The 230,686-nt window shown below is 70.7% G+C and carries 202 protein-coding genes and 3 tRNA genes (2 of these 205 cut by a window edge); 76 read left to right on the forward strand and 129 right to left on the reverse strand.

Annotation, left to right across the window (positions count from 1 at the left end; translation table 11 throughout):
* A protein-coding gene (gabT, locus tag BUR99_RS15320; protein ID WP_074261244.1) for a 4-aminobutyrate--2-oxoglutarate transaminase crosses the window boundary here: on the forward strand, positions 1-1,122 show its 3' portion. The gene continues 255 nt to the left of window position 1, outside the view; only the last 1,122 of its 1,377 coding nucleotides appear in the window; its start codon lies beyond the left edge, outside the window; it ends in the stop codon at positions 1,120-1,122.
* 5 nt (positions 1,123-1,127) lie between these two features.
* Positions 1,128-2,117, forward strand: a complete 990-nt coding sequence (locus tag BUR99_RS15325; protein ID WP_143231673.1) for an asparaginase — start codon at positions 1,128-1,130, stop codon at positions 2,115-2,117.
* 122 nt (positions 2,118-2,239) lie between these two features.
* Here BUR99_RS15325 and BUR99_RS15330 read toward each other — a convergent pair whose 3' ends face one another.
* The 13 genes from BUR99_RS15330 to BUR99_RS15390 form a co-directional block, all read right to left on the reverse strand.
* Positions 2,240-3,055: an ABC transporter permease gene (locus BUR99_RS15330; RefSeq protein WP_074261616.1), complete on the reverse strand. Its 816-nt coding sequence runs from the start codon at positions 3,053-3,055 to the stop codon at positions 2,240-2,242.
* 80 nt (positions 3,056-3,135) lie between these two features.
* Positions 3,136-4,047, reverse strand: coding sequence for an ABC transporter permease (locus BUR99_RS15335; RefSeq protein WP_074261245.1), 912 nt, complete (start codon positions 4,045-4,047; stop codon positions 3,136-3,138).
* Between the two features lie 2 nt (positions 4,048-4,049).
* Positions 4,050-5,249 (reverse strand): ABC transporter ATP-binding protein, encoded by a 1,200-nt coding sequence (locus BUR99_RS15340; protein ID WP_074261246.1) that lies wholly within the window; start codon positions 5,247-5,249, stop codon positions 4,050-4,052.
* Positions 5,250-5,251: 2 nt separating this feature from the next.
* Positions 5,252-6,466, reverse strand: a complete 1,215-nt coding sequence (locus BUR99_RS15345; protein ID WP_234980879.1) for an ABC transporter substrate-binding protein — start codon at positions 6,464-6,466, stop codon at positions 5,252-5,254.
* A gap of 148 nt (positions 6,467-6,614) precedes the next feature.
* Positions 6,615-9,629: an FtsK/SpoIIIE domain-containing protein gene (locus tag BUR99_RS15350; RefSeq protein WP_074261248.1), complete on the reverse strand. Its 3,015-nt coding sequence runs from the start codon at positions 9,627-9,629 to the stop codon at positions 6,615-6,617.
* A 122-nt stretch (positions 9,630-9,751) separates the two neighbouring features.
* Entirely contained in the window at positions 9,752-10,363 is a 612-nt protein-coding gene (locus tag BUR99_RS15355; RefSeq protein WP_234980880.1) for a zinc-ribbon domain-containing protein, read from the reverse strand.
* Complete coding sequence (locus tag BUR99_RS15360; RefSeq protein WP_074261249.1) at positions 10,360-12,711, reverse strand: transglutaminase-like domain-containing protein; 2,352 nt, start codon at positions 12,709-12,711, stop codon at positions 10,360-10,362. Before BUR99_RS15360 ends, BUR99_RS15355 begins: the two co-directional genes overlap by 4 nt.
* Entirely contained in the window at positions 12,708-14,030 is a 1,323-nt protein-coding gene (locus BUR99_RS15365) for a DUF58 domain-containing protein (RefSeq protein WP_234980881.1), read from the reverse strand. The genes BUR99_RS15360 and BUR99_RS15365 overlap by 4 nt, the downstream gene beginning before the upstream one ends.
* Positions 14,027-14,998 carry an AAA family ATPase gene (locus BUR99_RS15370; RefSeq protein WP_074261250.1) on the reverse strand — a complete coding sequence of 324 codons (972 nt, stop codon included), beginning with the start codon at positions 14,996-14,998 and terminating at the stop codon, positions 14,027-14,029. The genes BUR99_RS15365 and BUR99_RS15370 overlap by 4 nt, the downstream gene beginning before the upstream one ends.
* Before the next feature lie 12 nt (positions 14,999-15,010).
* Entirely contained in the window at positions 15,011-20,902 is a 5,892-nt protein-coding gene (locus tag BUR99_RS15375; protein WP_143231674.1) for an Ig-like domain-containing protein, read from the reverse strand.
* A complete protein-coding gene (locus tag BUR99_RS15380) occupies positions 20,902-22,320 on the reverse strand; it encodes a serine/threonine-protein kinase (protein WP_074261252.1) in 1,419 nt (472 codons plus the stop codon). Before BUR99_RS15380 ends, BUR99_RS15375 begins: the two co-directional genes overlap by 1 nt.
* 136 nt (positions 22,321-22,456) lie before the next feature.
* Entirely contained in the window at positions 22,457-23,284 is an 828-nt protein-coding gene (locus BUR99_RS15385) for a PP2C family protein-serine/threonine phosphatase (protein ID WP_074261253.1), read from the reverse strand.
* A gap of 25 nt (positions 23,285-23,309) precedes the next feature.
* Positions 23,310-24,383, reverse strand: coding sequence for an FHA domain-containing protein (locus BUR99_RS15390; RefSeq protein WP_074261254.1), 1,074 nt, complete (start codon positions 24,381-24,383; stop codon positions 23,310-23,312).
* Between the two features lie 223 nt (positions 24,384-24,606).
* Between BUR99_RS15390 and BUR99_RS15395 the strand changes: the two genes are divergently transcribed.
* From BUR99_RS15395 to BUR99_RS15405, 3 genes are read left to right on the forward strand one after another with little or no spacing between them, the layout of a single operon-like run.
* Positions 24,607-25,089 (forward strand): Lrp/AsnC family transcriptional regulator, encoded by a 483-nt coding sequence (locus tag BUR99_RS15395; protein WP_074261255.1) that lies wholly within the window; start codon positions 24,607-24,609, stop codon positions 25,087-25,089.
* Positions 25,090-25,121: 32 nt separating this feature from the next.
* Positions 25,122-26,510, forward strand: a complete 1,389-nt coding sequence (locus BUR99_RS15400; protein ID WP_394327845.1) for an aspartate aminotransferase family protein — start codon at positions 25,122-25,124, stop codon at positions 26,508-26,510.
* Positions 26,510-27,961, forward strand: a complete 1,452-nt coding sequence (locus BUR99_RS15405) for an NAD(P)/FAD-dependent oxidoreductase (protein ID WP_074261257.1) — start codon at positions 26,510-26,512, stop codon at positions 27,959-27,961. Before BUR99_RS15400 ends, BUR99_RS15405 begins: the two co-directional genes overlap by 1 nt.
* On the opposite strand, the gene BUR99_RS15410 is transcribed toward BUR99_RS15405, so the two are convergent.
* Positions 27,948-29,204 carry a DUF4192 domain-containing protein gene (locus tag BUR99_RS15410; protein WP_074261258.1) on the reverse strand — a complete coding sequence of 419 codons (1,257 nt, stop codon included), beginning with the start codon at positions 29,202-29,204 and terminating at the stop codon, positions 27,948-27,950. The two genes, BUR99_RS15405 and BUR99_RS15410, sit on opposite strands and share 14 nt — an antisense overlap.
* 78 nt (positions 29,205-29,282) lie before the next feature.
* Here BUR99_RS15410 and BUR99_RS15415 point away from each other — a divergent pair, with 78 nt between their 5' ends.
* A complete protein-coding gene (locus BUR99_RS15415; protein ID WP_074261259.1) occupies positions 29,283-29,774 on the forward strand; it encodes a methylated-DNA--[protein]-cysteine S-methyltransferase in 492 nt (163 codons plus the stop codon).
* The gene (locus BUR99_RS15420; RefSeq protein ID WP_394327846.1) at positions 29,771-30,370 is read left to right on the forward strand and encodes a DNA-3-methyladenine glycosylase I; all 600 of its coding nucleotides are present in this window, start codon (positions 29,771-29,773) and stop codon (positions 30,368-30,370) included. Before BUR99_RS15415 ends, BUR99_RS15420 begins: the two co-directional genes overlap by 4 nt.
* Positions 30,371-30,400: 30 nt before the next feature.
* Here the strand turns inward: BUR99_RS15420 and BUR99_RS15425 are convergent, their stop codons facing one another.
* The 15 genes from BUR99_RS15425 to BUR99_RS15495 all read right to left on the reverse strand — a co-directional run bounded on the left by BUR99_RS15425 (position 30,401) and on the right by BUR99_RS15495 (position 43,335).
* A complete protein-coding gene (locus BUR99_RS15425; RefSeq protein WP_074261260.1) occupies positions 30,401-31,162 on the reverse strand; it encodes a YaaA family protein in 762 nt (253 codons plus the stop codon).
* Positions 31,162-31,734, reverse strand: a complete 573-nt coding sequence (locus tag BUR99_RS15430; protein WP_074261261.1) for a P-loop nucleotide/nucleoside kinase family protein — start codon at positions 31,732-31,734, stop codon at positions 31,162-31,164. Before BUR99_RS15430 ends, BUR99_RS15425 begins: the two co-directional genes overlap by 1 nt.
* Positions 31,735-31,744: 10 nt before the next feature.
* Positions 31,745-32,005 (reverse strand): F0F1 ATP synthase subunit epsilon, encoded by a 261-nt coding sequence (locus BUR99_RS15435; protein WP_074261262.1) that lies wholly within the window; start codon positions 32,003-32,005, stop codon positions 31,745-31,747.
* Between the two features lie 2 nt (positions 32,006-32,007).
* Positions 32,008-33,471 (reverse strand): F0F1 ATP synthase subunit beta, encoded by a 1,464-nt coding sequence (gene atpD / locus BUR99_RS15440; RefSeq protein WP_074261263.1) that lies wholly within the window; start codon positions 33,469-33,471, stop codon positions 32,008-32,010.
* 23 nt (positions 33,472-33,494) lie between these two features.
* A complete protein-coding gene (locus BUR99_RS15445; protein WP_074261264.1) occupies positions 33,495-34,406 on the reverse strand; it encodes a F0F1 ATP synthase subunit gamma in 912 nt (303 codons plus the stop codon).
* A 94-nt stretch (positions 34,407-34,500) separates the two neighbouring features.
* Positions 34,501-36,141, reverse strand: coding sequence for a F0F1 ATP synthase subunit alpha (gene atpA / locus BUR99_RS15450; protein WP_074261265.1), 1,641 nt, complete (start codon positions 36,139-36,141; stop codon positions 34,501-34,503).
* A gap of 77 nt (positions 36,142-36,218) precedes the next feature.
* Positions 36,219-37,013: a F0F1 ATP synthase subunit delta gene (locus BUR99_RS15455; RefSeq protein WP_074261266.1), complete on the reverse strand. Its 795-nt coding sequence runs from the start codon at positions 37,011-37,013 to the stop codon at positions 36,219-36,221.
* A gap of 3 nt (positions 37,014-37,016) precedes the next feature.
* Positions 37,017-37,580, reverse strand: coding sequence for a F0F1 ATP synthase subunit B (locus tag BUR99_RS15460; protein ID WP_074261267.1), 564 nt, complete (start codon positions 37,578-37,580; stop codon positions 37,017-37,019).
* Between the two features lie 28 nt (positions 37,581-37,608).
* A complete protein-coding gene (gene atpE, locus BUR99_RS15465) occupies positions 37,609-37,842 on the reverse strand; it encodes an ATP synthase F0 subunit C (RefSeq protein ID WP_022888426.1) in 234 nt (77 codons plus the stop codon).
* A 45-nt stretch (positions 37,843-37,887) separates the two neighbouring features.
* Positions 37,888-38,667 (reverse strand): F0F1 ATP synthase subunit A, encoded by a 780-nt coding sequence (gene atpB, locus BUR99_RS15470; protein ID WP_234980882.1) that lies wholly within the window; start codon positions 38,665-38,667, stop codon positions 37,888-37,890.
* Positions 38,668-38,848: 181 nt separating this feature from the next.
* The gene (locus BUR99_RS15475; RefSeq protein ID WP_074261268.1) at positions 38,849-39,325 is read right to left on the reverse strand and encodes a Cg1360 family ATP-synthase-associated protein; all 477 of its coding nucleotides are present in this window, start codon (positions 39,323-39,325) and stop codon (positions 38,849-38,851) included.
* Complete coding sequence (locus BUR99_RS15480; protein WP_074261269.1) at positions 39,322-40,626, reverse strand: MraY family glycosyltransferase; 1,305 nt, start codon at positions 40,624-40,626, stop codon at positions 39,322-39,324. Before BUR99_RS15480 ends, BUR99_RS15475 begins: the two co-directional genes overlap by 4 nt.
* Positions 40,623-41,486, reverse strand: coding sequence for an L-threonylcarbamoyladenylate synthase (locus BUR99_RS15485; RefSeq protein ID WP_084184056.1), 864 nt, complete (start codon positions 41,484-41,486; stop codon positions 40,623-40,625). The genes BUR99_RS15480 and BUR99_RS15485 overlap by 4 nt, the downstream gene beginning before the upstream one ends.
* Positions 41,487-41,611: 125 nt before the next feature.
* A complete protein-coding gene (locus BUR99_RS15490) occupies positions 41,612-42,421 on the reverse strand; it encodes an ABC transporter permease (protein ID WP_074261621.1) in 810 nt (269 codons plus the stop codon).
* A 5-nt stretch (positions 42,422-42,426) separates the two neighbouring features.
* Positions 42,427-43,335 (reverse strand): ATP-binding cassette domain-containing protein, encoded by a 909-nt coding sequence (locus BUR99_RS15495; RefSeq protein ID WP_074261270.1) that lies wholly within the window; start codon positions 43,333-43,335, stop codon positions 42,427-42,429.
* A 117-nt stretch (positions 43,336-43,452) separates the two neighbouring features.
* Here BUR99_RS15495 and BUR99_RS15500 point away from each other — a divergent pair, with 117 nt between their 5' ends.
* Positions 43,453-44,439, forward strand: coding sequence for a TetR/AcrR family transcriptional regulator (locus tag BUR99_RS15500; protein WP_084184057.1), 987 nt, complete (start codon positions 43,453-43,455; stop codon positions 44,437-44,439).
* A gap of 25 nt (positions 44,440-44,464) precedes the next feature.
* On the opposite strand, the gene prmC is transcribed toward BUR99_RS15500, so the two are convergent.
* Complete coding sequence (gene prmC / locus BUR99_RS15505) at positions 44,465-45,313, reverse strand: peptide chain release factor N(5)-glutamine methyltransferase (RefSeq protein WP_074261622.1); 849 nt, start codon at positions 45,311-45,313, stop codon at positions 44,465-44,467.
* A 121-nt stretch (positions 45,314-45,434) separates the two neighbouring features.
* Here prmC and cysK point away from each other — a divergent pair, with 121 nt between their 5' ends.
* Together cysK and epsC are read left to right on the forward strand one after the other, a co-directional pair.
* On the forward strand, positions 45,435-46,370 hold the full coding sequence (gene cysK, locus BUR99_RS15510) for a cysteine synthase A (protein ID WP_074261272.1): 936 nt from the start codon (positions 45,435-45,437) through the stop codon (positions 46,368-46,370).
* Between the two features lie 85 nt (positions 46,371-46,455).
* Complete coding sequence (gene epsC / locus BUR99_RS15515) at positions 46,456-47,034, forward strand: serine O-acetyltransferase EpsC (RefSeq protein ID WP_074261273.1); 579 nt, start codon at positions 46,456-46,458, stop codon at positions 47,032-47,034.
* Between the two features lie 86 nt (positions 47,035-47,120).
* Here epsC and prfA read toward each other — a convergent pair whose 3' ends face one another.
* The 8 genes from prfA to argS all read right to left on the reverse strand — a co-directional run bounded on the left by prfA (position 47,121) and on the right by argS (position 58,653).
* Complete coding sequence (gene prfA / locus BUR99_RS15520; protein WP_074261274.1) at positions 47,121-48,197, reverse strand: peptide chain release factor 1; 1,077 nt, start codon at positions 48,195-48,197, stop codon at positions 47,121-47,123.
* Between the two features lie 7 nt (positions 48,198-48,204).
* Complete coding sequence (gene rho, locus BUR99_RS15525) at positions 48,205-50,415, reverse strand: transcription termination factor Rho (protein ID WP_074261275.1); 2,211 nt, start codon at positions 50,413-50,415, stop codon at positions 48,205-48,207.
* 488 nt (positions 50,416-50,903) lie between these two features.
* Positions 50,904-51,875, reverse strand: coding sequence for a homoserine kinase (thrB, locus tag BUR99_RS15530; RefSeq protein WP_074261276.1), 972 nt, complete (start codon positions 51,873-51,875; stop codon positions 50,904-50,906).
* Positions 51,872-52,972, reverse strand: coding sequence for a threonine synthase (gene thrC, locus BUR99_RS15535; RefSeq protein ID WP_234980883.1), 1,101 nt, complete (start codon positions 52,970-52,972; stop codon positions 51,872-51,874). Before thrC ends, thrB begins: the two co-directional genes overlap by 4 nt.
* Positions 52,969-54,279 carry a homoserine dehydrogenase gene (locus BUR99_RS15540; protein ID WP_074261277.1) on the reverse strand — a complete coding sequence of 437 codons (1,311 nt, stop codon included), beginning with the start codon at positions 54,277-54,279 and terminating at the stop codon, positions 52,969-52,971. Before BUR99_RS15540 ends, thrC begins: the two co-directional genes overlap by 4 nt.
* Positions 54,276-55,700, reverse strand: a complete 1,425-nt coding sequence (gene lysA, locus BUR99_RS15545) for a diaminopimelate decarboxylase (protein WP_074261278.1) — start codon at positions 55,698-55,700, stop codon at positions 54,276-54,278. The genes BUR99_RS15540 and lysA overlap by 4 nt, the downstream gene beginning before the upstream one ends.
* Positions 55,701-55,909: 209 nt before the next feature.
* Positions 55,910-56,953 (reverse strand): LmeA family phospholipid-binding protein, encoded by a 1,044-nt coding sequence (locus tag BUR99_RS15550; RefSeq protein ID WP_143231675.1) that lies wholly within the window; start codon positions 56,951-56,953, stop codon positions 55,910-55,912.
* Between the two features lie 26 nt (positions 56,954-56,979).
* Complete coding sequence (gene argS / locus BUR99_RS15555) at positions 56,980-58,653, reverse strand: arginine--tRNA ligase (RefSeq protein WP_074261279.1); 1,674 nt, start codon at positions 58,651-58,653, stop codon at positions 56,980-56,982.
* 39 nt (positions 58,654-58,692) lie between these two features.
* Here argS and BUR99_RS15560 point away from each other — a divergent pair, with 39 nt between their 5' ends.
* From BUR99_RS15560 to BUR99_RS15600, 9 genes are all read left to right on the forward strand, one after another.
* Positions 58,693-59,307, forward strand: coding sequence for a hypothetical protein (locus BUR99_RS15560; RefSeq protein WP_074261280.1), 615 nt, complete (start codon positions 58,693-58,695; stop codon positions 59,305-59,307).
* A 14-nt stretch (positions 59,308-59,321) separates the two neighbouring features.
* Positions 59,322-60,503, forward strand: coding sequence for an ROK family transcriptional regulator (locus BUR99_RS15565; RefSeq protein ID WP_074261281.1), 1,182 nt, complete (start codon positions 59,322-59,324; stop codon positions 60,501-60,503).
* Between the two features lie 65 nt (positions 60,504-60,568).
* Positions 60,569-60,641 (forward strand) — tRNA-Arg (locus tag BUR99_RS15570).
* 161 nt (positions 60,642-60,802) lie between these two features.
* On the forward strand, positions 60,803-62,260 hold the full coding sequence (locus BUR99_RS15575) for a coiled-coil domain-containing protein (RefSeq protein ID WP_074261282.1): 1,458 nt from the start codon (positions 60,803-60,805) through the stop codon (positions 62,258-62,260).
* Positions 62,261-62,396: 136 nt separating this feature from the next.
* Positions 62,397-64,349, forward strand: a complete 1,953-nt coding sequence (locus BUR99_RS15580; protein WP_234980884.1) for a TPM domain-containing protein — start codon at positions 62,397-62,399, stop codon at positions 64,347-64,349.
* Positions 64,350-64,439: 90 nt separating this feature from the next.
* Entirely contained in the window at positions 64,440-65,177 is a 738-nt protein-coding gene (locus BUR99_RS15585; protein WP_074261284.1) for a PspA/IM30 family protein, read from the forward strand.
* A gap of 90 nt (positions 65,178-65,267) precedes the next feature.
* Positions 65,268-66,119, forward strand: coding sequence for an arginase family protein (locus BUR99_RS15590; protein WP_074261285.1), 852 nt, complete (start codon positions 65,268-65,270; stop codon positions 66,117-66,119).
* A 77-nt stretch (positions 66,120-66,196) separates the two neighbouring features.
* Positions 66,197-67,723: a dihydrolipoyl dehydrogenase family protein gene (locus tag BUR99_RS15595; RefSeq protein WP_074261286.1), complete on the forward strand. Its 1,527-nt coding sequence runs from the start codon at positions 66,197-66,199 to the stop codon at positions 67,721-67,723.
* Between the two features lie 20 nt (positions 67,724-67,743).
* The gene (locus tag BUR99_RS15600) at positions 67,744-68,175 is read left to right on the forward strand and encodes a Fe-S oxidoreductase (protein WP_074261624.1); all 432 of its coding nucleotides are present in this window, start codon (positions 67,744-67,746) and stop codon (positions 68,173-68,175) included.
* On the opposite strand, the gene BUR99_RS15605 is transcribed toward BUR99_RS15600, so the two are convergent.
* The 11 genes from BUR99_RS15605 to BUR99_RS15655 all read right to left on the reverse strand — a co-directional run bounded on the left by BUR99_RS15605 (position 68,138) and on the right by BUR99_RS15655 (position 78,954).
* A complete protein-coding gene (locus BUR99_RS15605) occupies positions 68,138-69,094 on the reverse strand; it encodes a siderophore-interacting protein (RefSeq protein WP_074261287.1) in 957 nt (318 codons plus the stop codon). The two genes, BUR99_RS15600 and BUR99_RS15605, sit on opposite strands and share 38 nt — an antisense overlap.
* A gap of 37 nt (positions 69,095-69,131) precedes the next feature.
* Positions 69,132-71,240, reverse strand: coding sequence for an iron ABC transporter permease (locus BUR99_RS15610; protein WP_084184060.1), 2,109 nt, complete (start codon positions 71,238-71,240; stop codon positions 69,132-69,134).
* Positions 71,212-72,192, reverse strand: a complete 981-nt coding sequence (locus BUR99_RS15615; RefSeq protein ID WP_074261288.1) for an iron-siderophore ABC transporter substrate-binding protein — start codon at positions 72,190-72,192, stop codon at positions 71,212-71,214. The genes BUR99_RS15610 and BUR99_RS15615 overlap by 29 nt, the downstream gene beginning before the upstream one ends.
* A 66-nt stretch (positions 72,193-72,258) precedes the next feature.
* The gene (locus BUR99_RS15620) at positions 72,259-73,131 is read right to left on the reverse strand and encodes an ABC transporter ATP-binding protein (protein WP_074261289.1); all 873 of its coding nucleotides are present in this window, start codon (positions 73,129-73,131) and stop codon (positions 72,259-72,261) included.
* A 117-nt stretch (positions 73,132-73,248) separates the two neighbouring features.
* Positions 73,249-74,673: an amidase gene (locus tag BUR99_RS15625; RefSeq protein WP_074261290.1), complete on the reverse strand. Its 1,425-nt coding sequence runs from the start codon at positions 74,671-74,673 to the stop codon at positions 73,249-73,251.
* 118 nt (positions 74,674-74,791) lie between these two features.
* Positions 74,792-75,370 carry a GNAT family N-acetyltransferase gene (locus BUR99_RS15630; RefSeq protein WP_074261291.1) on the reverse strand — a complete coding sequence of 193 codons (579 nt, stop codon included), beginning with the start codon at positions 75,368-75,370 and terminating at the stop codon, positions 74,792-74,794.
* Between the two features lie 34 nt (positions 75,371-75,404).
* The gene (locus tag BUR99_RS15635; RefSeq protein ID WP_143231676.1) at positions 75,405-76,106 is read right to left on the reverse strand and encodes a uracil-DNA glycosylase; all 702 of its coding nucleotides are present in this window, start codon (positions 76,104-76,106) and stop codon (positions 75,405-75,407) included.
* 15 nt (positions 76,107-76,121) lie between these two features.
* Positions 76,122-76,841 (reverse strand): Type 1 glutamine amidotransferase-like domain-containing protein, encoded by a 720-nt coding sequence (locus tag BUR99_RS15640; protein ID WP_074261293.1) that lies wholly within the window; start codon positions 76,839-76,841, stop codon positions 76,122-76,124.
* Positions 76,838-77,362 (reverse strand): phosphoribosyltransferase, encoded by a 525-nt coding sequence (locus BUR99_RS15645; RefSeq protein ID WP_074261294.1) that lies wholly within the window; start codon positions 77,360-77,362, stop codon positions 76,838-76,840. The genes BUR99_RS15640 and BUR99_RS15645 overlap by 4 nt, the downstream gene beginning before the upstream one ends.
* 9 nt (positions 77,363-77,371) lie before the next feature.
* The gene (locus BUR99_RS15650; protein ID WP_074261295.1) at positions 77,372-78,169 is read right to left on the reverse strand and encodes a potassium channel family protein; all 798 of its coding nucleotides are present in this window, start codon (positions 78,167-78,169) and stop codon (positions 77,372-77,374) included.
* A complete protein-coding gene (locus BUR99_RS15655; RefSeq protein ID WP_200802756.1) occupies positions 78,166-78,954 on the reverse strand; it encodes an SDR family NAD(P)-dependent oxidoreductase in 789 nt (262 codons plus the stop codon). The genes BUR99_RS15650 and BUR99_RS15655 overlap by 4 nt, the downstream gene beginning before the upstream one ends.
* A 96-nt stretch (positions 78,955-79,050) precedes the next feature.
* On the opposite strand from BUR99_RS15655, the gene BUR99_RS15660 reads away from it, so the two are divergent.
* The 6 genes from BUR99_RS15660 (at position 79,051) to BUR99_RS15685 (ending at position 86,152) form a co-directional block, all read left to right on the forward strand.
* Positions 79,051-80,103 (forward strand): acyltransferase family protein, encoded by a 1,053-nt coding sequence (locus BUR99_RS15660; protein ID WP_234980886.1) that lies wholly within the window; start codon positions 79,051-79,053, stop codon positions 80,101-80,103.
* A gap of 168 nt (positions 80,104-80,271) precedes the next feature.
* Positions 80,272-81,594, forward strand: a complete 1,323-nt coding sequence (locus BUR99_RS15665; protein ID WP_074261297.1) for a bifunctional o-acetylhomoserine/o-acetylserine sulfhydrylase — start codon at positions 80,272-80,274, stop codon at positions 81,592-81,594.
* A 144-nt stretch (positions 81,595-81,738) separates the two neighbouring features.
* Positions 81,739-82,944 (forward strand): homoserine O-acetyltransferase MetX, encoded by a 1,206-nt coding sequence (metX, locus tag BUR99_RS15670; RefSeq protein WP_074261298.1) that lies wholly within the window; start codon positions 81,739-81,741, stop codon positions 82,942-82,944.
* Positions 82,945-83,085: 141 nt separating this feature from the next.
* Positions 83,086-84,243: a sensor histidine kinase gene (locus BUR99_RS15675; protein ID WP_074261299.1), complete on the forward strand. Its 1,158-nt coding sequence runs from the start codon at positions 83,086-83,088 to the stop codon at positions 84,241-84,243.
* Positions 84,240-85,502, forward strand: coding sequence for a hypothetical protein (locus tag BUR99_RS15680; RefSeq protein WP_074261300.1), 1,263 nt, complete (start codon positions 84,240-84,242; stop codon positions 85,500-85,502). The genes BUR99_RS15675 and BUR99_RS15680 overlap by 4 nt, the downstream gene beginning before the upstream one ends.
* Positions 85,502-86,152 (forward strand): response regulator transcription factor, encoded by a 651-nt coding sequence (locus BUR99_RS15685; protein WP_074261301.1) that lies wholly within the window; start codon positions 85,502-85,504, stop codon positions 86,150-86,152. The genes BUR99_RS15680 and BUR99_RS15685 overlap by 1 nt, the downstream gene beginning before the upstream one ends.
* 76 nt (positions 86,153-86,228) lie before the next feature.
* Here the strand turns inward: BUR99_RS15685 and BUR99_RS15690 are convergent, their stop codons facing one another.
* The 3 genes from BUR99_RS15690 to BUR99_RS15700 form a co-directional block, all read right to left on the reverse strand.
* Positions 86,229-87,503: an MFS transporter gene (locus BUR99_RS15690; protein ID WP_074261302.1), complete on the reverse strand. Its 1,275-nt coding sequence runs from the start codon at positions 87,501-87,503 to the stop codon at positions 86,229-86,231.
* A gap of 76 nt (positions 87,504-87,579) precedes the next feature.
* Positions 87,580-87,888 carry a thiamine-binding protein gene (locus tag BUR99_RS15695; RefSeq protein WP_074261303.1) on the reverse strand — a complete coding sequence of 103 codons (309 nt, stop codon included), beginning with the start codon at positions 87,886-87,888 and terminating at the stop codon, positions 87,580-87,582.
* A gap of 11 nt (positions 87,889-87,899) precedes the next feature.
* A complete protein-coding gene (locus tag BUR99_RS15700) occupies positions 87,900-89,195 on the reverse strand; it encodes a glycosyltransferase 87 family protein (protein ID WP_074261304.1) in 1,296 nt (431 codons plus the stop codon).
* A 96-nt stretch (positions 89,196-89,291) separates the two neighbouring features.
* Between BUR99_RS15700 and BUR99_RS15705 the strand changes: the two genes are divergently transcribed.
* The 3 genes from BUR99_RS15705 (at position 89,292) to BUR99_RS15715 (ending at position 91,835) form a co-directional block, all read left to right on the forward strand.
* Complete coding sequence (locus BUR99_RS15705) at positions 89,292-90,122, forward strand: ABC transporter substrate-binding protein (protein ID WP_074261627.1); 831 nt, start codon at positions 89,292-89,294, stop codon at positions 90,120-90,122.
* A 76-nt stretch (positions 90,123-90,198) separates the two neighbouring features.
* Entirely contained in the window at positions 90,199-91,077 is an 879-nt protein-coding gene (locus BUR99_RS15710; RefSeq protein ID WP_074261305.1) for an amino acid ABC transporter permease, read from the forward strand.
* Positions 91,074-91,835 (forward strand): amino acid ABC transporter ATP-binding protein, encoded by a 762-nt coding sequence (locus tag BUR99_RS15715; protein ID WP_074261306.1) that lies wholly within the window; start codon positions 91,074-91,076, stop codon positions 91,833-91,835. Before BUR99_RS15710 ends, BUR99_RS15715 begins: the two co-directional genes overlap by 4 nt.
* A gap of 24 nt (positions 91,836-91,859) precedes the next feature.
* Here the strand turns inward: BUR99_RS15715 and BUR99_RS15720 are convergent, their stop codons facing one another.
* Complete coding sequence (locus tag BUR99_RS15720; protein ID WP_074261307.1) at positions 91,860-92,708, reverse strand: ADP-dependent NAD(P)H-hydrate dehydratase; 849 nt, start codon at positions 92,706-92,708, stop codon at positions 91,860-91,862.
* A 23-nt stretch (positions 92,709-92,731) separates the two neighbouring features.
* Here BUR99_RS15720 and BUR99_RS15725 point away from each other — a divergent pair, with 23 nt between their 5' ends.
* On the forward strand, positions 92,732-93,370 hold the full coding sequence (locus BUR99_RS15725; RefSeq protein WP_074261308.1) for an HAD family hydrolase: 639 nt from the start codon (positions 92,732-92,734) through the stop codon (positions 93,368-93,370).
* Positions 93,371-93,406: 36 nt separating this feature from the next.
* Here BUR99_RS15725 and BUR99_RS15730 read toward each other — a convergent pair whose 3' ends face one another.
* The 5 genes from BUR99_RS15730 to guaB1 form a co-directional block, all read right to left on the reverse strand.
* A complete protein-coding gene (locus BUR99_RS15730; RefSeq protein ID WP_074261309.1) occupies positions 93,407-93,781 on the reverse strand; it encodes a VOC family protein in 375 nt (124 codons plus the stop codon).
* Positions 93,782-93,905: 124 nt separating this feature from the next.
* Positions 93,906-94,943, reverse strand: coding sequence for a hemolysin family protein (locus BUR99_RS15735; RefSeq protein WP_074261310.1), 1,038 nt, complete (start codon positions 94,941-94,943; stop codon positions 93,906-93,908).
* A complete protein-coding gene (locus BUR99_RS15740) occupies positions 94,940-96,268 on the reverse strand; it encodes a hemolysin family protein (RefSeq protein WP_074261311.1) in 1,329 nt (442 codons plus the stop codon). The genes BUR99_RS15735 and BUR99_RS15740 overlap by 4 nt, the downstream gene beginning before the upstream one ends.
* Before the next feature lie 542 nt (positions 96,269-96,810).
* Positions 96,811-97,245, reverse strand: coding sequence for an ArsR/SmtB family transcription factor (locus BUR99_RS15745; protein ID WP_074261312.1), 435 nt, complete (start codon positions 97,243-97,245; stop codon positions 96,811-96,813).
* 69 nt (positions 97,246-97,314) lie between these two features.
* Entirely contained in the window at positions 97,315-98,754 is a 1,440-nt protein-coding gene (gene guaB1, locus BUR99_RS15750; RefSeq protein ID WP_074261313.1) for a GMP reductase, read from the reverse strand.
* Between the two features lie 141 nt (positions 98,755-98,895).
* Between guaB1 and BUR99_RS15755 the strand changes: the two genes are divergently transcribed.
* Complete coding sequence (locus BUR99_RS15755) at positions 98,896-102,672, forward strand: multifunctional oxoglutarate decarboxylase/oxoglutarate dehydrogenase thiamine pyrophosphate-binding subunit/dihydrolipoyllysine-residue succinyltransferase subunit (protein WP_084184063.1); 3,777 nt, start codon at positions 98,896-98,898, stop codon at positions 102,670-102,672.
* Between the two features lie 78 nt (positions 102,673-102,750).
* On the opposite strand, the gene BUR99_RS15760 is transcribed toward BUR99_RS15755, so the two are convergent.
* From BUR99_RS15760 to BUR99_RS15770, 3 genes are all read right to left on the reverse strand, one after another.
* Positions 102,751-104,961 carry an MMPL family transporter gene (locus BUR99_RS15760; protein WP_074261628.1) on the reverse strand — a complete coding sequence of 737 codons (2,211 nt, stop codon included), beginning with the start codon at positions 104,959-104,961 and terminating at the stop codon, positions 102,751-102,753.
* Between the two features lie 96 nt (positions 104,962-105,057).
* Positions 105,058-105,309, reverse strand: coding sequence for a zf-HC2 domain-containing protein (locus BUR99_RS15765; protein WP_074261315.1), 252 nt, complete (start codon positions 105,307-105,309; stop codon positions 105,058-105,060).
* A complete protein-coding gene (locus tag BUR99_RS15770) occupies positions 105,306-105,983 on the reverse strand; it encodes a sigma-70 family RNA polymerase sigma factor (protein WP_074261316.1) in 678 nt (225 codons plus the stop codon). The genes BUR99_RS15765 and BUR99_RS15770 overlap by 4 nt, the downstream gene beginning before the upstream one ends.
* 112 nt (positions 105,984-106,095) lie before the next feature.
* Here BUR99_RS15770 and aroA point away from each other — a divergent pair, with 112 nt between their 5' ends.
* From aroA to bcp, 3 genes are all read left to right on the forward strand, one after another.
* On the forward strand, positions 106,096-107,466 hold the full coding sequence (gene aroA / locus BUR99_RS15775; protein ID WP_074261317.1) for a 3-phosphoshikimate 1-carboxyvinyltransferase: 1,371 nt from the start codon (positions 106,096-106,098) through the stop codon (positions 107,464-107,466).
* A gap of 16 nt (positions 107,467-107,482) precedes the next feature.
* Positions 107,483-108,568, forward strand: coding sequence for a ribosome small subunit-dependent GTPase A (gene rsgA / locus BUR99_RS15780; protein ID WP_074261318.1), 1,086 nt, complete (start codon positions 107,483-107,485; stop codon positions 108,566-108,568).
* A gap of 79 nt (positions 108,569-108,647) precedes the next feature.
* On the forward strand, positions 108,648-109,124 hold the full coding sequence (bcp, locus tag BUR99_RS15785; RefSeq protein ID WP_074261319.1) for a thioredoxin-dependent thiol peroxidase: 477 nt from the start codon (positions 108,648-108,650) through the stop codon (positions 109,122-109,124).
* 52 nt (positions 109,125-109,176) lie between these two features.
* Here the strand turns inward: bcp and BUR99_RS15790 are convergent, their stop codons facing one another.
* Complete coding sequence (locus BUR99_RS15790) at positions 109,177-109,644, reverse strand: hypothetical protein (RefSeq protein ID WP_074261320.1); 468 nt, start codon at positions 109,642-109,644, stop codon at positions 109,177-109,179.
* A 204-nt stretch (positions 109,645-109,848) separates the two neighbouring features.
* Here BUR99_RS15790 and BUR99_RS15795 point away from each other — a divergent pair, with 204 nt between their 5' ends.
* Positions 109,849-110,097, forward strand: coding sequence for a WhiB family transcriptional regulator (locus BUR99_RS15795; RefSeq protein ID WP_022893204.1), 249 nt, complete (start codon positions 109,849-109,851; stop codon positions 110,095-110,097).
* 201 nt (positions 110,098-110,298) lie between these two features.
* Here BUR99_RS15795 and BUR99_RS15800 read toward each other — a convergent pair whose 3' ends face one another.
* Genes BUR99_RS15800 through murI form a run of 3 tightly spaced genes read right to left on the reverse strand, consistent with a single transcriptional unit; the run spans position 110,299 to position 112,531 of the window.
* On the reverse strand, positions 110,299-110,910 hold the full coding sequence (locus BUR99_RS15800) for a non-canonical purine NTP pyrophosphatase (RefSeq protein ID WP_074261629.1): 612 nt from the start codon (positions 110,908-110,910) through the stop codon (positions 110,299-110,301).
* A 5-nt stretch (positions 110,911-110,915) separates the two neighbouring features.
* Positions 110,916-111,689 carry a ribonuclease PH gene (gene rph, locus BUR99_RS15805; RefSeq protein WP_074261321.1) on the reverse strand — a complete coding sequence of 258 codons (774 nt, stop codon included), beginning with the start codon at positions 111,687-111,689 and terminating at the stop codon, positions 110,916-110,918.
* Positions 111,686-112,531, reverse strand: coding sequence for a glutamate racemase (gene murI / locus BUR99_RS15810; protein ID WP_074261630.1), 846 nt, complete (start codon positions 112,529-112,531; stop codon positions 111,686-111,688). Before murI ends, rph begins: the two co-directional genes overlap by 4 nt.
* Positions 112,532-112,586: 55 nt before the next feature.
* On the opposite strand from murI, the gene BUR99_RS15815 reads away from it, so the two are divergent.
* Entirely contained in the window at positions 112,587-113,906 is a 1,320-nt protein-coding gene (locus tag BUR99_RS15815) for a nicotinate phosphoribosyltransferase (RefSeq protein ID WP_074261322.1), read from the forward strand.
* 6 nt (positions 113,907-113,912) lie between these two features.
* On the opposite strand, the gene BUR99_RS15820 is transcribed toward BUR99_RS15815, so the two are convergent.
* Genes BUR99_RS15820 through BUR99_RS20700 form a run of 3 tightly spaced genes read right to left on the reverse strand, consistent with a single transcriptional unit; the run spans position 113,913 to position 117,620 of the window.
* Positions 113,913-114,200 carry a DUF3039 domain-containing protein gene (locus BUR99_RS15820; RefSeq protein WP_074261323.1) on the reverse strand — a complete coding sequence of 96 codons (288 nt, stop codon included), beginning with the start codon at positions 114,198-114,200 and terminating at the stop codon, positions 113,913-113,915.
* A gap of 10 nt (positions 114,201-114,210) precedes the next feature.
* Positions 114,211-115,785, reverse strand: a complete 1,575-nt coding sequence (locus BUR99_RS15825) for a hypothetical protein (protein ID WP_074261324.1) — start codon at positions 115,783-115,785, stop codon at positions 114,211-114,213.
* Positions 115,761-117,620, reverse strand: a complete 1,860-nt coding sequence (locus BUR99_RS20700) for an ATP-binding cassette domain-containing protein (RefSeq protein WP_394327847.1) — start codon at positions 117,618-117,620, stop codon at positions 115,761-115,763. Before BUR99_RS20700 ends, BUR99_RS15825 begins: the two co-directional genes overlap by 25 nt.
* A 288-nt stretch (positions 117,621-117,908) precedes the next feature.
* Here BUR99_RS20700 and BUR99_RS15840 point away from each other — a divergent pair, with 288 nt between their 5' ends.
* Positions 117,909-118,568: a phosphocholine cytidylyltransferase family protein gene (locus BUR99_RS15840; RefSeq protein WP_074261632.1), complete on the forward strand. Its 660-nt coding sequence runs from the start codon at positions 117,909-117,911 to the stop codon at positions 118,566-118,568.
* Between the two features lie 109 nt (positions 118,569-118,677).
* Here the strand turns inward: BUR99_RS15840 and BUR99_RS15845 are convergent, their stop codons facing one another.
* Positions 118,678-119,226 carry an ECF transporter S component gene (locus BUR99_RS15845; protein ID WP_074261326.1) on the reverse strand — a complete coding sequence of 183 codons (549 nt, stop codon included), beginning with the start codon at positions 119,224-119,226 and terminating at the stop codon, positions 118,678-118,680.
* Between the two features lie 82 nt (positions 119,227-119,308).
* Here BUR99_RS15845 and BUR99_RS15850 point away from each other — a divergent pair, with 82 nt between their 5' ends.
* The 5 genes from BUR99_RS15850 to BUR99_RS15870 are packed head-to-tail and all read left to right on the forward strand — an operon-like array spanning position 119,309 to position 123,206.
* A complete protein-coding gene (locus tag BUR99_RS15850) occupies positions 119,309-120,121 on the forward strand; it encodes an ABC transporter permease (RefSeq protein ID WP_074261327.1) in 813 nt (270 codons plus the stop codon).
* On the forward strand, positions 120,121-120,885 hold the full coding sequence (locus tag BUR99_RS15855) for an ABC transporter ATP-binding protein (RefSeq protein ID WP_074261328.1): 765 nt from the start codon (positions 120,121-120,123) through the stop codon (positions 120,883-120,885). The genes BUR99_RS15850 and BUR99_RS15855 overlap by 1 nt, the downstream gene beginning before the upstream one ends.
* 38 nt (positions 120,886-120,923) lie before the next feature.
* Positions 120,924-121,928, forward strand: a complete 1,005-nt coding sequence (locus tag BUR99_RS15860; protein ID WP_074261329.1) for a hypothetical protein — start codon at positions 120,924-120,926, stop codon at positions 121,926-121,928.
* Positions 121,929-121,945: 17 nt separating this feature from the next.
* Positions 121,946-122,752 (forward strand): alpha/beta fold hydrolase, encoded by an 807-nt coding sequence (locus BUR99_RS15865; protein WP_074261330.1) that lies wholly within the window; start codon positions 121,946-121,948, stop codon positions 122,750-122,752.
* Positions 122,745-123,206, forward strand: coding sequence for a GbsR/MarR family transcriptional regulator (locus BUR99_RS15870; protein WP_074261331.1), 462 nt, complete (start codon positions 122,745-122,747; stop codon positions 123,204-123,206). The genes BUR99_RS15865 and BUR99_RS15870 overlap by 8 nt, the downstream gene beginning before the upstream one ends.
* Positions 123,207-123,253: 47 nt before the next feature.
* On the opposite strand, the gene BUR99_RS15875 is transcribed toward BUR99_RS15870, so the two are convergent.
* The 5 genes from BUR99_RS15875 to BUR99_RS15895 all read right to left on the reverse strand — a co-directional run bounded on the left by BUR99_RS15875 (position 123,254) and on the right by BUR99_RS15895 (position 129,402).
* On the reverse strand, positions 123,254-124,552 hold the full coding sequence (locus BUR99_RS15875) for a hypothetical protein (RefSeq protein ID WP_074261332.1): 1,299 nt from the start codon (positions 124,550-124,552) through the stop codon (positions 123,254-123,256).
* A gap of 81 nt (positions 124,553-124,633) precedes the next feature.
* Positions 124,634-125,479 (reverse strand): glycosyltransferase family 2 protein, encoded by an 846-nt coding sequence (locus tag BUR99_RS15880; protein WP_074261633.1) that lies wholly within the window; start codon positions 125,477-125,479, stop codon positions 124,634-124,636.
* 109 nt (positions 125,480-125,588) lie between these two features.
* On the reverse strand, positions 125,589-126,401 hold the full coding sequence (locus tag BUR99_RS15885; RefSeq protein WP_074261333.1) for a CDP-alcohol phosphatidyltransferase family protein: 813 nt from the start codon (positions 126,399-126,401) through the stop codon (positions 125,589-125,591).
* 5 nt (positions 126,402-126,406) lie between these two features.
* The gene (locus BUR99_RS15890) at positions 126,407-127,438 is read right to left on the reverse strand and encodes a glycosyltransferase family 2 protein (RefSeq protein ID WP_234980887.1); all 1,032 of its coding nucleotides are present in this window, start codon (positions 127,436-127,438) and stop codon (positions 126,407-126,409) included.
* A 143-nt stretch (positions 127,439-127,581) separates the two neighbouring features.
* On the reverse strand, positions 127,582-129,402 hold the full coding sequence (locus BUR99_RS15895) for a S1C family serine protease (RefSeq protein WP_074261335.1): 1,821 nt from the start codon (positions 129,400-129,402) through the stop codon (positions 127,582-127,584).
* A 165-nt stretch (positions 129,403-129,567) separates the two neighbouring features.
* Here BUR99_RS15895 and BUR99_RS15900 point away from each other — a divergent pair, with 165 nt between their 5' ends.
* A complete protein-coding gene (locus BUR99_RS15900) occupies positions 129,568-130,827 on the forward strand; it encodes an aminotransferase class I/II-fold pyridoxal phosphate-dependent enzyme (RefSeq protein ID WP_074261634.1) in 1,260 nt (419 codons plus the stop codon).
* Here BUR99_RS15900 and BUR99_RS15905 read toward each other — a convergent pair.
* On the reverse strand, positions 130,814-131,647 hold the full coding sequence (locus BUR99_RS15905) for a carbon-nitrogen hydrolase family protein (RefSeq protein WP_074261635.1): 834 nt from the start codon (positions 131,645-131,647) through the stop codon (positions 130,814-130,816). The two genes, BUR99_RS15900 and BUR99_RS15905, sit on opposite strands and share 14 nt — an antisense overlap.
* Before the next feature lie 178 nt (positions 131,648-131,825).
* Between BUR99_RS15905 and BUR99_RS15910 the strand changes: the two genes are divergently transcribed.
* Positions 131,826-133,286, forward strand: a complete 1,461-nt coding sequence (locus tag BUR99_RS15910) for an MFS transporter (protein WP_074261336.1) — start codon at positions 131,826-131,828, stop codon at positions 133,284-133,286.
* Between the two features lie 74 nt (positions 133,287-133,360).
* Here the strand turns inward: BUR99_RS15910 and BUR99_RS15915 are convergent, their stop codons facing one another.
* Positions 133,361-133,768 (reverse strand): DUF7144 family membrane protein, encoded by a 408-nt coding sequence (locus tag BUR99_RS15915; protein ID WP_074261337.1) that lies wholly within the window; start codon positions 133,766-133,768, stop codon positions 133,361-133,363.
* 226 nt (positions 133,769-133,994) lie between these two features.
* Here BUR99_RS15915 and BUR99_RS15920 point away from each other — a divergent pair, with 226 nt between their 5' ends.
* Positions 133,995-136,253: a LuxR family transcriptional regulator gene (locus BUR99_RS15920; RefSeq protein WP_074261338.1), complete on the forward strand. Its 2,259-nt coding sequence runs from the start codon at positions 133,995-133,997 to the stop codon at positions 136,251-136,253.
* A gap of 9 nt (positions 136,254-136,262) precedes the next feature.
* On the opposite strand, the gene BUR99_RS15925 is transcribed toward BUR99_RS15920, so the two are convergent.
* Complete coding sequence (locus BUR99_RS15925; protein WP_074261339.1) at positions 136,263-136,604, reverse strand: carboxymuconolactone decarboxylase family protein; 342 nt, start codon at positions 136,602-136,604, stop codon at positions 136,263-136,265.
* Positions 136,605-136,873: 269 nt separating this feature from the next.
* On the opposite strand from BUR99_RS15925, the gene helR reads away from it, so the two are divergent.
* Positions 136,874-139,051, forward strand: coding sequence for an RNA polymerase recycling motor ATPase HelR (helR, locus tag BUR99_RS15930; RefSeq protein ID WP_074261636.1), 2,178 nt, complete (start codon positions 136,874-136,876; stop codon positions 139,049-139,051).
* A 12-nt stretch (positions 139,052-139,063) separates the two neighbouring features.
* Here the strand turns inward: helR and BUR99_RS15935 are convergent, their stop codons facing one another.
* The 9 genes from BUR99_RS15935 to BUR99_RS15975 all read right to left on the reverse strand — a co-directional run bounded on the left by BUR99_RS15935 (position 139,064) and on the right by BUR99_RS15975 (position 147,614).
* Entirely contained in the window at positions 139,064-140,278 is a 1,215-nt protein-coding gene (locus tag BUR99_RS15935; protein WP_200802757.1) for an acetyl-CoA C-acetyltransferase, read from the reverse strand.
* Positions 140,278-140,931: a CoA transferase subunit B gene (locus tag BUR99_RS15940; protein ID WP_074261340.1), complete on the reverse strand. Its 654-nt coding sequence runs from the start codon at positions 140,929-140,931 to the stop codon at positions 140,278-140,280. The genes BUR99_RS15935 and BUR99_RS15940 overlap by 1 nt, the downstream gene beginning before the upstream one ends.
* A complete protein-coding gene (locus BUR99_RS15945) occupies positions 140,931-141,719 on the reverse strand; it encodes a CoA transferase subunit A (RefSeq protein ID WP_074261341.1) in 789 nt (262 codons plus the stop codon). The genes BUR99_RS15940 and BUR99_RS15945 overlap by 1 nt, the downstream gene beginning before the upstream one ends.
* A 17-nt stretch (positions 141,720-141,736) precedes the next feature.
* Positions 141,737-142,996: a bifunctional 3-oxoadipate enol-lactonase/4-carboxymuconolactone decarboxylase PcaDC gene (gene pcaDC / locus BUR99_RS15950; RefSeq protein ID WP_074261342.1), complete on the reverse strand. Its 1,260-nt coding sequence runs from the start codon at positions 142,994-142,996 to the stop codon at positions 141,737-141,739.
* Positions 142,993-144,174 (reverse strand): lyase family protein, encoded by a 1,182-nt coding sequence (locus BUR99_RS15955; RefSeq protein WP_074261343.1) that lies wholly within the window; start codon positions 144,172-144,174, stop codon positions 142,993-142,995. The genes pcaDC and BUR99_RS15955 overlap by 4 nt, the downstream gene beginning before the upstream one ends.
* Positions 144,171-144,779, reverse strand: coding sequence for a protocatechuate 3,4-dioxygenase subunit alpha (pcaG, locus tag BUR99_RS15960; protein ID WP_074261344.1), 609 nt, complete (start codon positions 144,777-144,779; stop codon positions 144,171-144,173). The genes BUR99_RS15955 and pcaG overlap by 4 nt, the downstream gene beginning before the upstream one ends.
* Positions 144,772-145,566 carry a protocatechuate 3,4-dioxygenase subunit beta gene (gene pcaH, locus BUR99_RS15965; RefSeq protein ID WP_084184067.1) on the reverse strand — a complete coding sequence of 265 codons (795 nt, stop codon included), beginning with the start codon at positions 145,564-145,566 and terminating at the stop codon, positions 144,772-144,774. Before pcaH ends, pcaG begins: the two co-directional genes overlap by 8 nt.
* 2 nt (positions 145,567-145,568) lie before the next feature.
* On the reverse strand, positions 145,569-146,759 hold the full coding sequence (locus tag BUR99_RS15970; RefSeq protein ID WP_234980888.1) for a 4-hydroxybenzoate 3-monooxygenase: 1,191 nt from the start codon (positions 146,757-146,759) through the stop codon (positions 145,569-145,571).
* Positions 146,760-146,849: 90 nt separating this feature from the next.
* On the reverse strand, positions 146,850-147,614 hold the full coding sequence (locus BUR99_RS15975; RefSeq protein ID WP_074261347.1) for an IclR family transcriptional regulator: 765 nt from the start codon (positions 147,612-147,614) through the stop codon (positions 146,850-146,852).
* Between the two features lie 179 nt (positions 147,615-147,793).
* On the opposite strand from BUR99_RS15975, the gene BUR99_RS15980 reads away from it, so the two are divergent.
* Positions 147,794-148,153, forward strand: a complete 360-nt coding sequence (locus BUR99_RS15980) for a carboxymuconolactone decarboxylase (protein WP_200802758.1) — start codon at positions 147,794-147,796, stop codon at positions 148,151-148,153.
* A gap of 16 nt (positions 148,154-148,169) precedes the next feature.
* Here the strand turns inward: BUR99_RS15980 and BUR99_RS15985 are convergent, their stop codons facing one another.
* Positions 148,170-149,330 carry an AI-2E family transporter gene (locus BUR99_RS15985; protein WP_074261639.1) on the reverse strand — a complete coding sequence of 387 codons (1,161 nt, stop codon included), beginning with the start codon at positions 149,328-149,330 and terminating at the stop codon, positions 148,170-148,172.
* A gap of 293 nt (positions 149,331-149,623) precedes the next feature.
* On the opposite strand from BUR99_RS15985, the gene BUR99_RS20300 reads away from it, so the two are divergent.
* The 5 genes from BUR99_RS20300 to BUR99_RS16010 all read left to right on the forward strand — a co-directional run bounded on the left by BUR99_RS20300 (position 149,624) and on the right by BUR99_RS16010 (position 154,131).
* Positions 149,624-149,791: a hypothetical protein gene (locus BUR99_RS20300; RefSeq protein WP_159441000.1), complete on the forward strand. Its 168-nt coding sequence runs from the start codon at positions 149,624-149,626 to the stop codon at positions 149,789-149,791.
* A 6-nt stretch (positions 149,792-149,797) separates the two neighbouring features.
* The gene (locus BUR99_RS15995; protein ID WP_074261349.1) at positions 149,798-150,367 is read left to right on the forward strand and encodes a potassium channel family protein; all 570 of its coding nucleotides are present in this window, start codon (positions 149,798-149,800) and stop codon (positions 150,365-150,367) included.
* Positions 150,368-150,464: 97 nt separating this feature from the next.
* Positions 150,465-151,499 (forward strand): iron ABC transporter substrate-binding protein, encoded by a 1,035-nt coding sequence (locus tag BUR99_RS16000; protein WP_074261350.1) that lies wholly within the window; start codon positions 150,465-150,467, stop codon positions 151,497-151,499.
* A gap of 17 nt (positions 151,500-151,516) precedes the next feature.
* Positions 151,517-153,052 carry an ABC transporter permease gene (locus BUR99_RS16005; protein WP_074261351.1) on the forward strand — a complete coding sequence of 512 codons (1,536 nt, stop codon included), beginning with the start codon at positions 151,517-151,519 and terminating at the stop codon, positions 153,050-153,052.
* Positions 153,049-154,131 carry an ABC transporter ATP-binding protein gene (locus BUR99_RS16010; RefSeq protein ID WP_074261352.1) on the forward strand — a complete coding sequence of 361 codons (1,083 nt, stop codon included), beginning with the start codon at positions 153,049-153,051 and terminating at the stop codon, positions 154,129-154,131. Before BUR99_RS16005 ends, BUR99_RS16010 begins: the two co-directional genes overlap by 4 nt.
* On the opposite strand, the gene BUR99_RS16015 is transcribed toward BUR99_RS16010, so the two are convergent.
* Positions 154,080-156,803, reverse strand: coding sequence for an AMP-binding protein (locus BUR99_RS16015; protein WP_143231678.1), 2,724 nt, complete (start codon positions 156,801-156,803; stop codon positions 154,080-154,082). The two genes, BUR99_RS16010 and BUR99_RS16015, sit on opposite strands and share 52 nt — an antisense overlap.
* A 187-nt stretch (positions 156,804-156,990) precedes the next feature.
* Between BUR99_RS16015 and BUR99_RS16020 the strand changes: the two genes are divergently transcribed.
* The 3 genes from BUR99_RS16020 (at position 156,991) to BUR99_RS16030 (ending at position 160,708) form a co-directional block, all read left to right on the forward strand.
* A complete protein-coding gene (locus BUR99_RS16020) occupies positions 156,991-157,383 on the forward strand; it encodes an SHOCT domain-containing protein (protein WP_074261354.1) in 393 nt (130 codons plus the stop codon).
* A gap of 153 nt (positions 157,384-157,536) precedes the next feature.
* Positions 157,537-159,117, forward strand: coding sequence for a LuxR C-terminal-related transcriptional regulator (locus BUR99_RS16025; protein WP_074261355.1), 1,581 nt, complete (start codon positions 157,537-157,539; stop codon positions 159,115-159,117).
* A 139-nt stretch (positions 159,118-159,256) separates the two neighbouring features.
* On the forward strand, positions 159,257-160,708 hold the full coding sequence (locus tag BUR99_RS16030) for an aldehyde dehydrogenase family protein (protein ID WP_074261356.1): 1,452 nt from the start codon (positions 159,257-159,259) through the stop codon (positions 160,706-160,708).
* A 40-nt stretch (positions 160,709-160,748) separates the two neighbouring features.
* Here BUR99_RS16030 and BUR99_RS16035 read toward each other — a convergent pair whose 3' ends face one another.
* The 9 genes from BUR99_RS16035 to BUR99_RS16075 form a co-directional block, all read right to left on the reverse strand.
* Positions 160,749-161,249 carry a universal stress protein gene (locus BUR99_RS16035; protein WP_074261357.1) on the reverse strand — a complete coding sequence of 167 codons (501 nt, stop codon included), beginning with the start codon at positions 161,247-161,249 and terminating at the stop codon, positions 160,749-160,751.
* Between the two features lie 98 nt (positions 161,250-161,347).
* A complete protein-coding gene (locus tag BUR99_RS16040) occupies positions 161,348-162,826 on the reverse strand; it encodes a rhamnulokinase (RefSeq protein WP_074261358.1) in 1,479 nt (492 codons plus the stop codon).
* The gene (locus BUR99_RS16045; RefSeq protein WP_074261359.1) at positions 162,823-164,859 is read right to left on the reverse strand and encodes a bifunctional rhamnulose-1-phosphate aldolase/short-chain dehydrogenase; all 2,037 of its coding nucleotides are present in this window, start codon (positions 164,857-164,859) and stop codon (positions 162,823-162,825) included. Before BUR99_RS16045 ends, BUR99_RS16040 begins: the two co-directional genes overlap by 4 nt.
* Positions 164,860-164,907: 48 nt before the next feature.
* Positions 164,908-166,074 carry an L-rhamnose isomerase gene (rhaI, locus tag BUR99_RS16050; protein WP_074261360.1) on the reverse strand — a complete coding sequence of 389 codons (1,167 nt, stop codon included), beginning with the start codon at positions 166,072-166,074 and terminating at the stop codon, positions 164,908-164,910.
* 29 nt (positions 166,075-166,103) lie between these two features.
* The gene (locus BUR99_RS16055; RefSeq protein WP_074261361.1) at positions 166,104-166,484 is read right to left on the reverse strand and encodes an L-rhamnose mutarotase; all 381 of its coding nucleotides are present in this window, start codon (positions 166,482-166,484) and stop codon (positions 166,104-166,106) included.
* A gap of 86 nt (positions 166,485-166,570) precedes the next feature.
* Positions 166,571-167,605, reverse strand: coding sequence for a rhamnose ABC transporter substrate-binding protein (gene rhaS, locus BUR99_RS16060; RefSeq protein ID WP_074261362.1), 1,035 nt, complete (start codon positions 167,603-167,605; stop codon positions 166,571-166,573).
* A gap of 64 nt (positions 167,606-167,669) precedes the next feature.
* On the reverse strand, positions 167,670-168,734 hold the full coding sequence (locus BUR99_RS16065; RefSeq protein WP_074261363.1) for an ABC transporter permease: 1,065 nt from the start codon (positions 168,732-168,734) through the stop codon (positions 167,670-167,672).
* Positions 168,734-169,759 carry an ABC transporter permease gene (locus BUR99_RS16070; protein ID WP_084184068.1) on the reverse strand — a complete coding sequence of 342 codons (1,026 nt, stop codon included), beginning with the start codon at positions 169,757-169,759 and terminating at the stop codon, positions 168,734-168,736. The genes BUR99_RS16065 and BUR99_RS16070 overlap by 1 nt, the downstream gene beginning before the upstream one ends.
* Entirely contained in the window at positions 169,756-171,282 is a 1,527-nt protein-coding gene (locus BUR99_RS16075; protein WP_074261364.1) for a sugar ABC transporter ATP-binding protein, read from the reverse strand. The genes BUR99_RS16070 and BUR99_RS16075 overlap by 4 nt, the downstream gene beginning before the upstream one ends.
* 164 nt (positions 171,283-171,446) lie before the next feature.
* On the opposite strand from BUR99_RS16075, the gene BUR99_RS16080 reads away from it, so the two are divergent.
* Complete coding sequence (locus BUR99_RS16080) at positions 171,447-172,454, forward strand: LacI family DNA-binding transcriptional regulator (protein ID WP_074261365.1); 1,008 nt, start codon at positions 171,447-171,449, stop codon at positions 172,452-172,454.
* 18 nt (positions 172,455-172,472) lie between these two features.
* Here the strand turns inward: BUR99_RS16080 and BUR99_RS16085 are convergent, their stop codons facing one another.
* From BUR99_RS16085 to BUR99_RS16100, 4 genes are all read right to left on the reverse strand, one after another.
* Positions 172,473-173,954 (reverse strand): arylsulfatase, encoded by a 1,482-nt coding sequence (locus BUR99_RS16085; RefSeq protein WP_074261366.1) that lies wholly within the window; start codon positions 173,952-173,954, stop codon positions 172,473-172,475.
* A 132-nt stretch (positions 173,955-174,086) separates the two neighbouring features.
* Positions 174,087-175,001, reverse strand: a complete 915-nt coding sequence (locus BUR99_RS16090; protein WP_074261367.1) for a formylglycine-generating enzyme family protein — start codon at positions 174,999-175,001, stop codon at positions 174,087-174,089.
* Positions 175,002-175,079: 78 nt separating this feature from the next.
* Entirely contained in the window at positions 175,080-175,943 is an 864-nt protein-coding gene (locus BUR99_RS16095; RefSeq protein WP_074261368.1) for an alpha/beta hydrolase, read from the reverse strand.
* Between the two features lie 117 nt (positions 175,944-176,060).
* Complete coding sequence (locus BUR99_RS16100) at positions 176,061-176,408, reverse strand: hypothetical protein (protein ID WP_074261369.1); 348 nt, start codon at positions 176,406-176,408, stop codon at positions 176,061-176,063.
* 169 nt (positions 176,409-176,577) lie between these two features.
* Between BUR99_RS16100 and BUR99_RS16105 the strand changes: the two genes are divergently transcribed.
* From BUR99_RS16105 to BUR99_RS16115, 3 genes are all read left to right on the forward strand, one after another.
* Positions 176,578-177,144, forward strand: coding sequence for a TetR/AcrR family transcriptional regulator (locus tag BUR99_RS16105; protein ID WP_074261370.1), 567 nt, complete (start codon positions 176,578-176,580; stop codon positions 177,142-177,144).
* A gap of 4 nt (positions 177,145-177,148) precedes the next feature.
* Positions 177,149-177,880 carry an ABC transporter ATP-binding protein gene (locus BUR99_RS16110; protein ID WP_234980889.1) on the forward strand — a complete coding sequence of 244 codons (732 nt, stop codon included), beginning with the start codon at positions 177,149-177,151 and terminating at the stop codon, positions 177,878-177,880.
* A 62-nt stretch (positions 177,881-177,942) separates the two neighbouring features.
* Positions 177,943-178,650 carry an ABC transporter permease gene (locus BUR99_RS16115; RefSeq protein ID WP_159441001.1) on the forward strand — a complete coding sequence of 236 codons (708 nt, stop codon included), beginning with the start codon at positions 177,943-177,945 and terminating at the stop codon, positions 178,648-178,650.
* A 190-nt stretch (positions 178,651-178,840) separates the two neighbouring features.
* On the opposite strand, the gene BUR99_RS16120 is transcribed toward BUR99_RS16115, so the two are convergent.
* The 3 genes from BUR99_RS16120 to BUR99_RS16130 form a co-directional block, all read right to left on the reverse strand.
* Positions 178,841-178,917 (reverse strand) — tRNA-Met (locus tag BUR99_RS16120).
* Between the two features lie 179 nt (positions 178,918-179,096).
* Positions 179,097-179,690, reverse strand: a complete 594-nt coding sequence (gene msuE, locus BUR99_RS16125; protein ID WP_074261373.1) for an FMN reductase — start codon at positions 179,688-179,690, stop codon at positions 179,097-179,099.
* Positions 179,691-179,852: 162 nt separating this feature from the next.
* Positions 179,853-181,187: a M20/M25/M40 family metallo-hydrolase gene (locus BUR99_RS16130; protein ID WP_074261374.1), complete on the reverse strand. Its 1,335-nt coding sequence runs from the start codon at positions 181,185-181,187 to the stop codon at positions 179,853-179,855.
* A gap of 230 nt (positions 181,188-181,417) precedes the next feature.
* Here BUR99_RS16130 and BUR99_RS16135 point away from each other — a divergent pair, with 230 nt between their 5' ends.
* From BUR99_RS16135 to BUR99_RS16145, 3 genes are read left to right on the forward strand one after another with little or no spacing between them, the layout of a single operon-like run.
* On the forward strand, positions 181,418-182,608 hold the full coding sequence (locus BUR99_RS16135; protein WP_074261375.1) for an LLM class flavin-dependent oxidoreductase: 1,191 nt from the start codon (positions 181,418-181,420) through the stop codon (positions 182,606-182,608).
* On the forward strand, positions 182,605-183,975 hold the full coding sequence (locus tag BUR99_RS16140; RefSeq protein WP_074261376.1) for an NtaA/DmoA family FMN-dependent monooxygenase: 1,371 nt from the start codon (positions 182,605-182,607) through the stop codon (positions 183,973-183,975). The genes BUR99_RS16135 and BUR99_RS16140 overlap by 4 nt, the downstream gene beginning before the upstream one ends.
* A complete protein-coding gene (locus BUR99_RS16145; RefSeq protein WP_074261377.1) occupies positions 183,965-185,257 on the forward strand; it encodes an LLM class flavin-dependent oxidoreductase in 1,293 nt (430 codons plus the stop codon). The genes BUR99_RS16140 and BUR99_RS16145 overlap by 11 nt, the downstream gene beginning before the upstream one ends.
* A 57-nt stretch (positions 185,258-185,314) precedes the next feature.
* On the opposite strand, the gene BUR99_RS16150 is transcribed toward BUR99_RS16145, so the two are convergent.
* The 10 genes from BUR99_RS16150 to BUR99_RS16195 all read right to left on the reverse strand — a co-directional run bounded on the left by BUR99_RS16150 (position 185,315) and on the right by BUR99_RS16195 (position 193,793).
* Positions 185,315-185,836, reverse strand: coding sequence for a GNAT family N-acetyltransferase (locus BUR99_RS16150; RefSeq protein ID WP_074261378.1), 522 nt, complete (start codon positions 185,834-185,836; stop codon positions 185,315-185,317).
* 109 nt (positions 185,837-185,945) lie between these two features.
* Entirely contained in the window at positions 185,946-186,968 is a 1,023-nt protein-coding gene (locus BUR99_RS16155) for an ABC transporter substrate-binding protein (RefSeq protein ID WP_074261379.1), read from the reverse strand.
* Positions 186,969-187,078: 110 nt separating this feature from the next.
* Positions 187,079-187,903, reverse strand: coding sequence for an amino acid ABC transporter ATP-binding protein (locus BUR99_RS16160; RefSeq protein WP_084184069.1), 825 nt, complete (start codon positions 187,901-187,903; stop codon positions 187,079-187,081).
* Complete coding sequence (locus BUR99_RS16165; RefSeq protein ID WP_084184070.1) at positions 187,900-189,060, reverse strand: amino acid ABC transporter permease; 1,161 nt, start codon at positions 189,058-189,060, stop codon at positions 187,900-187,902. Before BUR99_RS16165 ends, BUR99_RS16160 begins: the two co-directional genes overlap by 4 nt.
* Positions 189,057-189,560, reverse strand: a complete 504-nt coding sequence (locus tag BUR99_RS16170) for a GNAT family N-acetyltransferase (RefSeq protein WP_074261380.1) — start codon at positions 189,558-189,560, stop codon at positions 189,057-189,059. Before BUR99_RS16170 ends, BUR99_RS16165 begins: the two co-directional genes overlap by 4 nt.
* 226 nt (positions 189,561-189,786) lie before the next feature.
* On the reverse strand, positions 189,787-190,902 hold the full coding sequence (locus tag BUR99_RS16175) for an FAD-dependent oxidoreductase (protein WP_268756215.1): 1,116 nt from the start codon (positions 190,900-190,902) through the stop codon (positions 189,787-189,789).
* Complete coding sequence (locus BUR99_RS16180) at positions 190,899-191,453, reverse strand: GNAT family N-acetyltransferase (RefSeq protein ID WP_074261381.1); 555 nt, start codon at positions 191,451-191,453, stop codon at positions 190,899-190,901. The genes BUR99_RS16175 and BUR99_RS16180 overlap by 4 nt, the downstream gene beginning before the upstream one ends.
* A 37-nt stretch (positions 191,454-191,490) precedes the next feature.
* A complete protein-coding gene (locus BUR99_RS16185) occupies positions 191,491-192,654 on the reverse strand; it encodes an LLM class flavin-dependent oxidoreductase (protein ID WP_074261382.1) in 1,164 nt (387 codons plus the stop codon).
* A 22-nt stretch (positions 192,655-192,676) separates the two neighbouring features.
* Positions 192,677-193,519: a DUF1684 domain-containing protein gene (locus BUR99_RS16190; RefSeq protein ID WP_074261383.1), complete on the reverse strand. Its 843-nt coding sequence runs from the start codon at positions 193,517-193,519 to the stop codon at positions 192,677-192,679.
* A 197-nt stretch (positions 193,520-193,716) separates the two neighbouring features.
* A tRNA-Met gene (locus BUR99_RS16195) sits at positions 193,717-193,793 on the reverse strand.
* Between the two features lie 276 nt (positions 193,794-194,069).
* On the opposite strand from BUR99_RS16195, the gene BUR99_RS16200 reads away from it, so the two are divergent.
* The gene (locus BUR99_RS16200; RefSeq protein WP_074261384.1) at positions 194,070-195,449 is read left to right on the forward strand and encodes a glycoside hydrolase family 18 protein; all 1,380 of its coding nucleotides are present in this window, start codon (positions 194,070-194,072) and stop codon (positions 195,447-195,449) included.
* An 87-nt stretch (positions 195,450-195,536) separates the two neighbouring features.
* On the opposite strand, the gene BUR99_RS16205 is transcribed toward BUR99_RS16200, so the two are convergent.
* The 3 genes from BUR99_RS16205 to BUR99_RS16215 all read right to left on the reverse strand — a co-directional run bounded on the left by BUR99_RS16205 (position 195,537) and on the right by BUR99_RS16215 (position 200,504).
* On the reverse strand, positions 195,537-196,403 hold the full coding sequence (locus BUR99_RS16205) for a class I SAM-dependent methyltransferase (RefSeq protein ID WP_074261385.1): 867 nt from the start codon (positions 196,401-196,403) through the stop codon (positions 195,537-195,539).
* Between the two features lies 1 nt (position 196,404).
* On the reverse strand, positions 196,405-199,299 hold the full coding sequence (locus tag BUR99_RS16210; protein ID WP_084184071.1) for a UPF0182 family membrane protein: 2,895 nt from the start codon (positions 199,297-199,299) through the stop codon (positions 196,405-196,407).
* 71 nt (positions 199,300-199,370) lie between these two features.
* Positions 199,371-200,504 carry a YlbL family protein gene (locus BUR99_RS16215; RefSeq protein WP_074261386.1) on the reverse strand — a complete coding sequence of 378 codons (1,134 nt, stop codon included), beginning with the start codon at positions 200,502-200,504 and terminating at the stop codon, positions 199,371-199,373.
* Positions 200,505-200,655: 151 nt separating this feature from the next.
* Between BUR99_RS16215 and BUR99_RS16220 the strand changes: the two genes are divergently transcribed.
* Positions 200,656-202,026, forward strand: a complete 1,371-nt coding sequence (locus tag BUR99_RS16220) for a zinc-dependent metalloprotease (RefSeq protein WP_074261387.1) — start codon at positions 200,656-200,658, stop codon at positions 202,024-202,026.
* Positions 202,027-202,859: 833 nt separating this feature from the next.
* Here BUR99_RS16220 and BUR99_RS16225 read toward each other — a convergent pair.
* Both BUR99_RS16225 and nudC read right to left on the reverse strand, forming a co-directional pair.
* Positions 202,860-204,695, reverse strand: a complete 1,836-nt coding sequence (locus BUR99_RS16225) for an ATP-dependent helicase (protein ID WP_074261388.1) — start codon at positions 204,693-204,695, stop codon at positions 202,860-202,862.
* Complete coding sequence (nudC, locus tag BUR99_RS16230; protein ID WP_074261389.1) at positions 204,680-205,630, reverse strand: NAD(+) diphosphatase; 951 nt, start codon at positions 205,628-205,630, stop codon at positions 204,680-204,682. The genes BUR99_RS16225 and nudC overlap by 16 nt, the downstream gene beginning before the upstream one ends.
* A 93-nt stretch (positions 205,631-205,723) precedes the next feature.
* On the opposite strand from nudC, the gene BUR99_RS16235 reads away from it, so the two are divergent.
* A complete protein-coding gene (locus BUR99_RS16235) occupies positions 205,724-206,941 on the forward strand; it encodes a phosphotransferase (RefSeq protein WP_143231680.1) in 1,218 nt (405 codons plus the stop codon).
* Here the strand turns inward: BUR99_RS16235 and BUR99_RS16240 are convergent.
* Entirely contained in the window at positions 206,866-210,171 is a 3,306-nt protein-coding gene (locus BUR99_RS16240) for an ATP-dependent DNA helicase (protein WP_074261391.1), read from the reverse strand. The genes BUR99_RS16235 and BUR99_RS16240 overlap by 76 nt on opposite strands.
* Complete coding sequence (locus tag BUR99_RS16245; RefSeq protein WP_084184072.1) at positions 210,168-213,275, reverse strand: UrvD/REP family ATP-dependent DNA helicase; 3,108 nt, start codon at positions 213,273-213,275, stop codon at positions 210,168-210,170. Before BUR99_RS16245 ends, BUR99_RS16240 begins: the two co-directional genes overlap by 4 nt.
* A gap of 93 nt (positions 213,276-213,368) precedes the next feature.
* Between BUR99_RS16245 and BUR99_RS16250 the strand changes: the two genes are divergently transcribed.
* Both BUR99_RS16250 and BUR99_RS16255 read left to right on the forward strand, forming a co-directional pair.
* Positions 213,369-213,593, forward strand: a complete 225-nt coding sequence (locus tag BUR99_RS16250) for a DUF3107 domain-containing protein (protein WP_056014418.1) — start codon at positions 213,369-213,371, stop codon at positions 213,591-213,593.
* A 1-nt stretch (position 213,594) separates the two neighbouring features.
* Complete coding sequence (locus tag BUR99_RS16255; RefSeq protein ID WP_074261393.1) at positions 213,595-213,906, forward strand: hypothetical protein; 312 nt, start codon at positions 213,595-213,597, stop codon at positions 213,904-213,906.
* Positions 213,907-214,018: 112 nt separating this feature from the next.
* On the opposite strand, the gene BUR99_RS16260 is transcribed toward BUR99_RS16255, so the two are convergent.
* Positions 214,019-214,735: a ferritin-like fold-containing protein gene (locus tag BUR99_RS16260; RefSeq protein ID WP_074261394.1), complete on the reverse strand. Its 717-nt coding sequence runs from the start codon at positions 214,733-214,735 to the stop codon at positions 214,019-214,021.
* A 143-nt stretch (positions 214,736-214,878) separates the two neighbouring features.
* On the opposite strand from BUR99_RS16260, the gene BUR99_RS16265 reads away from it, so the two are divergent.
* On the forward strand, positions 214,879-216,462 hold the full coding sequence (locus BUR99_RS16265) for a DEAD/DEAH box helicase (RefSeq protein ID WP_074261395.1): 1,584 nt from the start codon (positions 214,879-214,881) through the stop codon (positions 216,460-216,462).
* Between the two features lie 70 nt (positions 216,463-216,532).
* Here the strand turns inward: BUR99_RS16265 and BUR99_RS16270 are convergent, their stop codons facing one another.
* Positions 216,533-217,006, reverse strand: coding sequence for a hypothetical protein (locus BUR99_RS16270; RefSeq protein ID WP_074261396.1), 474 nt, complete (start codon positions 217,004-217,006; stop codon positions 216,533-216,535).
* Positions 217,007-217,074: 68 nt separating this feature from the next.
* On the opposite strand from BUR99_RS16270, the gene BUR99_RS16275 reads away from it, so the two are divergent.
* The gene (locus BUR99_RS16275) at positions 217,075-217,539 is read left to right on the forward strand and encodes a MarR family winged helix-turn-helix transcriptional regulator (RefSeq protein ID WP_074261397.1); all 465 of its coding nucleotides are present in this window, start codon (positions 217,075-217,077) and stop codon (positions 217,537-217,539) included.
* Positions 217,540-217,551: 12 nt separating this feature from the next.
* On the opposite strand, the gene BUR99_RS16280 is transcribed toward BUR99_RS16275, so the two are convergent.
* The 3 genes from BUR99_RS16280 to rhuM form a co-directional block, all read right to left on the reverse strand.
* Positions 217,552-218,217: a hypothetical protein gene (locus tag BUR99_RS16280; RefSeq protein WP_074261398.1), complete on the reverse strand. Its 666-nt coding sequence runs from the start codon at positions 218,215-218,217 to the stop codon at positions 217,552-217,554.
* A gap of 176 nt (positions 218,218-218,393) precedes the next feature.
* Positions 218,394-219,269, reverse strand: a complete 876-nt coding sequence (locus BUR99_RS16285; protein WP_074261399.1) for a PHP domain-containing protein — start codon at positions 219,267-219,269, stop codon at positions 218,394-218,396.
* Positions 219,266-220,219, reverse strand: a complete 954-nt coding sequence (gene rhuM / locus BUR99_RS16290; protein ID WP_074261400.1) for a virulence RhuM family protein/type II toxin-antitoxin system death-on-curing family toxin — start codon at positions 220,217-220,219, stop codon at positions 219,266-219,268. The genes BUR99_RS16285 and rhuM overlap by 4 nt, the downstream gene beginning before the upstream one ends.
* A gap of 212 nt (positions 220,220-220,431) precedes the next feature.
* On the opposite strand from rhuM, the gene BUR99_RS16295 reads away from it, so the two are divergent.
* Positions 220,432-221,448, forward strand: coding sequence for an endonuclease/exonuclease/phosphatase family protein (locus BUR99_RS16295; protein WP_074261401.1), 1,017 nt, complete (start codon positions 220,432-220,434; stop codon positions 221,446-221,448).
* Positions 221,449-221,534: 86 nt separating this feature from the next.
* On the forward strand, positions 221,535-223,106 hold the full coding sequence (locus tag BUR99_RS16300; RefSeq protein WP_074261644.1) for an aminopeptidase P family protein: 1,572 nt from the start codon (positions 221,535-221,537) through the stop codon (positions 223,104-223,106).
* A gap of 165 nt (positions 223,107-223,271) precedes the next feature.
* On the opposite strand, the gene BUR99_RS16305 is transcribed toward BUR99_RS16300, so the two are convergent.
* Positions 223,272-223,619 carry a TIGR02611 family protein gene (locus BUR99_RS16305; RefSeq protein ID WP_084184074.1) on the reverse strand — a complete coding sequence of 116 codons (348 nt, stop codon included), beginning with the start codon at positions 223,617-223,619 and terminating at the stop codon, positions 223,272-223,274.
* A 64-nt stretch (positions 223,620-223,683) separates the two neighbouring features.
* Positions 223,684-224,427, reverse strand: a complete 744-nt coding sequence (locus BUR99_RS20475; RefSeq protein WP_074261402.1) for a YflT domain-containing protein — start codon at positions 224,425-224,427, stop codon at positions 223,684-223,686.
* A 79-nt stretch (positions 224,428-224,506) separates the two neighbouring features.
* Here BUR99_RS20475 and BUR99_RS16315 point away from each other — a divergent pair, with 79 nt between their 5' ends.
* From BUR99_RS16315 to BUR99_RS16340, 6 genes are all read left to right on the forward strand, one after another.
* Positions 224,507-225,835: a magnesium transporter MgtE N-terminal domain-containing protein gene (locus BUR99_RS16315; protein ID WP_074261403.1), complete on the forward strand. Its 1,329-nt coding sequence runs from the start codon at positions 224,507-224,509 to the stop codon at positions 225,833-225,835.
* Positions 225,822-226,343, forward strand: a complete 522-nt coding sequence (locus tag BUR99_RS16320; RefSeq protein ID WP_074261404.1) for a DUF1003 domain-containing protein — start codon at positions 225,822-225,824, stop codon at positions 226,341-226,343. Before BUR99_RS16315 ends, BUR99_RS16320 begins: the two co-directional genes overlap by 14 nt.
* Positions 226,330-227,508 carry an Mrp/NBP35 family ATP-binding protein gene (locus tag BUR99_RS16325; RefSeq protein ID WP_074261405.1) on the forward strand — a complete coding sequence of 393 codons (1,179 nt, stop codon included), beginning with the start codon at positions 226,330-226,332 and terminating at the stop codon, positions 227,506-227,508. The genes BUR99_RS16320 and BUR99_RS16325 overlap by 14 nt, the downstream gene beginning before the upstream one ends.
* Before the next feature lie 4 nt (positions 227,509-227,512).
* Positions 227,513-228,418 carry a hypothetical protein gene (locus BUR99_RS16330; protein ID WP_074261406.1) on the forward strand — a complete coding sequence of 302 codons (906 nt, stop codon included), beginning with the start codon at positions 227,513-227,515 and terminating at the stop codon, positions 228,416-228,418.
* Between the two features lie 35 nt (positions 228,419-228,453).
* Positions 228,454-228,741 (forward strand): hypothetical protein, encoded by a 288-nt coding sequence (locus BUR99_RS16335; RefSeq protein WP_074261407.1) that lies wholly within the window; start codon positions 228,454-228,456, stop codon positions 228,739-228,741.
* Between the two features lie 69 nt (positions 228,742-228,810).
* A complete protein-coding gene (locus tag BUR99_RS16340; protein ID WP_074261408.1) occupies positions 228,811-229,188 on the forward strand; it encodes a hypothetical protein in 378 nt (125 codons plus the stop codon).
* A 2-nt stretch (positions 229,189-229,190) separates the two neighbouring features.
* Here BUR99_RS16340 and BUR99_RS16345 read toward each other — a convergent pair whose 3' ends face one another.
* Positions 229,191-230,686, reverse strand: partial view of a pyridoxal phosphate-dependent decarboxylase family protein gene (locus BUR99_RS16345; RefSeq protein ID WP_074261646.1) — the 3' portion only. Its footprint extends 58 nt past the window's final position; only the last 1,496 of its 1,554 coding nucleotides appear in the window; the start codon falls outside the window, past its right edge; it ends in the stop codon at positions 229,191-229,193.

Below are 230,686 nucleotides of genomic sequence, written 5' to 3' on the forward strand. Positions count from 1 at the left end.
CACACCGAGCAGCGCGTCGTCGCCGCCGCGGCCGACCAGCTGCAAGACGTCATCCACACGCTCTTCACGATCACCCCCTACGAGGAGTACGTGCGCGTCGCCGAGCTCCTCGCCGAGCACACCCCCGGCAACTGGGAGAAGAAGAGCGTGCTCGTCAACTCCGGCGCCGAGGCCGTCGAGAACGGCGTCAAGATCGCGCGCAAGCACACGGGCCGTCGTGCCGTCGCCGTGCTCGACCACGCCTACCACGGCCGCACCAACCTCACGATGGCCATGAACTACAAGGCGCTGCCATATGCCACGGGCTTCGGCCCGCTCGCCGGCGACGTGTACCACGCGCCGAGCTCCTACCCCTACCGCGACGGCCTCTCTGGTGCCGACGCCGCGGCCCGCACCATCGCCTACCTCGAGAAGGTCGTCGGGGCGAGCGACCTCGCCTGCCTCGTCGTCGAGCCGATCCAGGGCGAGGGCGGCTTCATGGTGCCGGCTGACGGCTACCTCCCCATCCTGCAGGCGTGGTGCACCGAGAACGGCGTCGTCATGATCGCCGACGAGATCCAGTCGGGCATGGCCCGCACCGGCCGCTACTACGCGAGCGAGCACTTCGGCTGGGAGCCCGACCTCGTGCTCTCGGCGAAGGGCATCGCGGGCGGCCTCCCCCTCGCCGCGGTCACCGGCCGCGCCGAGATCATGGACGCCTCGCAGCCCGGCGGGCTCGGCGGCACCTTCGGCGGCAACCCCGTCGCGTGCGCCGCGGCGATCGCCGTGTTCGAGTCGATCGAGGAGCACGACCTCCTCGCCGAGGGCCGGCGCATCGAGGCGACGTTCCGCGCCGGGCTCGAGCAGCTCGCCGCGCGCTACGACGTCATCGGCGAGATCCGCGGCAAGGGCGCGATGATCGCCATCGAGCTCGTGCAGCCGGGCACCGGCCAGACCACGAAGGCCCCGAACGCCGAAGCCGTCACCGCGATCGTCGCGTTCGCCGCGCAGCAGGGGGTGCTCTTCCTGAGCGCCGGCACCTCCGGCAACGTGTTGCGCTTCCTGCCCAGCCTCGCGGTGAGCGACGCGCTCATCGAAGACGGGCTCCGCGTGCTCGACGACGCCCTCGCCTCGCTCGGATAGTGCAGGTGGCCGGCACATTCTCAGTCACTGACGCCGTCGAACTCGCCGTGGTCGAGCGTAATGGTTTCATCGAGTCCCGGCACGCGGGTTCCGCCGTCGTGCTCTCCCCCGAAGGCGAGGTGCTGCGCGCCCTCGGCGACGTGGTCACCCCGATCTTCCCCCGGTCCTGCCTGAAGCCGTTTCAGGCCGTCGCCGTCATGACCTCGGGCGTCACGCTCCGAGGCGAAGACGCGGCCATCGCCACGGCGAGCCATTCGGGCACCGCCGCGCACGTCGCCCTCGTGCGCCGGTTGCTCGAGCGGGAATCGCTTCCCGAGTCGGCCCTCGGCTGCCCGCCGGCGGCTCCGTCAGACCAGACGGCGCGCGAACAGCTCATCCGCACGGGTGGGTCGCGCGAGCGCGTGTACATGAACTGCTCGGGCAAGCACTCGGCGATGCTCCTCGCGTGCGTCGCCAACGAGTGGCCGCTCGAGGGCTACCTCGAGGTCGACCACCCGCTGCAGAAGCGCGTACTCGACGTCATCGAGCGGTTCACCGGTGAACGGCCGGCGGCGACCGCGGTCGACGGTTGCGGCGCTCCCGTGCACGCGATCAGCCTGAGCGGCCTCGGTCGCGGCATCCAGAAGATCACCACCGCCGCCGCGGGCTCGCCGTTCGCGCTGTACCGCGAGGCCGCCGCGCTCACCGAGGCGGTCCGCGAGCACGCCTGGGCGGTCGGCGGCCCCGGCCAGCCCGACACGGTCGCGATCGAACGACTCGGCGTCTTCGCGAAGATCGGCGCCGAAGGCGTCATGGTCATGACGGCGCCCGACGGCACGACGGTGGCGCTCAAGGTGCTCGACGGCTCCGCACGCGCGTCGACGATCATCGCGCTGCGGCTGCTCGCGCAGTCGCGCGCGATCGAACACGAGGCGATCGACGCCGTGCAGACCGAGCTCGACCTCTGGGTCATGGGCGGCGAACAGCGCGTCGGCACCATCCGCGCCACCGTCTGAGTCGACCGGCGACCGGCGACCGCGCCGGCGTTCGCGTCCGCCGAGAGCTCCACGACGACGGATGCCGCGGCGGGATCACTCCCGCCGCGGCATCCGATGCTCGCGCCCTCGATCTGTTCGGGTCAGCCGAGGTTCGCGAGCCGTTTCGCACGGGCCGCTCGCGAGACCTGCGCGACGATCACGAGCACCAGGGCGAAGATGAACACCGCCGAGGCGATGACGTTCGCCTCGGCCGGGATGCCGCGCGACGCCGAGATGTAGATGTACTTCGGGAACGTCGAGACGGCGCCCGAGTTGAAGTTCGTGATGATGAAGTCGTCGAAGCTGAGTGCGAACGACAGCAGCGCGGCCGCGACGATGCCCGGGAGCAGCAACGGGAACGTCACCCTCCAGAACACCTGCGACGGCGAGCCGTACAGGTCGCGGCCCGCCTCTTCGAGCGCCGGGTCGAGACTCGCGACACGTGCCTTGACCGTCACCACGACGAAGCTGATGCAGAACATCGTGTGCGCCAGGATGATCGTCGTCATGTCCTTCGCGACGCCGACCGCCAGGAACTGCGCCGCGAGCCCGGCGCCGAGCACGACCTCGGGGGTCGCCATGGGCAGGAACAGCAGCAGGCTGATCGCGCCGCGGGCTCGGAACCGGTAGCGCACGAGCGCGATCGCGATCATCGTGCCGAGCGTCGTCGCGATGACCGTGGCGGCGATGCCGATGATGATGCTGTTGCCGAACGCCTCGCACACGGCACCGCCCTCGACCGTGCACACGTTCAGCCACTTGTCGAAGGTGAACCCCCGCCAGGCGATGTTCGACTTGATCGAATCGTTGAACGAGAACACGAAGGTGTAGACGATCGGGATCAGCAGGAACACGAACGCGATGATCGTGTAGGCCGGCAGCAGCCAGTCGCCGAGCCCGAGTCGACGCCCGCGCACCCGCCCGCCGGGGCGGCGCGAGTCGAGCTCCTGACTCTCGCCGAGGCCGCCGAGCACGGCGGCCGCTTGGACTTCTCCGCTCACAGCAGGTCCTCCGTTCCGGATCGCTTCACGTAGACGCCGACGAGCACGAGGATCGCGGCCATGAGGATGATCGAGAGCGCCGCGGCCGCCGGATAGTTCAGCAGCACGAGGAAGTTCGCCTCGATCACGTTGCCCATCATCTGCGTGTCGGGCCCGCCGAGGAAGTCGCGGCTCGCGTTCACGTAGTCCCCCGCAGCGGGAATGAAGGTGAGCAGCGTTCCCGCGACGATGCCCGGCATCGACAGCGGGATCGTGACCTTGCGGAAGACCGTGAACGGATTCGCGTACAGGTCGCTGCCCGCCTCGAGGTAGCGCAGGTCGAGCCGCTCGAGCGTCGTGTACAGCGGGAGGGTCATGAACGGGATGAAGTTGTACGTGAGACCGAAGATCACCGCGAACGGGGTGCCCGTGAAGTGCGCATCGGGCGCCATGAGCGAGAGCGCCTTCAACGACGTGATGATGAACGACTCGTCGGAGAGCAGCTGCTTCCACGCGAGCGTGCGGAGCAGGAAGCTGATGAAGAACGGTGCGATCACGAGCACGAGCATGAGCCCCTGCAGCATCGGCCACCGCCGCGCCTTCACGCCGATGAAGTACGCGAGCGGGTAGCTGAAGAGGAGCGCGAACACCGTGGCAGCGAGGGCGTACCCGAAGGAGCGCACGATGTGCGGCCAGTAGTCGCTCATCACCGTGACGTAGTTCTGCCAGTTGAACGCGTACTCGTACTGGCCGATATCTCCGAACTCCGCCGGCTGCTGCAACGAGGTGAGCAGGAGCGAGATGAGCGGTGTGACGAAGAACAGCACGAGGTAGAGCAGGCCGGGCAGCAGCAGGAACAGGGCGATCCTGCTGCGCTTCCGCGGCGCCTGCGGCACGACCTCTGCGGTCTGGAAGGCGGCGAAGGCCACGGTCAGTCCTCCTCGAGCTCCGCGACGAGCTCCTCACGGCGCTGCGCTGCGATCGACGTCGTGTCGGCGTCGGCGGCGAATCGCGCCGCCGGCTCGGCCACATCGTCGAGGCCGAACCCGTGTTCGACCGGCCACGACACCCACACCTCGACTCCTTCGCCGACGACGGGACCCGAACCGGTGTTCTGCGCGAACACGGTGACGGTGCCGACCCCGGGGATCGCGACGATGTACTGCGTGCTCACGCCCGAGAACGACACGTCGATGACCCGTCCGGGGCCGAGGACGTTGTGATCGGAAGACGCGGCCGGCGCCTCGCGGAGCAGCGTGACCTTCTCGGGTCTCACACCCACGGTGACGCGGCCCGTGTGCCGCTGGGCCCGTGCAGCAGGCACGGTCACCCGTGCCCCTGCGATGTCGACCGAGATCGCGGCATCCGTCGAACCGGCGACGTCGCCCGTGAACAGGTTCGACTGACCCAGGAAGTTCGCGACGAACGAGGTTCGCGGCAACTCGTAGAGTTCGGCCGGGGCGCCCATCTGCTCGATCGCGCCCTTGTTCATGACCGCGACGGTGTCGGCCATGGTCATGGCCTCCTCCTGGTCGTGCGTGACGTGCAGGAAGGTGAGGCCGACCTCCTCTTGGATCGTCTTCAGTTCGAGCTGCATCTGGCGGCGGAGCTTCAGGTCGAGCGCACCGAGCGGCTCGTCGAGGAGGAGCAGCGCCGGGCGGTTGACGATCGCCCGGGCCAGCGCGACGCGCTGCTGCTGGCCACCGGAGAGCTGTGCCGGACGGCGCTGGGCGAGGTGATCGAGCTCGACGAGCCGGAGCGCTTCGTGCGCCCGGCCGAGCGCGTCGCCGATGCGACGGCGCTTGAGCCCGAACGCGACGTTCTCGAGCACCGACATGTGCGGGAAGAGCGCGTAGCTCTGGAACACCGTGTTGACCGGGCGCTCGTGCGCCTTGGTTCCCGTGACGTCGCGGCCCCCGATGAGGATGCGTCCGCTCGTCGGCTCCTCGAGGCCGGCGACGAGCCGCAGCGTCGTCGTCTTGCCGCAGCCGGAGGGGCCGAGCAGGGCGAAGAACGATCCGGCAGGGATCGTGAGATCGAGCTCTTCGATCGCGGTGAAGCCGGGGAATCGCTTCTGGATGCCGACGAGCTCGAGATCTGCGCCGCGTTCGGCGAACTCGCGTACCGACACGCTCACGCTCCCAGGAGGATGCTCTGGAACTGCGCCTGGTACTTCTGCTCCTCGGCACCGCTGAGCGATCGGAAGATGTGCGCGTTCGACAGCGTCTCTTCGTTCGGGAAGATGAGCTGGTTCTCGGCGAGCTCGGGGTCGATCGCGATCGCCGCCTCCTTCGCGCCGGCGACCGGAGTGATGAAGTTCACCCAGGCGGCGACCTCTGCAGCGACCTCTGGGTCGTAGTAGAAGTTCATGAGCGCCTCGGCGTTCGCCTTGCGCGGCGAGCCGATCGGTACGAGGAAGTTGTCGTTCCACAGTGTGCCGCCCGCGGTCGGGATCGCGAACTCCCACTTGTCGCCGGCCTCGGCGTTGATGACGGTGATGTCGCCCGACCAGCAGATCGCGGCGAGCGTGTCCTCGCTCTTGAGGTCTTCGAGGTAGGAGTTGCCCTTGATGTTGCGCACCTGGCCGGATTCGACCTGCTCGCGGAGCACCTCGATGGCTGCGTCGAACTCGGGGTCGCCCCAGTCGCCGGCGATGTCGACGCCGTTCTGCTGCAGGATGAGCCCCATCGTGTCGCGCATCTCGGAGAGCACGCCGACGCGGCCCTTGAGGTCGGAGTTCCAGAGGTCTTCGACCGATTCGATGCCGCCGGGGATCGCCTCCTTGTTCCAGCAGATGCCGGCGAAGCCGCCCTGCCAGGGCAGCGTGTGCAACCGGCCCTTGTCGAAGTCGGGGTCGCGCAGCGCGGGGTTGAGGTTCACGATGTTCGGGATGTTGTCGTGGTTCAGCTCCTGCGTGTAGCCGAAGCGGATCCAGCGGGCGGCCATCCAGTCGGTGAGCACGGCCGTGTCGGCGCCGATGTCCTTGCCGAGGGCGAGCTGGTCCTTGACCTTGCCGTAGTACGTGTTGTTGTCGTCGACGGCGACCTCGTAGTTGACGGCGATGCCGGTCTCCTCGGTGAATCGCTCGAGCGTGGGGTAGCCGCCGCTTTCGTCCTCGTCGATGTATGCGGCCCAGTTCGCCCAGTTGACGGTCTTGTCGGTCGCCGAGGTGTCGGCCGCGGCCGTGGGCTTGGCCTGGCCTCCACCCGTCGAGCACGCGGCGAGCGCCAACGCGGTCGCACCGGCACCGGCTCCCGCGAGCAGTGTGCGCCGATTCAACTGCATCTGGCGGGCCTGGGCGATCAGGGATCGCATCATCGGGTCCTGGGGCAGGGGGCGTCGGTTCACGGGGGACTCCGTTTCGGTTTGCAGCAGTGCAAGGGTGGGAAGATACTGCCACACTGCTGGGCGGAAATCACTCGATGATGTCCGAATCGTTAATTTCTGCGAACATCTGGTGCGGAATCAGCGCTTCTCGCCCGATCACGCGACCGATTCAGTGGTTACGAGGTATCGGCCAGATGGCGCGGCCGACACCCTGGCCCGGTTCGAGGATCCAGCACTGCCCCGCCCCGGCGTCGAGCAGCGGAGGCAGCTCCCGGGAGCGCACGAGTGCCCGGTACTCCGCCGCGCCACCGTGCACGACGAGCGCGGCCTCCTCGCGAAGTGCGGCTGCCAGCGACCAGCTCGCCGCCCACGCCTCCGCGTCCCCCACGATCACCGGCGGTGCCTCGAGTGGGTGCGCGGCGACGGCAGCCCTGACCGCCGGTTCCCCGCCTGGGACGAGGAGGATCGCGGTGCGCCCGGCCTCCGTGATCACCGCCGCGGCCGCGCGGGGCGTCGCAGCGGCCACGGCATATGGGAGATCCTGCCGCAGCCGAAGCGTCGGAACTGCGGGAGAGGCCGGTGTCGCGACGGGCGTCGCCTCGATCACCTGCACTCGCCGCCCGCGCCACTGGCCCGCGCCGGCGCCATCGCCCGCACGCCAGAGCTCACCGCGGCCACCGGATTGCACGAGGTCGGAGCGGCTCGCGTGGCGGAGGAGGAGCCGCTCGCCGAAGGCCTCGCGCAGTCCGCTGCCGAGGACCTGCAGGCTGGCTGCCGACGCCGCGACCGCGACGCCCCGGCCACGGCCCTCCCTGACCAGGGATTCCACCATCGCGAACGCCGCGTGCCGGTACTCCTCCGGCCAGGCGCGGAAGCGGGTGTCGAGGTCGTCGAGCACGACGAGCGAAGGGGGTGCTGCTCCCCCGCGAACCGACGACTGCGCCGCAACGAGCCCGTCCCAGACCGCGCTCGACGGCCCCGTGAGCCGCAGCACGCTCGATGCACCGCCGCCTGCGGACGCCGAGTCGGCCGCCACTCGTCCTGGCGCGGCCGAGTCGATCGCGGCCAGCTCGATCGCGGCCAGCGCCGTGGTGCGCCCGCTGCCGGGCATCCCGAGCACGAGGAGGCCGCCGTCGCGTCGCGGCGCCCACCGAGCGAGGCTGCGACGTTGCCGTTCGGGTTCGTCGACGACACCGAAGCCCGGGCCGGAGCCGTCGCCTGCCGGCTCGCCGTCGCCTGCCGGCTCGACCGGGGATCGGTTCACGGAGCCCGCGGCCGGGCGCGGTGCACCGAGGACCCGGTGCACGGCATCGGGCGCGATGCGGCTCGGCAGCGGATCGAGCCAGGTGCGGCGGGCGCGCGGAAACCCGGCCGCACGCTCGCCGGCCTCGGTGATCACGGCAGGCGTCGCGACGGCCGAATGGAAGAGCACGGGGCATCCGTCGCCCGGATCGACGATCCCACGGCCGGGCAGATCCGGCGGGATCTCCGCCGCCGAGGGCGTTCCGACCACCGCCTCGCTGTCGGATCGCTGCAGCACGCGCAACGACACTCGGATCGGACAGTTGGCGGTGACCTGCTCCCGCACGACCCCGTTCGGCCGCTGCGAAGCGAGCACGAGGTGCACCCCGAGCGAACGACCGCGTGCGGCGATGTCGCCGATGACCGCCCCGAGCTCGGGGAAGCGCTCGATCATCGCCTGGAACTCGTCGACGACGATCACGAGTCGCGCCAGGTCGACCCCGTCATCGAGCTCGGCGATGTCGCGTGCGCCCGCCCGAGCGAGCACCGTCTCGCGATGCGTGAGTTCGGCGCGCAGGCTGAGCACGGCCCGCTCCGCCTCGGACTCGTCGAGGTCGGTCACGATGCCGGTGACATGCGGAAGTCCCCGTACCGGCTCGAACGCCGCCCCACCCTTGAAGTCGACGAGGAGGAAGGAGACGCGAGCGGGAGGGTGGGCGACGGCGAGGGCGACGATCCATGCGAGCAGGAACTCGCTCTTGCCGCTGCCGGTCGTTCCGGCGACGAGCGCATGCGGACCGCACCGTGCGAGGTCGAGTCGGAGGGCACCGCCCGCCGCTCGTCCGACGGTCGCGGCGAGGCTCGATCGGTCGCGGCCCGCGTCTGGCGGACGCTGCAGTCCGTCGAGCTCCAACCGTCGCGGAAGGTCGTTCGAACCGGCTCCGATCCCGGCTCGCTCAGCGACGGCGGCGAGCGAGTTCGCCCAACCGGCGGCCTCCGCGATGCCGACGAGCGCGGGTGCGAGCTCCATCTCGGCGACGCCGTGCGGGCGCCGCACGATCGCCGCATCGGGCGTCTGCATCGTCACGATCGTGCCGAGACCGGGCGGCAGCTCGGACGCGGTGCGCGCGACTGCGACGACCACGGCGGGCGGACGCTCGCCTTGCGGAGCGAGCTTCGAGGGCCGGAGCGGCCGCTGCTTGCCGTCGGCAGGTTCGACGACGACCAGACCGGCACGTGCGTGGCCTCCGCGATGCGGCAGTGCGCGCAGCCACTCCCAGTGAGTCCCTCGGGTGCCCTCCGCGACCTCGATCGCGAACTGCTGCGGATGCGCGTGATGTGCGAACTGCACGACGCTCGCGCGGGCGGCGGCCCGTGCCAGGTGGAGTTCGCCCACGAAACCGACCCCGGCTCGGGCGTCGACGCACATCGGCGCATCGTCGAGTCGCGCCGCCGCGAGCAGCACCTCCCGATCTCCGGCGTCCACCGGCGAACCGTCGATCCGCAACGCGCTCGCGGCGGCGCCACGCCCGAGCACGATCGGCGGCGGGGCCGACTCGCGCCACGCCGGATGCTCCGACTGCTCGAGCAGTCGGCGCGACGACGGCGAGCGATGCCATGCCGCAGCCCGCTCGAGGTCGTGTCGCTGCCCGATCTCGGCCACGAGCTCGTCGAGCCGTCGCCGCCGCTCGGCGGACGCCCGTCGTCGCAGACGTCGTGCCGAACGACGTGCATCGAGCATCGAGCCGATCGCCACGATCGGCCCGAGCACCGCGAAGACGAGCGAGAACGGCGAACCCGTGATCGCCCACAGTGCGAGCGCGCCGACGACGGGCGCGAGCGACGCGATGAGGGGGAACCCGGCTGCGGCGGGATCGGCCGGCGCCGGCGGCAGCGCGAGCGGGGTGTCCAGCGAGACGGGTGCGATGTCGAATCGGTCCACCGTGCGATCCGATCACGCGAATCGCCGCGTCATCGATCACGACCGCCGCCGCGTCGTGGCACCGTCGACGGCGCCCCTGTGGAGGACGAGTCGGCGGGCGGGCGGGCGCCGGTGGAAACGGCTCAGGACACGATGAAGAACTGCTCGGCGAGCTCGACCCGGCTCCCCCGCGGCACGAGGTAGCGCCGTCCGGGCTCGCAGCGCATCGCCCCGTCGTCGGGTCGCCGCACGATCGTGCCGTTGCCCGAGAACCGATCGGCGACCCAGAGCGTGCCGTCGTGCTCTCCGAACTCGACGTGCGTCTTCGACACCGACAGGGAGCGGTCGGCGATCTGCACGAGATGGTCGAACACTTCACCGGGCTGCGGCAGGGGCCGACGACCGATCAGTCCCGAACCGAAGACGGTGCGGGTCTCACCGGTGCTGAAGGTCAACACGAAGCGCGTCACGACGGGAGTCGTCGCCAGCGGTTCGTGCAGCTCGGGCGCCGGGGGTGCGAGGAGCTCGCCGCCCGAGTCTTCGGTCGATCCGATCGCGACCGCCGCACGGAAGCCGTCGACCGGGATCGAGATCACGCCGCTGTTGCGCCGGGCGGGCCGTTCGATCACCGTCGTGTCGCCGGGCCGCGGGTCGGGCCGGCGGCGGGATTCGGGGGTCGCGCTCGTCGAACTGCCGCATTCGCCGCAGAACATGGCCCCTTCGGGCAGCTCTGCACCGCAGATCCGACACGTCACGAACGCCCTCCTCTCCGCGTCACAGCGTACCCGCCGAGCGAAGTGAGCGAGACCGCCGCCCGCAGCCGCTCACGAAGCGACCGCGGCGCACCGAGGCGCTCCTGCAGTTCATCGACCGAATCCCAGACCAGGCGGTCATCGCCCTCCGCCGGTCCGTCGGGAGCGAACACGGCGCGATCGACGACCGACGCGAGCACGAGCGGCGCGAGGCCGCCGACCGTCGCCGCCTGCTCGGCACGCGTGGACATCGGCCTGATCGGATACCCGTAGTCTGCCGCCGAGTCCGCGAACTCCTGCCATCCGCCCTCGATACGCTCGACCGCGCTCGGCGCCTTCCGCCGAAGCCGCCGCCGCCGCATCTTCGCGACGATGATCGCGAGGAACGGGCTCGCGATGACCGCGAGCACGCCCAGCACGATGCCCGCGACCCCCAGCACCGCCAGCAGCGTCTGCACCCAGGCGTCCGCACGGTCGTCGGGCTCGTCGGGAGGCGTCTCGGGGTCGTTCGCCAGGTCGTCGACCGGCGTGCGCTCAGCCGGCGGAGGCAGCGCCGACTGCGGCCTCGACACGATGGTCGGCTGATCGGGCTCGCGCTCGGGGATCGGGCTCGGCATCGGGTTCGGGTCGACCGCGATCCAGGCGCCGTCGGCGCGCTGCACCTCGATCCATGCCTGCTTGTCGCCGCTCACGAATCGGGTGACGCCGTCGGGTGCGGGGTCGCTCTCGGCATCCGGTTCATCGGATTCCTGCGTGCCGTCCGCGACCGCGGCGGCCGCTTCGGCTCCGCCGGGAAGATAGCCGACCACGACTCGCGCCGGGAAGCCGATGTGACGCGCCATGAGCGCTGCGGCGACCGCGTACTGCTCGCCGTCCCCGACCATCGGCCGTTCGACCGCGAGATCGGCGAGTCGATCGAGCGAGTGCCCCGACCTGCTCGGCACCTCGCCGTAGCCGTGACTCACGTACCCGTTCGCGTGGAATCCCTCGATGACGGCCTGCAGCCGCACTCCGGGTTCGTCGGACGACGAAGCCCACTCGTCGAGCAGCTGCGCGAGCTCCTCGGGCATCTCGGGAGCCGCCGGGAGCACACTGGTGCCGGGGCTCAGCTCGGCGAGCGCTTCGGGGGCGACGGGCACCACCGAGATCGCGGCAAACCGATCGCCGGACTGCAGCGGGCGCTGCACCGCACCCGTGCTCGTCACCTCGTTGTAGAAGAACGACTCGGTGAGCAGCTCCGCGCGCGGCCCGCCGAACGTCATGCGTTCGAGGCGACCCACTCCAGGCACCCACACCTCGGCGTAGCCCTCGACCTCCACCTCGATCGCGGCCGGCTCGTTGTCTCCGCTCACACCCGACTGGTCGAGCCGGTAGGGCACCCGCGTGAAGCGTCCAGATGCCGCAGCGGCGTCGGCGCCGCCGACCGTGTACACGATGCCGTCGTACGAATCGAGGGCTGCCATGCGCAGGCCCGCGCCCTCTGGGAGCCCTCGCACGTCGAGCATCACATCGTCCGCGACATCCTCGCCGAATGCGGCGCGGAAGCCGGCGAGCGGGCTGTCGTGCTGCCTCGGCTCGAACGGCGGCTGCAACTCGGCGCGAACGACATTGCGGGGCGGCACGGGCAGGGCCACGGATGCCGCGGTCGCACCGACGACCGCGATGGCCACGAGTGCGGAAGCACCCAGCACGCGACGTGCGTCGGTGAGCGCCGCCTCGACCCGCCGCCCGCTCGTGATGGCACGCCGGTCGGCGATGGCGACCCGGACGAGCCAGGCGATGGCGGTGATCAGGTACGCGATTCCGGCCTCCACGGCGAGCGCCGAGTGCACGACGCCGAGTGCGATGCCCGCGACGAGGAGCACGGCGGGCGGCAGCGCGGCGGCCGCCGGTCGCCGGCTGCGCAGCGCGATCGAGATCGCGGCGGTGGCGGCGACGAGCCCGAGCAGGAACGGCGGCACGAGCAGCGCCTGGTAGGACCCGACGGGGACCGAGATCGTGACGAGCTGCTTCCACGAGAGCGCCGCTCCCGCGAGGAGCTCCACGATGCCGGACGGAGTCGGCAGGATGCCGCCGATCGCGGCGCCGGGCACCGCGGCCGGCACGCCGAGCACGAGGTACGCCGCGAACACGGAGAGCACGATGATCCACGACGGCAGTCGGAACCGCGCCCCGATGACGCCGATCGCGACTCCGGCCACGATCGCGACCGCCGCGGCGACGAGGAAGGCGGGACTCTCGTAGACGGGCCACCACGGCAGCATCGCCGCGGCGAGCATGGCGACGACGAGCACCACCGTGACGAGAGTGGGCCCGAACCTGCGGGCGCCGGCGGGGACGCGGGCGGTCATGAGATCGAGGCCGATCTCGCGAGCATCGCGCGCAGGTCTTCGAGATAGCCGACGCCGAAGACGGTCAGGCCCGCGATCGTGCGAGCGTTCGCCTCGCCCTCGGGCGCGCACTGCACCGCGATCGTCTCGACCCCCGGTGGCAGCCGGGTCGCGGCGGCGCGCAACGGCGAGACACCGCGCGCGGTTCCGGTGACGATGAACGCGAGGGAGACACCGGCGAGCGTCTCGCTCGCGGCACGGGCCACATCGGGGAGCATCACCGCATCGGTCGTCGTCTCGACGAGGCACAGCGCGTCGAGGAGCCGATCGCGGGAGACGGTCGGCAGTTCGCGCATGGCGCTGCGACGGACACCGGCGGCCGACTGCCGCCCGGAGACCACGAACGACACCGTGCGGGCGTCGCGGATCGCGCGTGCGCCAACGGATGCCGCGGCGCTGACGGCGAGTTCGAACTCGGCCGAATCGACGTAGGCCCCCGGGTCGAGATCGAGCAGCACCATGAGGCGACTGCGCCGCGTCTCCTCGAACTGCCGCACCATGAAGGTGCCGGTCTTGGCGGAGCTGCGCCAGTGGATGAATCGGCGATCATCGCCGGGCACGTACTCGCGCAGCGCGTGGAAGGCGATGTCGCTCGCCGTCAGGTCGCGCGTCGGCGTGCCCTCGAGATCTCGGATGAATCCGGTGCTGAGCGCGTTGATCGGCACCGTGCGCGGATGCACGTGCAGTTCGGCCGTCTCCGACCACAGGAACTCCCGACGCATGAGGCCGATCGGGTCGGCACGCACGGTGCGCGCCGGGCCGACCGGCACGACCCCACGCCGCTCCGTGGGGATCGTGAACTGCTCATCGAAGACGCCGCCTCGCGGAAGTCCCGGAAGGACGCGTTCGACGATGCGGCGACCGACCGGAAGCTCGAGCTGCACGCCGCCGAACCGCCGGCGACCGGGATTGGCAGCGATCAGCCGCGCCTCGGCGGGCTCGCCGACCACCACACGCGGCGATGGCAGCACGAGCTGGATGGTGCCGGCTCCACGACCGATGAGCCAGACGGATGCCGCGGCCACGAGCACGACGAGGCCCCATCCGAGTGCGATGAGTTCGAGCCATCCCCAGGTGTAGCCGCCGGCGAGCGAGATCACCGCGACGACGATGACCGACCAGCCGAGCGGGGTCACGACGCCCTGCACCATTCGGCCGGCGCGCGCGATGGCCGCACCGGCACGGCGCCCGGCCACGACGGCGCGCCCGATCACGACCGCGAGCAGGCCCTCTCGTCTGGCGTCCTCGGGGATCGTCGTTCGCGTCTGGGTGAGTGTCACACGGCTTGCCTGGTCGAGGGGGGCGGTGTCTCGATCAACACCTGGGCGATCATGTTCGAAGCGGTGACGCCGTCGAACTCCGCCTCGGGGTCGAGGATCAACCGGTGCGCGAGCACGGGCTCGGCGAGCGCCTTGACGTCGTCGGGCACGACGTAGTGGCGTCCCCGACCCGCTGCATGGGTCTTCGCCCCGCGGATCAGCGCGAGCGCGCCGCGAACGCTGACGCCGAGGCGCACCTCGCGAGCGGTGCGCGTGGCGTCGACGATGCGCGAGACGTAGTCGTGGATCGTGGGATCGACGTACACCGTGCGTGCAACCGCCGCCATCTCGACGACCTCCGCCGCAGCGAGCTGCGAGGAGACGCGTTGCTCGTGGGCGCGCTGGTCGGCGCCTTCGAGGATGCGGATGGTCGAGGCGTGGTCGGGGTAGCCGATGGAGGTGCGCATCAGGAATCGGTCGAGCTGCGCCTCGGGAAGTCGATAGGTTCCGGCCTGCTCGACGGGATTCTGCGTCGCGATCACCATGAACGGATGGCCCACGGGGTGGGTCTGCCCGTCGACGGTGACCTGGCCCTCCTCCATGACCTCGAGGAGCGCCGACTGCGTCTTCGGGCTCGCCCGGTTGATCTCGTCGGCGAGCACGATGTTCGCGAACACCGGGCCGGGGTGGAACTCGAACACGCCTGAACGCTGGTCGTACACGGTGACGCCCGTGATGTCACCGGGCAGCAGGTCGGGGGTGAACTGCACGCGATTGCTCGACCCGTCGATCGACTGGGCCATCGCGCGGGCGAGCGACGTCTTGCCCGTGCCCGGCACGTCATCGAGCAGCAGGTGACCCTCGCTGAGGAGCGCCGTGAAGGCGAGCCTGATGACCCGGTTCTTGCCGAGCAGCACTTCCTCGACCGCGCCGACGAGTCGATCGAGCGTCGCGGCGAACCGCGCCGCCTCCTCGGGGGTCATGGTCATCTCGGCTCCTTCTCAGCGGTTCTGGTAGCGGACGACGACGCCCGCGATCTCAACATCCAACCAGACGCGGTCGCCCGGCTTGGCTTCGGGGATCTGGCAGCTCGTCGGGGTCTGGGCGGTCCTGCCGTTGCGGTCGCCGTCGACGCCGCAGGTGAACGTCACCGGAAGCCCGGAGTTCTCGGGCGCCGACGTCCACGACCAGGTCCTCGTGCCTTCGTCCCATGCCCGGCTCGGCAGTGCGAACGTCAGCGACGGGCGGGCATCGGAGGGGAGCACGTCCGACCACGGACCGCAACTGCCCCAGATCGAGCAGCTCCGCACCTGGAACCGCACCGTTTCACCGAACGGCCTCGCGAAGAGGTCCTGTGCCCATCCCGACCCGTCGAAGCTCTGCTGCGTGCCCGGGATCTGGGCGCCGTTCCCGTCGACGGCGACGATGTCGTATCGCCAGGCGCTGGGCGCGACGCCCGAGATGTAGCGGTCGTAGGTGTCGGCGGTACGGAACTCCATGTGACTGTCGACCCTCCGGATGGCGTCGGGCGCGGGCCGCACCACGGTGCCGGCCACCTCCGTGTTCGTGCACGCGGCCCGGTTGTAGCCCCAGACGAGGAACGAGTATTTCGTGGACTCCGCCGACGTGCCCGAGAACTGCACGCTGGTCGTGCCGGGGCCGACGTGCACCACCTCGGCGACGGTGCCGCCGCCCGACGGCGCGACGACGTTTCCGGGGGCGGGGCTGGTCACCGAGCACGCCTGCGCCCCGGCGGGCACCCCGGAGGCCCCGTCGACGAGGCGTTGCACGAAGTATCCGCCGATCGCATCTCCGTTGCCGGCGAACGGGTCCCAGGCGACCGTGACGGTGCCGGCCGCTGCGTCGCCGCTGACGGAGATCCCGCCGGCGATGGGCGGCCCGAACGGCGTGCCGCTGGCCCCGGCCTGGGTCCAGACCGCGAGCGCCGGGAAGGCCTGGTTCCTGGCACTGATCGTGATCGGCACCTGGCTTCCGTTCTCGAGCCGCTGCGAGTCCGTGGAACAGACCGTCGCCGTGCACACCGCCGCCGCGGAGACCTCGGTCGAGACTCCGGCGACCGTGACCACGTACGTTCCGATGGCGCTTCCGGATCCCTCGGGCACCCGGTCCCACTCGAGGCGGAGGTACCCGTCGCGCGGGAGCGCGCGCACCCCGGTGGGCGGCGGGGGGACGACGTCCGACCAGATCGGGCCCGGCGCGTCGACCGGGTCGGACAGGCCGATCCCGTTCCTCGCCCGGATCCGCACGTGCACGGCCTCGGCCTGCCCGTTGCCGGGCGTCGTGACCGTGCAGGTCGTCGCGGCGCACCCCGACGAGCTCGTCACCTCGCCCGTGCCCGCGTCGACCAACTGGATCTCGTAGCCGGTGATCGGCGAGTTGTTGAAGGCGCCCGCCCCGAACACGACGTCGAGGCTGCGATCTCCGAAGCCCGTGACCCGAGCGCCCGTGACGGGGTCGGGTCGGTCCTGCACCGAGATCGTGACGAGGCCCCAGGCGTTGCGCGCCGCGTCGCCGGTCGCATCGGCCACCTCGTACTGCACCGTCGAGTTCACCGGCGCCGCTCCCGGCGCGACCGTCACCTCGAGCCGCGACCGGTCTTCGCTCGGCTCGATCGACACGCCGCTCGGGAGGCTGTCCGCGTCGAGGCCGCGAACATCGACGACCCGGAGCGGCACGTCGGGGAACGGGTTGGTCGGCCCGTCGTTGGCGAGCACGTCGATCGTCGTCGTCCGTCCGCGTTGCGCGATCACGGTGTCGGGAGCGGGCCTCGCGATCGGTTTCGTCGACGGCACCACGCGCAGCTCGATGCGCCCGGGCTTGCCGTCGCCCGAGTCGTCCGCGACGCCGATCGCGACCGTCCGCGGCGCCTTGGACGTCGATGCCTCCGCCTCGATCGTGAGGTCGGAACCGTCGAGGGAGAAGCGGAACCCCTCCGTCGGCGGCGGCAGCAGTCGGTAGACGAGTTCGCCTTGAGCGGCCGGATACGATTTCGTGAGCTTCAGGAGGTCGATCTCCTTCGACTCCCCGGGCTCGAAGTCGATGACTCCGCCCGTGAACACCGGGGGCTGGTTCTCGGTCGGCAGCACGTCGATCGGAATCACGATGGTGCCGGTCCGCGCCGACGGGTCGGCGGCCGACTCCCCGTCGGTGACGGTGAACGAGAGCGACGCCGGACCGAAGTAGCCCTCTTCGCTGCGATATCGCAGGGTGTCCTGATCGACCACGAGGTCGGCGCCGTCGCTGTGCGAGGCGCGCACCGTCGCGGCATCCGTGATCTTCACCGGGCGGCCGGATGCGGCGATGACGAAGTCGTCGAGATCGAGCGTCACCTCGTCGCCGCTCACGACGTCGACCTCGGGTGCGTCGGCTCGAAGCTGCGGCAGCGCATCGTCTCGGCCGGGCACCCAGATGAACGCGTACGAGACGATCGAGGGGTCTTCGGGGTGGGTCACCGAGAACGGGATGACGCGCCGCCGGTCTTCGACCTGCACCCGGATGCTCCCGTCGCGGCGCACTTCGGCCCCTCGGCCGTAGCCGTCGACGAGTCCGACGACGAGATCGTCGACATCGGCGTCGGCGAGGAAGACGTTGCGCAGCACCGGGACGTCCACGACGTCCTCATCGAGGATGTCGCTCAAGGTCAGGACGGTGTCGGATGCCTCGGGGCGTGCCAGCGGGGCATCCTCGCGCGCCATGATCTTGAGGAAGGTCGACGCGGTGCCGAGCTGCTCGTTCTCGATCTCGTAGGAGAACCCGTAGTCGTCTTCGCCCGGAGGGAGCTCGACCTCGATCCGATCGTCGACGATCTCGGCGACAGCATCGCCCTCGATCACGGTCACGTCCTTCAGGGTCAGCGCACCGCCGTCGGGGTCGGAGTCGTTCTCGAGGACGCGAACGGCGACGGTGCGACCCGGCCGCACCTCCACGATGTCGTTGACGGCGGTCGGCAGGCGGGCTCCGTCGAGGCGCGGTGCGATGCCGACCCTGACGGTGCCCACGGCGCGTTCGCCGAGCGCGTCGACGACCTCGTACTCGAACGTGTCGGTGCCGGCGGAGTACTCCCCCGCCTCGTACTCGAGCCAGTCCGCCCCGTGGGCGGTGACGTTGCCGAGCTCGGGGGTGCCGCCCTGGCCGAGCAGTTGCACGCTGTCGCCCTCGGGGTCGGATCCGCCGAGCGGCACGGGGATCCGTACCGTCTCTCCCGAGAGCACTCTGGCGGTGACGGTCGCCGGGACGGGCGGGGTGTTGGTATCGGGGTCGGCCTCGCGCACCGACATCTGCACGGTCGCCGTGGCCCATTGACCGTCGGGTCCGGCTACCCGGTAGACGGCCTCGTACTCCCCCGGCTCCTCGGGAGCGAAGTAGCGGAGCCGGTCTCCGGCGGCGAAGAGCAGTCCCGCCTTCGGTGCACGCTCGAGCGTCGGCTCGAGCGTGATCGGCAACGCGTCGGGGTGCTCGTCGTTGGCGAGCACCGCGATGTCGACCACGTCGCCGGTGCGCGCCGAGATCTTGTCGGGCACGGCGACGGGCGATTGCGGGGACTCCAGTTGCGGCACCTCGACGACGGTCACCTCGCCGACGGCCTCGGCGAGGCCGTTGCTGACCCGGTAGCCGAAGACGCTCGATCCGGTCGCCAGCGGGCCGGTGAGGGTGACACGAAGGATGCGGTGGTCGACGACCTCGACCTGCACGCCCTCGCCCGCCTCCGCCGTCGGCTCGCCGAGCCCGGTCAGGATCAGCACGCCGCCGGTCGGGTCGATGTCCGTGGCGAGCACGTCGACGTCGACGGGCTGTCCTCCCCTGATGAACACCGTGTGCGGAACCGTGATGGGCGTGGTGTCGCGCTCGGGCGGAGCGGAGACGTCGACCCGGACACGACCCGTCGTCGTCCAGATGCCGTCGGTCACGGTGTACTCGAGCGAGTGCGTCCGCACATCGGAACTCGAGAATCGGAAGGTCCCGCCGTCGAAGTCGGGTGTCAGCTGCGCGTCGGGCTTGGCGGGGACGGCGGTCAACTGCACCTGGCCCGAGCCGCCGCGCACATGCCGCAGCGGGTCGATGCGCACCTCCTGCCCCGCCGTCGCGAGCACCACGAACGGGTCGGCGACGAGCTGCACGCTGCCGGGTGCGCGAACGCCGATGCCGAGCGCGCCGACGGCGGTGTCACGCCCGTCGGACACCTCGAGCGTGACGATCCGGTCCGCTCCGGCACCGCCCTTCTCGTCGAACACGACGACACCGTCGGCCGTCGACGACAGCGCGTCCGGTGCGGCGGCCGTGGCTCGCCTGAGGAAGAACGGGTCGCCGTCGGGGTCGACCCAGTCGCCGAGCACTGCCGTGTTGACGCGGCCCCCCGCCTGCACGAGGGTCTTGGACGGCCGTCGCTGTTCGGGCGGCGAGTTCTCGTCGGCGTCGCGCACGGTCACGCTCACCGCGGCATGCGCGGTGCCGCCGAAGCCGTCGTCGACCGTGTAGCCGAAGGTGATGACACCGGATGCCTCGTCGTCGAGCACGAGCTGCAACTGCTGGTTGTCGGCGATCCGGTCGACAGTGACTCCTGCCGGCAATTCGCCGTCGACGGCATCGACGACCATGGCGTCGCCGTTGGCGTCGTAGTCGTTCAGCAGCACCGGCAGTTGGGTCGTACGCCCCGGGCGCGCACCGAACTCGTCGGCGGCCGCGACGGGGGGCACCTGGCTCTTCTCGATCGTCGGCGGCGTCTCGGGGTCGTTCTGCTCGATCGTCTCCTCGTCGTGCTCGATGTCGAGGAGGTCTTTCCAGTTGTCGATGAGGCCGAACCCGACGCCGGCGGCCCAGGTCTTGCCGCTGCGCCGTTCATTGAGCACGAGCGTGGCGCCGTTGGCGAGGTAGGTGTAGTCGCCGATGGCGGTCGCCGAGGGCAGTTCGACGGGGTCCGGGTCGCCACCAGCCGCGCAGGACCGCCACGCGGTTCCCTCGGCCCACGCCGCGTAGAGGCATCCGTCGTGCAGGAACGGCGCGGCCGGCAGCCCGGAGCGATCGTCGACCCGGGTGCGCGGCTCGTCGCCGTCGAACCCGACGGTGACGAGACCTCGGCGCGTGGCGATCGCGACGTCGTCGCCGTCGCTCGACGGACGCTGGAGCACCGGGGCGTCGTTGGCTGCGATGAACGAGGAGAGATCGACCGGACCCCGCTCGAGGTGGAGCGTCAGGGTGCTCGCGTCGAACACCGCCCAGCGGTCGGCGACCGAGGTGATCTGCACCTCGGCGTCCTTGCCGGCCGGCTTCGCCTGCCAGCGGGTGCGCACGGTCTCGGCATCCGCCACATCGACCCGCGCGACGTCGCCGGTCGACGGCGTGTAGGCGAAGAGCGTTCCATCGGGATCGACCGACGTCACCGTTCCCTTGCCGAGTGCGAGCATCGGCTCGGAATCGGCGTCGAACTGCGCGAACCGGTCGACGGGCGTCGTCCAGATGTCACCGTCCGAGGTCACGACGACCCGCGGACCGGCGAGGTCGAGCGTCGCATCGTCGGGAGGGACCGCGACGGTCTCGGTGAGGCTCGAGGTCGTCGCGTCGATGACCCGCACGGTCGCCCGCGCGCGATCGAGCGCCAGCACGGTGGCCCCCTGCTGCACGATCTCCGTGCCGGTCGAACCCGTCTCGACGACCGAGTTCAGTTCGAGCAGCGCGGTGTTCGCACGGCCGATCGCCTGGTGCTCGTTGCTGCTGACCCATACGGCGGCGTCGCCGAGGTCGACTCGTTGGGCGGCGTACCCGCCGGATGCGATCGCGACGCCTGCGACGAGCGCCACCACGGCGGTGGTCGCCGCGGCGGTGATGGCCGCGGATCGCGGCTTGGGCAGACGGGTCAGGTCGGGAAGTCGCGGCATCATGCACCCTCGAGATCGACCGACACCTCGACGCAGCGCTCAGCGCTCGAGGCACCCGACTTCCCATCGCGCACGACCTTGACGCTCGCGCACACGCGGTCGCCGTCTTCGGCCGGCACCGTCACCCGTGCCTCTCGCTGCAGCGGCAGGGCCTCGCCGTCGACGGTCACGACGTACGCATCGGAGCTCTGGAGCCCCGGGTCGTTCCAGGAGAAGGTCACGGTCGCATCCGCGTCCACGCCCTGCACGTCGGTCACGACGGGAATCGACCTGGTGCCCTGGATCACGAAGTACGCACCGGCGCCCACCAGGGCGATCAGGAGCACCGAGACGAGGGAGATGCCCCAGGCGAGTCGGGCAGAGGTCGGCGCGGTCGTTCGGATGCGGCTCGTGCCGGGGTCGTGAGGGCGGGAGTCGGCCTGCGACCGGGTGGAGCCGAATGCACCGCTGCGCGCGCGCCGCCGACGTGGTGCGCCGTCGCCGATGCCGTGGGCGCCGCTGATGCGGGTCTGCTCGTCGACGTCGACGGCGGTCGCGAGCGCCCAGTCGTCCATCGCGACCTCGAGCGGCGTCTGGAAGAGCCCGAGCTCCTCCTCGACCGACTGCAGGTCGCGGATGAACTCGAGTGCACTCGACTGCCGGCTCGACGGCCTGCGCGACATCGAACGCGCGAGCACCTGTTCGAGGCTCTTCGGCACGTCGAGGCGCCCCGTCGGGGTGTACTTCGCCTTGTCGATCCTGCCCATGAGCGCGCCGGATCCGTTGTCGCCGCCCGGCGTCTCGAACGGACTGCGACCGGCGAGCAGCGAGTACACGGTGGCGCCGAGCGACCAGACCTCGCTCGCGACGCTGCCCGAGACCTCGTCGTGCAGCACCTCGGGCGCCGACCACGGGATCGACAGGCCGACCGCGTCGGAGGACTCGGCCTCGCCGAGCGTCGCCGCGATGCCGAAGTCGGAGAGCACGGGGTGGCCGTACGCGGTGGTGAGGATGTTCGAGGGCTTGATGTCCCGGTGCAGCACGCCCTGCCGGTGCGCGGTCTCGACCGCGCTCGCGATGCGCACGCCGACGGCGAGCACCTCGGCCAGCGGCAGCTGCACGGCGCGGTAGCGCTGGCCGAGCGAGGCCGAGCAGTACTCCATCACCAGGTACGGCCGGCCGTCGGCCGCGACGCTGGCCTGGTAGACCGTGAGGATCGACGGGTGCGAGGAGAGCTGGGCCATGAGGTTCGCCTCGGCCTGGAACATCTGCCGCAGGTCGTCGTTGACGACCTCGGCGAGCAGCACCTTCACCGCGACGAGGCGGCGCGGCATGTTCTGCTCGTAGAGGAAGACATCGGCGAATCCACCCGATCCGAGTACGCGGATGAACGCGAAACCCGGCAGGTTCGGAGGCGTGGACGGCAGTCGTCGGGACACGATCCTCCTGCCTGCTCTGGGCCGGTGCCGCGATGCCCGGTGGCCGGCGGCGCCCGGTGCCCATCATTGTATCCGCGGGCGACGGATGCCTCGTGGTGCTCTGCACACAGCGAGAGGAGCCGACCTCGGACCCGCGTCAGCCGTGCGCCGGCTCGACCTCGCCGGACGACCGCGCGCCTTCGGGACGCACGACCTTCAGGACGTCGACCACGATCGCCGTGACGTTGTCGCGTCCTCCGTTGCCGAGCGCCGCCTCGAGCAGTTGGTGCGCGGCCTTCTCGGCCTTCGCATTGGCGACGAGGAAGTGACGGATTCCATACGTCGTGAGCTCCTTCGTGAGCCCGTCGGAGCAGATGAGCAGCCGCATGCCGGGCTCGACGGCGATCGCACGATAGTCGGGGATCGGCGCCTCGTGGAAGCCGACGGCACGCGTGATCACGTTCGAGTGCGGGTGGGTGTCGGCCTCTTCGCGAGTGATCTGCCCGGCGTCGACGAGCTCCTGCACGATCGAGTGATCGACCGTCAGCTGCTCGAGCACGCCGCCCACCAGCCGGTAGACGCGCGAGTCGCCGATGTTGAACACGATCCAGGCCGGCTCGTCGGCGATCGCCCCGATCGCGGCACCCGTGACCGTCGTGCCGCTGCCCTCGTCGGTCACGCCGGCGCCGCGGCCCATGTCCTGCACCGCGAGGCGGAGCGCATGGTCGATCTCGGGAGTGCCGACGAGCGTCTTGCCGCCGTGCTCGGCGAGCCGGGTGACGACCGCGGCGCTCGCGAAATCGCCCGCGGCGTGGCCGCCCATGCCGTCTGCCACGGCGAAGATCGGCGCCTGTGCGACGAAGCTGTCTTCGTTGACCTCGCGGCGCAGGCCGGTGTCGGTGACCGCCGCCCAGGCGAGGGTGACCTCGGTGCCGTCGGGCAGCGTGATCCGATGGCGGGCGTTGCCATTGCCGATCTGGGTCACCTGTGAAGCCTGCTGTCTGTTCGGGTCATGCGCCGGGGGAACCCTGGGCGAGGAGGATCTCGATGATCGTATCGTCTCCGAGATCGAGGCGGGTGCCGGGCAGCACCACGACCGACTCCCCGGCACGGAGCCGGCGGGTGCCGGACATCGTGCGGAGCACGGTGCCGTTCGTCGAGTGCAGGTCGGTCGCGACGAGTCGTGTGCCGATGAGCCGCAGCTCGAGGTGGGTGCCCGAGACGATCGCCGCCGGCGATTCGACCGTGAGGAGTTCGGGCTGCATGTCGCTGCCCGCGATGCGCGGAGGCAACGGCTTCCGACCGATGAGCACGGGCGCGGTGATCGTCACGGGCTGCCCTGCTCCGATGCGGAAGCGCGGGCCGTTCTGTGCCGGTTCTCCGGCGACGTCCGCTGGAGTCGCCGGCGAGCCGCTCGGAGACTCCTCGGTCGCCGCTCCCGGCCCCGTCGGCGAGGAGGCGGTGGCCCCCGAGACCCGCGCCGCCTGGCGCGGGGTGATGACCGTGTCGGCGACGGGCGCCCCGAGACCCGCCTCGTGCTGGCGCGGCGCGAGCAACGTGTCGGCATCGAGCCAGGGCGTGGGAACAGGGACATCCGCCGGTCTTCCGGCCGCCGTCCACTCGACCGAGGAGGCGCGCAGGCTCGCTCGCCGAGGCACCACGGGCTCACCCGCGGTCGGCTCGCGGCCGAGCGGCGTCGCGGCGTCGGTGATGCGCAGCGCCACCACGTCGTCGAAGTCGGCGAGGTGCCACGGACGGATGCCGCGTGCGTCGAACCTGCGGCTGCCGCCCGGTGAGGCGAGGTCCACGACCGCGTCGCCGCGCACGACGGCGGTCACGCTCGTCGTCGCGCCCTCCGCCCACCAGACGAGGCCGAACGACGCCACGGGGTCGACACGGCCCGACGGCAGGAGCCCCACGAGCGCTTCGAGCGCGAGCCGGTCGTCGCTCGCCGCGTCGGAGAGCGCGTCCAGCACCCCCTGGGGAGCGGGGGCCGCGACCGCGGCGATGAACCGATCGCCCACGATGACATCCCACGCGGGCGCACCGGCCGACGCCGAACTCGAGACAGCGCCTGAGACCATGCGGACATTCTTTCACCGTGCGAGCCAGCGCACGAGGGGTGCCACGTGGTCTCGTCTCATGGTCCGAGGGCGCCGGAATCCGGCCGGCGATGGGACCGGGCCGCATCGAGGCCCGCCGCGATCCGCAGCCGAAACCGGCGGATTGCTGTGGATTCAGTCGAATTCGCGCCGAAATTCAACGGAATCGCTTGCACGGACCATCCGTCACTGTCACAATCGTGGCATGACGAACAACGGGCGTTCTTCGCCGTCCCGACCCGTGCAGCTTGACGAGGTCTCGAAGGCGATCATCGAGCAGCTGCAGGCCGATGGGCGACGTTCGTACGCCGATGTCGGCAAGGCCGTCGGCCTGTCGGAGGCGGCCGTGCGCCAGCGCGTGCAGCGGCTCACCGAGTCGGGCGTGATGCAGATCGTGGCCGTGACCGACCCGATGCAGCTCGGCTTCACCACGCAGGCGATGATCGGCATCCGCACGGCGGGCGACACCCGCGTGCTCGCCACTCGACTCGCCGAGATCCCCGAGATCGACTACGTCGTGCTCACGGCCGGCAGCTTCGATGTGATGGCCGAGGTCGTCTGCGAGAACGACGACGAGCTGCTCGAACTCCTGAACACGCGCATCCGCGTGATCGAGGGCGTGCAGTCGACCGAGACGTTCGTCTACCTGAAGCTCCAGAAGCAGTTCTACAACTGGGGCACCCGCTGAGTCGGCGGGTGCTCATCGAGAAAGGGATGGCAATGACCGACACGGTCTACGACAACGACGTGCTGCAGCAGAAGGCGAAGGACCATCTCTGGATGCACTTCTCCCGGCAGTCCACCATGGAGACGTCGGGGGTGCCGATCATCACCCGCGGTCAGGGCCACCACATCTACGACGTCCAGGGCCGCGAGTACTTCGACGGCCTGGCCGGCCTCTTCGTCGTGAACGCGGGCCACGGGCGAGCGCGCCTCGCCGAGGTCGCCGCCAAGCAGGCCGAGCAGCTCGCCTTCTTCCCGATCTGGTCGTACGCCCACCCGTCGGCGATCGAGCTCGCCGACCGCCTGGCGGGCTACGCGCCCGCCGACCTGAACCGGGTCTTCTTCTCGACGGGCGGCGGTGAAGCCGTCGAGACGGCCTTCAAGCTCGCCAAGTACTACTGGAAGCTTCAGGGCCGTCCGACGAAGCACAAGGTGATCTCCCGCTCGGTCGCCTACCACGGCACCCCTCAGGGCGCCCTCGCGATCACCGGCATCCCCGGCATGAAGGAGATGTTCGAGCCGGTGACCCCCGGCGGGTTCCGCGTGCCGAACACGAACTTCTACCGCGCCGCCGAGATGGGCGCGCCCGCCGACGACCTCGAGGCCTTCGGCACCTGGGCTGCGAACCGCATCGAGGAGATGATCCTCTTCGAGGGCCCCGAGACGGTCGCCGCCGTCTTCCTCGAACCGGTGCAGAACTCGGGCGGATGCTTCCCGCCGCCCCCCGGCTACTTCAAGCGGGTGCGCGAGATCTGCGACCAGTACGACGTGCTCCTGGTCTCCGACGAGGTCATCTGCGCCTTCGGCCGCCTCGGCCACATGTTCGCGTGCGACGCCTACGGCTACGTGCCCGACATGATCACCTGCGCGAAGGCCATGACCTCGGGCTACTCCCCCATCGGCGCGACGATCGTCTCCGAGAAGATCTACGCCCCGTTCGCCGAGGGCAACACGTCGTTCTACCACGGCTACACGTTCGGCGGACACCCGGTGTCGGCCGCGGTGGCACTCGAGAACCTCGACATCTTCGAGGAGGAGAAGCTGAACGAACGCGTTCTGGAGAACTCGCCGCTGTTCCGCGCCGAGCTCGAGAAGCTGCTCGACCTGCCGATCGTCGGCGACGTGCGCGGCGACGGCTACTTCTTCGGCATCGAGCTCGTGAAGGACAAGGAGACGCGCGAGACCTTCGACGACGACGAGTCCGAGCGCCTGCTCCGCGGCTTCCTCTCGAAGGCGCTCTTCGACGCGGGCCTCTACTGCCGCGCCGACGACCGCGGCGACCCCGTGATCCAGCTGGCGCCGCCGCTCACGATCGGCCCGGCCGAGTTCGCCGAGATCGAGCAGAAGCTGCGCGGAGTGCTGACCGAAGCCTCCAACCGGCTCTGATGGCGGGGGCTCGCCCGACGGTGACGGATGCCTCACCGGATTCCTCCCATCGGGCGGGCTACTGGCTCGACGACCTGGTCGTGCGCGGGCTCGACGACCTCCGCCCGCGCGCGGCCCTCACCTCGAGCGCCCGGTTCGACGTCTGCCTGATCGGCGGCGGACTCACGGCGCTCTGGACCGCCTACGCCCTGATGCGGGCGGATCCGACCCTGCGCATCGCCGTACTCGAGCGCGAATTCTCGGGGTTCGGGGCCTCCGGCAGGAACGGCGGCTGGTGCTCGGCGCTGTTCCCCCAGTCGGCCGCGTCGATCGAACGCGAGCACGGCTACGAGCAGGCGGTCGCGATGCGCCGTGCGATGCTCGACACGGTCGACGAGGTCGGCCGAGTCACCGCACGCGAGGGCATCGACTGCGACTTCGTGAAGGGCGGCTCCGTCACCTTCGCGCGGAGCGATTCGCAGCGCGAACTCGCCGTCGCCGAGGTCGACGACGCACGCCGGTTCGGAGTCGACGCGCTCGAGTACTGGGACGAGAGCACCGTCGGGGCAAGGTTCGCTGCGACCGGTCTCGACGGCCGCGCGCCCGACGCGGTCTTCGATCCGTCGTGCGCACGGGTGCACCCGGCCAAGCTCGTGCGCGGCCTCGCTCGTGTCGTCGAGGAGCTCGGCGTCTCGGTGTTCGAGCAGACCGAGGTCGTCGACTGGTCGGCTGGTCGGGTGCGGTTCCGCTCGCTCGACGGCAGCGATTCGGAGGGCATGGTCTCGGCACGACACGTGATCGTCGCGACCGAGGGCTATGGCGCGAGCCTTCCGCGCGTGCGCCGTCGCATCCTGCCCCTCTACTCGCTCATGATCGCCACCGAACCACTGCCCGACGATGTCTGGGACGAGATCGGCCTCGCGCACGGCACGACGTTCAGCGACTTCCGCCATCTGCTCGTCTACGGACAGCGCACCGCCGACAACCGGTTCGCCTTCGGCGGTCGAGGCGCGAGCTATCACTGGGGCAGCGCCCTGGATCCCGCGTTCGAACAGGTGGAGGCCGTCTTCGGACGGCTGCGCGCCGCCCTCTCCGAACTCTTCCCCGCGATCAGCGGCGCCCGCATCACCCATCGATGGGGCGGCCCGCTCGGCGTCGCTCGCGACTGGAACGCGACCGCGAGCTACAACCCCAAGACCGGCGTGGGCTTCGCGGGCGCCTACGTCGGCGACGGCCTCTCGACCACGAATCTCGCCGGCCGGACCATGGCCGACCTCGTGCGCGGCGTGCAGAGCAGCCTGACCGACCTCCCCTGGGTGAATCACCGATCACCGCTGTGGGAGCCGGAGCCACTGCGGTACCTCGGTGCGAACCTCGGCGTGCTCGGCATGCGATTCTCCGACGCAGAGGAGCGGCTCACCGGCCGGACGTCGTTGCTCGCCCGCGCCGTCGGCGGGCTCACCGGCCATTGAACGCCCACTCGGGCAGCGTGCCGCTGCCGACGAGTGCGTTGAGCAGACCCGCCATCGAATGATCGGGATCGATCTCCAGGGCGCGATCGAGGTACGCCCCGGCCGCCGAGCCCCGACCGAGCGACCACGCGAGCCACGCGGCGATGCAGAGCGGGCCGACGCGATGCGCTGACGGCGCGTTCGCGATCAGCCGACGCAGCAGTGCGAGCGCCCGCTCGACCCGACACGCGTCGGGGCGCAGTTGCGACTGACCGACCATGAGCCGCGCGAGCATCTCGCTCACCTCGCCGATCGTTCCGGTCGCGGACTCCCGCACGACGAGGGTCTCGATCGTCTCGTCGAGGTCGGCCGCGCGCTCGGCCGTGGCGACCGCGTCATCGTGCGCCGCCTCGCCGATGAGCGCGCCGAACCCGATCTGCAGCATCATGGCGTCGCGCATGGCGGGAACGGACGCGAGATGCAGGAACCAGGCGAGGCGGAGCGGCGGATGCGCGGCGTCGCGCACGAGCAGCGTCTCGACGAGCGCGACCGGGTCGGCGTTCTCGGCCAGCCGCCGCAGCGCGTCGTCACGCCCGACGCCGGTGAGCCGGGCGAGCGATTCGGCGAGTCGAGCGGCGACCTCGGGCTCGGGCTCCGGCAGGTCCGCGCTCGCGGCCGGCGACGAGGCCACCACCTCCCCCGCGTCGGCGGCGAGACGCAGCACCGGGCTCTCGTCGACGAGGGCGAGCGGATGCCCCGTGGCCGGCGTCGCCGGATCGCGCAGCGACCCCCATCCGTCGGACGCCCGGCACAGCGCATCGCGCACGAGGAATCCGGCCTCCTCGGCACGTGCGGTGAGCATTCCGAGCAGCGGGCGCTCCGGCATCCCCCGGCCCGCACCGAAGCCGGCGTCGGTGTACACGATCGGCACGACCGCGTCGACGCCGTGCATCCGGCACAGCGTGCCGACGATCATGGCCACGAGCGGTGCACGATCGCGCGCCCGTCGTGGGAGGTCGTGCCGCAGCACGCCGGCCGTGCGGTTGCCGCTGAACGCCACGCACACGAGCGAGCGCTGCGGCTGGAATCCGGCCAGCGACGGAACGAGGGCGAGGAAGTCGTGCGCCGCTTCGGCGCGGATGATGGTCGTCATGCGCCGAGCATCGACCGCTGCTGCAGCTCCGTCGGCGCCCGCCTCGGGTCCGTACCCGATCGAGACGAGATCGCCGATGTGGAGGAGGAGTCGCGACGACTCCTCCTCCACAGCGCGACGATCGGGCTCGTGCTGCGCGATGTCCGATTCCCGCGAGCCGGTGTCGGACGCCGCGGTTACGCTCGAATCATGACGAACGTGTACCTCATCCGCCTCGACAGCCCGATCGGACGACTCGAACTCGTCGCCGACGACGATGCCGTCACGAGCCTCTCCATCGAGAGCGGCGGCGTGCTCCCCCACGACGACGCTCCCGAACATCCCAACGATGTGCTCCGCGCGGCTCGCGAACAGCTCGACGAGTACTTCGCGGGGCAGCGCCTCGACTTCGACGTTCCGGTGCGACTGACCGGCACCGCCTTCCAGCAGGCCGTCTGGGCCGAGCTCGAGCGCCTGCATTGGGGCGAGGCCACCTCCTACGGCGCCCTCGCCGCTGCGGTCGGCAAGCCGGGTTCCGCCCGGGCCATCGGCGGCGCGGTCGGCGCGAACCCCGTGCCGATCATCGTGGGCTGCCACCGCGTGCTCGCGAGCGACGGCCGCATCACCGGGTACTCCGGCGGCGAAGGCGTTCCCACGAAGCTCTGGCTGCTCGGCCACGAGCAGATCGGCTTCGCCGCGTGAGCGTCATTCCCCGGCCCGAGATCATCGTCGGCGACGACGGACTCGCCCGATGCGGGTGGGGCGCCACCGACCCCGAGTACCGCCGATACCACGACGAGGAGTGGGGCACGCCCCAGCACGATCCGATCCGGCTCTTCGAGAAGGTCTGCCTCGAGGGGTTCCAGGCGGGTCTGTCGTGGATCACGATCCTTCGGCGTCGTCCGGCGTTCCGCGAGGTCTTCCACGGATTCGACGCCGAGCGTGTCGCCGCGATGACCGACGCCGATGTCTCACGCCTGCTCGGCGACGAGCGCATCATCCGTCACCGCGGCAAGATCGAGGCGACGATCCAGAACGCCCGTGCCACGCTCGCGCTCGATGTGCCCATCGACGAGCTGCTCTGGAGCTTCGCGCCGCCACCCCGTGCCACGGCACCGGCCACATTCGCCGACGTGCCGGCGACCACGCCCGAGTCCGTGGCCATGAGCAAGGAGCTGCGCCGTCGCGGATTCCGCTTCGTCGGGCCGACCACGATGTACGCGCTCATGCAGGCGGCGGGCATGGTCGACGATCACCTCGCAGGGTGCCACCGATCGGCGCGTGCCGCCGCGGCATGATCGCCTCGCCGACCGCGGCCGCAGCCTCGGTCAGGCGACGAGTTCGAGTTCGCGAACTCCCGCACCGATCGGCTCAGGGCTGAGCGAGAGAGAGAAACCGGCCTCGTGCGCCCAGTCGATGAGCTCCTCGATCGACTCGACCTGCGGCTGCGCAGTCAGCACGGCGCGGGTGAAGAGCCCCTTCGCACGCTTGTTGAAGTGGTTCAGCGCGCGCTTCCGACCGGAACCGTCGACGGAGACGACGCGCACGAACGCCGCGTCGGCGTGCACAGGAACCGGGCCGAGTTCGACGTACGCCTCGGAACGGAGGTCGAGCAGCAGACCGCCGGCCGCCTCGAGGGCCGCCGTGTTCGGTGCTCGCCACAGCGCCTTCATCCGCACGCCCGGCAGGCGCGAATCGTGCGAGAGCCGGTAGGCCGGAATCGCGTCCATCGCCCCGAGCAGGCCGAACAGCGCGGAGTGCACGACCACGTGGTCGGCGGCATAGGCGCGAGCACCGGCATCGAGCGTCGGGGCATCGAGGGCATCGAAGAGCACACCCGTGTACCGGTCGAGCGCGGGCATGGTGGGTGAATCGAGCAGGTGCCGATTCCGCTCGACCTCGTGCGCCTGCCGAGGTCCGAGCTTCAGCGCCCGCATCATGTCGGCGGGGTCGTGCGCGAGCGCGACCACGGCCGCGGTCGTCTCAGCCCGAACCGGGGTGAGGGAACCGAACGAGAGTGCGCGGAGGTCGAGCGCGACATCGACGCCGCCGTCGCGCTTGGTCTCGGACGGCGGAAGCAGCAGCCGCACTACGAACCGATGAAGGCGAGCGCCGCGTCGACGTTCGATCCGAGCGACCCGACGCTGTCGATCGTCACCCGTGGCAGCGCCGAAGACGGGCCGGTCCAGGCTGCGTAGCCCTCGAGGCTCTGCTCGACCGCGCGCCAGGTGGTCTCCTCGAGGTGCGGGAGGCCTCGCTCGCGCTTCTCGAGCCGGGATCGGTGCAACTCCTCATCGGAGCACACGACCTCGATCACCCGGAGCCGCACGTCGGCTCGCTCCGCGAGGTCGCGCCACTGCAGGCGAGCCGCCTCGCCGGCGTTGACCGCGTCGACGATCACCGTACGGCCCGAGTCGAGCTCCTTCTCGGCGATCTCCTCGGCCACGAGGTATGCCGCGAGGCCCGTCGGCTGGTCGGCGTCGATGCCGGCCCGCAGGATGGCGGACTCGATCGGATCGACCGACACGACCGTGGCGCCGAGGCGGGCGCCGACGATCTCTCCGATCGTCGACTTACCCGCACCCGGCAACCCGGCCATGACGATGAGCTGGGTGACACTCAGGTCACCGAACTGGCGTTCGATCGGCTGCTCCCCCTGCATCCGTTACTCCTCAGACGAGTTCGGCGCGGGACGCGACGACCTGCACCGCGTTCGCCTGCACCGACAGGAATCCATCTTCGGCGTTGGCGGTGATCTTCTCACCGCCGGGCAGGGTGACCCGCACCTCGCCGCCGGCGAGGATCGCGAGCATCGGCTCGTGACCCGGCAGAATGCCGATCTCGCCTTCGACGGTGCGTGCCACCACCATGGTCGCCTCGCCCGACCAAACCTGCTGGTCGGCCGAGACGACACTCACGTTGAGGCTGGCCATGCTCAGCCGTTCTCCTTCTGGATCTGCGCCCACTTCTCTTCGACGTCGGAGATGCCACCGACGTTGAAGAAGGCCTGCTCGGCCACGTGGTCGAACTCGCCCTTGGCGATCGCGTCGAACGACTCGATCGTGTCCTTGAGCGGAACCGTCGAACCCTCGACACCGGTGAACTTCTTCGCCATGTAGGTGTTCTGCGAGAGGAACTGCTCGATACGGCGCGCACGCGACACCGTGATCTTGTCTTCCTCGGAGAGCTCGTCGACACCGAGGATCGCGATGATCTCCTGCAGTTCCTTGTTCTTCTGGAGGATCTGCTTGACCGTCGTGGCAACGCGGTAGTGGTCCTCGCCCAGGTAACGGGGGTCGAGGATGCGCGAGGTCGAGGTCAGCGGGTCGACGGCCGGGTAGAGACCCTTCGACGCGATGGCGCGGGAGAGCTCGGTCGTCGCGTCGAGGTGCGCGAACGTCGTGGCCGGGGCCGGGTCGGTGTAGTCGTCGGCGGGGACGTAGATCGCCTGCAGCGAGGTGATCGAGTGTCCACGCGTCGAGGTGATGCGCTCCTGCAGAACGCCCATCTCGTCGGCGAGGTTCGGCTGGTAGCCCACGGCCGACGGCATGCGGCCGAGCAGCGTCGAGACCTCGGAGCCGGCCTGCGTGAAGCGGAAGATGTTGTCGATGAAGAGCAGCACGTCCTGCTTCTGCACATCGCGGAAGTACTCCGCCATGGTCAGGGCCGACAGGGCCACGCGAAGACGCGTTCCCGGCGGCTCGTCCATCTGGCCGAAGACGAGCGCGGTCTTGTCGAAGACGCCCGCCTCCTCCATCTCGTGGATGAGGTCGTTGCCCTCACGGGTGCGCTCGCCGACACCGGCGAACACCGACACACCACCGTGGTCCTGCGCAACGCGCTGGATCATCTCCTGGATGAGGACGGTCTTGCCGACACCGGCACCACCGAAGAGGCCGATCTTTCCACCCTGCACGTACGGCGTGAGGAGGTCGATGACCTTGATGCCGGTCTCGAACATCGAGGTCTTCGACTCGAGCTGGTCGAAGGCCGGAGCCTTGCGGTGGATCGGCCAGCGCTCGGTGATCTCGATCTGCTCGCCGGGCGCTGCGTTCAGCACCTCGCCGATGACGTTGAAGACCTTGCCCTTGGTGACGTCGCCGACGGGCACCGAGATCGAGGCACCCGTGTCGGTGACCTCCTGGCCGCGGACGAGTCCATCGGTCGGGTTCAGGGCGATCGCGCGAACCAGGTCGTCACCGAGGTGCTGTGCGACCTCGAGGGTCAGCACGGTGGTGACGCCGTCGATCGTGATCTCGGTCTTCAGCGCGTTGTAGATCGGGGGGATCGAGTCGTGCGGGAACTCGATGTCGACGACGGGGCCGGTGACCCGGGCGACGCGGCCGACGGCGCCGGCCACAGGCGCGGCCGCGGCCGGGGCGGTAGCGGTGTCAGTCATGTGTTCTCTCTCTTCGTAAGGGGCTACTTGGCGGACGACAGCGCGTCAGCGCCGCCCACGATCTCGGAAATCTGCTGGGTGATCTCGGACTGGCGCGCATTGTTCGCCAGACGCGTGTAGTCGGTGATGAGCTTGTCGGCGTTGTCGCTGGCCGACTTCATCGCCTTCTGCGTCGCGGCGTGCTTGGCCGCCGACGACTGCAGCATCGCGTTGTAGATGCGGCTCTCGATGTAGACCGGCAGCAGGCCGTCGAGGACGGTCTCGGCATCGGGCTCGAACTCGTAGAGCGGGAAGACCTCGTGCTTCGTCGAGGAGGCCGGAGGGGCCTCGTCGCTCTCGACGACCTCGAGCGGGAGCAGGCGGGTGACCACCGGAACCTGCGTGATGCGGCTCACGAAGCGGTTGTAGACGATGTGGATCTCGTCGACGCCGCCGTCGCTCGCGTCCCGGAGGAACGCCTCGAGCACCGCGTCGGCGATCTCCTTCGCCGTGTCGAAGTCGGGGTTGTCGGTGCCACCGATCCAGCTGCGCTCGAAGGCGCGGTGCCGGAAGTTGAAGTAGCCGACGGACTTGCGACCGACGAGGAAGTACTCGACCGACTTGCCCTGGCTCTTCAGGAGCTCGGTGAGCTCCTCGGCTTCACGCAGCACCTGCGAGTTGAAGGCACCGGCCAGACCGCGGTCCGACGTGAAGATCACGATCGCGGCGCGATCGATGCGCTCCGGCTCGGTCGTCAGCACGTGAGCCACGTTCGAGTAGCTCGCGACTGCCGAGACTGCTCGAGTGATGGCGGTCGAGTACGGCTCCGACGCCGCAACGCGCGCCTGAGCCTTCTGGATCCGCGAGGCGGAGATGAGCTCCATCGCCCGCGTGATCTTCTTGGTCGTCTGGGCAGATTTGATCTTCTGCCGGTAGACCCGAAGCTGCGCTCCCATGTTTCTCCTGTGTCCTGTCTTCCTGGTACTGAGGCTCTCGACTCGACCCCGTGAGGTCAGTTCCCGTCGAGAGCCTCAGGGAACCTCGGAATGACTAGCGGCGACCCTTGACGATCTTCTCCTGGACGACCTCTTCTTCAGCGATCGCCTCGAACTGCTCGGAACCGACCGAGGCGAGCGGCTTGCCCTCGCCGGTCTGGAACTCGAGCTTGAACGTGTCGACCGCCGCAGCGAGTTCGGCCGCGGTCTCGTCGGAGAGCACGTTGGTCTCGCGGAGCGAGTTGAGCACCTCGGTGTTGCGGGCGAGGTAGTCGTGCAGCTCGCTCTCGAAACGGAGGATGTCTTCAACGGGAACCTCGTCGAGCTTGCCGTTGGTGCCGGCCCAGATCGAGACGACCTGCTTCTCGACCGACATCGGCGAGTACTGCGGCTGCTTCAGCAGCTCGGTGAGGCGTGCGCCTCGAGCGAGCTGACGACGGCTGGCGGCGTCGAGGTCGGATGCGAACATCGCGAACGCCTCGAGCGAGCGGTACTGCGCGAGCTCGAGCTTCAGCGTGCCGGAGACCTTCTTGATCGACTTGACCTGTGCGTCACCGCCGACTCGCGAGACCGAGATGCCCACGTCGACAGCCGGACGCTGGTTCGAGTTGAACAGGTCGGACTGGAGGAAGATCTGGCCGTCGGTGATCGAGATCACGTTGGTCGGGATGTACGCCGAGACGTCGTTCGCCTTGGTCTCGATGATCGGGAGGCCCGTCATCGATCCGGCGCCGAGCTCGTCGGAGAGCTTCGCGCAACGCTCGAGCAGACGCGAGTGCAGGTAGAAGACGTCACCGGGGTACGCCTCGCGTCCCGGCGGGCGACGCAGGAGGAGCGACACGGCGCGGTAGGCCTCGGCCTGCTTCGACAGGTCGTCGAAGATGATGAGGACGTGCTTGGAGTCGTACATCCAGTGCTGGCCGATGGCCGAGCCGGTGTACGGAGCGAGGTACTTGAAGCCGGCCGGGTCGGAGGCGGGAGCCGCGACGATGGTCGTGTACTCCATGGCTCCGGCGTCTTCGAGGGCGCCCTTCACCGAGGCGATGGTCGAGCCCTTCTGGCCGACGGCGACGTAGATGCAGCGAACCTGCTTCGACGGGTCGCCCGTCTCCCAGTTGGCCTTCTGGTTGATGATCGTGTCGATCGCGATGGCCGTCTTGCCGGTCTGGCGGTCGCCGATGATGAGCTGACGCTGGCCGCGGCCGACGGGGATCATCGCGTCGATGGCCTTGATGCCGGTCTGCAGCGGCTCGTGCACCGACTTGCGCTGCATGACGCCGGGCGCCTGCAGCTCGAGGGCGCGACGGCCCTCGATGCCGGTGATCTCGCCGAGGCCGTCGATCGGGTGGCCGAGCGGGTCGACGACACGACCGAGGTAGCCCTCGCCGACGGGGACGGAGAGGACCTCGCCGGTGCGGGTCACCTCCATGCCCTCTTCGATGCCGGTGAACTCGCCGAGCACGACGACGCCGATCTCGTCTTCGTCGAGGTTCTGCGCGAGACCGAGCGTGCCGTCCGCGAAGCGGATCAGCTCGTTCGCCATGACCGAGGGAAGACCTTCGACGTGCGCGATGCCGTCGCCGGCGTCGGTGACGTACCCGACCTCGGTCTTCTCCGCCTGTCCCGGCTCGTACGACGAGACGAACTCCGAGAGAGCCGAACGGATCTCGTCGGGGCTGATGGTGAGTTCTGCCATTGTCTTTTCCCTTTTTCTGTACCGGTTGTACAGCTACTGGTGTGTCACGGCGCGAGCGCCGGTCGTTTCAACCGGCGTCAGCCGGCAAGCTTCTGCCGCAGCGAACTGAGGCGCGAGGCGACGCTGCCGTCGATGACGTCGTCGCCGATCTGCACGCGGATCCCGCCGAGCACGGCGGGATCGACGATGGTGTCGAAGCGGACACGGCGGCCCGCCTGGACGGCGAGGCCCTGCTCGAGCCGGCCCAGCTGGGCGGCGGTGAGCGGAACGGCACTCGTGACCGTCGCGATGTCGAATCCGCGCTGGTCGGCCACGACGGATGCCCCGTGGCGGAGCAGCTCGCCGATGCGACGGCCGCGAGGCTGCTGCACGAGGTGCCGCACGATCACGACGGTCTGCGGCGATGCCTTGCCGGTCAGGAGCCGGTCGACGATCTGCGTCTTGGCCGCGGTCTCGCCGAGCTTCGACCCGAGCGCGAGCTCGAGTTCGGCGTCGTTCGCGACGGCACGCTCGAAGGCGAGCAGTTCGGCGTCGAGGTCGACGTCGTCGGGAGCGGAGTCCGCGGCGACGCGGATGCCGATCTCTTCGATGCCGGCCAGGAAGTCGTCGCCCGACGACCACCGGCGCGAAGCCGCGCTCACGAGGAGCGAGGCGGCCTCGGCCGGGATGCGGGAGCCGAACACGGCCTCGACGAGCGCGCGCTTCTGCGCGACGTCGGCCTCGGTGTCGATGAGAGCCGTGCGCAGGTGCGCGGACTCGCCGATGACCCGGCCGGCGGCGAGGAGGGCCTCGGCGACCGGAAGGTCGGCACGGCCGAGCTCCGCGAGCGCGGCCTTCGAGCCGGCCAGGGCCTCTCTCGTAGCGCTACCCATGGACTACTTCTTCCCTCCGGCGGCGGCCTCGGAGGCCTCCAGTTCGGCGAGGAAGCGGTCGACGACCGCGGTCGCCTTGGCGTCGTCGGTGAGCGACTCGCCGATGACCCCGGAAGCGAGGTCGATGGCGAGCGTGCCCACCTCGGAGCGGAGCGTGACGAGTGCCGTCTGGCGCTCCGCCTCGATCTGCGCCTGCGCGCTCGCGGTGACGCGAGCGGCCTCGACGGTCGCGGCATCCTTCGCCTCGGCGACGATCTTCTTGCCGTCGTCGCGAGCCGTCTCGCGGATGCGACCGGCTTCGGTGCGCGCGTCGGCGAGCTGGGCGGTGTACTCCTCGAGAGCCGCCTCTGCCTTGCGCTGCGCCTCGTCGGCCTTCGCGATGTTGCCCTCGATCGCCTCGCCCCGCTCATCGAGCAGCTTCTGCACGCGCGGAAGCACGTACTTCCAGAAGAAGATGAGGATGATGACGAAGCAGACCGACGACCAGATGATGTCGTACCACTCCGGAATCACCGGGCTGTGGGTCTCGCCACCCTCGGTTGCAGCGCTCAGTACTGCTTGAAGCACGTTGGCCTCCTCAGTTGGGGCGGGTGGATCAGACGAAGATGAAGTAGGTGGCGATGCCGATGAAGGCGAGCGCCTCGGTGAAGGCGATACCGATCCACATCAGCACCTGGAGGCGGCCGGCCAGCTCGGGCTGGCGGGCGACGCCCTCGATCGTCTTGCCGACGACGATGCCGACGCCGATGGCCGGGCCGATGGCGGCGAGGCCGTAGCCGACCGTCGCGATGTTGCCGTTGATCTCAGCGAGAACGGTGGTTGCGTCCACGTTGGGTTTCCTTTCCTAGGGAATGTTCTGGGCGGATGCCCGGGCTCAGTGCTCTTCTGCGACCGCGAGCTGGATGTAGACCGCGGTGAGAAGTGCGAAGACGTACGCCTGCAGGACGGCGACGAGGACCTCGAACAGCGTGAACGCGAGGCCGAAGGCCAGCGTTCCGACACCGAGCAGGGTCCACCATCCGCTCATCGTCACGACGAAGAACTGCGTCGCCGCGAAGAAGAGCACCAGCAGGAGGTGGCCGACGATCATGTTCATCATGAGTCGGAGCGTGAGGGTGATCGGGCGGATGATGAACGTCGAGATGAACTCGATCGGCGTGACGATGATGTACACCGGCCACGGCACACCCGAGGGGAAGAGCGAGTTCTTGAAGAAGTTCTTGGGGCTCTTCTTGACACCCGCGTAGATGAAGGTGACGTACGCGACGATCGCGAGCACGAGCGGCACGCCGATGACGGAGGTGCCGGCGATGTTCAGGAACGGGATGACACCTGTCAGGTTCATGAACAGGATCATGAAGAACATGGTCGTGAGGATCGGCAGGAACCGCTTGCCGTCCTTCTTGCCGAGCAGGTCGTCGGCGATGTTCACGCGCACCATGTCGAGACCCATCTCGACGAGGCTCTGGAACCGACCGGGCACGACGCTCATGCGACGGGTGCCGAGCCAGAACACGAGCAGCAGGGCGATGACCGCGACGTAGCGGACCAGCATGATGCGGTTGATCTCGAAGGGGGTGTCTTCGAAGAGCAGCGGCCCGGGGAAGAACTCATTGATCGACGGCCCGTGGAAGCCACCATCGTCGGTTGACATCGGAACCAGCAGGTTCAGAGCGTTAGCTAGCAGCGCTTTCTCCTGTTTCGGGGCGTGGAGCTCGGCTCTCGCGGCGACGAACATGGACCTCGGCAGCCCGTGCGCGAGCAGGGCAGAACCGTGGGGGGATCCCCATTACTCTAGCAATACTTCGGGCTGCCGACGAATCGCCGAGACGGCCTCACTCTTCCGTGGGCGCCTTCGGCAGTTCGACGTCGCTGACGTACGGCAGGCGCGACTTCGCGACGACGATGACGTCGACGGCGAGCGACGCGAGCACCCCTGCCACGAGGCTGAGGAAGAGCGCCGTCGTGTTCAGCCACTCGGCGTCGCGCAGCACCACGACGAGCACGATGAAGACGATGAACTTCAGGATCCAGCCGCCGAGCACGATGCCGAAGAACGCCCCGACGAAGAGGTCGCTCGAGGCGAAGCGATTGGCGGCGAGGATGCTCGCGGCGGTGATGCCCATGAAGACGACGGCCATGAGCGTGCCGATGAGCGCGCCCAGAAGGCCCGGCACGCCGGCGAGCACGTAGCCGAGGATCGCGCCGACGACGAGGATCACCCCGGCGAGGATGCCGCCCCAGACGAGCGCCCTCCTCAGGACTGGGTTCGAGGTCGGCGTGCGGTCGGCTTCGGGTCGTGCGTCGTTCATCGTGCTCCAGGTTCGGGGTCGCTGGATTCTACCGAGCCGTCCTGAGCGGACGCCGGGCTGCGCGAGCCGTCGAGCGCGACGGATGCCTCGGCGCCCGCGAGCTCGTCGAGCCCCGCGATCTCCGCTTCGGGGATCTCGTCGACGGCCACCGCCTCGGCGGCGACCGTGAGTCGCTTGCGGCGACCGAGGGGGGCGAGCGTGATCACGGCGCAGATGACGAAGCCGATGAACAGCGCGAGGAGCGCCCAGAGCGACGAGATCTTGAAGTAGACCGGGAAGACGTAGGTGAGGAGGCATCCGATCGAGGCGACCGCGGTCCAGCCGTAGAGGATCAGCACCGCGTGGAGGTGCGAGTGGCCCATGTCGAGCAGTCGGTGGTGCAGGTGCTTGCGGTCGGCCGAGAACGGCGACTTGCCGGCGCGGAGGCGGCGGATGACCGCGAGCCCGAAGTCGAGCAGCGGGATCACGAGCACCGCGAACGGCAGCAGGATCGGGATGAACGCCGCCACGAACTGGTTCAGCCCGACTCCCGTGGGGTTCAGTTGACCGGTGACCGCGACGGCGGAGGTGGCCATGAGGAGCCCGATGAGCAGGGCGCCCGCGTCGCCCATGAACAGCTTCGCGGGGTGCCAGTTGAGCGGCAGGAACCCGGCGCATGCGCCGACCAGGATGATGGCCACGAGCGAGGCGAGGTTGAAGTAGTTCGTCGGCGACGTCTGCTGCACGAGCAGGTACGAGTAGAGGAAGAACACGCCGTTCGCGATGAGGGCGACGCCGGCGACGAGCCCGTCGAGCCCGTCGATGAAGTTCACGGCGTTCATCACGAGCACGATGACGAAGACGGTGATGATCGCGAACATCCACGACGAGCCGACCGTGATGCCGCCGATCGGCAGCGACACGATCGAGACGCCCTGCCAGGTGATGAGGCCCGCGGCGAGGAACTGGGCGGCGAGCTTCGTCGTCCAGTCGAGGTCCCAGATGTCGTCGGCGACGCCGACGATCACGATGAGGAGCGCGGCGCCCAGGATCGCGAGGATCTGGCCCGGGTTCTGGAAGACGATCGCGATGTTCGAGAACCGCGAGGAGCCGAGCGTGGAGACGAACGCCGCCGCGCCGAAGGCGATGAGGATGCCGACGAACATCGCGACGCCGCCGAGACGCGGCGTCGGCCGCGTGTGCACGTCGCGCTCGCGGATCTTCGGGTAGAGCTTGTACTTGAGGCTCAGCTTCCAGACGATGATCGATCCGCCGAAGGTGACGAGCGCCGTCAGCAGGGCGATGGCCAGGAAGAGGGTCATGAGGCGGCAGCGTCCCCGTCGTCGGCGGACGTCGCGGACTCGGCGGCCGACACGGCGGCCGGTTCGGCCGTGGCGGCCGCGGCGGCCGCGGCCTCGGCCTCGACGGGTGCGTCAGCCTCGGCCGGCTGGTCGGCCTCATCGGCCGCGGGCTCGCCCTCGGCGGCACGCTCGGGCTCGAGGAGGTCCTCCCCCACGACCGCGGCGATGCGCTCGCGCGAGATCACTCCGGCGCGCACGATGCGGAGCCGTCCGCCTTCGCGGGCGAGGCCGGTCGCGTCGACGATCGTCGACGAGGTGTCGCCCTCGCGTTCGCCGATGGCCTCGTACGACCCGCCGGCCGATCCGCCGTCGAGGTAGACGCTCACCGAGTCGCCGAGCATGTCGGCGGCATCCGCCGCCGTGGTGGCGGACGGCTCGCCCGAGAGGTTCGCCGACGACACCGCGAGCGGGCCCGTCTCGGCGAGGAGTTCGAGGGCGATGGGGTTCGCCGGCATGCGGAGCGCGACGGTGCCGCGCGTCTCGCCGAGATCCCACTGCAGCGACGGCTGGGCGTGGAGGATCACGGTCAGCCCGCCGGGCCAGAACTCGCCCACGAGCTCGCGCACCGCGGGCGGCACCTCGCTCGCGAGGGCGTCGAGCGTCGGGATGCCGGGGATCAGCACGGGCGGCGGCGAGGTGCGGTCGCGCCCCTTCGCGTCGAGGAGCCGGGAGACGGCCTTCGGCGCGAACGCGTCGGCGGCGACGCCGTAGACCGTGTCCGTGGGGATGACGACGAGCTCCCCGCGCCCGATGGCGCTTCGTGCGAGGCGCATGCCGGTGAGGAGCTCTGAGTCGACCGAACAGTCGTAGATGGCAGTCATGACCTGCCGATTCTAGACCAGCGCCCCGGGGCGGAACCGCGATGAGCAGCGGCGCCGTGCTGAGCCCGTCGAAGGGATGCCGCGGCGCAGGCGTGCGCCGCGGCATCCGCTGCCGCCCGACCGCCTCAGCGGCGGCCCGCCCGGCGACGGAACAGCCAGCCGCCCCAGACGACGGAGACCACGACGATGCCGACGCACCAGCCGATCGCCCACCAGGCCGAGTCGCCGATCGGCGTGCCCATGAGCAGGCCGCGGATCGTCTCGATGACCGGCGTGATCGGCTGGTTCTCGGCGATCCACTGCAGCCACCCGGGCATCGTCTCGACCGGGACGAACGCGCTCGAGAGGTACGGCAGGAACAGCAGGATGAAGCCGTAGCCGCTCGCCGCCTCGGGGCTGGACGCCGCGAGGCCGATCGCCGCGAACAGGTAGGTGATCGCGAGGATGTAGAGCGCCACGAGGCCGAACACGGCGAGCCATTCGAGCGGGGTCGCGCTCGGCCGGAATCCGACGAGGAGCGCCACCGCGATGACGACGCCCGTCGCCACGAGGTTTCTGGCGAGGCTCGCCACGACATGGCCGGTGGTCACGGCGCCGCTTCGCAGCGGCATGGTGCGGAACCGGTCGATGATGCCCGTCGTCATGTCGCGGGAGACCGAGATGGCCGTCGACGAGGCGCCGAATCCCGCGCACAGCAGGATGATGCCGGGCACGACGTAGTCGACGTAACCGCCCGACGGGTCGATCGCGTTGCCGAAGATGAAGGTGAACATCAGCATGAGCATCGTCGGCAGCAGCACCGCCATGAGCATGGCGTCGATGTCGCGCACCGAGTGGCGGAAGCTGCGGGCGATGAACGTCGACTCGGCAGTGAAGGGGCCGAGCTCGGCCCGGACCGGGGCGGAAGCGGTCGGCAGGGTCGTGATGGTCGTCATGGTGGTCACTTCGATTCGATGAGTTCGGGGGCGGATGCCTCGGCGCCTGCGGTGATCGCGAGGAACACGTCGTCGAGGCTCGGGCGACGGATGGACACCTGCGCCCCCTCGACCGCCGCGGCCGGAGAGTGGTCGAGCAGCTCGATGGCGGCGCGCAGTCCGTGCACGCTGCCGTCGGTCGGCAGTTCGAGCAGCACTTCGCCGTCGGCGCCGCGGAGTTCGACGACGTCGCCGCCGATGCGGGCCTTCAGCTCGTCGGCGGTGCCCTCGGCGGCGATGCGCCCGCGGTCGAGCACGGCGATGCGGTCGGCGAGCCGGTCGGCCTCCTCGAGGTACTGCGTCGTGAGGAAGACCGTCGTGCCGGCCTCGGCGAGCGAGCGGATCACGTTCCAGAGCTCCTGGCGGCTCCGCGTGTCGAGCCCGGTGGTCGGCTCGTCGAGGAACAGGATCGGCACGTCGACGACGAGGCTGAGGGCGAGGTCGAGGCGGCGGCGCATGCCGCCGGAGTAGGTGCCGAGACGTCGGCGCGCGGCATCCGTCAGGTCGAACCGTTCGAGCAGTTCTGCGGCGCGGTCCCGCGCCGCCTGCCGGCCGAGGCCCGAGAGCCGTCCCATCATGACGAGGTTCTCGGTGCCGGTGAGCACCTCGTCGACGGCGGCCGACTGGCCGGTGAGCGCGATGCGCTGCTTCACCTCCTCCGGCGATGCGGCGACGTCGAAGCCCGCGACCCGCGCCACACCGGCATCGGGTTTCACGAGCGTCGTCAGGATGTTGATGGTGGTCGTCTTGCCGGCGCCGTTCGGGCCGAGCAGGGCGAACACCGACCCCGCGGGCACGCTGAGATCGAGGCCGGCGAGCACTTCGGTCGAACCGAAGCGCTTGCGAAGCCCGTGCGTGTCGATCGCGACTGACATGGATCTCTCCTGTTCTCTCGTCTGCGTATGGCGCAAACTGTTTATGTGATGCACTGTTGTTTAAGTAATACACAGTTCTAGACTGTCGTCAACACCTTCTCGAGAACGGACCCCCCAGTGAGCCCTGAGCGTGTGAGCCCCGAGCGACGCGATCCCGAACTCCCTCGCGGGGTGGCCCTCGCGTGGGGCGTCGCGGCGAACCCGCAACGCGGGCCCAAGCGGGAACTCTCGATCGAGCGCATCGTCGACGCGGCCATCGAGATCGCCGACGCCGAGGGCATCGGGGCGGTGTCGATGAGCCGGGTCGCCGCCTCGCTCGGCTTCACGACGATGTCGCTCTACCGCTACGTCACGAGCAAGGACGACCTGATCCTGCTCATGCAGGAGGGCGCCGTCACGCCGCCCGTTCCCGACGAGACCGTCGAACGCGGCTGGCGCGCCGGCATCACGGCCTGGGTGCTCGCGATGCGCGCCGCCTACCGCGAGCACGCCTGGCTCGTCGACATCCCGATCTCGGGCGCGCCGATCACGCCCAACAGCCTGCTGATCGTCGACTGGTTCCTGCGCGAGGTGCGCTCGCTCCCCCTCAGTGACGGCGAGAAGATGTCGACCCTGCTGCTGCTCACGAGCTACGCCCGTGCGACCGGCGCGCAGGAGCGCGACATCGGCACGGCCGCTGCAGCGGCGGCCGACCCGGCGGATGTCACGGGCGCGAACTACTTCGAGGCGCTCGCCGAGCTGGTGACCCCCGAACGCTTCCCGTACCTGAGCCCGCTCCTCGCCGCCGGCGGCTATGTGGCGGAACCCGGCACCGACCCCGACGACAGCGACGACGACTTCTCGTTCGGCCTCGAGCGCATCCTCGACGGCATCGAGTACCACGTGGGCCGGGTCGAGTCGGGTGCAGCCACCGCCGCCGCCGAGCCGCTGCCGCCGACGCTCGAGCTGCCCCGCGACAAGCAGGTGCGCGAGGCGGCGAAGGCCCGTCGCGAGGCCGAGAAGGCGCTGCGCGAGGCGCAGAAGCGCGAACGCGAGGCGATCAAGCACGCCCTCGAGCGCGAGAAGATCGCGCGTGAGAAGGCGGAGCGGGCGAAGAAGGAGTAGCGCTCAGGCACTCCCCGCCCCATGCTCAGCGCACGGCCGTGGTCGCCCGATCACGCGTGGTGAGGTCGCGATGGTGGGCGATCGCCCGCCAACCGTCGGCCGAGAGGATCTCGGCGATCGCCGCCGACTGCTCCTCGCCGTGCTCGATCACGAGCGCGCCACCCGGACGCAGCAGCGCGAGCGCGCGCCGGGAGAGCACCCGAACCACGTCGAGCCCGTCGGCGCCGCCGTAGAGCGCCGGCTCGGGGTCATGGAGACGCACCTCGGGGTCGCGCGGCATCTCGCGGAGCGGCACGTAGGGCGGGTTCGACACCACGACCGCGACCCGGCCGTCGAGTTCGGGCAGGGCGTCGGCGAGGTCTCCGAAGACGAGCTCGAGATTCGGGGCGGCCACCTCGGCGACGTTGCGCCGCGTCCACACGAACGCCTCGGGCGACTTCTCGACCGCCCACACCCTCGCGTGCGGCACCTCCGTCGCGAGTGCGAGCGCGATGGCGCCGCTGCCCGTACCGAGGTCGACGCCGATCGGCTCGGGCTCCGCCGCCGACGCGAGCGCGTCGATGGCGAGCTGGGCGACCTGCTCGGTCTCGGGCCTGGGCACGAAGACTCCGGGGCCCACCTGCAGTTCGAGGTGGCGGAACGCCGCACGCCCGGTGATGTGCTGCAGCGGCTCGCGACCGGCCCGGCGCGCGACGAGCTGCGCGAGCGCAGCGGCATCCGCCTCGCCGACCTCGGCGCCGACGACCATGCGCGCCTGCACCGCCCCGCGGGAGAGGCCGAGGACGTGACCGATCAGGAGCTCGGCATCGACCTCGGGATCGGGGACGCCCGCGGAGGCGAGCGTCGACACCGTCTCGTCTCGGAGCTCGCGCAGTGATCGCGCTCGGGCGTCTGAGGTCGTCGTATCCACGCAATGGAATGTAACGCACTCGCCTCCATGCGAGCCGAAGCCTAGGCTGAGGCCGTCTTCACCACCCGAACCGAGAGGCACGCCCATGGCTCAGATCTACGAGAACATCACCGAGGTCGTCGGTCGCACGCCGCTCGTGCGCCTGAACCGCCTCACCGAGGGCGCCGGAGCCACCGTGCTCGCCAAGCTCGAGTTCTACAACCCCGCCGCGAGCGTGAAGGACCGCATCGGCGTCGCCATCATCGACGCGGCCGAGAAGTCGGGCGCCCTCGTTCCCGGCGGCACCATCGTCGAGGGCACGAGCGGCAACACCGGCATCGCACTCGCCCTCGTCGGCGCGGCTCGCGGCTACCGGGTGATCCTCACCATGCCCGAGACGATGAGCATCGAGCGCCGCGTGCTGCTGCGCGCGTACGGCGCCGAGATCGTGCTCACGCCCGGCTCCGAGGGCATGAAGGGCGCCGTCGCGAAGGCCAACGAGATCGTCGAGGCCACGCCCGGCGCGATCCTCGCCCGCCAGTTCGAGAACGAGGCGAACCCGGCGATCCACTACGCGACGACCGGCCCCGAGATCTGGGCCGACACCGACGGCGGCGTCGACATCCTCGTCTCGGGCATCGGCACGGGCGGCACGATCACGGGCGCCGGCCGCTACCTCAAGGAGCAGAAGCCGGGCCTCACGGTCGTCGCCGTCGAGCCCGCCGACTCCCCCATCCTCACGCAGGGCACGCCCGGCCCGCACAAGATCCAGGGACTCGGCGCCAACTTCGTGCCCGACGTGCTCGACCGCGAGGTCTACGACGAGGTCATCGACGTCGCCACGAGCGACGCCATCGCGACCGCGCGCGCCCTCGCGACCGACGAGGCCATCCTCGGCGGCATCTCGTCGGGTGCGGCCGTCTGGGCCGCCCTCGAGGTCGCGAAGCGCCCCGAGAACGACGGCAAGACGATCGTCGTCGTCGTGCCCGACTTCGGTGAGCGCTACGTCTCGACGGTGCTCTACGAAGACCTGCGCGACTGAGCCGCACCGAGCGCCCGGACAGCATCGACGTGTTGTCCGGGCGCTCGGTGCATCCGATCGACGTACGGACTGATTGACTATCGACGTGACCTTCTTCCGAGCACTCCGCGAGGACATCGCGACGGCGCGCGCGCACGACCCCGCATCCCGCGGCAACCTCGAGGTGTTCCTCGCGTACTCTGGCCTGCACGCGATCTGGGGCTACCGCCTCGCGCACGTGCTCTGGCGCGCCGGGCTGCGCCTGCCCGCCCGCGTCCTCTCCCAGCTCGTGCGGTTCCTCACCGGCGTCGAGATCCACCCCGGCGCCACCATCGGCCGCCGGTTCTTCATCGACCACGGCATGGGCGTCGTCGTCGGCGAGACGGCCGTGATCGGCGACGACGTGATGCTCTACCACGGGGTCACCCTCGGCGGGAAGGCCGCCCGCGGCGCCGAACGCGGGGCGAAGCGGCATCCGACCCTCGACGACGGCGTCACCGTCGGTGCGGGCGCGAAGGTGCTCGGCGACATCACGATCGGCGCGTGGAGCGCGATCGGCGCGAACGCGGTGGTCACGAAGGACGCCCCGGCGCACTCGCTCGTGGTCGGCATCCCCGCGTCGTTCAAACCGCTCACGCACGAGACGGCCGACGCCGCCCGCGGCATCCACGACTGGCACATCTGAGCGCTCGGCGACGAAGCAGCACGCCGGAACGAACGGATGCCCCGGACACTCGAGGTGTCCGGGGCATCCGTTCGTCGCGTCTGCGGCTACTGGTCGCCGAGGTGGGCCAGTCGCGCCTCCTCGTCGGCCTGGATGGCCGACTCGATGATCGGTTCGAGCGCGCCGTTCATGACCTGGTCGAGGTTGTAGGCCTTGTACCCGGTGCGGTGATCGGCGATGCGGTTCTCGGGGAAGTTGTACGTGCGGATGCGCTCCGAACGGTCCATCGAGCGGATCTGCGACTTGCGGGCGTCGGACGCCGCCGCCGCGATCTCCTCCTGCTGACGCGCGAGGATGCGGGCGCGGAGCACGCGCATCGCGGCCTCGCGGTTCTGCAGCTGCGACTTCTCGTTCTGCATCGACACCACGATGCCCGTGGGCAGGTGGGTGATGCGCACCGCCGAGTCGGTCGTGTTGACCGACTGGCCGCCAGGACCCGATGAACGATAGACATCGATCTTCAGGTCGTTCTGGTTGATGTCGACCTCTTCGGGCTCATCGACCTCGGGGAAGACGAGCACGCCCGTCGTCGAGGTGTGGATGCGCCCCTGCGTCTCGGTGACGGGCACGCGCTGCACGCGGTGCACCCCGCCCTCGTATTTCAGGTGCGCCCAGACGCCCTGCGACGGGTCGGTCGCGTTCGACTTGATCGCGACCTGCACGTCCTTGTAGCCGCCGAGGTCGGACTCGTTCTGATCGAGGAGCTCGATCTTCCAGCCCTTCGACTGCGCGTACTGCATGTACATGCGGAGCAGGTCGCCGGCGAAGAGGGCGCTCTCGGCGCCGCCCTCGCCGCCCTTGATCTCCATGATCACGTCGCGGCCGTCGTCGGGGTCGCGCGGGATCAGGAGTCGGCGCAGCCGCTCCTGAGCCGTCGCGAGCCCCTCTTCGAGCGCGGGCACTTCGTCGGCGAACGCCTCGTCCTCCTTCGCGAGTTCACGCGCGGCGGCGAGGTCGTCCTGCGCTTCGAGCCACGCCGAGTGCGCGGAGACGATCCGGCTCAGCTCGGCGTAGCGCCGGTTGACCTTCTTCGCACGCGCGGCGTCGGCGTGGAGCGCCGGGTCGGCGAGCTCCTCTTGCAGCTTCGCGTGCTCGGCGAGCAGGCTCTGGACGGACTCGAACACGGATGCCTCAGCGGTGGTCGGTCTCGTGCCCGTGCGAGTTGCCGTGACCGGTGGCGACCGGCATCGACTTCTGCATGAGCATGAGGAACTCGACGTTCGACTGCGTCTCCTTCAGGCGACCGAGCACGGCTTCGAGCGCCTGCTGCTGCTCGAGCCCGGCGAGGGCGCGGCGCAGCTTCCAGGTGATCTTGACCTCGTCGGGCGAGAGCAGCATCTCTTCGCGGCGCGTGGACGACGCGTTGACGTCGACCGCCGGGAAGATGCGCTTGTCGGCGAGCTGACGCGAGAGGCGCAGCTCGGAGTTGCCGGTGCCCTTGAACTCCTCGAAGATCACCTCGTCCATCTTCGACCCGGTCTCGACGAGCGCCGTGGCGAGGATGGTCAGCGAGCCGCCGTTCTCGATGTTGTGGGCAGCGCCGAAGAAGCGCTTCGGCGGGTACAGCGCCGAAGCGTCGACGCCACCGGAGAGGATGCGACCGGATGCCGGTGCCGCAAGGTTGTAGGCGCGGCCGAGGCGCGTGATCGAGTCGAGCAGCACGACGACGTCGTGACCGAGCTCGACGAGGCGCTTCGCGCGCTCGATGGCGAGCTCGGCGACCGTCGTGTGGTCTTCGGCCGGACGGTCGAAGGTCGAGGCGATGACCTCGCCCTTCACCGTGCGCTGCATGTCGGTGACCTCTTCGGGGCGCTCGTCGACGAGCACGACCATGAGGTGGACCTCGGGGTTGTTGATCGAGATCGCGTTGGCGATCTGCTGCAGCACGATCGTCTTGCCGGCCTTCGGGGGCGCGACGATGAGGCCGCGCTGGCCCTTGCCGATCGGCGCCACGAGGTCGATGATGCGCTGCGTGAGCTTGGTGGGCTCGGTCTCGAGGCGCAGGCGCTCCTGCGGGTAGAGCGGAGTGAGGCTCTGGAACTCGACGCGAGCCGCGGCCTCGTCGGTCGTCTGACCGTTGATCGAGTCGACCTTGACGAGCGCGTTGTACTTCTGACGGCTGTTCGAGTCATTGTCGCGCGGCTGCTTGATGGCGCCGACGACCGCGTCGCCCTTGCGCAGGTTGTACTTCTTCACCTGGCCGAGCGAGACGTAGACGTCGCTCGGGCCCGGGAGGTACCCGGTCGTGCGCACGAAGGCGTAGTTGTCGAGCACGTCGAGGATGCCCGCGATGGGGATCAGCACGTCGTCGTCGAGGATCTCGGGCTCGAGCTCGTCGCCCATGCCCTGGCCGCGGCGCTTGCGGTCGCGGTAGCGGTTGCGACGGCCGCCTTCGCCGTCGAGCTGGGCCTGACCGTCACGGGCCTGGCCGTCACGGGTCTGACCGTCACGGGCCTGACCGTCACGCGCCTGACCGTCACGGGCCTGACCGTCACGGGCCTGACCGTCGCGGGCCTGACCGTCGCGGCCACGGCCCTCGCCCTGCTGCTTGGACTTGTCGGCGTCGCCGCCCTGGCGGGGCTCGCCGGAACGGCCGCCCTGCTCGTCGCCCTTGCGGGCCTGCTCGCCGTTCTGGCGGTCGTTCTGACGACCGCCCTGGCGCTCGCCCTGCTTCTGCTCGGTCTTCTGGGCGTCGTCGCCGCGCTCGGCGCGGTCGCCGCGCTCGCCACCGCGACGACCGCGGTTGCGGCTGCGGCCCTGGCGAGGCTCTTCGGATGCTGCGGCGTCGCCCTCGCCCTCGGCGGGCTTGGAGCCGCGTGCGCCCTCACCGGTCGCTGCGGCGAGCTCTTCGCGCACCGCGGCACGTGCCGCCTCGCGGGCGTCGTCGGTCTCGGTCGCGGGGGCGGCCTCGGGCACGAGGCCGACACCGGCGCCGCCGGCGTTGACGTGCTGCACGGCCGAGGTGGTCGCGCTCGTGGCACGACGCGGCTGGCGGCGCTGACGCGTCGGCGCGGTGGCGACGGGCGCTTCGGCCGGAGCCTCGGTCGCCACGTCGGCGGCCGCGGTCTCGGCGGGAGCCTCGGCCGCAGCGGGCACGTCGAGTTCGACGGGAGCGGCCTGCTCGGCCACAGGGGCCTCGAGCGGCTCAGCCGATGCGGAGGCGCCGCCGTCGGCCGCCGAGGCCTGGTGCTCGGAGATCAACTCCACGAGTTCTCCTTTTCGGCGCTTCGAACCGCCCGCGAGGCCGAGGGATGCGGCGAGCTCCTGGAGCTCGGCGACCTTCATGGCGGACAGGCGGGCGGTGTTGGCCACGCGGTCGGCGTGGTCGGTTCCGTTGGTCACTGGGTATGTTCCTTTCCCCTGTCGCAAGAGTTGCGGATTCAGGAGAGCTGATCGCTGGCACGAACGATGCCGGTGCGCACAATGGCGCAGACACGCGCGAGAGCGAAAGCAATAGATTGCCGGGAATTGCACGAGCGAGCTGGGACGCGAACAGTGCGTCACCTGCCGGGTGCGTGGTCAGTCTAACATCCCCGAGCCGTTCGTCCCGCCACGCGACGCGCCTGTGGAGAGGATGCCGCGCGGGCGATGTTCGCCGTGCGGCTGCCGCCTTTCGCTCTCCGGTCTTCCGCGAGAGGCGGCGTCACCCTTCCGGGTCTCCCGGGGACGCTGCGCGGCGCTGGGGCGCCGCGGAAGCTGGGGCTGCCGCCTTGCGCTCTCCGGTCTCCCGCGAGGGGCGGCGTCACCTTTGCGAGTCTTCCGCAGACGCTGCGCGGCGCTGGGGCGCCGCGCGAACTGGGGCTGCCGCCTTTCGCGACGGCTTCAGACCGCTACGCGCTCTGAACCGTCGCGCCCTTGAAGTCCACGGCGAGCGGCAGGGCCTGCCAGGCGGTGTCGGCGGTGGCCTCGACGAGGGCGATGGCCGCAGCGCGTTCGCTCGGGTCGCTCGCGAGCACGAGGATCGACGGCCCGGCACCGGAGACGACCGCCGGATGCCCCGCCTCGCGGAGCACTCGGATGAGTCGGTCGGTCTCGGGCATCGCTGCGGCACGGTAGTGCTGGTGCAGCTTGTCTTCGGTGGCCTGGAACAGCAGCTCGGGGCTCTGGATGAGCGCGGCCACGAGCAGTGCCGAGCGCGAGACGTTGAACACGGCGTCCTCGTGCGGCACCGACTCGGGCTGCAGCGAGCGCGCGAGCGCCGTCGACATCTCGTGCTCGGGCACGAGCACGAGGGGCGAGACGCCGCGGTGCACCATCAGCTTCTTGTGGCGGGGACCCTCGGGAGTCACCCAGGCGATCGTGAGCCCGCCGAAGAGGGCGGGGGCGACGTTGTCGGGGTGACCCTCGAGCTCGGTGGCGAGGTCGAGCAGCTCGTCGGCGCTGAAGTCGACGATGCCCTCGAGCAGCCCCTTGGCCGCCACGACGCCGGCGACGATCGCGGCGCCCGACGAGCCGAGGCCGCGGCCGTGCGGAATGACGTTGTGCGCGACGAGCTTGAGGGCCGGCATCGGCACGCCCGCACGGGCGAAGGTGTGGGCGATCGCCCGCACCACGAGGTGCGACTCGTCGAGCGGCACCTCGCCCTCGCCGACGCCGTGCACCTCGATCTCGAGCCCCGGGGCGTCCGGTGCCGTCGAGGCATCCGGAACCGAGACCTCGAGCTCGTCGTACCTGGCCAACGCGAGCCCGAGCGTGTCGAACCCGGGGCCCAGGTTGGCCGAGGTCGCCGGCACCTTGACGATGACGCGGCGGCCGGTCAGCGACGTCGCGACGTCGCCGGAGGCGACGACCGCGGCGGTCATGAGCTGAGTCCGAGCACCGAGGCGATCTGCGCCGTGTCGACCGGAACGATCGTCGGCTGCACGTCGGAACCGTCGGCGGTGCGGAGCGCCCACTGCGGGTCCTTCAGTCCGTGGCCCGTGACCGTGAGCACGACGCGCGCACCGGCGGGTATGACCCCGGCGGCGGAGCGCTCGAGGAGACCGGCGACCGAGATGGCCGACGCGGGCTCGACGAAGATGCCGACCTCTGCGGAGAGGATGCGCTGCGCCTCGAGGATCTTGTCGTCGTCGATCGCGCCGAAGTAGCCGTCGGTCTCGTCGCGCGCCTGCAGCGCGAGCTCCCACGATGCCGGGTTGCCGATGCGGATGGCGCTCGCGATGGTGTCGGGGTCCTTCACCGGCTCGCCGCGCACGATCGGTGCGGAGCCCGAGGCCTGGAAGCCGAACATCCGCGGCATCCGCGTGGCGTTGCCTGCAGCGATGTCTTCACGGTAGCCGCGCGTGTACGCGGTGTAGTTGCCGGCGTTGCCGACGGGGATGAAGTGGAAGTCGGGCGCGTCGCCGAGCGCCTCGACGACCTCGAACGCCGCCGTCTTCTGCCCCTCGATGCGGTCGTTGTTGACCGAGTTCACGAGGTGCACGGGGTAGTTCGCCGCGAGGTCGCGGGCGATGTCGAGGCAGTCGTCGAAGTTGCCCTGCACCTGCAGCAGCTCCGCGTTGTGGGCGATGGCCTGGCTGAGCTTGCCCATCGCGATCTTGCCCTCGGGCACGAGCACCGCGGCCTTGATGCCGGCGTGCGTGGCGTAGGCCGCCGCCGATGCGGAGGTGTTGCCGGTCGACGCGCAGATGACGACCTTGGCGCCGTGCTCGACTGCCTTCGTGACGGCCATGGTCATGCCGCGGTCCTTGAAGGAGCCCGTGGGGTTCATGCCCTCGAACTTCACCCAGACGTCGGCGCCGGTGCGGGCCGAGAGCGCCGGCGCCGGCAGGAGCGGCGTGCCGCCTTCACCGAGGGTGACGATCGGAGTCGCGTCGGTGACGTCGAGCCGGTCGGCGTACTCGCGGATGACTCCGCGCCATTGACGCGAGTTGGCCTTGGGGGTGATGGGGGTGTTCACACTGCTCCTTCGACTCGGAGGACGGACGCGACGGATGCGACGACGGGGCTCTGAGCGAGGGCGGCGACGGTCTCGGCGAGCGCGGACTCCTTCGCCTCGTGCGTCCCGATCACCAGCGTAGCCCGCTCGGAGCCCTCGCTGACGGTCTGCTGCAACTGCTCGACGGAGACGCCGTGGTCGGCGAAGGTGCGGGCGATCTGCTCGAGCACACCGGGTTCGTCGGCCACCTCGAGGGTGATGGCGTAGCGCGTGGTGATGCGGCCGATCTCGAGCACGGGCAGCGCCGCGTGCGTCGACTCGGCCGTGCCCGGGCCGCCGATGACGTGCCGGCGGGCGATCGCCACGAGGTCGCCGAGCACGGCGGAGGCGGTCTGCACTCCCCCGGCACCTGCGCCGTAGAACATGAGGGGCCCGGCAGCGGATGCCTCGACGAACACGGCGTTGTTCGCGCCGTGCACGGCGGCCAGGGGGTGGCTACGGGGCACGAGCGCCGGGTAGACCCGCGCCGAGACGCCCTCTTCGCCGGTCTCGGCGTCGGTCAACCGCTCGCAGATGGCGAGGAGCTTGACGACGTAGCCGGCGCGGCGTGCGGAGTCGACCTGCTCGGCCGAGACGCCCGTGATGCCCTCACGGTGCACGGCCTCGACGGGAACGCTCGTGTGGAACGCGAGGCTCGCGAGGATCGCGGCCTTCTGCGCGGCGTCGTAGCCGCCGATGTCGGCGGTCGGGTCGGCCTCGGCGTAGCCGAGTTCCGTCGCCGTCGCGAGGGCGTCCTCGAGGGAGGCGCCCGTCTGGTCCATGCGGTCGAGGATGAAGTTCGTCGTGCCGTTCACGATGCCGAGGATGCGGTCGATGCGATCGCCCGCGAGGCTGTCGCGGAGCGGCCGGATGATCGGGATGGCCCCGGCCACGGCGGCCTCGTAGGAGAGCTGGGCGCCCACCTGCTCGGCTGCGGCGAAGAGCTCGGGACCGTGGCTGGCGAGCAGCGCCTTGTTTCCCGTGACGACGTCGGCGCCCGACGCGATCGCCTGCAGCACGAGCGTGCGGGCCGGCTCGATGCCGCCCATGAGCTCGATGACGATGTCGGAGCCGAGGATGAGCGCGTCGGCGTCGGTCGTCAGGAGCTCGCGCGGCAGCTCGGCGTCGCGCTTGGCGTCGACGTCGCGCACGGCGATGCCGACGAGCTCGATGCGGGCGCCGATGCGCTGGGCGAGCTCGTCGGAGTGCTCGAGCAGGAGGCGTGCCACCTGGGAGCCGACGGAGCCCGCTCCGAGCAGGCCCACTCGGATGGAGCGGTACTCGATCATGCAGGGTTCCCTTCGATGGCGCGGTCGTACCCGGCGGATGCCTCGAGCCCGGCGTCCCGGGCGAGCAGCTGCGCCTCGGTCTCGCCGTGCACGATGACGCGGGCCACGCCGTCGCGGACGGCGACGACCGGCGGCCGGGGCACGTGGTTGTAGTTCGAGGCGAGCGACCAGCAGTAGGCGCCGGTGGCCGGCACGGCGAGCAGGTCGCCCGCTGCGACGTCGCCCGGCAGGTACTCGGCGTCGACGACGATGTCGCCCGACTCGCAGTGCTTGCCTGCGACCCGCACGAGGGCGGGCGCCGCGTCGGAGACGCGGGAGGCGATGCGGGCGGAGTACTCGGCCCCGTAGAGCGCGGTGCGCGCGTTGTCGCTCATGCCGCCGTCGACGGAGACGTAGTGGCGAACCCCGCCGTCGATCGGCACGGGCTTGATGGTGCCGACAGTGTAGAGCGTGACACCCGCGGGGCCGATGATCGAGCGGCCGGGCTCGAAGGCGAGCTTCGGCACGGGCACGTCGTGCTCGCGGCATCCGTTCGCGACGGCGGCGACGATGCCCTGCGCGATCTCCTCGATCGGGGCGGGCTCGTCGGCGGCGGTGTAGGCGATGCCGAAGCCGCCGCCCAGGTTCAGCTCGGGAACCGGGGCCGCCTGCGAGAGCTCCGCATGCACGCCGAGCAGTCGCTCGGCCGACTCGGCGAAGCCCGCAGCGTCGAAGATCTGCGAACCGATGTGGCAGTGCAGGCCGAGGAACTCGAGCGAGGCGTGCGAGCGGATGCGGGCGCCGAGCTCGACGGCGCGGTCGAGCGGCACGCCGAACTTCTGGTCCTCGTGCGCGGTCGCGAGGAACTCGTGGGTCGAGGCGTGCACACCGCTGTTGACGCGGAGCCGCACGGGCTGCACCCGGCCGGCGCGCGCCGCGGCATCCGCGACCCGCTCGATCTCGATCTCGCTGTCGATGACGATCACGCCGACGCCCACGGCGATGCCGCGCTCGATCTCGGCGAGCGACTTGTTGTTGCCGTGGAATCCGATGCGGGCCGGATCGGCGCCCGCCGCCAGCGCGACGGCGAGCTCGCCGCCGGTGCACACGTCGACCGCGAGTCCCTCGTCGGTCACCCAGCGCACGATCGCCCCCGAGAGGAAGGCCTTGCCGGCGTAATAGACCGTCACAGTCGTGCCGATGGATGCCGCGGCGTCGTGGAACGCCCGCTTGGTGCGCGCGGCACGGGCGCGCGCCTCGGCCTCGTCGACGACGTAGAGCGGAGTGCCGAACTCGGCGGCGAGCGACGCCGCGTCGCGGCCGGCGATCACGAGCCGGCCGGCCTCATCGCGGGCGGCGGTCGACGGCCAGACGAGCGGCGCGAGCGCATTGGCGTCGTCGGGCGCGCTGAGCCATCCGGGAAGGGATGCGGTGGATGCCACGGGGGAACCTCACGGACGAAAGACGATTGCTTGGATCGCTCGCGGCGAGCGAACCCGGATCGGTTCCTGAAGCCTGCTGTGCGCGTCGACCTTGTGGGTCGGCGTACGGCGAGTCTACCGAGGCGTGCATGCCGAGCCGAATCGAGCCCGTCGAGCGAGTGCTCCCGGCGGAGCCGCGAGCGGTTCCCGGACGGAGCGGCGCGGGTCGACTACCCGCAGCTGCCCTTCTGCTCGAGGCTCGCGGAGTCGAGCACGAGACCGTCGGCCTGGAGGCGGACCGCGGCGGCACCGGACGTCACTGCGATCGACTCGAGCTGCACGCCCTCGGGCAGCCGGTCGGCGATGCAGATCTCGAGCGGGTCGCCGCCGAGGAGACGCTCGATGACGCCCGACACGTCGATCGACGCGCCGACCGCGCCCACCTCGACGCCTTCGGGTTCGAGCAGCACCGAGTCCCCCGCTGCGACCGGGGTGGCCGTCACCTGATACGTGATCGGCAGGCCGAAGATCTCGATGCGCCCCTCGTAGCCGACGGTGCCGTCGCCGAGGGTGAGCCCGGTCTCGACGCCCGCGACGGTGATGAGCTGGTTGATCGAGTCGGCGTCGGCGGTGATCGTCGCCGTCAGCTGGTCGACGGGCGCCTCGAGATCGACCGGCATGCCCTCGGCGACGACGGAGACGGCGATGGGTGCGCCCTCGACGGTCAGGTCGGGCGCATCGAGTTCGACGTGCTGCATCGTGCCCGAGAGGTACTGCCCGATCACCGAGAACCCGCCGATGCTCACGGTGACGTCGCCCTCGACGCCGTCGGGCAGGTTCGCCTCGATCTCCTCGGCGACCCGCTGCTCGGCGATGCCGCGCGCGACGATGTCGGCTACGACGACGAGCGCGACGAGTACCGCGAGCACCACGCCGACGACGATCCAGATGCGAGCGGCACGACTGAGACGCCGGCGCTCGCGGGGCTCGGCGGCCTCGGCGTCGGCAGCGGCCGGAGCCGCGGCAGCGGCGGCACCAGCAGCACCGGCAGCGCCTGCAGACGCACCAGGAGCCGGATACGGCTCGATCACCTCGGTCGGCTGCTCGTCCGAGGCATCCGTCTCGATGACCAGGGTGGCGCCCGACCCGTCGTCACCGGTCTCGACGACCGCCGTCGGCTGCGCGTCGGCGGTCTCGCCGTTCTCGACCGGTTCGACCGGCCCTGTCGCCTCGGGGGCCTCGCCCGGGTCGTGCTCGTCGCCGTGCTTCGCCATCGGTGCCTCCGGGTCGGGGTGGTGGGTCACATGCGTTCGGGTGCCGAGACGCCGAGGAGTTCGAGGCCGTTGCGGATGACCTGACCCGTCGCGTCGTTCAACCAGAGCCTCGTGCGGTGCAGTTCGCCGATGGGCTCCTCGCCGAGCGGGAGCACCCGGCAGTTGTCGTACCAGCGATGGTAGAGCCCGGCGAGCTCTTCGATGTAGCGGGCCACGCGGTGCGGTTCGCGGAGCTCGGCGGACTGGGCGACGACGCGCGGGAACTCCTGGAGGGCACCGAGCAGTGCCGACTCCGTCTCGTGGGTCAGCAGCTCGGGCGCGAACGACGAGCGATCGAGCCCGACGGATGCCGCGTTGCGGTCGACCGCGCAGGTGCGGGCGTGCGCGTACTGCACGTAGAAGACAGGGTTGTCGTTCGTGCGGCGCTGCAGGATCTCGGGGTCGATCGTCAGCGGCGAGTCGGCCGGGTACCGGCCGAGCGTGTAGCGCAGCGCGTCGGTGCCGAGCCAGGCCTGCAGGTCGTCGAGCTCGATGATGTTGCCGGCCCGCTTGGAGAGCTTCGCGCCGTTGATCGAGACGAGCTGTCCGATGAGCACCTCGACGTCGCGCTCGGGGTCGTCGCCCGCGGCGCCGGCGAGCGCCTTCAGACGGTGCACGTAGCCGTGGTGGTCGGCGCCGAGCAGGTAGATCTTGTGGCCGAACCCGCGGTCGCCCTTGTCGAGGTAGTAGGCGGCATCGGCCGCGAAGTAGGTGTAGACGCCGTTGCCGCGGCGGATCACGCGGTCTTTGTCGTCGCCGAAGTCGGTCGTGCGCACCCACACGGCGTCGTCGAGGTCGAAGACGTGCCCCTGGGCGCGCAGCCGCTCGACGGCGGTGTCGATGTCGGAGAGGCCGTCGTCGCCCTTCGCGTGCAGGCGGCGTTCGCTCGTCCACACGTCGAAGTGCACGTTGAACCGGGCGAGCGAGGCGCGGATCTCGGCGAGCTGGAGCTCGTAGGCGATCTCGGTCGCGGTGTGCAGCGCCACGGCATCGTCGAGCTCGAGGAGCTTCGGCTCGCGCTCGAGCACCTGACGGGCGAGTTCGCCGATGTAGGCGCCGGGGTAGCCGCCCTCGGGGGTCGGCTCGCCCTTCGCCGCGGCGAGCACGGAGGCGCCGAAGTTCTCCATCTGGTTGCCGGCGTCGTTGATGTAGTACTCGTTGGCCACCTCGGCGCCGGCGGCGCGCAGCACCCGGCCGATCGAGTCGCCGAGCGCGGCCCAGCGGGTGTGGCCGATGTGCAGCGGACCGGTGGGGTTCGCCGAGACGAACTCGAGGTTGATGACACTGCCCGCGAGGGCGTCGCTCGTGCCGTAGGCGGGCCCCGCCTCGACGATGGTCTTCGCGAGCGCACCGGCGGCCGCGGCATCGAGCCGGATGTTGATGAAGCCGGGACCGGCCACCTCGGCGCTCGCGACGCCGTCGACGCCGGCGAGGCCGGTCGCGAGTTCGGTCGCGAGTTCGCGCGGGTTCACGCCGAGCGGCTTCGCGACGCGCATCGCGATGTTCGAGGCCCAGTCGCCGTGCTCGCGGTTCTTCGGGCGCTCGAGTGCGACGTCGTTCGCCGAGAGCTCGAACGCGACCTCGTCGCCCGCAGCGCGACGTCGCTCGACGATGGCGAGGACGAGGGCGTACAGGGCGAGCGAAAGATCGGCGGGAGTCACCCGCAAATCCTACCCGCCGCCATTGATAAGGTTCGTCACATGCTGCGCTCGTCCCGTCTGTCCCGCACCCGTCCCGCCGCCGTCGCACTCGTGGTCGCGGCATCCGTGATGGCGCTGAGCGGATGCACCGGCGCAGCGCCCGATCCTGAGAAGACGACCGCCCCGCCGCAGGCGAGCGAGTCGCCCACCGCGACGACGGAGCCGAGCGAGACTGCGGAGCCCCTCGTGCCGTTCGCGATCGAGTGCGACGCGCTGCTCACGCCCGACCAGGTCTACGCGTTCAACCCGAACTTCGGCGCCGCCCCCGACTTCGCACCGTCGGGCGAGCAGGTCGTCGCCATCGTCGACGAGGCCGGAACCGCGTGCGGCTGGCTCAACCAGACGAGCGGCGAGGTCATCGAGATCGGCGTCGCGACTCCCACCGAGGCCGCGCTGCTCGCCCACCAGAGCGACGCCGCCATGAACTCCACACCGGTGCCCACCTACGGCACGCCGCCCGAGCTCGAGGGGTACTTCACCCAGGCCGACGGCAGCGGAGAGGCGCAGATCTTCAGCGGCCCGTACTGGATCGTGATCCGTTCCGCGGCGCTCTTCGAACCCGGCGACGCCGGCAAGCTCGTCGCCGACGTGCTCGGCAACCTGCCCGCCGCCTGACACGCGCAGCCACGATGAGATCAGCACAGGGAACGCCCTCGTGGCTCGGGGCGGTCAATGATCGCGTCGGGCTCTCGGCGCTGCTCGACCACGGACCGCTCACTCGCAACCGCATCTGCGAACTCGTCGGAGTGTCCAAACCCACCGCCTCGATGATGATGACCCGGCTGATCGCCGCGGGCGTGATCGAGGAGCGCGGCCAGGTCGCCGGCAACCCGGGTCGCAGCGCGACGCTCTACGCCGCCCGCACCGATCGCCCGCTCGGCGTCGCGATCGTGATCGAAGCCGACGAGCTCCGCGCCTCGGTCGTCGACGCGGCCGGCGGGGAGCGGCCGATCGTGCGCACCCCGCTCTCCCGCGATCCCGCCGACCGGAACGCCGTGCGCGAGGTCGCCGCCGCGATCCGCGACGCGAGCGCCGCCGCGGGCACCGACCCCTCGGTCGTGCACACCGTCTGCATCGGCACGGCCGGCTACGTCGACCCGGGCGAGGAGGGCACGCTCTTCAGCGAGACTCTCCCCGGGTGGCCCGTCAGCGGTTTGCGACGCACCCTCGAGGCCGAGCTCGGAGTCGCCGTCTTCGTCGAGAACGACGTGAACCTCGCCGCGATCGCCGAACGCCAGTCGGGCGCGGGCGAGGGCCGCGACGTGTTCGCGCTGCTCTGGCTCGGCAACGGCGTCGGCGCGTCGTTCGACGTGGCCGGCGACCTGCATCGCGGCAGCTTCGGCGGCGCCGGCGAGATCGGCTTCCTCCCGCTGTCCGCCGCCGCCCAGGCACTCGACGAGCACGCCGTCACGAGCCAGGACCTCGCGGGCGCCGTGGCCGTGCGCCGCATCGCGGCCGCCCACGGACTCGACGACACCGATCATCGCTCGGCGCTCGACGCGATCGCCGCGAGCCCCGAGCGTGCGGCGATCGTCGAGGAGATCGGAGCGCGCGTCGCGCACATCTCGCTGCCGCTGCTCGCAACCCTCGACCCCGGCCGGCTCGTGCTCGCCGGCCCCACGGCGATCGTCGGCGGCCAGCCCCTCGCCGAGGCGGTGGAGCGCGGCATCCGCAGCATCAGCAGGTGGTACCCAGAGGTCGTCGCGACGCGCATCGACCACGACCCCGTGCTGCACGGCGCACGCGCGTTCCTGACGGCGAAGGTGCGCGACGACCTGCTCGGCACGGTCGCACGTCTCAGCCTCTCCTGAGCCGCCACACCGCCGCCCGACGGGTCGGGAGCGACCGCGCGAAGTGGTAATGTCTCTAGCTGTGCGCCTCCGTAGCTCAGGGGATAGAGCGCCGGTTTCCGGTACCGTAGGTCGGGGGTTCGAATCCCTCCGGGGGCACGTTGCATGTGGTGGTGTCGGCGCTTCGCGCCGATGATCCGGCACACGATTCGAGAAGCCTCGGCCCTACCGGCCGGGGCTTTTCTCGTACGACGACTCGGTGACGGCCACGCCCGTAGACTCGGCTGGTCGCACCCGCCCGACGAGGAGAGGCCTCGCCCATGCACGTCAGCACCGGAGCCCTGCATCCCCTGGCATCCCCCCTCGGCTGGATGAACCCGTGGAGCTTCGATCGGCTCCTGCCCTTCCTCATCGTCGGCGGCCTGGTCGTCGGCATGATCGTGGTCCGGGTCCTCGATGCCCGGGCGAAGCGCCGCGAGCTCGCGCCCGCCGCCGGGCGAGCGAGCCAGTCGCCGCCGACCGTCGGGATCGAGGAGCTCGAGCGGCGAGCGGGGCTCGCCCTCGTGGCATCCGACGACCGTGTCACCGCGGCCGCCGCCGAGGTGGACTACGCGGGCGCGCTCGACGGCGACGAGGTCGCCGCCGTGCTCCGTTCGGCGCACGAGAAGGCGCGGGAACAGCTCGCCGAGGCGTTCGCGCTGCAACGCGAGGCCGGCCTCACGACCGCCCCCGACTCCGAACGGCGCGCCGCCTACGAGCGGATCCTCCGGCTGACCGACGCCGTCGACGCCGCCCTCGACCGCGACCGGCGTTCGCTCGAGCAGTTGCGCGCGCTGGGCGCCCGCGCCGTGGAGGAACACGACGCGCTCGTCGGCGAGCTCGCGGCAGTCGAACGCGATGCGGCCGGCTCGACCGCCCGACTCGCCGACGCGGCCGGTCGCTACGCCGCCGAAGCGCTCGACCCCGCAGTGACGGCCGCCGACGACGCCCGCACCGCCCTCGCCGAGGTCCGCGCGAAGCTCTCGGCTCCCGCCGAGGCGGCGACCGGCACTGCTGCGGCAGTGCAGCTCACCTCGGCCCGAGCCGAACTCCGCACGGCGGCCGATCGGCTCGCCGCCGCCGAGGCGCACCTCGCCGCCCTCGCGGCGAGCGACCTCGCCGTCGCCGACGCCATCGCCGCCCTCGAGCGCGACATCGAGGTCGCCCGCGCAATGGACAGCACCCGGCTGCGTACCGTCGCCGACGACTTCGCCGTCGAGGCCGAGGCGCTCCGCGAAGCACTCGCGGCAGCCGGCCGCGACCCCGTCTCGCTCGGCCGCAGGGTCGTGCGAGCGGATGCCGCGATCGACGCCGAGATCCGCGCAGGCGCGAGTGCCGGAGCGCTGTCGCAACGCGTGCTCGCGGAGCGATCGAGCGCACTCGCCGCCGCCCGGATGCTCGTCGGCACGGCCGAGCACGCCCTTTCGGCCGACCCGGTCGACGCCGCCGCCCGGATCCGCCGCGACGAGGCGGCGGCACTGCTCGCCGAGGCGCGCGACCTCCTCTCGGCGGCGGCGCGGCCCGAGCTCGCGCCCGGCGATGCGCGGGAACAGGCCGATGCCGCCGCGCACCTCGCGCGCCGATCGTTGGCGATCGCTCGCGACGACGCCGCCGGCACCCCGGCCTCGGGCGGACGCCTCTTCGATCGCGCGGCAGGCGGCGACGGGTTCTTCGCCGATCTCGTGGCGGGCCTCCTCGAGCGCGCCGAAGAACGGGATGCCGCGGCTCGCCACGACTGAACTGACACGCAGGCCGAGCATGGACGAGGCGCAGCGGCTCGCCATAGACTCGGGTTCGTCCGTCCGGACGGGGGAAAGGCACTGGTGCATGCGCGCAGTACGCAATTGGTCCGCGACTCTCGCGATCGTCGCTGGGGTGGTGGTCGGAACCGGCGCGACCGGGCTCGCCTGGGCTGAAGACCCCGTCTCGTTCACGTCCTCCCCCGTCGTCGACACCGCCGGTGTGCTCGGCGGCGAGACCGACGACGTCGTCGCCGCGCTCGATGCCGCTGCCGACCGCAGTGGACGCCAGCTCTTCGTGGCGTACGTCGACGAGTTCACGAATCCCGCTTCGGCGGCCGAGTGGGCCGACGAGACGGCCATCGCCAACAACCTGGGCAGCGAGGACTACCTGCTCGCCGTGGCCGTCGACGGCCGCGCCTACTACCTCTCCGCCGCGAGCGACGCCTCGATCTCCCCCGACGAGCTCGACCGCATCAGCCTCGAGGTCATCGAGCCGAACCTCCGCGACGAGGACTGGGCGGGCGCGGCGATCGCAGGCGCGAACGCCATCGCCGACGGATCGGCGGGCGGCGGCAACGGTAGCGGCTGGGGCTTCGTCTGGTTCATCGTGATCGCCGCGGTCATCGTCGTGATCATCGCGATCGTGCTCGCGCGACGCAAGAAGAAGCGTGCGACGGGTGGCGGCGAGGGCGGCGCCGGCCAGGTTCCGCTCCCCTCGATCGAGGAGCTGCGCCGACAAGCGGGCAGCGCACTCGTGCAGATCGACGACGCGGTGAAGACGAGCGAAGAGGAGCTCGGCTTCGCCGTCGCCTCCTACGGGGAGGCGTCGACCGAGTCGTTCCGCGCCGCCCTCGACGCCGCGAAGGCGAAGGTCGCCCAGGCGTTCGGCCTGCAGCAGCAGCTCGACGACGCCACTCCTGACACCGACGAGCAGCGCCGCGAATGGTACGGCGGCATCATCCGGCTCACGGGCGAGGCCGACGCCATGCTCGACGAGCAGGCGGAGCAGTTCGACGAGCTGCGGGCGCTCGAGCGCGACGCCCCCGCCCAGCTCTCCCGCGTGCAGGAGGAGGCGACCGCGGCCGAGGCGACCATCGCGCCGGCCGAGCAGCGCCTCGCCGCGCTCGGCGCGCAGTACGCGGCATCCGCCACCGCGCCCGTCGCCGACAACCTGGCGCAGGCGCGGTCGCGCATCGGCTTCGCCCGCGAGGCGCTGGCCGCCGCGAGCACGGATGTCGCGGCCGGCGACGCCGCCCAGGCCGCGGTCGGCATCCGCGCGGCCGAGGAGGCCGTCGACCAGACCACGCTGCTGACGGCTGCCGTCGAGCGGCTGGCCGCCGACCTGACGGCGGCGGATGCCGCCGTCGCCGCCGGCGTCGACGAACTCGACCGCGACGTCGCGACCGCCCGCGGCCTGCAGAACGCCGAGGCTGCGGCGCTCGCCGACCGAGTGGCCTCGGAGTCGGCGGCGCTGCGGGCGGCGATCGCCGCTCCCGGGCGCGACCCGATCGCGCTGCAGGCGAAGCTCGAGCAGGTCGACGCCGAGATCGACGCCGCGATCCAGAGCGTGCGGGATGCCGCCGAGCAGGCCGCCCGCGTGCAGGCCCAGCTCTCCCGATCGCTCACGACCGCACAGTCGCAGGTGCGGGCCGCCGAGGACTACCTCGTCGCACGCCGCGGCGCGATCGGCGCCGAGGCCCGCACCCGCCTGGCCGAGGCGGGTCGCCTGCTCGTGGAGGCCCAGGGCGCTGCGACGACCGACCCCGGTGCCGCGCTCGCCTCCGCACAGCGGGCCGAACGCCTCGCAGCCGAGGCGATGTCGCTCGCCCAGCGCGACGTCGGGGGCTTCGGCGGCATGGGCGGCTACGGCGGCACCGCCGGAGGCGCTTCGGGCGGCGGAGGCGACGTCCTCGGCGCCGTGCTCGGCGGCATCCTCATCAACTCGGTCCTCGGCGGCGGGGGCGGCGGCTACGGCGGCGGTCGTTCCTCGGGAGGCTTCGGCGGCGGGCGCAGCAGCGGCCGCTCCGCCGGCAGCTTCGGCGGCTCGGCGACGCGCTCCCGGCGCGGGAGCGGAGGCCGATTCTGAGCCTCCCGATGCACCGCGGGGCCGCCGGCTGACCTCCGACCGACCACGAACCGGCACGACCGAACCCTGATCACCACGAAAGGAACGACCATGGCAAAGCAGTCCATCTTCGGACGGATCTCGCAGCTCCTGCGAGCCAACATCAACGGCCTCATCGACCAGGCGGAAGACCCGCAGCTGATGCTCGACCAGATGGTGCGCGACTTCACGAACTCCATCGCCGACGCCGAGGCCGCCATCGCCGAGACGATCGGCAACCTGCGCCTCCTCGAAGACGACCACCGCGAAGACATCGAAGCCGCGCGCGAGTGGGGCGAGAAGGCCGTCGCGGCCAGCCGCAAGGGCGACGAGCTCCGTGCCGCGGGCGACGCATCCGGCGCCGACAAGTTCGACAACCTCGCGAAGGTGGCTCTCAGCCGCCAGATCTCCTCCGAGAACGAGGCCAGGTCGGCCGAGCCGCAGATCGCCGCGCAGACCGAGGTCGTCGACAAGCTGAAGTCGGGGCTGAACGGCATGAAGGAGAAGCTCGTCCAGCTCCAGAACAAGCGCTCCGAGCTCGTCGCGCGGGCGAAGACCGCCGAGGCGCAGCGGCAGGTGCAGGACGCCGTCAAGTCGATCGACATCCTCGACCCGACGAGCGACATCGGCCGCTTCGAGGACAAGATCCGTCGCGAGGAGGCGGTCGTGCGCGGCCAGGCCGAACTCGCGGCCTCGAGCCTCGACGCGCAGTTCAACGAGCTCGACGACCTCGGCGAGCTCACCGAGGTCGACGCCCGACTCGCCGCGCTGAAGGCCGGCGGTTCGAGCCAGGGCGCCATCGGCGGCTGATCGACCGGTCGTTCTGCGGGTCGATCCTGTCGAAACCTCACGGGGTCTCGACAGGCTCGACCCGCAGTGGAACGCGCGATACTTGAGAACATGCCCGCAACGTTCGTGGTGGTCCCGCTCTGGCAGGGATCCGTCTCCTCCCGCGCCATGAGCCTTGCCGACGGCGCCGACGCCATCCTCGGCGACCTCCCGAGCTCCTCGACCGTCGTGGTCGAGGTGCCGATCGAGGCCGGCGAGTCGCTCGGCACCGGGGTGCAGCGGTACAGCACGCTCGTGCGTGTGCGCGAGCGCACGGCCGCAGCGCTCTCGCACGTGCCCGAATGGGCGCTCACGATCGGCGGCGACTGCGGTGCCTCGCTCGCCTCGGTCGCCCATGCCTCGGCGCGCACGGGCGGCGACCTCGCGGTGCTCTGGCTCGATGCGCACCCCGATCTGAACACCCCCGAGACCTCGCCGTCGGGCGGGTTCGGCGGCATGACGCTGCGCGCGGTCACGGGCGAAGGGGCTGAGGGGCTCGCCCTCGACCCCGAGACCCGCGTCGCACCCGAACGACTCGTGCTCGGCGGCATCCGCGCAATCGACGACGAGGAACGCCGATTCATCGACGCGCACGATGTGGCGACGCTCACCGTCGAAGACCTCTCGGACCCGTCGCTCGTGATCGCCGCCCTCGAGGCGACGGGCGCGTCGCAGGTCTTCATCCACATCGACCTCGACGTGCTCGACCCGGCGGAGCTCGCCGGCCTCTCGTATCCCATGCCGTTCGGCATCGGCGTCGCCGAGCTCGTCGCGCTCGTACGCGCCGTCGCCGCCCGCTTCCCGCTCGCCGGCGCCGCGATCGCCTGCTTCGCACCGGCGTCGCCGCAGTCGGCCGACGACGACCTGCCGACCATCCTGCGCCTGATCGGCGCGCTCACCTCCGGCGGCGCCACGCCCCGCTGACCGCCTCCACGCGCCCACTTCTGCCTAGGCTGGGGATCGGGCCGTCGGCACGTGCCGGCGCACCGGAGGGGAACGGGATGGAACGCGAAGTCGACGTCATCGTCATCGGCGGCGGGCCGGTCGGAGAGAACGCCGCCGATCGGGCACGCGCCGCCGGACTCGAGGTCGTGCTGGTCGAACGCGAACTCGTGGGAGGCGAATGCTCCTACTGGGCATGCATCCCGTCGAAGACGCTGCTGCGGAGCGCGGCCGCACTCCGCGCCGCGCAGCGCGTCGACGGAGCGAAGCAGGCCGTCACCGGCCGCCTCGACGTGCCTGCCGTGCTCGCCCGGCGCGACTACTGGGTCTCCGATTGGAGCGACCAGGGCGGGGCCGACTGGCTCGAGAGCATCGGCATCGGCCTCGAACGCGGGCACGGCCGCCTCGACGGCGTGCGACGCGTGGTCGTCGAACGCACGGGCGGCGGGGAGGTCGCGTACCGTGCGCGTCATGCGGTGATCGTCGCGACCGGCACCGATCCGGTCGTTCCGCGCATTGACGGCCTCGCCGAGGCCGCACCCTGGACCAGTCGCGAGGCCACGAGCGTCACCGAGCCGCCGGCGAGGCTCGTCGTCATCGGCGGCGGCGTCACCGGCGTCGAGATGGCGACCGCCTTCGCGGGATTCGGCACCGAGGTCACGGTGCTCGCCCGCAGCGGCCTGCTCAGCACCATGGAGCCGTTCGCCGGCGAAGCCGTCGCGAAGGGCCTTCGGGAGCTCGGGGCATCCGTTCGCCTCGATGCGGCCGTCGAGCGCGTCGAGCGCACCGCGTCCGGTGAAGTCGTCGTCACGCTCGCCGGCGGCGAGACGGTGACGGCCGACGAGGTGCTCATCGCCACCGGACGCCGGCCCCGCTCCGAACGACTCGGACTCGAGACGGTCGGCCTCGAGCCGGGCGGCTGGGTCTCCGTCGACGACACGATGCTCGCGACGGGAGCCGCCGGCAACGACTCGCAACCATGGCTCTACGCCGCAGGAGACCTCAATCACCGCGCCCTGCTCACGCACCAGGGCAAGTACCAGGCGCGAGCCGTCGGCGACCTCGTCGCTGCGCGCGCGCTCGGCACGCCCGAACAGACCTCGCCGTGGGGCGCGCACGTCGCGACGGCCGACCACTCGGCCGTGCCGCAGGTCGTGTTCGCCGAGCCCGAGGCCGTCTCGGTCGGCCTGACCGCCGCAGAGGCCGAGCGCGACGGGCGCGAGGTTCGCGTCGCCGACGTGTCGTTCTCCTCGGTGAGCGGCGCCGGCATCCTCGCCGACGGCTACGAGGGGCAGGCGCGGCTCGTCGTCGACACCGAGCGGGGCACGGTCGTCGGAGCGACCTTCGTCGGGCAGGATGTCGCCGAACTCCTGCAGTCGGCGACCATCGCGATCGTCGGCGAAGTCCCGATCGACCGGCTCTGGCATGCGGTGCCCGCGTTCCCGACCATGAGCGAGGTCTGGTTGCGACTGCTCGAGGCGCTCGGCAGACGGACGGCAGCGGATGCCTCGGCGCCCGCTGATTCCGAGGCATCCGACGCCGACGACTCCGGCGCACGCAGCGACGACGCCGAGGCCGCAGCGTGAGCGGCAGCGTGAGCCGCGGCATGAGCGACGATCTGCCCGAGCGAGGGAACGACCGGACGCTCCGCATCCGCCTGACCGACTCCCCCGTCAGCCGCGTCGGCTACTGGTGGGCGACCGCCGTCGGGTTCACCTGGGGCTTCCTCTGGAGCACGGGCCCGATCGAACGCCGCCACGGACTCTTCGTCTTCACCGGCATGCCGAAGTGGACCTTCGGCCGAGGGGGCTCCTGCGTGGGCGGGTGCTACCTCACGAACCGCAACGTCAGCGAGCGCGTGCTCGGTCATGAGGCGGTGCACAAGGAGCAGTGGCTGAAGTACGGCATGCTGTTCCCGTTGCTCTACCTCGTCGCCGGGCGCAACCCGCTGAAGAACCGCTTCGAGATCGAGGCGGGACTCGAGGCCGGCGGGTACCTGCCTACCCCTCGGCGCGGCCGAGCTTCCAGTACCCCATGAAGGCCACTCGGCGCCGATCGACGCCGATCCCCTTCACGAGATGGCGTCGCAGCGTCGTGATCGCCGACGCCTCCCCCGCGAGCCAGGCGTAGAGGCCGCCGTCGTCGGCGGCCGCCGGCGCCTCCCAGACGAGCTCGTCGTCATCGAGAGAGGGCAGTTCGCGCGCGGTCGCCGGGGCGGCAGCGGGCACGGCGGCCGCGGCGGGGTCGGCGGCGACCCACGCGTCGGCCCAAGCCGTGACCGCCTCGACGAGGCGCGTGCCGTACTCGGGCGCGGGCTCGGGCTCGGGCCGGCCGTCGTGGACCTGCGATGCGTCGCCGCGGGGCAGCCAGCGCACCGAGACCCCGGCCGGGGCGCGGAGCTCGAGCGCGTCGCCGGCCTCGGGCACCTCGAGGAACACCGCGCCCCGGGCGTCCACGGGCAACTGCTCGAGGATCGCTCCGACGGCGGGCACTGCGGTCTCGTCGCCCGCGATGAGCAGCGTGCGTGCTGCGCCCGGGCGCCATTCCCATCCGCCCGACTCCTCCTCGCTCGTCGCGTCGGGCGCGATGACGAGCAGGCGATCGCCGGGCCGGGCCGACGCGATCCACCGCGACGCCGGTCCGCTGTCGCCGTGGGCGACGAAGTCGACGTCGAGCTCCCCCGCCCCGGGCCGCGCCTCGCGGATCGTGTAGGTGCGGATCGGGTTGCGGCGATCGTCGGGCAGGGCACGCCAGGCCGAGTACCAGTCCCCCTCGAACGGCACGTAGTCGTACCCGCTCGCGGCCAGCGGGAGCACGACCTTGATGCGCTGGTCGGGGCCGTCCCAGCCGAGCTCCTTCAGGTCGTCGGAGCGCAGCGTCACGCGCACGAAGTGCGGCGACATCCGCTGGATCAGGGCGACCTGCGTGTCGAAGACTCGGTATCCGGGCTTGGCCATGCGAATTTCTCCTGTCGGAAGGGGTCGAGGATCGTGGTCAGGCGCTGCGGCGCGAACGCCAGAGCAGCCAGACGAAGTAGGGGGCGCCGACGACCGCGGTGAGGAGGCCGGCAGGGAGTTGGGCCGGTGCGATGACGGTTCGGCCGAGGGTGTCGGCGACGCACACGAGCAGCGCGCCGAGGAGCGCCGCGAGCGGCAGCACGAGGGCGTGGCGCGAACCCACGAGGGCCCGTGCGGCGTGCGGGGCGACGAGGCCGACGAATCCGATCACGCCCACCGCCGAGACCGCGGTGGCCGTCAGCGCGACGCTGACGGCGAGCAGGCCGAGGCGCGCCGAGCCGAGCCGCACCCCGAGCACCCGAGGGGTGTCGTCGTCGAACGCGAGCAGGTCGAGTTCGCGGCGGGCCGAGGCGAGCAGCGGCACGGCGATGAGGATCACGATCGCGAGCGGGATCAGTTGGGGGAACGTGCGCCCGTAGGTGGAGCCCGACATCCACGTGAGCGCCTTGGCCGCGTTGTAGGGGTCGGTCGCGATGATGAGCATCGACGTGATGGCCCCTGCAGCGGCCGAGACGCCGAGCCCGATCAGGATGAGCCGCGTCGAGGCGAGGCTGCCCCGCATCGCGAGCCCGAAGACGATGAGCGCCGCGAGCGCGGCCCCGGCGAGACCGCCGACGGTCACGCCGAGGAACGTCGCGAGCGGCCAGAAGGTGATCACGAGCACCGCGCCGACCCCGGCGCCGCCGGTGACGCCGAGGATCGCGGGCTCCGCGAGCGGGTTGCGGGAGACCGACTGCACGACGGTGCCGGCGAGCGCGAGCGCCGCGCCGGCGAGGATCGCCGCGGCGACGCGCGGCGCACGGGTGTTCATCACGAATTCGACGAGCGGCCCGGCCTGCCCGGTCATCCAGTTGAGCACGTCGCCGCCGAGCATCTTGGCGTCGCCGAGCAGCAGCGACACGAAGGCGAGCACGACGAGCAGCACAGCGGATGCCGCGATCACGAGCCCACGGCCGCGAGGCGAGAGCCCGGCGCCGATGACGAACCCGGTGCCGCTCTCGGAGGAGGCGCGGGCCCGGAGCGCGAGGGCGATGAGGAACACCGCGCCGAAGATCGTGGTGACGACGCCGGTGGGCACCTCGACGGCCGCCTGCCCGCCGAACGCGAGCCGCAGCAGCACGTCGGCGCCGAGCACGACGATGACGCCCATGACCGCCGAGGCGGGGATGAGGAGGACGTGCCGCTGCATGCCGGGCACCCGCACGGCGATGAGGCGCACGATCGCGGGCGCAGCGAGACCGACGAAGCCGATGGGGCCGGCGACGGTGACGGCGGCCGCCGACAGCAGCACGGCGAGGAGGAGCCCGAGGAGGCGAGTGCGGCGCACCGGAACGCCGAGCACCGTCGCGGTGTCGTCGCCGAGCGCGATGAGGTCGAACCGGCGGGCGAAGAGGAGGAGGGCTGCGACCGCGAGCAGCACGACGGGCCCGAGCTGGAGCATGGGGGTCATGCCCGTCTGCGCGAGCGTGCCGTTGCCCCAGGAGTAGAGGCCCTCGGTGCGCTCGGGGAAGAGCAGGAGCAGCATCGTGGTCAGCGCGGAGAGCGCGAGTGCGATGGCCGATCCGGCGAGCACGAGCCGCACGGTGCCACCGCCGCGAGCACCGCCTGCGGAGAGGGCGAGCACGAGACCGGCCGCCGCGAGGCCGCCGACGAAGGCGACCATGCCGCCGCCCGCGACGGGCAGCGCGATGCCGAAGGCCGCGACCACGACGACGGCGAGATACGAGCCCGCGTTGACCGCGAGGGTGTCGGGCGAGGCGAGCACGTTCCGCGAGATGCTCTGCATCACGAGCCCCGCGACGCCGAGCGCGATGCCGATGAGCACGCCGGCGGCGAGCCGCGGCATCCGCGAGGCGAGGAGCACTGCGGCCGACTGGTCGTCGGACGCCCCGGCGAGCAGTCCGAGCAGCTCGGGCAGACCGACATCCGCCGAGCCCTGCGTCACGTGCACCGCGGCGAGCAGGGTCGCGACGACGAGCCCGAGCGCGATGAGGAGCACCGCACCGAGGCGGGGCCGGGTGGCCCCGCCTCGAGCGGGAATCAGCGCTTCAGCCTGTTCAGCCGGCAAGGGACGCGACGACGGCATCGACGTAGTCGTTCATCGACGAGGGGCCGCCGAACATCCAGATGCCGTCGGGCAGACGGTGCACATTGCCGCTCTGCACGAACGGCAGTGACGTCCACACCGCGTTGCCCGCGAGCTCGTTCTGGTACGCGTCGCTCTCGCCGTTCGCGATGTAGAGGAACTCCACGTCGCCGACGGCCGTGAGGCCCTCGACGTCGGTCGAGCCGAGGCCGTAGTCGGCGTCGCCCTTGCCCGTCCAGGCGTTCTCGAGGCCGAGCTCCTCGGTCACGGCGGTCAGCAGCGCGCCCTCGGCGAACGGGCGGATCGAGACCTGGCCGCCCGTGGCCCAGGAGTCGCTCATCATGAACGGGGCGCCGGCCAGCCCTGCGGCCTCGAGCGCGGCCTTGCCCTCGGCGACCTTCTCGTCGAAGCCGGCGAGCAGTTCCTCGCCCTCGGCCTCGTGACCGGTCGCGGTCGCGATGCGCTCGAGGTTCGACTCCATCTGGCCGATGGGGTTCGAGGCGTCGGCGCCGCGCACGACGAGCACGGGGGCGAACTCCTCGATCTGTGCGATGACCGACTCCGAGAGGTCGGTGGTGGTGAGCACGAGGTCGGGCGCGAGGCCGGCGATGGCGTCGACCGAGGGCTCGCCGCGGCCTCCGACATCCGTGACGCCGTCGTCGAGGGTCTCGGACGTCACCCAGGCGCTGTAGCCCTCCACGTCGGCGACGCCGACCGGCATGACGCCGAGTGCGACGAGGTTCTCGGCGGTGTTCCACTCGAGGGCGACGATCTTCTCCGCGGGGGCGGCGAGCTCGATCGACTCGCCGCGGTCGTCGGTGATGACGATCGCGGCGTCACCGCTGGCCGCACCGGCCTCCTCGGTCGTGCCGCAGCCGGTCAGCAGCAGCACGGATGCCGCGGCGAGGGCGGTCAGGGCGATGGTCGGCCGGGTGACGGCAGCTCTTCTCATGGTGTCCTTCGATCGGTGCGCAGGCATGGGTGTCCCACGCGAGGGGGGTGGGTTGGTCGCGCCGCGCTAGGCGACGACGAGGCGTTCGACGCGTTGCCGCGTGTTGTAGCGGCCGATGGGGCACGTCGTGATGCAGCCGCGGTCGTCGGTGACGACGTCGACGCGGATGCCGTAGGCCGAGCTCAGCACGTCCGAGACGAGCACCTCGGTGGGGGTGCCGACGGCGCGGACGCGGCCGGATTCGAGGAGCACCACCCGGTCGGCGACGGCGGCGGCCTGGTCGAGGTCGTGCAGCACGACGCCGATGGTGACCCCGTGCTCGTCGGCGAGCTCGCGGATCAGGTCGAGGAGTTCGACCTGGTAGCGCAGGTCGAGGTAGGTGGTCGGTTCGTCGAGGAGCAGCACGCTCGTGTCCTGCGCGAGGCACGACGCGAGCCACACGCGCTGCAGCTGGCCGCCCGAGAGCCGGTCGACGGGCTGGTCGGCGAAGTCGGCGACTCCCGTGAGCTCCATGGCGCGCATGACGATCGCGGCGCCGTCGGCGTCGCCGGCGATCCACCGGCCGCGGTGCGGGTGCCGGCCGAACTCGACGAGCTCGCGCACGGTGATGCCGCCGGGCGTCGGCCGGCTCTGGGCGAGCAGGGTGACGCGCCGGGCGAACTCGCGGCCGTTCAGCGAGGCGGCGTCGACGCCGTGCTCGAGGAGGTCGGCGGGCTCGGTGCCGTGCGCGCCCTCGCTGATCGTGCGACCCTCGTCGGCGGCGAGCAGCACGCGACCGGCGTCGGGCCGATGCAGGCGGGCCAGCGAGCGCAGCAGCGTCGACTTGCCGCTGCCGTTGGGGCCGACGAGCGCGGTGACCTTGCCCGGTTCGAGGTGGATCTCCGCGCCGTGCACCACGGGGGCGCCGTCGTAGGAGAGGGTGAGGTCGAGACCGAGCATGGCTTCAACTATAGGTGAGGCTTACCTAACTTCGTCAAGCTGGGCGTCGAACCGGGCGTCGAACCGGGCGTCAGAGATCGCCGCGAAGGCCCGTCAGCCGCCGTCGGCGCGCCCGGGTCACCAGAGTTCCGGATGCAGCCGGCTCCGCCCCACCCGCCGCTCGAGCTGCGCGGCGATGGCGAAGAGCGTCGCCTCGCCGCCCGGTCGCCCGATGAGCTGCACGCCCATCGGCACGCCGCCCGCGGTCTCCGACACGGGCACGGTGATCGCCGGCAGCCCCGAGACGTTCACGAACGACGTGAACGGCGTGAACTGCACCTGCTGGGCGAAGTTGCGCTCGCCGTCATCGGGGTCGTACCAGCCGACCGGTCGCGGCGTCATGGCCAGCGCCGGCGTCAGCACGGCGTCGTACGAGGCGAACCGGCGGATGACGCGCTCCTCGAAGCCGGTGAGCCATGCGAGCGCCTCGGCCAGCTGACGAGCCGGCAGCGCCCTGCCGCGGGCGAGCAGCCACCGCGTCAGCGGCTCGAGCAGCGCCTCCGGTTCGCCGTCGACGGGGATCGTCGCGGCGCCCGCCTGCCAGATCGTGCGGAACGCCTCGGAGTAGCCGGGCTCCGGCGCGGGTGCCATCGCCTCCATGCCGTGGCCGAGGCGCTCGAAGGCTTCGATGGCGACATCGAGCGCCGCGCGAGCCTCGGGTTCGATCACGATGTCGTAGGCGTCGTCCCACGGCGAATCGGTCATGACCCCGAGCTGGAACCGGCCCTCGCCCCGGATCGCCGCGCCGAGGAACGGCCCGTCGTCGCCGGCCGCACGCAGCGCGAAGCGATGCGCCGCCGGATACCCCGACGGGGCGATCAACCCGTCGAGGAGCAGCGCGGCGTCGGCGACCGTGCGGGCGAGCGGCCCGGCGACGCCGAGCCCGGCGAGGCTCGTGAGCCCGGAGCCCGCAGGCACTCGGCCGCGGCTGGGCTTGACGCCCACGAGCCCGCACGAGGCGGCCGGGATGCGGACCGACCCGCCGCCGTCGGAGCCCGGCGCGAAGGGCAGCATTCCGGATGCCACGGCCGCCGCCGCTCCCCCGCTGGAACCGCCTGCGCCGAGCGCGAGGTCCCACGGGTTCCTCGTCGGGATCGTTCCGACGCCCTCGGTGTACGAGGGCAATCCGAACTCGGGCGTCTGCGATTTGCCCAGGCTGATCGCCCCGGCCGTGTCGACCGCCTGCACGAGCTCGTCGGAGGCATCCGGCACGAAATCGGTGAAGACCCGGGAGCCGAAGCGGGCGGGCACGCCGGCCCGCAGGTGCAGGTCCTTGTCAGCGAGGGGCAGCCCCCAGAGCGGCGCGGTCTTCGGCACCTCGGCGGTCACGTGACGCGCCCGCTCGAGCGCGGCCTCGGGCGTGACGGTCGCGAAGGCGCCGACCTCGGGGTTCAGCCGTTCGACGCGGGCGAGGTAGTGCTCCGTCAGTTCGACCGGCGAGACGTCGCCCCGCTGCAGCATCTGGTGGAGTTCGAGGGCGGTGTGATCGTGCAGGGACGTCATGCTCCGAGCCTACGGCCGAGTGCGGTGCCTGCAGCGGATCGAGATCGACCTCGTCCGCCCCGGTCTCCCGCCGGCGGCCCGGACTCGTGCCACGACGCGCGCCGCGGCATCCGCTCGACTACTTCAGCGACCGCTGCAGCAGCACCGTGCCGAGCCATCGGTCGAACTTGAATCCCACGCGGCCCATGCGGCCGATCTCCTCGAATCCGAACTTCTCGTGCAAAGCGATCGAGGCCTCGGCGCCCTGGTCGGCGATGACGGCGATCATCTCCTTGAGGCCCGCCGCCTTCGAGCGTTCGATGAGTTCGGCGAGCATCACGCGACCGAGTCCCTTGCCGGATGCCGCGGGGCCGAGGTAGATCGAGTTCTCGACCGTGAACCGGTAGGCGCGCTTCGGCTTCCACGGAGCCACGAGGGCGTAGCCGAGCAGCTGACCACTCGGCGACTCGGCCACGATGAAGGGCATGCCGAGCTTCTCGAGGGAGGCGAACTTCGCCTTCCACTCCTGCAGGGTCATCGCGTCCTCGTCGAAGGTGACCGTGGAGTTGGCGACGTAGTAGTTGTAGATCTCGCGCACCGCGGGCAGGTCGGCGGCACGGGCGTCGCGGAGCGTGTATTCGAACGGCGCCTCGACGGGCGCGGGCTTGCGAAGGTGGGGCGGCAGCACGCGGCGCTCCTGGTATTCCTCTTCGAGCATGCGGTCAGAATACCGGCGGCGTGTTGCGGCCGGGTTACGAGGCGGCCGGATGGCCGGCACCCGGCAGGCGCCAGTCGATGGGGTCGGCCCCCTGCGCCGCCAGCAGCGCGTTCGCCCGACTGAAGGGCTTCGAGCCGAAGAAGCCGCGCGATGCCGAGAGCGGACTCGGATGCGCGGACTCGATCAGCGGCGTCGACCCGAGCAATGGCGCGAGACGCTGCGCGTCGCGTCCCCAGAGGATGGCGACGAGCGGGCGATCGCGCGCGACGAGCGAGCGGATCGCATGGTCGGTGACCCGCTCCCAGCCCTTGCTGCGGTGCGAGCCGGGCGCTCCCGGCTCGACCGTCAGCACACGGTTCAGCAGCATGACCCCGTTCGCGCTCCAGTGCGTGAGGTCGCCGTGCACGAGCGGCGCGACGCCGAGGTCGTCGACGAGTTCGCGCGAGATGTTCGCGAGGCTCCGCGGCAGCGGGCGCACCTGCGCGTCGACCGCGAACGAGAGGCCGATCGGATGCCCCGGCGTGGGGTACGGGTCCTGACCGACGATCAGCACCCGCACGTCGGCGAGCGGGGCACGGAAGGCGCGCAGCACGTGCTCGCCCGCCGGGAGGTACCCGCGCCCCGCCGCGGTCTCGGCTCGGAGGAACCCGCCGAGCTCGGCGATCGTCGGTGCGACCGGGGCGAGCGCCTCGGCCCAGCCGGGGTCGAGGAGCCCGGGCGCGAACTCCTCGGGCAACCGCCCCGAGGCCACTCAGATGCCGATCGTGGAGACCAGCACGCCGCCCTCGGTCGGCAGTACCCGCCAGACACTGCCTTCGCCCTCTGAGCCGAGGCGGCCGTCGCCCACGATCAGCGCCGTGCGCTCGTCGATGCCGAGCCCGCCCGCGATGAGCCCGGACTCGACGGCGGCGACCAGCCGGGAGAGCATGCCGCGCTGGGCGACGTGCACCTCGATGGCGACGTCGACGAGGCCGATCCCGGACTCGATCTCGAGTTCGAGCCACGGCTCATCCGGATCCTCCGGCGCGACGGGCACGCCGCCGATGCGCGTGCCGCCGCCGAGCGAGCCCTCCGCCGCGACCATCGCTCCGGCCGAGACGCCGAGGTAGGGCACGCCGACGGCGACCTGCCGACGCAGTTCGCCGAACAGCGGTTCGAGTCCGGCGCGCACCTCTTCGACGACGCCGCCGCCCACGGCGATGCCGTCGACGTCGGCGATCGCGCTGAGCGCGACCGGCTCGCCGGACCGACCCGCGGTCGCGTGCGCCTCGATGCCCTCGCCGGCCGCGGCCAGCAGTTCGGCGAGCGCCGCCGCCTTCTCCTGCGCCTCGGGGTGCAGTGAGATCACGGCGATGCGCGGCCGGGTGCGGCCTGCCGCGCTCGCCCGTGCGGCCGCCTCGGCGACGAACGGCGCGTACAGCGCGGCATCCGCAGTGGTGGTCGCCCCGCCGCCGATGAGGTGGATGCTCACGCGGCGCCCTCCACGACCTCGACGGGCGGCAGCGCCGACCACGGGAAGATGATCCAGTCGTCGGTGCGGCGGTAGTCGAAGTCGGGCGCGAGCACCGTGTGGGACTTCGTGTACAGCGTCGCGGTGCGCACCTCGGCGCCCTCGTCGGTGAGCAGTGCGAGCACCTTGGCGAGCGTGCGGCCTGAGTCGGAGACGTCGTCGACGAGCAGCACGCGCTTGCCGCCGAGCGCCGGCGCGTCGAGCATCGGCGGGTGCAGCACGGGCTCGGGCAGGCGCTCGTCGATGCCCGAGTAGAACTCGACGTTGATCGAGCCGCAGGCCTTGGTGCCGAGGGCGTAGGAGATCGCGCCGGCCAGCAGCAGTCCGCCGCGGGCGATCGCGATCACGACGTCGGGCCGGAAGCCCGAGCGGAGCACGTCGCCCGCGAGGGTGCGCGCCGCCTCGCCGAACTCGTCCCAGGTGAGGATCTCGCGCTGTATGCCGTCGGATCCGAGGGCTGCGTCGTTGGCGTCGAAAGTCATCCCTACAGGCTACCCGCCGGTCCCGGCAGGGCGCTCGACGTCGGGGCTCTCCGCCGACTCGGGCGGCAGGGCGTGCGTCTCGGTCGGATCGGGCTCTTCGCCGGTGCCGAGCGTGGGCGCCGCGAGCCCGTGCCCGTCGTGCCTGAGTCCGGCGACCCGCTCGTTCAGGACCGAGATGATCGTGGCCGAGGCCGTTCCCACGATCGCGATGCCGCCCGCCATGAGCAGCACCGCGTAGAAGCGGCCGATCGGCGTGACCGGGTACTGGTCGCCGTACCCCACGGTGGTGATCGTGACGATCGCCCACCAGATGGCGTCGCCGAAGGTCGTGATGTTCGCGCCCTCGGCGTGGCGTTCCGCGTCGAGCGTGGCGAGCGCGAGGAAGAACACCCATGCGCAGGCGTACGCGAGGGCGAGGATGATGAACTGCGCCCGCACCGCGCTCGGCGTGTGGCGCTTCAGGACCGGCAGGTCCTGCAGGAGGCCGACGACGCGCAGCGCGCGGAACACCGGCAGGATGGCCGACAGCACCTCGAGCGGATGATGCCAGGCGTAGTGCCAGCGCCGGCCGTGCGGCGTGAGCGCGATTCGGATGACGACGTCGATGACGAAGATCACCCAGGTGAGGAGGAGGATGGTGAAGATGGTCGTCGTCACCCAGTCCGGTCGCGCCTGCCAGAGCACGTACACCGTGTAGGCCGTCACGAACGCCACGCCGAGCAGTGCGAGGGTGCGCGCGGTCACGTCGACATAGCGGGTGCGGCGCGCTGTGGCCGCGTCGCCCTCCGATGCGCCTCGGAGGGTCACCGGACGACCTCGGGCCGAACCGCGAGCTCGCCCTTCGTGAACCGGTACGGCGCGGCCTGCGCGACGGGCTTGACGACGATGAGGTCGAGGTCGACGTGCCTGGGCTTCAGCACCGCGTCGGTGATCACCGATGCGATGTCCTCGGCCAGGAGCGGTTCGGGCACGTCGTCGTAGACGGCCTCGGCCCTGGCGCGGTCGCCGCCGAAGCGCACGAGCGCGAACTCGTCGGTCTTCACCATGCCGGGAGCCACTTCGATGACCCGCAACGGTTCGCCGTTGAGCTCGAGGCGAAGCACCTCGGTCAGCGCGTGCGCGGCGAACTTCGCGGCGTTGTAGCCTCCCCCGCCGACGTAGGCCGTGTGCCCGGCGATCGAGGTGACGTTCACGATGTCGGCGACGCCGCGCTCGACGGCGCCGCGGCGCAGCAGCGGCAGCAGGGCGCTCGTGACGCGCTTCAGCGCGAGCACGTTCACCTCGAACATCCACGCCCAGTCGTCGACGTCGGAGTCCTCGACCGAGTCGAGCCCCTTCGCCCCGCCGGCGTTGTTGACGAGCGCGTGCACCGGTCCGGTCTCGGCGAGGTGGTCGCGCAGCCGGTCGACGTCGGCCTGCTTCGTCAGGTCGGCGACGACGACGGATGCCCCGGTCTCCGCGGCGAGCGCCCGCAGGCGCTCCTCTCGGCGCGCGACCCCGACGACGTCCCAACCGGCCGCGCGGAACGCACGCACGGTCGCCTCGCCGATGCCGGAACTCGCACCGGTCACGACCACTCGCAGCTCGCTCATGCGCCCATTCTGCCCTGCCGGGCGCCGCTCGTGCGGTTGAATGGACTGATGCATTCGCGACAGCCGGCACCCCCGACCAAGCGCAGACGTGTCCCCATGTGGGACAACGCCCGGTGGATCGCGATCACGCTCGTGGTCATCGGCCACGGCATCCTGCCGCTGATCGGCGAGTCGAACTCGGCCTACAGCGTCTACCTGTTCATCTACTCGTTCCACGTGGCGGTCTTCGTCACGGTCAGCGGGTACTTCGCGAAGTCCGGCCCGCCGAACGCGAGGGCGCTCCGTCAGGTGCTCACCGACATCGTCTTCCCCTTCCTCATCTTCGAGACGATCTGGACGATCATCAAGTGGCTGCTCGGGGGCGAGTTCGCACTCGACTTCGCCACGGCGTCGTGGACCCTCTGGTTCCTCATCGCCCTCGCGGTGTGGCGCATCGTGCTGCCGTACCTCGTGCTGCTGCGCTACCCGCTGCTCATCGCGATCGCGATCTCGATCGGCGCCGGGTACACCGAGTCGATCGACTCGACCTTCGCCCTCTCCCGCACGTTCGGCATGCTCCCGTTCTTCGTGTTCGGCTGGAAGCTGCGCCAGTGGCAGCTGACGGGCCGCTGGCTCGAGCTCCGCTCGGCGGTGGCCTGGCGCTGGCGGGCCGGCGCGATCGCGCTGTTCGGCGCGACGCTCGTGCTCATGCCGCTCGCGATCGAGACGTGGCGCGACCTGAAGCTGCGCCGGTTCATGCTCTACGACGAGTCGTACCAGGCCATCGGCTACGACGAGCCGTGGTCCGGCGCCATCCGGCTGGGGCTGCTGCTGTTCGCGATGCTCCTCTCGGTCGCGTTCCTCGTACTGATGCCGCGCGGTGCGACCTGGTTCACCCCGTTCGGCACCGCGACGATGTACATCTACCTGCTGCACACCTTCGTGCTCTTCCCGTTCCGCGAGACGGAGGTGCTCGCCGGAGACCAGCCGTTCTGGGTGCTGCCCTCGATGATGCTCTTCTGCATCGCGATCTCGATCGTGCTCTCGCTGAAACCCGTGCGCCGGGTGTTCCGGCCGCTCGTCGAGCCCAGGGCCCGGTGGATGTTCCGCCCCGAGCCGTCGACGGCGACCGGCACGATCGTGCTGCCGCCCGACGGCGAGCTGCGCTGACCGCAGCGGCCGCGTCGCCGCCGAACCGGCGCCGTCGTGCCCCGCACCGAGCGGATGCCTCGAGCGTGACGCCGTGTTGCGGCATCCGTTGCCCGTCGTTGCCGACGCGCCTAACGTGGCTCGAAAGCCGCGGCGGACCCGCCCGAGCCGTTCCCTGAGGAGACGTCCATGACCGAGACCGCCGACTGGCGCTTCGAGACCAAGCAGGTGCACTCGGGGGCCGCTCCCGACCCCGTGACCAACGCCCGCGCCACGCCGATCTACCAGACCACGTCGTACGTGTTCAACAGCGCCGAGCACGCGCAGAACCTCTTCGCGCTCGCCGAGTTCGGCAACATCTACACGCGCATCCAGAACCCGACGCAGGCGGTCGTCGAAGAGCGCGTCGCGGCCCTCGAGGGCGGCACGGGCGCGCTGCTCGTCGCCTCGGGCCAGTCGGCGGCCACCTTCGCGGTGCTGAACATCGCCCAGGCGGGCGACCACATCGTCTCGTCGTCGTCGATCTACGGCGGCACGTACAACCTCTTCAAGTACACGCTCGCCAAGCTCGGCATCGAGGCGACCTTCGTCGAGAACCAGGACGACGCCGACGAGTGGCGCCGCGCCGTGCGTCCGAACACGAAGCTCTTCTTCGCCGAGACGATCGGCAACCCGAAGATCAACGTGCTCGACATCGGCCTCGTGTCGGACGTCGCGCACGAGTCGGGCGTGCCGCTCATCGTCGACAACACGATCGCGACGCCGTACCTGATCCGTCCGTTCGAGCACGGCGCCGACATCATCATCCACTCGGCCACGAAGTTCCTCGGCGGCCACGGCACGACCATCGGCGGCGTCATCGTCGACGGCGGGAAGTTCGAGTGGTCGAAGAACGTCGAGAAGTTCCCCGGCCTGACCGAGCCCGACCCGTCGTACCACGGCGCGAGCTACACGGCGGCGGTCGGCGACGGCCTGGCATACATCATCAAGGCCCGCGTGCAGTTGCTGCGCGACCTCGGCGCCGCGATCTCGCCGAACAGCGCATGGCTGCTCATCCAGGGCATCGAGACGCTCTCCCTCCGCATCGAGCGCCACGTGCAGAACGCCCAGGAGATCGCGGAGTGGCTCGACAACCACCCCGACGTCGCGAGCGTCAACTACTCGGGCCTGCCGTCGAGCCCCTGGTATGCGGCAGCGAACACGTACGCCCCCAAGGGCGTCGGTGCGGTGCTCTCGTTCGAGCTGAAGGGCGGGGTCGGCGCCGGCCGCGCGCTCGTCGACAACCTGTCGCTGTTCAGCCACCTCGCCAACATCGGCGATGTGCGATCGCTCGTCATCCACCCCGCGTCCACGACGCACTCGCAGCTGACCCCCGAGCAGCAGCTCACGACCGGCGTCACGCCGGGCCTCGTGCGCCTGTCGGTCGGCATCGAGAACATCGACGACCTGAAGGCCGACCTCGAGGCGGGCTTCGCCGCTGCGCGCGCCGCCACGGAGGCCGCTCGCGTCTGACGCGCCACCACGAACGGCGGATGCCGCGGGCCTGCACGGGCCCGCGGCATCCGCCGTCTCCACGGCTGCTCGCGTTCCGGCCGCGCACGGCGACCGCGGCGTAACAATGAGCGGCGGCGCATCGACCTCGGCGAGAATCGAAGCATGGACTGGCAGACGACCGCCGATGCGGTGCCCGCGAGCATCGTGACCGAGGCGCGCGCGGCGTCGCTGGCCGGCCGCGCCCCCGCCACCGGCGCCTGGCGCGAGGGCGACGCCCTGGGCGACCGCCGGTTCGTGAGCATCGGCGAGGTGGCCCTCGAGTCCGGCCGTGTACTGCCCTCCGTCCGCATCGCCTACGAACAGTGGGGCACGCTCTCCCCCGCCCGCGACAACGCGATCCTCGTGCTGCACGCGCTGACCGGCGACAGTCATGTGGTCGGACCGGCCGGCCGCGCGCACCCGAGCGCCGGCTGGTGGCCCGGCATCGTCGGCCCTGGCCTCGCGATCGACACCGACCGCTGGTTCGTCGTCGCGCCGAACGTGCTCGGCGGGTGCCAGGGCTCCACCGGGCCCGCGTCCCTCGCGCCCGACCGTGCCGAATGGGGCATCCGGTTCCCCTTCCTCACGATCCGCGACCAGGTGCGCGCGCAGATCGCGTTCGCCCGCGAACTCGGCATCGAGCGCTTCGCCGCGGTCGTCGGCGGCTCGATGGGCGCCATGCACGTGCTCGAGTGGGCGATCATGGCGCCCGACGCCGTCGAGCGCATCGCGGTGCTCGCGGCGCCGGCCGCGACCTCGGCCGACCAGATCGCCCTGAACTCGGTGCAGATCGAGGCGATCCGCACCGATCCGGCCTTCCGCGGCGGCGAGTTCTACGATGCGCCCGACGGCGACGGGCCCACCCGAGGGCTCGCGCTCGCACGGCGCATGGCGATGCTCAACTACCGCACCGCGAGCGAGCTCAACCAGCGGTTCGACCGGAGTTGGCAATCGGATCTCGATCCGCTCGGCGGCGACGGGCGGTTCGCCGTCGAGTCCTACCTCGATTTCCACGGCAACAAGTTCACGCGGCGCTTCGACGCCAACAGCTACATCGTGCTCACGCAGGCGATGAACTCGCACGACATCGGGCGCGGTCGCGGCGGCGTGTCGGCGGCGCTCGCAGCGGTCGAGGCGCGCAGCCTCGTGCTCGGCATCGACAGCGACCGCTACTTCCCCCTCGCCGGTCAGGCTGAGATCGCCGCCGGACTGCCCGGGAGCGTCCACGGGCCCGCACCGGTCGTCGTCTCGTCCGAGTACGGCCACGATGCGTTCCTCATCGAGGACGACGCCATCGCGGCCGCCATCGACCGACTGCTCGCCGCCTGAGCGACTCGTTCGCCCCTGAGCGACCCCCTCGCCGCCTGAGGAGCTGCGGGCGCCGGGCCTCCCCGCACCCGGCCCGACTCCGCTACCCTTCGAATTGACGGCGTGTGCATCCGATGCCGCCGACACGGTCGAGGGGGTGTCATGAAGCGCATCCACAAGGAGCGCGACCGACTGCTCCGCACGCTCGCGAGGGTCTCCGGGCTGAGCGGCGCGGCCGGGTCGTTCCTGTGCCTGCTCGTGCCCGGGGTGTCGACCGGCCTCGAACTCCTGTTCGCGGCCGTGCTCAGCGCCGGTGCCGTCGTCTTCATCATGCTGCACACCGCACGCGGCGCGATCGCGCCCGCCCTGGGCGTCGTCGCCTGCGCGATCGGGCTCATCAGTCTGCTCGGCGCTGCGCCGGTGATCGATCCGGCCGCCGCCGCCGCGATGACGGTCACCGCGGCGGTGACCGCCGCTTCGGTCGCCATCCCGTTGATCGTGCGACCCGACGGCCCGTACCTCGTGCTCGGCCTCGTCGCGGCCGTGCTCATCGCCGTCGGAGTCGTCGCGATCACGGGCCACTCGATGGAGGTCGTGGCCATCGGCGCCCTCATGGGCTGGGCGGCCAACGCCACGATCGGCATCTGGCTCGACCGATCGATCGCCGCAGCAGCCGCCCGCATCCACGAGGTGGGCCGGGCCCACGAGGCCGAGCGCCTCGCGAGCGAGCTCGAGTCGCAACAGCGCCAGGACGCCCGGGTGCTGCACGACACCGTGCTCGCGACGCTGAGCCTGCTCGCCCATTCGGGCGTCGGCGTCGGCGCCGGCGCGCTTCGACAGCAGGCCGGTGACGACGCGCGACTGCTCAAGCAACTGCGGCTCGGCGCACCGATCGACCGGGGCTCGACCGCGGTCTTCTCCCCCGAGTCCGACGACGACAGCCTGGGCGTGACCTTCGAGTCGGTGCGCCAGCGGTTCGCCCGCATGGGCCTCGATGTGAACTGGCACGGTGCCGGCCGGCTCGCGTTGCCCCGCGACACGCTCGACGCGCTCCTCGGCGCGCTCGGCGAGTGCCTCGAGAACGTGCGCCGGCATTCCGGCGTCAGTGCGGCGGATGTCACCGTCAGCGACGACGAACGCACGGTCCGTGCGATGGTCACCGACGCCGGTTCCGGCTTCGAGCCGGCCGCGGTCGACGGCGCTCGACTCGGATACTCGGAGTCGGTCGTCGGCCGGCTCAGCATGGTCGGCGGGCGCGCGCGCATCTTCTCCTCCCCCGGCTCGGGCACGACCGTGATGCTCGAGGTGCCGAAGCCATGAGCGACGCGCAGATCCCGACGACCACACTCGGACGCCAGTTCCGGCGGCCGAGCCGATCGGCACGCGCCGCGGGCGACGTGCGCGAGAGCCACGGCGGCCGCCGTCTGGCCACCGGCATCACGATCGCGTCGGCCTTCATCATCCTCGGGCACCTCGCGCACGCGGTGACCCTGACACCGCTGTTCCCGCCCGGCCCAGGGCCCTGGGCGGCCTGGCTCGCCCTCGCCGGTGTCGTCGGCATCGGCGTAGTCTCCCGCCTCGTCTCGCGCAACGCCCCCCTGCCCGATGTGCTCTACGTCGTGCTGCTCGTCGCGCTCATCGCTCCGGTCTGGCTCGACGTCACCGCGTCGATGGGGCTGCTCCACCTCGGCGTCACGCCGACCGCGGCGGCAGCCGCAGGGGCCGTGCTGATGCCGGTTGCCGCGATCCGGGGCATCCGCATCCCGATGCTCGTGGCGAGCTTGATCGGCGCGGTCATCGCGGGCTCGGCGCTCCTGCAGATCACGACGGCCGGCCATTACACGGTGACGGGGCTCGCCGTCGCCGGGACCACGGTGCTGCCGATGGTCGTCGCCGTGATCGCGATCGGCGGGTTCCGGCGGCTCATCCGACGCGAGCTCGACCTGTCGCTCGTGCAGAGCACGGTTGCGACTCCCCGCACCGCGGTCGGCATGCGTGCCTCCGAGGAGCTCGCCCAGCTCGACTTCGACGCGGAGTCGCTCCTCGACGACGTCGGTTCCGGGCGCATCGCGATCCCCCTCCCCGCCGAGGCGGCCGAGCGCGCGGGCGACCTCGCCGCCCGGCTCCGCGTGCGACTCATCGAAGGTCGCAACGACACCTGGCTCCGGCACGCGGTGACCGAGTCGGCGTATCTCAGCAATCGGGTCACGGTCGACGACCCGGGCGGACTCGCCGGCGTGCTTTCCTCCGATCAGCGCGACGGACTCCTGCTCGCACTGTGGTTCCTCGTGGGCGAGCATTCGAAGGGCACCGCCGAGCTCGCCGCGCACGTCACGTGTCGCGAACCCGACGATGCATCCGACCCGCGAACACCCGATGTGCAGCTCTCGATCGACGTCTCCGGCGTCGTTCAGCGTCGCGTCGACCCCGCAACTTGGGATGCACTCGGTACAGTCGGTACACACGATGTCGTTACGGGGACCGATTCATTCCGGATCGACATCGACTGCCGAGTCGACCCGAACGCCTCGGCAGGCGTAACGGTCGCCCGTGGGGCGGCCCGTCAAAGGGGAAGCTGATGGCTGAGACCGCTCCACCGATCCGTCTGGCGATCGTCGACGATCACCGCATGCTCTTGGGCGCGCTCTCCGAGTGGATCCGTACCGCAGCCCCCGACATCGAGCTCCTCGCTGCGGTGCCGTCGTGGTCCGAGCTCCTCGCCCACCCCGAGTTCCCGGTCGACGTCGTGCTCCTCGATCTCGACCTGCGCGACAACATCCCCATCTCGTTGAAGCTGTCGATGCTGAAGTCGGCCGGCGTGCAGACGATGCTGATGAGCACGTATTCCGAGCCGACCGTCGTTCGCGAGGCCCTCGGTTCCGGGGCGCTCGGCTACCTCGTGAAGTCGGAGCCCGTCGAGACCATCATCGAGGCGATCCGTGCTGCACGGGTCGGCGAGTCGTACCTCACGCCCGAGCTCGAGCTCGCACTCACCGCGGAGGGCACGTCGCCGAAGCTCTCGGCGCAGGAGCGCCGCGTGATGGCGCTCTACGGCGCCGGTCAGCCGGTCAAGGCGGTGGCGTTCCAGCTCGGCATCTCGGAGGAGACGGCGAAGAGCTACCTCAAGCGCATCCGCGAGAAGTACCGCGCCGCAGGGTACGACGTCGGCACCAAGGTCGCGCTCCGCAAGCGCGCGATCCTCGACGGGATCCTGCTGCAGTCCGACTGAGCAGGGTCACGACCGCAGGGTCACGACCGCAGGGTCACGACCGCAGGGTCACGACCGCAGGGTCACGACCGCAGGGTCACGACTCGACGGCGCGCATCGCGCCCGTCGCATACGGCACCGCGACCCCGCGGCGCACGCGCGAGCGATCGAGTGCGAACGAGACGACGGCGAGCAGGGTCCCCGCGATGGTGAGCAGGAGCCCGATCCAGATCGGGGCGACGTAGCCGAGTCCGCCGGCGATCGCGATACCGCCGAGCAGCGCGCCGAGGGCGTTGCCGACGTTCAGCGCCGAGTGGTTCAGTGCGGCGGCGATCGACTGGCTGTCGCGCGCGACGTCCATGAGTCGGGCCTGGATGGTCGGTGAGAGCGCAGCAGCCGCCGCGCCGACGAGCAGCACGCCGGCGAACAGTCCGATCGGGCTCGACGCGGTGAACCCGAGCAGCACGAGCGCGCCCGCAAGCACCGCGAAGAACAGGTACATCGAGCGGCGCACGCTCCAGTCGGCGAGTCGGCCGCCCACGAGGTTGCCGACGGTCATGCCGACGCCGATGGCGATGAGCACGACGGGCACGAGCTCCTCCGGCAGCCCCGTCACCTCGGTGGCGAGCGGGGCGACGTAGCTGTAGACCGCGAAGAGTCCGCCGAAGCCCACCGCGCCGATGCCGAGGGCGAACCACACCTGGGCCCGGGTGAACGCCTTCAGCTCTCGCTTCATCGTCGCGCCCGGGTCGCCCGCCTGCCACGGCACTGCGACGAGCACCGCGACGAAGGTGAGGGCGAAGATGACCGCCACGGCGAGGTAGGCGATGCGCCATCCGGCGAGCTGGCCGAGCCAGGTGATCGAGGGCACGCCGATGACGTTCGCGATGGTGAGGCCCGAAAGCACGAGTGCGACTCCGCGCGCCCGCTTGCCCGGGCCCATCAGGCTCGCGGCGACGAGCGAGGCGATGCCGAAGTAGGCGCCATGCGGCAGGGCGGAGACGAAGCGGGCGACGAGCACGAGTTCGAAGCTCGGCAGCACGGCCGAGGCGATCGTGCCGAGCGTGAAGGCGGTGAGGAGTGCGAGCAGCAGCCGCTTCCGGGGCCAGCGCGCGGCCGCGGCCGCGATCGTCGGCGCGCCGACGACGACGCCGAGGGCGTAGGCCGAGATCATCCATCCGGCGTTCGCGTTCGCCGCGGCGGTCGACTGCGCCGAGAGCTCGGGCAGCAGGTCGAGGGCGATGTTCGGCAGCAGGCCCATCGCGACGAACTCGGTCGAGCCGATGCCGAAGCCGCCGAGGGCGAGCGCGAGGAGCGCGAAACGGATGCGGGCCGGCGACAGCGTCGTCGGCCCGTCGATGGGGAGGGTCACCCGTCGATTCTCCCACAGGAATCGAATCGATTCGATAGCCGTGCCGGAGCCGCCGGGAGCGGCCGTGCCGTGATCGTCAGTCGAGATCTTCCAGGGCCGTCTCGAGACGGTCGATCTTCGCGTCGAGCTCGCCGGACCGCCCAGGGCGGATGTCGGCCTTCAGCACGAGCGAGACCCGCGGGCCGTACGCGCCGACGGCCTCCGTGGCACGCCGGATCACGTCGAAGACCTCGTCCCACTCGCCTTCCAGCTCCGTGAACATCGACGTCGTCCGGTTCGGGAGGCCCGACTCCCGCACGATCCGCACCGCTGCGGCCACCGCGTCGTGAACGGACCCCTCGGGCCCTTCGGCTCCGCTCGGGGCCACTGAGAATGCCACCAGCATGTTCGACTCCTTCAGTTCTCTTCGAGGTCGGGTACGCGACGCACGGCATCGGCCGCGGACGACCGCGCTGCTCGCGGCGACCCGAGCCGCCACATCGAGCGGATGCCCCAGACGAGCAGCACCACGAGCAGCAGCGACTTCGCCGTCAGCAGGAAGACGAAGGCCGGATCGGCGATCAGGAGCCACCCGTACCAGTAGGGGTAGATGATGTGCGTGATGAGCGCGATCGACGCGGCGACGAGCGAGGGCACCGCGAACCGCGCGGGTCGGAAGACGAGTCCGAGGATCACCGGGGCCGCGAGCCACGTGACGAACTGCGGCGAACCGACCTTGTTCGCGAGCATGAGCACGACGACGAACGACAGCGCGAGCGGCGGCAGCAGGCGGCCGAATGCGGCTCCACCGCGCACGGCGCGGATGCCGATGAGCACGACGACGAGCACCCCGATCGCCATGAGCGGAGTGGTCAGTGCCGCCGCGGCATCCGCACCGGGCCCCTCGATCTGGAAGGTGAGGATCTGGCGGTCGTAGACGATCCGCACCGACTTCGAGCCCGCGACGATCTGCCAGAGCCAGCCGACCGCGAGCGGCGCCTCGATCTGCAGCCCCCGCCCGGCCTGCTCGGCGATGAAGCCGACGGCGTTCGCACCGGAACCGGCGAGGAGGCTCACGGCGAGGATGCCGACGCTGAGCGAGAGCGCGACGGTGAGCACCTCGAATCGCCGGCGCGCGGCGATCACGAGCGCGGCGACGAGGGCCGCCGGCCAGACCTTGATCCACGCGCCGATCGTGAGCAGCGCGGCGGCGACGCGCGGACGACCGGCTGCCCACAACAGGCCGGTGATCGCGAACGGCACGGTGATGGCATCGATGCGGCCGAAGGCGATGGGGCCGAGCAGCGCGAGGAAGCCGAGCCACCACCAGGCGGCGATCCGGCGGGGGCGGGAGAGTCTCGCACGGCCGATGAGCACGCTGAACGCGATGGCGTTCAGCACGGTCACGATGGCGAGCCAGGTCTGCGCGTACCAGGCAGAACCGAGGGCGAGCGCGGCGGCCATCGGTGCGAAGGCGAGGATGGGGTACACCCACGGCGCGTCGATGCCCATGCGGAGCCAGCCGTGCGCGGCGTTCTCGGCCCACAGCCGGTACACGGCCGTCACGTCGCCGAGCGGGTAGCCGGGAGCCGTCAGGTTCAGCCAGATGAGCGCAGCGTGCACGAGGGCGAAGCCCGTCCAGAGGGCAGCCCGGGTGCCGAGGAACCGGCGGATGCGATGACCGGATGCCTCGCGCCCATCCCCGTCCGTCATGGCCAAGAGCCTAGCCGAGCGTCACAATCCGCCACGTGCTCATCCACAGTCGGCGGCATCCGCGATGCTTGGACGAACACCCGTATGGAGGCCACCATGACCCGACGCTCCCGCTCCGCGATCCTCATCGCGGCATCCGCGACCCTCGCACTCGCAGGGTGCGCCGCCGGTGCCGGCGACACCTCGGGCGGCGGCGACTACGTGACCGAGGGCAAGGTCACGATCGCAACGGGCGAGCCAGCGTACTACCCGTGGGTGCTCGACGACGCCCCCGAGTCGGGCGAGGGATTCGAGGCCGCCGTCGCATACGCGGTGGCCGACGAGCTCGGCTTCGCGGCCGACGACGTCGTCTGGGTGCGCTCCACCTTCGAACAGGCCATCGCGCCCGGGCCGAAGGACTTCGACTTCAACCTCCAGCAGTTCTCGATCTCCGACGAGCGCAAGCAGAACGTCGACTTCTCGTCGCCGTACTACGAGACCACGCAGGTCGTCATCACGGTCGACTCCTCGCCGGCGGCCTCCGCCACCTCGATCGCCGACCTGAAGGACCTCCTCGTGGGCGCCCAGACCGGCACGACCAGCCTCGACGCCGTCGAAGAGGTCATCGCCCCGACCGCGGGCGCCCAGGTCTTCAACACCAACGACGACGCGAAGCTCGCCCTGCAGAACGGCACGGTCGACGCGATCGTCGTCGACCTGCCGACCGCGTTCTACCTCACCGGCGTCGAGCTCGACGGCGGCAAGATCGTCGGCCAGCTGCCCGTGACCTCCGGGGGCGGCGACGAGTTCGGGCTCGTGCTCGCCAAGGACTCGCCGCTCACGGCCGAGGTCACCGCGGCCGTCGACGCGCTTCGCGAACGCGGCACGCTCGACGCGCTCGCGGCCGAATGGCTGGGCGGCGAGGGCGGCGCGCCCGTTCTCGAGTAGGACCGATGCTCCCAGCGACGCCGGTGCCCGTGCCGCGGATGCCGCGGCATCCCCTGGCCGCCGGTAGCGTGAGCTCGTGACCGAGACGACCGACGCCCGCGATTCGGCGACCGCGTGGCGGCCGAGCGCCATCGAGCTCGAGCGGCGCGCCTTCCGGAAACGCCAGACCGGTCGCTCGGTGCTCGTGAGCGCCCTCTCGACGATCGTGCTCGCGGGCCTCCTCGCATGGGCGCTCATCGGCTCGCCGGGGTGGGCCCAGGTGCAGCAGACCTTCTTCGACCCGACGGTCGCGCTCGCCTCGCTCCCCCGCATCCTCGAGGGCCTGTGGCTGAACATCCAGGTGCTCGTCGCCGCGAGCATCGGCGTGGTCGTGTTCGCCCTGGTGCTGGCGACGCTCCGCACGCTGCGCGGCCCAGTGTTCTTCCCGCTGCGAGCGCTCGCAGCCGGCTACACCGACCTCTTCCGCGGCGTGCCGCTCATCATCGTGCTCTACCTGATCGGCTACGGCGTGCCGGGGCTCGACTTCTTCCCCCGGATGCCCGTCGCCTTCTGGGGCACGATCGCCCTCATCCTCACCTACTCGGCGTACGTCTCCGAGGTGTTCCGCGCCGGCATCGAGGCAGTGCATCCCTCGCAGCGTCTCGCCGCCCGATCGCTGGGCCTCAGCCACGGGCAGACCATGCGGCGCATCGTGCTGCCGCAGGCGTTCCGCAAGGTGACCCCGGCGCTCATGAACGACTTCGTCGCCATGCAGAAGGATGTGGGGCTGATCTCGGTGCTCGGGGCCGTCGACGCCGTTCGGGCGGCGCAGATCGAGACGGCGCACTACTTCAACTTCACGCCCTACGTCGTGGCGGGCCTCCTCTTCGTGCTGCTCGCCTGGCCGATGATCCGGCTCACCGACTGGGTGTCGGCACGCACGCGGGCACGCGAACAGGTCGGGAGCATCGTATGAGCACGAGATCCGCGTCGGTCGCCGAGCCGGTGCTCCGGCTCCGTGGCGTCCGCCGGGCGTTCGGCGAGCACGTCGTGCTCGACGGCATCGACCTCGACGTCGCGGCCCACGAGGTCGTCGCCCTGGTCGGGGCGAGCGGATCCGGCAAGTCGACGCTGCTCCGCACGATCAACCTCATCGAGCGCATCGACGACGGCGAGATCCTCCTGCGCGGGCAGGACGTCAGCGATCCGCGCGTCGACGCCGACGACGTCCGGGCCCGCATCGGCGTGGTCTTCCAGCACTACAACCTCTTCCCGCACCTCAGCGTGCTCGACAACGTGACACTCGCGTCGCGGCTCGTGCACCGGGTGCCCCGCGCGGAAGCCGAGCGCCAGGGCCTCGAGCTGCTCGCCTCGATCGGGCTCGCCGACTTCGCCCGCGCGTTCCCCGACCGGCTGTCGGGCGGCCAGCAGCAGCGCGCCGCGATCGTGCGCGCGATCGCGACCGGGCCCGAACTGCTCCTGCTCGACGAGGTGACGAGCGCCCTCGACCCCGAGCTCGTCGGAGAGGTGCTCGCCCTCGTGCGCTCGCTCGCCGACGGCGGCACGACGATCGTGATGGCCACCCATGAGATGGCGTTCGCGCGCGAGGTCGCCGATCGCGTGGTATTCCTCGACGCCGGCCGGATCATCGAGGACGCCCCCGCTCGTCAGTTCTTCGAGGCGCCGCGTGAAGAGCGCACCCGGGAGTTCCTCGCGAGGTTCCTCGCCGACTGAGGCCGGGTTCCGCCGACGCTTCCGTCAGTGCGCGAGCAGCGCGCCGATGACCGGCGGGATCGCCTCGGCGATGTCGAGCGCCGTGATCGGCCCGCCGTCGACCGCGGCCGTCGCGCGACTCGCCGCCTCGCCGTGCACCCATGCTGCCGTCGCCGCGAGCGCGGTCAGCACTCCGGCATCGGTCGCGAGCCGCTCGTGGTGCGTGGCGACGAGCGCGCCGAGGATGCCGCCGAGCACGTCGCCCGTGCCGGCGGAGGCCAGCCAGTGCGTCGGCGCCGTGATCGTGGAGCGATCGCCATCGGGGTCGCAGACGTGGGTCACCGCGCCCTTCAGCAGCACGACGACACCGAGCTCCTTCGCCGCCCTGAGCGCCCACTCCGCCGGAGCCGCGCGCACCTGCGCGATGCTCGTGTCGATCTCGCGCGAGGCGAGCAGTGCCGCGAGCTCCCTCGCGTGCGGCGTGATCACCGTCGGCGCCGTGTGCGTGCCGACGAGGTCGAGCGCGCCGGCGTCGAGCACGACCGGCAGCCCGGACGCGAGCGACCCCTGCAGGTCGCCGAGCAGCATGAACGAGCGGCGTCCCATGTCGATGCCGGAGCCGATCAGCCACGCCTGCACGCGGCCGGGGGCGGTGACGGTCTCGGGGCGGCGGGCGAGCACCGCGGTGCGCACGGCACGCGGGCCCGTGTACCGCACCATGCCGAGGCCGGCACGGTGCGCCGCCTCGACGGCCAGCACCGCCGCGCCCGGATACTCCGGCGAGCCCGCCACGATGCCGAGCACGCCGCGCGAGTACTTGTCGTCATCGGCCACCGGCGCGACGATCCATCTCGCCGCATCGGCCGCGGTCCATTCCTGCCAAGACGCATCCATGCTCCAACGATAGGTTGAGGGAGATGACTCCGACACTTCCCGCACCGATCAGCCTCGCCCCGAGCGTCGTCGTCTTCGACTACGGCGAGGTCATCTCCCGCGAGCCGACCGATGCCGATCGTGCCGCCCTCGTCGAACGGGCCGGCGCGACGGCGAACCCCGAACCGTTCTGGGCCTCGTACTGGGCGCACCGCCTCGGCCTCGACCGCGGCACGACCTCGATCGCCGAGTACTGGCAGGCCGTCGCGGCCGACCTCGGCGCCGACTGGAACGTGATCGACCTGCACGAACTCTGGGCGCTCGATCACCGCGGGTGGCTCTCGGTCGATCCCGGCACGCTCGGCGTGCTGCATGCCCTCGCCGCGGGCGGCACGCGCCTCGCCCTCCTCTCGAACGCGGGAGCGGACTTCTCGGGCTGGCTGCGGCACGGCTCCTTCGCGCCGCTCTTCGAGCGCGTCTTCGTGAGCGGGGAACTGGGCCTCGTCAAGCCCGACGCCGCGATCTACGAGCACGTCATCGACGAACTCGGCATCGCGGCATCCGACTTCGTCTTCATCGACAACAAGGCCGAGAACGTCGAGGGCGCGAAGGCCGTCGGCGGCGACGGTCACGTCTTCACGGATGCCTCCGCGCTCGAGGCCTGGCTTCGAGCCCTCGCCTGACCCGCTGCCGGGTCGGCGTGCGCGTCGGCAGCCGGTTCAGGTGCGCTGCCCGATGGCGATGATGTTGCCCTCGCTGTCGGTGAACCACGCCGATCGCTCGCCGTCGAGGTCGGCGATGCCGTCGACGGTCTTCAGCCCGGGCATGTCGTAGTCGGCGAACGCGACGCCGCGCGACCGGAGCTCCGTCATCGCCGCGTCGAGGTCATCGGTGTCGATGCCGAACGCGGTGTTCTGGGCGGTTCCGGCGAACTGCGTCTCGTAGACGAGCACTCGGGCGCCGCCGACCTCGAAGAGCACTCCGGTCTCGTCGGTCATGACCGGGTCGAGGTCGAAGGTGTCCTTCCAGTACCGGACGGCCCGCTCGAGGTCGGAGGCGGGAAGGATCGAATAGGCGCGCGCAGACTCGAACATGACGCAACCTCACTTTCGTGACTCGTGCGGAGTCTACGCGCGCCGACAGGGGTCGGGCAGTCCCCCGTCCGGGCGTGCAACGGCCGCACGGCGCCCGTGGACGGCGGCGCCGCCAGACCGCGGCTCAGCCGCGTCGCGTGGCGTCCTGCACCTCTCCGACGAGCTCCTCGATGATGTCCTCGAGGAAGATGACGCCGGTCGTCGTGCCGTCCTCGTCGAAGGCGCGGGCCACGTGCGTGCCGAGGCGGCGCATCGTCGCCAGCGCGTCCTCGAGGTCGGTGCCCGCGTAGATCGAGACGAGACGGCGCACGCGCTTGGCCGGGATCGGATCGTCGAACTCGTCGTCGTCGAGATCGATCACGTCCTTCAGGTGCACGTAGCCGTCGGGTTCGCCCGACTCGTCGATGATCGGGTACCGCGAGAATCCGCGACGGGCCACTGCGCGCTCGACGTCGGCCGGCGTCGCCGCGGGCGGCAGGCTGACGAGCGCGTCGAGCGGCACCGCCACATCCTGCACCCGCTTGGTCGTGAACTCGAAGGCGGCGGTCAGTCGGCCGCTCGCGTCGTCGAGCACGCCCTCGCGTCGCGACTGGTGCACGATCGTCTGCACCTCTTCGAGCGTGAACGTCGAGTTGGCCTCGCTCTTCGGCTCGACGCCGAACAGTCGGAGCACGCCGTTGGCCGTGGCGTTCAGCGCGACGATGATCGGCTTGAAGATGCGGGCGAGGAAGACGAGCGGGGGCGCCAGGATGAGCACGGCGCGATCGGGCACCGAGAACGACAGGTTCTTCGGCACCATCTCGCCGAACACGACGTGCAGGTACGACACGAGCACGAGCGTGACGATGAACGCGATCGTCGAGACGACCTCCGCCGACCAGCCGGTGAGGTGCAGCGGCACCTCGAGCAGGTGGTGGATCGCGGGCTCCGACACGTTCAGGATCAGCAGCGAGCAGATGGTGATGCCGAGCTGGCTCATCGCGAGCATGAGCGTGGCGTGCTCCATCGCCCAGAGCGCGGTCTTGGCGCTGCGCTTGCCCTGCTCGGCGAGCGGTTCGATCTGCGATCGCCGCGCCGAGATGACCGCGAACTCCGCGCCGACGAAGAAGGCGTTGGCGATGAGCAGCACGATCAGCCAGGCGATGCCGGCCCAGTCGCTCATCGTTCTCCTCCGTCGAGGTCGTCGGCTTCGGGCATCGGGTTCGGCACGAACCGCACGCGGTCGATGCGACGCCCGTCGAGTCGTTGCACGACGAGCGTGCCCTCGTCGATGAGCACCTCGTCGCCGACCGCGGGCAGTCGTCCGAGCTCGGCCATGACGAATCCGGCCACGGTCTCGTAGTCTCCGTTCTCCGGCACGCGGATGCCCGTGCGCTCGAGCAGTTCGTCGGGTCGCAGTATTCCGGGGAAGCTCACGTCGTCGCCGCGCCGCACGATGCCGGCCCGCGTGCGGTCGTGCTCGTCGGAGACCTCGCCGACGAGCTCCTCGACGAGGTCTTCGAGCGTGGCGACCCCCGCCGTGCCGCCGTACTCGTCGACGACGACGGCCATCTGGTACCCGCGACCGCGGAGCTCTTCGAGGAGCGTGTCGAGCTTCATCGTCTCGGGCACGCGGAGCGCGTCGGACTGCAGCGCCGACGCCGGCACCTCCGAGCGCTTCTCGCGCGGCACCGCGACGGCCTGCTTGACGTGCACGAGGCCGACGATGTCATCGAGGTTCTCGTCGTACACGGGAAACCTCGAGTACCCGGTCGTGCGTGCGAGTTCGAGCACGGCCTCGGCCGGCTCCTGGCGCTGCACCGACGCGACCCTCGGGCGCGGGGTCATGACGTCCGACGCGTCGTGATCGGCGAAGCGCAGGGTGCGGCCGAGCAGGGTCGCGGTGTCCTGCTCGAGCATTCCGGCACTCGCCGAGCGTCGCACGAGCGACGAGAGCTCCTCGGCCGAGCGGGCGCCGGAGAGCTCTTCCTTCGGCTCGATGCCGACGGCGCGGAGCAGCCCGTTGGCGCTGCCGTTGAGCACCGTGATCGCGGGCCGGAACACCCAGGTGAAGGCCGTCTGGAACGGCATCACGAACTTCGCCGTCGCGAGCGGGAGGGCGAGCGCGAAGTTCTTCGGCACGAGTTCGCCGAGCACCATCGACAGCAGCGTGGCGACGACGATCGCGGTGATCGTGCCGATGGGGCGAACGAATGCCTCGGAAAGCCCCATCGCGGTCAGCGGCCCTGCAAGGAGCGACGAGATCGCCGGCTCCATCGTGTATCCGGTGAGCAGCGTGGTCAGCGTGATTCCGAGCTGGGCGCTCGACAGGTGCGTCGAGGTGATCTTCAGCGCCGAGATGGTGAGCGCGAGCTTCGTCTCACCTCTCGCGCGCCGAGCCTCGAGATCGGCTCGATCGAGATTGACGAGCGCGAACTCACTGGCGACGAACAAGCCCGTGCCGATCGTGAGGAGGAGTCCGATGCCGAGGAGGATCCACTCAGACATCGCCACCTCCGCGAGCAGTCACGGGCGGGGGTCTATGACCGGGGGCAGTGGCAGAGGGAGGATCGTCCATTGTCGCCTCAGTATATCGGCGCGCACTGCGCGATCCCCCAGCTGTAACCGGAGCGTCACACACCCTCAGGCAACCCCACCGCACAGCGCACAAACCGCCCTCCACCGCACAGCACCGCACCGCACCGCACAGCACCGCACCGCACCGCACCGCACCGCACCGCACCGCACCGCACCGCACCGCACCGCACATGATTGTGGGGGCGCGCTCTGGCCGAGCATTCCCTCGCACCGAACAACTTCCCGAATCGTCGTGTGAGCGTTGCCTCTCGTGAGGCGGCACTCACACGACGAGTGACACGAGCGAGGCGAAGCGAAGGGAAGCAAGGCGAGGCGAAGGGAAGCAAGGCGAAGCAAAGCGAGGGATGGCAGGCACGGAACGGCGATCGCAGATGTCGGATGCCGCTTCGAGCGACGTGGTTCCGTCCGCAGCTCGACGACGCAGCAGCTCAGCAGCGCGGCGACTCAGCAGCTCAATGCGAGGGCTCCCCCGCGCCGTCGCCGCCCCATTCCCCCATCGACCGCACGCGACGGCGTATGGCCGCGTCTTCCCAGCGGTGGAGGCGCGCCCGCGTCCGCGGCGGGTCGACCAGCGGTGCCCGGCGCTGAGCAGTGCCGTAGCGGTGATCCCAGAGCTCGAAGAGCTCGCAGACGGCGTCGTCGAGCTGCATCAGGAACTCGGGATCGAGGAAGTACCGTCTGGCCCTCGGCTCGGCGGGGTCGACTTCCGACCAGACCACGCCTCGGTCTCGCAGCGCCGCCAGATGGTGTGAGACCGCGGTCCGCGAGACCCCGGCTTCGACAGTCACGACGTCGCAGAGCTCACCGGCCGTGTGATCGCCCACTGCCAGCACCTCGATGATGCGCCGACGAATCGGCTGAGCCACGATCTCGAACGCGTGCGTCATGGCACCGCAGCGTATTCGCACCGGTGGTGCGCACACCGTCGCCATCCACAGCCCCGCGCACGACGAAGTTCACCAGCTGACGGGCAGCGCCTTGCCCTCCTCGTAGCCTGCGGCCGACTGGATGCCGACGAGCGCCCGGTCGCGGAACTCCTCGAGCGTGCGCGCACCTGCGTAGGTGAAGGAGCTGCGCACCCCCGAGGTGATCATGTCGAGCAGGTCCTCGATCGAGGGCCGCAGCGGATCGAGCGAGATCGCCGACGAGGAGATGCCCTCGGCGAACAGCTCCTTGCGCGCGAGCTCGTAGGGCGAGAGGCGATCGAATCGCTCGCGCACGGCCTTCGTCGAGGCCATGCCCCAGCTCTCCTTGTAGAGGCGACCGGATGCATCGTGCCGCAGCAGTCCCGGCGCCTCGATCGTGCCCGCGAACCACGACCCGATCATGACCGAAGCCGCTCCAGCGGCGAGCGCGAGCGCGACGTCGCGCGGGTAGCGCACGCCGCCGTCCGCCCAGACGGATGCACCGAGCTCGCGAGCGGCCTCGGCCGTCTCGAGCACTGCGGAGAACTGCGGGCGACCGACCGCCGTCATCATGCGGGTCGTGCACATGGCGCCGGGCCCGACCCCCACCTTCAGCACGTCGGCACCGGCGTCGACGAGGTCGGCGACCGCGTCGGCGGTCACGATGTTGCCGGCGACGATCGGAATGTCGAGGCCGAGGTCGCGCACGATCGACACGGCCCGGAGCATGCCCTCCTGATGTCCGTGAGCGGTGTCGATGACGAGCATGTCGACCCCCGCTGCCGCGAGCGCGGTCGCCTTCGCCGCGACGTCCCCGTTGATGCCGATCGCCGAGGCGACGCGGAGCCGCCCGTCGGCGTCGACGTTCGGCTCGTAGATCGTGCCGCGCAGCGCACTGCGGCGGCTGAGCGTGCCGATGACGCGCCCGTGCTCGACGACCGGGGCGAACTCGAGGTCGGCCTCGACCATCAGGTCGAATGCGCGGCGCGGCGTGGACACGTCGTCGGCGTCGAGGGAGGCGATGCCGCCGTGCACGAGGTCGCCGAGGCGCGCGTCGGGCAGTGCCGTCGCAAGACGATCGGCGGGGATGCATCCGACGTACTCGCCACTGGAGTCGTGCAGCACGATGCCGTGGCCCGCGATCGGCGGCAGCACCTCGAGTGCGTCGGCGGTCGTGGCATCCGGACTGAAGTCGTGCGGGGTGTCGAATCGAGGGGACTGCGCCTTGACCGTGCGGATCGCGTCGTCGAGATCCTGCAGGTGGAGGTCTTGCGGCAGCACCCCGAGCCCGCCGCGGCGGGCGAGGGTCGCGGCCAGTCGCGGGCCCGTGATCGAGTTCATGTTCGCCGAGACGAGCGGGATGGAGGCGCCCGACCCGTCATCGGGTGCGAGCGAGACGTCGAGACGGCTCGTGACGGCGGAACGACTCGGTACGAGGAACACGTCCGAGTAGGTGAGGTCGTGGCTGGGTGTCGTCCGGTAGAACTCCATGCCGCCACGCTACCGCCGCGCCGTGCTCGCAGCCCCATTCAGGGGATTAGGCTGGGAGACGGTGATTCGTCATGCCCGCGCGTATGGCGAGACCGCGAAGCAGGTAATTCCAGCATCAATGGAGAGAGTGGGCGAGAGGCTGTGTCGAGCCAATTGACCGGGTCGGGATCCGACGAGACGACGTCGGGCGAATACGGAGCCAACGAATGGCTCGTCGACGAGATGTACGAGAAGTTCCTCGTCGATCCCCAATCGGTCGACAAGACCTGGTGGCCGGTGCTCGAGCACTACCGCCAGGTGAAGACCGAGGGCGCAGACCCATCGACCCCCGCACCTGCGGCGGATACCGCCGCACCGGCTTCGGCGCCGGTGCCTGACGCGGCCCCGGCGGCGCCGGCGGCCCCCACGGCGACCACGGCCCCCGCACCGGCCGCGGAGCCGTCCACGGCACCCGTACCCGTCATCGGGCAGACGCCTGCCGCGCGCACGACGTCGGTCGCTCCGCGCACGCAGCCCGTACCGGCCGACGTGCCCGTCACGAGCCCGCAGCCCATCGTCGCCGACGCCCCGAAGGAAGACGAGGTCGTCACCCTCAAGGGCATGCCGAAGTCGCTCGCGGCGAACATGGACGCCTCGCTCACCGTGCCGACCGCGACGAGCGTCCGCACGATCCCGGCGAAGCTCATGATCGACAACCGCATCGTGATCAACAACCACCTGCGGCGCTCCCGCGGCGGCAAGATCTCGTTCACCCACCTCATCGGCTGGGCGCTCATCCAGGCGCTCAAGGAGTTCCCGAGCCAGAACGTCTTCTACGCCGAGCTCGACGGCAAGCCGAGCCTCGTCAAGCCCGCGCACATCGGCCTCGGCATCGCGATCGACATCCCGAAGCCCGACGGCACCCGTGCGCTGCTCGTGCCCGCGATCAAGCGCGCCGAGACGATGACGTTCAACGAGTACCTCGCGGCCTACGAAGACCTCGTGCAGCGTGCCCGCCAGAACAAGCTCAAGGCCGACGATTTCGCCGGCGCCACGGTCTCGCTCACCAACCCGGGCGGCATCGGCACCGTGCACTCGGTGCCCCGCCTCATGAAGGGCCAGGGCTGCATCATCGGCGCCGGCGCCCTCGAGTACCCCGCCGAATTCCAGGGCGCGTCCGAGAAGACGCTCGCGCACCTCGCGATCGGCAAGACGATCACGCTGACCTCGACGTACGATCACCGGGTCATCCAGGGCGCGGGCTCGGGCGAGTTCCTGAAGAAGGTGCACGAGCTCCTCCTCGGCCAGCGCGGCTTCTACGAGAACCTCTTCGCCGCGCTCCGCCTCCCCTACGAGCCGATCCGCTGGGCGCCCGACATCTCGGTCGACATCGCGAGCGCGATCGACAAGACCGCCCGCGTGCAGGAGCTCATCAACGCCTTCCGCGTGCGCGGCCACCTGATGGCCGACATCGACCCGCTCGAGTACGTGCAGCGCTCCCACCCCGACCTCGACATCGCGAGCCACGGCCTGACCTTCTGGGACCTCGACCGCGAGTTCGTCACCGGCGGCTTCGGCGACAAGCGCACCGCGCAGCTCCGCGACATCCTCGGCGTGCTCCGCGACTCGTACTGCCGCACCATCGGCATCGAGTACATGCACATCCAGGACCCCGTGCAGCGCAAGTGGATCCAGAACGAGGTCGAGCGCAGCTACGAGAAGCCGACGCACGACGAGCAGATGCGCATCCTCGGCAAGCTCAACGAGGCCGAGGCGTTCGAGACCTTCCTGCAGACGAAGTACGTCGGCCAGAAGCGCTTCAGCCTCGAGGGCGGCGAGTCCGTCATCCCGCTGCTCGACGAGATCCTGCAGGGCGCCGCGAAGGAGGGCCTCGACGAGGTCGCCATCGGCATGGCGCACCGCGGCCGCCTGAACGTGCTCACGAACATCGCCGGCAAGACGTACGGCCAGGTGTTCCGCGAGTTCGAGGGCACCCAGCAGTCGAAGGGCTTCTCGGGCTCCGGCGACGTCAAGTACCACCTCGGCACCCAGGGCACCTTCACCGCCGACGACGGGCACCAGATCCCCGTCTCGCTCGCGGCGAACCCCTCGCACCTCGAGGCGGTCGACGGCGTGCTCGAGGGCATCGTGCGCGCCAAGCAAGACAGGAAGCCGATCGGCACGTTCTCGACGCTGCCGATCCTCGTGCACGGCGACGCGGCGATGGCCGGTCAGGGCGTCGTGCTCGAGACCATGCAGATGTCGCAGCTCCGCGGCTACCGCACGGGCGGCACGATCCACGTCAACATCAACAACCAGGTCGGCTTCACGACGGTGCCGGGCGACGCCCGCTCCTCGATCTACTCGACGGATGTCGCGAAGACCATCCAGGCGCCGATCTTCCACGTGAACGGCGACGACCCCGAAGCCGTCGTGCGCGTGGCCGAGCTCGCCTTCCGCTACCGCCAGGAGTTCAAGCGCGACGTCGTCATCGACCTCGTCTGCTTCCGTCGGCGCGGCCACAACGAGGGCGACGACCCCTCGATGACCCAGCCCCTCATGTACAACCTCATCGAGGCGAAGCGCTCGGTGCGCAAGCTCTACACCGAGGCCCTCGTCGGCCGCGGCGACATCACCGAGGTGGAGTACGAGGAGGCGCACCGCGACTTCCAGGACCGCCTGGAGCGCGCATTCGCCGAGACGCACGCCGCGCAGACCGGGGCCATCCCGATCATCGGGGCGACCGAGTCGGCCAAGCCCGAGGAACCCGTCGCAGGCGAGCTCGAGACCACGGGCGTCTCGACCGAGGTCGTGCACGCCATCGGCGACGCGTTCAACAACAAGCCGTCGGGCTTCACGGTGCACCCGAAGATCCAGCAGCTCCTGACGAAGCGCCTCGACATGAGCCGCAACGGCAAGGTCGACTGGGGCTTCGGCGAACTGCTGGCCCTCGGCTCGCTCCTCCTCGAGGGCACCCCGGTGCGCTTCGCAGGCCAGGACGCCCGCCGCGGCACGTTCGTGCAGCGCCACGCCGTGCTGCACGACCGGGTGAACGGCCAGGAGTGGCTGCCGCTGCAGAATCTGTCCGAGAACCAGGCTCGCTTCTGGATCTACGACTCGCTGCTCTCCGAGTACGCGGCGATGGGCTTCGAGTACGGATACTCCGTCGAGCGTGCCGACGCCCTCGTCATGTGGGAGGCGCAGTTCGGCGACTTCGCGAACGGCGCGCAGACCATCATCGACGAGTTCATCTCCTCGGCCGAGCAGAAGTGGGGCCAGCGCTCGAGCGTCGTGCTCCTGCTCCCGCACGGCTACGAGGGTCAGGGCCCCGACCACTCGAGCGCCCGCATCGAGCGGTACCTGCAGCTCTGCGCCGAGAACAACATGACCGTCGCGCGTCCTTCGACGCCCGCGTCGTACTTCCACCTGCTGCGCCGCCAGGCGTACGCGCGCCCGCGCCGCCCCCTGATCGTGTTCACCCCGAAGGCGATGCTTCGCCTCCGCGGCGCCACGAGCGAGGTCGCCGACTTCACGAGCGGCCGATTCGAACCGGTCATCGACGACGCCCGCATCGCCGACAAGGCCGCCGTCAAGCGCGTCGTGTTCGTCTCGGGCAAGATCTACTACGACCTGATCACCGAGCTCGAGAAGCAGCAGAACACCGAGGTCGCGGTCGTGCGCCTCGAGCAGCTCTACCCGCTGCCCGCCGGCGAGCTCAAGGCCGTCGCCGATTCGTACCCGAACGCCGAGCTGATGTGGGCTCAAGACGAGCCCGAGAACCAGGGCGCCTGGCCCTACTTCATCATCGAGACGAACAAGCTCGGCGACCGCGCGGTGCGCGTCGTCGCGCGAACGGCTGCGGCGTCGCCCGCCACCGGTTCCGCGAAGCGGCACGCCGCCGAGCAGGCCGAGCTGGTGCGAACCGCGACCACGCTCTAGCGCGGCAACGACACGAGACGAACGAACGAAGCGAGCGGATGCCCCGGGGCATCCGCTCGCTTCGTCGTTTCCGCCTGCTCAGGCCTTGCCGCGCCCGAGCCGGCTCGGCCACCAGATGGCGCGCCCGATGTCGTACGCGAGCGCCGGCACCAGGAGCGTGCGCACGAGGAACGTGTCGAGCAGCACCCCGAAGGCGACGATGAACGAGATCTGCGCGAGGAACAGGATCGGCAGCACGCCGAGCGCCGCGAACGTCGCGGCGAGCACGAGCCCTGCGGAGGTGATCACGCCGCCGGTGAGCCGCACACCCCGGATGATGCCGGAGCGCGTGCCGAACCGAAGCGACTCCTCGCGCACCCGGGTCATCAGGAAGATGTTGTAGTCGACGCCGAGGGCCACGAGGAACACGAACCCGAAGAGCGGCACGGACGGGTCCGCCCCGGGGAAGTGGAACACGTGCTCGAAGACCAGAGCGGAGACGCCGAGCGCCGCGGCGAACGAGAGCACCACGCTGCCGATCAGGATGAGCGGCGCCACGATGGATCGGAGCAGGAGCATCAGGATCACGAGGATCGCGGCGAGCACGAGCGGGATCACGAGGGTGCGGTCGGCGATCGCCGCCGCGTTCGTGTCGAGTGCGACCGCGGTCTGGCCGCCGACGAGCACGTCGGTGCCGACCTCGTCGAGGTTGGAGCGGAGCTGCTCGACGGTCGCCTCGGCCTCGAGCGAGTCCGACGGATCCGTGAGCGTGACCTGCAGCTGCACCTCGCCGTCGACGACGGTCGGGGCGGGCGCGGGCGTGCCGGGCGGGCCGAATGCCTGGATGCCGTCGCCCGTCACCGGGGCCGTCCCTGCGGGCGACTCCGCGCTCACCACGGCGACCGAGTCGACGCCCGCCGTGTCGAGCGCGACATCCGCGATCTGCTGCAGCTCGTCCTCCGGGCCGATGACGACCGCAGGGGTGCCCGATCCCGCCGGGAAATGCTCGCCGAGCATCGCCTGGCCGTCGCGCGCCTGCGACTCGCCCAGCACGAACTCGCTCGAGGCGACGCCGTCGGCGTCGAGCTGCGCGAGCCCGAGCGACATGCCACCGAGCGCAAGCACCGACACGATCCAGACGGTGCGCGGACGCTTCGAGACGAGTCGACCGACGCCCGCCCAGATGCCTCGATCGGGCAGGTCCGCCTCATCGGGCGCCGACGCGTCGATGACGCCTGCGGCGTGACGGGCGTGCGGCTCGCCCGCGTCGCCGAGGTGGGCGACCTTCCGCGGCCAGAAGGCGGCGCGTCCCGCCCAGAGGAGCAGCGCGGGCAGGAGGGTCAGCGCGGCGAGCACGGCGAAGACGATGCCGATCGCCGCGACCGGGCCGAGCACCTTGTTCGAGGTCAACTCGCTCACGAGCAGGATGAGGAGCCCGACGATGACAGTGCCGCCTGAGGCCACGATCGGCTCCCACGAGCCCTTCAGTGCCGCCCAGGTGGCGTCCCACTTGCGCTCGTGGTGTGCGAGTGTCTCGCGATAGCGCGAGATGTAGAGCAGCGCGTAGTCGGTGGCCGCACCGATCACGAGGATGAACAGGATGCCCTGCGTCTGCCCCGAGAGCAGGAGGATGTCGGCGCGTGCGAGCGCCACGACCGTGAACACCGAGGCGCAGAGCGCCGTGAGGCTCGTGAAGAGCACGATGAACGGGAGCAGGGGCGAGCGGTACACCACGATGAGGATGAGGAAGACCGCGGCGAGTGCGACGGCGAGCAGGAGTCCGTCGATCCCCTTGAACGCTGCCGAGAGGTCGGCGGTGAAGCCCGCGGGTCCGGTGACGGCGGCCGTCGTGCCGTCGACGGGGTGCTCCGTCAGCACGGCGCGCACCTCCGCGACGATCTCGGCCGGCTTCTCGCCGCCCTCCACCTTCTCGATCGGCAGGATCATCTGCACGGCGACGCCGTCGTCCGACGGCAGCACGGGCGACGCCCCTTCGGCGTTCACACCGTCGACCGCGAGCAGTTCGTCCCTGAGGTCGTCGATCGCCGCGAGCTGGTCCTCGTCGAGCTCCTCGTCGCCGGAGATCACGACGATCGCCGGGATGTCGTCGGAGTCGCGGAAGCCCTCCTGCAGCTCGGTCACCTCGGTGGCCTCGGCCGACGCGGGCAGGAACTGGGCCTGATCGTTCGTCGACACGTCGCTCAGCGAACCGAACGCGGCACCTCCGGCACCGAACAGTGCGAACCAGATCAGGATCAGGGCGGCGGGAATGGTGACGCGCAGCCACGTGGGCACGCGCCGTTTCGGCATTCGGTCGGAGTCGTCGATCACATCGTCGACGCTACGGCTCGAGCCTCATCGCCCGCATCGAACGAACGATTGAGTGATGGACGCGGAGCGTTCCGATCAGGCGACGGTGTGCGTCGACTGGTACAGCCGGATCTGGGTGAGCACCTGCACCCGAAGCTGCTCGGGCGCGCTCTCGCGGCATGCACGCTGCACGACCTCGGTGATCGCCACGCCCACGCGCAGCTCCGCCTGGCAGTCGGCGCAGTTCGCGACGTGCTCGCGGATGTCGGATGCATCCGCAGCACGCAGCTCGTTGTGCAGGTACTCCTCGAGTTCGGCCCTGGCCTTGTCGCAGCCGCAGTCGGTCATTTCTTGCTCCTGGTGGGTTTGGCCGCCTTCTCGCCCGCGGCGAATCCCTGTTCGCGGGCGTAGTCGGCGAGGGACTCGCGGAGCAGGCGCCTGCCACGGTGCAGGCGGCTCATCACGGTCCCGATGGGGGTGTTCATCATGTCGGCGATCTCCTGGTAGGAGAAGCCTTCGACGTCGGCGAAGTACACGGCGAGACGGAAGTCCTCGGGCAGGGCCTGCAGCGCGTCCTTCACGGCGCTGTCGGGCAGGTGATCGATCGCCTCGGCCTCGGCCGAGCGGCTCGCCCTCGCCGTGGTCGACTCGGCACCGCCGAGCTGCCAGTCCTCGAGGTCGTCGATCGTGCCCTGATAGGGCTCTCGCTGCTTCTTGCGGTAGCTGTTGATGAATGTGTTCGTGAGAATGCGGTACAGCCACGCCTTGAGGTTGGTGCCCTGCGTGAACTGCCCGAACGCGGCGAACGCCTTGACGAACGTCTCCTGCACGAGGTCTTGCGCATCGGCCGGATTCTTCGTCATCCGGAGCGCGGCGGCGTAGAGCTGGTCGATGAACGGCAGCGCCTGTTCTTCGAAGAGCTCGCTCAGCGGCCGCGCCGCCTCCTCGACTTCGGAGGCCTCGGCCTCGGAGTCGGCGGCCACGGGGTCGTTCGGCGTCGCGTCGATCTGATCGGCAGTCATCACCGGCCATCCTAGATCGTCGACCCCGACGGCCACTGGGCGTTCGAGCACTCCCATCGACATGCGCAACACCGACTCCTTCCGCGTTTCCGGACGCTACTGTTGATAACCGATGCTGATTTCGAAGTATTCCGAGCCTGAGTTCGATCCGTACGGCGACGCCAGAGAGACCGAGACGGATGAAGGCTGGCGCGCGCCGGTCGCCGTGACCCCGCTCTCCGCGACCATGGGTCTGCCCGGCTCGAAATCGCTCACGAACCGGGAGCTCGTGCTGGCGGCGCTCGCCGACGGACCGTCGACGCTGCGCGCCCCGCTCTGGTCGCGCGACAGCGAGCTCATGATCGAGGGCCTGCGCTCCCTCGGCACCGGGTTCGAGCGGGTGCCGGGTCACGGCGGGTTCGGCGACGACCTCCGAGTCACCCCTGCCGAGGAGCTGCTCGGCTCGACGACGATCGACTGCGGGCTCGCCGGCACGGTCATGCGGTTCCTGCCGCCGGTCGCCGCGCTCGCGCTCGGCCCCACGATGTTCGACGGCGACGAACACGCGCGCAAGCGCCCGATGTCCGGGGTGATCGACGGTCTCCGCGCCCTCGGCGTCGACCTCGCCGACGACCGGCGCGGCACGCTGCCGTTCACCGTGCACGGCACCGGCGCGGTCGGCGGCGGCGCGCTCGAGATCGACGCATCGGCATCGAGCCAGTTCGTATCGGCACTGCTGCTGTCGGCCCCGCGATTCGAGCGCGGGCTCGACCTTCGTCACTCGGGCGAGCGGCTGCCGAGCCTGCCGCACATCGAGATGACGATCGAGACCCTTCGCGCCCGCGGCGTCGAGGTGACGAGCCCCGAGCCCGGTCGTTGGACGGTCGCACCCGGCCCCATCCGCGCGATCGACGTCGACATCGAGCCCGACCTGTCCAACGCCGCGCCGTTCCTCGTCGCGGCGCTCGTCGCCGGCGGCTCCGTCACCATCACGGGGTGGCCCGCCGAGACGACGCAGGTCGGCGCGCAGCTCGCGCAGCTCCTGCCGCAGTTCGGCGCCCGCGTCGTGGTCGAAGGCGACCGGCTCACGGTGCACGCACCCGAACGGGGCGAGGGCGGACGCCGAGGCATCCGCGGTGTCGACCTCGATCTCTCCGAAGCCGGCGAACTCGCGCCCAACCTCGTCGCACTCGCCGCCCTCGCCGACGAACCGTCGACGATCACGGGCATCGGCCACATCCGACACCACGAGACCGACCGTCTCGCCGCACTCACGGCCGAGATCAACGGTCTCGGGGGCGCGGTCACCGAGCTCGACGACGGCCTGCGCATCGATCCGGCACCGCTCCACGGCGGGCCATGGCGCGCCTACGCCGATCACCGCATGGCCACGAGCGGGGCCATCATCGGTCTCGCCGTGCCCGGCGTCGTCGTCGACGACATCGCGTCGACCGGCAAGACCCTCCCCCAGTTCACCGCGCTCTGGGAGCAGATGCTGGCATGACCTGCAGGAGCACCGCATGACCTGGTGGAGCACCGACGACGAGGACGACGAGCCCGAGTTCGACGAGTCCGCCGTGCGGGTACGGCCGAGTCGCCGCGGCAGCCGGCCCCGCACCAAGCAGCGCCCCGAGCACGCCGATGCGGTCACCGGCATGGTGATCGGCGTCGACCGGGGTCGCTACAGCGTGCTGCTCGACGAGAACGGCCCCGACGAGCGCGTGATCACGGCCGCTCGAGCGAGCGAACTCCGCCGCAAGTCGGTCGTGACGGGCGATCACGTCGACCTCGTCGGCGACACGACCGGCGATCCCGGCACCCTCTCGCGCATCGTGCGGGTCGGCGAGCGCACGACCCTGCTGCGACGCAGTGCCGACGACACCGACGAGGTCGAGCGCGTCATCGTCGCCAATGCCGACCAGATGCTCATCGTCGTCGCCGCGGCGAACCCCGAACCGCGCATCCGCCTGCTCGATCGCTATCTCGTCGCGGCGTTCGACGCCGGCATCCGCCCGCTCCTCGTGATCACCAAGACGGATCTCGCCGATCCCGCCGAGTTCCTCCGCAACTTCGCAGGACTCGACCTGACGGTCTTCCTGAGCGGCGAGCACGAGATGCCGCTCGACGAGATCGCCCGCGTGCTCGTCGGCCACCGCACCGTGTTCGTCGGCCACTCGGGCGTCGGCAAGTCCACGCTCGTGAACGCCCTCGTGCCGAGCGCCAAGCGCGCCACCGGCCACGTCAACGTCGTCACCGGTCGTGGCCGCCACACCTCCTCGTCGACGGTATGGCTGCGCTTCGACGCCGCCGACCTGCCCGGCGCCGACGTGCCCGGCGCCGCGACGGGCACCGGCTGGGTCATCGACACGCCCGGCGTGCGCTCGTTCGGCCTCGGCCACGTCGACCGCGAGAACATCCTGCGGTCCTTCACCGATCTCGATCGCCTCGCCGAACGCTGCCCCCGCGGGTGCACGCACCTGCCCGACGCCCCCGACTGCGCCATCGTCGAGGCCGTCGAGGCCGGAGAGCTCGGCGAGACCGGTGCGGCCCGCCTCGAATCCCTGCAGCGCCTGCTGACGACCTTCGCGGGCGGCGGCCCGGTCTGACGCCGCCATGAGCCGGCGGTCCCCCGCCGCGGACGTCCCGCGGACCCGGGACCTCCGTCGACGTGCCTACCATGGAGGTATGACCGATGCACGACTCGCCCCCGGCGACCTCGCTCCAGATTTCACCCTGCTCGACCAGAACGGCGAACCGGTCACCCTCTCGGCCCTCCGGGGCTCGAAGGTGGTGCTCTACTTCTACCCCGAGGCGATGACCCCCGGCTGCACGACCGAGGCCTGCGACTTCCGCGACAACCTGAACTCGTTCGCGAGCGCGGGCATCCGCGTGCTCGGCGTCTCGAAGGACGACGTGGCCAAGCTCGCCGTGTTCGCCGCGCGCGACCGGTTGACGTACACGCTGCTCTCCGACGCCGACCTCGCCGTGCAGCAGGCGTACGGCGTCTGGGGCGAGAAGGCGCTCTACGGCAAGATCGTCGTCGGGTCCATCAGGTCCACCTTCGTGATCGGCGAAGACGGCAGCATCGAGCGCGCGTTCTACAACGTCAAGGCGACGGGCCACGTGGCCCGTCTGCGACGCGACCTCGGTCTCGACGGCTGAGCCGCCCTCGGCGCGAACTCCGACCCGCAGACCACGCCGCGCGCCGCGGGGGTCACGCCGCGGCGTGATCCTCGGGGCGAGTGTAGGCCAGACGCACCGGCGTCCACAGCAGCAGGCCGATGACGGTGATCGCGGGCACGAGGAGTGCCCACCCCACGTCGGGCCGGGCGAACAGGCCCTGGAAGGCGCCGACCGCGACCGACACCTGCAGGATCTGCCAGACGATGGCCGCTGCGCGCGACCACGGCGCCTGCCGGAGCGACCCGATGGCGACCGTCACGACCCAGATCGCGCCGATCGCGACGAGCACGAGCAGTGCGATCGCCGTGGCGTACGACGACGGTTCGAGCGAGAACAGGTCGATCACGAGCCAGATCACCAGGGCGACCATCGCCGCCGCTTCGAGCAGGAGCAGTACGCTCACGACGACGAGCGCGCCGCGCACACCCGATTCGGGGGTTTCGGGCCGCTCGGGCGAGTCGTCTCGCGCCTCGAGGGGGGCGTCATCGCGCCGATTCACAGGGTTATCCCATACACAGCTATTGATTCGATCTCTCCGCTATGCGACCATTTATGAGGCCGAATTGATGCTCACAGGGACGTGAGCCGATCAGTCACTGATCCTACTTCCCGAGATTCGGCTTTCCCCCTGCAGCAGCCGGTTTCGGCAAGCGCAATCGTGCGCGTCTGCAATCGAAGTACACCCCGCAAGGAGCATCCCCATATGGATTGGCGCGACAAGGCCGCCTGCCTCACCGCAGACCCGGAACTCTTCTTCCCGGTCGGCAACACCGGCCCCGCCGTCGACCAGATCGAGAAGGCGAAGACCGTGTGCGGTCGCTGCACCGTCACCGAGATCTGCCTGCAGTACGCCCTCGAGACCGGCCAGGACTCCGGCGTGTGGGGTGGCCTCAGCGAAGACGAGCGCCGCGCCCTCAAGCGCCGCGCCGCCCGCGCCCGCCGCGCCTCCTAGCGACTCGGCGGCCGGTCGACCCGGCCGCCGATCTCCGCTCACCGCTTCGCACGGCTGACGGCCCCGCCCGCACGCCGCTGACCCGGCGACCCCGAGTCCCGGCGACCCCGAGTCCCGGCGACCCCGATCGCACCGGAATCCCGGCGCGACGTGGTCCGGCGACCGGGACCGGGTGCTCCTGCGGCTCGGCGACCCCGCGGCTCACCGAGCCGCGATGATCCGCTCGAGTTCGGGGATGAGTGCTGCGAAGGCACGGGCCCGATGGCTGTGCGTGTTCTTCACCTCGGGCGCGAGCGCCGCCGCGGCGACCTCGAAGCCCTCGGGCACGAAGATCGGGTCGTATCCGAATCCGTGCGCCCCCGACTCCTCGAGCGCGATGCGCCCGGGCCAGAGCCCGACGGCCGCGTACTCGTGCGGCCCGCCGGCCGCCTCGGGCACGACGAGCGCGATGGTGCAGTGGAAGTGGCCGGTGCGATTCGGGTCGCGGATGTCGCTGAGCTGGGCGAGCAGCAGGTCGAGGTTGGCCTGCGCACCGCGGCCCGGCCCCGCCCAGCGAGCCGAGAAGATGCCGGGCGAGCCTCCCATGACGTCGACCGCGATGCCCGAGTCGTCGGCGAGGGCGATGCGCCCGGTGTGCGCTGCCGCGGCACGCGCCTTGATGAAGGCGTTGGCCTCGAACGAGGTGCCGTCCTCGACCGGCTCGGGCCCGTCGTAGGCGAGCACCGTGAGCCCCGGCATCCGCTCGCCCAGGATCTTCTGGAACTCGTCGACCTTGTGCTGATTGTGCGTGGCGAGCACGACCTCGAGGCTCATCGGCGTCACTCCCCCGCTGCGGCGACGGCCTCGGCGAGCACGCGCTGCTGGATGCGAGTGAGCTCACTCGTGCCCGCGAGGGCGAGGTCGAGCAGCGAGTCGAGCTCGCGGCGGTCGAAGGGCGCGCCCTCGGCGGTGCCCTGCACCTCGACGAACAGGCCGCGGCCGGTGGCCACGACGTTCATGTCGGTCTCTGCGCGCACGTCTTCGACGTACGCGAGGTCGAGCATCGGCGTGCCGTCGATGATGCCGACCGACACGGCCGAGACGGTGTCGATGAGCGGCTGGGCGCGCTGCCCGACGAACTTCTTGTCGCGGGCCCACTCGATCGCATCTGCGAGCGCCACGAACGCGCCCGTGATCGCGGCCGTGCGGGTGCCGCCGTCGGCCTGCAGCACGTCGCAGTCGATCTGGATGGTGTTCTCTCCGAGACCCTTCATGTCGACGACGGCGCGCAGGCTCCGGCCGATGAGGCGGCTGATCTCGTGGGTGCGGCCGCCGATGCGGCCCTTGACGGCCTCGCGGTCGTTGCGGGTGTTCGTGGCGCGGGGCAGCATCGAGTACTCGGCCGTGACCCACCCCTTGCCCTTGCCGTTCATCCAGCGGGGCACGCCGTTCGTGAACGACGCCGTGCAGAGCACCTTGGTCTTGCCGAACGAGATGAGGGCACTGCCCTCTGCGTGCTCGCTCCAGCCGCGCTCGATGGTCACCTCGCGCAACTGGTCGGCGGTGCGTCCGTCTGCGCGGATGATGGTGGTGGGCTCGGATGCCTCGGTCATGCGTTCTCCTGTCGAAGCCGTACGTGGTCTGGGATCGTGACGGCACCGGTCTCCACGAGCTCGACGCTCGGGATCTCGGGGCCGATGAGGCGGTGGGCGAGGTCGAGGAACGCGCTCGTGGAGTGGCCGGTGGCCTCGTAGCGGTAGCTCGGCGGGGTCGCGGCGCGGCGCTCGGTGCCGGTGCCGACGAGCACTCGGTAGACGTCGTTCGCCGTCTCGACGTCGCTCGAGACGAGCGAGACCTCCTCGCCCATGACGTAGGAGATCGCGCCCTTCAGGAACGGGTAGTGCGTGCAGCCGAGCACGAGGGTGTCGATGCGGGCCCGCTTCAGCGGCGCGAGGTACTCCTCGGTGATCGCGAGCAGCTCGTCGCCGGTCGTCACGCCCGCCTCGACGAACTCGACGAACCTCGGGCAGGCACGGGAGAAGAGCTCGAGGTGCGGCGCCGCGGCGAACGCGTCGTCGTAGGCCCGCGAGCCGATCGTGCCCGCAGTGCCGATGACGCCCACCCGACCGGTCTTCGTGGCCGCGACGGCGCGGCGCACCGCCGGCTGGATCACTTCGACGACCGGCACGTCGTAGCGCTCGCGGGCGTCGCGCAGCATCGCGGCGGAGGCCGTGTTGCAGGCGATCACGAGCATCTTGACGCCCTGCGCCACGAGGTCGTCGAGCACGGCGAGGGCGTAGCCGCGCACGTCGGCGATCTTCTTCGGCCCGTAGGGCGAGTGCTCGAGGTCGCCGATGTAGAGGATCGATTCGTTGGGCAGCTGGTCTTTCACGGCCCGGGCGACGGTGAGCCCGCCGACCCCGGAGTCGAAGATCCCGATCGGTGCATCCGTCACGACATGCAAGCGTAGCGCTCCCCGCTGAACGCGCCCTCCTCGATAGGCTGTGCGGGTGACCGGCTCCGCAGCGCTCTTCACCGACCGATACGAACTGACGATGGTCGATGCCGCGTTGCTCGACGGCACCGCCCATCGCGAGAGCCTGTTCGAGGCCTTCGCGAGACGCCTGCCCGATGGGCGACGGTACGGCATCGTCGCGGGCACCGGCCGCCTGCTCGAGCTGATCCAGCGGTTCCGCTTCGACGAGGCGGAGCTCGAGTGGCTGCGCGAGCACGAGGTCGTGCGGCCCGCCACCCTCGACTGGCTCGCCGACTACCGGTTCACGGGCGACATCTGGGGCTATCGCGAGGGCGAGGCGTACTTCCCGGGCTCGCCGCTGCTCACGATCCAGGCGACGTTCGCCGAGGCCGTGATGCTCGAGACCGTGGTGCTCTCGACCCTCAACTACGACTCCTCGGTCGCGAGCGCCGCCGCCCGCATGGTGTCGGTCGCCCTCGGTCGCCCGATCGCCGAGATGGGCTCCCGGCGCACGAGCGAGCGTGCGGCCGTCGCCGCGGCGCGTGCGGCGTACATCGCCGGCTTCGACGCCACCTCGAACCTCGAGGCCGGGCGCACCTGGGGCATCCCCACCATGGGCACGGCCGCGCACGCCTTCACGCTGCTCCACGACACCGAGGAAGCGGCATTCCGCGCCCAGGTCGAGGCGTTCGGCCCGAAGACGACACTGCTCGTCGACACCTACGACATCACGAAGGGCGTCGAGCTCGCCGTGAAGGTCGCCGGCCCCGAGCTCGGCGCCGTTCGCATCGACTCGGGCGACCTGCCGACCGTCGTCGCCGCCGTGCGCGAGCAGCTCGACACCCTCGGCGCCGTCGACACCCGCATCACCGTCACGAGCGACCTCGACGAGTTCACGATCGCCGGCCTCTCTGGCGCGCCGGTCGACGCCTACGGCGTCGGCACCGCCGTCGTGACCGGCTCGGGCTTCCCGGCCGCCGGCATGGTGTTCAAGCTCGTCGCACGCCGTGACGACGCCGGCGACTGGGTGTCGGTCGCGAAGGCGTCGACGCAGAAGGCGAGCGTCGGCGGCCGCAAGAACGCCGCACGGCGCCTCGATTCGACCCGTACCGCCCGCGAAGAGCTCGTCTTCGTCGGAGACGGCCCCGACGGCGAGGCCGAGTACGAGGCCGACAGCCAGTTGCGCCCGCTCATGGTGCAGCTGATGACCGACGGCGAAGCCGACCCGGCGTTCCTCGGCGCGGCCGGCACCGAGGCAGCACGAGCCCACCGCTCCACGGTCATGCAGGAACTGCCGGTGGAGGCGTTCCGGCTGGGCCGCGGCGAACCGGTGATCTCGACGACGTACCGCTGAGGGCGGCTACTCCGCCTTCATCTTCTCGTAGATCGCCTTGCAGGTCGGGCAGACGGGGAACTTCTCGGGGTCGCGCCCCGGGGTCCACTTCTTGCCGCACAGCGCCTTCACGGGCTTGCCGGTGAGGGCCGACTGCAGGATCTTGTCTTTCTGCACGTAGTGCGAGAAGCGCTCGTGGTCGCCGGGCTCGATGGCCTCTTCGTTCAGGAGCTTCTCGAGCTCGCGGTCGAGAACGTCGGTACCGCCGCCTGGGGAACCGGGGTCGGCGATGCTCGCGCGCACGGAGGAGATCATGCGATCGATTCTACGCGCGGATCGCGGCACCGAGGATCTCGGGCCCGCGGCGGTCGAACACCCGGCCGCCCGCCATCACGCCGATCGCGAGCACGGCGAGGCCGAGGGCGACCCCCGAGGCGAGGGATGCCGCGTGCCACGCCGGGTCTTCGAAGATGCCGAGCGCCGCGAACGTCACCGCGGGCAGTGCGACGAGCAGCGAACCGAGCATCGTGATCGACTGCACGAGCGCCGTGATCGTTCCGGTGGCCTGCGGCTGCTGGAACGGGCTGTCGCCGGGCTTGACCGCCGGGTAGGGGAACCGTGCCGACGTGATCGACCCGACGCCGAGGCCTCCGAGGAGGAGCGCCGTGCTCACGCCGAGCAGGGATGGCAGCAGCCGCCAGTCGTTCAGCACGAAGACCGTGACCGCGCTGCCGAGGCCGATGACGAGCACGCCCGCGATCAGCACGGGCACGAGGCGGCCGATGCGGTCGGAGATCCCGCGCACCCCGGAGACCACGTGCAGCCAGATGGCCGTCGAGTCGTAGGCGGTGTCGTTGTGCAGGCTCCAGCCGAGGAACAGGCACATGAGGGGCACCGGGATGAGCCAGAGGTACTCGGTCGGCACGCCGGCGAGGCTGAGGGGCACCATGACGATGACCGGCACGATCGGCACCATGATGAGCGAGACCCAGTAGCGGGCGTCGCGGAACCAGTAGGTGAAGCTGCGCGCGGCGACGGCACCGGCGGCGCCCTGCGGCAGCCGGTCGAACCAGCCGAGTCCGCGGTAGCTCTTGGCGGACGCCTCGCGGCCAGGTGTCACGAGCATCTTGGCCACGAGGGCCTGCCAGCCGAACCAGATGAGCACGAGCGTCGCGCCGGCGATGAGCAGCTTCACGATCGCGGCGCCCCACTGACCGGCGGCGGCGTCGCCGGGCACGGCGAAGACCGCGCCGAACGGGGTCCACGAGAGCACGGCGGCGATCGACTCCATGACCGAGACGCCCGAGTTCTCCCAGTCGACCGAGACGAGCACGACGATGATCGGCGACGCCATGACGATCAGGAGCAGGCCGAGCACGCCGCTGAGCTCGCGCGCCCGCCGGGTGGCGAGCAGCAGCGAGGCGAAGCCGGTCGAGACTCGGGCGAGCAGCAGGCAGGTTGCGAAGGCGATCGCCGCGGCGATGATCGCCAGCAGGGTCTCGCCGACGCCGCGCGACCACGTGACGACGGTGCCGAGCAGCACGAGCGCGAGCACGAGGGCGGGCACGCCGACGACGGCGGCGACGGCGAGCCCGATCGCGAGCGAGCGGTCGGGCAGTCCGAAGAGCGCGAAGCGCCGCGGGTCCATCGTGTCGTCGACGCCGAAGATCAGCGGAACGACGATGAATCCGAGCACGGTGAGCGACCCTGCGACGACGAATGCGCTGCGGATGATCTCGACGTCATCGCTGAAGCGCAGCCCCACGAGCCCCGCGAACAGCAGTGCGGCAAGTCCCAGCCCGTAGATCAGCCCGATGACGATGCCGACGACCTGCCAGGTGCTGCGCCGGAAGATGTTGCCGAGCAGTCGCAGTTTCAGTCGGAGAAACTGTGCAACCATTCCATGCCTTCCGCAGCCTTGCGTCCGCCGGCGAGCTCGACGAATCGGTCTTCGAGGGTCTGGCCGGCACGCACCTCGTCGAGCGTGCCCGCTGCGAGCACGCGCCCGGCCACGACGATCGCCGCCGAGTCGCAGACGCGCTCGATGAGGTCCATGCCGTGGCTCGAGAGCACGACCGTGCCGCCGCCCGCGACGTAGCGCTCGAGGATCTCGGTGAGGTTCGCGGCGGAGACGGGGTCGACGGACTCGAACGGCTCGTCGAGCACGAGGAGCCGCGGCGAGTGGATCATGGCGCACGCGAGCGCGATCTTCTTCGTCATGCCCGCGGAGTAGTCGGCGACGAGGCGGTCGACGGCGTCGTCGAGGCCGAACGCCGCGATCAGATCGGCGCTGCGCTCGCGCACCGTGCGACTGTCGAGGCCGCGGAGCTCGCCCGAGTAGTAGAGCAGCTGCGCGCCGGTCAACCGGTCGAAGAGCCGCAACCGGTCGGGCAGCACGCCGGTGGCGCGCTTGGCCGCCTGCGGTTGCGCCCAGGCGTCGATGTCGTGGATGCGAACGGTGCCCGCATCGGGGCGGAGGAGACCGGTGACCATCGAGAGCGTCGTCGTCTTGCCTGCGCCGTTCGGACCGACGATGCCGAAGAACGAGCCGGCGCGCACGTCGAGGCTGATGCCGTCGACGGCGGTGTTCTCGCCGAACTTCTTCACGAGTCCCTCGATCGCGAGCACCTTCGGCGCGGAGGCCGGCGGTGCCGTGCGCGCTGGGCGCAGCGAACGCTTCTTGCGGGCAGCGGACTTCTTGACGGGCTGGATCACGGCAACGGCCTGGGCCGCGCTGCCGGATGCCGTGGTTCCGCTCGCCTCGGCGACGACCGGCGGGGCCTCGACCGGCGTCTCGGCGACGACCGGCGGGGCCTCGACCGGCGCCTCGGCGACGACCGGCGCTTCAGGGACGACCGGCGCCTCGTCCGCGACCGGCTTCTCAGCGACGGCCGGCTTCTCAGCGACGGCCGGCGTCTCAGCGACGGCTGGCTTCTCAGCGACGACGGATGCCTCGGCGGCACCGGCGGCCGCCATCGTGACTGCCGCGGCTGCGGCGGCGGGGCGTCTCGGCGCGCGTTCGACGGTCTCCTCGTCGATCTCGGAGCGGATCGCGGGGGTCTCGGGCACCATGGGCGGCTCGGACACCGTCGCGGCGGCGGTGTCGGGAGACTTGCGGGTGGGCCGCTCGGCCGCGGTGGTCTCGGTGGTGAGCGCCGCAGCGACCTGCTGGCGTCGCCGCGACGCCGCCGTGGCGACCGCCTCGCTGCGACGGCTCGCGCCGCCCGACGTGGTGTCGGCCGCGGATGCGCGCGGCGTCCTCGTGGTCTTCGCCGCCTCACCGCGGGTCGCGGCGGCCTTGGCCGAGGCTGTGCGCGATGCCGCCGTCCGCTTGGAGGCCGACCCGCTCTCGGTCGGCGAGGCCGTTTCGGACTCGGCGGAGTCCGCCGCCTGCTTCTTCGCAGCCGCCGTCTTCGCCGCCGTCGTCTTCGCAGCGGCCGTCTTCGCCGCCGTGGTCTTCGCGGCCGTCGTCTTCGCGGCCGTGGTCTTCGCCGCCGTCGTCTTCGCGGCCGTCGTCTTCGCGGCCGTCGTCTTCGCGGCCGTCGTCTTGGCAGCCGTCGTCTTCGCGGCGGTCGACTTCGTCGCCCCAGACGTCGTCTTCGGGGCGGTCGAGCGCGCTGGGCGCTTCGTCGTCGCCGCCGAACGCGCCGGCTGGGACTGCGTCGCTTCGGTCGCCCCCGCGCCGGTGCCTTCGGCAGTTTCGTCGTCGTGTTCGGAGCGCGAAACGGAAGTCACCCAGACAACCTATCAACCAGCGCCGCCGTTGGAAGGCTTGTCGCGCGGCGAATGCAAGAGGAGACTGGGTATCGGCTGAGCGTCGTATCACGATCCCACTACGACCTTGCCCCCCGGATGGTGGGCAGCGGGCACCCCCGTTATCCTGATTCACGGCATAACGGCGTGTCCATATGTGAACTTCCGGGTGAAATCCGGGCGAACCCTCGGCGACGAGGGCGGGCGCTCGGGGGCATCCGACCCACCGAAGGAGATGCAGTGACCCAGATCGTGATTCTCGCGGCCGGCATGGGGAGCCGGCTCGGGCGATCCCTCCCCAAGCCCCTCACCGAGCTCAGCGACGGCCGCACCATCATGCGCCAGCAGTTCGACAACATCGAGCACGCGTTCGGCGGCAACGCCAACGTGACGATCGTCGTCGGCTACAAGCTCGAGCACATCATCGAGGCGTTCCCGCAGGCGTCGTTCGTCTACAACGAGGAGTACGACCAGACGAACACCTCGAAGAGCCTCATGCGCGCCCTCTCGGCGTCGCAGCCCGGCGGCGTGCTGTGGATGAACGGCGACGTCGTCTTCGACCCGAGCATCCTCGACCGCGCGCTGCCCTACATCGCGCGCGACCAGTCCTTCGTCACGGTCAACACCTCGAAGGTGTCCGACGAAGAGGTGAAGTACACGACGAGCGCCGAGGGCTACATCAAGGAGCTCTCCAAGACCGTCAGGGGCGGACTCGGCGAGGCCGTCGGCATCAACTACATCTCGAGCCGCGACAAGGCGACGTTCCTCGCGCAGCTGCAGCGCGTGGGCGACCAGGACTACTTCGAGCGCGGCCTCGAGCTCGCGATCGAGCAGAACGGCATCCTCGTCGAACCGATGGACATCTCCGACCTCTACGCGGTCGAGATCGACTTCGCCGAAGACCTGGAGCGCGCCAACCACTTCGTGTGACCTGCACCACAGCAGCACGGCGCTGAACAGAAGAGCGGATGCCTCAGGCATCCGCTCTTCTTCGTCTCCGGCCGCTCGGGCCGCGCCGACCCGGGCCGGCGTCTCGGGTTCAGCGCCCCGTCGTGAGGGTGCGCGCCACGCCCGCACGCGCCAGCGACGCGGCGATCACCCGGCCGAGCCAGGTGAACGCGATGGGGCTGAGCGCGAACATCGCGAGGTAGAGGACCCAGAACCACGGCGCGTAGTGCTCGGGTCCGAGGGCGATGAAGGTGCCCGCGGCGAGGATCAGACCGGATGCCCCTGCGGCGACGTAGTACAGCCACGGCGACCAGTTCTTGTATCGCGTGATGAAGAAGGGCAGCTCGAGCAGTGCGCCGACCAGGAGTCCGGTGCCGAGGAAGCGCAGGATCCAGTGCGGGGCGAACGCCGCACCGACGAGGCCGGCGATGAATCCGGTGAGGATGCCGACGCCCGGGCGCTTCAGCAGCGCGAGCGCCACGGCGCTCGGCAGGAAGTGCGAACCGATCGTGATGCCGTACAGCATCGGGGCGATGCCGGCGATGAGTCCGGCGGCGTAGCCCGCCCCGGCTGCGAACAGGCCGCCGCCCACGCCGATCGCGGCGCAGCTGAGGATCACGCGGGTGCTGGTGCGGTGCACGAGGCTCCTTCCGACTGGGCTCGGCACTTGCCACCCGTCGAGTACAAATCTACCCCGGTGCGCCATCTACGATGAGAGCGTGATGAGCACGGTGTCGAGAGCATACGGTGATGCCCATCCGCTGCAGCGGACGCCGTGGGCCAGATACCGTCATTCGCTCTGGCTCCTGACGACGCGCGACCTGAAGGTGCGCTACTCGACCTCTGCTCTCGGCTACGTGTGGTCGGTGCTCGACCCGCTCGTGATGGCGGGCATCTACTGGTTCGTCTTCACCCAGGTCTTCGAGCGCCCGGTCGGCACCGATCCCTACATCGTCTTCCTCCTGTCGGCGCTGCTCCCGTGGATGTGGTTCAACGGATCGGTGTCGGACTCGACGCGCGCGTTCCTGAAGGACGCGAAGCTCGTGCGCTCGACGATGATCCCGCGCACGATCTGGGTCAACCGCATCGTGCTGTCGAAGGGCATCGAGTTCCTGCTCGCACTGCCCGTGCTCGCGCTGTTCGTCGTGCTCTTCCAGGCGCCCGTGCACTGGGAGCTCGCGCTCTTCCCGCTCGCCATCGTGCTCCAGGCGATCCTCACGGCCGGCGTCGCCCTGATCGTCGCACCGCTCGTCGTCTTCTTCCGCGACCTCGAACGGGCGGTCAAGCTCGCGCTGCGCTTCCTGTTCTACGCCTCCCCCATCATCTACGGCGTCACCGACCTGCCCTCGCAATTGCACTTCTGGGCGGCGTTCAATCCGCTGTCGGGCATCTTCGGCATCTACCGCGCCGGATTCTTCCCCGAGGAGCTCGACTGGTTCAACGTCGCGATCTCCGCCCTCATGTCGCTCGCGATCCTCGCGGTCGGACTGTGGGTGTTCCGCTCCTCCGAGCGCCAGGTGCTGAAGGAGATCTGATGACCGATGCCACGACCGCCGTCTCCTCGGCACCCTTCGCCATTCGCACCACCGGGCTCGGCATCCGCTTCCGCCGTAATCGCCGCGGTCGCCGCTCGTTCAAGGACCTGCTGGCCGGTCGCCGTCGCCGCACGCGTCCCGGCGAGTTCTGGGCGCTGCGAGACGTGTCGATCGAGGTGCGCCCCGGCGAGGCGATCGGCGTGGTCGGCCGCAACGGCCAGGGCAAGTCGACGCTGCTGAAACTCGTCGCGGGCGTCATGATCGCCGACGAGGGCACGGTCGAGATCACGGGCGGCGTCGCCCCGCTCATCGAGATCACCGGCGGCTTCGTCGACGACCTCACCGTTCGCGACAACGTCTACCTGACCGCCGGCCTGCACGGCATGACGAACGCGCAGATCGATGCGAAGTTCGACGAGATCATCGAGTTCGCCGACATCGGCGACTTCCTCGACACGCCCTACAAGCACCTCTCGAGCGGCATGAAGGTGCGCATCGCCTTCGCGGTGATCTCGCAGCTCGAGGAGCCGATCATGCTCGTCGACGAGGTGCTCGCCGTGGGCGACAAGGCGTTCCGCGAGAAGTGCTACCGGCGCATCGACGAGTTGCTCGCCGGTGGCCGCACGCTGTTCTTCGTCTCGCACAACGAGCGGGACCTCCGCCGGTTCTGCACACGCGGGCTCTACCTCGACAAGGGGTCGCTCGTGCTCGACGGCCCGATCGACGCCGTGCTCGCCCGCTACAACGCCGAGCACGGCGCGTAGCGCATTCGCACGGGTCGATCTCGTATGATCGACCCACCATGGCAGACCGTGTGCACACCATCACCTCGATGGGCTCGGGAGCGCCGCGAGAGGGCGACCCCGGATCCGACCGCGCCGGGAGCACCGCATACTCGGGCTTCGCCGCCGACGAGGGTCGCGCCCACGGCATGGAGCGCGGCATCGACCGCGTGCTGGCGATCCAGCGGCCGATCGTGGTCGCCCATCTCCGCAGCATCCGTCGCCGTTCACCCGGTGCGAGCCCCGAGCAGATCGTGCGCATCCTCGAGCGCCGCTACCTCGCCGCCGTCACGACCGGCGGCGCGGCCGTCGGGGCGACCGCGGTCATCCCCGGAATCGGCACGGGCGTGACGCTCGCACTGTCGGGCGTCGAGACGGCGGGCTTCCTCGAGGCGACCGCCCTGTTCGCCCAATCGGTCGCCGAGGTGCACGGCATCGCCGTCGACAACCCCGACCGTGCGCGCGCCCTCGTGATGACCCTCATGCTCGGCAACGAAGGTGTCGACCTCGTGCGACAGTTCGCCGGACAGGCCTCGGGCTCTGGTGCCGCACGGAACGTCTACTGGGGCGAACTCATCACGAACACCATGCCGAAGGCGGTCATGGGGCCCGTCGTCGACAAGCTCCGCAACGTCTTCATCAAGCAGTTCGCCGTGCGCGGCGGCGCCGGCATCATCGGCAAGGCGATCCCGTTCGGCATCGGCGCCGCGATCGGCGGCATCGGCAACAGCGTGCTCGGCCGCCGGGTGCTGAAGCAGTCGCGCCTCGCGTTCGGACAGCCGCCCGCGACGCTGCCGCTCGACCTCGAGCCGCGCGAGGGCGACTCCATGCTGAGCTCGGCCGCGTCGCGGCTGTCGCGCGCCGGCACCGCCGTCGGTGGCGTGGTGCTCTCCGCAGGCCGCGGCATCCAGTCGGCCGGGCACGCTGCAGGGCGAGCCGCACGAGGCGCGATCACTCGGCGCTCTGATGACGGCGCGGCCAAGGAGACCGCCGATGACGCGGGAGAGTCGCCCGACACTCTGTAGTTCGATATATTCAGAAAATGCTGAATCTGGATCGCACGCTCGACCGTCCGGGTGCGACGCTCCGCTTCACGGTGCTCGACGGTCACCGGCGAACGGTGGTGCTCGTCCATGGCGCGGGCATGGATCACTCCATGTTCGCTGCGCAGGCGCTCGCCCTCCATGAGACCGGCCATTCGATCGTCGTCTTCGACCAGCGCGGCCACGGTGTCTCGCACCTCGAACCCGGAAGGCACTTCACCGGCCCGGCCGCCCTCGACGACCTCGCGGCGCTCCTCGACCATCTCGCCCTCGACCGTCCCGCCCTCGTGGGGCACTCGCTCGGCGGCAACGTCGCGCAGGCGCTCGTGCGCCGAGATCCGGCCCGGGCCGGGGCGCTCATCGCGATCGACTCGACCTGGAACACCGGACCGCTCTCCCGCGGCGAACGGGCCGCGCTCCATCTCGCCGCTCCTGCGTTGTCGCTCATTCCCGCGTCGCGGCTGCCCGGCATGCTCGCTCGCGCTTCGGCGGTCACCCCCCGCGCGATCGCGCTGACGGAGGCGGTGTTCGCGCGAATGCCGAAGCGCGCGTTCCTCGATGTGTGGCGCGCGACGGTGTCGTTCGTCGAACCCGATGCCGGCTACCGGGTTCCCATCCCCCTCGGCCTCATCCGCGGCGAGCTGGATCGCACCGGCAACATCGCGACGGCGATGCCCGCGTGGGCAGGGGCGGAGGGCATCCGCGAACGAGTGGTCGCGGGCGCCGGCCACGTGGTGACCCTCGATGCGCCCGAAGCCACGACGACGGCCCTCCACGAGCTGCTCGCATCGGTGCCCCATGCCTGAGCGCGACGAGCGTGCCGAGTTCATCGAGTCGGTCGGCGACGCCATCGCGTCGTGGCACCTCTCCCGAGCCACCGGGCGGGTGTACGGGTTCCTGCTGCTCAGGACCGAACCGGAGACCCTCGACACCATCGGGGCGGAGCTGAACCTCAGCAGCGGCGGCGTCAGCACCGCGGTCCGAGAGCTCGTGTCGTGGGGACTCGCGCGAACGATTCCCCAGCCCGGCAGCCGCCGCCTCCGCGTGGAGGCCGTCGGCGGTTTCGAGCAGCTGCTCGCCGCGAGTCACGAACGCACGCGAACCTTCATCCGCACGCTGCACTCCGGAGCGGCGCTGACCGATGGCGCACGTGCTCGCGAACGCCTGCGGGCCGTCGTCGGCCTCTTCGAGGGCTACGTCGACGCGGGTGACCAGATGCTGCGACGGCATCACGTCGAGGACGGCGATTCGCGGCGCTGACCCCGCATGGGGTGCCATCCCCCATCGCCCATCGCCCGGCGGGGCGGCTAGGCCTCGAGCTCCTCGTCGTCCTGCTCGCCGGCGCGCACGTCGCGCTCGTCGATGTCGCCGTCTGCGGCGTGCAGGGCGGCGAACCGCTCCCACTCGGCCATGAGGTGGTCGACCGCCGCGTGGAACCGCGCCGTGGTGACGCCCGGCGTCGGGTCGCCGAAATAGCGTTCAACCCATACGCCGAGCCGCTCGAGCGCCGCCTCGTCGTGCGCGACGTCGTCGACACGCGCGACCATCGCCGCGGAATCGGTCACGTCGAGCCATTCGCACGCCTGCAGGTACCCCGAGGTGTCGATCTGCGCCTCGGGGTTCGCCGGTCGGGTGATCAGGAGCGGCTTGCCCGCCGCCAGTCGGTCGTAGACCATCGCGGAGATGTCGACGACCGCGACATCGGCAGCTGCGAGCTGCCAGCCGAGCTTCGCGCCGTCGTCGTAGATGTGCTGTGCGGTCGGATCGGCAGCGTTCGCCGCCTCGATCGCCGCGATGATCGCGCGATTCGCGGCGCCGTACTCGTGATCGACGACACCCGATCTCGGATGCGGCCGGTAGATGACCCGGTGCCGACCGGTGGCGAGCAGACCCTGCACGAGGGGGACGCCGTGCGTCGCGATGGACCCGTATGCGGCCGCGCCGCGATCGCCCTCCCAGGTGGGCGCGTAGAGCACGACCTCGCGGTCGTCTGGCGTGTACGGCATGGCCGCGCCGTCGAGGTAGTGATCGGCCTGCGGGCGACCGATCGGGATGGCGCGCTTCTCGAAGTCGTAGTCCCAGAGCACCTTCTCGAGCCGCGCCCGGGCAGCGTCGCCCGCGATCAGCGAGTAGTCGTAGGCCTTGAACTGGTTCGTCGTCATGTACATCTTGTCGGACTCGCCGTGGTTGATGAACACGTGCCAGCGGCGGCCGTACCGCATCATCTGGAAGTTCTTGGCGTTCTGGTTGACGTAGAAGACGACGTGCAGGTCCTGCTCGGCGATCACCCGCTCGAGGTCGGCGACGCGGCGCACGTACGCGACGGGCACCGGCGACTCGTCGAGCAGCGTCAGGGCCGCACCGGAGGCGCGGCTCAGGATCAGCACGGGGTGCCGTTCGGCCAGTTCTGCGAGCGGGGCGTACCACTGACGCAGCTGGTAGAGGTTGACCTTGCCGTCGGCGAAGTACACGCCGACTCGAAAGCGGTGCGGCGGCAGCGGTTCCTGTTCGGCGAGCTTCACGCCGAGCGAGCGCTGCGCCCGTCTGGACCACATGATGTCCTTGGCCAGCTTGACGGCGCGTCTCGCGTCTTTCCTCAATCCCACTTTCCAAGGGTAGCGAGGTCGAGCTGAGCGGATGCCCCGTTGCCGGCGCCGCGGCGGCACTGAGAGCCGATCGTTACCGCGTCAGACCACGGGTGGGCGCCCGGCGAGGGTCATGCGCCAGATCGTGCGCCAGCGCATCGGCCGCCGCTCCCCCGGATGCTCGCGCCATCCGGCGCGCCATCCGCCGAACCACGCCTTCAGTGCCGTCGGCTGCCGCGCCCAGCGCAGCACCTGGATCGCGGTCCAGGAGCCGACGTAGAACGGCACGAGCACGGCGGGAAGGTTGCGGCGTGCGAGCCAGACCCGGTTCCTGGCGTTCAGCCGGTAGTAGTACGCGTGCCGGGCGGGGTCGATGACCGGATGCCCGGCCTCGAGGTCCCCGGCGTACCAGGCGACGTGCCCGGTGTCCCAGACCCGCCACGCCAGCTCGATGCCCTCGTGCGCGTAGAAGAACGGGTCGGCCCAGCCGCCGGTCGCATCGAACACGACACGCGGCATCAGCACGGCGCCCTCCCAGCACGAGAAGACGTTGCTCGAGTGCGCCGGGTCGCCCTTGCGGATGCGCGGGATCCATCGGCGCGGGGAGACCCGGCCCGTCGGATCGACGACCCGAGGCTGGATCAGGCCGATCTCGGGCCGCTCGGCGAGCGTGCGGCATCCGTCGGCCAGGAACGTGTCGCTCGGCAGGAACGCGTCGTCGTCGAGGAAGAAGAGCGCCTCGCCCGTCACGAGCGGCACCCCGCGGTTGCGTCCGGCCGGAATGCCGAGGTTCTCGGGCAGGTGCAGGGTCTTCACACCCGCGGGGAGCGCCGGCTCCGCGGTCGCCGGATCCCAGCCGTTGCCGACGCACACCACGTCGGTGACGACGCCCCGCTGGTCGAGGATGCTGCGGATGCCGCGAGCGAGGTCGTCGGGCCGCTTGCCCATGGTGAGCACGACCACGCCGACCCGCACACTGCTGGTCGCGCGTGTCGGGACCTGCTCGTCGGTTTCGACAGGCTCAACCCGCAGAGAGTCGGGCTCGACCGGCAGAGAGTCAGGACCGGACACGACGGGAGGACATGATCGCGACGAAGTGCCCGATCACGGAGAGCAGGGCGAGCGGCAGCAGCACGGCGAGCACGACCCGGTCGGTCATCGGCTGCCCGGCGAACAGCCCGACCACCGCTGCGGCGAACGCGATGAGCGTGAGCTCGACCGAGTGGTACAGGCGGTGGAACGGCAGGAATCGGGCGGCCTTGCGGAGCTTGGCCACGAGTCCGCCGCGCGGCGCGGTCTCGCCGTGGGTGTCGGCGAGCTTCGCGAGCCCGGCGTTCGCACGGGCGACGTGCACCATGTCGTTGAGCGCCTTGTTGAGCACGATCACGAGCGCGAGGAGCGCGGCGATCGTCGTCCAGAGGAAGTCGGCCGGGAACTCGAGCGGGTAGGCGGCCGCACGGATGCCGAGCGCGATCGGGATGAGCGCCTCGGTCGTGTAGTGCCCGACCTTGTCGAGGAACACGCCCGCAGGCGAGGAGGTGCGACGCCATCGAGCGACCTCGCCGTCGCAGCAGTCGACGAGCATCTGCAACTGGCCGAGCACGACCGCGAGCAGCGCGCCCCAGATGCCGGGGATCAGGAGGGCCGCGGCGGTCGACCAGCCCACGAGGATCATGAGACCGGTCACGCCGTTCGCGGAGATCGGGGTCTTCAGCAGCATCCACGTGAGGTACGGCGAGAGCTTGCGCAGGTACAGCGACGCCGTCCAGTGCTCGGCGTTGCGGCGACCGCGCACTTCGGGCGGCTGCGTCACCTCGCGGAGCTGAGCGATGCTGGTGGGTCTCGTGGTGACCGGACCGGTCTGCGACATCCGTGTCACCTTCCCGTGTGCCTGGCGATGTTGCTCGTCAGCGACAGGTATCCGAGCACGAAGCCCACTCCCCACGAGACGTGTATGCACGGCAACACTACGAGAAACCGCGCCGCGGTGCGTACGCCGCGCCCGCTCGCGTACACGAGCGTCGCCGCGAGCACGAAGAGCACGTACACGACCGGGACGATGAAGCCGAGGAGCAGCCAGGGCGTCGCTCCGAGCGCGGCCTGCACGAGGCCGGCGATGCCGAAGATCAGGCCGAGCGCGACGCCGAGCACCATCGCGGGCGGCACGAAGTAGCGGATGCCGTTCGCCGACGGGAATCGACGTGCGAGTTCGCCGCGCCAGAGTCCGGTGGAGAACATCTGCCGTGCGAGCCGGTCGAAGGTCGACCGCGGCCGGTAGGTCACTGCGAGCCGCGGGGTGAACCACACGACGCCGCCGGTCTCGCGAAGGCGCCGGTTCAGCTCCCAGTCCTGGCCGCGCTTGATGGTCTCGTCGAAGAGTCCGACGCGCAGGAGCGCGTCGCGCCGGAACACCCCGAGGTAGACGGTGTCGGCCGGGCCCGCAGAGCCGCCGACGTGGAACGCGGAGCCGCCGAGGCCGACCTTCGTCGTGTAGGCGAGGGCGACGGCCTGCTCGAACGGGGTCTCGCCGCGGGCGTCCATCACGCCGCCGACGTTGTCGGCTCCGGTGCGTTCGAGCTCGTCGACGGCGATGCGCGCGTAGTCGGGCGGCAGCATCGAGTGCGAGTCGACCCGCACGACGACGGGGTACCGCGCCGCGCGGATGCCGATGTTGAGCCCGGCCGGCGTCGAGCCGATCTCGTTCTCGAGCACGCGCACTCGGTCGTCGCGTGCCGCCAGATCGGCGACCAGCTCGTTCGTGCCGTCGATCGACGGGCCGAGCGCGATGAGCACCTCGACGGGACCGGTGTAGTCCTGCGCGAGGATCGACTCGACCGCGGCGCGGACGTGGGAGGCATCGTTGAGCACCGGCATGACGTAGGAGACGCCGAGGAGCGATGCGGGCATCGCTTCAGGGTGGTTCTCGGGCATGTTCCTCACTCGTCGCTCGGGTCGATCGAGCCTAGCAGCAGCGCCTTCGAGCGACCGCTGGCGCACGAAGGCGGGCCCGGGTCCGTTGGGACCCGGACCCGCCGGTCGGTCGTGGTCGATCAGCCCTCGAAGGTGCCGAGGGTCACGGTGACCGTCTGCGACTCGCCGTCGCGCGTGAAGGTCAGCTCGGCCTTCGCGCCACCGGGCAGCGCCCGGACCTGAGCGGTGAGGTCGGTCTGGTCGGTGATCGGCACCCCGTTGAACTCGGTGACGACATCGCCCTTCTGCAGGCCTGCGGCGGCGGCCGCGCCGCCATCGGGCGTCTCGGCGATCAGCGCGCCGACGGTGTCGCTCGAGCCGTCGGCCTCGGCCGAGGTCACGGTGGCGCCGAGGAGCCCGTGCGTGGCCGAGCCGCTCTCGATGATCTCGTCGGCGATGCGCTTGGCCAGGTTCGACGGCACGGCGAAGCCGACGCCGATGTTGCCGGCGGTCTCGCCCTCGGCCGAGCCGCCGGTCGAGAGGATCGCGACGTTCACGCCGATGAGCTTGCCGTCGGAGTCGACGAGCGCCCCACCGGAGTTGCCCGGGTTGATCGCGGCATCCGTCTGGATGACCGGGAGCGACACCTGACCCGTCGAAGCGCTCGGCTGCTGCGGGGTCTCGCCGCCCTCGGGGTCGGGCAGGTCGAAGAAGAAGTCGAACGGGCTGCCCTCGTCGCCGGGGGCGGGCTCCTCGCCCTGGTCGCCGCTGTCGCCCTGCGCGTCGTCGGGCGTGGTCGGCGCAGCCGACGAGGCCACGTCGATCGAGCGGTTGAGCGCGCTGACGATGCCGTTGGTGACGGTGCCCGAGAGGCCGAGCGGCGCACCGATCGCGATCGCGGTGTCACCGACGTTGAGCTTGTCGGAGTCGGCGAACTCGAGGGGCGTGAGGTCGGAGGCGTCGACCAGCTTGATGACCGCGAGGTCGGAGAGCGGGTCGGTGCCCACGAGCTCGGCCGTGTAGAGGTGGCCGTCGTTCGTCTTGACCTGGATGGTCGGGTCGCCGGTCGCGCCGTCGAGCGTCACGACGTGGGTGTTCGTCAGCACGTAGCCGTCCTCGGAGAGGATGATGCCCGAGCCGGTGCCGCCGGCCTGGCCGCCCGAGACCGAGATGGTGACCACGCTCGGGCTCGCCTTGGCGGCCACGGCGGTGATCTGGTTCACCGAGTCGGTGTCGTTGACCACGATGTTCTGCGCGGAGTTCGCGGCATCGCTCGAGGGCGTGCCGTTGTCGTTCGTGAGCAGGGCGGTGATGCCCGCTCCCGACGCGCCGCCGATGAGGGCGGCGGCGACGATCGCGGCGGCGACGCCGAGTCCGACGCGGCGCTGCTTGGGCGCCGCCGGTGCGGCGCCCTCGGCCGGGAGGCCGGTGAGCGGCACGGTCGGCTGCGTCTGGGGCTGGGGTGCTGCGGGTCCGCCGAATGCGGGCGGCACCTGGCCGGGCTGCGCGGGTGCGGCGGCCACGGGCTGGGCGGGCTGCTTCGTGTACTGGGGGGCGCTGTACGGCTGCGGCTCCTGGCCGGGCTCGTAGACGGTACCGGTCGCGGCGGGCGCGACCGGAGCGGCGGGTGCCGCCGGTGCCGCCGGTGCCGCAGGTGCGGCGGGTGCCGCGGGCGCGGCTGCCGGGGCAGCGGGCGCGGTCGCCGGCGCGGCTGCCGGGGCAGCGGGCGCGGTCGCCGGCGCGGCTGCCGGGGCAGCGGGTGCCGGGGTCTCGGGCGCGGCGGGTGCCGCGACATCCGTCGGCGCGACGTCGGGGGTGGGGGCCTCGCTCAGCGCCGCGGTCTCGTTCGCTGCGGCGGAAGTCTCAGGGGTGACGGGCGCAGCGTTCTCGGCTGCCGCGGGCGTCGGCGTGACGTCGTCCTCGCGGGGCTCCCCCGCGGCTCCGTTCGTGGTGTCGGTCATGGTGTGCTCCTTCCAAGCGATGCCAGCATCCCCAAGCAAGCTGTGTGCCCGATCGGCGGAGTCTATGACTCTGCTATCCCCACGCCGGGATTTCTCCGAATGCCGCGCCGGGAGCTCCGCTGCCTGCGCCAGCGTACCGGCACCACCCTCGCGTACGGTGAGAGCGTGAGCGACTTCTCCCCCGCTGCGGGCCTCGCGCCCTGGCAGCGCACCGCGGCCGGCGCCGGCCTCCTCGCCGCCGACGGCTCGATCGCGCCGACGATCTTCGCAGAGATGAGCGCGCTGGCCATGCGCACGGGTGCGATCAACCTCGGCCAGGGCTTCCCCGACGAAGACGGCCCGGCCGAGGTGCTCGAGGCCGCTCGGCAGGCGATCGCCGACGGCGTGAACCAGTACCCGCCGGGCCCCGGCATGCCGGTGCTGCGCGAGGCCATCGCCGCCCATCAGCGCCGGTGGTACGGCATCGAGCTCGACGCGGCATCCGAGGTGCTCGTGACGGCGGGCGCGACGGAGGCCCTCGCGGCCACCCTGCTCGCCTTCGTCGACACCGGCGACGAGGTCGTGACGTTCGAGCCGTACTACGACGCCTACGCCGCGATCATCGCCCGCGCCGGCGGTGTGCATCGCACGGTGCCGCTGCACTGGACCCGTGAACCGCGGGCGGGCGAGCCGGGCGCCGGTTCCAGCGCCGGTTGGCGGCCCGATCACGACGAGCTGCGCGCGGCGGTGACCGACCGCACGCGCGTGATCCTCGTCAACTCGCCGCACAACCCGACGGGAGCGGTGCTCGACACCGAGACGCTCGCACTGATCGTCGAGCTCGCCGATCGGCACGACGCGCTGATCGTCACCGACGAGGTCTACGAGCACCTCGTGTTCGGGGCGGCGCACACCCCCATCGCGACCCTGCCGGGCGCCCGTGAGCGCACGATCTCGATCTCGTCGGGCGGCAAGACCTTCTCGACCACCGGGTGGAAGGTGGGCTGGATCACCGCGCCCGCACCGCTCGTGACCGCCGTGCTCGCGGTGAAGCAGTACCTGACCTACGTCAACGGCGCCCCGTTCCAGCCCGCGATCGCAACGGGGCTCGGCCTGCCCGACGCCTTCTTCACGGATGCCGCGGCAACCCTCGCGGCCAAGCGCGACCTGCTCGCCGCGGGCCTCGAGACCGCCGGCTTCGCGCTCTCGCTGCCCCGGGCGGGGTACTTCGTCATCGCGGATGCCGCGCCGCTCGGGTTCGCCGACGGCGCCGAGCTCTGCCGCGCCCTGCCCGGGCTCGCGGGCGTCGTCGGCGTGCCGGTCACGGCGTTCGTGCACCCCGATCGCCAGGGCGACTACGCGAGCCTCGTGCGCTTCGCGTTCTGCAAGCGGCACGAAGTGCTCGAGGAGGCCTCCGCCCGGCTCGCCCGGCTCAGCGCGGGGTGACGGTGAAGCGCCGCAGCGAAAGCGCGGGATTCACCCTGCGCACCGCGTCGATGCGCTCCTTCGAGATCCAGGCGACCGCGACATCGGTCGTCTCGCCGATCGTGACGAGCTCGACGCCCATCGGATCGACGATCATGCTGTTGCCCGCGCTGATCGGCGGCGCGTGGTCGGCCGCCGCGACGTAGATCGTGTTCTCGAGCGCCCGTGCGGTCGTGAGCACCCGCCAGTGCGACTCCTTCAGCGGGCCGCGCACCCACTCGGCCGGCATGCACACGACATCGGCGCCGGCGTCGACGATGCGGCGCGTGACCTCGGGGAATCTCGCGTCGTAGCAGGTCTGCAGGCCGAAGCGGATGCCCCCGGCCTCGAAGGTCTCGGGCTCCTCGATCGCCCCGGGCGCGACCCAGGCCGACTCCTGCTGCCCGAACGCGTCGTAGAGGTGCAGCTTGCGATAAGTGGCGACGATGCCCTCGCCGGGCGCGACCGCGACAACGGTGTTCGCCACTCGTCGGTCGTCGACGGCGTCCGCTTCGCGGTCGAGCCGTTCGATCATGCCGGCGACGAGGTGCACGCCGAGTCGATCGGCGACCGCGGCGAGATGCGTCGTGAACGCTCCCCCGAGCGATTCGGCCGCCGCGAGCCACCCCTCATCGGGTTGAGGCGTGAAGTGGCTCGAGTACTCGGGGAAGACCACGAGGCCCGCGCCGCGCGCCACGGCGAGCGCGGCGAGCCGCTCGATCTCGGCACGATTGCGTGCCGCGTCGTCGTTCGGCACGAACTGCGCGACGGCGATGCCGAAGCCCTCGGTCTCCCTCTGCATGCCCACAGCCTATGGCGCTGTGAGGCAGTCGGTCGGGCCTTCGGAGACGACCCCGCTGATATCCTCGACATCTGGCCAACCCCGAGGTTGGCGTGGTCGAGCCGCTGATGAGCGCGCAACGATCCGGGCTGGAAACCCCGGAACTCACGCGTTCTCTCCGAAAGGTTCGGCTACGCCCATGTCCAATCCCTCCTCTCGGCGCTGGTGGGTCCTCGTGATCCTCGCGCTGACGCAGCTCGTCGTCGTGCTCGACGGCACGATCGTGAACATCGCGCTCCCGCAGGCCCAGATCGCCCTCGGGCTCAGCGATTCCGAGCGCCAGTGGGTCGTCACCGCCTACGCGCTCTCGTTCGGGGCGCTGCTCCTGCTCGGCGGCCGCATCGCCGACTACTGGGGCCGCAAGCGCACGTACCTCGTCGGCATGGCGGGCTTCGGCGTGGCATCCGTCATCGGCGGCATCGCCCAGAGCGGCAGCGAGCTGATCCTGGCCCGCGGCCTGCAGGGCGTGTTCGCCGCCATGATGGCGCCGGCGGCACTCGCGCTGCTGACCATGACGTTCCCCGGCGGCAGGGAACGCAACACCGCGTTCGCAGTGTTCGGTTCGGTCGCCGGAGCCGGTGCCGGAGTGGGACTCGTGCTCGGCGGCCTGCTCACGGAGTTCGTCGACTGGCGGTGGTGCCTGCTCGTCAACGTGCCCGTCGTGATCGTGGGCATCGTCGCCGGAGCGGTGCTCGTCAGCGAGAGCAGGGCGGAGGGCGACAACCGCTACGACTGGCTCGGCGTCGTCACCGTCGCCCTCGGCCTCGCCTCCCTCGTCTTCGGGTTCACGCTCGCCGAGGAGAGCTGGGTCTCGCTCGGCACCATCGGTTTCATCACGGTCGGCATCGCACTGCTCGTCGCCTTCGTCTGGATCGAGTCGCGTGTCGCACAACCGCTGCTGCCGCTCCGCATCGTGCTCGACCGGGTGCGCGGCGGCGCATTCCTGCTGCAGGCGATCGCCGGCAGCGTCATGATCGGCGCCACCGTCTACCTGACGTTCCACCTGCAGATCGTGCTCGACTTCTCGCCGTTGCAGGCCGGTCTCGCGAGCCTGCCGCTGACGATCGTGATCGCGCTCGTCGCTCCGCTCGCGACCCGGTTCCTGTCGCGGTTCGGCGCTCGCCCCCTCATGATCGCGGGCCCGCTGTTCGCGGCATCCGGCCTGTTCCTCCTGAGCCTCATCACCGTGGGAGGCGACTATCTCGTGCAGGTGCTGCCCGCGCTCGTGCTGCTCGGCATCGGCATGTCGATGCTCTTCGTGCCCATGCAGAACCTCGCACTCGCCGGGGTCGCCGCGCATGACGCCGGAGCAGCGAGCGCGACCGTCAACGCGGCGATGCAGATCGGCGGCTCGCTCGGCCTGTCGATCTTCACGACGGCGTACGCGGCGGCTGCCGACGGTGTCGTCGTCACCGGTGGGGCGAGTCAGCTCGAGGCGTTCGTGAGCGGCTACTCGGCGGCCTTCGTCGCCGCGGGCATCGCGATGCTCATCGGTTGCGTGCTGGCGATCGTGCTGATCCGGCCGAAGCGCACGGATGACGCGGCGCACGCCGCAGCAACGCCGACCGATTCCATCGAGGCGGTCGCGACCGGTCGGTGATCGCGGCACGACATGGCCGCAGGCACTGGACCCCCCGGTCCCAGTGCCTGCGGCAGTCTCGAGTTCGGCGGCGACTATCCGTTCGCCTGCGCGAGCTCCCGGCCGTGGGCGGTGATCGCGTAGATCACGAGGATGTCGATGCCGATGACGATGACCGACCACCACGGCTGCGCCGGAATGAGGAGCAGCTGTCCGAGTGCGCTCAGGGAGACGACGATGATCGCGACGACCCGCGCCCAGGTCGCACCCGAGAGGAGCGCGACACCAGTGAGCACGAGCAGCAGCCCGATGATGAGGTTCCACCATCCCCAGCCCGTGATGTCGAAGAGGAAGAGCCCCTCTTCAGTGGCCGCGTAGTAGGTGTTGGAGCCGAGCAGTGCGATGAACGCCTGAAGGGCGCTGAACGCACCGTTGAGGATGAGGATGATGGCCGCGAAGCCGATCCATCCGATCCACCCGGTCTGCTGTGGAACAGTGCTCATGATCGTTTGCCCTCCTGCTCGGCGCCGTCGACGAGTGCGTCGGCCGGCGATTCGGTTGAACACTCGTCAGCGTGGCGCTGATCGGCTCGCAGGGCATCATTCAGATCGCATGATTGACGGTTTCCGCGGTTCCGCGGCCGTTCCCGGTGCGCGACCGCCTCCAGCAGTATCCCGACACCCGGATCGGGGCGTTGTTGCCGGCACCGCCGATCAATATGCTTCGACCGTGCGCGGTGATGCCCTGTCGGCGGAGACGCCGGAAGTCGAGCTCGAACAACAGCTGCTCGACGCCAAGCTGTCAGCCCCGGAGCCACCGGCCCGGGGCTACGTCAGCCGCGCCGCGCAGATCGAGGCGGCTCGCTCGAGCGGGCGTCGATTCGTCGGCGTCACCGCCCCCGCCGGATACGGGAAGTCGAGCCTGCTCGCCGAGTGGGCGCGCCGTGACAGCCGCCCGGTGGCATGGGTGTCGCTCGATCGGTACGACGACGACCCGGCAGCGCTGCTGACGCTCCTCGCCGAAGCCTTCGCCCGCATCGAGCCCGGCGCCGCCCGGCTGCCGCAACGGGTCACGGGCCACGCCGCCGCACTGCTCGGCCGCGGAGCGCCGCTGCTCGCCACCGCGCTGCGTCACGCGCCGCACCCGTTCGTGCTGATGCTCGACGATCTGCAGGAACTGCGCGATCCCGCCTGTCACGACGTGTTGAGCGTGGTCTTCGCGGGGATCCCCGCCGGATCCCAACTCGTCGCGGCCAGCCGCGGCGAGCAGCAGCACCTGCCGCGAGCTCGCGCGGACGGCGATGCCTTCGCCATCACGGCGAACGATCTGGCGCTCGACGAGGCCGGCGCCCGAGCGATCTTCGCCGGCACGCAGGTGCCGCTCTCACCCGAGGACGCGGCCGAACTCGTCGAACGCACCGAAGGGTGGCCGGTCGGCGTCGTGCTCGCGGCGGCGATCGCAGAGGAGGTCGGCGAGGCGCCCAAGACGGTCTCGGGCGACGACCGCTACGTCGCCGACTACCTCTACCGGGAGTCGCTCGTCACCCTTCCGGAGCACCAGCAGCGGTTCCTGCGTCGCACGGCGGTGCTCGATGCCATTTCGGCGCCCCTCTGCGACGCCGTCCTCGAGACGCACGACGCCCAGTCGATGCTGCAGGAACTCGACGCGTCCAACGTCTTCATCGTGCCGCTCGACCGCAGCAGGGGCTGGTACCGCTACCACGCGCTCTACCGCGAGTTCCTGCTCGGCGAACTCCGCCGGCTCGAGCCCGAGGCGCTGCCCGCGCTGCAGAGTCGCGCGGCGAGCTGGTTCGAGCAGCAGGGCTCGCCCGCGATGGCGATCGAACTCCTGCTCGATCAGCCCGACGAACGTGCACGCACCGTTCGCCTGATCGCCGCGACGGCGCTGCCGAGCTATCAGGCCGGACAGTTCGCGACCGTGCAGCGCTGGATGACGGCGATCGGCGACCCGGCGATCGAGGGCTACCCGCCCCTGGCCGTGCTCGCGGGGTGGGTCATGGCGCTCTCGGGGCAGGCCACGGAGGCGGCGCGATGGGCGTCCGTGCTCGAGCGCGTCACCTACGAGGGGCGGCCAGACGACGGGTCCGCCTCGTTCGAGTCCGCTCGCGCGATGCTCCGCTCGGTGATGTGTCCTGCCGGCCCCGCACAGGCCCTGACCGACGCCGAGTTCGCGTGCGCGGCCGAACCGGGCTGGAGCCCGTGGCGCGATCAGGCGCTCCTGCTGCTGGGCGAAGCGCGCCTGCTCATCGGCGACACCGAGGGTGCGGCAACGGCACTCGGCGAGAGCGCCGCCATCGCGTCGGCGACGGGCAACGCCGAGGGCCTGATCCTCTCGACGGCCGAGCTCGCCCTGCTGTCGATGGATGACGGCCGGTGGGACGATGCCACCGCGCACCTCACGACGGCACTCGACGCGGTCGACGAACAGCACATGGACGACTATGCGACCGCGGTGCTCGCATTCACGCAGTCCGCACGACTCGCACTCCACCGCGGTGATCTCGTCGCCGTGCGCCGAGAACTCACCCGTGCGATGCGCGCCCGCCCGGCCTGCACCGATGCGATCCCGTACCTCGCCGTGCGGGCGCGCCTGCAGCTCGCCAAGGTCCACTGGGCGATCGCCGATCACTCGACCGCTCATCACCTGCTGCGGGAGATCGACGACATCCTGCTCATCCGGCCCGATCTCGGCGCGCTCGTCGACCAGGTCGACGACTTCCGCCGCTTCGTCGCCGCGAGCGAGCAGCAGGGCGAGCAGGGCGGCCCTCCCCTCACGCCTGCGGAGCTCCGCCTGCTGCCCTATCTGCAGACCCATCTCACGGTTCGGGAGATCGGAGAGCGGCTCTTCGTCTCGCGCAACACCGTGAGCTCCGAACTCGGGTCGATCTATCGAAAGCTCGGCGTCTCCGCCCGGAGCGAGGCGGTCGACCGTGCAACGCAGCTCGGGCTGCTCGGCTCCGGACTCTGACCCGCCCGCTCACCGGGAGGGTTGGTCGCCGAAGGCGTCGACGTCGACGTCGTGGCCGAGGGCGAGGGCGACCTTCGGCGCGGCGGCGACGACGCGCGGGAGCCCGACGACGGGGATGACCCCGACCAGCACGTCCACGATCTGCGCCGCCGTGCTGCCGGCGCTGATGGCCGCATCGACCTGCGCGCCGAACGACGGCTCCGCTCCGCCGATCGAGACGAGCGCGGCGATGCGTGCGAGGGCCAACGACTTCGGGTCCAGTCGACCGGGACCGTCGACGACCTCATCGAGATCCTCGGCGAGACGGTCGTCGTTGATCGAGAGCCGTCGAAGCCGATCGGTGTAGTCCATCTCGTCATCTCCTCCGCTCGCCGAGACCTGCGTCCGTCTGACAGGCAACCGCGCCATGGCTCCGGCCGCATCACCTACAACAGATGATTCGCACGGGAGGTGAATGATCCGCGCTCGCGAACGGATGATTCGCGGCACGAAAAAGGAGAGCACTCGTGCTCTCCACTCTCAGGATATCGCGGGGAGGGGGGCTTGCGGCAAGGCCCCCTCGACGGCGCATACTGATCGGCCGAGCCGGAGGCATCCGCTCGCGACACAGAGGAGCTGCACTGACTTCGCACGCATTCGACCTGCCCGACACCCTCGCCGCCAAAGCCGATCCGGCCCTCATCGCCGGAGACGAGGAGCACTTCGCCGCCATCGCGGACGCCCTCCGGCATTCCATCGCCGAGGTCTCCGACCGACTCGCGGTCGAACTGAGATCGCCCGGCGGGAGCGGCCAGGCGGCGCTCGACCGCGACCTCGAGATCCACCGCCTCTCCGGGCGCCTGCGCACCCTCCGCCGCTTCGGCCTCGACCTGTGCCTCGGTCGGATCGTCGACGCCGACGGGGGTGAGCCCGTGTACATCGGTCGACTCGGTCTCACTGCACCCGACGGCCGCCGACTGCTCATCGATTGGCGCTCCCCCGCCGCCGAGCCGTTCTTCGGTGCGACGCACGGCGACCCGATGGGTCTGACGAGCCGCCGCAGGTACCGCTGGACCCGCGGCCGCATCACCGATTACTGGGACGAGGTGTTCACCGCCGACGCGCTCGTCGGGCACGCGGCGCTCGACGATCAGTCCGCGTTCATCGCGAGCCTCGGCGGCTCACGCTCTGCACGGATGCAGGACGTGCTCGGCACCATCCAGGCCGATCAGGACGCGATCATTCGCGCGGGCTCCCGCGGCGCCCTCGTCGTCGACGGAGGACCGGGCACCGGGAAGACCGTCGTCGCGCTGCACCGCACCGCCTACCTGCTGTACTCCGATTCGCGACTCGGGCACCGCCGCGGCGGCGTGCTGTTCATCGGACCGCACCAGCCGTACCTCGACTACGTCGCCGACATCCTGCCCGGCCTCGGTGAGGAGGGCGTCGAGACGTGCACGCTCCGCGACCTCGTGCCCGAGGGGGCGTCCGCCGCGGTCGAGCCGGACCCCGAGGTCGCCCGAGCGAAGTCGTCGGCCGAGCTCGTGCAGGCCGTCGAGCACGCGGTCGGATACTACGAGCGACCGCCTCGCTCGAGCATGACGGTCGAGACGCCGTGGGCTGATGTGCTGGTCGATGCCGACGACTGGGCGGAGGCGTTCGACGCCCCCGAGCCGGGCACCCCGCACAACGAGGGGCGCCTGCAGGTCTGGGAGGAGCTGCTGAGCATCCTGAGCGACCGGCACGACGACGACGTGGAGCCCGACGAGCTCCGCGCCGCGCTCGCCGACAGCCGCGAACTGCGCACGACCTTCAACCGCGCATGGCCGGTGCTCGACCCGGCCGGCGTCATCGCCGACCTGTGGTCGGTGCCCGCGTACCTGCGGCGCTGCGCACCGTGGCTCTCGAGCGACGAGGCGGAGGTGCTGCAGCGGCCCGAGCCTCGAGCCTGGACCGTCGCCGACCTCCCGTACCTCGACGCGGCCCGGCAGCGCATCGGCGACCCCGAGGCATCACGCGTCCGACGCCGGCGCGAGGCCGCCGCGGCCGCCCAGCGCGAGGAAATGTCGCGGGTCATCGACGACCTGATCGAATCGCAGGTGCACGACGACGGCGAGGGGGTCATGTCGATGCTCCGCGGGCAGGACGTGCAGTTCTCGCTGATCGACGAGGCCGAACTGCCGACCCGCGATGCCGACGAGCTCGCCGGTCCCTTCGCCCACATCGTCGTCGACGAGGCCCAGGAGTTGACGGATGCCGAGTGGCGGATGGTGCTCTCCCGGTGCCCGTCACGCAGCCTCACGATCGTCGGCGACCGCGCCCAGGCCAGGCACGGGTTCACCGAGTCATGGGAGGAGCGCCTCGCTCGCGTCGGGCTCGACCACGTCGCCCTCGCCGACCTCACGATCAACTACCGCACGCCCGAGGAGGTCATGGCCGAGGCGGAGCCGGTCATCAGGGCGGCGATTCCCGACGCCAACGTGCCGACGTCGGTGCGCAGCAGCGGCATCCCGGTCGCCCGCGGTTCGGTGGCCGAGCTCGACGGGATCCTCGAGGCCTGGCTCGTCGAGCACGCCGAGGGCACCGCGTGCGTGATCGCACGCGACGGCGCGGCAACCGGCCTCGGCGGCAGCGGCGGGGCGTCCCGGGTTCCGCCGCGCGTCAGGACGCTGACCCCCGAGCTCGCGAAGGGACTCGAGTTCGACCTCGTCGTGCTCGTCGACCCCGAGTCCTTCGGCACCGGCATCGAGGGGGCGGTCGACCGCTACGTCGCGATGACCCGGGCGACGCAGCGGCTCGTGATCCTCACGAGCGCCTGACCCCGCTCGGCATCAGGCCCGCTCGAACACCGCAGCGAGCGCCTGGCCGCCGCCGATGCACATGGTCTCGAGGGCGAGCGAGCCGTCGAGTGCCGGCAGTGCGTGCGCGAGCGTCGCGAGCATGCGGATGCCGGTGGCGCCGATCGGGTGACCGATCGAGATGCCGCTGCCCCGAGGGTTCACCCGCGGGTCCTCGGCGTCGACGCCCCAGTCGGCGAGGCACGCCAGCACCTGCACGGCGAACGCCTCGTTGAGTTCGATCAGGTCGAGATCGTCGAAGCGGATGCCGGCGCGCTCGAGCGCGAGGTTCGCCGCGGGCACGGGCGCGACGCCGAAGCGCAGCGGGTCGTTGCCGGCGACGGCCCACGAGACGAGCCGCAGCATCGGCACGAGCCCGAGCTCCGCGGCGCGCTGCGGCGTGGTGACGATGCACGCGGCGGCGGCGTCGTTCTGCCCGCTCGAGTTGCCCGCGGTGACCGTCGCCTCGGCGACGCTCCGGCCGAGGATGGTCCGAAGACCGCCGAGTGCGGCGAGCGAGGTGTCGGCGCGCGGGTGCTCGTCGCGATCGATCAGCACCGAACCCCGACGGCCCGGCACCTCGACCGGCACGAGTTCGGCGTCGAACGCGCCGGACTCCTGTGCGGCGACGGCCCGCTGGTGGGAGCGGAGCGCGAGCACGTCCTGCGCCTCGCGCGAGATGCCGTACTCGGCGCGCAGCAGCTCGGCAGCGCCGACGTTGCCCTCGGGGGTCGGGAACCGCCGGCCGCCGACCGTCTCGCGGCCGCGCGACAGGGCGTCGCGAAGCAGCAGCCCGGCACCCGAGACGCCTCGGCGGCCCTCGACCGTGTAGAGCGGGGCGTTCGACATCGACTCGACCCCGAGTGCGATCACGGCGTCGGCGACCCCGGTCTGCACCTCCATGGCGGCGTTCAGCACCGCCTGCAGGCCCGAGCCGCAGCGCCGGTCGAGTTGATAGCCGGTCGTCTCGACGCCGAACCCTGCGTCGAGGGCGGCGACGCGGCCGATGGCCGGCGCCTCCATCGTGGGGTACCCCTGCGCGGCGATGACCCCGTCGATCGCCGCGGGGTCGATGCCGGTGCGCTCGAGCAGCGCGGTCAGCACCGTCGTCGCGAGCTCGAGGGCCGGCACGGTGGCGAGCGCGCCGCCCATGCGTCCGACGGGGGTGCGCAGCGGCGAGCAGACGACGACCTCGCGCAGCTCGGTCATCAGGCCCCCGCCGCGACGGCGTCGCCGACGGCGAACGCGGCGCCCGTGGCATCCGTCACCTGATCGATCGTGACACCGGGGGCGAGTTCGACGAGCACGAGCCCGTCACCCGTGACGTCGAAGACCGCGAGGTCGGTCACGATCCGGTCGACGCAGGCCTTGCCGGTCAGGGGCAGGGTGCAGAGCTCGACGATCTTCGGCGAGCCGTCCTTCGCGACGTGCTCCATGACGACGATCACGCGTTCGGCGCCGTTCACGAGGTCCATGGCGCCGCCCATGCCCTTGACCATCTTGCCGGGCACCGCCCAGTTGGCGATGTCGCCGTGCGCCGAGACCTGCATCGCCCCGAGCACCGCGGTCGTGATGCGACCGCCGCGGATCATGCCGAAGCTCGCCGCCGAGTCGAAGTACGAGGCGCCGGGCAGCACCGTCACGGTCTCCTTGCCCGCGTTGATCAGCTTCGGATCCGCCTCCCCCTCCCACGGGTACGGCCCGACGCCGAGCACGCCGTTCTCGGAGTGCAGCACGACCTCGACGCCCTCGGGCAGGTAGTTCGGAATCAGCGTCGGCAGGCCGATGCCGAGGTTCACATAGGTGCCGTCCTCGAGCTCGCGGGCGGCGCGGGCGGCCATCTCGTCGCGGGTGAGCGGCATCAGCGTTCCGTGCCGGCGGCCGCGCGCCGCACGGTCACCTTCTCGATGGGCAGGTCGGAGGACTGCTCGGGCGTGAGGGCGACCACACGGTCGACGTGGATGCCCGGCAGGTGGATGTCGTCGGGGCCGAGCACGCCCGGCTCGACGAGCTCGTCGACCTCGGCGATCGTGATGCGACCGGCCATTGCCGCGAGCGGGTTGAAGTTGCGGGCCGCCTTCTCGAAGCGGAGGTTGCCGTGCCGGTCGCCCACGGCGGCGCGCACGAGGCCGTAGTCGGTGCGGATGGCACGCTCGAGCACGTACTCCCGCGGCGCACCGAAGACGTCGAACGGCCGCAGCTCCTTGGGGTCGCTCGTGATCGCGACCGAGCCGTCGGGCGCGTAGCGCAGCGGCATGCCGCCGTCGGAGACCGCGGTGCCCGCACCCGTCGCCGTGTAGAACGCGGGGATGCCGACGCCGCCGGCGCGGAGGCGCTCGGCGAGCGTGCCCTGCGGGGTGAGCTCGACCTCGATCTCGCCGGCCAGGTACTGACGGCCGAACTCCTTGTTCTCGCCGATGTAGCTCGCGACGACGCGGCGGATGCGGCCGGCGGAGAGCAGCTCGCCGAGGCCCCAGCCGTCGACACCGCAGTTGTTCGAGACGACCTCGAGTCCGCCGACACCGCTCGCCAGCAGCGCCCGGATGATCGTGATCGGCACGCCCGACAGCCCGAAGCCGCCGACCGCGAGCGAGGCGCCCTCCGGGATGTCGGCGACCGCGGCGGCGGCGCTCTCGTAGCTCTTGTCCATGCGATGGATCCTTCGGGTCAGTCGTTCGGATCGGACGCTTCGGAGGCATCCGCTTCGGAGGCATCGCTGCCGGATGCTGCGTCGCCGTCAGGGGCATCCGCCTCGGCGAACACCTCGCGCGCGATCGCGAACGCCTCGTTCGACGCCGGGAGCCCCGCGTACAGGGCGGTGTGCAGCAGCACCTCGGCGATCTCGTCGCGGGTGAGTCCGTTGCGGAGCGCCGCGCGCACATGCATCGCGATCTCGCCGTGGTGGCCGCCGGTCGTGAGACTCGCGAGCGTCGCGATCGAGCGTTCGCGCCGGGAGAGCGCGGGCCGCTCCCACACCTCGCCCCACGCGTAGCGGGTGAGGAACTCCTGGAACACGGCGGTCTCGGGAGTCGTGGCCGCGATGGCCCGATCGACGTGCGCGTCGCCGAGCACGCTGCGGCGAACGCGCATGCCGCGATCGTGGACGACGGATGCCGCGGCAGCGCGCTCCGCGACGGCGACGTGGTCGGCGATGAGCTCCGCGGCCCGCTGAGGTTGCTCGAGCACGGCGAGGTGCGACGCGTCGGCGAGCGACACGTGCCGGGCACCGGGGATGGCGCCTGCGAGCACCTGCATCGACGCCGGGGCGGTGACCGCGTCGTGCTCGCCGCTGACGGCGAGCACGGGCACGGCGAGCGCGGCGAGGTCGCCCGTGCGGTCGAAGCCCGCGAGGGCCTCGGTGCAGCGCGCATACGACTCGTCGTCGACGTCGACGAGTGCGGCGAGCGCCCGTGCGCCGGCGCCTGTCGCATCCCGATCGAGGAATCCGGGCGCGAACCAGCGCGACGCGCTGCCGGTGACGAGGGAGGCGGTGCCGCTCGATCGCACCGCGGCGGCGCGATCGCGCCAGCCGTCGGCAGCGCCGATGCGCGCGCCGCTGCAGCTCATGACGAGGCTCAGCACCCGGTCGGGGTGAGCGAGCGCGAGTTCGAGCGCGACGGCGCCGCCGAGCGAGACGCCCGCGACGTGGAAGGCGCCGCCGCCCGCCTCGTCGACGACGGCCAGCACGGCGTCGGCGAGCTCGGCGATCGTGAACGGCTCGGACGCGGCAGGGCTCGCGCCGTGGCCCGGCAGGTCGATGCGCAGCACGCGGAGCCCCGCGGTGCGCGCGTCGGCGCGGAGCGCATCGGTCGCGCCGTCCCACAGGGCCGTCGTCGTGCCGAGCGAGGGCAGCAGCACGAGGAGCGGGTTCGACGCGGCGGGCGCGGTACCCGGTGCGAACGCCCCGAGCAGTCTGGGTGCGGTCATGCGTGCGGCTCCTGGTCGGCGAGTCGGGCGAAGCGGGCGACGGCACGGTCGACGATGCGATCGGATGCCGCGACGAGCACGTCGCGCGACGGGCGCTCGCCGGCCGCGCCGGCGTGCTCGAGCAGCTCGGCGGCGCGCTCGCGGTCGAACTCGAGACCGGCGAGGAGGCGGGCAGACGAGGAGGCGGCGGAACGCGCGAGCCGCACGAGTCGGCGCTGCGACGCCCACTCGGCGTGCCAGCGGCCGGCGGAGCGCTCGTCGCCGGCCATCGCGGCGGCGGCGATCACCTGGACGAGGCCCGGCGCCTCGGTGGCGGCCGCGGTGATCGCGACGGCGTCGACGGGGTTGCGCTTGTGCGCCATCGCCGATGAACCGCCGCCGCCCGCGAGACGGACCTCGCCGATCTCCTCGCGGGAGAGGAAGGTCGCGTCGCCCGCGATGCGGCCGAGCACGGAGACCACGGCGGCGGCGGCCGAGGCGACGGCCAGCACCGGCGTGCGCTCGGTGTGCCAGGAGCGGTCGGGATCGGCGAGTCCGAGCAGGGACGCGAGTTCGGCGCGCACCGCGTCGGAGCCGTCCGGACGAGGGGCCGCGGCATCCGCTGCCGTGCCTGTTCCGACGGCGCCGCCGAACTGCACGGGGAAGGCGACCGCATCGATCGCGGCGACGGCCGAGGCCACGCCGTCGAGCCAGCCGGCGGCCAGCACACCGAGGGTGCTCGCCTCGGCCTGTCGTGCGAGGGAGCGTGCGATCCGCGGGCTGTGCCGCTCGAGCTGCGCGAGCTCCGAGAGTCGGCGGCCGTCCTCGACGAGGAAGCGACGGGCCGCGTGCAGCGCGTCGCGCGCGACGAGCATGAGCGTCGAGTCGACGATGTCCTGGCTCGTCGCGCCGAGGTGGAGCGGCGCCGTGACGAACCCCGCCGCCGAGAGCTGCGCCTGGAGCGCCGGCACGAGGGCGACGACGGGCACGCCGTCGCGGGCGACGCCGCGCTGCAGCGCAGCCCGGTCGAGGGAGGCGGCATCGAGCGCGGCGGCCGCCGCATCGAGCGGCTCTCCGAGCACGCTCCCCCATGCTCGGAGCAGCCCGCGCTCGACCTCGACCATGGCGGCGAGCACCGCGTCGTCGTCGGTGCCGGCGCTGTCGGCCGCGCCCGGATCGATGAGTCCCCAGTCGGTCATCGCTGCATCCCCTCGTGTCGGCCTTCGAGCCCGAAATCGAGGAACACGGTCTCGCCCTCGCCCTGCAGCCGGATGTCGAATCGGTACGAGGCCGGCGCGTCCGACACGGCGACGAGGGTGTGCCGCCGCGCCGGATCGACGCTCGAGAGCAGCGGATCGGCGCCGTTCGCCGCGGCCTCGTCGTCGAAGTAGGCCCGCGTGAAGAGGTGGTGCAGCACGCCGCGCGCGAAGACGGTCACGAGCAGGTACGGCGCGAGGCCCGCGCGGGTCGCACCCGGCTTGATCGTCGTGAATGCGTAGAGTCCGTCGCGGTCGACGGCCGCGCGCCCGAAGCCCGAGAACCCGTGCTGGTCGCGGTCGAGCACGCCGCGCTCCGTGGAGGGGCGGCCGGCGGCATCCGCGCCCCAGATCTCGACGATCGCGTCGGGGATCGGGTCGCCGCCGCCGTCGAAGACCGTGCCGTGCAGGCGAATGGCGTCGGGCTGCCACGGCGCACGCACCGTCGGCCCACCGGAGTAGGGCAGCGCGTAGCCGAAGAACGGGCCGACGGTCTGCGCAGGCGTCTGGAGCAGCGCTTCGTCGGGCATCGGCAGTGGCTCAGGCATGGTCCGCGTCCTCCGGTTCCATCCAGGTCGACTTCGGCCCGGTGAGCACCACGTCCCAGCGGTAGCCGAGCGCCCACTCGGGCTCGCTCACGTCGTGATCGTACGTCGCGACGAGCCGGTCCCGCGCGCGCTGGTCGCTGATCGACTGGTAGATCGGGTCGAGCGCGAAGAGCGGGTCGCCCGGGAAGTACATCTGCGTGATGAGGCGCTGCGTGAACGCCGACCCGAAGAACGAGAAGTGGATGTGCGCGGGGCGCCAGGCGTTGCGGTGGTTCTTCCACGGGTAGGCGCCCGGCTTGATCGTCGTCAGCCGGTACGAGCCGTCGTCGCCCGTGATCATGCGCCCGACGCCGGTGAAGTTCGGGTCGAGCGGCGCCGGGTGCTGGTCGCGCTTGTGCACGTACCGGCCCGAGGCGTTGGCCTGCCAGATCTCGACGAGCTGGTTCCGCACCGGCCTGCCATCGCCGTCAAGCACCCGCCCGGTGAGGATGATGCGCTCGCCGAGCGGCTCGCCGGCGTGCTGGATCGTCAGGTCGGCCTCCTCGGCCGCGACATCCGTGTGCCCGAACGCGGGTGAGACGAGCTCGATCTCCTCGGGGTCGGCGCGCACGAGCTCGTGGGTCGGATGCCGCAGCCGCGTGGAGCGGTACGGCGCGAAGTCGCGCGGCGGGTGGGCGGGCACCGGGGCGCCGGATGCCGCGGCGGCGTGTGCGGCGCGATGGTGCGCCGCGATCTCGGCGTCGATGACCTGCTGGCTCTCGCCGGGCTGGGGTGCTGGTCGTGGCATGGTCACTCCGTGAAGGGAAGGCCGGCGTACTGCTCGGCGAGACTCCGGCGGGCGGCGAGGGAACCCGTGAGGTGGTCGAGCTGGCCCACCTGGCTGCGGTAGCGGAAGGCGCGCGCCGAGGCATCCGGAACCTCGTGGTGCACGTGCAGCATCTCGGTCATCCACTGCGAGAAGTGCTGCACCTTCCACTGGCGGGCGAGGGCGCGGTCGCTGTACCGGGCGAGGCCGGTGTCGTCGCCGACGCGGTGGTCGAGGATCGCCTGTCCGAGCATCGCCACATCGGCGAGCGCGGAGTTCAGCCCCTTCGCACCGGTCGGCGGCACGATGTGCCCGGCGTCGCCCGCGAGGAACATGCGACCGTGCTGCAGGGTCGAGGTCACGAAGCTGCGCATCGGCGTCACCGACTTCTCGGTGATCGGGCCCTCCTGCAGCTGCCAGCCCTCGAGGCCGAGCCGCTCGTGCAGCGCATCCCAGATGCGCGCGTCGCTCCAGTCGTCGATCGACTCGTCGGGCCCGACCTGCACGTAGAGCCGCGAGACCTCGAGCGAGCGCATCGAGTGCATGCCGAAGCCCTCGGGATGCAGGGCGTAGATCAGGTCGTCGGTCGACGGCGGCACGTCGGCGAGGATGCCGAGCCAGCCGAACGGGTAGCTGCGTTCGAAGACCTCGATCTCGCCGGCCGGAATGCTGCGACGGCAGATGCCGTGGTATCCGTCGGCGCCGACGACGAGGTCGCACTCGATCTCGTGGCTGACGCCCTCGAGCGTGTAGCTGACCGTGGGATGCGGGCCGGTGACGCCGGCCGGCTGCACCTCCTTCGCCTCGAAGACGATCGTCGACCCGATGCGGTCGTGCTCGGCGAGCAGGTGGGCGACGAGCGCCTGCTGCCCGTAGACGGTGACGGTGCGACCGACGAGGTCGAGGAAGTCGATGTGGTGGCGCTGGCCCTCGTACTGCAGGTAGATGCCGTGGTGGGTGAGGCCGCGCTCGCGGAGGTCGGCGTCGAGGCCGTGCCGGGCGAGGAGATCGACCGAGCCCTGTTCGAGCACGCCTGCGCGGATGCGTCCGAGCACGTGCTCGCGCGTCTGCGCCTCGAGGATCACGAAGGGGACGCCCGCCTGGGCGAGGAGGTGGCCGAGCATGAGGCCCGCAGGCCCTGCGCCGATGATGGCCACTGCGGTGGATGCTGGCACGTGGGCGCCTCTCACGTCGTCGGGATGATCGTGACGAGCTTGGCGCGGACGACCTCACCCCCGGAGGCGCCTTCCACTGAGCGGAAGGACTCAGTCGTGGTGCGCCCGATACCCCAGCGCCGACGAGATGCCCCGCGCGGCCATGCGCACGCCGAGCGAGATCTGCGGCTCGGCCAGCCGCTCGACGTGCGCGACGATCGACACGGCGGCGAGCACCTCACCCGTGGCGTCGCGCACGGGTGCGGCGATCGAGAACGCGCCGGGCGTGAGCTCTTCGACCGTGGTCGCGATGCCGGTGGAGCGGATCTCGGCCATGCGCCGGCGCAGTCCCCGCTCGTCGGTGATCGTGCGGGGCTGGTATGCGCGCGGCTCCGAGGCGAGCAGTTCGTCGAACACCTCGGACGGCGCGTACGAGAGGAGCACGAGACCGACGCCCGTGGCGTGCAGCGGCAGGCGCGAACCGACATCCGAGATCGCCGCCACCGCCGCCGGGCCGGAGAGCCGCTCGAGGTAGGTGGCGCCGAGCCCGTCGCGGATCGCGAGGTGCACGTGCTCGTGCGTCGACTCGAGCAGGTCCTCGAGGTACGGCATCGCGACCCGGCGCAGCCGCAGGGCGGTCGGCTGCCGGACGCCGAGGCGCCAGACCCGCACCCCGATCCGGTAGTCGCCGTCGTCGCCGCGCTCGAGGCCGCCCCACTCGACCCACTCGCCCACGAGCCGATGCGCCGTCGAGAGCGGCAGGTTCGCGCGGCCGGCGATCTCGCTCAGCGAGAGCTGCTCGCGGCCGTGGAAGGCGTCGGCGATCGCGAAGACCTTGCGGGCCACCGACCGCCGGTCACCGCCTCCACCTGACATGCGTTCACCTTACGACGCGGCCGGGTGCCCACGACTCCCACACGATGAGGCGAAGCAGAGCGGGCATATGCTCCCGGGGTTTCATTCGATCTCGATGATGCGACGCACGACCTCGGCGACTCGAATGGCGCATGGGGCGCCGCTGCGCTCCGCCACGAATCCTTTGGGAAGGACCCATCATGTCCGATGAGATGAACGACGACGACGCCCCGGTGCTCGACCTGCTCACGCGGATGACCGCGGACTCGCTCGAGGCCTCGACGCTCGACCTCCAGACCTTGATGCTCGTACGCATCGCCGCACTCGTGGCCGTCGACGCCGCGCCGGTCTCCTACGCGCTGAACCTCGACGTCGGCGGTGACGTCGGCCTCGACGCCGAGAAGCTTCGCGGCGTCCTCACCGCGATCGCGCCGATCGTCGGCACGGCCAAGGTTGCTGCGGCCACCGCGAACATCGTCAAGGCGCTGGCCGCGGAGATCGCGCTCGACGACCTCGAGATCGCACTCCTGGAAGAGGACGAGGACGACGACGAGTCCTGACGGCGACTCGGCATGATCACGCCGTGGAGGCGGGCGGAGTGCCACTCGGCACGCCGCCCGCCTTCTCGGCCTTGCGTGCCTTCCGCTCGGCCTTGGCCTCGGCGTCGAACTGGGCCATGATCACCTTCGTCTCGTCGAACTCGCCGAGCACCGGGCGGATCCACGCCATCGCGGGATTGGTGTCGACGAGCATCAGTCGCACGAGGAGCGTCAGCGGGATCGCGAGGATCGCGCCGATCGGCCCGATCACGACAGCCCAGAACAGCACCGAGAAGAACGTGATCGTCTGGCTCAGGTTCACGGCCTTGCCGACGACGCGTGGCTGGATCACCGACTGGATGACGCCGTTGATGACGCCGTAGACGATGATCACGGCAATGACGGTCGGCCATCCGCCGACCAGCCCGCCGAAGATGATCGGCGGGATGATCGCGATGAAGTAGCCGATGTTCGGAATGAACGAGCAGACGAAGGCGAGCAGGCCCCAGATGAATGCGCCCGGGACCTGCAGGATGAGCAGGGCGATCCAGTTCACGAGGCCCTGCGCCAGCCCGAGCACCGTCGTGACCACCATGTAGCGGCGTACGTTCGTGCCGTAGGCGACGAGCGAGCCGACGGTGAGGGGCCGCACCGGGAACAACTGCTTCAGCACCGTCGGCAGGAGGCCCGCATCCATGGCCATCAGCAGCAGCATGGTGAACACGATGACGAGCAGCGTGATCGAGCCGGTGAGGCCGCCGATGACACCGCCCAGGAAGTCGACCAGTGTCGACGGGTCGAAGCTCGAGGCGACGTCGTGGATCTCGTCGGCGTTGATGCCGATCGTCGACAGCCAGGCCGCGAAGTCATGGACGGCAGCGACGATCTGGTCCTTGAACTGCGGAATCAGGTCGACGAACTGCGTGAACGCGACGGCCACCGCCCACCCGAACGCGACCAGCAGCAGGGTGACGGCCGTGATCACCGATCCGGTCGCGAGTCCGCGGGGCACGCCGCGCTTCTCGAGCGCGATGCGCAGCGGATGCACGCAGATCGTCAGCACGAGCGCGAAGAACACCGGCCCGAAGATGCCCGCGATGGCGGCCAAACCGAACGTGGCCACCGCAGCACCGCCGAGGCCGATCAGGATGTAGGCGTTGCGATGGGGGTTTTCGGGCTCGTCGAAAGCCGTCGCCACATCGGCTTCGCTGCTGGACGAAGTCTCCGCCTGTCGCTTCCGGTTCCACCGCATGATGCTCTCCGATCTCGGTCGCATCGCCGGCCGGATCGATGACTGCCATCCGCCGGTCGGCGACGCCGGTCCCTTTCCGGTGCGCGACGACGCTACCGAGCGCAGCAGCAGTCCGAATCATTCGATCTGCGTGATGCAGCGGGGTTGCGCCTCCCGTGTACTGTCCGGAGTTCCGTCCGACGACGACGGATGCCGCGCTCCGCACGTCGGATGCCGCACTCGGGCGATTGAGGGGACTCATGACCAGCACAGAGCCCGACGCGTCACCGGTGGCGCTCGCGTCGATCTCGACGCTCGGCCGTGCCGAGAGCCGGCTCGGGCCGCTCGAGTTCGTGCTCCGCTTCTCCAACCCGCTCCAGTCGTTCTTCGACAAGAGCTGGCGGCCGAGCGAGATCGAACCGGTGTAGACGAGCATGGGCGACCCGCTCGATCGAGAGCTGTCGCGGACGGAGCGTCGACGCTACATCGTCCGCGGGTTGCTTCGCGCCCTGGTCATGACCGTCGCGATCGTGGCGCTGTACTTCCTCCTGCCGCTCGACCGCGTCGGGGTGCTGCCGCTGTGGGCGACGCTGCTCATCGCGCTCGTCGTCATGGTGGGGGTGACGACCTGGCAGACCCGTGCCATCGTGCGGTCGGCGCAGCCGGGACTCCGCGGCATCGAGGCGCTCGCCGTGACCGCTCCCCTGTACCTCCTGCTGTTCGCGGCCAGCTACTTCGTGATGTCGCAGTCCGACCCGACCGCGTTCACGGCCGAGAACCCGACTCGCGTCGACACGCTGTACTTCACCGTGACCGTGTTCGCCACGGTCGGCTTCGGCGACATCAGTCCTGCGAGCGAGACGGCACGCCTCCTCGTCATGTTCCAGATGATCCTGAACCTGATCGTGCTCGGCGCCGGCATCCGACTCCTGACCGCCGCCGTGCAACGAGGCCGCGAATCCAAGGCGGATGCCGCGACGCTCCCCAGCGGCTCTGAGCCGTAGGCCCGAAGGCGACGATGGGGCGACCAGCGACGTCGTGCCGTCTTCGCGCGAGCCGATTAGGATAGCCTTACCTCCCCCTCGAAAAGGATCCCCTTCCATGCGAAACCGACTGTTCCGTGCCGCCATCGCCCCCGTCGCAGCGGCCTCGCTGGTCCTCGCCGGGTGCGCCGCAACCGGCGAGAATCCGGATGCCTCGGCATCCGCCGACGCGCTCGTGATCTACAACGCCCAGCACGAACAGCTGACCGAGGAATGGACCGCGGCATTCACCGAGGAGACCGGCATCGAGGTCTCCCTGCGCAACGGCGGCGACAGCGAGCTCTCGAACCAGATCGTGACCGAAGGTGCGGCGTCGCCTGCGGACGTGTTCCTGACCGAGAACTCCCCGGCGATGTCGCTGGTCGAGGATGCCGGCCTGTTCGCTCCGGTCGACTCGGCGACGCTCGACCTCGTGCCCGCCCAGTACCGCCCGTCATCGGGCGCTTGGACCGGCATCGCCGCCCGCTCCACCGTGCTGGTGTACAACCCGTCCCTGATCAGCGAGGCCGAGCTGCCGTCCTCGCTCATGGATCTCCAGAACCCGGAGTGGAAGGGGCGTTGGGGTGCGGCGCCGAGCGGCGCCGACTTCCAGGCGATCGTGTCGGCGATGCTCGCCACCCAGGGCGAGGAGGCCACGAGTTCGTGGCTCGAGGGCATGCACTCGAACGCGACGGTCTACAACAACAACATCGCGACGATGAAGGCCGTGAACGCGGGCGAGGTGCCGGTCGGCGTGATCTACCACTACTACTGGTACCGCGATCAGGACGGCACCGCGGAGAACAGCGGCAACACGAAGCTGCACTACTTCGGCAACGAGGATCCCGGCGCGTTCGTGAGCATCTCCGGCGGTGGCGTGCTGAAGTCCAGCGCTCATGCCGACGAGGCGCAGGAGTTCCTCGCCTGGCTCGCGGGCCCCGCTGGCCAGACGATCCTCGGCGAGGGCTACAGCTTCGAGTACCCCGTCAGCACCGGCGTCCCGGCACGCTCACCGCTGCCCGCCCTCGACTCGCTGAACGCCCCCGCCATCGACCCGTCGACGCTGAACGGCCCCGACGTGGTCGCACTCATGACCGAAGCCGGTCTGCTCTGACACTGACCAGGACGCCGATGCCGGCGGGAGTCGCAGACCGCAAGCGACCTCCTGTCGGCCTCGTCGTGTTCGCGGTGCTCTTCGCCGCGGCCGCCCTGATCCCGGTCGGCTACGTCATCCAGGCCGCGTTCGCCATGGGCTGGCAGCAGCTCGCCGACCTGGTGTTCCGCCCGCGCGTCGGCGAGCTGCTCACGAACACGGTGCTCCTCGTCGTGCTCGGCGTTCCGTGCGCCGTCGTGCTCGGCGTCGGCGGCGCCTGGCTCGTCGAGCGCACGACCCTTCCGGCGCGACGCCTGTTCGCGGTGCTCCTCGTCATGCCGCTGACCATCCCCGCGTTCGTCGCCAGCTACGGATGGGCCAGCGCCATCCCGTCGATCAACGGCCTCGGCGGAGGGCTGCTCGTGGCCACGCTCGCGTACTACCCGCTGGTCTACCTGCCGGCGCTCGCGAGCCTCCGGGGTCTCGACCCGGCGCTCGAGGAGTCGGCGCGTTCGCTCGGCATGAACGGGTGGCAGGTGTTCCTGCGCGTGATCCTGCCCCAGCTGCGGCTCGCGATGCTCGGCGGCGGGCTCGTCGTCGCGCTGCATCTGCTGGCCGAGTACGGCGCCTTCGCGTTCCTTCGCTTCGAGACGTTCACCACCGCCATCGTCGTCGCCTACCAGGCGGGCTTCGCCGGCCCGAATGCCGCGGCACTCGGCGTCGTGCTGGCGATGCTCTGCTTCGTGGTGCTCGTGATCGAGGCGGCGGCACGTGGACGACTGCGCTACTCGCGGGTCGGCAGCGGAACGCAGCTGCCCGCCCCCAGGGTCGAGCTCGGCCGGGCCGCGCCGTTCGTGGTCGGCGCGCTCCTCGTGCTCGCCACGGCGGCGGTCGCGGTGCCGCTGGCGAATGTCGGTCGCTGGCTGTTCGCCACCGACGCCGCCGACTGGCAACCGCTGCTCAACGCGACGTGGCAGACCGTGGTGCTGTCCGTCGGCGGTGCCGTCGCCGCACTCGTCGTCGCCCTGCCGATCGCATGGATCGCCGCACGCTATCCGGGCCGAACGGCCCGCACCCTCGAGGGGGCGTACTACGTCGCCAGCAGCCTTCCGGCCATCATCGTGGCGCTCGCGCTCGTGACGTTCACCCTGCGCGTGGTGCCCGCGATGTACCAGACGGTGGCGACGGTGATCGCCGCGTACGTGCTCATCTTCCTGCCACGGGCGTTGGTCTCCGTGCGCGCGGGCGTCGCGCAGATCCCCGAGGGCTTCGAGGAGGCCGCACGCTCGCTCGGGGTCTCCCCGTTCATGGCGAAACTCCGGGTGACCGCCCCGCTGCTGCTCCCGTCGCTCGCGGCCGGCGCAGCACTCGTCGCGCTCGGGGCCGCGAACGAGCTCACTGCCACCCTCCTGCTCGCGCCCACGGGTACGCGGACCGTTGCGACCGGATTCTGGGCGGCGGCGTCGGCCATCGACTATGCCGCCGCAGCGCCGTACGCCCTGACCCTCGTTCTGCTGTCTGTTCCGGCCGTCGCCCTGATGTTCGCCCAAGTCAAAGCTCGGAGGAGCCGTTGAGTCTGCAGTTGACCGGTGTGTCGAAGTCGTTCGGCAGCCAGCCGGTGCTCGATCGGGTGAGCTTCGACGTCGAGCGAGGCACGAGGCTCGCGATCGTCGGCGCCTCAGGCAGCGGCAAGAGCACGCTGCTCCGCATCATCGCCGGGTTCGAGCAACCGGGGGCCGGTGAAGTCCGTCTCGACGATCGTCTCCTCGCCAGCGCGACGACGACGATCAGTGCGCACCGCCGCGGCATCGGCTACGTCGCGCAGGACGGGGCGCTCTTCCCCCATCTCTCGGTGCGAGGCAACATCGGGTTCGGAATCCCCCGCTCCGCCGCCCGAGAGGGCCGGATCCGCGAGGTGATGGAGCTGACCTCGCTGGACGCGGACTTCCTCGACCGGTACCCGCACCAGTTGTCGGGCGGTCAGCAACAGCGCGTCGCCCTCGCCCGTGCGCTCGCACCGGACCCGAAGGTGATTCTGCTCGACGAACCGTTCTCGGCCCTCGACACGGGCCTGCGCGCCCACACCCGGGCAGCGATGACCCGCGCCCTGTCACAGAGCGGTGTGACGACGATCCTGGTCACCCACGACCAGGAGGAGGCGCTCTCGTTCGGCGACCAGCTCGCCGTCATCGCCGAGGGCCGACTCGTGCAGGCCGGCAGACCGGCCGAGGTGTTCGACGCTCCGGCGAGCGCGGAGATCGCCGAGTTCCTCGGTGCCGCGCTGTTCGTGCCGGCCCACGCGAACGCCGATGCCCGGGCGGTGTGCGCATTCGGCGACCTGCCGGTGCGCCACGACCTCAGCGCCGGGGCCCGGTCCGTGCGAGCGATGCTGCGGCCGTCGCAGCTGTCAGTCGGCGACAACGCAGGGGGCACCGCTGCCACGGTCGAGTCGGCGCGGCAGAGCGGCAGCGCCGTCGAGCTGGAGCTCCGGTTCGGGAGCGCAGCCGGATTCTCGCTCACCCACCGCGTGCCGCTCTACGAGGCCCACCGATTCCCGGTCGGCCGCACGGTGTCGGTGCACGTCGACGGCGGCGTGGTGCTCTACCCGGAGACCGCGGCTTCGGATCCGGTGCGGTCGGCGCTCGCGCCCTGAGCGCGAGTGCTCCGCGGGCTGCGAGCAGCGCCGGCGCTGCGAGCGCCGCGCACCCGATCGCGAGCCCGGCCGAGCAGCGGCGCGACGGAGCTCCCGATCGCCCGGTAGGCGAACCAGGCCCCGATGCCGACGAGCAGCGAGAGCACGGTGCCGATCAGCGGAGCGCTCGCCTCCCACGCCGGGTACACCACCCAGTGCGTGAGGTAGATGAACAGGGATGCCCCCGCGAGCAGCCTGATCACGGGCACGAGTGGTCGCGGCAACCGCAGCTGCGGCGCCCAGATCAGCAGGAGCAGACCGACCACGACGACGGCCTCGCGCGCCGGCTCGCCGAAGAATCCGAAGGTGGCCACCACGACGGCGGCCGAGGCGATCGCACGTCTCCACATCGTGTCGGCGCGGGCGATGACCCATCCGAGCACCAGGCACCAGAGCACGATGACCGCCGTGTACCGGTCGACGCGCTGCGCCTCGATCCCCGTCGCCGCGAATCGCAACGCGAGCGTCGCAGCCAGCAGCACCACGGCGAACGCCCAGGGATGCCGGCGCTCAAGTCGGTCGATGGGACGGATCGCGAACAGCAGCGCGAGGCCGAGCATCGACCAGACCGCCGCTTCGAGGAACCAGAACTGCCATTGCTCGTTCCATGCGCCGTCGCCGGGAACGACGTTGTTCACCAGCAAGGCGGTCGGCCAGGTGTACTTGCCGCTGATCACCGCGACCGCGCCGATCCAGATGACCGCGGGAATCGCGATCTGGGCGGCGCTGCGGAGCAGCCGTCGCACGCGAGCCGCACCCGGCACGTCGGCGAGCTGGAAGCGCGCGAGGTTGTATCCGGCGACGGCGAGCAGCAGGTGAGCTCCGCCCTTCATGCCGATCAGGTCGGCGTGCGTGGCCACGATCAGCACGATCGCGATTGCGCGGAGCACCGCCGGCGTCTCCATTCGGGGAAGCATCGGCTTCCGGCGTGCAGCCGTTCGCTGTCGGTCGGATGCCGCGGCGCCCGCCGATGCCACGCTCGAGTCGACCGGCGGAGCGGGACGGTCCGAGGTCTCGACCGCCGCAGCGAGGCGAGTCCCCGGGAGTGAGGGCCACTCGCGCGGCAGACGTCCGAGCAGGTCCTCGAGCCGGAGCGAGACCTCCACGTAGCTCAGGGAATCGCCGCCGAGCCCGGCGAAACTGTCGTCGACGGTCGCGTCGGCCCTGCCCAGGAGCTCGACGAAGACATCGCGGATGCTCTCGGCGACCGACGCGGCCGCGGTCGTCGCGGCCGGGTCGTCGATGCGCTCATCGAGCAGGGCGGCGTAGCTGACGAGCGCTCGGAAGTCCGGCTTGCCGCTCGAGGTGCACGGGAACTCGCTGATCGCGTACGCGCGCACTGCATGGGCCGGGATGCCGAGCAGGGCGGCGGCACGGGAACGGGCCTCATCGACTCGCCGTTCCTCGCGCACGAAGACGAGCAGCCGCTCGCCCGCGCTCGAGGTGCGCGCCACGATGCCGTCCTCCTCGAGCAGCCGTTGCACCGCGTCGAGATCGACCCGCAGACCGAACACCTTCACGAACCGGTTCATCCGGCCGACCACCTCGAAGAGTCCGTCGGGACGCTGCTTCGCGAGGTCGCCGGTACGCAACTCGTGCACCGTACGTCCGAGTGCGAAGTCCGCTGGGCTCTCGGCATAGCCGAGCATCACGTTCGGCCCCTCGTAGACCAGCTCGCCGATCTCGGCTCCGGGCTCGGCGTCGATGCGCAACCGGCCGCCGGGGATCGGCCGGCCGATGGCACCCGCCGCCTGCTCGGCGAGCTCCGCCGGCACGTACGCCATGCGGGCCGTCGCCTCGGTCTGGCCGTACATGACGAAGAACTCGAATCCGCGGCGGTCGCCGAGTCGGGCGAAGCGGCGGATCGCCTCAGGTGCGAGACGGCCCCCGGCCTGCGTGAGGTATCGGATGCTGGTGGGCAGCCGCTCGGCGAATCCTCCCGCTTCGAGGAGTTCGAACGTGTACGGCACTCCCGCGAACGAGGTGATGCGGTGGGCGCTCGCCTCCTCCCAGAACGCGGCATCCGTCACCGAGCGGCCGGTGAGCATGATGCCGGCGCCCGAGATGAGGTGGCTGTTGATGACGGACAATCCGTAGCAGTAGTGCATGGGCAGCGTCGTCGCGGCCCGGTCCGCAGGACCGAGTCGCAGGTAGTCCGCGATCGCGCGCGCATTGCTCACGAGGTTCTCGTGCGACAGCCGAACCAGCTTGGGAGATCCGGTGGACCCCGAGGTGCTGACGAGCAGCGCCAGGTCCGGAGAGAACCGATGGGCGCTGCCGACCCGCACCTCGTGCAGGATCGGTCCGTTGCCCGCTCCCGCGGCGATGACGTCGGGGTCGAACCGCTCGGCGAGGTGCGCCCGGTGCCGAATCGACGCTTCGTCTTCGCCGGGCGCCACGAGCAGGATCGGATGCCGGTCTTCGAGGGCGGCCAGATAGGTGACGAGCGGCTCGAGGTCGTTGGAAGCCTGGAGCATGACGAGCCGACGTGTTGCTCCGAGTTCGCGGCGCCGCTCGATGACCCGCTCGGCGAGTTCCCCGTAGCTCAACGCGCCCGATTCGGTGACGAGCGCGACGTCGTCGCGGGCGCCGCCGAGCAGCATCGAATGATGAGCAGGCATGGTCGTGAGCACGGCGGATGCCTCCAGAGGAGCAGACAGGGAATCAGGTAAGCCTACCCTAACTGCGTATTCAGCCACTTCTCGGATGCATCTCAGGCGACCCGAGGCTTCATCCGAATCGCATGATGCGCCCGAGATCACCGAGCCTTAGTCTCGCGGCAGGTGCGGTGAACCCCGCAACGATACGAAAGGCGTCGATATGAACAGCTTCTGGGACTTCATCGTCTGGCTCTTCTGGTTCTACGTGGTCATCGCGTGCATCTGGGTCTTCATCACCGTGATCGTCGACATCTTCAGGGATCACTCCCTGAACGGATGGGCGAAGGCGCTCTGGGTGCTGTTCCTGGTGTTCGTTCCGTTCCTCGCGGCGTTCATCTACCTGATCGCACGCGGACGCGGCATGGCCGAACGCAACGCAGCCAGGGTGGCGGAGTCGCAGGCGGCGAGTGCCGACTACATCCGGACCGTCGCGGGCTCCTCCGCTTCGTCGGCAGCGGCGGAGATCGAGAAGGGCAAGCAACTCCTCGACAGCGGGGCCATCACGCAGGCCGAGTTCGACGCACTCAAGGCGAAGGCGCTGCAGTCCGCGTAGCGACGCGGACACGAGTTCGCGGGATGCCGGGCGTCGCATGACGCCCGGCATCCCGTCGTCGGTCGGCGAGCACGTGCCCACCTGATCGACAATCGGTAACGATCCCTCACGCAACCCTCACGGAACCCTGCGAATACCCTACGATTCGAAGTCGTGAACCCTCGATTCGTCACCATCGGTGTGGCAGCGCGTGAGAGCGGCGTCCCGATCTGGCGACTTCGGGCATGGGATGCCTCAGGGCTGCTGACCCCGTCGCGGACGCCGAGCGGGTACCGGCTGTTCAGTGCCGCAGACGTCGAACGGGCCAGACGACTCGCCGCGGAGATCGACGGGGCCGAGCGCCTGCACGCGCTGGGGCTCGCGTATGACGTCGCGACGGGCGGCGATCCGATGGGCGCGGCCGCCGCGGCATCCCGAAGCGACGCCGAGATTCGCACGAGCGAGCGCTACGGCCTGCTGCGACAGGTGACCCATCATCTTCGCGCGAGCGACGACACCCGATCGGCCGTCGGCTTCTCCGTCGCGCAGCTCGCCCAGTTCATCGGCGCCGACGCCTGGTCGGTGGCACTCGCCGATCAGCTGCGTCAGAGGATCGAGGTGTACTCGACCTTCGGCCTGTCCGAGCGGTTCACCGACGAGGTCGGTCCGTGGCCGTTCCGGCAGGGTCTGGGCGGGCAGGTGTACGCGCTTCGCGAGCCGATCTCCGTTCCCGACCTCCAGCCCGTCGTCCGCGCGGGTCGCGAGATGGTGCTCGCCGAAGGGCTTCGGGCCTACGCCTGCGTCCCGCTCTTCCACGGATCCGCACGGGTCGGAATCCTCGAGATGTACCGACGGACGCCTGATCCGTTCGAGCTCGAAGACCTCGATCTGCTCGAGATGGTCGCCTCGCTGATCACCCCGTACATCGAGAGCGGCCGGCTCGTGCAGCAGGTGACCGCGCTCCAGCAGGAACGAGTGCACCACTTCAGAACCCTCGTCTCGCAGTTCTCCGCTGCAGGGCGCCGCCAGCGGGAGCAACTCGCCGCGGAACTGCGAACCATCACGGCCGAACTGTCGGCGACGGACGCAGGCTCCGGCTCCGCCGGATCGATCGCCGCCCGCCTGACCGGGCTGGCGCAGGAGTCGGAACAGCTCCGGTCGACCGAGTTCGACTTCCTCGAACTGGTGAACACGAGCGTGATCGACCGCATCGCTCAGGAACATGTACTGAACTGCTCGCTCGAGGTGCGGCGGTGGCCGGCAGGACTCTCGACCTCCCTGGCCTCCCGGCTGTACCTGCTGCTCGTTCGTCTCGCCGAGGAGATCGCCGCCATCGCCGAGGACCACGTCGTCATCCGGCTCGACTCGTCGCCCGACCGGATCCAGATCGGCCTCGACTACGGCACGACCGACGGGCCGCTGAAGGATCCCTATCATCCGAGTGCCGAGGCGGGCACGATCATCGACGATCTCGACGCAGCGTTCACCGCGGAACGCGGTCCCGCGTCGTCGAGCGTGACCGTGTCGATCCCTCGCGACGTCGTGGACCACCCGGGCGAACTCCTCACGCAGCGCGAAGCGGAGACGCTCGAGGCGCTCCGCAGCGGTCTGACCAACCGGGAGATCGCGGCACGGTTCGAGATCTCCGCGAAGACGGTGCAGAACCACCTCACGTCGATCTACCGGAAGCTGCAGGTGTCCAATCGCAGCGAGGCGATCAGCGTCGTGGGCGATGCCGCGGCCGAGCTTCGATGAGGGGTCCCACCTCGCCGAGCCGTGCCACCCCCACTCGTCGACCGGGCCGACGTGACTAGCGTTGGCCAGTCGGCTCGACCTCGACTGACGATCCCGCAGACGCTCCGTCGTCTTCGTCCGCACTGCCGGAGGCAACACGATGACCGCATTCCCGACATCCGAGACCTCTGCCACCGCACGCGCCCTCAGCCCCATCGACGGTCGTCTGCTCGCCGAGGTGCCGACCGCGTCGATCGATGAGGTCGACGCTGTGGTCGCGACGGCGAGGACGGCGTTCGAGCAGTGGTCGGAGCAGACCCCGTTCGAACGCTCGACCATCCTGCAGGAGTGCGCGGCCAGGATCCGCAGCGTCGCAGGTGACGTCGCGCGGCTCCTCACGCTCGAGAGCGGCAAGCCGCTGCCCGAGGCCGAGTTCGAGGTCATGGCCGCGGCGGACGTGTTCGACTACTACGCCGCACTCGTCCGCACGCGCGGTGGACGTCTCGCTCCGCAGATGAGCCGCAACGCGACGAGCATCGTGATCAAGGAACCGATCGGCGTCGTGGGCGCGATCCTCCCCTGGAACTACCCGCTCCTGCTCTGGTCGTGGAAGGCCGCGCCGGCGCTCGCAGCAGGGAACACGGTCATCAGCAAGCCGTCGCCCGAGACGATGCTGTCCCTGCCACTCCTGCTCGAGTCGCTCGATCTGCCGGTCGGCGTGCACCAGATCGTGCAGGGCGGCGGCGACGTCGGCGAAGCGCTCGTGCGCCACCGCGGCGTCGACAAGATCGCGTTCACCGGCAGCTCCGCCGTCGGCAAGAAGATCATGGCGCTCTGCGCACAGGATGCCAGGCGCTGTTCCGTCGAGATGTCGGGCCACGACGCCATGATCGTCTGGGACGACGTCGACCTCGACCTCGCCGTGGAAGCCGCCCTGTTCGCGAAGTTCGCCAACAACGGCCAGGTGTGCACGGCCGCCGAGCGCTTCTTCGTGCGAGACACGATCATCGACGAGTTCACGGAGCGCTTCGCAGCGCGCATGGCCCAGCTCGTCATCGGAGATCCCCTCGACCCCCGAACCGACGTCGGCCCGCTGGTCGGCGAAGCCCACCGTCAGCGCGTGGCCGACTACTGCCGGCGCGCCCGCGAGGCCGGCGGCGAGATCCTCCTCGGCGGCACGTCGATCGACGGCCCCGGTGCGTTCTTCGAGCCGACGCTCATCCGCGGGCTCAGTCACGAGGCCGTCAACGATCTCGGCGAGATCTTCGGCCCCGTGGCCCCGGTCACTCCCATCAGCACCTTCGACGAGGGCATCGCGTTCGCCAACGACAACCGCTTCGGGCTGAGCTGCAACGTGCTCGTCGGCGACCTCGGTCTGGCGATGAAGGCCGCGTGGGCGCTGAAGGTCGGCACCGTCTGGATCAACAATCCGCTGCCCGACAACTACGCAGCCCCGTTCGGCGGCTTCCGCGAGGCGGGACTCGGGCGCGAGCTCGGCGAGGAGGGCCTCGACGCCTACACCGAGAGCAAGCACGTATGGATCGAGCACGGCCTGACCGAGCAGCCCCACTGGTACGGCGCCAGGCACGCGCCGATCGAGACCGCTCGCTGAGTCGTCGCCGATCCGAGCCCGCCCTCGGTCTGACCGCGGGTCACTCGGCGGGCGGTGTCTCTCGATTCAGCGGAACGAGCAGCACCGGCCGGTCCTGCCCCATTGCGAGCGCCTTCGCCAGCGAGCCGGTGAAGAACTCCTCGACGCGGTGGAGGCCCCCGTGCCGCCTCGTGCCGACGACGAGCATGCGCGAGTGCACGTCCGCCGCCAGTCGGGACAACGCACTCGCCGGATCCCCCGCGAGCACGCGGAAGGACCACTGCACGCGACTCTCGGCGAGGGCCGAGCCGAGCATGCCCTTGATCGTCGACGCGACAGCGGACATCTCCTCGTCGATCGCGGGATCGAGCGAATCGCGCGTGCGCGGTTCCGTGTACTCGAGTTCGACGAGGGCGCTGTTGAGCTCAACGTAGGCGAAGATCACCTCGCAGCCCATCGAACCGGCGGTGCGTTCGGCGGTCTCGATGATCCGCGATGGGAGGCCAGGCTCGATGCCCACCACGATCGGGCCGTCGTCGAGATGGGTTGCCGATTCCGACATGTCGCTACCGCCAGTTCGCTCGAGCAGGATGGAACGCCGTCGCGTCAGTCAAACACGAGAGTCGGGGCGCGCACCAGTGGCAGGTGAAAGCGCGAGCCTCACGTACGGCGCACCGGCCCGAGCGATGCGTCGCCTGTCCGGGACGCCGCCGGCTCGTGGCGTCGCGGGGCGAAGGCCCGTGCCACGAGCGCCCGCAGCGCTTCGAGGTCGCCGCTCGCGAACCCCTGGGCGCGCGCCTGCACGAGCACGTTGCCGATCGCGGTCGCCTCGACGGGCCCGGCCAGCACCGGCAGGCCCGCGCGGTCGGCGGTGCGCTGACAGAGCAGCTCGTTGAGCGCACCGCCGCCGACCACGTGGATGGTCTCGACGTCGACGCCCGAGAGCACCGATGCGGTGCGCACGGCGCCCGCGAACGCCTCGGCGAGGCTCTCGATGATCGAACGCGCGAACTCGGCACGACTGCGCGGTGCCGCGACGCCGTGCTCGGCGCACCATTCGGCGATCCGTCCCGGCAGGTCGCCGGGCGCGAGGAAGCGCGGGTCGTCCGCGTCGAAGACGGCGACGGACCCGGTGACGGATGCCGCGGCCGCCAGCAGTTCGGAGAGGTCGATGCGCTCGCCGTCGCGCTCCCACCACCGCACCGACTCCGACAGCAGCCAGAGCCCCATGACGTTGTGCAGGAACCGCACGCGGCCGTCGACGCCGCCCTCGTTCGTGAAGTTCGCCTCGCGCGCGGCATCCGTCGTCACGGGCCGTTCGAGCTCGACGCCGACGAGGCCCCACGTGCCGCAGGAGATGTACGCGGCCGATTCGGCACGCATGGGTACCGCGACGACCGCCGATGCGGTGTCGTGCGAGCCGACGGCGATGACCTCGATGCCCGACGGGGCGCCGAGTTCGGCCGCGACGGCGGTGCGGAGCGGACCGAACGACTCCCCCGGGCTCACGAGCGGTGCGAACACGGATGCCGGGAGCCCGAGCCGCTCGATGAGCTCGTCGTCCCACTCCCCCGATGCGACGGCGACGAGGCCGGTGGTCGAGGCGTTCGTGCGTTCGGCCAGGCGCGCACCGGTGAGCTGGAACCCGATGAGGTCGGGCACGAGGAGGAGCGAGGAGGCGCTGCCGAGGCATCCGCTCTCGCGCTCGGCGGCGAGCTGGTACAGGGTGTTGAACGGCAGGAACTGCAGGCCGTTGCGGCGGTAGAGCTCGTCGAACGGCAGGGCGCCGTGCACCGCCTCGACGCCCCGGCCGCTGCGCTCGTCGCGGTAGTGGAACGGTTCGCCGAGCATGCGGTCGCCCTGGAGCAGGGCGTAGTCGACCGCCCAGGAGTCGACGCCGATCGAGGCCGCCGACGGGTCTCGCCGGAACGCCTCGGCGAGGCCCGCGGTCAGGTCGCGGTAGAGACCCGTGAGGTCCCAGTGCAGTCCCGAGGCGAGGCGCACCGGGCCGTTCGCGAATCGCGTGACGTGGTCGAGCGCGAGCGTGCCGGCCCGGCCGTCGACGTGGCCGAGGATGACGCGCCCACTCGTCGCCCCCAGGTCGACGGCCGCGACGGTGCCCGCGCTCGCGCCGCTCATCGCAGGAAGGCTGCCGCGACGCCCGCGTCGACGGGGATGTGGAGGCCGGTGGTGTGGCTGAGCTCGGGCCCCGTCAGCACGATGACCGCGTTCGCGACGTGCTCGGGGAGCACCTCGCGCTTCAGGATCGTGCGCTGGGCGTAGAACTCGCCGAGCTTGTCCTCTTCGATGCCGTAGGTCTTCGCACGGTTCGCGCCCCAGCCGCTCGCGAAGATGCCGGAGCCGCGCACGACGCCGTCGGGGTTGATGCCGTTGACCTTGATGCCGTACTCGCCGAGCTCGACCGCGAGCAGGCGCACCTGGTGGGCCTGGTCGGCCTTCGTCGCCGAGTAGGCGATGTTGTTCGGCCCGGCGAAGACCGAGTTCTTCGAGGAGATGTAGACGATGTCGCCGCCGAGTCCCTGGTCGATGAGCACTCGAGCTGCGGCCTTCGAGACGAGGAAGGAGCCCTTGGCCATGACGTCGTGCTGCAGGTCCCAGTCGGCCTCGGTGGTCTCGAGGAGCGGCTTCGACAGCGAGAGGCCGGCGTTGTTCACGACGAGGTCGAGGCCGCCGAAGGCGAGCACCGCCTCATCGATCGCGGCCTGCACCGCCGCGGCATCCGTCACGTTCGCGGCGACGCCGATCGCGACATCCGCGCTGCCGAGCTCGGCGGCGGCGGCTCGGGCCTTCTCGAGGTCGAGGTCGGCGATGACGACGCACGCGCCCTCGGCCGCGAGGCGGGTGGCGATGGCCTTGCCGATGCCGGACGCTGCGCCCGTCACGAGCGCGATGCGTCCCGCGTGGGGCTTCGGCTTCGGCATGCGCTGGAGCTTGGCCTCCTCGAGCGCCCAGTACTCGATCGCGAACTTCTCGGCGTCGCTGATGGGCGCGTAGGTCGAGAGCGCCTCGGCGCCGCGCATCACGTTGATCGCGTTGACGTAGAACTCGCCCGCGACACGAGCAGTCTGCTTGTTCGCGCCGTAGCTGAACATGCCGACGCCCGGCACCAGCACGATGAGCGGGTCGGCGCCGCGGATCGCGGGGCTCGAGGCATCCGCGTGGGCGTCGTAGTACGCCTGGTAGTCGGCGCGGTAGGCCTCGTGCAACTGCTGCAGTCGCGCGATCGAGTCCTCGATCGAGGCGTCGGCCGGCAGGTCGAGCACCATCGGCTTGACCTTCGTGCGCAGGAAGTGGTCGGGGCAGCTCGTGCCGAGGGACGCGAGGCGGGGGTGCTCGGCGCGGGCGAGGAAGTCGAGCACCTCGGGGGCGTCCGTGAAGTGGCCGACCATGGGCTTGTCGTGGCTCGCGATGCCCCGGACGGTCGCCGCGAGGGCGGCCGCCTTGGCCCGTCGTTCGGATGCCTCGAGCGGGCCGAAGCCCTCGAGCTCGGCGCCGAACGGGTCGGACGTGCCGTGCTCGGCGATGTAGGCGGCGGCGGTGTCGATGATCCAGAGCGAGTTCGACTCGGCCTCCTCCGAGGTGTCGCCCCACGCGGTGATGCCGTGACCGCCGAGGATGCAGCCGATCGCGGCGGGGTTCGCCGCCCTGATGGCGGCGATATCGAGCCCGAGCTGGAAGCCGGGGCGGCGCCACGGCACCCAGACGACCTTGTCGCCGAAGATCTTCGCCGTCAGTTCCTCGCCATCGGCCGCGGTGGCGATCGCGATGCCGGAGTCCGGGTGCAGGTGGTCGACGTGCGCCGCGTCGACGAGGCCGTGCATGGCCGTGTCGATCGACGGCGCCGCACCGCCCTTGCCGTGCAGCGTGTAGTCGAACGCGGCGACCATCTCGTCTTCGCGGTCGACGCCCGGGTAGACGCCGACCAGGGCGCGCAGGCGATCGAGGCGCAGCACCGCGAGGCCCTGCTCGGTGAGGGTGCCGAGATCGCCGCCGGAGCCCTTGACCCACATCAGCTCGACGGGCTCGCCCGTGACCGGGTCGGTCTCGGTGCCCTTGGCCGAGGTGTTGCCACCGGCGTAGTTCGTGTTCTTCGGGTCGGCGCCGAGGCGGTTCGACCGTGCGATGAGGTCGGCTGCAGCCTGGTTCGTCATGAGGAGGGTCCTTCGGGGAGCGGAGAGGAGATGGTGGGTCGGGAAGGGTCAGGCGCCCCAGCTGGCCTGCACGCCGCCGACGCGGTCGGCGGCGATCTGCTGCAGGTAGCCGGATGCCGCGAACGCCGCCATGGGGTCGGCGGGCAGGCCCCGCGACTCGCGCCACTCGCCGAGGGCCGGGCGCACGTCGGTGTAGAAGGCATCCATGAAGATGCGGTTGGCCTCGAGCACGTCGCCCGAGACCTGCGCTGCGCGCAGCGCATCGATGTCGACGATGAGCGCTCGCGCCGTCATCTCCTGCACGTTCAGCACTGAGCGGATCTGGCCGGGCACCTTGTCCTCGACGTTGTGGCACTGGTCGAGCATGAACGCGACGTCGGGGTTGTTCAGGCCGCCGCCGCGGATGACCTCGACGAGGATGCGGAACAGCTGGTACGGGTCGGCCGCGCCCACGATGAGGTCGTCGTCGGCGTAGAAGCGCGAGTTGAAGTCGAAGGAGCCGAGCTTGCCGAGCCGCAGCAGCTGCATGACGATGAACTCGATGTTCGTGCCGGGCGCGTGGTGGCCGGTGTCGAGGCAGACCATCGCCTTGTCGCCGAGCGCGGCGACCTGGGCGTAGCTCGTGCCCCAGTCGGGGACGTCGGTGTGGTAGAACGCCGGCTCGAAGAACTTGTACTCGAGCACGAGGCGCTGTTCGTCGCCGAGGCGTGCGTAGATCTCCTGCAGCGACTCGTGCAGCCGGTCCTGGCGACCGCGCAGGTCGGCCTGACCCGGGTAGTTCGAGCCCTCGGCGAGCCAGATCTTCAGGTCGCGCGAACCGGTCGCGTGCATGATGTCGATGCACTCGAGGTGGTGGTCGATCGCCTTGCGGCGCACGGCGGCGTCTTCGTGGGTGAGGGCGCCGAACTTGTAGTCGTCGTCCTGGAAGGTGTTCGAGTTGACGGTGCCGAGTTCGACGCCGTGCTCCTCGGCGTGCGCGCGGAGCGCCGAGTAGTCGTCGACCTTGTCCCACGGGATGTGCAGGGCGACCGTCGGGGCGAGCGCGGTGAACCGGTGCACCTGCGCGGCATCCGCGATCTTCTCGAAGGGGTCGCGGGGGGTGCCCGGCGTCGCGAAGACCTTGAAGCGGGTGCCGGAGTTGCCGAATGCCCACGAGGGCAGCTCGATGGCCTGCTGCTCGAGCTGGCCGAGGACGTCGGTTGGGAGGATGCTCACGATGGCTCTTTCCGGTTTCTGGTGCGTGTTCAGTCGTGCGTCGCGGAGTGCTCGGAGTCGAGCGCGGCGAGTTGGTCTTCGAGGTGGAACACCTCGGGAAGTCGTGGGGCGGACTGGTCGGGTCGACCGCCCAGCGCGAGGAAGAACTCGGCCATGTCGGCCTCCCACGCGGACGTGCGCGGGTCGAGTTCGAGCGCTGCCTGCGACGCGTCGTCGTCGTCGGTCTCGTAGTAGCCGATGAGCAGTCCGTCGGGTCGGAGGAAGAGCGAGTAGTTGCGCCGACCGGATGCCTCGATCGCGCGCAGCATCTCGGGCCAGACGGCCTCGTGGCGGGCGCGGTACTCGTCGAGGCGTGCAGGGTCGACCTGCAGCTGGAAGCAGACTCGCTGCGTGCGGTGCGCCTCGCCCATGGCCTGCTCCCCTCCTGGTGTGCGAATGGTGCTGCTGTTCCGGGGTGGCCCTGCCCGGCGGGACGCCGGGCAGGGCCCGTGATCGACTAGAAGTCGAACTCGCCGATGTTCTCGGCGTCGAACACGAAGGGGTCGCCGAGGAGCACGACGCCGTCGGCGCCGACGGTGTACTCGCCGAGCTTGCCCGCGTCGAAGGTGTCGCCCTCGGCGCCCGTGATGTCGCCCTCGATAAGCGCCTTCGACGCGTAGGCGGCGAGGTAGCCGAGGTCGGCCGGGTTCCACAGGGCGAACGCCGTGACGGTGCCGTCTTCGACGTACTCGCGCATCTGGTTCGGCGTGCCGAGGCCGGTCAGTGCGACCTTGCCCTGGTACTCCGAGGTCTGGAGGTAGCGCGCGGCAGCCGCGATGCCGACGGTGGTCGGCGAGACGATTCCCTTGAGGTTGGGGTGGGTCTGCAGCAGCGCCGCGGTCTTGTCGAACGAGGTCTGGTCGTCGTCGTCGCCGTAGACGACCTCGACGAGCTCGATGCCGGGGTGGTCGGCCGCGAGCTGCTCCTTCATCAGTTCGATCCAGGCGTTCTGGTTCGTCGCGTTCGCCGAGGCCGACAGGATGGCGATCTCGCCGGCGTCGCCGATCTGCTCGGCGATGAGGTCGACCTGCACCTTGGCGATGCCCTCCGCGTCCGCCTGGTTCACGAACACGTCGCGGCAGTCGGTGTTGGTGTCGGAGTCGAACGTGACCACCTTGACGCCGGCGTCGCGCGCCTCGTTGAGGGCGTCGCAGATCGCCTTCGGGTCGTTCGCGGAGATCGCGATCGCGCCGACGCCCTGCTGGGTGAGCGTGTTGATGTAGCTGACCTGGCCGTCGGGCGTGGCCTCGGCGGGGCCGACCTCGGCGAAGGTGCCGTCGAACTCCTCGATGGCCTCCTCGCCACCGGCGTTCGACGTGTCGAAGTACGGGTTGCCGAGGTTCTTCGGCAGGAAGGTGATCGACAGGTTGCCGCCGTCGCCCTCCCCGCCGCCGGAGCCGGAGTCACCGGCGGCGCAGCCGGTCGCGACGAGCGCCACACTCACCGCGAGCGCGGCGAGGGCTGCTGCCCGGGTCTTCTTCTGAAACAACATCGTTGTTCGTCCCTTCATTGGATGACGTCGATGACCTGGTCGCATCGACGGTGGTGCGGTCTGGTTACCCTGCTGTGGAGACCTCGACGCGCGGTTTCCCTCCTGGAGCCCGGCGCCGTGTGCGCAGCCAGGCCAGGAAGCTGGAGGACACCACCGAGATCACGAGCAGCACCCCGGTGATGATGTTGATGACGTCGGAGGTGACGTTGGCCAGGCGCAATGCGCTCGCCAGCACTCCGATGAGCAGCACGCCGGCGATGACGCCGTGCAGCGCCCCGCGGCCGCCGAACACGCTGACCCCGCCGAGCACGACGGCTGCGATGACCTGCAGCTCCATGCCGGTCGCGTTGTCGCCGCGGGCGCTGCCGAAGCGGAGCGTGTAGTAGATGCCGGCGAGCGCCGAGACGAGGCCCGCGAGCACGAACAGGATGAACTTCGTGCGCCCCACGTCGACGCCCGAGAACGCCGCCGTCTCCTTCGAGAGGCCGATCGCGTAGATGCCGCGTCCGAACGGGGTGAAGTGCAGCAGCACCGCGAAGATCACGAGCAGTACGAGGAACGGGATGATCACGAGCGGGACGCCGGTCGTACCGAGCTTCGCCTTGGCGAGGTCGGTCCAGAACTCGGGGAAGTCGGTGACCGCGGTCGTGCCGAGGAGGCCCACGGCGAGGCCGCGGAACAATGCCAGCGTGCCGATCGTGACGGCGAGCGAGGGCAGGCCGACGACCGTCACGAGGAACCCGTTGATCGCGCCGCCGATGCCGCCGACGAGGAGCGCGATGAGCGCCGCGATCTCGAACGGCATGCCGCCATGGGTGAGCACGCCGGTGACGACGCTCGAGAGCCCGACGACGCTCGCGACCGAGAGGTCGATCTCGCCGGTGATCATGATGAGCGTCATCGGCAGCGCGATGAGCAGGATCGGTGTGACGTCGAGGATCAGGTAGGTCAGCGTGATCGGCTGGCCGAATCCGCGGATCGTCATCGACGCGATGATCACGACGACGATGAGGAGGGCGATGATGGCCATCTCGCGGGTGAGCAGGAGGCGCTTCCACAACGGCTGGTCGTAGTCGCGGTACTGCCGCACCGATGCGGGGGCGGGCGTGGTCTGGGTGATGCTCGACATCAGCTGTCGTCCCTTGCCTCGATGAGCTTGCGTTTCTGTCGGACCGCGAGCACGCGGTCGAGCACGATGGCGCCGATGATGAGCACGCCGACGACGGCGCGCTGCCAGAAGTCGGGAATGCCGAGGATCGGGAGCGCCCGGTTGATCGTGAGCAGGAGCACCGCGCCGATCGCGGCACCCCAGACCGAGCCGACGCCGCCGACGATCGCGACGCCGCCGATCACGGCCGCACCCACCGCGTCGAGCTCCCAGCCCGAGCCGGCCTGCGAGTTGATCGTGCCGTAGCGGGCCGCGTAGAGCACGCCGCCGAGGCCGGCGAGGGCGCCCGAGAGCAGGAAGGCGGTGAGCAGGCGCCGGGTGACGCGAAGGCCGTACAGTTCGGCCGCCGCCGGGTCGGAGCCGATCGCGTAGAACTCGCGGCCGCCGCGGGTGTTCTTCATGTACCACCCGGCGATGATGAGCACGACGAGCGCGATGATCGTCAGGATCGGAATCGTCAGGAACTGCTCGGTGCCGAGCGCGAGGAAGCTCTTCGGCAGGTCGGAGGCGTTGATGCGGTCGCTGCCGGTCCAGAGCACGTTGATGCCGCGGTACGCGTAGAGCGTGCCGAGCGTGATGACCATGGCGGGCACCTTCGCGAACGCCACGAGTGCGCCGTTGATGAGGCCGAGCACGCCGCCGAACGCAACCGCGATGACGAAGACCGCGATGATCGGGATCCCCGGGAAGTCGATGAACAGGCGCCCGGTGAGGTACGCGGTCAGGCCGAGCACCGAGCCGACCGAGAGGTCGACGTTGCGCGTGATCAGCACGATCGCCTGGCCGACGGCCACGAGCACGAGGATCGACGGGGTCAGCAGCAGGTCGCGCCATCCGTCTGCGCTGAACAGGAAGTTCGGGTTCGCCGCCGTGGCCGCGATGATGACGATCACGAGCGCGAGGAGGATGCCGAACTCTCGGGCCTTGCCGATCGCACCGAGGCGTTTCGTCACGTTGGAGGTGGGGGTGGTGGTCGCGGTGCTCACGAGTGCTGCTCCTCGGCGTGGGTCGCGGCGAACATGACGTTCTCGGATGTCGCGTCGGCGCGGTCGATCTCGGCGGTGATGCGTCCTTCGCGCATCACGAGCACGCGATCGGCCATGCCGAGCACCTCGGGCAGCTCGGACGAGATCATGAGGATGCCCATGCCCTGTCCGGCGAGCTCGGAGAGCAGTCGGTGCACTTCGGCCTTCGTGCCGACGTCGATGCCGCGGGTCGGCTCGTCGATGATGAGCACGGTGGGCTCGGTCGCGAGCCACTTGCCGAGCACGACCTTCTGCTGGTTGCCGCCCGAGAGGGTTCCCGCGACGGTGCTGAGCGCGTTCGTCTTCACTTCGAGCCGGCTCGCCCAGACGCGGGCGGCGCGGTTCTCGAAGCCCGAGGTGATGATGCCGAACTTCGCGAGCTGCTCGCGGATCGCGAGCGTGGTGTTGCGCGAGACGCTCGAGTCGAGCACGAGGCCCTGCTTGCGGCGGTCCTCGGGAACGAGGGCGAGACCGAGGCGCATCGCGGCGGTCGGACTCTTCGCGGGCACGGGCTTGCCGTTCAGCCGCACGGTGCCGCTCTGATAGTGATCGACGCCGAAGATCGCACGGGCGACCTCGCTGCGGCCGGCGCCGACGAGGCCGGCGAGGCCGACGATCTCGCCGGAGCGCACGGTCAGCGTGATGTCGTGGAAGATGCCGGCGCTCGTGAGCCCCTCGACCTCGAGCAGGGGGTCGCCGATCGTGGTCTCCTGCTTCGGGAAGAGCTCGGTGACGTCGCGGCCGACCATCTGGCGCACGATCTCGTCGACGTTCGTGTCGGCGATGCGACTCGTCGAGATGTAGGCGCCGTCGCGCATGACGGTGACGGTGTCGCAGAGGTCGAACACCTCGTCGAAGCGGTGGGAGATGAAGACGATGGCGCGGCCCTCGTCGCGGAGGCTCCGCGCGATCTGGAAGAGACGGTCGACCTCGACGCCCGAGAGGGCGGCGGTCGGCTCGTCCATGATGAGCACCTTCGCGTCGAGCGAGATGGCCTTGGCGATCTCGATGACCTGCTGGTCGGCGATGGAGAGGCCGTCGGCCGGGCGATCGGGGTCGATCCGCACGCCGAGGCGCTGGAACAGGCCGTCGACCTCGGCGCGCATGGCCTTGCGGTCGATGCGGCCGAACCGGCCGACCGGCTGGCGGCCCATGAAGACGTTCTCGGTGACCGAGAGGTCGGGGAAGAGGGTCGGCTCCTGGTAGATGACGGCGATGCCCGCGGCCTTCGAGTCGGCCGTCGAGGTGAAGTCGACCTCCGCGCCCTCGAGGCGGAACACGCCGGCGTCGCGTCGGTAGAGGCCTGCGACGATCTTCACGAGGGTCGACTTGCCGGCGCCGTTCTCGCCGACGAGGGCGTGGATCGAGCCGGCGTCCACCTCGATGGTGCCGGAGCGGAGGGCAACGACGGATCCGAACGATTTACGGATGTCGCGCAGTTCGAGCGCCGGAGCGGGGTCGGCGGCGCCGGGGGGAATCGTCATTGATCTGGACCTAAACTGCGGGGCTGGACCCCACGTGGTTGAATCGTTTTAATGCGTACGAACATGAGCAATTTACGGCGACGGCGATGCGATGTCAAGTCGCGGAAAGCGCGAGTGGTACGTTTCAGTTCAGAGTCGCGGAACACCGCGGGAAGGGCGGGACGATGACGGTGAGTGTCCGGGATGTCGCCGCCGCGGCATCCGTTTCGGTTGGAACCGTCTCGAACGTGCTGAACCGCCCCGAGAAGGTCGCGCCGTCGACCGTGGCACGCGTCACCGCCGCCATCGAGGAGCTCGGCTTCGTGCGCAACGACGCGGCCCGACAGCTGCGCGCCGGGCACAGCCGATCCATCGGCCTCGTCGTGCTCGACGTGCGCAACCCCTTCTTCACCGACGTCGCCCGCGGCGCGGAGGATCGCGCCGCCGAAGAGGGCATGACGATCCTGCTCGGCAACAGCGACGAGAACACCGATCGCGAGCGCGCCTACCTCGACCTCTTCGAGGAGCAGCGCGTCGCCGGCGTGCTCATCTCCCCGCTCGCCGACGACCTCCCCCGATTGCAGCGCCTGCGCGACCGCGGCACCACCGTCGTGCTCGTCGACCGGGAGGTGCCCGACCAGAGCTTCTCCTCCGTCGCCGTCGACGACGTCGTCGGCGGATACCTCGCCGTGCGACACCTGCTCGACACCGGCCGCCGCCGCATCGCCTTCATCGGCGGGCCGGCGAGCATCCGGCAGGTCGCCGACCGACTCGAGGGCGCACGACGCGCCGTCGCCGAGACCGACGATGCCGCCCTCGAGGTCGTCGCGACGGAATCGCTCTCGGTGCTCGCGGGCAGGGCGGCCGGCGAGGGCGTCCGCGAGCGCGCGGCATCCGATCGCCCCGACGCGGTCTTCGCCGCCAACGACCTGCTCGCGATGGGCGTGCTCCAGGCGCTCATGATGCAGGGCGGAATCGACGTTCCCGGAGAGATCGCACTCATCGGCTACGACGACATCGACTTCGCCTCGGCCGCTGTCGTGCCGCTCTCCTCGATCAGGCAGCCGGCCGAGCTCATCGGCTACACCGCCGTCGATCTCATGCTGAAAGAGGCCAACGGCGAATCCGTGCAGGAGCGCGTGCTGTTCCAGCCCGAGCTCGTCGTGCGCGAATCGACCAGCGCGCGCAGCTGAGCCCCGGCAGGTGCGAGATCACCCGGCGGACGAGAGTCCGTGGAGCATCTTCGCGATCTGCTCCTGCACCTGCGCGTCGCCGACCTCGAACAGGGCGTAGCTGATTCCCGCAGACTGGATGGGGCGATTGGGGTACTGCTTGTAGGTGGGCAGCACGCTGAGCAGACGGGCGGCCATCTGCGGCGCCTGCCACGTCTTCTCCGCGAAGCTGGTCATGAAGATGTCGTAGCGTTCTTGCGGGTCCTGCCACAGGTCGAACAGCTCCGGCACGATCGCCGTGTACGAAGCCGGACCGCGCCATCCGTCGCGGACGTTCCAGATCGCTTTCCACTTGCCGAGACGGATGGCTCCGGGGATCATCTCCGTCTCGGTCATGTACAGCCAGTGGTCCCGAGTGGACGGCCCGTCGCCTCGCAGGAGGGCGGATTGGTCGTAGCTGTCGAAGATGGTGGGCTCGCCCTCCCGGTCCTCGGCCGGCAGCTCCAGGCCGGCGAGGCTCGCGAACGTGGCCATGAGGTCCAACGACCCGACGATCTCGGAGTTGCGTCGTCCGGCCTCGATCGTTCCGGGCCACCAGGCGATGGCCGGCACGCGGCTCCCGCCCTCGTAGTCGGTGCCTTTCGTGCCGCGGTACGGGGTGTACCCGCAGTCGGGGTAGACGTCCTGCCACGCGCCGTTGTCGGTCGTCCAGACGATGAGCGTGTTCTCCGCGATGCCCAGCTCGCGCACCTTGTCGACGACCTGGCCCACCCGATGGTCGAGCTCGACGAGGGAGTCGAGATACTTCGACTTGCCGAGCGACGCGCCCTCGAAGTCCGGGTGCGGCAGGTTCGGCTGATGCAGCTTCGCGGTGTTCAGGTACAGGAAGAACGGAGCATCCCCGGTCGCGTGGTCCTCGAGATACTCGAGCGCGAAGTTCGTGGACTTCTCGTCGATGAACGGGATGTTGGAGGAGTCGATCTTCTCGACCTCGTGCGGCTGTTCACCGACCTTGCCCTCGAGGGCCCCCGTGACGTTGCCCCACATCTTCATCGTGGCCTCGTCGTCGAACGGGAAGTCGGGGTTGTAGGCCTTGTCGGTGTACGTGTACGCATTCAGGTGGTACAGCGTCGTGTTGTACATCTCATCGAATCCGTGCGCGGTCGGCATGGCGTAGTCGGCCTCGCCGACGTGCCACTTCCCGATCTGACAGGTGTCGTAGTCGGCCTTCTTGAGGACGCTCGCGAGCGTCCACTCCCCGGCGGGCAGACCGCCCCCCTGACCGGGGAATGCGACCGTCGTCATCCCGCTGCGAATCGGGAGCCGGCCGGTCAACGCCGCTGCGCGCCCTGGAGTGCAGCTGGGCTGGCCGTAGAACGACATGAACTGCAGCCCCTCGGCCGCGAGACGATCGAGGTTCGGCGTCGGCGCACCTCGGTTCTCACCGCCGCCGTAGCATCCCAGATCACCCCACCCGACGTCGTCGGACATGAACAGGATGATGTTCGGCTTCTCGGCCATCTTCGCGTCTCCCCCACGTGAATACCGCTTCTGTTCGGACGCTAGCAGAGCCCGCTCGAGGAGGTCACCCCCGTCCGGGGGCATGGCATGCTCCGCGCACGCCGGCATCACCTGCGACGAGCCCGGCGGAAGCTAGGCGTCCTTCGCGCAGCGGAAGCCGATGTGCGACATCCCGGTCTCCTCCGATTGCGGCGACCGCGCGGCCGGCCGGAATCGCAGGCAGTACTCCGGCGAGCACAGGAACGATCCTCCCTTGAGCACCCGGCGCGCAGTCGCGGGAAAGGCCTCGTCCGCACTCGCGCGAGCCAGCAGGTTCTCCCGCTTCCCGGCGTCGACCGGACTCTCCGACAACCGCAGATGGCGAGGCGTGTAGAAGTCGCTCGTCCACTCCCAGACGTTGCCGACCATGTCGTACAGCCCGAAACCGTTCGCGGGGTACGTGCCGACCTCAGCCGTTCCGCCCACCCCCTGGTTGTCGTACGGGAAGCGGCCCAACCAGGAGTTCGCCTGCGCGACACCGCCGGGATACGGCTCCTCGCCCCAGGAGAACCGCGCACCGTCGATCCCGCCGCGCGAGGCGAACTCGTGCTCCGCCTCGGTAGGCAGCCGAAGCCCCGCCCAGCCGGCGAACGACACCGCATCCTCGAACGCGACGTGCACGACCGGATGCTGCATGCGCCCGTCGATGGACGACCCCGGGCCGAAGGGGCTCCGCCAGTAGGCGCCGGGCTGCCAGCGCCACCACCCCCGCCAATCGCCGAGGTCGACCGGGCCGCGAGTCGGCGTGAACACCATCGAACCCGGAACCAGATCGGCCGGATCCGCGCCCGGAAACGCACTGGAGTCCAATTCGCGCTCCGCCACCGTGACGTAGCCCGACGCATCCACGAACTCGGCGAACATCTCATTCGTGACCTCGTGCCGCTGGATCCAGAACGGATCGACCCGACGCTCGTGAACTGGGCGCTCGTCGGGGTAGAAGTCATCAGAGCCCATTCGGAACGATCCGCCCTCGATCATCACCAGCTCACGGCCATCGGCTGTCATTCGCCCACCGTACCCAGTCCCCCAGCCCCAACCGTCGGCCCGTCGTGACACATGTCGATCACCCCGCGAGCGTGGCTCCTAGTCGACGAAGCGCTGGACGAAGGCGAGGGCCTCGTCGGCGACGTCGCGCCATCCCGAGTCGATCGTCAGCGAGTGTCCCCGATCGGGGATGATGATCTCCTCGGTGATGCCGCTGTTGTGCTTCGCCTGGATCTTGTAGCTGGCATTGGTGATCGCCGGCGGCACCGTGTGGTCCTTCTCCCCGCCGATGATCAGCAGCGGCCCTCGGGCGGGGTTCTTCGAGTCGACTTCGGTGTCACCGCCGAAGGGATTGAAGTTCGCGAATGCCGCCTGGAACAGCGGAAGGCCCGCCGCCGCGACGTGATGCTCCTCGAAGAGCCGGCGCCCCTCCTCCTCGCTCAGCGCGTTGACCCAGCCGTACTGGAACTGCTCCCACGTCAGGGCGATGCCGCGACCGGCGTTGGCGGGGTTCGCGAGCACCGGGGCCGCGGACTTCAACGACGAGGCGGGCAGGGGCAGCACGCCCTTGAACGGCGCGTTGTCGATCGACACCGTCACTGCCGCCGCGCCTTCGCCGGCGATCTTCTGCGCGATGAGTCCGCCGAAGGAGTGACCGATCACGACGGGACTCCGGTCGAGTGCAGTGATCGCCTCCAGATAGTGGTCGGTGACCTGCTGGACCATCTTCTTCGCGAAGGCCTCGGGGTGCTCACGGGCCTCTGCGACGGTGGCCGGGTCGTCGGGCCAGCCGGAGGCGAGGGTCACGAATCCGTTGTCCTCGAAGAACTCCCGCCACGGCGCCCAGCTGCTCGAGAGCAGCCAGAGCCCGTGCACGAACACGACCGGCGTGCGGTCCGACGCGTTCGCTCGATCGATCTCGACGCGTTCCCAGTCGGCGAGGGTGGAGGTGCTGTCACTCATGTGTCGTCCTCTCAACGGTGGTCGTGGCCGTGCTGCTGCGCGGCCGAAGCCGCCACCAGCGTAGGACTTCGACGATCCTGCCGCGAGGGGCGGGTTCAGGCTGCGCTCGCCGCGAGCTCAGCCCGTGATCACCTGCTGCTCGCCGGTGATGACCGGGCTCGCCCGCCGCGCCGGACGCGTGTACGTCGCCCGGTGCACCGGCGGCACGTAGCGGCGGTCGCGTCGAGTGGTGCGCCGGGCGTCCCTCCTCGGCCGCAGCACCAGCCCCATGCAGACGAGGCTCACGCCCGCGATCGCGGCTGCAGCACCGACCGCCGCGATCAGCAGCGCGACGTTGCTCTGCTGACCCGAACCGAACACCGATGAGTACGCGAGCATCGCAGCTCCCGTCACCATGCCGACCAGGCCGAGCATCGTCGCCGCACCGCCGGACCGCATGAGCTTCTTGCCTGCCGTCATGCTCATCACCCCCTACTGCATTCCTCTTCCCTGAGTAGGAATGTCCGGATGCGCCGGGTCGGTTCCACAATCGCGACCGCCGGCGCCTCGAGGAGAACATGCCCCGCTTCCGAATGCGACAACCTTCGTTCTCACGGATCGACAAATCTAGATGTTAGTGACTAACATCTAGAACGTGAACAGAACCGATCGCTCGCGCGCGGAAGCCACTCGTCACCTTCTCACCGAGGTTGCGATTGGCCTCTTCGAACGCGATGGCTTCGATCGCACGACGACTGCGAGCATCGCCGCTGCTGCCGGGGTCTCGGAAATGACGTTCTTCCGGCATTTCGGCACGAAGCAGGGCGTGCTCTTCGACGACCCGTACGACCCCGCCATCGTCCACGCGATCGCCGGCCGTCGTGACGGCCGCCTCGTGCAGCGCATCACGGCAGGGATGCGACAAGCATGGGCTGAGTTGCCGGAGCCCGCGGAGGCACAGGTCCGACGGCGGATCGCCATCGTGGCCACGACGCCGGAGCTTCGGGCGGGCATGTCGGCGAACATGGAGCGAACGGTGGCCGCGGTCGTGCAACAGCTCGTCGCCGACGGTTCGAACGCGTTCGAAGCACGGGTGGCTGCTGGCGCGGTCATGGCCGGGGTGGCTGCGGGACTGCTCGAATGGGCCACATCATCTGATGGCCGTCTCCATGAGAGCCTCGTCGCGGCGCTCGAGATCGTCGGAGGTGCGAACGATGAGTGACGGGATGGTCCTCGACCGGGTGAGCCGGTCGTATCGCGGCGGCGCTGGTGTGCGGGAGGCCTCGCTCGTCGTTCGTCCGGGTGAGATCCATGCGCTCGTCGGACTCAATGGCGCAGGGAAGTCGACACTGATGAAGCTGCTCCTCGGCATGCTCCGACCCGACAGCGGAGCAGCGCTGATCGGCGGCGTCGACGTGCGCCGAGCGGACTCGCGGACATGGTCGAGGCTGGGGCAGCTGGTCGAGACACCGCTTGCGTACGGCGAACTCACGGTCCGCGCGAATCTGAGTGTCGCGGCCCAGCTTCGTGGGGTTCCGTCAGCCGAGCGGTCGATGGTGATCGACAAGGCGGTTGAGGCCTTCCGGCTGACCGAGTACGTGAATCGACGCACTCGATCGTTGTCGCTCGGCAACCGGCAGCGGCTCGGGATCGCTGCCGCTCTGCAGCATGAGCCCGATTTCGTGGTGCTCGACGAGCCGACCAACGCGCTCGACCCCGCCGGAACGATTCTGCTTCGTGAAGCAGTGGCTCGCCTCGCCGGGCAGGGGGCGGCGGTGCTGATCTCCAGTCACCATCTCGATGAGGTCGCGCGCATCGCCGACACGATCACCGTCATGAACGCGGGACGTCTCATCGGCCACCTCGACCCGCAGGACGACGACCTCGAGCGCGCCTTCTTCCAGAGTGTGCTGCGCGATGACGAATCGCGATCCGAGGACGGAGAGCAGTCGGCATGAACGCACGTCATCGGTTCGCAATCGCCGTCACCGTCGAAGGCCGAAAGCTCCGGGCTGCTCGGGTGCCGGTCGTCACCGCGCTGCTGTTCGTCGCCGGCGTCACCGCGATCTGCATGTCGGTGACGATCGCCGTCACGAATGGCTCAGCGGAACTCGTCACGAAGCTCGGCCCGCTGGTCGCCGAGGGCGGCTGGGCGGGTTACCTCTCTTCCGCAACCCAGGTTGTCGGGGCAGGCGGCTTCATCGCGTGCGGGGTGGTGCTGAGCTGGTCGTTCGGGCGGGAGTTCGCCGAAGGGACGATCACAGGCCTCTTCGCTCTGCCGGTCGGCCGCGCGATGATCGCCGCAGCGAAACTGGTCGTGTTCTTCGCTTGGGCGATCGCCGTCTCCGCACTGTCGACCGCCGCGATCATCCTGGGCGGGCTCGCAGCGGGACTCGGCTCGCCTGGGGCCGAATCCTTCGCATCGCTCGGCCGGGTCTTCGTGCTGATCGTGCTGACGGCGTTGATGGCGGTGCCCGCCGCCTGGGTGGCGACCCTCAGCCGCGGCCTGCTCGGAGGGATCGCCGCAACGATCGCCCTCGTCGCGAGCGCGCAGGTCCTCGTGATCTCTGGTGCCGGCGCATGGTATCCGCCGGCCGCCCCGGCTCTGTGGGCCATGGACCCGGCGTCGGTCGATGGTGCCGCGCTTGCACTGTCGTCGTTCTTCCCGCTGCTCTTCGCGGTACTGACCCTGCTGGCGTGGCGGCATCTTCAACTGGATCGCGCATGAGGCTGGAACGCACCTCGTGGTACGCCCACGAGTACGGGGAGAACGCCCGAAGCCATCCGGCATCGGCCACCTGGTTCGCGATCGCTTGATGACGAGGAGCGGTTCCGGAGGACGCCTGCCGCGCCCGTTGACGCAGAAATCCCGGCCTCACTCGAGACCGGGATTTCTTCGTGCGTTCTGATGAACACCTTGGTTGCGGGGGCAGGATTTGAACCTACGACCTCTGGGTTATGAGCCCAGCGAGCTACCGAACTGCTCCACCCCGCGGCACCGACCGCCTTGCGGCAGTCATCCATCGTCCCGAGTCATCACGAGTCTCCTCGATCAACTCTTTGCGTTGGTCTGATCAGTTTACGGCACGGTTCGAGCGCGCTCGACCAGTCGAAGCATCCGCTCCGGCCGAATGCGGAATCCCACGTGAGGAACGGTGGTGAATTCGCTCGCTGTTACCAGGCCGCGACGTACTCCGACACCGGCAGCACCGTGCTCCGCACGACCGGGAGGCCGCGGCCGATGGCCTGGTCGATGCGGTCGCGCAGCGCCTGCGAGTCGATGCGGTAGTCGACGAAGTCGGTGTCGCTCGCGTACACGCCGATCGGCAGGGTGATCGCCTGGAAGAAGGAGAACAGCGGCCGGAACTGGTGCTCGATGATGAGCGCATGCCGGTCGCTGCCTCCGGTTGCCGCGAGCAGCACCGGCTTGTCGATGAGCGCGTACTGTCCGACGAAGTCGAACACGTGCTTGAACAGGCCCGTGAACGAGGCCCGGTACACGGGGCTGGCGACGATCAGGAGCGTGGCCGACTCGATGCGGCGCAGCGCCTCCTCGGCGATCGGGCTGAGGTCGTCGCGGCTCAGCGCACCCGAGAACTCGCGACCGATGTCGGAGAGCTCGATGAGGTGCGTCTCGACCTCGAGGTCGTTGCCCGCGCCGGAGCGCAGGGCGGTGGCGAAGCCCTCGAGGATCTCGCAGACGAGCACGGTGGTCTTCGACGGCGAATGGAGGCTTCCGGAGACGGCGACGATGGAGATGTTCGGCATGGATGGACGCTAACCCGCTTCGGTCGACGCCGGAATCGCACCGGACGCGCAGGGTAAGCGGGCGAAACAGGCCTTCACGCGGCGTATCCGGATGTCACGAATGCGCCGTCGAACGCGATCGGATGCCCCGCGGATGTCGCCGCGTGACCGCGCCGACCGCCGTCACGCGTCGCGGAGAAGTCGCCGCGTGACGCGCGCGGAGAAGTACAGGGCGTCGACCGGCACGTGCTCGTCGGCCGTGTGGAACTGCGCGAACACGTCGAACTCGTCGGGCACCCGCAGCGGCACGAAGCCGTAGCCGGCGATGCCCAGGCCGGCGAGGTGCTTGTTGTCGGTGCTCGCTGGCAGCAGGTAGGGCACGACGACGCCGTCCTCGTCCTCGGCGGCGATCGCACGCTGGGCCACCCCGAGGAGCGGGGAATCGAGTGGCGCTGCAATGGGCGGGATCCAGCGTCCGATCTCGAGCTCCACGTCGCTGCCGACGAGGCGCTGCAGGTCGGCGCGGAACGTGTCCTCGTGCCCGGGCAGGATCCGGAGGTCGAGCGCGGCGGTCGCTGTGGCCGGGATGACATTGGTCTTCGATCCGGCCTCGAGCACGGTCGGCGACGCCGTGTCGCGCAGGGTCGCGCCGACGATGCCGCCGACGAACCCGAGCTCGTCGAGCTGCGCCTCGAGCGCGGCATCCGTGAACTCGACGCCGCGCGCCGCTCCGAACCGCTCGAGGAACGCATCGAGGGCGGGGGTGCGCGTCACCGGGAACCGGTGCTCGCCGACCGCGGCGACTGCGCGGGCGAGGCGCACCACGGCGTTGTCCGCCGTCGGCCGCGAGCCGTGGCCAGGGCGGCCGCGTGCGCGCAGCTGTGCCCACGCAACCCCCTTCTCGGCGGTCGCGATGAGGTAGGCGCGGCGCCCGGGCGCGAGCGGCACCGAGAATCCGCCGACCTCGCTGAGCGCCTCGGTCGCACCCTCGAACAGCTCGGGGTGGTGCTCGACGAGCCACTTGGCGCCCCACACTCCCCCGGCCTCCTCATCGGCGAAGAACGCGAAGATCAGGTCGCGCTCGGGCACCTCGTCGTCGCGCGTGAAGGCCCGCGCGACCGCGAGGATGACGCCGGCGAAGTTCTTCATGTCGACGGCGCCGCGGCCGTAGAGCACGCCGTCTTCGATCTCGGCGCCGAAGGGCGGATGCGTCCAGTCCTGCCCCTCGACGGGGACGACGTCGAGATGGGCGTGCACGACGAGCGCCCCGCGCGACGGATCGCGTCCCGTGAGGCGGGCGACGACGCTCCCTCGACCCGGCCGCGATTCGAGCAGGGTCGTCTCGTACCCGACCTCCTCGAGGGCCGCCTGCACGTACCGGGCGGCCCGGGTCTCACCATCACCGATCGTGTCGGGATTGCCGGTGTTGACGCTCTCGATGCGGATGAGGTCGCGGATGAACCGCAGGGCCTCCTCCTCGAGGAGCGAGCCGGCGGCGGGGACTCGGTTCGAAGTCATGTCGTTCAGTCTCCTGTCGCGGGGCGGGCGCCACCACTGTGCCGACGCGCCGGCCGGGCGGCAACCCGCATCGCGTCGCGTGACGCGCCGTGAAGCGATGTTGCGAATGCGACGGCGGATGACGCCCGCGATCCGCCCCGCGGCATCCTGCGTGAAGGGATGTTGCGGTCGACGGCGTCCCGTGACGAGGGCCGTTGCAGTGATCGGGCACCGGGCGGAGAGTTGCCGCCATGACACGACGAACGACCATCGCAGTCGCCCTCGACGGCGCCGGCTGGCATCCCGCCGCGTGGCGCGACCCCTCGGCGCGACCCGCGGAACTCTTCAGTCCCGACTACTGGATCGACCTGGCACGCACCGCCGAACGAGCGGGCGTCGACCTCCTCACCATCGAGGACGCGCTCGGCCTGCAGTCCTCGGCCTTCGGCACCACCGACGACCGCACCGACGAGGTGCGCGGCCGCCTCGACGCCCTGCTCATCGCCTCCCTCATCGCGCCGACGACGAGCCGCATCGGGCTCGTGCCCACGGTCACGACCACGCACACCGAACCGTTCCACGTCGCGACCGGGCTGCAGACGCTCGACTTCGCGAGCCGAGGTCGTGCGGGATGGCGGGTGCAGGTCTCGGGGGCCGCACACGAGGCCCGTCACTTCGGCCGCCGGACGTTCGCGCCCCTCGACCTCGAGGCCGTGCGCCGGGGCGACTCCGCCCTCCTCCGTGAACTGTTCGACGAGGCCCGCGACGTCGTCGAGGTCGTGCGGCGCCTCTGGGACGGCTGGGAGGACGATGCCATCATCCGGGATGCCGCGACCGCGCGGTTCGTCGATCGCGACAAGCTGCACTACGCCGACTTCGAGGGCGCGCAGTTCTCGGTGAAGGGCCCCTCGATCACGCCGCGATCGCCGCAGGGCCAGCCGCTCGTGACCGCGCTCGCGCACCAGACGATTCCGTACGAGCTCGCCGCGACGAGCGCCGACCTCGTCTTCGTCACGCCGCACGACGACGGCCAGGCGAGCTCGATCCTCGGCGAGGTGCGCGCGGCGGAGTCCCGGGTCGGCCGCGAAGGCCGCCCCCTCTCGGTACTCGCCGACATCGTGGTCCTCCTCGAGGCGACGCCGTCGCTCGCCACCGCAGCGCTCGAACGCCTCGATGCCGAGCACGGCGCGCCCGCGACATCCGATGCCCTCATCTTCGCCGGCACGCCAGAGGCGCTCGTCGAGCGCATCGACGCCTGGACCGACCTCGGTTACGACGGCGTGCGCCTGCGCCCCGCCCGCCTCACGCGCGACCTCGAGCAGGTCGCCGAATGGGTGCTCCCCGCATTCGATCGAGCGGATGCCCCGGGCACCACCCTGCGCGAACGCCTCGGCTTCGAGCGCCCCGCGAACCGTTACACCGTTGAGGAGACCGCAGCATGACGACGACACCTCGCCAGGTGCACCTGGCCGCCCATTTTCCGGGCGTCAACAACACGACCGTGTGGAACGACCCGCTGCAGCGCAGCCAGATCGACTTCGCCGCCTTCGAGCACTTCGCCCGCACGGCCGAGCGGGGCCGGTTCGACTACCTGTTCCTCGCCGAGGGGCTGCGGCTCCGCGAGCACAAGGGGCTCATCCACGATCTCGACGTCGTCGGCCGGCCGAACACCCTTGCAGTGCTCGCTGCACTGGCAGCGGTCACGCGCCACATCGGCCTCGTCGGCACGCTCAGCGCCACGTTCAACGAGCCGTACGAGCTCGCCCGACAGCTCGCGACGCTCGACCACCTCTCGAACGGGCGCGCCGGCTGGAACGTCGTCACGAGCTCGGATGCGTTCCACGGGGCGAACTTCCGCCGTGGCGGCTTCCTCGACCACGGCGACCGCTACACGCGCGCCTCGGAGTTCGTGAGCCTCGCCAAGGAGCTGTGGGACAGCTGGTCGCCCGACGCCGTGGTGGCCGACCGCGCGAGCGGGCGCTTCCTCGCCGAGGAGGCGGTCACCCCGTTCAGCCATCGCGGCCCGCAGTTCGACGTCGATGGGCGGTTCAACGTGCCGCGCAGCCCGCAGGGGTACCCGGTGATCGTGCAGGCGGGCGACTCCGCCGACGGGCGGGACTTCGCCGCCGAGCACGCCGAGGTGATCTTCTCGCGGCACAGCGTGTTCGACGAGGCGCAGCAGTTCTACCGCGATGTGAAGGGCCGGCTCGCCGGTCGCGGCCGAACCGAGGATTCGCTGAAGATCCTGCCCGCCGTCACCTTCGCGCTCGGCGATACCGACGACGAGGCCGCCGAGCGGGCCCGCGCCGACGCGCTCGCCCAGGTCGGACCGAAGACGGCGATCACGGTGCTCGAGCAGGTGTGGGGCGTCGATCTCTCCGACCGCGATCCCGACGGGCCGCTGCCCGAGTTCGATCCCGACCCCGAGGCGTCGATCACGAAGGGCTGGGCACCCCGCTTCCCCAACGCCGTGAAGGTCGCACAGGCCTGGCGCGCACAGTCGGAGGCCGAGGGCCTCAGCATCCGCGAGCTCGTCATCACGGTCGCAGGACGGCAGTCGTTCATCGGCACGCCCAGCGGGGTCGCGGCGGAGATCGACCGCTACGTGCAGGAGCGCGCGACCGACGGCTTCGTCATCGTCGGCACCACCTCGCCGCACGGCCTCGACGAGTTCGTCGAACGGGTCATCCCGGAACTGCAGGAGCGCGGCGTCTACAGATCCGAGTACGAGGAGGGCGCGACCCTGCGCCGCACGCTCGGGCTGCCCGAGCCGACCGAGGTCGCCGAGGAGGTGCGTCGTGTCGGTTGAGTCGACGGATGCCGTGGCGACGAGCCGCGGCGCCGTGCGCGTGCCGCTCTCGGTGCTCGACCTCGTGCCCATCGCCGACGGAGACACTGCGGGCGAGGCGCTGCGCAACTCGATCGACCTCGCGCGGCGCACCGAGGCGTTCGGGTACGCGCGGTACTGGCTGGCCGAGCACCACCTGAACCCCGGCGTCGCCGGATCGGCGCCGCACACCCTGCTCGGTATCATCGCCGGTGCGACCGAGCGGATCCGCGTCGGCACCGCCGCGACGATCCTCGGCAACTACGAGCCGCTCCAGGTGGCGGAGTCGTTCGGCACGGTCGCGTCGCTCTGGCCCGACCGGGTCGACCTCGGGCTCGGTCGTTCGGGGTTCCCGCCGCCGGCTGCGGCGGGCGAGGCGGCGTCACCACCGGCCGCGCCGACGGCTGAGCCCGTGGCCGCGGCATCCGGCGCGCTGCCCAACCGCATCGTCGACGGTCTCGTCGTGCCCCCGGCGCGCCCGTTCCACGTCGACCGCGCGCGCTTCGCGCTGCAGGGACGGCTGCTCGGGCGCGAGCCCGGCGACGCCGCCCGGTTCTCCGACACGGTCGACGACCTGCTGGCGTTCTTCGGCGGAGGCTACGAGGGCGACGGCATCCCCATCACCGTGCAGCCGGCCGAGGGCAGCGGCGTGCAGATCTGGATCCACGGCTCGACCGCCGGCGAGAGCGCCCGCATCGCCGGGCGCCTCGGCCTGCACTACGGCGCCAACTACCACGTCGCGCCGAGCGGGGTGATCGAGTCGCTGGCCGAGTACCGCGCGCACTTCCAGCCGTCGGCCGAGCTCGACCGACCCCACACGATCGTGTCGGTCGACGTGGTCGTCGCCGAGACCGACGCCGAGGCGCGCCGTCTCGCGGCGGGCTACACCGAGTGGGTCCTCTCGATCCGTGAGGGCCAGGGCGCCGTGCCGTACCCGCGCCCCGAGGACGCCCTGCCCGACTCCGCGCTCGCATCCTTCGAGCTCGCCGCCGTGCAGGACCGCCTCGACACCCGCTTCGTCGGCTCCCCCGAGACCGTCGTCGGACTGCTCGAGACGCTGCAGCGCGTCACCGGCGCCGACGAGCTGCTCGTCACGACGATCACGCACGACCACGCGCGGCGGGTCGAGTCCTACCGGCTGCTCGCCGAAGCCTGGTCGGGGGCTGGGCCGGCCGACCCGGCTGATGCGACGGACCTCGCTGACTCCGGCGATTCCGCTGACGTCGACGCCGCCACCGAGCGGGCGGCCCTCACCGGCGCCTGAACGGGGAACCGTCGTACAAACGGATGCCGCGCGGCCCGACCGGCCGCGCGGCATCCGTCATTCACGGTCCCGTTCGCGTTCCGCGGCCGCTCGCACCATGCGGATCTCGCGCACCCCGTCATCCACCTGCACGGCGCCGTCCGGGCGGAAGCCGTGCTTGCGATAGAACGCCTGCGCCCGTGGATTCGGGTCGGCGACCCACAGCGCCGCCGCGTCGTGCGGGTCGATGACGGCATCGAGCAGGGCGGCGCCAGCGCCCGACCCGTGCTCGGCCGCCACGACGTAGAGCACGTAGAGATGCGTCGCCCAGCCCGGCTCCGGCTGCTCCGGCGGTCCCGCGAGCGCGACCCCGATGATCTCGCCGTCGCGCTCCGCCACCGCGGCGCGGCTCTCGCGGTAGCGCTCGTCGCTGATGGCGGCGGTCCAGAACCGTTCCCGCGCGTCCGGGAAGCCCGGGTCATCGAGGACCTCGTCGCGCATCAGGCCGCGATACGTCTCCTGCCACGAGCGCACGAGCACGCGCGCCATCTCCGCGGCGTCCTCGACGCGTGCGGGGCGAACCGTCACTGGGGAGTTCATGCCCGAACCCTATCGATTGCGATCGCGGTCGCGATCGCCGCTCCGAAGCGCGAGAACGACGGATGCCGCGTGGCGCATCGGCCACGCGGCATCCGTCGTTCTCCGGGTGCTACTCGGACTTCGGCAGCCCGGGCGGGTTGATCTCGGACTCCTCGACGGCCTCCGTGGTCAGCGCCCAGCGGTCGAGGACCTCCTGGTACGTGCCGTCGTCGATGATCGACTGCAGAACGAGCTGCACCGGTTCGATGAGCCCGTTGCCCTTCAGCGTTCCCGCCGCGATCGGCGCGGTCTCGGGCCATCCGCCGTTCAACGTGCCGACGAGCTTCGTCTCACCGGTCGTCGCGGCGCGGTACGCAGCGGTCGCGTTCGGGCCGAACGTGGCATCGACGCGTCCCGACGAGAGCGCGAGGTCGGATGCCGCCTGGTCGTCGTAGTACACGAGCTCGGCCGGCGCGTCGCCGGCCTCCTCGAGTTCGGCGTTCCACGCGAGCAGGATCTTCTCCTGGTTGGTGCCCGAACCGACGACGATCTTCAGGCCCGAGATGTCGTCGGCGCCCTCGATCGCGTCGATGTCGCTGTCGGCCTGCACGTAGAAGCCGAGCAGGTCCTGGCGGTAGCTCGCGAAGTCGTAGAGCTCCTTGCGCTCCTCGGTGACCGTGACGTTCGATGCGATGAGGTCGTACTTGCCCGACTGGATGCCGAGGGGCCAGTCGGCCCAGTTCACGGCGACCGGGTTGTACTCGAGGCCGAGGCCGTCGGCGACGAGCGAGCCGAGGTCCGCCTCGGTGCCGATGATCGTGGCGTCGTCGTCGGAGGCGAGCACGCCGAGCGGCGCCGCGAACGGCGAGATCGCCACGGTGAGCTTGCCGGCCTCGATGGGCGTGAACCCGCTCTCCTCGAGCGCGTCGACGGCGGCCTGCACCGGCTCGATCGTGGGCCGGTCTTCGGCGTTCTGCGACGTGAGGTCGAACTGCGCCGCCGCCTGCACCTGCTCCTCGGTGCTGCCGGATGCCGCGTTCTCGGCCGCGGCGGAGTTGCCGGCGCTGACCGCCCAGACGACGCCGCCGCCGATGATGGCGATGGCCGCGACGCCCGCGACGATCACCCCCGCCTGCTTCTTGTTGATTGCCATGAGAGGACTCTCCTAGTGTTGGTTCCGTCCGATAGCCGGGTCGGTTTCTCGGATTCGCCCGGTGCGGCAGTGCAATGCCGCACCGGGTTCTTCTCGCCGGGCGCTCTGGTCTAGAGCACCTTCGCGAGGAAGTCGCGGGTACGACGGTGCCGGGCGTTCCGCAGCACCTGGCCGGGCGTGCCCTGCTCGACGATCTCGCCGTGATCGAGGAACACGATGCGATCGGCGACCTCACGGGCGAACCCGATCTCGTGCGTGACGATCACGAGCGTCGTGCCGTCGCGGGCGAGGCCGCGGATGACGTCGAGCACCTCGCCGACGAGCTCCGGATCGAGCGCCGACGTCGGCTCGTCGAAGAGCAGCACCTTCGGCGAGAGCGCGAGCGCCCGCGCGATCGCGACGCGCTGCTGCTGGCCGCCCGACAGCTGCCGCGGGTAGTGGTCGGCCTTGTCGGCGAGCCCCACCCGTGCGAGGAGGCCCTCGGCCAGCGCACGAGCGTCGTCCCTCGTGAGCCGCTTGTGCGCGACCGGCGCCTCGATGATGTTCTCGATCGCGGTGAGGTGCGGGAACAGGTTGAAGTTCTGGAAGACGAGCCCGACCTGGGTCCGTCGACGCAGGATCTCGGCCTCGCGCAACTCGTGGAGCGTGTCGCCCTTGCGCTCGTACCCGATGTACCGCCCGTCGACGGTGATCGATCCGCGGTCGACGGTCTCGAGGTGGTTGATCGCGCGCAGCAGGGTCGACTTGCCCGAACCCGACGGGCCGATCAGCGCCACGACCTGGCCGGGCTCGATGGTGAGGGACACGTCGCGGAGCACGGTGTTCGCGCCGTAGGACTTGGTGACGTCCGAGATCTCGACGCGGCCGACGGTGGCGACCTTGCGCGTCGCGACGTACTGCTCGTCGAACGATGGCGTGAGCGTCGTGCTGGTCATGCGGCACCTCCGGTGCGGTACTGGTCGGATGCCGCAGCAGCGGCCGTCACGACGGGTTCGGGTTGTGCGGGCGGCGGCGGAGCGGCGGCAGTGTGCGCGTCGCCGAGCCGGTTCCATTGCTCCGCGCCCCAGCGGCGGGCCCGCTGGACGGGCGTCGGCGGCAGCTCGCGCACCGAGCCTCGGGCGTAGCGTCGCTCCACGTAGTACTGGGCGATCGAGAGCACCGTGGTGATGAGCGCGTACCAGACGACCGCCACGAGCAGCAGCGGGATGACCCGCTGGTTGCGGTTGTAGATGACCTGCACCGTGTAGAACAGCTCGGGCAAGGCCACGATGAACACGACCGAGGTGCCCTTCACGAGCCCGATGATCTCGTTGAACGCGTTCGGCACGATGGCGCGGGCGGCCTGCGGCAGCGTGATGCGGAAGAAGCGGATGCTGCGGGGCAGACCGAGCGCGCCGGCGGCCTCGAGCTGTCCCTGGTCGACCGAGAGGATGCCCGCCCGGATGATCTCGGCCGAGTAGGCGGCTTGGTGCAGCGAGAGGCCGATCGCCGCCGCGGCGAAGGCGCTGATGAGCGTCGTGGTCGGGAACTCGACGATCCAGAAGTCCGTGGTGAACGGCGTGCCGAGGCCGAGCGTCGGGTAGAGGTATCCGAGGTTGTACCAGACGAGGATCTGCACGACGAGCGGCACGGACCGGAAGAACCAGATGTACCACCAGGCCGCCGCGCCCAGCAGAGGCGACTTCGACAACCGGAACACGGCGAGCACCGCGCCGAGCACGAAGCCCGCCACGCCCGCGACGACCGTGAGACCCAGTGTCAGCCACAGGCCGTTGATCACCGACGGTGCGAAGAAGTACTCGGCGAACACGTCCCATTGCCACTGCGGGTTCGTCGCGAGCGACCACAGGAACTGGAGGATGACGAACGCGACGATCGCCGAGAGCACCCAGCGACCCCAGTGCTTGACGGGCACGACGCGGAGGCCGGCGTCCAGTCGGCCACCCGCCGGACCGGACTTCGCTACGGCATCCGCCGTGGCGGAGCTCGCCGACGTCGTGTCGTCGGTCGTGGCGTCCGCATCGGTCGCGGGCGTCGCCGCTCCTGCGGCATGCGCCGTGGTCTCGGATCGGGGGGCGACGATGCGACTCATGCGCGGGCTCCTTCGGTGACGAGCGACTTGTCGAACGCGTGGATGCCGATCTGCTCAGCCGGGAGCGACGTGTCGAAGCGAGGCGTGTACCCGCTCGCCAGGTAGAGCGCGACGGCCTCGGGCTGGCGTGGCCCGGTCGTGAGCGTCACGGCGGTGTAGCCGCGGTACCGTGCGACGGCCTCGAGTTCGGCGACGACCCGTCGACCGAGGCCGCGGCCGCGATGGTCGGGGTGCGTCCACACGCGCTTGAGCTCGGCGGTGCGATCGTCGAATCGCTTGAACGCACCGCCCGCGACCGGCTCGCCGTCCTCGAGGATGACGAGGAATGCGCCGTGGGGTGGCGCGAAGTCCGACGCCGGATACCGGCTCAGCTCCGTGCTCGCACGTTCGCCGAAGAATTCGCCGTAGCGGCCGTCGTACTCGCGCTCGAGGTCAGCGAGCAACGGCTTCGCCAACGTGTCGTCCGCGCTCACGTGCCGCACGCTCAACTGGGTGGTCATCGCTCGCTCCGTTCTGCTCGTCGATACATTCCGCCGCCGTGATGGAGCGGGTCGTATCGAAGCTACGGAGCGGCAGAGGGCCCGGCAACGGGGTGATTCATGGAGCGACCGATATCGTCACTCCACGTCACCCCGGCGCAGGAACACCGGAATCTCGGCCTACGCAGATCGACACATGACGAATTCCGTCGCCGACATGTGTCGAACTCCTACGCCCGGCCGCCGATCAGGTGGCGGCGAATCGCCCCAGGCGGAAGACGCCCGGAGCGGGGTGCCCGTCGGCGAGGTCGGCGAGGATCCGGCCGACCGCGGGCGTGAACTTGAAGCCGTGCCCCGAGAATCCCGCACCGACCGTGATCGGCCCGGTCGAGTCGAGCACGAAGACCGAATCGGGCGTGGTCGTGTACGTGCAACTGATCGGGGTCGCCGTGTCGGCGTCGACGCCGGGCAGCCACTCACGGGCGTAGCGACGCAGCGCGGCGAACTGCACGGGCTCGGCCTCGTAGTCGCGCAGGTCGGGGTCGACGACCGGGCCGACGCCGTGCCATCCGGCCTTGACGCCCTCGCCGGGAGTGAGCATGCCGTAGGTGCCCGAGTACCACCAGTCGTCGTCGGCACCCGGATGGTGGTTGAACCCCGGCCAGGTGATCGAATCGCCCCGGACCGCGAAATGCGCGGGCTGCTCCTGCGTGACGACGAGGCGCGGCAGGTCGACGAGACCGCCGAGCAGCTTCGAGGTCCAGCCGCCGACGGCGACCACCGCGCGGCGGGCCGTGATCGTGCCCCGGTCGGTCTCGACCTGCACGCGGTCGTCGTCGAGCACGCGGATGCCGCGGGCAGGGCTCTCATGGCGCACGTCGGCGCCGCGGGCGGTCGCCGCCGACTGGAACGCCCGCACCGCGGCATCCGCATTCAGGCGACCCGCCGTCGGCAGGTGCAGCGCCCTCGTCGTGAAGCGGATGCCCGGCCAGCGTCGCCCCGCCTCGTCGGGTGGCAGGACCTCGCTCGGGATGCCGACCGCGGCGAGCGCGGCGCGCACGTCGTCGTGACCGGGGTTGTGCCCGTGGTCGACGAGCCCCACCTGGTCGAGGATCGCGATACCCGTCTCGGCCTCGAGCTCGCGCCACTCGAGCTGCGACTCGAGCAGCATGGCGACGTGCGTGGACTCCGCATAGGCGAGGTTGAAGTTCCGGGATGCGCCGTGCGAGGCGCCGTTGCGGTGGCCCGGCGCGAAGCGCTCGAGCAGCGTGACCTCGCGGCCGCGACGAGCGAGGTTCCACGCGGCCGAGGAGCCCATCGCTCCCCCGCCGATCACCACGACCTCGGTGTCGACGGCCGTCACGAGGCGATCCCGAGCTCGTCGCGCCCGCCCTCCGCTGCGGCATCCACGTCGATGGTGAACGCGAGCAGCCGGAACGTGCGGCCACCGTCGACGATCTCGCGCTCGCGGTCGAGCAGGCGGGTGAACCCGAGCTTCTCGTAGAGCGCGTGCGCCCCCACCATCTGCGGGCCGCTGTTCATGACCACCCGGTCGAGTCCGCGCCGGCGGGCGAGCTCGATCACGTGGCGGGTGAGGAGCGCGCCGACACCGCGCCCGCGGGCCGACGGATCGACGGCGAGCAGCCGGAAGTCGAGCTCGCCGGGCTGCGCCAGCGGGGAGATCGTGCGGCCCGGACGAGGCGTGGCGACCGAGCCGAGCAGCGTTCCGGTCGCGGCATCCACGGCGACCCACACCTCGTGCTCGGCGGCCCGTTCGCCGACCGCGAGGATCGACGCGCGGTACTCCTCGGAGATCTCGTACTCGAGCTCGTACGCACGTAGCGACAGCGCGGCAACCTCGTCATGCTCGTGCGGGCGCGCGAGGCGGACCTGTGGCGGCTGGGTGTCACTCATCGATCCACGATCCTACGGGCGACGCCTGACGCGCCGGTCACCGGGCCGCGCCCTGCGACTCGGCGAGTCGGCCCACGGGCGCCGATGCGGCATCCACGATGGCCGCGGCATCCGCCTCGACACCGCCGCTGACCGCCGGCCGCAGCGCATACGGATCGCCCTGCCCCCAGAGCGTGCTCGGGAACTCGCGCCGCGCGACGGGCGCGACCTCGGCCGCGAACCGCTCGACGAGCTCGACCTGCTGCTCGACGGGCAGCGTCGTGGGCAGGCTGATCGACTGCAGGTCGTGCCCGAGCGCGCCGTGGAAGCGGCCGATCTTGTCGATGACCTGCTGCGGGCTGCCGACGAGCGCGGGCCCCTCGGCGATCGCATGGTCGATGTCGCGGAACGGCGAGTTGTTGCCCGGCACGTTCGTCGCCGCGATGAGCGCCTCGTAGACCGGGCCGTACAGCTCGCGCGCCTGCTGCGTCGTGTCGGCGATGAACAGCGCACCGGCGCCGGCGCCCACGTAGGCGAACCGCGGGTCGTGGCCGCGCCGGGCGACCTCGTCGCGGTAGTGCTGCACGAGCACCGCGTAGTTGTGCAGCGGCTGGATCGCGTTCGCACTGAACAGCGGGTCGCCCCAGCGCGCGGCCAGCGCGGCTGACGCGAGTGTGGTCGCCGACCCGTGCCACACTCGCGGCGCCCCGGCGTACGGCCGCGGCAGCGTCGTGGTGCCGCGCTGGGCACGCGTGTACGGCGTCGCCTCCCAGTCGACCTCGGTCTCACGCCAGAGTCGGCGCAGCAGCGCGTACCGGTCGGCCAGCAGCTCCCACTGGTCGTCGATCTCGAGCCCGAACAGCGGGAACTGCGCCGCCTCGTTGCCCTTGCCGATCGTGAGGTCGAGGCGCCCGCGCGAGAGCTGGTCGATGGTCGCGTAGTCCTCGGCGACCCGCACGGGATCGAGCACGGACAGCACGGTCACCCCCGTCTGCAGGCGGATCGTCGAGGTCACGGCCGCGATCGCGCCGAGCAGCACGGTGGGCGACGACGAGAGGAAGCGACCGGCATGCCGCTCCCCTACGGCGAATGCGTCGAAACCGAGGCGTTCAGCCCGACGGGCGAACTCGACGGTCTGGTCGAGCCGCTCCGCCGGGCTCACGAGCCGGCCGGTGACCGGGTTCTGCACGTAGGGGACGATGTCGAGGATCTGGAAGCGCATGGGAGTCTCTCTCTTCGAACGGTCAGGCGACGTTGCGCTCGATCGGCGTCTTCTCGCCGGCCTCGATGCCGACCGGGAGCCGGTTGCCGGCGGGCGGCAGCGGGCACGTGGCGTGGTCGGTGTAGGCGCAGGGCAGGTTCACGGCGCGGTTGAAGTCCAGCAGCACGACGCCATCGGCGTCGGGCGCGTCGATCTCGAGGGAGCGATTCGCCGCGTAGGTGGTGAGCCCGCTCGTGGCGTCCGTGAACAGCACGGTGAGCGAGCCGGGCGCGTGGCCGTTGAACGCGACGAGCCGGAAGCTCTCTCCACGCAGCTCGAACTCCACCTCGCCGGGCACCTCGTAGACGTGCTGCAGGCCCTCTGCAGCCGAGCCGACCGTGACCTCGCGCGTTGCCGCAGCCGGGACGAACCGCCCGCGAGCGAGCCAGCGCGGGTTCGGCAGGTAGGTGGGCGTGCCCGTGAAGCGCGCCAGATAGGGGTTCGAGGGGTCGCGAGGTCGCACGATGTCGCGGCCACCGCGGCGCGCCACCTCGACGGCGACGTCACCGGCTCGCACCACGACACCGCCGCGCTCGACGATCGGGCCGAAGGCGTGGCGACCCGAGAGGCTCGTGCCGTCGGCGGCCTCGAGCGACTCGCCGTCGGCGAGCTCGACGACCGGCCCCGCGGCATCCGTCGACCAGGTGCCCGGGATGCCGGCGTAGCGGGTGGGCGTCTCGTCGAGCCAGTGGATCGCGGTCACGGCGAGGAAGCCGTGCGGGTCGGCCCGGCGGGCCTCGTGGTCGCGGTGCCAGTCCTCCCACTCGCGTGCGAAGGCGGCGCGGTCGAGGGCGGCGGTGGTGGTGGGTGCGTCGAGTGTCGTCATGTCGCCACTGTCATGCCTGCGAGGCGGCATCGCCAGTCACTTCGTCACGGATCGCCGCCGACCGCAACATCCGGTCACGCAGGCGAGATCGGGCCCGTCACGAAGCGCCATGAATCAACGCAGAGATCCCGGCCTCAACGCAAAAATCCCGGCCTCGTTCGAGACCGGGATTTCATCGTGCGTTCTGATGAACACCTTGGTTGCGGGGGCAGGATTTGAACCTACGACCTCTGGGTTATGAGCCCAGCGAGCTACCGAACTGCTCCACCCCGCGGCACAAGAAGAAACACTATCACGAGTATCTGGTGCCGTCGAATCGGGGCGGTCGCGGGCGACGGATGCCCCGCGGCATCCGCCTCGCAGCGCTCGCCACGCGTGCAGCGACCGCACGACTCGCGTGATTCGCTGGAGGAATCCGCAATGATCCCGAGGAACCGCGCAGTCGATCCCACATTCTTTGTTAGGACTCTTTCCAAACGTGATGCGGCCTTGCTACGGTCGCCGCAACCGTTCACCCAGCACGGCTCCGACGACGATCGATGAGGATCCAATGCCACAACGCCATCTGCTCCGAGGAGCGGCCATCGCGGCCGCCGCCACCGCACTCATCGCCGCCTCCGCGGCCTCCCCCGCACTTGCGCACGGCAACGGCCACGGCAACGGCCACCACGGCCACGCCGACTCGGCCGGCCCCACCGACATCAACGGATACCGCTCCGTCGGGTACCTCATGTCGGACACCCCGGTCACCCGCGACTACCAGATCGAGGACCTGCTGCGCACAGGAGCGATCGAAGACGTCACCCACATCAACTACGCCTTCGGCAACGTCACCGCGAACCTGAAGTGCGAGATCACGGATGTCCCGGGCGAGGGCGACGCGCAGAACGACTACCTGCGTCTCGTCTCGGCGGCCGACTCCGTCGACGGCAGGAAGGACAAGGCGAACAAGCACCAGCGGCTCGCCGGCAACTTCAACCAGCTGAAGAAGCTCAAGGAGGTCAGCCCCGACACGAAGGTGCTCATCTCGCTCGGCGGCTGGACCTGGTCGGACAACTTCTCCGCAGCGGCATCCACCCCCGAGAGCCGCGCCGCGCTCGTCTCGTCGTGCATCGACGTCTACCTCAGGGGCGACCTGCCGAAGGTCGGCAGCCTCGGCGGGCCCGGCGCCGCAGCCGGCGTCTTCGACGGCATCGACATCGACTGGGAGTGGCCCGTCAACGGCGGCGAGACGGCGAACGCCACGCCCGAAGACAAGGAGAACTTCCTCGCCCTCATGGAGGAGTTCCGCGCGCAGCTCGACGCCTACGGCTCCGAGACCGGCGAGGACTACCTGCTCACCGCATTCGGCCCCGCCGGCGGCTGGAACACGAACGCGGGCGGATGGAACACGGCTCGGCTCTTCGCCTCGATCGACTGGCTGAACGTGCAGGGCTACGACTACGCCGGCGGATGGACCGGCAACACCGGCCACCAGGGCAACCTGCACCCCGACGGCGCCAACAACTGGGGCCTCGCGATCGACAACGCCATCGCGCTCTACACCGCAGGCGGCGCACGCCCCGACCAGTTGAACGTCGGCCTCGCGGCCTACGGGCAGGGCTGGACCGGCGTGACGGTCGGCGACCGCGCCGGCTGGACGCCCGACCCCGCCGTCACCTCGATCGGCACGAAGCCGTACTACGAGATCCGCGACATCGGCGAGGGCTACTTCGACCCCGCGCTCGGCGCCTCGTGGCGCTTCGACGCGGAGAGCGGCCAGTGGTGGAGCCTCGACGACCCGAAGTCCGTCACTGCGAAGGCCGAATGGCTCGCCGGCCAGGGCTACGGCGGTGCGATGTGGTGGGACCTCTCGGGCGACTACCGCAACGAGCTCGGCAGCGCACTCGGCGAGGCACTGCGCTCGGCCGACGAGGGCCCGCTCGACTGATTCCCCGAGAACAGCGGATGCCTCGGAGCGGTCTCGCTCCGAGGCATCCGCGACGATCGGGGCCGTGGCCTCGATACGCGCGTCGCGCTACTCGACCGGCGTGGTGCGCGGCACCGCGACGAGCTCGTACGAGAGCGGCAGCCACTGCTCGGCGGGCCAGCCGAACATGCCGTCGCCGAGTTCGACCGTCGCCGGGAAGATGCGCCACGGCACCCGGTAGTGCTCGGTGAACGTCTCGATGTCGAGGCCGGCATCGCGCAGCGCCGCGAAGACCTCGCCGAGCGGATGCATCCACTCCCACGTGCGGGCATTGGCGAGCGCCACTTCGGCGTCGGCGTAGTCGCTCGGGTCGTCGATGACATCGGGCGACTCGTTCGAGTACGGGTACGCGAACGCGGGCAGACCACCGGGTCCGCCGTCGCCGTCGAACACGAACGCGGCGGGGTGCCCGTCGGCGAAGACGAAGCGGCCGCCCGGCTTCACGAACCACGACACGATGCGCGCCCACTCCGCGACATCCGGAAGCCAGCCGATCGTGCCCCACGAGGTGAAGACGAGGTCGAACGACTCGGGCTCGGGCAGCATGTGGCGGGCGTCGTAGACATTCGCCTCGATGAACCGGGCGCGATGCGCGAGGCCGAGCTCGTCGGCCATACGACGCGCCTCGGCGACCGCCTGCGGCGAGAAGTCGATGCCGACGACCGTGGCGCCGAGGTTCGCGAGCGACAGGGTGTCGGAGCCGAAGTGGCACTGGAGGTGCAGCACCCGCACGCCTTCGAGCCCGTCGGGGTAGAGCCGTGCGAGCGTCTCGCGCACGATCGGGTCGAGCACATCGCCGCCCTCGCGCAGCCGCGTTCGGTCGTACATCTCCGACGCGACGTGCACGGCGACGCGCTCGTCCCAGTTGGCGAGATTGTCGTCGAGCCACTCGCCTTCGCGCAGGTCGACGCCCACGTCACTGCTCCTTCGTGGCTTCGAGCAGCTTCGCGATGATCTCGGCGAGCTGCGCGTCGGCAGCGCCGTACGCGGCCCAGTCGCCGGCAGCGAGTGCGGCCTGCTTGTTCTTGATCGCCTGCGACGCCTGGTTCAGCAGGGCCTGCACCTCGTCGCTGGGCGCCTCGGGGGTCGCCGGCGTCTCGCCGCCCTCCTCGGTCGGTGGCGGAGTCGCCCCCGGATCAACCTCGTTGTCGCCCGCATCGGCACCCGAGTCGCCGCCGAACAGCACGTCGAGCGCGAGGTCGAGGGTGTCCTGGAAGGCGATCTGGTCGCCGAATGCGACGAGCACCTTCTGCAGCAGCGGGTAGCTCGTGCCACCGGTCGACTTCACGTAGACGGGCTGCACGTACAGCAGACCGCCTCCGACCGGCACCGTGAGCAGGTTGCCGTTGATGACGTCGGACTGTCCCTGCTTCAGCAGGTTCAACGACGCCGACACCGTCGGGTCGGAGTTGAACTTCGCCTGCACCTGACCCGGGCCCGGCACGTTGTCGTCTTCGGGCAGCGTCAGCAGCCTGAGCTTGCCGTAGCCGTCGGCGCGCTCCCCATCGGTCGCGCCCGCATCGGCATCGACCGCGAGGTAGCCGCGCAGCACGTTGCGGCTCTGCTCGCCGCGCGCTTCGGGGATGAACGTCGAGTAGAGCGAGTACCGCGGATCGTCCTGACCGGGCATCTGCATCGTCAGGTAGTACGGCGGCTGCAGCAGCGTGCTGCCGGCGTCGGCGGTCGGATCCTTGGGCGTCGTCCACGCGTCTTCACGCGAGTAGAACGGGATCGCGTCGGTGACGTGGTAGCGGCCGAGCACCTCGCGCTGCACCTTGAACAGGTCGGAGGGGTAGCGCACGTGACTCATCAGGTCGCCCGACATCTTGCTCATCGGCTCGATCGTCGTCGGGAAGATCTTCTGCCAGGTCTTGAGAATCGGGTCCTCTTCGTCCCACGCGTAGAGCGTGACCGTGCCGTCGTACGCGTCGACGGTCGCCTTCACCGAGTTGCGGATGTAGTTGACGTCGTCGAAGGCGAGCGTCGGGGCCTGGGTCTCGCTGTCGGCGATCGCCTCGCTCATGCTGACCTTGTTGGAGTACGGGTACTGGTCGGAGAGCGTGTACCCGTCGACGATCCAGACGATCTTGCCGTCGACGACCGACGGGTAGGTGTCGGTGTCGAGCCGGAGGTACGGAGCGACCTTCTGCACGCGCTCGACCGGGTCGCGGTCGTAGAGGATCTGCGAGTCGGTCGTGACCTGGTCGGAGAGGAAGATCTGCTCGGACTGGAACTTCAGCGCGTAGACCAGCTTCGTGAAGGCGTTGTCGAGCTTCGGGCCACCGTCACCGTCGAACGTCGTCTGGGTCTGGTCGGCGCCCTCGGAGCCCGACGGGTAGTCGAGCTCGATCGGCTTCGCATCCTTCGGCGCACCCACGATCGAGTACGCGGGCGAGGACTCGCCGAAGTACACGCGGGGCTGGAAGTCGCCGAGCACGCCCGACGACGGGATGCCCGACTGGAGGAACACCGGCTGGCCGTCGACCGAGCGCTGGTTGCCCGCTGCAGCGACGAGCCCGTAGCCGTGCGTGTAGACGAGGTGCGAGTTGAACCAGGTCTCGGCGTCGCCGAGGCCGGAGAGGTTCACGTCGCGCACGGCGACGACGGTGTCTTGGGAGGCGCCGTCGATCTGGTACCGGTCGACGTCGAGGGCCGACGGGAACTGGTAGTACTGCCGGAACTGCTCGAGCTGCTGGAAGGCGGGGCCGATCACGAGCGGGTCCATGAGGCGGATGCTCGCGGTCGTCGCGGCATCGGCGCGCAGCGCGCCCTGCTCGGCGTCGGTCTTCGCCTCGAACGGGATCTCCTCGACATCGGCGATGCCGTAGGCGTCACGGGTGAGATCGATGTTGCGCTGGATGTACGGCTCTTCGAGCGAACGGGCGCTCGGGTCGACCTGGAAGCGCTGGATGACCCAGGGGTAGAGCGAACCGATGAGGAGGCTCGACACGACGAGCAGCGCCGTACCGACGAGCGGCAGGCGCCAACGGCCGATGATCGCCGTGATGAAGAAGAGCACGGCGACGACGGCCGCGATGGCGGCGAGGATGCCCCGGCCCGGAATCGTCGCGTTGACGTCGGTGTAGGAGGCGCCCGTGATGAGCGTGCTGGTCTCGGTCACGGTCGCGTACTGGTCGAGCCAGATGCTGACGGCCTGCAGGAGCAGGTAGATGCCCGCGGTGACGGCGATCTGGATGCGGGCCGACTTCGAGATGACGACCTCGCGGCCGCTCACCCGAAGGGCTCCGTAGAGGTAGTTCGTGGCGATCACGAGCAGCAACGACAGCAGCACGACCGCCGAGGCGAAGCCCACGATGGAGCGGTAGAACGGCAGCTCGAACACGTAGAAGCCGACGTCGAATCCGAACTGCGGGTCGGTCGTGCCGAACGGCGTGCGGTTCAGCCACGCGAGCGTGCCCTCCCAGCGCGTCGATGCCGAGACGCCGGCGAAGATGCCGAGCACGATCGGGATGCCGTACATCGCGAGGCGCCGCAGCGGCTCGAAGACCTCTTGGTACCGGTCGAGCTGCGAGTTCAGCTTCGCGTAGACGGGCCGCGATCGGTAGGCGATCTGGATGGATCCCCAGACGGGAACCGCCATGGCTGCGAAGCCGATGAGGAAGAGCACGATGCGAGCGATCCACTCGGTGGTGAGCACCGAGAGGAAACCGAGCTGGTCGTACCAGAGCACGTCGGCGTAGATACCGGCAAAGGCGAAGAACGCGATGACGAGCACGGCGACGACGCCGATCGTGATCGCGATCGGAGCGCGCCTGCGCTGGATCCTCGGTTCTTGCGGCTGTGCTGACACTCTCGGCCTCGTGTTCGGTCGGGATGGGATCGGGATTCCATCCTAGGGTCGAGTTCCTTTGAATCGCCTGTTCACGCAGGGCAGGAGGGGTAGGACCCCGTCACCTCGCCGTCGGCGACGTCTTCGACGATCGCGCGAGCCTGGTCGAGAGTCTCCACCGCGAAGACCGTGACGCCATCGGGCACGTTGCCGGCCACCTCGTCGCAGTTCGACTCGGGTGCGAGGAACCAGTCGGCCCCGGCGCCCTCGGCGCCCCAGAGCTTCTGACGGATGCCGCCGATCGGTCCGACACGGCCCGCCGAGTCGATCGTGCCCGTTCCCGCGATGATCTCGCCGCCCGTCATGGCCCCGGGAGTGAGCTTGTCGACGATGCCGAGCGCGAACATCATGCCGGCGCTCGGGCCGCCGACATCGTCGAGCTGCAGCTCGACGTCGATCGGGAACTCGTAGACCATGCGTACGCCGATGCCGAGTACCGCCCTGCCGTCGCGCACGGTGGGGGTCGCCTCGACGGTGAGCGGAGCGCCGTCGCGGATGATCTCGATCTGCGCCGGTTCATCCGCGCCGTGCTCCTGCACCGCCGTCTGCAGCTCGTTGATCGAGTGCACCTCGGTGCCTGCGAAGGCGACGATGACGTCGCCCTCTTCGAGGATCCCGTCGGCGGGCGAGTCGTCGAGGAGACCCGCGACCGTCACCTCGCGGGGGAAGTCATAGCCGAGCTCGACGAGCGCCGCCGCGATGGCGTCCTGCTGCGAATCGACCATCGCGGCCTGATTCTGGGCGTCGCGGTCTTCGCTGCTGATTCCGGGCGGGAAGATCGCCTCGACCGGGATGACCGAGCGGGTGCGGTCGAACCAGGCGGCGAGCACCTCGAGCCAGCTCGGCGTCTGCCCCGGACGCCCGACGACCGAGACCGTGAGCAGGTTGAGCTCGCCGTCGGTGGGGTAGGTGGTCTCATCGGGGATCTCGATGAGCGGCACCTCTTCGGCCTCCGCGTTCTCCGCGACGCCGAGGGTGTCGTACACCGGCCCGGGCTGCTCGATCACGTACGGCGAGGGCAGGAAGGCGAAGAGCACGGCGATGACGATCGCGACGGTGAGCGCGACCCATCCGATGCGCTCCCGCAGGGGACGCCGCCCTGTGCTCGGATCGGACTTCCAGCGGGAGTCCTCCGACAATGGGGGCTCGTCGTCGAAGATGCTCAACCGACATCCTTCCGGGCGGGTGTTGGAACGCGCGTGCCGGCCCTGTTCGCGAAGGGCGGACACCCGGAACGCCCAGCCTAGGCCATTTCCCAGACACTCCGCCGTGCCCCCGCGTTACGGTTGAACCAGACGCGACTGGGAGGTGGCGAAAGTGGCCGATCGGCAAGACGAGCCCGACGACCGGAGCCCCGAAGACGAGTTCCGCGAGATGCTCCGGGACATGCTCTCCGGCACCGGAGGCATCGATCCGTCGAGCCTCGCAGGTGCAGCCGGGCTGCCCAACGACCCGACCAGCCTCGCCGCGCTGTTCTCGCAGCTGCAGCAGGCGATGAACAAGGCCGACGACGGCATCGATTGGAGTGTCGCGGTCAAGCAGGGCGAAGAGCGTGCCGCGACCGGTCAGCGACAGATCGCCGACGACGAGCGCGCACGGTTCGACCAGGCATTCCAGGTCGCCTCGCTGTGGCTCGACGAGGCCGTCGACTTCGGCGCCCTGCCGACCACCCCCGAGCTCTTGACACGGCGTGCATGGGTCGCCGCCACGATGGCCATCTGGTCTCAACTGGCAGAGCCCGTCGCACTCTCCATCTCCGACGCCCTCACGCGGGTGATGAGCGAACAGGCTCCCGAAGAGATGCGCTCGATGATCGAGGGCGCGAGCCGCATGATGCGCGGCATCGGCGGAGCGCTCTTCGCGATGCAGCTGGGCCAGGTCGTCGGCCAGCTCGCCACCGAGGTCGTCTCGGGCGGCGACGTCGGCATCCCCCTCCTCGACGACGGCCGAGCCGCTATCCTGCCGCAGAACGTGGCGGAGTTCGGCAACGACCTCGACATCCCCATCGACCAGATCGAGCTCTACCTCGCCGTGCGCGAACTCGCCCACGCGCGCCTCTTCCGGCACGCGCGCTGGTTGCGCCTGCACCTCATCACGGCGATCACGGCGTTCGCACGGGGCATCGACATCGACACCGAGCGCCTCGAAGAGCTCGCCGAGGGCTTCGACCCGTCGAACACCGAAGAACTGCGCAACGCCGTCGTCAACGGCGCACTCATCCGCGCCAAGAGCGAGTCGCAGGAGGCGGCGCTCGCCCGCCTCGAGACGATGCTCGCGCTGGTCGAGGGCTGGGTCGACGCGGCGACCGCCGACGCCACGGCGCGACTGCCGAAGTCCGTCGCGATGGCCGAGACCATCCGTCGCCGCCGCGCCTCCGGAGGCCCGGCCGAGTCCGCCTTCGCGACGCTCGTCGGCCTCGAACTCCGCCCCCGTCGTCTCCGCGAGGCCACCGCCATGTGGCGAGCGGTCACCGATGCGGTCGGCGTCGAGGCGCGCGACGCGCTCTGGTCGCACCCCGACCTGCTGCCGACCGCCGAAGACCTCGACGACCCGACGGCCCTCATCGCGCGCCTCACCGGCACCGAGACCGACGAGGCCGACGACGAGTTCGACCAGGCGCTCGAGCAGTTGCTCCGCGGTGAGACCCCCGCGGCGCCCGGCGAAGACGGCGAAGAACCCACGAGCTGACCCGCCGTTCCGGCGACCACCGGCAGCCCCCCGCCTCGCTCCTCGGCGACGTGTCGCCGGTGCATGGTCGACCTGTGGAGGAATTCCGCGGCGCCGGCCATGAGTCCGGCATGCTCTCGGCATGTCACCGCGCATCGACCCGGTCCTCCCCATCGTGTGGCGCTCCCCCACCGAGCTGCAGTTCGGCGCGAGCCCCCGCGTCGTGCTGCCCGAGCCCGGCGAGTTCGAGACCGGACTGGTCTCGGCGCTCCGGCACGGCGCCTCGCCATCGACCCTCGAGACCATCGGCACCGCGCTCGGCGGCACCGCCGAGGCCGTGCAGGCACTCCTCGAGCTGCTCGCACCGGCCTTCGAACCGGCGACGGATGCCGCGGCATCCGTTCGATCGTCTCGATGCGTCGCCCTCGACGCACCGCGCGAGATCGGCGACTGTCTCGCCGAACACCTCGCACTGCTCGGCTACGACCTGGTGCCCGCCGCCGATGCCGAGGTGGAGCACACGGCGCTCGCGGTCGTCGCAGCGACCTGGGTGGTCTCCCCCGGGCGCCACCTGCCGTGGCTGCGCGCCGACGTGCCGCATCTCGCGATCGTGTTCGACGACGAGGGCACCCGCGTGGGTCCGCTCGTCGAGCCGGGAGACGGGCCGTGTCTGCGCTGCCTCGAGCTGGCGCGCCGCGACGACGACCCCGCATGGCCCGTGATCGCCGCACAGCTCGCCGGTCGCCCGGCCGCGAGTTGCACGCCGAGGACGGTGCACGACGCCGCAGCGCTCGCGGCGTCGCTCGTCGACGACCGACTCACGAGCGCACGCAATCCCCTGCGGGACGCCTCGGTCAGGCTCGGGCGCCCGGGCGCGACCGTGCCGACGACGCTGCACCGGCGGCACCCCGAGTGCGGGTGCCGAGTTCCTGCAGGAACCGCGACGGCTCCCGTTCACCTCGATAGCCGCCGCCCTGACGCGGCCAGCTCAGCTCGAGGCGCCGCCGTGCCCGCGTGATGCCGACGTAGAGCAGCCGCCGCTCCTCGTCGATCGCGTCGAAGCTCTTCGCATAGGCGATGGGCAGCATGCCCTCGGTGAGGCCGACGATGTGCACCTGGTCCCATTCGAGGCCCTTGGCCGAGTGCAGGGTCGCGAGCGTCACCGCGGCGACCGTCGGCTCATGCTGCGCTTCGGCGCGCGCGCGGAGCTCGTCGGCGAACCCGCGGAACGTCGTGCCGGGCGGCGCGTCGTCGACGAGCCGGGCGATCGCGTTCAGCGACTCCCATCGGGCGCGCACGGCGCCGGGGCCATCGGGCGCCTGAGCGCTCCAGCCGAGCGCGCGCAGCACGTCGCTGACCGACTTGAACAGCGGTTCGCCGGCGACCGTGAGTGCGGCGGCGCGCAGCGCGTGCACCGCCTCGCGCACCTCGGGCTGATCGAAGAAGCGCGAGGCGCCGCGCACGCGCGAGGCCACCCCGACCTCGTCGAGCGCGCGCTCGAGGATCGCCGTCTGCGAGTTCACGCGCATCAGCACCGCGATGGACTCGGGTGCGGTGCCGGCGTCGATGCTCGCGCGGATGCGGGTCGCGACGCCGCGTGCCTCGGCGAGGTCGTCGGCGTACTCCGTGATGGTGGGCTCGGCGTTCGGCTTCGGGGCGCCCTGCGACTTCGGGGCGGCCGACGACGGCCTGCTGCTCGCCGGCGCCGGCGCCGCGGCATCCGTCTCGTCGTTCGCGGTGACCGCCTCGAGGCGCAGCGCGCCCGCGCGACCCCGCATGAGTCGGTTCGCCGTGTCGACGATCTCACTCGTGGAACGGTAGTTGCGTTCGAGGCGCACGACCGTGGCGCCCTCGTAGCGGCGCTCGAAGTCGAGCAGGTAGTCGGCGCTCGCGCCCGCGAACGAGTAGATGGTCTGGCTGGCGTCGCCCACGACGCAGAGATCGCGGCGGCCTCCGAGCCAGAGGTCGAGCAACTGCTGCTGCGCGGGCGAGACGTCCTGGTACTCGTCGACGATGAAGTGGCGGTAGCTCTCGCGCACGTGCATGGCGACGGATGCCTCGGACTCGATCATGCCCGCCATGGCGAGCAGCACGTCTTCGAAGTCGAGCATGCGCCGCTCGTCCTTCAGCGACTCGTAGGCGTCGACGACGGCGAGGAACTGCTCGGCGGTGAGGTTGCCCGGCGCGCCGCGCGTCGCCAGTCGTGTCGCGTAGGTCTCGGGCCCGGACCCCGACACCTTGCGCCACTCGATCTCGGCCGCGACGTCGCGCAGCGTCGCCGTGTCGACCCGCACTCGGGCGCGTTCGGCGGCCTGGCCGAGCAGTCGTCCCTTGAACTCGAGCACGCGGGGCGCGCCGCCGCCGACGACGATCGGCCAGAAGTGGTTGAGCTGCGCGAGGGCCGCGGCGTGGAACGTGCGCGCCTGCACGGCGCCGGCGCCGAGCACCCGCAGCCGCGCCCGCAGCTCGGCCGCGGCTCGCGAGGTGAACGTGAGCGCCATCACCCGCGCCGGGTCGTAGGTGCCCGACGCCACCCCGTAGGCGATGCGGTGGGTGATCGCCCGGGTCTTGCCGGTGCCGGCGCCCGCGAGCACGCACACCGGCCCGAGCAGGGCCTCGGCCGCCACGCGCTGCTCGTCGTCGAGCGCGTCGAGCAGCGGGTCGGATGGCGCGGTCACGAGGTCGACCATGCCAACCCCGTCCCCTCGGCGTCGAGGGGTCCGCCGAACCAGCGTTCGAGCAGCCAGCGCGCGATCGAGATGCCGCCCGGCAGGCCGACCTCACCGTGCGCCGCCACGATCTCGTCGCGGGAGAACCAGCGCAGCGAGAGGATCTCCTCGCCGTCGGGCGCCGCCGATGCCGGCTCGACCCCAGGAGCGATGCGGGCCGTGAACCCCACCATGAGGCTCGCCGGGAACGGCCACGGCTGCGAGGCGACGTACTCGACACGGTCGACGAGGATGCCCGCCTCCTCTTCGATCTCGCGCACCACTGCGGCTTCGAACGGCTCGCCCGGCTCGACGAAGCCCGCGAGCAGCGAGTACCGGTGCTGCGCCCAGACCGCGTTCGAGCCGAGCAGCACCCGGTCGTCGTCGTCGGTGACGAGCACGATGACGGCGGGGTCGGTGCGCGGGAAGTGCAGGCTGTCGTCGACGGTGCATCGCCGCGCCCACCCCGCCTGCACGGGCACCGTCTCGGCGCCGCAACTCGGGCAATGACCGTGGCGCTCGTGCCAGTTGGCGATCGCGATCGCCTCGACGAGGAGGCCCGCGTCGCGATCGCCGAGCACGGCCGCCGCCTCGCGGAGCCCCTGCCATCGTGCCGCTTCGGGCTCGACGACCGCCGCGGCATCCGCGTCGAAGACCCGCAGCTCGAAGCGGGAGCCTCCCTCACGGCCGAGGTAGCAGCGCAGCATCGGCTCGGGCAGCTCGTGCGGGTGCGTCAACTGCAATGCCGGGGCCGAGCCGTCGACACGTTCCTCGAGGAGCGCCTGCCCGCGATGCACCGCGACGACGCGGGTCTCGGGGTCGGCGTCGAGCGACGACTCGAGCTCGGGATCGGCGCGCGACACGGCATCCCGGTCGATCGTCGAACGCGCGAACACCGGCGATGTCGCTTCGATCACGTGCCACTCCTCGATGCCCGGGTCTGAGTCGGAGTCGGCCGGAAGGCGTGGCGGTCGCCCGCCGCCGCAGGATGCCTGCTTAAGCTGAATGCCATGGCCAGACCTCCTCTCACTCTAGCCGCGTTGGCCACGGCGGCGGTGCCCGGACTCGAGGTGCGAGCCGTGCGCGCGCACACCCGCAAGAGCCACGGCGCATTCGACGCAGTGCTGCTGCGCACGACCGACGACCGCATGCTCGTGCTGCGGGTGCCCCGCTCGCAGTCCGCCGAATCCGAGCAGTCCGCCGACCTCGTGGCGCTCCGTGCGCTCACCCCCGGCATCCGCTCCCGACTGCCGTTCGAGATCCCCGAGTTCGTCGGCCAGGCACCCATCGACGGCACCCGCGCCGTCGTCACGACCTTCGTTCCCGGCGCCGTGCGATCCGCCGACGAACTCACCGAGCACGACGGCATCGCGACCTCGGTCGGCCTCGCCCTCGCGGCGGTGCACGCACTGCCGAGCGGATTCATCGCCGACGCCGGCCTCTCCCGCCAGACCGCCGACGAGTCGCACGAGGCCGTCGTCGAGCTCATCGGCCGCGCCGCCGACACCGGCCACCTGCCCGCCGCACTGCTGCGGCGCTGGGAGGAGGCGACCGACGACGCCTCACTCTGGCGGTTCCGTCCGACGGTCGTGAACGGAGCACTGGCGGCCGATTCGCTGCTCGTCGACGGCGATGCCGTGACCGGCCTGATCGGCTGGGCGTCGCTCGCGCAGGGCGACCCCGCCCGCGACCTGCACTGGCTGCTCACCTCTCGTGGCGCCGCCGCCGAGCGCGCACTCGATGCCTACTTCGGTGCCCGCGCCGGCGAGGCCGACGGGCACCTGCCGCAGCGCGCCCTGCTCTACGGCGAGCTCGAGCTCGCGAAATGGCTGCTGCACGGGGTCGAAGCCCGCGACGAGGAGATCATCGCCGACGCCGTCGGCCTGCTCGACGGTCTCGTCGAGAGCGTGCACGATCACTCGAGCGAGCCGCTCTCCCCCGAGACCGGGCCGATCCTCACGGTGGGCGACGTCGAGCGCATGCTCGACGAGACTCCGCGCGAGAACCTGCCGCGCGAGGCCGGGGCGAGCCTGCTCACCGATAGCTACGACTTCTCCGACCTCGAGCGCCGTGAGGCCGGAGAACGCGACACCGCGCCGTTCGACGCGACCGCGCCCATTCCGCTCGACCTCTCGGACTGGGGCGACGCCGCTCAGAGCGACGACGCCGCCGCCGGCGCGGATGCCGCGACCGACGCCCAGGCCCGCCGCAACGCCGCCTCGTCGTAGATGGCGTCGGGTCTGATGACCTGATCGTCTTCGACGAAGTAGAAGACGGCGTCGATCGCGTTGGGCTCGATGCCCGCCCAGTTCGCGTAGGCGAGACGGTAGAGCGCGAGCTGCGTCTGCTTCAGTTCAAGGTCGCGGGCGTCGCGCGGCGCCTTGCCGGTCTTCCAGTCGACGACCTGGTGACGGATGCCGCGTCGCCCGAGTTCGCTCGACGGCTCGATGTCGAACACGGCGTCGAGCTTGCACACGAAGACGTTGTCGCCGATGGGCAGGTGCAGTTCGATCTCGACGGCTGAGGGCTTGCGACCGCCCCATTCCGAGGCTTCGAAGGTGGCCTGGAGCTCACGGAGCCGCTCGGCGGTGGGGTCGGCGACCCGCTCGTCCACCGGGATGTCGAGCTCGGCGTACACCTCGAGACCGTCGAGCGCGTCGATGGCGGCGGCCTCGAGTTCGCCCGTCGACCGCTGCTCGACCCACTGGTGGAACAGCGTGCCGATGCGGGTCGCCCGGTACGGCCGCTGCGGCATCGGCCGACGCAGTTGCGCCGCGACCGCGGCGGGGTCGTCGACGTAGTCCTTGAACCGCGAGGCAGGCACGCGAACGGGCACCTCGGCGGTGCCCGGCCCCTCGGCGCGCCGTCGGCGTTCTTCGAGCAGCAGCCGGATGCGGTCGGCGAGCACCGGCCCGATGCCCACCCCGCTCGGGCGTGCGGCCGCGGCGCGCACGGCCTCTGCTGCTGCGGTGACGGCGGGTCGACGGATGCCGAGCGGGTCGAGCGGCCAGCGCACGCGTTCGGTCGAACCGGCACGCGGGTTCTCGTCGTGCTCGGGAGCGCCGGGCAGCACACCGGCCTCGATCACTCCAGCGGTCACCAGCTCGCGCAGGAACGGGCTCGGCTTGCGCGGCGCCTTCTGGCTCGCCCACCACGACCCCGTCAGCAGCAGGTCGCTGCGTGTGCGGGTGAGCGCCACGTAGGCGAGGCGTCGCTCCTCTTCGGCGTGACGCTGCTTGTTCTCTTCGGCGAAGTCGCCGACCGCACGGTCGAAGTCGGCTTGGCTCTGCACGCCGCGCCACTGCAGTTCGGGCAGTTCGTCGGCATCGCCCTTGAACTCGTTGGGCAGCTCGCCGAACGAGAGCCAGCCCTTCGAGGAGCGCGGCTTCGAGGGCAGTTCTTCGTCGACCATGCGCGGGATCGCCACGACGTCCCACTCGAGGCCCTTCGAGCCGTGGATCGAAAGCACCTGCACCGCACCCGGCTCGGGCTCGTCTTGGCGCGGCGCGAGCCGGTCGCGCTGCTCGGCCTCGGTGAGCCAGCCGAGGAATGCGCCGAGCGTGGCGTGCTCGGATACCTCGGCGAAGCCCGCGAGCAGTTCGTCGAACGCCTCGAGGCTCGGCGCCCCGAGCGGCTGCGACGGGTTCGCGACGACCTCGATGTCGAGCAGCAGCTCCTGCTGCACGAGGCTGACGAAGTCGACGAGGCCGAGCCCGGCACGGCGCCGAAGCGACTGCAGTTGTGCGCCGGCCCGCCGCATGCGCGCGAGGCCGACCTCGCTGAATGCGGCGATCGCCGAGTGCGAGTCGGGGGCTGCGAGCAGGAAGTCGAGGGCGTCGACGATCGAGGGCGACTCATCGGGCGCGATCGAGGCGCGGAGTCCGGCGCGCACCTCGTCGCCGAGGCGCCGCGTCGACAGGTCGCGGTCGGCGAGCCACTTCGCGAGGGAGTGCAGGGCGGCGAGGTCGGCCGGGCCGATGCGCCAGCGCGCACCGCCGAGCACCCGTACGAGTTCGGAGCCCGCGGTGGGGTCGTTCAGCACCCGCAGCACGCACACGAGGTCGGCGATGACCGGCTGGTCGAGGAGCCCGGCCATGCCGAGCACGTGCACCGGCACGCCACGGGCGCGCAGCGCCGCGGTGAAGATGCCGACGTTCGCGAACGTTCGGCAGAGCAGGGCGCCGCTGCGGGGTGCAGGCTCGCCCGGAGCGCCCCGGCCGGCCCGCCCGAGCCGTTCGGCGAACCAGGTCGCGACGAGGTCGGCCTCGTGTTCGATGGTCTCGGCCCATGCCGCCTCGAGCCGGCCCGACTGCGCGAACGGCGAGGCTCCGAGCGGAGCCTTGGGGATGCCGGCATCGAGCGGCAGGATCAGCGCGTTCGCACCCTCGAGCACGATCTTCGGGTTGCGCCAACTCGTCGACAGGTCGTAGACCGCCGCGGCGCCACCGGGAGCGAAGTCGCGACCGAAGCGCGCGAGGTTCGCGGCACTCGCGCCGCGCCATCCGTAGATCGACTGGTCGGGGTCGCCGACCGCCATGACCGACTGCTCGCCGAACAGGGCGGAGAGCAGACGCGTCTGCACGACGCTCGTGTCTTGATACTCGTCGAGCAGCACGGTGCGATAGCGCTCGCGATGCGCCGCGACGACCTCGGGGTGGCGTTCGCAGATCGCGAGCGCGAGTGCCACCTGGTCGGAGAACTCGACGAAGCCCTGCTGCTGCTTCGCCTCGGCGTACGCATCGGCGAGTTCGAGCAGCGGCGGCAGCGCCCCGACGATGCCGAGGGCGTCGACGAACGACGCGAAATCGGTGCGCTTGCGCGGCGCCTCGATCGGCAGCCCCTCCATCGCGAGGAAGTCGCGGGTCATGGCGCGCACGTCGCGGCTGTCGGCGACGTTCTCGGCGAGTGCGCGGCTGAGCGAGAGCACGGCGCCGGTGACCTTGTCGAGCGAGGCGTCAAGTTCGACGAGCCTCGGATCGGCCGACGCCGCGACAACCGAGCGGGCGAGCTGCCAGGCGGATGCCTCGCCGAGCACCGCAGCGTCGGGTTCGCGTCCGATGAGCATCGCGTGCTCGCGGTAGATGGCGCTCGCGAAGGCGTTGTACGTGCCGACCGAGGCGGACTCGAGCGGGTCGAGCGAGACCTCGGCGATGCCGAGCGAGACGAGTTGGGCGATGCGCTCGCGGATGCGCTCGGCGAGCTCGCCAGCGGCCTTTCGGGTGAAGGTGAGCCCGAGCACCTCGGGAACGGCGACGTGTCCGTTCGCGAGCAGCCAGACCACGCGGTTTGCCATCGTCTCGGTCTTGCCGCTGCCGGCCCCGGCGACGACGATGCTCTGGCCGTGCGGGTCGGCCTCGATCACGGCGCGCTGCTCGGCGGTCGGCGCGTGCAGGCCGAGCCGCGCGGCGATGTCGGCGGCGGCGATTCCGGTGGTCACGCCGCCCTCTGCGGCGCTCATGCCGAGACCGCCGGCACGAGGTGCACACGGTACTGCCAGCCGCCGAATCTCGATCGATAGCCGAGCTCCGCCGGCCCCTCGAACTCGCTGCCCGACATCGTGCGCGCGACGGAGTCGAGCCGTTCGCGGAACTCCCCCTCGGCCTCGTCGTCGAACGGCTGCTGCGCGCGTTCGGTGAAGGCGTTGCCGCGGGTGGGCTTGGCGAGGTAGACGAGCTTCGCACCGCCGAGCGTGCCGTTGTTCGGCACCTCGCCCGCACGTGCTGCCAGCTGGTAGGCGGCGAGCTGCGGGTGCGCGGCCGTCTCGGCGGCCGACGGCGGGGTGCGACCGGTCTTCAGGTCGACGATCACCGTGGTGCCGTCGGCCGAGGCCTCGACCCGGTCGATCGTGCCCGAGATGCGCACCCGGCCGATGACGAGCGTGAAGCGGCCCTCGGCACCGAGCAGCACCTTGCCGTCGTCGACGAAGTTCGCGAGGTAGTCGGATGCCCCTTCGGCCATGCGCCGCGCGCCGCGGCGCTCGCGCTCGGCCACCCATCCCGCTTCGAACCGCAGTTCGCGCCAGCGTTCTTCGACGGCGGCCCAGAGGGTCTCGATGCTCGTGTCTCCGTCGTCGCGGGCGCCGGCCTCTTCGACGACGGCATGCACGATGGTGCCGATCGAGGCGGCGAGGCCCGATGGCGGCGAGGCGACGTGGTCGATGAACCAGCCGAGCGGCGACTCTTCAGCGCGATCGATCTGCGACGGCGAGACCGACACGAGCGCCTCGGGGTCGCCGTCGAGGTCGACCAGGGGTGCCGTGGTCGACGGCTCGGCCAGCCCGTACCACTCGTCGGGGTGGGCGCCGGGCACGCCCTGCTCGGCGAGCAGGGCGAGGGCGGCCGGTGCCTCGCCGCCGCCCGAGCTCGTCGCCTCTTCGCGAAGCGCGCCGACGAGTCCGCGTAGGTGCAGCGGGCGACGGCGGGCCGCCTTGATGCGCTCGCTCGCGTAGCCCATGAGCATCGACGGCTGCTCGTCGTCGTTGGCCGTGCAGCTCAGCACGAGCTGCCGACTCGCTCGCGAGGCGGCGAGCACGAAGAGCCGCAGCTCGTCGCCGCGCACCGACGCCCGTGCCTCGGCGACGGTCTCGGGCGCCGGCAGCGGTGCGCCGGCGCGGGCAGCTGCGACGACGCGAGGCAGGAGCGCGGAGTGCAGCAGGGTGCCGCGGGGGCGGAGATTCGGCCAGACGCCGTCTTGCAGGCCCGCGATCACGACGACCTCGAACTCGCGGCCGATGACGGCGGGCGGCGTGGTCACGACGACGGTCTCGGCCGAGCGCTGCGGCGCGAGCGAGTCTTCGGGCAGCTCGCTCGCGAGCACCTCGTCGACGAATCGCACGGGCGGTGCATCGGGCTCGCGCTCGACGAAGCGCTGCGCGGCCGCGAAGAGGGCCACGGCGGCATCGAGTGCGCGGTTCGCCTCCTCGGCCAGCACGCCCGTGCCGGCGGCCTGCGCGGACCACTCCGTGGCGAGCCCGCTGCCCTCCCAGATCGACCAGAGCACCTCTTCGATCGTGCCGCCGCGCTGGGCGACGCCGCGAGCGGTCGCGAACAGCTTCGCGAGCCGTGCCGCGCGCCGCGCGGGCGCCGCGTCGATGGTCTCGAATCCGCCGGGAGCCCCGAGCGCCTCGACGAGCAGTTCGTCGGCCGTGCGCGAGCCCTCGTTCGCGAGCTCCTCGTGCCGCAGGGCGAGCCGCAGCCGGCGCAGGCCCACACTGTCGAGCCGGCCGATCGGCCCCGTGAGCACGGTCACCGCGAGCTCGGGGGTCAGCGGTTCACGGTCGAGCACGAGCGAGGCGGCTGCGAGCAGTGCCGCGGCCGCCGGAGCGTCGCGCAGCGCGGTGCGGGCGGCATTGCCGGCGGTCGGCACATCGGCGAGCGCGAGCCCCCGCTCGAAGGCGGGCACGTCGCCGCCCGACCGCAGCACGACGGCCATCGACGCCCACGGCACGCCGTCGAGCAGGTGGCGCTCGCGCAGCACTGCGGCGACGGCCTGGCACTCGGCCGCGTGTGAGGGCGCCTCGATGCCGAGCACCGCCGAGAGCGGGTCGATCTCGGCACCGGCCGGCGTCTCGCGCACCGCCGAGCGGTGCGTGCCGCCGAGGGCTGTGCCGATGTGGCCGCTGACGGACTGCACGATCGACCGCAGTTCGGGCCGCCCCCGGTGCACGACGGGCAACTCGATGCGCTGCACGGCGCCGGTGCCGAGCACCGAGCCGAGCGAGCCGAGCAGCTCGGCACGGCCGCCGCGGAATCCGTTGGAGGCGACGTCGGGGTCGCCGAGCGCGATCACCGCGACGCCGCGGGCGGCGAACGCCCCGAGCAGCGCAGCGGTCGACTCGGTCGCCTCCTGGGCGTCGTCGACGACGATGAGCCGCACCCGTGCGAGCAGGCCGAGGGCCGCTTCGGCCGAGGCATCCGTCGTGCTGCGGCGCACGATGGCGGCGGCGAAGGCGCCCAGTTCTGACGAGTCGTACTGGTTGGGGCGCAGCTGCGCCTTCACCTCGTCGTACTCCTCGAGGAACGCGGCGGCGGCGACCCACTCGGGCCGGCCGCTCCGCTCGCCGAGCGCGGCGAGCGTGGGCGCGTCGACACCGTGCTCGACGGCCCGCATGAGCAGGTCGCGCAGCTCTGAGCGGAACCCCCTGAGCACCCGCACCTCGGGCGTCAGCGGGTCCGGCCACGCCGGCCCGAACCCGTCGCGGATGCCGCCCTCGAGCAGTTCGCCGATGATCTGGTCGTGCTCGGCGCCCGTGAGCAGGGTCACCGGGGTGCCCGTGAACGCACGCACCAGCTGGAAGGCGAGCGAGTTCGCCGTGCGCGCGAGCGGCCCCCGTGTGGTGACGCCGAGCCGCACCGCGAGCCGGTCGCGCAGCGCGGTCGCCGCGACACGGGTCGCAGAGAGCACGAGCACCTCGTCGGTGGCGTGCCCCAAACGCTCGATGCGGTCGGCGACGAGTTCGATCGCGAACGTCGTCTTGCCGCTGCCGGGGGCCCCGAACACGGCCACATGCGCGTCTTCCGCGAGCCTCGAGACGGGGGCTTCGGATGTCGCGGTGACCTGCATGTCGGCAACGCTAACGGGTTCCGCCGACAGTGAACCTGCACCGGCCCCGCGAGCCGGTGTCGTAGGGTTGGCGCAAGAGCAGAAAGGCGTACCGTGGACGTTCGCATCGGCATTCAGAACTCCCCCCGTGAACTCGGTTTCGAGACTTCGCAGTCAGCTGCGGAGGTCGAGCAGGCGGTCGCCGCGGCACTGGCCGGCCAGTCGCCGCTGCTGACGCTCACCGACGACAAGGGCACCCGCTACGTCGTGCCCTCGGCCGCGCTCGCCTACGTCGAGATCGGTTCAGAGGAGTCGCGTCGCGTCGGATTCGTCGCCTGACATGGAGCTCATCTTCATCGTCGTCGGCGGCGCCATCCTGGGCCTCGCAACGCAGTTCGTGGTGCCGCTCCGGCACCTCCGCGGCGTTGCCGTGGGCTCGGCGATCGGCGCCGGCGTCGCCGCCGTCGTGTGGGTCGCACTGACCTGGCTCGGCTGGCCTTGGGACGGCGGATGGATCTGGGTCGCCGCACTCGTCGCCTCGGCACTCGTGCCGGCCGCGGTGCTGTACCTCATCTCGCCGCGCCGTGAGCGAGCGGATGCCGTGCTCTTCGAGCGCCTCTCCCGCCCGGGCGCGGGCGCCGCGAGCGCCTGACGCGAACCGAGCCGCCCGCGGTTCGGCCGTGAGAACGAGCGCGCTCCGGACGTGAGGCCGAACGCGCTCCGGCCGTGGTTCGGCGTGCCTCAGAAGGTGAGTCGGTGCACGCTCAGGCTGTGAGGCCGAGCGCGTCCATGCGACGAGTGTGCGCGGCGATGAGTTCGGTGAACACCGGCTCGACGTCGGCGCCGCGATCGTTGGAGTCCGACGCGCGCAGTGCCGAGCGGGCGATCAGCAGCGTGTCGCCGACGAGGCTACGACCCCAGAGGGCGAGTCGGTCGGCGAGCCCCGGCTCGGCGGCGATGGCGGCGAACAGTTCGTCGTGCAGCACACCGGCCGATGCCTCGTCTTCGGCGAGGATCGCACGCACCCGCGTCGCGAGTTCGCCGGGCAGGCCCTCGGCGAGCCGGGAGAAGTAGTCGTCGAGCATGCCAGCGGTGACGTGAATGCCGAGCAGCAGCTCGTACCAGTCGGCCCCGGCACTCGCCTGACGGAATCGCTCCGCGGCCGGCGCGAACGGCGCCATCACCACGACGGGCTCGACGTCGAGCCGGCGCAGCTCGGCGATCAGTGCGTGGTGCTGGCGCAGCGCACCGCCTGCGGCGCGGCTGAGCCCCTCTTTCGCCGAGAGCGTCGGCGCCGTCGCGACGGAACGCGCGAGCGACTCGAAGAACTCGAGCTGGATGTACGCGGCCTGGCCGAGGAACGGGACGGGCTCGGGCACGAGCTCGGTGAAATCGACCTTCGTGAGGTCGGTCGGCGTGGCCCGCGGGCGCAGCCGAGGCAGCTCGGGGCGCGGAAGGCGCCGATTCGACCAGAGGACCACAGCAGACAGCTTACCGAGGCGTTCAGGCAGTCTCGGATAGGGTAGAGGGTGCATGCGGGCGATGGAACCGCAGCCGTGCGCCTGGAGTTGAGAACGGGGCGCGCATCCGACCGCCACCTCGAGCAACACGAACAGGCAGACTTTTGACCACTTTCACCGACCTCGGCATCGCGTCCGACATCGTCGACGCCCTCGCCGGGAAGGGCATCATCGATGCCTTCCCCATCCAGGAACAGACCATCCCCCTCGCCCTCTCGGGCCAGGACATCATCGGCCAGGCCAAGACCGGCACCGGCAAGACCTTCGGATTCGGCCTGCCGATCATCCAGCGCCTCGGCGACGACCCCGAGGGCGGCGTCAAGGCGCTCGTCGTCGTGCCGACCCGTGAGCTCTGCGTGCAGGTCACCGAAGACCTCGAGCTCGCGACATCCAATCGCCCCACCAAGATCGTGTCGATCTACGGCGGCAAGGCCTACGAAGGTCAGATCGAGCAGCTCAAGGCCGGCGCGCAGATCGTCGTCGGCACCCCCGGGCGCCTCCTCGACCTCGCCTCGCAGCGCCTCCTCTCGCTGAAGAACGTGCAGGAGATGGTGCTCGACGAGGCCGACAAGATGCTCGACCTCGGCTTCCTCGCCGACATCGAGAAGCTCATGGCGCAGACGCCCGCGACCCGCCACACGATGCTCTTCTCGGCCACCATGCCGGGCCCGATCGTGGCGCTCGCGCGCCGCTTCATGGTGCGCCCCATCCACATCCGTGCGACCGACCCCGACGAGGGCCTCACGCAGGCGAACATCAAGCACCTCGTCTACCGGGCGCACTCGCTCGACAAAGACGAGGTCATCTCGCGCATCCTCCAGGCAGAGGGTCGTGGCAAGACCGTCATCTTCACGCGCACGAAGCGTGCAGCGGCCAAGCTCGTCGAAGAGCTCAACGACCGCGGCTTCAACGCCGCCGCCGTTCACGGCGACCTGAACCAGGACCAGCGCGAGCGCGCGATGGCGGCCTTCAAGGCCGGCAAGAAGGACGTGCTCATCGCCACGGATGTCGCGGCGCGCGGCATCGACGTCGACGACGTGACGCACGTCATCAACCACACCATCCCCGACGACGACAAGGCGTACCTGCACCGCGTGGGCCGCACGGGCCGCGCCGGCAAGACCGGCATCGCCGTAACGTTCGTCGACTGGGACGACCTGCACAAGTGGGCGCTCATCAACCGCGCCCTCGAGTTCGGCCAGCCCGAGCCGACCGAGACGTACTCGTCGAGCCCGCACCTCTTCACCGACCTCGACATCCCCGCCGGCACCAAGGGCCGCTTGAAGCCGTCGTCCGCGGTCGCCGCGCCGACGCGCTCGGCCACGGCCGGTCGCAGCGAGGGCCGCTCGGGCGGTCGCAGCGAAGGCCGCTCCGGCGGTCGTTCCGAGGGCGGTTCGGAGCGAACGGATGCCGGCGCTGAGCGCGCCCCCCGCACCCGCAGCCGCAACCGCACGCGCGGCGGCAAGCCGGCCGGCGAGACCGCGGGCGTCGCCCCCGAGTCCGCACCGACCGAGGGTGCCGCAGCATCCACTGCTCACACCGCTCCCGCTGAGGCCGTGGCCGTCAAGGAGCCCGGCACGGGCACCCACGACGGCAAGGGCCACGAGCACCACGACGGCAACGCCGCTCCCCCGCGCCGTCGCCGTCGCCGTGGCCCGCGCACCGGCGGCACCACGCCCCAGGTGTAACCCGGCTCCGACGTTTCAGCGCCCGCACGGCTTCGGCCGGGCGGGCGCTGTGCGTTTCGGTACGGAAGGTTCAGAGCGCGTGCGTCAGGGACGGCGCTTCGGTTCGTGCTCTGTCGTCAGACTCGGGCGCGTTGGTCTTCGCAGCGGCGGCCGGCCGATACCGCCACGCCCACACGGCGAGCGCGGCAGCGAGGAGGATCGTGATCACCGCGAGCGGAACGTGCAGGGCGGTCAGCGAACGGAACCCGGCGAACGCGAGCAGCGACATGAGCGCAAGCAGCGCGATCGTCGCCCAGATCGGCCAGCGCGGCGCCCCGCCGAGGCGGCGCGCGAGGATCGCGGCGACGATGCTGACCATCAACGAGATCCCCGCCACGGTGGCCATCTCGCGATGCCACCCGAATGCCGACGACTCCCCGCCCATGAACAGGCCGGCGAGCACCGCCTGGCCGAACATGAGGAGCGCGGTCACGGTCAGCGAGATCCGGAGGAACCGCATCGGCCACCGGCGCGATTCGCGAGCCGAGTCATTGAGTGAGGACATGATCGGAGCCTATCTAATAGATCCAAATGGATCAATTGCAACTGGATCGAATTTGAGAAAATCGAGCCATGAGCGATGACAGCGGGCAGGCCTCGATCGAAGTGGGGCTGCTGCTCCACCAGGTCTACACACTGGCGACCCAACGGCTGAACGACGCGCTGCGTCCCATGAACCTGGCCAGTCGGCACGTCACGGTGATGTTCCTGATCCGGGACGGCGTGGAGACCCAACGGGACCTCGTCGCACGACTCAACACCGACAAGACCGGCATGGTGCGAGTGATCGACGACCTCGACCGGCTCGGCTACGTCACGCGAACGCCCTCGACGCTCGACCGCAGGGTGACGCTCCTGGCCCTCACGACTGACGGAGAAGATGCCCTCCGGACTGCGCAGCAGCACACCAAGCGCGTGTCCGCGGAATTGTTCCACGCGGTCAGCCCGCACGAACTCGGCCTTCTGAAGTCGATCCTGATGCGCACGCTCACCCCGATCCCCTCACCTCAACCCGTCGAGGGCCCCGTCCCCACCTGATCGGCAGCCGCGTCAGACGACAGTGGGCAGCTTTCGCTCGATTCGGAGGGCCCCAATGCCGCTGACGGCCGGACCGACGTCATACGTGCGCTGCACTTCCACTGCTGCGAAGTCGAACCCGAGTTCGGAGTAGACCTGTGCGAGCGCCACCCGAGCTGCGACGGAGGGCGGGTCGTCGGCGCAGCTGCAGAGCACGATCACCTCGCGGAGGCCACCATTCGCTCTCGTCATGCCGTGCACCGAGTACCACTGCCGCTTCTCGAGCTGCGCCCTTGTCCAGTACTCGTCGAAGAACGTGCCGCCCGGCGGTTCAGCTCGCAACCGGTCCAGCATCTCCTCCAGCTCGGCCTGCGCGAGCTGCGGCCGCCGGAACCATGAGTTGTCGTGGGAAGCTTCGTTCGTCGGCGAGCCCAGCCGCACTAGGCCCGAAGCCCGGTTCCGGTTGAACTGCTCGATGGAGGTCGTGTACGACGACTCCATCGGGCGGTCGTACAACACCGCTGGGCCGCGCTTCGGCTGGTCCTCGAAGTGCTCGAGACCGACGAAGCCATCGAGTCGAGGGTCTGCCTCTCGCCCCGGTGTCCACGTGAACTGCAGGACCTCCGTCCTCCGCTTGACCCAGCGGAAGACTGTGAGGTCGCCGCAGACCAGCGGCGAATCGGGAACGATGGTGCTCATCTACGGCTGATCTCCTTCGATGCCAGCCGGGCACATTCATCGTCGTTCCGGCGTGCGGCCAACACTATTGATTGATCAGACCGGATGCACGAGGCATCCCGCGCAAGCATCTCGGGCAGAGGCCCCGCAAAGCGTCATCGTGGCCCTCGCTACCGCTGGTCGGCGCCCGAGGCCGGCTACGGCAGCACCGGCGCCGACCCGCGCCCCTCGGCGACGATCGCCTCGACGACGTCGGGCGCGGTGCGGCACTCGCCGAGCCGGTTCGGCTTGCCGGTGCCGTGGTAGTCGCTCGAGCCCGTGATGCGCAGCCCGAAGCGCGAGGCGAGCGCGCGCAACCGCGGCTTCGCGTCGGCGCGGTTCTCGGGGTGGTCGATCTCGAGCCCGAAGAGGCCCGCCTCCACGAGCTGCTCGAGGCGCTCGGGCGGGATGACCCGCTCGGCGCCGCGCGTGCCTGGGTGCGCGAGCACGGGCACGCCGCCGGCTTCGCGAATGAGTCGCACTCCGGTGAGCGGGTCGGGTGCGTAGTGCGGTCGCGCGTAGCCCGCGCGCGGGTGCAGAATGCCGTCGAACGCGGCCGAGCGCGTGGCGGCGTGGCCACGGGCGACGAGCGCGTCGGCGATGTGCGGGCGACCGATGGTCGTGCCCTCGACCGTCTGGGCGAGCACGTCGTCCCAGGTGAGGGGGTAGTCGCGTCCGATGCTGCGCACGATCGCCTCGGCGCGGGTGAACCGCGATTCGCGGATGTGCGCCGTCTCGGCGATGAGCGCCTCGTCGAGCGGGTCGATCAGGTAGGCCAGCATGTGCACGCTCGTGTAGCCCTCGCGGGTCGAGAGCTCCATGCCGGGAATGAGGGCGACGCCGGTCTCCGGCACAGCGGCAGCGGCCTCGGCCCATCCGCTCGTCGTGTCGTGGTCGGTCAGCGCGACGCCCCAGAGGCCGGCGCGCGCCGCCTGCCGCATGAGCTCGGCGGGAGCCTCCGTTCCGTCGGAGACCGTCGAGTGCGTGTGCAGGTCGGCTTCGCCCGTCGCAGCCTGGTCGTGGACGCGATTCACGAACCGTCCCCCGCAAGCATCCGCATGAGCAGCGCGATCATGAGGTCCTTCTCCTTCGGATCGCTCATCGCGACCATGAGCGTGATTGCGGCGAGAGCGTTGTTCGTGATGCGCGATCGCCCGAGGTCGTCGGCGAGCACCCCGTTGTGTGCAAGGAAGTGCACGAAAAGCGCGGCCGCGCTGCGCTTGTTGCCGTCGGCGAGGGGGTGGTCTTTCACGACGAGGTAGAGCAGGTTCGCCGCCTTGTCCTGAACCGTTGGGTACAGGTCTCGGCCGGCGAATCCCTGGTACACGGTGGCGACGATGCCACGCAGCGCGTCGCCACGCTCGCGGCCGAAGAGATGGTCATCGGGAAACTCCGCGCGCACGTGGTCGATGACCGCCCGAGCGTCGGCATAGCTCAACGTCCAGGTCGGCGCATCGCCGGCTGGCGGAACGATCGTGCCGTCGTCGTAGTCTCGGAGCGCCTGCAATCCCGGCAGATAACCCGAGAGCACATCCGCGACGCCTGACACGAGCTCATCGGTCGAGCGCGCGAGCACACGCACGATTCGACCGATCTGCGTGAGCCGCTGCTCGTTCAGTGCAACACCCTCGAGTACGTACCGGCGGAGCACCTGTGTGGCCCACTGTCGAAAGCGGACGCCCTCGGCTGACTTGACCCGATACCCAACCGAGATCACGACATCGAGATCGTAGTGGACGACGAGATATGTCTTGCCATCGCTCGCAGTTGTTGCAAATTCTGCAACAACTGCCTCACGTTCGAGTTCTCCGTCGGCAAAGAGGTTTCGGAGGTGGCGGGAGATCGTCGACTTGTCACGGCCGAAGAGCTCGGAGATCTGGTCGGCAGAGAGCCACACGCTCTCGGCGTCGGTGCGCACGCCGAGTGTGACCGTGCCATCTGCGGACTGGTACAGCTCGATCTGACTCTGGATCGGATCGGTCATCCAGTCGCTCCTTCTCGGTCTTCGACGATCGCGCAATGGCGCTCGCGTTCGGAATCCCGACGCCGACTCTCAGGCTATCGGCGACAGCCGACACACGCTGCGCTTCGCATGCGGAACTGATACGGCACGTCGGCCACCTCACCGGCGACTCCCAGCCGATCGGCAGCGACTCGACCGGCATCCGTCCGACTCGCTCGCCTAGGGTTGGTGGAATGCTCCCCCGCATCCTCGGCTGGGTCTTCGTGCTCGGCACCGCCGCCGTTGCGCTCGTGCTCGTGTGGCCGCAGGCCTTCGGCCTGCAGAACCAGTGGGTGGCCGCGCACGTCGTCGCCCTGCGCGGCGCGGCAGCGGCCGGCGGCGTGCTCGCGCTGATCGTCTTCCTGCTCCTCGCCCTCGTGCGGCCCATCCGCATCTTCGCGTTCGCAATGGCCGCCGTGTTCGCGCTCTTCGCCGCGGGCAACGTCGCCGTGCTCACGGCCCGCGGGTTCGGAGCTTCCACCGCCGAGCCCGGCCCCGACTCCGTGACGGTGCTCTCGTGGAACACCCTCGGCGAGGTGCCCGAGGCGTCGACGATCGCCGACCTCGCGCTCGAGCGGGGCGCCGATATCGTGGTGCTGCCCGAGACCACGGAGCCGCTCGGCGAAGAGGTCGCGATCGCGATGCGCGAGGGCGGCAGCCCGATGTGGGTGCACACCGCCGCCTACGACGACATCGCGAAGGCCCGGTCGACGACGATCCTGATCAGCCCCGACCTCGGCGACTACGACGTGATCACGCCCGAGGTGCCCGGCCCGCCCGGCAACACGAACACGGTGCCGAGCGTCGTCGCCGACCCCTCCGATGGCGACGGCCCTCGCATCGTCGCCGTGCACGCCGTCGCGCCCATCCGCTGGGAGCTGCGCAACTGGCGAAGCGACCTCGACTGGCTGGCCGAGCAGTGCGCCGGCGACGACGTGATCATGGCCGGCGACTTCAATGCGACGGTCGATCACTTCGCCGGTCACGGCATCGACGACGGCGACATGGGCCAGTGCACGGATGCCGCGGCGCAGGCCGGTTCCGCAGGACTCGGCACCTGGCCGACCGACGTCCCGCCGTTCTTCGGCAGCCCGATCGACCACGTCATGGCGACCCCGAACTGGCGCGTCGAGGCGTTCGAAGTGCTCGAGGGCTACGACGATGCCGGCAGCGACCACCGGCCGATCGTGTCGACGCTCGTCGCTCGCTGAGACCGCCTCTGCTCGCTGAGCCTGTCGAAGCGCGCCCTTCGACAGGCTCAGGGAACACGGCAGCGTGAAGTGGGAGAATGGTCGGCATGGCCAACACCAGTGACACCTCCACGACCGAGACGGCGGCTCCGGCCACGACCGCGAGCGAGGAGACGGTCCGCGACGCGAACCGCTCGACCACGCCCGGCTCGGAGGGCTTCAAGAACTTCATCGGCAGCGGCTGGGCCGAGCGCGACGAGACGTTGCCGCAGGCGCGCGAGCAGGCGTCGTTCGCCGCTGCACGCCGTGCGAAGGTCTCGGCAGCCTTCACCGGCCAGCGACTCATCGTTCCCGCGGGCGACGTGAAGCAGCGCGCCAACGACACCGACTACCCGTTCCGCGCGCACTCGGCGTTCGCGCACCTGACCGGCTGGGGCTCCGACTCCGAGCCCGGCGCCGTGCTCGTCTTCGAACCGACGACCGACGGCCACGAGGCGACCGTCTACTTCCGCGAGCGCGCCGGCCGCGACTCCGAGGAGTTCTACGCCAACCCCGCCATCGGCGAGTTCTGGATCGGCCCGCGCCCCTCACTGGCGCACGTCGCCGCCGACCTCGACATCGCCACCCGCGGGCTCGAGGAGTTCGACCGGGTCATCGACGCCGTCGACACAGCGACCCTCGTGCTGCGCGAGGCCGACGCATCCGTCACCGAGCGCGTCGACCACGCCCGCATCCGCTTCGCCGCCGAGCAGGCGCTGTCGACGAACGCCTCCGACGCCCCGTTCTCGCTCGAGGTCGGCGGCTCGCACGAGCCCGACGCCGAGGTCGCCCGCGTGCTCTCCGAGCTGCGCCTCGTGAAAGACGGGTTCGAGATCGCCCAGATGCGCGCCGCGATCGACGCGACGCAGCGCGGCTTCACCGAGGTCATCGGCGAACTGCCCCGCATCACGGCCGAGGTGCGCGGCGAACGCGTCATCGAAGGCGTCTTCGCGACCCGCGCCCGTCTCGACGGCAACGACGTCGGCTACGACTCGATCGCCGCCGCCGGCCCGCACGCCACGATCCTGCACTGGACCCGCAACGACGGCCCCGTCGTGCCCGGCGACCTCGTGCTGCTCGACGCCGGCGTCGAGATGGACAGCTACTACACCGCCGACATCACCCGCACCTTCCCGGTGAACGGCACGTTCTCCGAGGTGCAGCGCAAGATCTACGAAGCCGTGCGCGAGGCGGCCGACGCCGCGTTCGCGATCGTCAAGCCCGGCATCGTCTTCCGCGAGGTGCACGCGGCCGCGATGCAGGTCATCGCCCGCAAGACCGCCGAGTGGGGCTTCCTGCCGGTCTCGGCCGAGGAGTCGCTCGAGCCCGAGAACCAGTTCCACCGCCGGTACATGGTGCACGGCACGAGCCACCACCTCGGCCTCGACGTGCACGACTGCGCGCAGGCGCGACGCGAGATGTACATGGACGGCGTCGTCGAAGCAGGCATGGTCTTCACGATCGAGCCGGGCCTCTACTTCCAGGCCGACGACCTCACGGTGCCCGCGGAGTTCCGCGGCATCGGCGTGCGCATCGAAGACGACATCCTCGTCACCGCGGACGGCGCCGAGAACCTCTCGGCGGGCATCCCCCGCACGGCCGATGAAGTCGAGGCGTGGGTGCGCGGCGAGGCTCGGTAGCTCTCGTTCCCCGCGATGCGCGACCGGGGCGTACGTCCCGGCCCGCGTAACTGCGGATATACGATCCGACACCCCGGGCACTGGGCGCCGACCACGGCGCGCCAGATCGTATATCCGCAGTTGTGCCAGCGGTGGTCGGCAGCGGCGATCGACGCCTGGTAGTCGTCAGTCGCCGGCGACCGGGCGAACGGCCCGGCGAGCCTGCCACCACGCCCAGAAGCGGGCGAGCTGGCGCTTGGCGAACGCGGCGACCCGCTTCGCCCACGCGAACTCGGTGCCGAGAATGGCGAGGCCGAGGAAGACGATGAGCCACCCCGGCCCGGGCAACGGCACGAGCAGCAGACCGACGGTCGCGATCAGGCTGCCGAGCACGGCGACGGCCACGCGGTAGGCGCGTCGCAGGCCGGGCCTGCGCTCGATGCGGCGACGGATGGCACGGAGCATCCGCATGATCGGCCGATCGGGTCGTTCACCCTCGGCGATCTCGATCGCGAGCTCGTCCTGCGTCACCATTCGGTCACGATATATCGCGACTCTGGGAAGTCGCCTCGATCTCGGAGGATCGCTGCGGTGCGGCTCAGCGCTCCGGCGCGGGCGGCTCTGCGGCGGTCGATGCCTCGGGCCCGTCGGTGTCAGCCTGCGGGGCAGCGGATGCCGCGTCGCCGGTGTCGGCCGCCGGCGCGAGCTCCCCGTAGCGCGGGCGAGCGGGAGTCTGCGAGGCGCGCGCCGCTTCGGCCGCGGCGCGCTTCGCGGCATCCGTCGCCTCGCCGTAGCTCAGCGGTCGCCCGCCGTTCTCGACGGGGAGGTTCGCCGCGGGTTGCTCCGGCGCCGGCGCATCGACGCCGAGCACGCTGCGGGCGCGATCGACGTGCGCGCTCTCGGCGACGATCGCGTACCGAGTCGCGAGCACCTGCCCGACCGAGGTGAAGTCTCGGCGGCGACGGTTCAGCGAATACGAGACGACGCTGAAGATCATGCCGAATCCGGCACCGATGAGCACGGCCGAGATGAGGATGCCGACCGAGGCTCCGGTCGGAGCGAAGATGAAGAAGAGCAGACCGAGGAACGTTCCGAACCAGGCACCCGAGAGGGCGCCGGCGCCGGCGGCGCGACCCCACGTGAGTTTGCCCGTGATGCGCTCGACGCTCGTGAGGTCGGTGCCGACGATCGCGAGCTCCTTCACGGGGAACTCGGCCTTGGCGAGCGCATCGACGGCAGACTGCGCCTCGGCGTAGGTCTCGAAGCTCGCCACCGTCTCCCCCTTGGGCAGGATCGGGTAGGCACGGCCGACACGGCCGCCGAACGGCGATTGAGTGCTCACCCCGCCATTCTCCCACGACGCGCACGTCGAGGGCCGGGAAGCGGGGCCGGGCAGGAGGCATCGGGACTAAGTTGGAACCGTGAGCGCCTCGAGAGTCTTCGTCGCCCGACTCGCCGGGTGCGCCGTCTTCGACCCCGCCGGTGATCGGGTCGGCAAGGTGCGCGACGTCCTCGTCGTGTACCGCAAGAACGACCCTCCGCGCGTCGTCGGCCTGATCGTCGAGATTCCGGGCAAGCGCCGGGTGTTCGTCTCGATCGGCCGGGTCACCTCGATCGGCGGCGGTCAGATCATCACGACCGGGCTCATCAACCTGCGACGCTTCGAGCAGCGCGGCGGCGAGGTGCGGGTGATCGCCGAGATGCTCGGCCGCAAGGTCGCCTTCACCGACGGCTCGGGCGAGGCTGCGATCGAAGACGTTGCGATCGAAGAGCTCGAGCCCGGCGAGTGGCAGGTGGACCAGCTCTTCGTGCGCCGGCCCAAGGGCGCCTCGCCGTTCTCGAAGGGGCAGTCCGCCTACGTCACCTGGCGCGAGGTGCGCGAGGTCAACCCTCCCGGTGAGGCGCAGTCGGCCGAGCACCTCATCGCGTCGTACTCCGAGCTGAAGCCGGCCGACCTCGCGAACACGCTCCTCGACCTGCCCGCGCAGCGACGCCAGGAGGTCGCCGAGGAGCTCTCCGACGACCGCCTCGCCGACGTGCTCGAAGAGATGCCCGAGTCCGACCAGGTCGTGATCCTCGCCGGCCTCGGCGACGACCGCGCCGCCGACGTGCTCGACCACATGCAGCCCGACGACGCGGCCGACCTCATCGCGCAGCTCCCCGAAGAGCGCGGTGAGCACCTGCTCGAGCTCATGGAGCCCGAAGAGGCCGACGACGTGCGCTTCCTGCTCTCCTACGGGCCCGACACCGCCGGTGGCCTCATGACCCCCGAGCCGATCATCGTCTCGGCCGACGCGACCGTCGCCGAGGGCCTCGCGCTCATCCGCCGTCACGACCTGCCGCCCGCCCTCGGCGCCGCGGTCTGCGTGACGCTGCCGCCGTACGAGCCGCCCACCGGGCGATTCCTCGGCATCGTGCACTTCCAGCGGATGCTCCGCTATCCCCCGCACGAGCGTCTCGGCACGCTCATCGACCAGGGTCTCGAGCCCGTGCGCGCCGACACCTCGGCCGCCGAGGTGAGCCGCATCCTCGCGAGCTACGACCTCGTGTCGGTGCCGGTCGTCGATGAGAAGCATCGACTCGTCGGGGTGGTGACGATTGACGACGTGCTCGACTACCTCCTGCCCGATGACTGGCGAAGTCATCCCGAAGACGCCGAGGTGGGGCGCCGCGCAGCCGCGCGAGCCCAGCTGACGACGGGGAGTATCCCCATCGCGAACGGAAGGAGGGCAGGAGATGGCACGCGCTGACGCCGACGAGCGGCGATTCGACACCCCGAAGGGCACGCGCCGCGCCCCGTCCTTCCGCGGCTCGGGCGACAGCGACCGCTTCGGCCGCTTCACCGAGTGGGTGGCCCGCGGCATGGGCACTCCCGGCTTCCTGCTCGGACTGTCGGTGTTCGCGATCGGCTGGATGGTCTGGAACACCTTCGCCCCCGAGGAATGGCGCTTCGACTCGATCGCGATCGGCTTCACGGCGCTCACGCTCGTGCTCTCCTTGCAGGCCTCCTACGCCGCGCCCCTTATCCTGCTCGCGCAGAACCGCCAAGACGACCGCGACCGCGTGCAGATCGAGCAGGATCGCCAACGCGCCGAGCGCAATCTCGCCGACACCGAGTACCTCGCCCGCGAGGTCGTGGCCCTGCGACTGGCCATGAAGGACCTCGCATCGCGCGAGTTCATCCGTTCCGAGCTCCGGGCGATCATCGAAGAGCTCGACCGACGCGACGAGGAGGACGCCGAGCATGCCGGCCGCTGACCCAGCCACGCTCGAGACCGCCGTTCGCGCGGCGCTCACCGGCGTCATCGACCCCGAGATCCGCAAGCCCGTCACCGAACTCGACATGGTCGACCGGGTCGTCGTGCGGGGCGACGGAACTGTCGAGGTCGGCATCCGGCTCACGATCGTCGGATGCCCCGCCTCCGACCGCATCGAACGCGACGTGCGGCAGGCGGCCGAGACGGTCGTCGGCGACGGCAACGCCGAGGTGGTGCTCTCGGTCATGACACCCGAGCAGCGCGCCGCGCTCACCGAGCGCCTGCGCGGCGGCAAGGCGGCCCGCGGCAACCCCTTCGGTCCCGGCAGCCTCACCCGCGTGATCGCGGTCACGAGCGGCAAGGGCGGCGTCGGCAAGTCGACGATCACCGCGAACCTCGCCGTGGCGCTCGCCGCTCGCGGTCTCTCGGTCGGGCTCGTCGACGCCGACGTGCACGGATTCTCAATCCCGGGCCTGCTCGGCCTCGTCGACGAGTCGGGGCTCGCCGCCCGGCCCACCCGGGTCGACGAGATGATCCTGCCGCCCGTCGCGCACGGCGTGAAGGTCATCTCGATCGGCATGTTCGTCGAACCCTCCGAGGAGGGCGGGCGCGCGTCATCCGTCGCCGTCGCCTGGCGCGGGCCGATGCTGCACCGCACGCTGTCGCAGTTCCTCACCGACGTGTACTTCGGCGACCTCGACGTGCTCCTCGTCGATCTGCCGCCCGGCACGGGCGACGTGGCGATCTCGCTGGGGCAACTGCTGCCGAACGCCGAGGTCGTCGTCGTGACCACCCCGCAGCCCGCGGCAGCCGACGTGGCCGAGCGCTCGGGTGTCGTGGCGCGTCAGACCGGGCAGAAGATCGTGGGCGTCGTCGAGAACATGGCCGGCTTCGCGCAGCCCGGCGGCGAGATCTTCGACCTGTTCGGCGCCGGTGGCGGCGCGATCGTCGCCGAACGCCTCTCGGCGGGTCAGCCGGCACCCGTGCCGCTGCTCGCGAGCGTGCCGCTCAGCGTGGCGCTCCGCCGCGGCGGCGACGACGGCATGCCGGTCGTGCTCGCCGAGCCCGATGACCCCGCTGCACGCGCGATCGAGCAGGTCGCCGCGCAGCTCGCCGCCGTGCCCCGATCGCTGGCAGGCCGACGACTCGACGTCACGGTCCGGTGAGCGGATGTCGCGCGCCCGCCTGACCCGCCGGCACGCGATGCCCCTCGCCGCGCTCTTCACGGTCGCCGCGACGGCACTCGGGCTCACCGCATGCGCTCCGCTGGCCCGGATTCCTGCCGCCGAGCTGCCCGAGGGCCTCTCCGCCCGCGTGCAGCAGGGCCGACTCGACATCGAGGCCCACCGGCTCGTGGTCCGCATCGAGAACGACGGCGACGCCCCGGTGACGGTTGAACGGCTCGAGGTCGACTCGCCGACCCTCGCGCCGGGCATGGTGCGCTCAGAACCGTTCGAGGTCGCGCCGGGCGATGCGCTGCAGATCCGCCTGCCGTTGTCGGCGAGCGAATGCGGCGACGGCTCGACGCCGCCCGACCCCGAGGTGACGATCCTGCTCGACGTCGAGACTGAGGCGGGAGCGGCCTCCGGCGAGATCACGGCCGACGACCCGCACGGCACGCTGGCACGCGTCGCGAACTCCGACTGCCTGGCCGAGGCGGTCGAGCGGGTCGCCGCGATCGAGATGCCTGAGCATCTGCGCACGACCGGAAGCGGCACCGAGCAGCGTGCGTTCATCGACGTCGAGGTCGTGCCCGCGGCATCCGCTGCCGGTGACGCTGACGGATCGTTCGTGATCGACCGCGTGTACGGCACGACCCTGTTGAACGCCGAGGGGGGCGTCGACTGGCCGCTCGGCACCGAGGTGTCCGCAGACGGTGCCCCCGTCACGATCGTGCTGCCGGTGCGCCCGGCCCGCTGCGACGCCCACGCGATCGCCGACGACAAGCGCGGCACGATCCTGCCGTTCGAGATCCGCACGAGCGATGGGCGCGAGGGCCGGCTCGACCGATCGTCGGGCGACACGCTGAAGGCCGAGCTCTACGCGTACTACGGGGAGCGATGCGCGCTCGAGTAGGGCGTGCTCACGGCGATGCTCGGTAGAATCCGGGCATGACCACACCGAATCCGGCTCCCGCAGCGCTCTCCGACGAGTCGCGCGCCCAACTGCTCAACGCCGAGGTGGCGAAGTACGCGCAGCGCGGCTGGACCGTGCAGTCCGTCGCGGCCGGCCAGGCCGTGGTCTCGAAGAACAAGCGCATCGGCTGGTTCTGGAACCTGATCCTCGTGCTGCTGACCGGCGGCCTCTGGCTGATCTACGTGGTCTACCGTGCGCTCAACCGCAAGGTGCAGACCGTCGTCATCACGGTCGACCCCACCGGCCGGATCCGCACGAGCTGATTCGCCGCGTCGCAGCGGCGGCCACGACGCACGACCCTCATCGACGGTCGCCTTCTGTAGCCTCGAGGCATGACGGTACCTGCCGACTGGATCGAGCATCGTCGCGGCGACGGTGAACTGCTCGGATGGATGCGCCCCGAAGGCGAGGGCTTCGTCGTCATCGATCTGCTCGGTCGCCCGCTGACCGACTCGCTCGACTGGCTGAGCGCCGAAGAGACGCTCGAGGCGACGGGTATCGGCTACCTCGCCGATCTGTACGAGCTGCGACTCGACGACGGCACCTGGCTTCGCGTGCGCATCACCGAGGTCTCATCAGCGGTGCTCAGACTGAAGAAGGACGACTTCGGGGCCATCGATGCGCCCGCGATCGAGTACGAGGTGCCGTTCCCGATCGACGACCGGCTCCGCCCGCTGACCGGCGAGCGGGCGTACATCCTCGATCTCTGACGTCAGCCGCGATCGGGCGTCGACGACGGCTCCACGACCCGCGCGAGCAGCTCGACGAGCAACCGCTCGGTGAGCTGCGGCGGCAGCGCTCCGACGAGCGCGAGCACCGGGGCGAGCCGGTCGGGAAGCGCACCGTCGGCGCCCGCGGCCTCGTCATCGGACGCAGCACCGCCGAGCAGTCCGAACGCGCGCAGCAGGCCTGCAGCGCCCGCTGAGTCGAGGCCGGCGGATGCCGCGGCGAGCCCCTCGAGGCCACCGGGCAGCGTCTCGGCGAGCCCGGCGACGAGCAGCTGCCCGTCGACGGGCGGCACGCCGCGCACGGCATCGGCGGCGGCGACGAGCGCCGTCGACAGCTGGCCGACCACGGCCTCGGTCACCGGGGTCACCGTGAGGTGGGTCGTGTGGGGCAGGCGGGTGCCGTCGGCCTGGGTGAGCCCGGGCTGCAGCTGCAGGTGCCAGCCGGCCGCGCGCGCGGCATCCGCCCAGTGGTGGGGGTCGACTCGGCGATCGACCGCGACCGATTCGTCGGTGGCGACCGCGAAGAGCGGGCCGGTCGGCACGCCGACGACCTTCAGCCCCTCGATGCCGTCGACGACCTCGCGGAGCGCCTCGGTGGCTCGCGCCGTCTGCGCAGTGAGCTCGGTGAACCCGTCTTCGCCGAGTGCCTCGATGATCGCCCACGCCGCGGCGAGCGGCCCGGCGGGCTTCGACCCGGTCAGCGTCGGGTTCACGACGGGGTAACCGGGCCAGGCGGTCGTCGCGAAGTACTGGAACCGCTGGCGATCGCGACCACGGGTGAGCAGCACCGAGACGCCCTTCGGCGCGTAGCCGTACTTGTGCAGGTCGGCCGAGAGACTCGTGACGCCCGGAACCGACAGGTTCCACGCCGGCAGCTCGTCGGGCCAGAAGGCGAGCGCGAAGCCGCCGATGCAGGCGTCGACGTGCAGCGCGATGCCGCGCGGGCCGGTGATCGCCGCGACATCCGCGATCGGGTCGAGCGCTGCGAACGGGTACGACGGCGCGCTCACCACGACGAGGGCGACGTCGTCGCCGAGGCGTTCCTCGATCGCCGCGACCGACACGACGCCAGTGCCCGGGTCGACGGGCACGAGATCGAGCTCGAGCCCGAAGTACTCGGCGGCCTTGTGGAACGCGGCGTGCACGGTCACCGGAGCCACGATGCGCGGCACGCGCGGCGTGCCGGCGCGCAGCGACCGCCACAGGTCGCGCGCGGACTTCACCGCGAGCAGGCAGCTCTCGGTGCCGCCCGAGGTGACCGAGCCGACGATCTCGTCGTCGCCGGCGCCGCCGAGCACGCGCCTCGCGAAGCCGACGACGCCGGCCTCCATCGCCGCGACCGAGGTGAACGTCGTCGGGTCGAGTCCGTTCACGGGCTGCACGAGGCGCGCGGCACCGGCGGCCAGCTCGTCGAGCTCGACGAGTCCCGAGTCGTAGACGTACGAGAGCACCCGGCCGCCGTGGGTCGGGGCGTCGAGGG

It is taken from the genome of Agromyces cerinus subsp. cerinus (assembly GCF_900142065.1).
GTDB classification, from domain to species: Bacteria; Actinomycetota; Actinomycetes; order Actinomycetales; family Microbacteriaceae; genus Agromyces; species Agromyces cerinus.

Coding starts and splice junctions, on each gene's coding strand:
- BUR99_RS15360 (WP_074261249.1), bottom strand. CDS start 12,711: ATGACCGCCCGCGTCCCCGCCGGCGCCCGCAGGTTCGGGCCCACTCTC.
- BUR99_RS15370 (WP_074261250.1), bottom strand. CDS start 14,998: ATGACCATGACCCCCGAGGAGGCGGCGCGGTTCGCCGCGACGCTCGAT.
- BUR99_RS15375 (WP_143231674.1), bottom strand. CDS start 20,902: ATGCCGCGACTTCCCGACCTGACCCGTCTGCCCAAGCCGCGATCCGCG.
- BUR99_RS15390 (WP_074261254.1), bottom strand. CDS start 24,383: ATGGTCTCAGGCGCTGTCTCGAGTTCGGCGTCGGCCGGTGCGCCCGCG.
- BUR99_RS15395 (WP_074261255.1), top strand. CDS start 24,607: ATGACGAACAACGGGCGTTCTTCGCCGTCCCGACCCGTGCAGCTTGAC.
- BUR99_RS15400 (WP_394327845.1), top strand. CDS start 25,122: ATGACCGACACGGTCTACGACAACGACGTGCTGCAGCAGAAGGCGAAG.
- BUR99_RS15405 (WP_074261257.1), top strand. CDS start 26,510: ATGGCGGGGGCTCGCCCGACGGTGACGGATGCCTCACCGGATTCCTCC.
- BUR99_RS15415 (WP_074261259.1), top strand. CDS start 29,283: ATGACGAACGTGTACCTCATCCGCCTCGACAGCCCGATCGGACGACTC.
- BUR99_RS15430 (WP_074261261.1), bottom strand. CDS start 31,734: ATGCAGGGGGAGCAGCCGATCGAACGCCAGTTCGGTGACCTGAGTGTC.
- BUR99_RS15435 (WP_074261262.1), bottom strand. CDS start 32,005: ATGGCCAGCCTCAACGTGAGTGTCGTCTCGGCCGACCAGCAGGTTTGG.
- atpD (WP_074261263.1), bottom strand. CDS start 33,471: ATGACTGACACCGCTACCGCCCCGGCCGCGGCCGCGCCTGTGGCCGGC.
- BUR99_RS15445 (WP_074261264.1), bottom strand. CDS start 34,406: ATGGGAGCGCAGCTTCGGGTCTACCGGCAGAAGATCAAATCTGCCCAG.
- atpA (WP_074261265.1), bottom strand. CDS start 36,141: ATGGCAGAACTCACCATCAGCCCCGACGAGATCCGTTCGGCTCTCTCG.
- BUR99_RS15455 (WP_074261266.1), bottom strand. CDS start 37,013: ATGGGTAGCGCTACGAGAGAGGCCCTGGCCGGCTCGAAGGCCGCGCTC.
- atpB (WP_234980882.1), bottom strand. CDS start 38,667: ATGTCAACCGACGATGGTGGCTTCCACGGGCCGTCGATCAATGAGTTC.
- BUR99_RS15475 (WP_074261268.1), bottom strand. CDS start 39,325: ATGAACGACGCACGACCCGAAGCCGACCGCACGCCGACCTCGAACCCA.
- BUR99_RS15480 (WP_074261269.1), bottom strand. CDS start 40,626: ATGACCCTCTTCCTGGCCATCGCCCTGCTGACGGCGCTCGTCACCTTC.
- BUR99_RS15485 (WP_084184056.1), bottom strand. CDS start 41,486: ATGACTGCCATCTACGACTGTTCGGTCGACTCAGAGCTCCTCACCGGC.
- BUR99_RS15490 (WP_074261621.1), bottom strand. CDS start 42,421: ATGACGACCATCACGACCCTGCCGACCGCTTCCGCCCCGGTCCGGGCC.
- BUR99_RS15495 (WP_074261270.1), bottom strand. CDS start 43,335: ATGTCAGTCGCGATCGACACGCACGGGCTTCGCAAGCGCTTCGGTTCG.
- cysK (WP_074261272.1), top strand. CDS start 45,435: ATGGCTCAGATCTACGAGAACATCACCGAGGTCGTCGGTCGCACGCCG.
- thrB (WP_074261276.1), bottom strand. CDS start 51,875: ATGACCGCCGCGGTCGTCGCCTCCGGCGACGTCGCGACGTCGCTGACC.
- BUR99_RS15540 (WP_074261277.1), bottom strand. CDS start 54,279: ATGATCGAGTACCGCTCCATCCGAGTGGGCCTGCTCGGAGCGGGCTCC.
- BUR99_RS15550 (WP_143231675.1), bottom strand. CDS start 56,953: ATGGCGAAGCACGGCGACGAGCACGACCCGGGCGAGGCCCCCGAGGCG.
- BUR99_RS15560 (WP_074261280.1), top strand. CDS start 58,693: ATGCTGCGCTCGTCCCGTCTGTCCCGCACCCGTCCCGCCGCCGTCGCA.
- BUR99_RS15565 (WP_074261281.1), top strand. CDS start 59,322: ATGAGATCAGCACAGGGAACGCCCTCGTGGCTCGGGGCGGTCAATGAT.
- BUR99_RS15575 (WP_074261282.1), top strand. CDS start 60,803: ATGCACGTCAGCACCGGAGCCCTGCATCCCCTGGCATCCCCCCTCGGC.
- BUR99_RS15585 (WP_074261284.1), top strand. CDS start 64,440: ATGGCAAAGCAGTCCATCTTCGGACGGATCTCGCAGCTCCTGCGAGCC.
- BUR99_RS15590 (WP_074261285.1), top strand. CDS start 65,268: ATGCCCGCAACGTTCGTGGTGGTCCCGCTCTGGCAGGGATCCGTCTCC.
- BUR99_RS15595 (WP_074261286.1), top strand. CDS start 66,197: ATGGAACGCGAAGTCGACGTCATCGTCATCGGCGGCGGGCCGGTCGGA.
- BUR99_RS15600 (WP_074261624.1), top strand. CDS start 67,744: ATGAGCGACGATCTGCCCGAGCGAGGGAACGACCGGACGCTCCGCATC.
- BUR99_RS15605 (WP_074261287.1), bottom strand. CDS start 69,094: ATGGCCAAGCCCGGATACCGAGTCTTCGACACGCAGGTCGCCCTGATC.
- BUR99_RS15610 (WP_084184060.1), bottom strand. CDS start 71,240: ATGCCGTCGTCGCGTCCCTTGCCGGCTGAACAGGCTGAAGCGCTGATT.
- BUR99_RS15615 (WP_074261288.1), bottom strand. CDS start 72,192: ATGAGAAGAGCTGCCGTCACCCGGCCGACCATCGCCCTGACCGCCCTC.
- BUR99_RS15620 (WP_074261289.1), bottom strand. CDS start 73,131: ATGCTCGGTCTCGACCTCACCCTCTCCTACGACGGCGCCCCCGTGGTG.
- BUR99_RS15625 (WP_074261290.1), bottom strand. CDS start 74,673: ATGACGTCCCTGCACGATCACACCGCCCTCGAACTCCACCAGATGCTG.
- BUR99_RS15630 (WP_074261291.1), bottom strand. CDS start 75,370: ATGCTCGAAGAGGAATACCAGGAGCGCCGCGTGCTGCCGCCCCACCTT.
- BUR99_RS15645 (WP_074261294.1), bottom strand. CDS start 77,362: ATGACTTTCGACGCCAACGACGCAGCCCTCGGATCCGACGGCATACAG.
- BUR99_RS15655 (WP_200802756.1), bottom strand. CDS start 78,954: ATGAGCGAGCTGCGAGTGGTCGTGACCGGTGCGAGTTCCGGCATCGGC.
- BUR99_RS15660 (WP_234980886.1), top strand. CDS start 79,051: ATGTGGGACAACGCCCGGTGGATCGCGATCACGCTCGTGGTCATCGGC.
- BUR99_RS15665 (WP_074261297.1), top strand. CDS start 80,272: ATGACCGAGACCGCCGACTGGCGCTTCGAGACCAAGCAGGTGCACTCG.
- metX (WP_074261298.1), top strand. CDS start 81,739: ATGGACTGGCAGACGACCGCCGATGCGGTGCCCGCGAGCATCGTGACC.
- BUR99_RS15675 (WP_074261299.1), top strand. CDS start 83,086: ATGAAGCGCATCCACAAGGAGCGCGACCGACTGCTCCGCACGCTCGCG.
- BUR99_RS15680 (WP_074261300.1), top strand. CDS start 84,240: ATGAGCGACGCGCAGATCCCGACGACCACACTCGGACGCCAGTTCCGG.
- BUR99_RS15685 (WP_074261301.1), top strand. CDS start 85,502: ATGGCTGAGACCGCTCCACCGATCCGTCTGGCGATCGTCGACGATCAC.
- BUR99_RS15695 (WP_074261303.1), bottom strand. CDS start 87,888: ATGCTGGTGGCATTCTCAGTGGCCCCGAGCGGAGCCGAAGGGCCCGAG.
- BUR99_RS15700 (WP_074261304.1), bottom strand. CDS start 89,195: ATGACGGACGGGGATGGGCGCGAGGCATCCGGTCATCGCATCCGCCGG.
- BUR99_RS15705 (WP_074261627.1), top strand. CDS start 89,292: ATGACCCGACGCTCCCGCTCCGCGATCCTCATCGCGGCATCCGCGACC.
- BUR99_RS15715 (WP_074261306.1), top strand. CDS start 91,074: ATGAGCACGAGATCCGCGTCGGTCGCCGAGCCGGTGCTCCGGCTCCGT.
- BUR99_RS15720 (WP_074261307.1), bottom strand. CDS start 92,708: ATGGATGCGTCTTGGCAGGAATGGACCGCGGCCGATGCGGCGAGATGG.
- BUR99_RS15725 (WP_074261308.1), top strand. CDS start 92,732: ATGACTCCGACACTTCCCGCACCGATCAGCCTCGCCCCGAGCGTCGTC.
- BUR99_RS15730 (WP_074261309.1), bottom strand. CDS start 93,781: ATGTTCGAGTCTGCGCGCGCCTATTCGATCCTTCCCGCCTCCGACCTC.
- BUR99_RS15735 (WP_074261310.1), bottom strand. CDS start 94,943: ATGAGCGACTGGGCCGGCATCGCCTGGCTGATCGTGCTGCTCATCGCC.
- BUR99_RS15740 (WP_074261311.1), bottom strand. CDS start 96,268: ATGTCTGAGTGGATCCTCCTCGGCATCGGACTCCTCCTCACGATCGGC.
- BUR99_RS15745 (WP_074261312.1), bottom strand. CDS start 97,245: ATGACGCACGCGTTCGAGATCGTGGCTCAGCCGATTCGTCGGCGCATC.
- guaB1 (WP_074261313.1), bottom strand. CDS start 98,754: ATGGAGTTCTACCGGACGACACCCAGCCACGACCTCACCTACTCGGAC.
- BUR99_RS15760 (WP_074261628.1), bottom strand. CDS start 104,961: ATGCCGAAACGGCGCGTGCCCACGTGGCTGCGCGTCACCATTCCCGCC.
- BUR99_RS15765 (WP_074261315.1), bottom strand. CDS start 105,309: ATGACCGACTGCGGCTGCGACAAGGCCAGGGCCGAACTCGAGGAGTAC.
- BUR99_RS15770 (WP_074261316.1), bottom strand. CDS start 105,983: ATGACTGCCGATCAGATCGACGCGACGCCGAACGACCCCGTGGCCGCC.
- aroA (WP_074261317.1), top strand. CDS start 106,096: ATGCTGATTTCGAAGTATTCCGAGCCTGAGTTCGATCCGTACGGCGAC.
- rsgA (WP_074261318.1), top strand. CDS start 107,483: ATGACCTGGTGGAGCACCGACGACGAGGACGACGAGCCCGAGTTCGAC.
- bcp (WP_074261319.1), top strand. CDS start 108,648: ATGACCGATGCACGACTCGCCCCCGGCGACCTCGCTCCAGATTTCACC.
- BUR99_RS15795 (WP_022893204.1), top strand. CDS start 109,849: ATGGATTGGCGCGACAAGGCCGCCTGCCTCACCGCAGACCCGGAACTC.
- BUR99_RS15800 (WP_074261629.1), bottom strand. CDS start 110,910: ATGAGCCTCGAGGTCGTGCTCGCCACGCACAATCAGCACAAGGTCGAC.
- rph (WP_074261321.1), bottom strand. CDS start 111,689: ATGACCGAGGCATCCGAGCCCACCACCATCATCCGCGCAGACGGACGC.
- BUR99_RS15820 (WP_074261323.1), bottom strand. CDS start 114,200: ATGATCTCCTCCGTGCGCGCGAGCATCGCCGACCCCGGTTCCCCAGGC.
- BUR99_RS15825 (WP_074261324.1), bottom strand. CDS start 115,785: ATGGTTGCACAGTTTCTCCGACTGAAACTGCGACTGCTCGGCAACATC.
- BUR99_RS15840 (WP_074261632.1), top strand. CDS start 117,909: ATGGGGAGCCGGCTCGGGCGATCCCTCCCCAAGCCCCTCACCGAGCTC.
- BUR99_RS15850 (WP_074261327.1), top strand. CDS start 119,309: ATGAGCACGGTGTCGAGAGCATACGGTGATGCCCATCCGCTGCAGCGG.
- BUR99_RS15855 (WP_074261328.1), top strand. CDS start 120,121: ATGACCGATGCCACGACCGCCGTCTCCTCGGCACCCTTCGCCATTCGC.
- BUR99_RS15860 (WP_074261329.1), top strand. CDS start 120,924: ATGGCAGACCGTGTGCACACCATCACCTCGATGGGCTCGGGAGCGCCG.
- BUR99_RS15865 (WP_074261330.1), top strand. CDS start 121,946: ATGCTGAATCTGGATCGCACGCTCGACCGTCCGGGTGCGACGCTCCGC.
- BUR99_RS15870 (WP_074261331.1), top strand. CDS start 122,745: ATGCCTGAGCGCGACGAGCGTGCCGAGTTCATCGAGTCGGTCGGCGAC.
- BUR99_RS15880 (WP_074261633.1), bottom strand. CDS start 125,479: ATGGGCAAGCGGCCCGACGACCTCGCTCGCGGCATCCGCAGCATCCTC.
- BUR99_RS15885 (WP_074261333.1), bottom strand. CDS start 126,401: ATGTCGCAGACCGGTCCGGTCACCACGAGACCCACCAGCATCGCTCAG.
- BUR99_RS15890 (WP_234980887.1), bottom strand. CDS start 127,438: ATGCCCGCATCGCTCCTCGGCGTCTCCTACGTCATGCCGGTGCTCAAC.
- BUR99_RS15895 (WP_074261335.1), bottom strand. CDS start 129,402: ATGACCGACACCACGAACGGAGCCGCGGGGGAGCCCCGCGAGGACGAC.
- BUR99_RS15905 (WP_074261635.1), bottom strand. CDS start 131,647: ATGCAGAGGGAGACCGAGGGCTTCGGCATCGCCGTCGCGCAGTTCGTG.
- BUR99_RS15910 (WP_074261336.1), top strand. CDS start 131,826: ATGTCCAATCCCTCCTCTCGGCGCTGGTGGGTCCTCGTGATCCTCGCG.
- BUR99_RS15915 (WP_074261337.1), bottom strand. CDS start 133,768: ATGAGCACTGTTCCACAGCAGACCGGGTGGATCGGATGGATCGGCTTC.
- BUR99_RS15925 (WP_074261339.1), bottom strand. CDS start 136,604: ATGGACTACACCGATCGGCTTCGACGGCTCTCGATCAACGACGACCGT.
- BUR99_RS15935 (WP_200802757.1), bottom strand. CDS start 140,278: ATGACCGAGCTGCGCGAGGTCGTCGTCTGCTCGCCGCTGCGCACCCCC.
- BUR99_RS15940 (WP_074261340.1), bottom strand. CDS start 140,931: ATGCCGCTCACCCGCGACGAGATGGCCGCCCGCGCCGCCCGCGAGCTC.
- BUR99_RS15945 (WP_074261341.1), bottom strand. CDS start 141,719: ATGGACAAGAGCTACGAGAGCGCCGCCGCCGCGGTCGCCGACATCCCG.
- pcaDC (WP_074261342.1), bottom strand. CDS start 142,996: ATGACCGCACCCAGACTGCTCGGGGCGTTCGCACCGGGTACCGCGCCC.
- BUR99_RS15955 (WP_074261343.1), bottom strand. CDS start 144,174: ATGACCGACTGGGGACTCATCGATCCGGGCGCGGCCGACAGCGCCGGC.
- pcaG (WP_074261344.1), bottom strand. CDS start 144,779: ATGCCTGAGCCACTGCCGATGCCCGACGAAGCGCTGCTCCAGACGCCT.
- pcaH (WP_084184067.1), bottom strand. CDS start 145,566: ATGCCACGACCAGCACCCCAGCCCGGCGAGAGCCAGCAGGTCATCGAC.
- BUR99_RS15975 (WP_074261347.1), bottom strand. CDS start 147,614: ATGTCAGGTGGAGGCGGTGACCGGCGGTCGGTGGCCCGCAAGGTCTTC.
- BUR99_RS15980 (WP_200802758.1), top strand. CDS start 147,794: ATGTCCGATGAGATGAACGACGACGACGCCCCGGTGCTCGACCTGCTC.
- BUR99_RS20300 (WP_159441000.1), top strand. CDS start 149,624: ATGACCAGCACAGAGCCCGACGCGTCACCGGTGGCGCTCGCGTCGATC.
- BUR99_RS15995 (WP_074261349.1), top strand. CDS start 149,798: ATGGGCGACCCGCTCGATCGAGAGCTGTCGCGGACGGAGCGTCGACGC.
- BUR99_RS16000 (WP_074261350.1), top strand. CDS start 150,465: ATGCGAAACCGACTGTTCCGTGCCGCCATCGCCCCCGTCGCAGCGGCC.
- BUR99_RS16005 (WP_074261351.1), top strand. CDS start 151,517: ATGCCGGCGGGAGTCGCAGACCGCAAGCGACCTCCTGTCGGCCTCGTC.
- BUR99_RS16020 (WP_074261354.1), top strand. CDS start 156,991: ATGAACAGCTTCTGGGACTTCATCGTCTGGCTCTTCTGGTTCTACGTG.
- BUR99_RS16030 (WP_074261356.1), top strand. CDS start 159,257: ATGACCGCATTCCCGACATCCGAGACCTCTGCCACCGCACGCGCCCTC.
- BUR99_RS16035 (WP_074261357.1), bottom strand. CDS start 161,249: ATGTCGGAATCGGCAACCCATCTCGACGACGGCCCGATCGTGGTGGGC.
- BUR99_RS16040 (WP_074261358.1), bottom strand. CDS start 162,826: ATGAGCGGCGCGAGCGCGGGCACCGTCGCGGCCGTCGACCTGGGGGCG.
- BUR99_RS16045 (WP_074261359.1), bottom strand. CDS start 164,859: ATGACGAACCAGGCTGCAGCCGACCTCATCGCACGGTCGAACCGCCTC.
- BUR99_RS16055 (WP_074261361.1), bottom strand. CDS start 166,484: ATGGGCGAGGCGCACCGCACGCAGCGAGTCTGCTTCCAGCTGCAGGTC.
- rhaS (WP_074261362.1), bottom strand. CDS start 167,605: ATGTTGTTTCAGAAGAAGACCCGGGCAGCAGCCCTCGCCGCGCTCGCG.
- BUR99_RS16065 (WP_074261363.1), bottom strand. CDS start 168,734: ATGTCGAGCATCACCCAGACCACGCCCGCCCCCGCATCGGTGCGGCAG.
- BUR99_RS16075 (WP_074261364.1), bottom strand. CDS start 171,282: ATGACGATTCCCCCCGGCGCCGCCGACCCCGCTCCGGCGCTCGAACTG.
- BUR99_RS16080 (WP_074261365.1), top strand. CDS start 171,447: ATGACGGTGAGTGTCCGGGATGTCGCCGCCGCGGCATCCGTTTCGGTT.
- BUR99_RS16085 (WP_074261366.1), bottom strand. CDS start 173,954: ATGGCCGAGAAGCCGAACATCATCCTGTTCATGTCCGACGACGTCGGG.
- BUR99_RS16090 (WP_074261367.1), bottom strand. CDS start 175,001: ATGACAGCCGATGGCCGTGAGCTGGTGATGATCGAGGGCGGATCGTTC.
- BUR99_RS16095 (WP_074261368.1), bottom strand. CDS start 175,943: ATGAGTGACAGCACCTCCACCCTCGCCGACTGGGAACGCGTCGAGATC.
- BUR99_RS16100 (WP_074261369.1), bottom strand. CDS start 176,408: ATGAGCATGACGGCAGGCAAGAAGCTCATGCGGTCCGGCGGTGCGGCG.
- BUR99_RS16110 (WP_234980889.1), top strand. CDS start 177,149: ATGGTCCTCGACCGGGTGAGCCGGTCGTATCGCGGCGGCGCTGGTGTG.
- msuE (WP_074261373.1), bottom strand. CDS start 179,690: ATGCCGAACATCTCCATCGTCGCCGTCTCCGGAAGCCTCCATTCGCCG.
- BUR99_RS16130 (WP_074261374.1), bottom strand. CDS start 181,187: ATGACTTCGAACCGAGTCCCCGCCGCCGGCTCGCTCCTCGAGGAGGAG.
- BUR99_RS16135 (WP_074261375.1), top strand. CDS start 181,418: ATGACACGACGAACGACCATCGCAGTCGCCCTCGACGGCGCCGGCTGG.
- BUR99_RS16140 (WP_074261376.1), top strand. CDS start 182,605: ATGACGACGACACCTCGCCAGGTGCACCTGGCCGCCCATTTTCCGGGC.
- BUR99_RS16150 (WP_074261378.1), bottom strand. CDS start 185,836: ATGAACTCCCCAGTGACGGTTCGCCCCGCACGCGTCGAGGACGCCGCG.
- BUR99_RS16155 (WP_074261379.1), bottom strand. CDS start 186,968: ATGGCAATCAACAAGAAGCAGGCGGGGGTGATCGTCGCGGGCGTCGCG.
- BUR99_RS16160 (WP_084184069.1), bottom strand. CDS start 187,903: ATGACCAGCACGACGCTCACGCCATCGTTCGACGAGCAGTACGTCGCG.
- BUR99_RS16165 (WP_084184070.1), bottom strand. CDS start 189,060: ATGAGTCGCATCGTCGCCCCCCGATCCGAGACCACGGCGCATGCCGCA.
- BUR99_RS16170 (WP_074261380.1), bottom strand. CDS start 189,560: ATGACCACCCAGTTGAGCGTGCGGCACGTGAGCGCGGACGACACGTTG.
- BUR99_RS16180 (WP_074261381.1), bottom strand. CDS start 191,453: ATGAGTGACACCCAGCCGCCACAGGTCCGCCTCGCGCGCCCGCACGAG.
- BUR99_RS16185 (WP_074261382.1), bottom strand. CDS start 192,654: ATGCGCTTCCAGATCCTCGACATCGTCCCCTACGTGCAGAACCCGGTC.
- BUR99_RS16190 (WP_074261383.1), bottom strand. CDS start 193,519: ATGACGACACTCGACGCACCCACCACCACCGCCGCCCTCGACCGCGCC.
- BUR99_RS16200 (WP_074261384.1), top strand. CDS start 194,070: ATGCCACAACGCCATCTGCTCCGAGGAGCGGCCATCGCGGCCGCCGCC.
- BUR99_RS16225 (WP_074261388.1), bottom strand. CDS start 204,695: ATGGTCGACCTCGTGACCGCGCCATCCGACCCGCTGCTCGACGCGCTC.
- BUR99_RS16235 (WP_143231680.1), top strand. CDS start 205,724: ATGGCCAGACCTCCTCTCACTCTAGCCGCGTTGGCCACGGCGGCGGTG.
- BUR99_RS16240 (WP_074261391.1), bottom strand. CDS start 210,171: ATGAGCGCCGCAGAGGGCGGCGTGACCACCGGAATCGCCGCCGCCGAC.
- BUR99_RS16245 (WP_084184072.1), bottom strand. CDS start 213,275: ATGCAGGTCACCGCGACATCCGAAGCCCCCGTCTCGAGGCTCGCGGAA.
- BUR99_RS16255 (WP_074261393.1), top strand. CDS start 213,595: ATGGAGCTCATCTTCATCGTCGTCGGCGGCGCCATCCTGGGCCTCGCA.
- BUR99_RS16270 (WP_074261396.1), bottom strand. CDS start 217,006: ATGTCCTCACTCAATGACTCGGCTCGCGAATCGCGCCGGTGGCCGATG.
- BUR99_RS16275 (WP_074261397.1), top strand. CDS start 217,075: ATGAGCGATGACAGCGGGCAGGCCTCGATCGAAGTGGGGCTGCTGCTC.
- BUR99_RS16280 (WP_074261398.1), bottom strand. CDS start 218,217: ATGAGCACCATCGTTCCCGATTCGCCGCTGGTCTGCGGCGACCTCACA.
- rhuM (WP_074261400.1), bottom strand. CDS start 220,219: ATGACCGATCCGATCCAGAGTCAGATCGAGCTGTACCAGTCCGCAGAT.
- BUR99_RS16295 (WP_074261401.1), top strand. CDS start 220,432: ATGCTCCCCCGCATCCTCGGCTGGGTCTTCGTGCTCGGCACCGCCGCC.
- BUR99_RS16300 (WP_074261644.1), top strand. CDS start 221,535: ATGGCCAACACCAGTGACACCTCCACGACCGAGACGGCGGCTCCGGCC.
- BUR99_RS16305 (WP_084184074.1), bottom strand. CDS start 223,619: ATGGTGACGCAGGACGAGCTCGCGATCGAGATCGCCGAGGGTGAACGA.
- BUR99_RS16320 (WP_074261404.1), top strand. CDS start 225,822: ATGGCACGCGCTGACGCCGACGAGCGGCGATTCGACACCCCGAAGGGC.
- BUR99_RS16325 (WP_074261405.1), top strand. CDS start 226,330: ATGCCGGCCGCTGACCCAGCCACGCTCGAGACCGCCGTTCGCGCGGCG.
- BUR99_RS16330 (WP_074261406.1), top strand. CDS start 227,513: ATGTCGCGCGCCCGCCTGACCCGCCGGCACGCGATGCCCCTCGCCGCG.
- BUR99_RS16335 (WP_074261407.1), top strand. CDS start 228,454: ATGACCACACCGAATCCGGCTCCCGCAGCGCTCTCCGACGAGTCGCGC.
- BUR99_RS16340 (WP_074261408.1), top strand. CDS start 228,811: ATGACGGTACCTGCCGACTGGATCGAGCATCGTCGCGGCGACGGTGAA.